The organism is Uliginosibacterium gangwonense DSM 18521 (assembly GCF_000373965.1).
In the GTDB taxonomy this organism is placed as follows: domain Bacteria; phylum Pseudomonadota; class Gammaproteobacteria; order Burkholderiales; family Rhodocyclaceae; genus Uliginosibacterium; species Uliginosibacterium gangwonense.
Window position 1 is genome coordinate 219,805 of record NZ_KB892834.1, and the last position, 230,686, is coordinate 450,490.

Here is a 230,686-nt window from a genome sequence, read left to right on the forward strand (position 1 = left end):
CTCGGGGCGCTGGTTCTTCGGGTCCCACTGGCCGAACTCATCGCGGAAGCTCATTACGCGTTCCTTGGCCCGTGCCTTTTCTTCGTCACGACGGGCGCCACCGATACAGCAATCGAACTCAAATTCGGCAATCGCCTCCAGCAAAGTCACAGACTGATGCTTGTTGCGGGATTCATCCGGGCTTTTCAGCACCACGGTGCCGCGCTTCATGGAGTCTTCCACCGAACGCACGATCAGGCGCTCGCCCAGCTCGGCAGCACGGCGATCACGGAAATCCACCACTTCCTGATAGTTGTGGCCGGTATCAATATGCAGCAAGGGGAAAGGGAACTTACCGGGGCGGAAAGCCTTTTCAGCCACGCGCAGCATGCAGATGGAATCCTTGCCACCCGAAAACAGCAGCACGGGGCGTTCGCACTGCCCGGCTACCTCACGCATGATGTGGATGGCTTCAGCTTCCAGCCAGTCAAGATGAGAGAGAGTTTGTTTGCTCAACGTAGTCATTTTCCAGATCTTTCTTCACGCCATTTGTTTGGCATTTCACTTCTTGACATGCAGACCGCATTCCTTGTTCTGGGGATCTTCCCACCACCAACGTCCCGCCCGGATATCTTCTCCCACGGCGATGGCACGCGTACAAGGCGCACAGCCGATGCTGGGATAGAACTGATCATGCAGGGCATTGTATGGCACCGCATGAATGCGGATATAGGCCCACACTTCCTGCTCGCTCCAGTCAGCCAGCGGATTATATTTTTCCAACCCATTGCCAGCATCATACTCCCGCACCGGCAAATCTGCCCGCGTGGTGCTTTGCGCAGCGCGCATCCCGGTAATCCAGGCCTTTTTGCCTGCCAGTGCGCGACGCAGCGGTTCGACCTTGCGGATATGACAGCAGGCTTTACGCAGTTCAACCGAATCGTAAAATGCGTTGATACCTTGCGTACGCACGTACTCTTCAATCGCGGCGGTATTCGGGAAGAATACCTTGAGCTTGGCGGCGTAATGCTTTTCCACCTCACCCATCAGCGTGTAGGTCTCGGCAGGTAGGCGGCCGGTATCCAGCGAGAAAATCTCGATCGGCAGCCCTTCACGCAAGATCAGATCGGTAAGCACCATGTCTTCCGCGCCAAAACTATTGGCAAAGGTCACGGCACCATGCTCTTCAGCGATAGCATGCAGCAATTCCAGCGCATTGGCCCGCTTGACGGCCACGTTCATGCGCAACACATCGGTCAGTTCCGGGTTGGTGGCCGGATTGCTCACACGCGGACGGATAATGGAAAAAGTCTCGCTCATCGCCTAGCCCCTTGCATGCCGACGCCATAGCGGCTGATCCACCACCACTGCTGCCTGATACGGTTCGGTAAAATCCTTGAAGGAAGCCAGCGCCTCTTCTGCCGAACGATCTGCACGAATCTGGAAGGCATCGAAGCCACAGCGTCGCAGGAAGTAAAGCTGGTCGCGCAGCACATCGCCCACCGCCCGCAATTCACCCTTAAAACCAAAGCGGGTACGCAGCAGATTGGCCGTGGAATAGGCGCGCCCATCCGCAAAACGCTCAATGCTGATCGCCAAGAGCGGGAACACGTTCAGATCGGCCTGATCTTCGACCAATGCTTCGATCATTTCGTGGGTTTCCAGCCATACCCCCAGCTCACCCACCGCCACACGGGCAGCGAACTCGGCTTTACGCGCCAGCCATACGGCCAGCGGCACCACAATCTTGCCCTGCGCGGGAATCTGGGTAGCGGCGATCTGCTCCGGCGTAGCCGTCTGGGCGCCCGTCAGTTTGAACAGCACCACCTTGCCCGCCTGCTTCTTCACTTCTTCCTGCGCAGCGGGGTATTGCACAAATTGCCACGCGTCATCCGCCACAATAGCGGCGTTAGCAGCCTGAATTTTGATCAGATTAGACATTGCGGGCCTCTACTTTCTTGCTGCCGGGTTGGCGATCTGCATAAACGCGCTCTTTGAACGGTGCTACGCCCAAACGGCGCGCCGTATCAATAAAGCGCTCTTCCGGCGTGCGGTTTTCCACATACACATCAATGAGGCGCTGGACCACACCGGCCACCTCATCCGCTGCGAAAGAAGGGCCGATCACCGAACCCAGGCTGGCGTCATTGCCTTGCTTGCCGCCAATGCTGACCTGATACCACTCCGAACCATCCTTATCCACGCCCAGCACACCGATGTGACCGACGTGGTGGTGACCGCAGGAATTCATGCAGCCGGATATATTCAATTCGAGTTCGCCAATATCATACTGGTAATCCAGATCATCAAACTGACGCTGGATCGCCTCGGCAATCGGAGTGCTCTTGGCATTGGCCAGATCACACAAGGAACCGCCGGGGCAGCAGATGATGTCGGTAATCAGGCCGATGTTGGGGGTCGCCAGCTTCGCCTCCCGTGCGACTTGCCACAGGGCATACAGTTCGCTCACGCGCACATCCGAGAGGATGATATTCTGTTCATGCGTGGTGCGTAGCTCGCCAAAGCTAAAGCGATCGGCCAGCCCGGCAATGGTGTCGAGCTGCTCCGCCGTGACATCACCGGGCGGCACGCCTGTCACCTTCAATGACATCGTCACGGCACGGTAGCCCGATACGCGATGGGCATGCACGTTGCGTTTGACCCAGTTGGCAAAAGCCTTGTTTTCCGCCACTTGGGCATCAAAGGCAACGTCGGTATCCGGCAATTGGGCGTAATCCGGCGCGGTAAAGTATCCGGCAACCCGGTCGAATTCCGCCTGGGTAATCGTCAACACACCATCTTTGTGATAGACCCATTCAGCTTCAACCTGACGCTTGAATTCTTCTACGCCTAAGGCTTTGACCAGAATCTTGATCCGGGCTTTGAAGGCGTTGTCACGACGGCCATGACGATTGTAGACGCGGATGATCGATTCGCAATAGCTGATCAAATGCTGCCAGGGTAGTGCTTCTTCAATCACTTCCCCGAGGATCGGGGTACGCCCCAGCCCACCGCCGACCCATACCTTGACGAGTAATTCACCGGCTGCATCACGATAGAATTCCAAACCAATGTCATGCATCTGCACCACGGCGCGATCTTCGCGGGTGCCACTGACGGCAAATTTGAACTTACGCGGCAGGAGCGCGAACTCGGGGTGGAAGGTGCTCCACTGACGCAGGATTTCTGCCAGCGGGCGTGGATCGACCACCTCGTCAGGCGCAATCCCGGCGAATTGATCAGTGGTGATGTTGCGGATGCAGTTGCCGGAAGTCTGGATGGCGTGCATCTGCACGGTGGCCAACTCGGCCAGGATATCCGGCACGCGTTTGAGTTCCGGCCAGTTGAGCTGGAAATTCTGGCGTGTAGAAACGTGGGCATAGCCCTTGTCGTATTCACGCGTAATATGCGCAAGCGTGCGGATCTGGCGTGAATTGAGGAGCCCATAGGGCACCGCGATACGCAACATGGGGGCATAGCGCTGGATGTAGAGCCCGTTTTGCAGGCGCAGGGGGCGGAACTCTTCCTCCTTCAGCTCGCCTGCCAGGTAACGACGGGTCTGGTCGCGGTACTGGGCGACACGCTCGTCCACCAGCCTCTGGTCATATTCGTCATAAATGTACATCGTTCAATCTTTCTCGCGGGGGATTTTCAATATGCAACAATGAGTTTCGAGCCGATCAGCACCAGCATGCCTGCCAGAATGGGGCGCAGAACCTTCTCTGGAATTTTCGCTGACACAAGGCTACCCACCCAGATGCCGGGCAGGGAGCCAACCAACAGGCTGCCCAGCAGCATCCAGTCGATAGTGCCCACAATCCAGTGGCCGATCCCGGCAACCAGGGTCAGGGGAACAGCATGAGCGATGTCTGAACCCACAATCCGATGCGCAGGCAAGGAAGGGTACAGGAAAAACAGCGCCGTCACACCCAAAGCCCCTGCGCCTACTGAGGAGATGGACACCAGCACGCCCAGTATCGCCCCTGTCAGTACTGTCAGGGCAAAGGTGCGGCGTGGATTGGGCTGACTCGGTGCGCGGCTCAGGGCAAAGGCCTGGAGCTTCTTGCGGAACACCAGCGCCACGGAAGTCAGAACCAGTGCGATCCCCAGGGAAAAGGAAATCAGCCCCTTGGCGCCTTCGAGCCCACCGGGCAGAAAATTGTGTACCACCCACAGGGTCAGCGCGGCGGCAGGGATGGAGCCCAGCGCCAGTGCGCGGGTGATGGCCCAATCCACCGTACCACGCAGGCTATGGGCCAGGGTGCCACCGCTCTTGGTGATGGAGGCGTAGAGCAGATCCGTGCCCACGGCCACGGAGGGTGAAACTCCGAATAACAGCATGAGCAGCGGCGTCATCAGGGAACCACCGCCGACCCCTGTCAGGCCAACAATCGCGCCCACTACGAATCCGGCGACGGGGTACAGGAAGTCCATGAGCTTGCTTTCCGAGAGTTTTGCGTTGGGTCAAATAGTACCTAGGAGATATAGAGAGGTACCCGGGATTTTTGTTTGCTACTTAGAAGAATTTGTAATATACGTTTTACTTCTGTGTGTGCATCAAAGGACTGCCCATGAATCTGCAACAACTCCGCTATGTATTGGAGGTCACCAAACACAAGCTTTCGGTGTCGGATGCAGCCGATGCGCTGTTTACCTCTCAACCGGGGGTGTCCAAGCAGATTCGCCTGCTGGAGGAAGAGCTGGGGGTGGAAATCTTTGCCCGCCATGGCAAGCGTCTGACCGAAATCACCGAGCCGGGGCAGGAGGTGCTCAAGATCGCCGAGCGCATGCTGCGCGAGGCAGACAATCTCCGCCAGGTGGGGCGGGAGTTTGTGGATGAAGATGCGGGCAAGCTCACCATCGCCACCACCCATACCCAGGCCCGCTATGCACTGCCGCCGATCGTGGCGGAGTTTCTGCGCCGCTTCCCCAAAGTTCAGTTGCACATCCACCAGGGCAACCCGAAGCAGATTGCCGAGCAGGTGCTCAATGGTGAAGCGGACATCGGGATTGCCACCGAGGCGCTGGCCGATTACCCGGAACTGGTGTCCCTGCCCTGCCGCCAATGGAACCGCAGCATCATCGCCCGGCCAGGGCACCCGATCCTGCGTGAAAATCCACTGAGCCTGGAGGTCATCGCCCACTTTCCGGTCATCACCTACGACTCGGCCTTTGCCGGGCGCGGCGCCATCAATCGCGCCTTCCTCTCGCGTGGCCTGCGCCCCAATGTGATCCTCACCGCGCTGGATTCAGATGTGATCAAGACCTATGTGGCCATGGACCTGGGCGTGGGCATCATTGCCAGCATGGCTTTCGACCCCCTTGTGGATCGTGGCTTGCAAGCGATAGATGCCTCACACCTGTTTGAATCCTCCACCACGCGCATCGGCCTGCCCCGCAACGCATGGCTAAGAGGGTATGCGTATGCCTTCATCGAGCTTTTCGCCCCACACTTGTCGCGCAAGATGATCAGTGCCGCCATTGATGGCACCAGCGGTAGCGACCCAGGGCTGTAGGCGCTTCAGAACGGCGGGGCAGGTGCCGTAAAAGACTTTGTCATCCGTTCATGGAGTCTGTGTGTGCTTGAACGATTGAAAGCCCTGTTCGGATTCGGCCCCCGGCCCACCAGCCCTGCCAACGCAGCCATACCAGAAGCGCCCCCTCCCCCAGCGCCTGCCATGGGTGGGGCAGCCCAATCCGTCCCACCAGCCATCCTCCCGGCGGTCGATGCCCCGGCCCAAGCGGGTGAAGCCGTTCTGGTCCATCGAGAGGTGCTCGACGAAGAACTGGCTGTGCGTGGCATCGAGTTCTTCATCCGGGGCGAATTGCAAGACAAGCTCAACACCCAGCGCACAATGACCCGGCGCTTTCTCGACGGCATGCTGCTGGACCACCTGATGAGCCTGCGCCAGCGCCCATTGCGTGAGCGCAGCGTCTGGGTGCAGCTCACCGAGGCCAGTCTGATGCGCCTGGGAACCAGCCGATTGCCTCCACAAGCCCATGTGCTGTTGCTGGCCAACAACCTGGAACACAGCGCAGGCGCAGATACCCGTGAAACCCTTGCCACCATGCAGGCCGCCGGGCATCAGGTGTGGCTGGATGATTGCCCGGACAGCCCCTGGTTTGCCAGCCTAGCGGACATTGCTTACGGCACAACGGTGCGCATGGCCTTACGGCTACCCATTGAAACGGTCGACATCCTCCGCCGCATCCACGAAGCACACCGCCACCTGCACCTGGGCGCCTGGGATGTTGGCAGCATTGAGGACTATGAACTGGCGCGCAAACTCGGCTGCAAGCGCTTTTCCGGCAGCTTCGTCACGCGTCGCCAGGATTGGAGCGGCAACGAACTCTCGCCCCAAATGCTTGGTGTGGCCTCGCTCATCAACCAAATCCGGGAGGAATCGAACTTCCGCGCCATTGCCCAGGTGCTCAAGCAGGACATGGCTATGTCATACCGTCTGCTGCGTTACGTTAACGCCGCCGCACAGGGGCTCAACCAAAGAATCTCATCAATCGAACAGGCGCTGGTCATGCTCGGCCAGGATCAGTTGGACCGCTGGCTCACCCTGGTGCTGCTCTCGGGCGGCGCGATGCGGGATGCAGCACTCACCGAAGTAGCCCTGATTCGCGCCCGCTTCCTGGAACGGGTAGGCAGCCAGCGCCTTCCCCCCGAGCAATGCGAACGTCTCTTCGTGCTCGGGCTATTCTCCATGCTAGATGTGGCGCTCAAAGTGCCGCTGGCAACCGCAATCCAGCCATTGCGCCTGCCGGAAGTGATGAATGAAGCGCTGCTCCACCGCCAAGGCCCTTACGGCATGTATTTATCCCTGGCCGACGCCTGCGAACGGGGTATTTCCCATGAAATCTGCAAATATGCGCTGATGCTGGGGCTGACCACCAGCAAGATCAGCATCTATCAGATAGAAGCCATCAACTGGGTGGCGGAAATTTCGGCCAAGCCGGTGGATGCTACAGACATCTAAGCAATGCCTGACAAGCGACGCGCTTGCTGGCAATCAGCGATCCGCCAGGGCCAGACGGACCCCCAACAGGGCAAAGACGGCGGCAAAACTGCGCTGCAACCACCCCAGGATGGATGGAGACCTGAGTACGTAAGCACGCAATGCAGCCGAAACCACGCCATACACCACGAAGACCAGCAATGTCATCGCCATAAAAACAATACTGAGCGTAAGCATTTGCAGCACGGGTGCGCCAGCATCCACCGAAATGAATTGCGGCATGAAGGCCAGGAAAAACAGCGTGAGCTTGGGGTTGAGGAAGTTGAGCATCACGGCGCGGAGCACCACCGATGCCATGCCACGTTCATCCCCCTCTGCATCCAGCCGTGCAGCCCCTTTGGCACGCCAGGCCGACCAAGCCAGATAGAAAAGGTAGGCCACGCCAATGTATTTGAGCGTATGGAAGGCCAGCGCACTCATGTGCAAAATCGCGGCCAAGCCCAATAGTGAAGCCAGCAGATGCGGAACGATTCCGAGCGTGCAGCCCAGAGACGCAAACAGGCTGGCACGCGCACCACGAAACAGCCCGGTAGAAATGGTATACACCACGCCGGTGCCGGGGATCAGCACCACAACCAGGGATGTAATCAGGAATTCAACCGACACCATTGCGGACTCCCAAACAGATCGTTGCCTACATCATCCCCTCATCCTGCCGCGCCAACAAGCCTCAGGTTTTCTTGCGGGCACGGGGATGGGCGGCATCATAGACCTTGGCCAGATGCTGAAAATCAAGATGGGTATAGACCTGGGTGGTGCGGATGTCGGCGTGCCCCAGCAGTTCCTGCACGGCCCGCAGGTCCCCTGATGATTGCAGCATGTGGGTGGCGAAGCTGTGGCGCAGCATATGCGGATGCACGTGCACCGGCAGCCCCTTGGTTTTGGCCCAGCGCCCCAGGCGGACGCGAATCATCGCGTCTGACAGGCGGGTGCCGCGCTGGCTCACGAACAAGGCGGCTTCGCCCGCAGCAGCAAGCTGAGGCCGCACTGCCAGCCACGCCCGCAAGGCCCGCCGTGCGGCCTCGCCGACAGGTACGCTGCGGGTCTTGCTACGTTTGCCGAACACGATCACTTCATCGCCCTGCACCGAATACATGCCGCTGACATCCAACCCGGACAATTCGGCCAGACGCAGGCCGGAGGAATAGAACAGCTCGAATATGGCGTGATCCCGAATTTCCAGCAGCCCCTCAACCGGGGCATCGAGCAGCGCCCCCGTCTGCTCAACCGACAGGGCCTTGGGCAGACGTTTGGCGCCGCGAGGTGGCCGCACATCCAGCACAGGGTTGTGGGCCAGACGCCCCTGACGGACGTGCCAGCGATAAAGCCCCCGCCAGGTTGACAACACACGCGCCAGGGAACGCGGCTCCAGCCCCTGCATATGCAGGCGGGCGGCAAAGCGCCGGATGTCTGCCATCTTGAGCGCTTCAAGCGAGCGCCCGGCTTTCAGTTCATGCAATTTGCGTAAATCAATCTCGCTGGCACGTAATGTATGTGCAGACATGCGCCGCTGGGTAGCCAGATAATCAAGGTAGCCCGCCAAGGCGTCTTCCAGAACGGGAGCTTGAACGGCTTGTATAGACTTGCGCAAAACGAACTCCTAACTCGCGGAAAAGTTACCCTGCCAGATGCGGCCTGAAGCAGTGTCGCCCCCACCCGACATGCCTAATCTGTTGATTTCTTGGGGCGGATATTCATCAGCATGATGAATGTGTCGCCGCCGGGCGACAGACCGACACTTGCATTTGTCACGCAAGCCTTTGTTTACAAAACAATTTCAAATATGGCACAGGGTTTGCGAATACACCAGGGTGAGTGCGGCCACTATGCCACGCTCCTCCCCCATTCACTCAAGAAGGAGAGACGCTTGAAACTTTCGCACCCCACCCAAACCCGCATCACTCGCGGCTTTTTGCTGATGTCCCTGCTGTATCTGTCGCTCTCCAGCGTACAGGCCGCAGGTACGCCGGATTTGAAGAACCTGAATTTTGCCGATGTCGACCGCAATCACGACGGAGTCATTGACATGCAGGAAGCCAGCGCCATTCCTGAGCTGGCTGCCATCTTCAAATCTGCTGACACAAACCAGGATGGATATTTGACTGAGAAGGAGTTCCAGGCCGCTATCAATCCCACCCGCTGATTTATGACCCCAGGATAGCAACGCGACCGACAGCGCGTTGCCCGTCCTTGCTTCTCCTCATGCCGGTCTGCCCCCCAGACCGGCTTTTTTCTGCACACGGCCCGATTCAGCCGATCTGCTTGAGTACCGCCGCCCCGACCAGATCGCCAATGCGTTCGACATACATGGTGCCCATCTCGGGGAAAAAGCGTTGCGGGTCTTCGCTGCCCAGGGCGAGCATGCCAAATACCTGGGCATCGCGGCGCAGGGGGATCAGGGCCATGGACGCCAGATGCTCGGCTGATTCACCAAACCAGTCGAGAATCTCGGGAAACTGCGCTGGGCCGCAGTAAGGCTGGCGCAGATCGGCGGCGAAGAAACGTAGTTCTTCGCTGACCTCGATGAACTCTTCGCTTGGGCGCTTGAGGATGCTGTTCCAGATTCGCAACAGCACATGTGGCACCGAGAAATCATCTTGCAGGTGCATGTACACCGTGTGATTCACCGACTCGAAGGTATCCGCCAGCAGCAGAGACAGGCTCAGGCGATGCACCTTTTCGGCAATCATGTCGTTTTCTTCACCAAACCCGACCAACTCGGAGAGCTTGCCCTGGACCTGGGCGAGCTTTTCGCGCAGGGTGAGCAGTTGCCGCTCGGTCAGCGAGATCGCCTGCCCGTTCTGCGGGTGGGGCACGGTGATGTGCGCCAGCAGATCGGGGTTTTCATCAAAGAACTCGGGGTGTGCCTGTAGATAATCGCTGATGTCTTTTGCTTGCATCGGAATTCCGTTCACGTTCATTCAATCTCGTTACTGATCTCGATGACGCCTTCAAACACCGAGACTGCCGGGCCGGTCATCAAAACCGGAGTGCCTGGGCCCGCCCACTTGATATTCAAGCTGCCGCCGTGCGTCTGAACCCAGACATCGGCATCGAGCAGGCCGCGCAGGATGCCCGCAACCACCGCCGCACAGGCGCCCGTGCCACAAGCCAGGGTTTCGCCCGCGCCACGTTCAAATACGCGCAGACGGATTTCGCCTCGATTGACGATCTGCATGAAGCCAGCATTGACCCGTGCCGGAAAGCGCGGATGATGCTCAATCAAGGGTCCCAGATGTTCTACCGGGGCGGCCTCCACATCAGCCACCACCTGTACAGCATGCGGGTTGCCCATCGACACGGCGGTGATCGAAAGCGCGTGCCCATCAACCAGCAAATCATGCTCAACTGCATCTTGCTCGGCCACAAAGGGAATGCGCTTGGCATCGAGCGCCGGCACGCCCATGTTGACCGTCACCAGCCCATCTTCGGTCAGGCGTGGCTCAATGATGCCAGCCTTGGTTTCAACCCGGATGGCATGCTTGCGGGTCAGCCCCTTATCGACCACAAAGCGTGCAAAGCAGCGCGCGCCGTTGCCGCATTGTTCCACCTCGGAGCCTTCGCAGTTGAAGATGCGGTAGCGGAAATCCACATCGGGCTGGCTGGGGCGCTCCACGATCAACAGTTGATCGCAGCCCACGCCAAAGCGGCGGTCGCCCAACTGGCGGGCCAGCGCAGCATTCATGTGCACAGGCTGGTTGATCGCGTCGATCACGACGAAATCGTTGCCCAGGCCCTGCATCTTGGTGAATTGAAGTTTCATCCCTGCATTATCCCGCATCAGACCAACAAAGCTACCGCATCACGCCAGATACAGCGATCCATCACCACCTGCATGCCTGCAGCCTGAGCGCGCAGGGCCTCGGCCTCATTGACCACCCCTTCCTGCAACCACAGGTGAGGGGCCTTGATGGCAATTGCATCATCGATGATCGGGGCGATATGCGCGGGGTCCCGAAACACGTCGGCCACATCAATGGCAAACGGGATGTCGCGCAGGGAAGCATATACCTTCTCCCCCAGGATGGTGTCAGCCGTCGGGTGAACCGGCACGATTCTGAATCCCAGTTTCTGCAAACCGGCGGCTACATGGTAGCTGGGGCGGTCTTCCTTGGGAGAGAGGCCGACCACGGCAATCGTCTTGACGGATTTGAGCAGGCTACGCAGATCGTCTTCACTCGGGTTGGCAAACATGGTTTGGCTCCTGACGAACGATAGAGAAGGATTCAGTAGAATTTTGCCTCGCCCGGCGGGCGGGTCTTGAAACGTTTATGCACCCAATAATACTGCTCCGGGCTCTTGCGCACTTCGGCTTCGATGTAGGCATTCATTCGGGCCGTATCCGCCACGGCATCCTCACCGGGGAAATCCTGCCAGGGTTCGCCAAATTCGGCCAGATAGCCTTGGCCCCAGGGCTTCATGCGCACAATCAGCGGCACCACCACGGCCCGGGCGAGCTTGGCGATACGCGGCAGGCCTGGCACAGTCGCCGTCTGCACGCCAAAGAAGGGCACAAAAACCGATTCCTTGGGGCCAAAATCCAGGTCCGGCAGGTAGTAGAAGGGGCGGCCCGCCTTGAGCGCCTTGACTGCGCCACGAATGCCATCCTGGCGCGAGAGCAGCTCCTGCTTGCCAAAACGCAGGCGGCCATGGAGCAGCATTTTCTCCAGCACTTTGTCGTTTTGCGCGGAGTACATGCTCACGCAGTCCATTTCCATGGCCATGCGGCTACCGGCCATATCCAGGCCCACAAAGTGAGGCACGAGTATGACCACGGCCCGCCCCTGGGCGTGGAATTCGCGGATTTTCTCCACACCGCGCAATTCGACGAGTTTGCGGATGCGGGATTCAGAGGCCCACCAGATCACGCCCCGTTCGAGCATCGAACGCGTCACCGCCACCACGATGCGGCGTGCCATGCGGCGGCGTTCGGCCTCGCTCAATTCAGGAAAACACAGGCGCAGATTGGTCAGCACCACCCGACGCCTCGGCACCACCGCTACATATAGCAGTTGTGCCAGCAACCAGCCCCAGGCGGCCTGCACAGGTAGGGGCAGCCAATGGAAACACCAGAGGAAAAATAGAATGACTCGGGTCATGATTCAGATGAAACCGGTGACGTTACGCCAGCCGGAACTTTGTAACGATTGTAGGACCACAGATACTGCGAGGGGCACTTAAGGATGATGCGCTCGACTTCGCGGTTGAGCGTTGCCGCCCGCGCATCAATGCTGCCATCCAGTGTTTCCTGCAACTCTTCCACATGGATGCACCAGCCCTTGCCCGCGATGCGCTCGCCCCAGAAGAGCAGCACCCCGGCCCCCTGGACTTCCGACAAGCGTGCAGCCAGGGTCATGGTGTAGGCAGGGCGGCCAAAGAAAGGCACCCACACCCCTTCGCCCTTGCCAGGAGCCTGATCAGGCAAGAGGCCGGTCGCCTCGCCCTGGCGCATTGCCTTGATGAGCCGCCGCACCCCAGACAGATCGGCAGGGGCAAGCTGGATCTGCCCCCGCTGCCGCCCAGCGCGCAGAAAGGCCTCGGCTTCGGTGAGTTTTGGGGGACGGTAGAGCACAGTCATCGGCATGCGTGCGCCGATGTACAGCGAGATGATCTCGAAGCAGCCCAGATGCGGGGTCAGCGCCACCATTGGACGGCCTGCTGCACGCAGGGCTTCGACCTTCTCCCAGCCTTCCACCCGAACCACCTTGGCCAAGACTTCGTCGAGCGGGCGCAACCAGACAAATGGCAGCTCAAACATCATCCGGCCGGTTTCCTGCGCATTTTTACGCAATTCATGCCCTTTCGGGCTGCGCCCGAGGGCCAAGGCCATATTGGCCCGGGTACGGCGACGTTGGGCTGCACTGCAAAGATACACCAGCCACCCCAGCAGACCGCCCCAGGCGTGCAGGATGGGCAGCGGTATGCGGGCCAATAAACGGAATAAAGGGGGAATCAGTTGAGAAAGACGCACTTCGATAACAATGCAAAAATGGACAAAATCTGGCAGGCGCAAGCTACGCCCTCCCTTGACGCTTGCATTATAGGGGCTAGTTGCGTCTATAATTACAAATCCGCCGAGTTAAACAGACAACTTGCAGGGCGGACGTGCAAATACTGCTAAAGCGTCGACCGCTCACCAAAAACCCCGGAGTCGGCCGCGCCGACGATCATCCGGGGTTTTTTGTTTTTTTAGGAGCCGTAACATGGCTGAATACCTGTTTACTTCGGAATCGGTTTCCGAAGGCCATCCCGATAAAGTCGCTGACCAGATTTCCGATGCAGTGCTGGATGCCGTCCTGGCAGAAGATCCCAAGGGCCGTGTGGCCTGCGAAACACTCGTGTCCACCGGTCTGGTAGTGATTTCCGGTGAAATCACGACAACGTCCCACATCAATTACCGCGAAATCGCGCAGAACGCCGTGCGCCGCATTGGCTACGACGACTCCGAGATCGGTTTTGACTACAAGAGCTGCGCCGTGCTGGCCGCGATCAACCGTCAGTCCCCCGACATCGCTCAAGGCGTGAATGAAGGCCAAGGGCTGGATCTGGAACAAGGCGCGGGCGACCAAGGCTTGATGTTCGGTTACGCTTGTAACGAAACCGCCTCCCTGATGCCGTTGCCGATCTACTACGCGCACCGCATCATGCAGCGTCAGGCTGAAGTCCGTAAGGATGGCCGCCTGCCTTGGCTGCGCCCGGATGCCAAGAGCCAGCTCTCCGTGCGTTACGTCGACAACAAGCCGGTAAGCATCGACACCGTGGTGGTGTCCACGCAGCACAGCCCGGAAGTCTCCCACGCGCAGATCGAAGAAGCCGTGATCGAAGAGATCGTCAAGCCGGTACTGCCCAAGGAACTGCTCTCCGACAAGGTGCGTTACCTGATCAACCCGACGGGTCGTTTCGTGGTGGGTGGCCCGCACGGGGACTGCGGTCTGACCGGCCGCAAGATCATTGTCGACACCTACGGCGGCATGGGCCGTCACGGTGGTGGCGCGTTCTCGGGCAAAGACCCCTCGAAGGTTGACCGTTCCGCCGCCTACGCGGCCCGCTACGTGGCCAAGAACATCGTGGCTGCGGGTCTGGCTGACCGTGTGGAAGTGCAGATCGCCTACGCCATCGGCGTGGCCCGCCCGGTCTCCCTGTCGGTCAACACCTTTGGCACCGGCAAGATCAGCGACGAGAAGATTGTCGCGCTGATCGAAGCGAACTTCGACCTGCGTCCGAAGGGCATCATCCAGAGCCTCAACCTGCTCCGCCCGATCTACTCGAAGACCGCCGCCTACGGCCACTTTGGCCGCGACGAGCCGGAATTCACCTGGGAAGCAACCGACAAGGCTGCCGCCCTGCGTGCTGGCGCCGGGTTCTAATACCCGCTCAACCGGGGCGAGCCACCTGCGCCCCGGTCAAAATACAAAAGGCCGCTGATGCGGCCTTTTGCTATAGGGGCAGAAGCTGCTCACTCTTCGGGAATGCCTTCGCTATCCGGCTCATTGGCATCCACCCGCTCCAGGCGATAGCCGAAGTTGTAGGTAGGCACAAGGCGGTAGCCATTTTCCGGCCGCAGCTTGAGTTTGCCGCGCACGCGCGAGATGTGGGTATCCACTGTGCGGGTCGCCAAGTCAGGGTTGCGCCCCCACACCGATTCCAGCATGTGCCCACGGGAAACCAGCCGCCCCACGTTGCGGAAGAGGAAGACCGCAAGGTCAAACTCTTTCTCGGTGAGATCAACCCGGTCCTCATGGAGCTTGATGAGCTTGCGCTGCGGATCAATCAGATAGGGCGGGGCCACGATCTGTTCAATGGTGTCTCGCGGCTTACTTCGCCGCAGCACGGCGTCGATCCGCGACATCAGCACGCGCTGGCTGACCGGCTTGATGATGAAATCATCCGCGCCTTCGGCCAGCCCTCCGACCACATCGTCCTCCGCGTCAAGCGAGGTAACGAAGATCGCAGGCGTTTCGTCATGGCGTTCCTGACGCAGCCAACGCAAAAAATCCTTGCCGGAGATATCCGGCACCATCCAGTCAAGCAGGTACAGATCCACGCTCTCGCGCGCAGCAAAACGCTGCAGCTCACGAGTGAGTGCGAAATCATGTACGTCATGCCCGGCTTCACGTAGCCAAGTCGTGAGCAGCAATTTCTGGGTGGGATCGTCTTCTAGTACCGCAATACGCATGTCCGTCTCCAGCGAACCTTTTCAAGTCCTGGTTGGTGCAAATTCATTCTAACCACAAATGCTGCAATGTATTCAGCATTACTTCACTTTTGGGGTATGCCGTTCATCAGTAATCGGCAAAATCCCCAACAAAACTATTCGTTGCCCTTTCCTGACCAAACGTAGACATCGGCCCATGTCCAGGGATAAATGCTACATCGTCCCCCAGTGCCCAAAGTTTATTGCGAATTGAGCTGATCAATTCAGCATAATTGCCACGCGGAAAATCAGTACGGCCTATAGAACCAGAAAACAGCACATCTCCGACAATGGCCAAACGGGCAGTGGTGCTAAAAAGCGTAATATGCCCCGGCGTATGACCCGGCGTATGCAGCACCGCCAAGGATTCTCCGCCCACTTCAATCGTGTCACCTTCCTCCAACCATCTATCCGGGCTAAAGGATTCTATCCTCGGAAAACCAAACATCCGGCATTGTTCAGGCAGGGAATCCAGCCAAAATGCATCTTCACGCTGAGGCCCATCAATCGACACCTTGTGCGCGTCCGCCAATACCCTGGCGGCACCCACGTGATCCAGATGGCCGTGGGTCAGCACCACGCGCACCAACTTGCAACCGGTCTCACGCAAACCGGCCTCAATCATTTCCACATCCCCACCAGGATCTACAACCGCAGCCTCTCCGCTCTGGTCACACCATATCACGCTGCAATTCTGCATGAAGGGGGTGACGGGAATGATTTTGTACTGAAGGGCCATACAGATCCTGATTATTTTTCAACGCGGGCCGCGCATCGCATTGTGCCCCGGCCACCCCTGCACGTTACGCACCCTGTGCAGAGGTGGCAAGTATAGCGTCCCCAATTCTTGACAGAAGATAGTTTTTTACTCGCCAAGACATTTGCCCAGGCGCAAATCCCGTTCAATCACTTTGGCTACCTGCGCACCTTGTGACATGGCACTCACCACATTGGGAAATACCGGGTTGCACACATCGCCTGCGGCGTAAATCCCCTTGGCCCCACAGCGACCCCAGCTATCCACGCACAGATAGCCCTGCGCATCATGCTGCATGGCAGACCAGACTCCGGCTTCAAAACTCGCTTCCAGATTGCCATTGGGTTCATAGCCCACCAGCACATGCAAGCGCTGGGCCTCAATGGATTCCAGCCCCTGCGGGGAAGAGATGCTCAAGGCCATGCCTGCCGCTGTCGGCTCGATCTGCTGTACGCTGGCCTGCTGCAAGAGACGCACACGGGGCTGATCAATCAATTGGCTCATCAAAGCGGCCTGGGCGCGAAATTCCGAGCGTGCCAGCAACACCACCTCGCCCCCTGCCATCAGCAACATGTGCGCGTTTTCCACCGCGTTGTCGCCACCACCAATGATGACGGTACGCCCTTGGGCTGCCAACGCCAGATTCTCAAACGCAGCCGGGCCGTAGCACACACGCCGGGCTTCAATCGAATCAATGCCGGGGATACCGCCCAGCGTTTCACGCCCACGTACCCGCGTGCCGGTTGCCAACACTACCGCCGCACAGGGCTGATGAACCACCCCTTGGGTCGTCCACACCGCAACCTGTAGCGCATCTCCTTGCCGATTTACGGCAAAGCGCTCAACGCCCATATCCACACGAATGGGCAGGCTGGCAAGGTGACGGGCAAACTGGCTGGCCATCTGCGGCCCGGTCTGGGCGATCTGCCCCAGCACCCAGTTGTTGGGCAGGGTGTTGGCGTTCATCAGCCCCCCTGCCTCGCCCGCCTGATCAATCAGCCAGGGGCGCAGCCCCAAGTTATGCAACCACAAGGCACACGACATCCCCGCCGGTCCAGCCCCCACCACCAGCACCGGGGCACACTCAACCAAACCTTCCTCCATGCTCATTTATCCGTGCAGCTCCCACTGGCATGCCAAGTCACGGCAGCCTTCTCACGGATGGAGTACTGCAACATGGTCAGCAAAGGGTAGGCACGTTGCGCGAAGCTGATAATCGAATTGCGGGCAGCGTGCTCATCCTCTTCTTCGGTATCAATTGCAGCCACCGCGCGATGTGAGCGTTCCCGGTGATCCGCGTCTATAGCTGCCTGCAAGGCCGCCAGCGCAGCAGGCAACTGCTCGACCGTCACAATCCCATCCCTGGCTTGCGGGTCTTTACCCAACACGGCAAGCATGGCACGCCCCACCTCACCAAACATGATCACATCAGCGTCGGCATTTGAATAGAAGGTGATCAGCATAGGAGACTCCAACAAAAGGACAGACAAGAAGCGATCCACGATAACCCCCATACTATGGAGCGCCTTCACTTTATTCTAGAACCTGCCCCTGATCTTACTGCACAGGCACAACCAAGATTGATGTGGAACGTAAAGCGTGCAGCTACACAGTCACAGTCTCATCCCTAAAAGCCCACGCATCAATCACAATGCCCACGGGAACGATCCACCAGCACCGGCCAAACGTACTTGAAAGCCGTACTGGACGTGCAGCGCTGCGCACAGTTTGAGTAACTGACCGTGACCTGCCGCCCCTGCTGCCAGATCTTGGCGGTGCAGCCGTCGTGCGAATTGTACAGTTCAATCGATGGCAGACGCTGGCGCTGCACAAAGCCATCCCACTCAAAGTTGCAACTGCCCTGATCAGGAATCTTGACCGAAGTGCTCAAACGTTTGACGATGCCATCGCGTATTTCTGCGCTCATCGTGCCGGAATAGCCGGTTTCGTTCTTGAACCGGCAGTTGGTCACCAGATCAATGGGTTTGGCCTCCAGCGCCTTGAGCTTGCCGCGCACATTGGCCGAAGGGCTGCTCTCACGCGTCACGGCTTGTTCACCGCCGCCACATCCAGCCAGCATCAAAACCGCCAGCAAAAGTATTTTGGATTTCATCGCCGGAACTCCGCCAACAGGGCACCCGCCCCCACAAACAAGCCACCAAAGCAACGATTGACCCAGCGCAGGTGCCCAGGATCGCGCAACACGTGCAGTACCCGCACCGCCAGCAGCGTGTAGCCACACATCACCACGATATCGGTAAACAACAACGTAGCCAGACAGATCAGATACTGCGGGGCCTGAGCCTGATGCGAATCAATGAACTGCGGCAATACCGCCAGCATGAACAAAATGCCCTTGGGATTGCTGGCGTTGATCAGGAATGCGCGCATCAGCAATTCCCGGCGCGTGGCCGTATCAGGCATCCCCTGGGATGCATCCACAACGGGAACGGGTGCGGCACGCCACTGGCACACGCCCAGATAGACAAGATAGGCCACCCCGCCCCATTTGATGATGGAAAACACCAATAGGGAGGCGCTCAGCACCGTGCCCAAGCCGGTAGCCACAACCGCCACCAGCAAGGCGACGCCCAGTTCCAGGCCGACAATATTCCAGGTGGCATGCCAGAAACCGTGGCGCATACCGGCTGTCATGCAGGACAAAGCGCCCGGCCCTGGCGACAGGCTGATCAGCCATGCCGCCACAAAAAACGCAAGCCACGTGTGTAAGCCCATTGATACCCCCTGCCCCTGTGCAACAACTGGAGTTTTGCATTGTAGAGCAAGGGGATGCGTTTACTGCAGGCAATGGATGAACGCAACGCGTCAGGCTCGGATCTTGAACTGCTCCAGGTATGCCTGCGGATTTTCTCCGTTCCACACCACACCATCCATCAGGGTGGCGCTACGCATCGGGCTTGTAGGCAGGGGCACTTTGGCAATCTCCGCCGCCTGCCGGTAAAGATCAATCTGGTTGATCTGCCGGGCAATGCCCAGATAATCAATTTCCCCTTTGAGCATCCCCCAGCGCCGGTGCTGGGTGAGGAACCACATGCCATCGGAGAGATAGGGGTAATTCACCTGCCCATCGTTATAAAACCGCATAGCGTGCGCATCGGTCCAACGCTTGCCCAGGCCGTTCTCATACTGCCCGATCATCCGTGAGCGAATGACATCGGTATCGGTATTGACGTAGGCCTTGGCCGCAATGGCCTCTGCGGTTTTGCTGCGGTTGAGCGGGCTGGCGTCGATCCAGCGCGAGGCTTCCAGAATGGCACAGATCGTCGCCCGTGCAGTGCGCGGGTAACGCGCCACAAAATCCGCACTCGCCGCCAAGACCTTTTCCGGGTGATCCGGCCAAATGCTTTGCGAAGTGGCGACGGTAAAGCCGATATTGTCGGCAATCAGGCGCTGATTCCAGGGCTCACCCATGCAGGCCCCGTCCATGTTGCCGATACGCATGTTGCTCACCATCTGCGGCGGTGGCACCACAATGGTCTTGATATCCTGGAAGGGGTGGATGCCATGTGCGGCCAACCAGTAGTATAGCCACATGGCATGTGTGCCGGTGGGGAAGGTCTGGGCAAAGGTGTAGCAGCGCTCCCTTTTGGCAATCAGGCGGGCCAGCGCGGTGCCATTGCTCACCTTCTTGTCGCGCAACTCATTTGAAAGCGAAATCGCCTGACCATTATGGCTGAGCGTCATCAGCAGGGCCATGTTCTTCCTGGGGCCGCCAATGCCCATGTGCACGCCATAAACCAGGCCATACAGGGCCTGCGCGGCATGCAGATCGCCCGCCACAAGCTTGTCGCGCACCACCGCCCAGGAGGGTTCTTTGATCAGGTTGAAACGGACACCATACTTTTGATCAAACCCCAGCAGGTGGGCCATCACTACCGAGGCGCAATCGGTAAGCGGGATAAAGCCGATATCCACCACATTCAGCTCTGGCCGTTCGCTTCCTTCTACCCATGCACCGACTACCGGGGCGCATTCCGGGGCAATCTCGCTGATGGTGTCACTGTTGTGCTGCATGCTGCGACTCTCTGTGATGGGGGAAAGAGTCCGAAACCCATAGCTGCGATACAAACCATGCCAAGGGTAGTGGAATCCACTTTGTCATAAGCATCCTGTATGCCAGAAACCAATAATTCCTTAAAATTCATTGCTTTATTAATTCCGCCCTGTACACAAGAAGAGTCGGGTGCGTGCCATACCATTCACAGCGCGAGCGGGAATGCACCAATTTGAGCGCTTCTCACCGTAAAATTTACATGCTGGTGGCTCAAGCTCGCCGGTTTGGCGCCGTAGGCGTTAACGCTGATACGGAATGTGCCCATGACCCGAGATACCATTGATCCCACCAACCGACATTTTCTGAATGCGCTCGTCAAACTCTCTGAGGAAGAGGAGATTGAAGTCGCAGAAGATGTATACGGACAAAACGGCATCAAGCTGGTTGCCCGTGGTACGCGGGTCAGCTCAAAGCTCTATGAGCGCGTGGTCAATCACAAGTTGCTCAAACCACTGGAAGTGAGCCTGAGCATTGCTGGCGAAGATGCGCTGGACTATGCCCGCGTCGGAGAAGAGTTGCTGGCAGAGTTCCCCCAGCTCAAAGCACTCACCGCATGGCAGTTGGGAAATCTCACCCCGCTGCGTCTGCTTGCCGATCTCAGGTTTCCCTCACAAGCCAAAACCTTGCTGACCCTCGCGGCGCGGCGCAACCCATCGGCCCGCAGACACGACGTGCTGGTCACCTTGCTGGCCCTGGGGCTCGCCCATGTCAGCCACCGCAAGGATGCGCAATGGATGGATGTGGTCGCCCGTGCCAGCATTCTGCATGACATCGGAGAGTTATACATCGACCCCGAGATCGTCAAACAGCATGAGCACCTCGCCCCAATGGAATGGCTGCAATATTCTGCCCACCCAGTCATTGGTGCAACCCTGGCCCGCGAAGTGCTGGGGATGGAAGAACTCAGCCAGCGCGGCATCCTGGAGCATCATGAAACGCTGGATGGTTTTGGCTATCCGCGTGCCATACAGGGGGCCGGGCTTTCCACCTGCGGCATGATCCTGGGGGTGGCAACCTTTATCTCGTCCCTGATCCTGCAGGAGTATCCCTACCGACGCATCGACATCGCGCTCAAATTCATCCCCGGTGAATTCGATACCCATCTGGTCAATAGCATCAGCGAATTGCTGCATGGCTTGCTGGAATCCCAGATCAGCGACAAGGCGCCCACCCCCACGGACCCGCTCCCGGCCAAAATCCACCAGACATTATTGGGCATGGGTACCGTGCTGGAAACCTACGAACGCCTCAAGACCCTGCACCCCCATATGAGCCATCAAACCAAGCTGACCCTTGACAGTGGTTTCAACCGCTTTGTACGTTTGCAGCGCGCCTTTACCAGCACTGGGGTTGAGAAACTGAGCAGCTTGGCAGATGCCTTCAGCGAAGTGGAGCTTGGGGGCTATCGTTTTGAAGCCCGTTGCGTGCTGCACGAGATCGCATGGCGTTGCAATAAGTTGGCCCGTGAGATTGCCGCAAACAGCATGCGGGATAGCACGCTGGCGCTGGAAGACCAGAACTGCCTGATGGAATTCTCCAACGCCCTGGCAGGAGCAAGCTAGGCTAAAACCTCAAAAGCATAAACTCTCCGCCTCGTTTTGTTCAGCACCCCCTGCACGGTGCAGCCTACGTATTTAATCAATACAAATAAATCCGCACTGCCATAAATATGCAATTGGAGTAATTCTGGGGCGATTTCATAATTTGCCCCTTGAACGGGGCGCGCAATGCTTGGCCGGGAATTCGTGAATCCCGAGCAGGCACAAAAAAGCGCGCCCGGGGGACGCGCCTTTTCAGAAACATGGGCGGATGAGGTTTATACCACCCCCGCGCCATGCGCCTGCTGGTCTGCCCAGTAGCTGGAGCGCACCATGGGGCTGCAAGCGGCGTTCTTGAAGCCCATTTTGAGGGCTTCGGTCTCGTACATCTTGAAAGTCTCGGGCGTCACATAGCGCAGCACTGGCAGGTGGCCGCCGGAGGGCTGCAGGTATTGGCCGATGGTGAGCATTTCCACGTCATGGGCGCGCAGGTCACGCATCACTTCGAGGATTTCCTCGTCGGTTTCTCCCAGGCCGACCATGAGGCCGGACTTGGTGGGCACCTCGGGGTGCATCTTCTTGAATTCCTGCAGGAGCTTGAGCGACCAAGCGTAGTCGGCACCGGGGCGGGCGGCCTTGTACAGACGGGGCACGGTTTCCAGGTTGTGGTTCATCACATCCGGCTGGGCCTGATTGAAGATGTCCAGCGCAATGTCCATGCGACCACGGAAATCCGGCACCAGAATTTCAATGCGGGTGCGCGGGCTGGCTTCGCGGGTGGTCTGGATGCAGTCGACAAAATGCTGGGCGCCGCCGTCGCGCAGATCATCCCGGTCCACCGAGGTGATCACCACGTAATTCAGACGCATCGCCGCGATAGTCTTGGCCAGTTCGGTAGGCTCTTCGGGGTTGAGCGGATCGGGGCGGCCGTGGCCCACGTCGCAGAACGGGCAGCGCCGGGTGCAGATGTCCCCCATGATCATGAAGGTGGCCGTGCCCTTGCCAAAGCATTCGTGGATATTGGGGCAGGAGGCTTCTTCGCACACGGTGTGCAGCTTGTGGTCGCGCAGGGTGTCTTTGATCTCGTTGAAGCGGGCGGTTTCTTCGGCAGAACCGAGCTTGATGCGAATCCACTCCGGCTTGCGCAGCTTCTCGGCCGGTACGATCTTGATGGGGATGCGGGCGGTTTTCTGTTCGCCGCGTTGCTTCTTGGGGGCTTCGGTCGTCATGTTTCTGGTCTTTTCAGGGTGCGACGGGGTAGTCGCGTTCTAACAGTTCGCTCAACCGGGATGCCAGTTTGTCCAGCACCTCGTCCACATTTGTCTCCGCACCTTCTTCGGCCATGCTGGTGCTGCGCAGCCCCTCGTAACCACAAGGGTTGATACGCCGGAAAGGGGCCAGATCAAGGCTCACGTTCAGCGACAGGCCGTGGTAGCTGCAGCCACGGCTGATCTTGAGCCCCAATGCGCCAATCTTGGCGTCACGCACATATACGCCGGGCGCACCTTCCCGCCGCTCGGCCTGGATGCCATAGCCAGCGAGTACATCCAGCATGGCTTGTTCCATCAGGCGGACCTGCTCGCGCACCTTGAGCTGGCGCCGGGCCAGATTGATGAGCAGATAGACCACGGCCTGACCCGGCCCGTGGTAGGTGATCTGCCCGCCCCGGTCGATCTTGACCAGGGGAATATCTGCACTGGCCTGGAGCAAATGCTCAGGTTTTCCGGCCAAACCTAGTGTATAGACCGGCGGATGCTGTAACAACCACAATTCGTCAGGGGTTTCTGCCCCGCGCTCTGCCGTGAAGCGCTGCTGGGCGTGCCAGGTTTCCTGGTAATCCACCAGTCCCAGCGGGCGCCGCAGCAAGGTTGGCGCCTGATTCACAGCACCACCTTGACCATGGGGTGTGAGCTTAATTCGCGGTACAGGTTATCGAGCTGTAACTTGGAGGTTGCACGAATGGTGCAGGTCAGCGCCAGATAGTTGCCCTTGGAGGAGGGGCGCATCTCCATGGTGGCAGGATCGAAGTCCGGTGCATGCCGCTGCACGACCTCCGCAACGGTTTGCGCGAAGCTGTCTTCACGCTTGCCCATAATCTTGAGGGGGAAGTCGCAGGGAAACTCAAGGAGGGTTTCGGATTCAGCCACAGTAGTCCTTCATTTCAAAAATTTTTCAGCCACAAGCGCAGGCGATCCCAGGAGCGCCCCAGCCAACCGGCGGCAGGTACGTCATGAAGAACCTGTACCGGGTACTCGCCCAATTGCTGACCATCCAGGCTGACCAGCAGGCTACCGACGGGGTCTCCGGCACGCAAAGGTGCGCGCAAGGCATCATGATAACGCAGCCGCTCGGTCAGGCTGGCGGCTCGCCCTGCGGGAACGGAGAGGATCAGGTCCTCGCGCAAGCCGATTTCAACGCTCGGCGCCTTCCCCAGCCACACGGGCAGACGCTTGAGGGCCTGGCGTTCCTGATGCAGACGCACTGTATCAAAAGCCTGATAGCCATAGTTGAGCAGGCGTTGGGCGTCTGCAAAGCGCTCATTATCGGACGATGCACCCAAAATGACCACGATCAGGCGCCGTGGCTCGCGCAGGGCGGAGGCGACCAGACACCAGCCTGCGGCCTCGGTCTGCCCGGTTTTCATGCCATCCACTGTGGCATCCAGCCACAGCAGCCGGTTGCGGTTGAGTTGCGAGAGATCACCGTAGCGGATTTCGTGGCGGGAGAACAGCGAATACTCTTCCGGATAGCTGCGCACGATTGCCGTGGCCAGACGCGCCAGATCATGCGCACTGCTGTAGTGCTCAGGCATGGAATGCCCGGTGGCATTGCGAAAGTGGGTATTGGCGAGCCCCAGGCGCTGGGCCTCCTGATTCATCTGACTGACGAATCCGGCTTCGCTTCCACCGAGGGTCTCAGCCAGCGCGAGGGTGGCATCGTTGGCGGAGACGACGAGCATGCCCAGCATCAGCTCATCCACACTGACGGACTTGCCTGCCTGCAGATGCATGGCGGCGCCGTTTGGCACGGCGGCGTTGGGTGAGGGTTCGATCTGCTGGCGATGATCCAGGCGCCGCTCATGCAGGGCCTTGAAAACGAGGTAGGCGCCCATCAGCTTGGTCAGCGAGGCAGGCTCCAGGCGTTGATCGGCATTGTGCTGGGCCAGAATCTGCTCACTGCCTGGATCATAGAGTATCCAAGCACGGGCATTCACTGCGGGCAGGGCAACGGCAGCCTCGACAGTGGCGCTCCACAGCGCCATACACAGGATCAGCAGTCTAGTTGCCTGAGTGGCTGCCCGCGTGGCTGCCTGCGCCCCAACACTCATCTCATGACCAGGAAGGGCCGGAGCTTGATCGCCTGTGCAATCTTACCCGCCACCTCACGCGCTTCCTCAACACTCAGGAAAGGCCCCAGATGCAGGCGATATTTGTCGCCCCCGAACTGGCTGCTGACGCCTTGGGTCAGCCATTTCAGCTCCCCCACGACGTAATCACGGAAGCTGTCGGCATGTGCCTTGGTGGCAAACGCGCCCAACTGTAAGTAGATACTGCCCGTCGCCGCCGGGCTGGGCACAGTGGCTGCCGCCACAGCAACCGGACTCACCGCTGCGGCCACGGGCACCGCATTGCTGGTCGGGGTAGGCGCTTCCACACCGCCTGCGGACTTGCCAGAGGCTGCCGGTTCGGCCTTGGCAGTCTGCACCGGTGCAGGTGCTTTTCTGGCAGGCTTCCTGCTAGAGCTGGCCAGCACCATGTCCATTTCATCCGGCACAATCGCCTCGACCATCACCTCCGCACTTCCCCGCTCAACATAGCCGAGCTTCCAGGCTGCGGTGTAGGAGAGGTCGATGATGCGGCTGCTGTGGAATGGGCCACGGTCGTTGACGCGCACGATCACCGATTTGTCGTTGGCGAGGTTGGTCACACGCACATAACTGGGAATCGGCAGGGTCGGGTGGGCCGCCGTCATGGCATACATGTCGTAGGGCTCACCACTGGAAGTGGGCTTGCCGTTGAAGCGCCGCCCATACCAGCTGGCCACGCCACGCTTGCTGTAGGGCTGTACCTGCTGCAAGGGGACATAGGTCTGCCCCAGCGCATTGTAGGGCCGGTTGGCAGAGGCCAAGAGGGGCTCAGCATGCGGCTCGGCATCGGGGATGGCATCCATGTCCGCCGGGGGATTCTCCCCAGGGCCATCATCTTTGTAGAAGCCCCCTCCCCGCTTGGTGACCACGGGGGGCCGGGCTTGGGCGGTCGGGCTCGCAGGCGCCGCCTTTTGTGGCGCAGTCCCCGCTACAGGCGCCGGGGATTGCACCGGCATCGGGGGCGACTCAGCACAGGCCGCCAGCAAAAGCGGCACTGCAAGGCAAAGACCTCGCCCCAGCCAATTCATCGGGGCACCCGGCGGCGTTGGTGTTTGATGGACATCAGGATGCCGACTCCAAAACAAAGTGTGAGCAAAGCGGTTCCCCCGTAACTGACCATGGGTAAGGGTACCCCTACCACCGGCAGGATACCACTGACCATCCCCATGTTAACAAACACATAGGTGAAGAAGATCATGGTGATCGATCCGCCCAGCAGGCGGGCAAACAGCGTGGGGGCGCTATTGGCAATCAGCAGGCCACGCCCGATCAACAGACAATACAAGACTAGCAGCAACAGAACGCCTGCCAAGCCAAACTCCTCCGAGACCACGGCGAGCACAAAGTCGGTATGCCGCTCGGGTAGAAAATCCAGGTGCGTCTGCGTACCATTGCGCCAGCCCTTGCCGATCATGCCCCCGGAGCCAACGGCAATGGTCGACTGGATGGTATGGAAGCCCTTGCCGCGTGGGTCAGACGAGGGGTCCAGCAAGGTGCACACCCGGTGTTTCTGGTAATCATGCAGCCCTGGCCACTGGACTTCGGGGGCACAGATCTGAGACTGGTACATGATCACCCCGGCCACTGCCACCGCGCCCAAGACGCCAGCAGGCACGATCAACCACCACGACAGGCCCGCAAAAAAGATCACGAAAAACCCGGCCCCTAGCACCAGGATGGCGGTCCCCAGATCTGGCTGCTTGGCGATCAACGCCACGGGCAACATCAGGATAAAGATTGCAACGAAGAAGTCCCGCACCTTGAGTACGCCTTCGCGCTTCTGGAAGTACCACGCCAACATCAACGGCATGGCGATCTTCATGAGTTCGGAAGGCTGAATACGCGCCACTCCGATGTTCAACCAGCGGCGCGCGCCCTTGGATACGTCCCCAAACAAAGCCACCGCCACCAGCAGCAGGAAACCGACCACATAGAGCGGCACGGCAATGTTTTGCAGTTTTTGGGGTTCCTGGGTGGCCACCAGCCACATCACCAACAGGCTGACGATGATATTGGTCAGATGCGAAGACATGCGATCTGGCGAAGCACTCATCATCACAATGTAGGCAAACCCGAGGATGCCTGCAATGATCGCAAGCAGCGCCGGGTCAATCGGGCGAATCACCCGCCAGGCCAATCCGCGAATATCAATCACCGGTGTCACCCTCCGCGCCCGAGTCGTCTTCCACAGCCCCCTTGGGTTTGATGCCCAGCAGGTAGTAGTCCAGCACCTGCCGTGCAATAGGGGCCGCCGTGGCCGCCCCGAAGCCCCCGTTTTCCACCAGCACCACCAAGGCAATCTTGGGCTTGTCCGCAGGCGCGTAGGCGATAAAGAGCGCGTGGTCACGCATGCGTTCGTTGACTGCGCCTTCGTGATACTTGCTGCCCTTGAGCGAGAACACCTGGGCCGTCCCGGTCTTGCCGGCCACCTCATATTTCGCTCCGGCAAAGGCGCGTGCGCCTGTCCCGCCCGTGGTCACACCGACCATGGCCTTGCGGATCACATCCAGGTGCTCGGGCTTGAAGCCCAGGTTGGCGATCGGTGTCGGCTCAATCATGCGTTTGGCGCCGCTTTGCGCATCAATCACGTATTTGACGATATGCGGCTTGAACATCACCCCGCCTGCCGCCAGGGTCGCCGTGGCATGGGCGAGCTGGATCGGAGTATAGGCGTTGTAGCCCTGGCCGATGCCGATGGAGATGGTCTCCCCTGCGTACCACTTTTGCTGTTCGGGCTTCTTGAAGCGCTTCTTTTTCCAGGCAGGCGAAGGCAGCACCCCCACGGATTCGCCTTCGATATCGATCCCCGTTCTCGACCCCAATCCCAGCTTACCCATAAAATTGGCAATCAGGTCGATCCCCATGTCGTTGGCGAGTGAATAGTAGTAAGTGTCGCAAGACACAACGATGGATTTGACCATGTCGACCATGCCATGCCCGCCAGCTTTGTCGTCGCGGAAGGTATTGTTGCCAAAAACGAAGTAACCAGGGTCGGCAATCACCGTAGTAGCTGCCCGTTTGCCGGTTTCCAACGCGGCCAGGGCCATGAAGGGCTTGAAGGTGGAGCCGGGTGGATAGGCACCATTGAGCGCCCGGTTGACCATGGGCTTGTCGAGCGAATTGTTGAGCACGTCCCAGTTATCAGGTGTGATGCCATCCACAAACAGGTTGGGGTCAAAGCGTGGCGTTGATACCAACGCCAGTACCCCGCCGGTACCCGGTTCAATGGCCACCAGCGAACCCCGCCGATTGCCAAAGGCTTCTTCGGCAATGCGTTGCAGATCGGCATCAATGGTCAATTGCAGGTTGTTGCCTGGAACAGGAGGCGTGCGGGCCAATGAACGTACGGCCCGGCCCGAGGCATCGACTTCCACCTGCTCAAAGCCAGTCACCCCGTGCAGCTCCTTCTCGTAGCTCTGCTCCAGGCCGATCTTGCCGATGTGTTCCGTCCCCCGGTAATTGGCCGCCAGATCGTCATCGTCTTCAATCTTGGCCATTTCCGCCTGGTTGATACGCCCGATGTAGCCCAGGGCATGCGAGGCAAACTCACCAAACGGATATTGGCGGAACAGCCGTGCCTTGATATCCACTCCGGGGAAACGGTAGCGCTGGGCAATGAATCGCGCCACCTCGGCATCGCTCAGGCGCGTTCGGATCGGCAGGGATTCAAAGTTCTTGCTCTCTTCGAGCAGTTTCTTGAAGCGCTTGCGATCCTTGGGCTGGATGTCGATCAGTTCGGATAGATCATCAATGGTGTCTTCCAGGTTGCGCACCTTGGAAGGGGTGATTTCCAGCGTGTAGGCCGAGTAGTTGCGGGCCAGCACCAAACCGTTACGATCCATGATCAGCCCACGGTTGGGCACAATAGGCAGCAGCGAGATGCGGTTCTCTTCGGCACGCGTGGAGTAGTAGTCGTAACGGATCACCTGGAGGTAGACAAAACGCGCCACGATCAGGCCGAAGCAGATGAGCACGAACGCCCCCGCCACAGCCACGCGGGCGCGGAAACGGGAGAGTTCCTGTTCGGGGGCTTTAAGATCCATGGTTTGGGGTCACTGCAGCGCTCAGGGCGCGGTCAGCCGGGTTTGATCCAAGGTGTTTGGCCGCATGCAGTCGGCCTTCTCATAGGGGACGATTTTCATCGTGGTCGATGGGCCGCATCTGGGGCAGGAGCAACAGATAATGCACCGGAATCCACAGGATCGCCGTGGTAAAGCAGGTGAAGAAGTATTCCCAGCCTGGGAAACGCCCCCCTGCAAACAGGCGCAAGACCAGCATCACCACCTGTACCATGAAAAACAGCGGCACCATGTGCAGGGCTTGCGCAGGCGGCGAGAACCAGAGCAGGCGGCGGGCATTGATGCCAGCCGCCCAGGCCAGCAGCACGTAGGCAATGGCGTGCTGGCCCATCACCGAGCCATGCACCACGTCCACCAATACGCCCAGGATGAACGCAGCCCCCATGCCGATGCGATGCGGCTCACGCACACACCAGAAGGCCAGGACCAGGGCGACGAAATCCGGCACGGCATAAAACTGCCCAACCGGTACAAAGTTGAGTACCAGTGCGATCACCATGCTGATGATCACAAAGCTCATGCGCACAGGCAGCAGCAGGCGGCTGGAACGGTGAGTGGGTTGCATCAGCGGGCCCTTCGTTCACTTGCGTTCCCCGAGGCGCTACTGGCCGGGGGATTGCTGGCGTTGGTATTACGGGCCACAGGCGCCGACGCCGAAGTGGCGGCATTGGCAGGCTTGCGCACACGCCCGGAAGAACTGCGCCGGGAGTCCTCCGCCGCCTCGGTCGCTGTGGATGGCATGGCGGGGCGGACAGAGGCCTGCGCCAGCACCAGCACCGCACCGGTACGCTCGACCGTGCCAATCGGGCGGCACAGGATGCGCGCAAAGGATTCGGCGCTGTCGCGCCCCACCTTGAGGATGGTTGCCACTGGCAGGCCCGCCACATAGACCCCGTCGAGGCCGGAGGTCAGAATCCGGTCGCCCGGCCGCACATCGGCGTTGGCCGCCAGATAGCGCAATTCCATCAAGCCGTTGCCCGTACCAAACATCACCGCCCGCAGGCCGCTGCGTTCGACCATCACCGGAATGGCCTGATCCTTGTCGGACAACAGGGTCACCTCGGAGTGCAGCGGATAGACCCGGGTCACCTGCCCGATCACCCCTTGCGGATCAACCACCGGAGCGCCGGGTTCGATGGATTGGGCACTGCCCTTGTCGAGCACGACTTTGCGCGAAAACGGATCGCGGGCGGCGAACAGGATTTCTGCCGCCGTGGACTTGATCTTGATCTGTGCCTGCATCTGCAACAGGCCACGCAGGTTCTCATTTTCCTGGCGGAGCTGCTCGTTGAGCAGAATCTGGCTGGACACCTTCAGTTGCTGCGCCTTCAGACGAGCATTTTCGCGCTGTAGCGAGATTAGGCCCGAGAAGTAATTCGAGGCATTGCTCACAAACTCGGCAGGCGTCGTGGCCGCGATCTGGAGCGGATAGGTCAGGATCGCCACCCCTTGGCGTAGCGGCTCCAGATAATGCATGCGCAGATCCGTCACCAGCAGTGCAAAAGACATTGCCAGATAGATCGTCAGGCGTGCCGAGGGCGGCAGACCGCGCTTGAAGAAGGGGGGCGTATCGTGACTATTGGAGGACATGGCTCTGTGCACAAGACAATCGGCACCCAGTAAAAAGGCGCAGACACTCAGTCGCCAAAGCGATCAGGGTGACCACGCCTTCTGCGATGCACACTCGTGTTTACTCCGATGCAAAGATGGAGCCGAGTTTGTCCATTTTTTCCAGCGCCATGCCGCAGCCGCGCACCACGCAAGTCAGCGGATCGTCTGCCACAATCACCGGCAGGCCGGTCTCTTCCATCAGGAGGCGGTCCAGGTCACGCAGCAAGGCGCCACCGCCCGTCAGCACCATGCCACGTTCGGCAATATCGGCGCCCAGTTCCGGCGGGGTTTGTTCCAGCGCGATCTTGACGGCGGAGACGATGGAGTTGAGCGGATCGGTGAGCGCTTCCAGGATCTCGTTGCTGGAGATCGTGAAGGCACGCGGAATCCCTTCTGCAAGGTTGCGGCCCTTGACTTCCATCTCGCGCACTTCGGAGCCAGGGAAGGCAGAACCGATTTCCTTCTTGATGGATTCTGCGGTGGTTTCCCCAATCAGCATGCCGTAGTTGCGACGGATGTAATTGACGATAGCTTCGTCGAACTTGTCACCCCCCACCCGCACAGAGCCGGCGTACACCATGCCACCCAGCGAGATCACGCCCACTTCGGTCGTGCCACCGCCGATGTCGACCACCATCGAGCCGGTCGCATCCGCCACGGGCAGATCGGCACCAATGGCGGCGGCCATCGGCTCTTCGATCAGGTAGACCTGGGAGGCCCCGGCGCCGAGTGCCGATTCGCGGATCGCACGGCGTTCCACCTGGGTCGAACCACAGGGCACGCAGATGATGATGCGCGGGGAAGGCGAGAACAGGCGCGAGTCATGCACCTTCTTGATAAATTGCCGCAGCATCTGCTCGGTGACGGTGAAGTCAGCGATCACGCCATCTTTCATCGGTCGGATGGCAGTGATGTTGCCAGGCGTTTTGCCCAACATCTGCTTGGCCGCGTGGCCAACAGCTTGAATCGTTTTCTTGGCATTCGGCCCGCCTTCGGTGCGGATAGAGACAACCGAAGGTTCGTCGAGTACGATGCCACGGCCACGTACATAGATCAGGGTATTGGCAGTCCCCAGGTCAATGGCCAAATCATTTGAGAAATAAGAGCGCAGGAGTCCGAACATGTGTGAGCCCATCAGCCCCGTCGGCGGTTAACCACGAAGCAAGTGTCTGGAAATCGAAATAGTCGGCTATGTTACCCTATTAGCCTGTTCATTTTCATTTTGCCGATCAACTCGGCTTAGGTATTAACATGGCACTTTCGCTTGAACAAGTGGCACGCATTGCCCGGCTGGCACGTATAGAGCTTGCACCTGGCGACGCTGAAGCCACACAGGCCAAGCTTAACGGTATTTTTGGTCTGATTGAACAAATGCAGGCAGTCGACACGACGGGCGTAGCCCCCATGTCGCATCCACAAGACGTAATCCAGCGGCTTCGCGCGGATGTGGTGACCGAAACCGACCGTCGGGAAGCCTATCAAACTGTTGCCCCGGCGGCGGAAGCAGGGTTGTATCTGGTGCCCAAGGTCATCGAATAGGCACCCCACCCACCGGCGGAGTGCCAATCTTTGCCTGGAGAAAAACATGACGCAATCCAGATTCTTGTCTCATCTGCAAGAAGCCCATACCCTGCTCGAACGGGTATTGGCCGATCGGCCACTGCTTGAGCAGCTTGATCGTGCGGGCGACATCCTTGTCGAATGCCTCAAGGCCGGGGGCAAAATCCTCTCGGCAGGCAATGGCGGTTCGCACTGCGACGCCATGCACTTTGCCGAGGAACTCTCCGGCCGTTACCGGGATGAGCGCCCAGCACTGGCTGCGCTGGCGATCTCGGACCCCTCGCACATCACCTGTGTGGGCAACGACTATGGCTTCGAGCGCATCTTCGCCCGCCATGTTGAAGCCCTGGGCCGCCCGGGCGACGTGTTCCTGGGGATTTCCACGAGCGGGAATTCCGGCAATATCCTGACTGCCTTCCAGGCCGCTAAGGCCCGTGGGATGAAAACCATCCTGCTCAGCGGCAAGGATGGCGGCAAGATGCGAGGCATGGCAGACGCCGAGCTGATCGTGCCGCACTTTGGCTATGCCGACCGTATCCAGGAAATCCATATCAAGTTTATCCACGCCCTGATCGATCACGTTGAGATCGGTATGGGCTATGTCGACGCAAAATGAGCATCCAGACCCTCAAATCGCTGCAACAAAAACTCGCAGCCAAAGAAGCTTCCAGCCGTGAGCTGGTGACCGACTACCTCGCCCGTATCGAAGCCCGCAACCCGGCCATCAACGCCTTTATCACCGTTGATCGTGCAGGCGCGCTGGCTGCGGCCGATGCAGCCGATGCGGCCATTGCCGCAGGCACGGCCAAGCCGCTGGCAGGGCTGCCGATTGCCCACAAGGACCTGTTCTGCACCGAAGGCTTGCTCACCACCTGTGGCTCGAAGATGCTGGCGAACTTCACCAGCCCCTACGACGCACATGTGGTCACGCAGCTGAAGGCGGCCGGACTGGTGAGCCTGGGCAAGACCAACATGGACGAGTTCGCGATGGGCTCGACCAACGAGAACTCCGCCTATGGTGCGGTAAAGAACCCCTGGAACCTGGCGCGTGTGCCCGGTGGCTCCTCGGGTGGCTCGGCAGCTGCCGTGGCCGCTGGCATGGTGCCCGCCTGTACCGGCACCGACACGGGCGGCTCAATCCGCCAGCCTGCGGGCTTTTGTGGCGTCACCGGGATCAAGCCGACCTATGGCGTGGTCTCGCGTTACGGCATGGTGGCTTATGCCAGCTCGCTCGACCAAGGCGGCCCGATCGCCCACACGGCAGAAGACTGCGCCCTGCTGCTCAACCACATGGCGGGGTTCGATGTGCGTGACTCCACCAGCCTGGAACGCCCGGCAGAAGACTACACCCGCGATCTGGCCAAGCCGCTGGCCGGTCTGCGCATTGGTCTGCCCAAGGAATACTTTGGCGAAGGGCTGGCCGCTGATGTGCAAGCTGCAATCGACGGCGCACTGGCCGAATTGCGCAAGCTCGGCGCCACCACGGTGGAAGTGAGCCTGCCGAACACCCATCTGGCGATTCCCGCGTATTACGTGATCGCCCCGGCCGAGGCCAGCTCCAACCTGTCCCGTTTCGATGGCGTGCGCTACGGCCATCGTGCCAGCGAGTTCAAGGACTTGGCAGAGATGTACGGCAAGAGCCGCGCCGAAGGCTTTGGCGCCGAAGTCAAACGCCGCATCCTGGTGGGCACCTATGTGCTCTCCCACGGCTACTACGACGCCTACTACATCAAGGCCCAGCAGCTACGCCGCCTGATTGCGCAGGACTTCCAGCAGGCCCTGCAGCAGTGCGACGTGATTGCCGGGCCGATTGCGCCCACCGCCGCCTGGGGCATCGGCCAGATGGCAGACGACCCGGTGCAGATGTATCTGGCCGACATCTACACCATTGCCGTCAACCTCGCCGGGCTGCCCGGGCTGTCGACCCCTGCGGGCTTCTCTGCCGACAACATGCCGGTAGGGCTGCAACTGATCGGCAACTACTTTGGCGAAGCACGCCTGCTCAACGTGGCCCATCAGTTGCAACAGGCCACCGATTGGCATCTGCGTGAGCCGAAGCTAGGCTGAGAGGGCGTTACAACAAACTGGAGCGGACATGTCAGCATTCTTCTGGCACAACCCGGTACGCACGGTGTTCGGCGCGGACACGCTGAGCATGCTACCGGAGGTGGTGGGCAAGCGCAGTGTGTTGCTGCTCACCTTCCGCTCTGCGCAGGATAGCGGGCTGATTGCCCGCCTTAAAAGCCTGCTGGGCGAGCGCATCGTAGAGATCATTGATACGGTGCCTTCACAGCCCGAACGCCAATACGTGGCCGAAGCCCATGCCCGCATCTGGAGCGCGCCGAATTTTGATGCCATCGTGGCGGTGGGCGGTGGCAGCGTGCTTGATTGCGGCAAGGCGCTGTCGTGCCGCCCGGCCAGCGGCAAATTCCAGCACCTGTTCAATGAAAACTGCACCATCGATGCGCGTCGCCCCCTGATTGCGGTGCCGACCACGGCGGGCAGCGGCAGCGAGCTGACCCCATTCTCGATCATCTGGAACGGGCCGAACGCCAAGCCCGCCAAGGAAACCATCTTCCATCCGGAACTGTGGCCTGAAACCGCCATCATCGACCCGGAACTGACCCTGAGCCTATCGCAAGAGCGCATGCGCAACTCGGCGCTGGATACGCTCTCGCACGCCCTGGAAGCCATTTGGAACCGCCGGGCCAGCCCCATCACCGATACACTGGCGGTGCAGGCGGCACGGGGCGTGATCGCCAATCTGCCCAAGGTGTGGCGCTATCCGGGCGATTTCGCAGCCCGCACCGAACTCTCTCTGGCGGCCATGCGGGCAGGCATGTGCGTGAGCAATACCCGCACGGCATTGGCCCACGCCCTCTCCTATGCAGTCACCTCCTCGCGCGGCATACCACATGGGCTGGCCTGTGCGTTCTCGCTACCCTGGGTCTGGCGCCTGGCACAAGGCCACAACCCACAACGCGATGCGGTGCTTGCCCAAGTTTTCGGCCCTGCCGTACAAGACCCGGCCAGCAGTCTGGAACGCCTCCTCCACGACATTGGCATTTCCACAGATTTTGCCGATTATGGCTTGGCACAGGAAGGTGCAATACAATTTGCAGCCTATTTTGCTACCACGCCCCAAGGGAGTAACTTCATCGCCACCCCAACCAAGCTCACGGAGCCTGAATGAACACCGCCTCAGTCGGCACCTGGGTTCGCCGCATCCTGTTTGGAATCTTCCTGATCGTATTGTTTTGGCATTTGTGGCTGCTTGCCAATGTACTCTGGCTGAAGTGGTTCAACCCGGACAGCACCAGCTTCATGGACATCCGACTGGCGGAGCTGCGCGAAAAGGATTCCAGCGCGACCCTAAAATACAAATGGGTGCCATATGAGAAGATCTCGGTCAACCTCAAACGCGCAGTGATTGCCTCCGAGGACGGCAGCTTCATCGATCACGATGGCTTTGACTGGGACGGCATCCAGAAAGCCATGGAAAAGAACCAGAAAAAAGGCAAACCCGTGGCCGGTGGTTCCACCATCAGCCAACAGCTTTCAAAAAACCTCTTCCTCAGCCCCGCGCGCAGCTATATCCGCAAAGCCGAAGAGGCCGTCATCACCGTGATGATCGAAACATTCTGGGACAAACGCCGCATTCTTGAGGTGTATCTCAACGTGGTCGAATGGGGCAATGGCGTTTTCGGCGCCGAAGCCGCCGCCCAGCGTTACTACAAGATTTCCGCTGACCGCCTCAGTGCCGCACAGGCCGCCCACCTCGCGGTAATGCTCCCCAATCCGCGCAAATACGAGCTGGGTTTTAACGCCCGACTCGCCAATCATGCCAATCGCGTACAATCCAGAATGATATGGGCAGAGGTGCCCTGAGCTTCTAGCAGGCTAGATAAACAAGAAGACCCGGGATGCTTGAAATCTGCAAAAGAGTTTTTGCCATCAGCATTTTTATCTGCCTGTTTCTGCCTTTATGCCAATGCACGCAAAGAGCAGACATAGCCGGGAACCCGACCACCCCAGTTGCCGAAACGGCGAGTAATTATGGACCGGATGTCATCATCATCGCCGAGCAGTTTGAATTCCGCTCCCCTGCCGGATGGCTGGAATCCGTGCCTGCATTCGGCGCATTCTGCTGGCCCCTGCTGGCCTGCCTGGTCCGTGCGCAGTTGCATCGCCGGGCTCACATCGCTGCGATCAATCTATCGGAAATTGCCTGCTGCGCAGCAGGCCTTGGGTGCTTTGCCCAATTGCTGAGATTCTGGTCGGAATGGCGTTATGGCGGAATCATTCTATGCGCGGGCTATCTGGGGCACATTCTGGCCTCAGGCCTTTGCATTGCGGCCCAGGTCCGACGACCGATCCGCCCTGCCGCGCACTGATCACACCAGCCCGCGGCTTGCAGACGATACACCTACACCTCGGTTGAGTGCCGCGCAACCGGCCTGCTTTGCATAAAGTGTGCAGCAACTCTCGCCACCATTACGTAGCAAAGCGATAAAAGGTGCGCAAAAGGTCATTTTCGGCCCAACAGTGGCGGCGAGTTAACGTAGAATGGCGCCGATAATCAGGAGAGTAGCGCCTTATCGATAGAGCGCTGCTTGCGTTACGATCAGGTTCCAAGGATTTTGGCGACTACCGCCCGAACGCCGCGGGTAGCAGCCACCGAATGGATGAGTCAGCCATGTCCGAACAAACCGAAAACCAGTCCATGGCCGAGCACGAGGCACTCCAGCGCCAGTTGGTGGAAGTGCGCCAGTTGTTATCGCGTCATCGCCTGGTTGAAGATCTGGTCCACCGCCAGGAGATGCCTCGCCATGATCTGGTGGAAAACCTTGTCCACAAACAGAACCTGAGCGAGCTGACCAAGAAGCTTACCCTGATGGCTGCGGCGGAAATCGCCCGTATCCTGGAGGCGTTGTCGCACAACGAATCCCTGGTGGTGTGGGAGTTGGTGCGTGAAGCCCGGGGAGAAGAAATTCTGGACGAGCTGGACGACGCGCTACGTGAAACCTTGACCAGCGTGGCACAACAACCCAAACGACAGATCATGCTGAACGCTTTTGAATTGCATAATGGTCGCCTGCGCCAGATTCTTGTGGAAAGCAAGGAACAGCTGACCGCAACCAATCCAATCTGGATCGACTTGATCGCCCCCGACATGGAAGAGCGCGAGTGGATCAAGGACATCTTCGATCTGGCGCTGCCGGACCCGGACGACCTGACCGATCTGGAAGAATCCGCGCGCTTCTACATCGAAGATGAAAACGAGCAGATACACCTGCACTCGGATTTTCTGCTGGATAAAGAAGGCGAGTCACGCAACGTGGCCGTGGCCTTCGTGCTTCACCACAACATCCTGTTCTCGGTCCGCCAGGAAGAACTCCCGGTATTCCGTTTGCAACGCCTGCGTGCGCGCATCCAGCCCGGCTACGTGAATGATGGCAAAGATGTGCTGCTTGATCTCTATGCAGCTGACGTAGAGTATTCCGCCGATGCGCTCGAAAACGTCTACACCTCACTGGAAAAAGTCGGCAAGCATGTTTTGAGCACCCATATCACCGATGAGCAGGCAGCCAAGATCCTGGCCGAAATCGCCGCCGAAGAAGACTTGAACGGGCGCATCCGGCGCAATGTACTCGATACCCGACGTGCAGTATCTTTCCTGATCCGGGGCAAGTTCCTCAGCGGCGAGCAGTTGGAAGACGCCCGCCAGATTCTGCGCGACATCGAGTCCCTCGATGGCCACACTGCCTTTTTGTTCGACAAGATCAACTTCCTGATGGATGCCACCGTCGGCTTCATCAACATCAACCAGAACAAGATCGTCAAGATCTTCTCCGTGGCCAGCGTCGCCCTGCTGCCGCCCACGCTGATTGCCAGTATCTACGGCATGAACTTCAGGCGCCTGCCCGAGCTGGAGTGGCAATACGGCTACCCCTTCTCGCTCAGCCTGATGCTGGTGTCGGTGCTGGTTCCCTTCTGGTTCTTCCGCCGCAAGGGCTGGTTGCGCTAAATCACACCATGGCGGAAAGCGGGCCAGAAGACACTGCGACAACGCAGTGTCTTCTGGCCCGCTCCCATCATGCTCCAACAATAGCCGATCGCACCAGATGGGGCTGGTGAAGACGTTTGTTTGTGCGCAACGAATCCGAATTCAGCGCAATGCGCATCAACTCTTCTTTGAGTTCTTCCACATCCTGCTCGTGAATGGAAGCCCTGAGTGTTTCCAGCATACGATGCAGTCTCAGCGAGTCAATCTCGGGCTCGTTGGCCTGGATGATCTTTGGATGAGGCGTTTTTGCCGCATTTTCATTTGCGATCAGGAGTTCTTCATAGAGTTTTTCCCCTGGGCGTAGTCCCGTCACTTGAATCTGTATGTCGCCATCTGGGTTGGCTGCATTACGAACGGAATAACCGGCCAGCCGGATCATGTTGCGTGCCAGATCGAGAATTTTGACGGGGTCTCCCATGTCCAGCAGAAAGATTTCTCCGCCCTTGGCCAGACTGCCCGCCTGAATCACCAGTTCAACCGCTTCATGGACAGACATGAAATAGCGGGTGACCTCGGGATGCGTCACCGTCACCGGGCCACCTTGGGCGATCTGTTCGCGGAACAATGGCACCACAGACCCGCTTGAACCGAGCACATTGCCGAATCGCACGGCGCAGAAACGTGGCCCCTGACCAAACTGGAGCGCCCGGTTTGCGCAGTCTTGCACAATCAACTCGGCCCAGCGCTTGGTGGCGCCCATGATATTGGTTGGGCGTACCGCTTTGTCTGTAGAGATCAGCACAAAAGTCTCTACATTTGCAGCCAGGGCTTCCTCTGTCAGAGTCAGCGTACCAAACACATTGTTTGCCACCCCCTCGAAGACATTGGCTTCCACCATGGGAACGTGCTTGTAGGCAGCCGCGTGATAAATCGTCTGGACGGCGTACTCCGTCAATAGGCGCCGCACGGTATTTGCGTCGCGCACGGAGCCCAGGCATGGCACCACTTCACAAGATGTCAGGGATTTCAGGGTTCGCTCAATCTGGTAGAGCGAGTGTTCGTTCGAATCCAGAACCAGCAGTCTGGACGGTGACTGAGCCGCGATTTGTCGGCAAAGCTCTCCGCCAATTGATCCGCCTGCGCCCGTGACCAAAACCACCTTGTGGGTAATGCAACGGCCTAGCAGGTCAGGGTCCGCCTCTACGGGGTCCCGTCCCAATAGATCACCCACATCAACGTCGCGCACCATGTTGACGAGGTGCTTACCGTTGGCAATATCTGAAATGGCGGGCAAGACGCGCAGACGAACTTTGTGCTGTTCCAGAAAGCTCACGATTCTCTGCCTGGTGCTGGCCGAGGCGGACGACAGGCTGACAATCACATCATGAATGTCGAAACGCTCGCGCAGATCCGGCAAATTCTGTGGTGCGTACACCCGCAACCCGTCTATATCCTTGCCGTGAAGCGTTACGTCATCATCCAGAAAGCCAGCGGGGAACATCTCCCGACCGGCACGCAAAGAGGCTGCCAGTTGTCGGCCAGCCTTTCCGGCACCGTAAATCAATACCTGCTTGCCTGTGAAATGTTGGCGAATGGGTAGCCACAGCACCCATCTTGCGGCAAAGCGGACGCCAGCAATCAGCACCATGCCAATGAGCCAATACAAAATCGGCACGGCACGGGGCACGCCCTCGATACCCGTCATCCGCGTCATGAAGGCCAGCGCGGACCACATCAACGCAGCCAGCGTCATGCCCTTTGTCACTGCCCACAGAGCCTGCTCTCCCAGATAGCGGATCACCGAACGGTACAAACCCGTCCTTAGAAAGATCGGTACGGCAAACAGCGGCGCAACCAACATCAGCAAGAACTGTCGGGTGTTGGGCTCAAAAAAGTAGCCTAAACGCAAGGAGTATGCGGCCCATACGGCAAAGATCAGCAATGTGCAGTCGACAGCAACCATGAGGGATTGCTTTGCGGAGCGGCTCAAACCAATCAGTTCAACAAGGGATAAGAGGCGGTTGAATCTAGTCATGCTTGGGCCTCCCGGCACCGAGGCCCCATGCTGCCAACACGAGTGGTACATAGGCGGCCAATATGAAAGCGAGTGACCAGTTCGGGCGCAACAGGCAGGCACCTGCCCAAGGCGCAATCCATAGCAGGTTGATCGCACTGACGAGCAAGGTGACGGACCGATGGCCAACCTTGCGGTCTCCCTGCCAGCGATGGGCAAGCCGTTGGTAAGCATGGTCACGATGCGCCTCATGCCATTTTTCGCCTCGCGCCAAACGATTGAACAGGGTAAGCGTCGCGTCCGTTACGAACACGCCAGCCAGGATGATCCAGACCGCGTAAGTCAGCCAGCCTTTCTGGACTGAGATGACCGCCAGCACAAAGATCATAAATCCCAGCCAAGTGCTGCCTACATCCCCCATAAAGATCCTGGCGGGCGGCCAGTTCAGCAACAAAAAACCCAATACGGCGGCAGCCACACACAGCATCAAAACCCAGACCGGATCGGTCGCTGCTGCCGGGCATGCCAGCACGATGGCCATGGCACCAAAAAGCAGCATGAATACCGCCTGCGCGGCGGCAATACCATCAATACCATCCATGAAATTGAACAGATTGATCCACCATATCGCCGTCAATAACAGCAAAGCGCTCAACACCCATCCCGCTATCTCAATTCCAAACGGCTGCGGAAAGTGTAGGGGCGGCAATTCCCCAAGCAGCACAAAAAGGCCGACTGACACCAGGGTTTGCACCGCCAAACGAATGCGTGCAGGCACGTGGCGAATATCGTCGTGCAATCCGACCGCTGCCAGCACCGCCGCCAGGCCCAGTACGCCCCAGCCCAGTGTCCAACCCTGTAATACGGCCAAGCTAATACCCGCAAGATTTGCGGCCATTGCAATGCCCACCCCCCCGCCTGCCGGGGTTGGCTGAGCATGTGAAGAACGCAGGTTGGGAACCTGTACCAAACCCAGCACATGGGCACACCTGCACACCCAAGCCCCAATTGCCCAAGCAACAAGCATGCTCAAGGTTGTCATAAAGAGTACCTGGGACATCAGGGCAAGTCCTCCTTGGACAATGTGAATTGCCTAGGGATAAACCCTAGGGCACGGGCCGCATGGCTATGGTCAAACACCAAATCACGATTCATCCGTTCTGCCATGGCAACGGACAAATGCCGATATCGCGGTATACAACGGACCAGGGCCACTGCAAAGCGAAATACCCAAAACGGCAGGGTCAGCGTCCGGGGGCGTCGGCCAAGGGCGACAAAAACACGGGTGACCATATTGCGATAAGACAGCACCTCTCCCCCGGAGATGTTGTAAGCACAATGTGAGCCTTGATCCGTTGCCAAAGCCAGAACGCAGGCGTTTGCCACGTCCTGGGCATGGATCGGTTGACGCAAACCCTGTGCCAGACCAAAGACAGGGAAAAAACCAAACCGGCAGATGAAGCGCGCAATCTCCGAGACGTTCTTGTCCCGTTTCAGGCCGTAAATCAAGGTCGGACGCAGAATCACCCATTCAATACCCAGGCGCTCTGCCCATTGTTGGACCTGCGCCTCCGCATCGGCAAGGCGCTTGGCCAGCAGCTGCTCTTCCGCGTCTATCGATTGGTCTTTGGTGAATCGGCTTGTGGAAGAAAGCGCGACAATCTTGCGCACGCCACAAGCCTCCAGCCATGCAAAATGTGCAGGCAATACCCAAATGGGTGCCACACAAATCCAGCAAGGGATGGCATCCGGTTCACCTGAAGCGTTCTGAATCCCATCCGACTCGGGCGTCTGTTTCCAGATCACCCCATTATCAGCCTCCTCCCGCTTCGTCCGGCTAAACGCAACAGGGCGGTGCCCCAGCTCCACCAGCCGGGACAAAAGGCAGCTCCCCACAAAGCTGCGTGCGCCAAGGATGCCGACGATCTGTTCAGACACGCCCACCTCCCAATCGGCGCGCAGGCAACCGTACAGCATGGTAGGCAGACACCAGACCAAAGCGCAGCCAGACACCCGACACCACAAGCCACCATAAAAAGCCGGCATGGTGCTGCCTGAAGAATTTCCGGTAAAAACGCAGCATGCCCCGATGCTTATGCCACTCTACAAAGAATGGCCTGTTGCGCGAACACGCCCTCCAGGCGTGCATCACGGGGGCATCGGGCACGAACACAATCTGCCACGCCTTAAGCTGGAAGCGCATGCACCAATCCAGGTCCTCGCAATGGAGGAAATATCCTTCATCCCACAAGCCGACGTCCTTCAAAGCCTCACGCTTGACCAACATGCAGGCACCTGAAATCGCCTCGACAGCCACGGGAACACCCGGTAGAGCCTCCTGATGCAGCAGGAAATCCGAACACACGGAAGGAAAAAGTCGGCTCAAGCGTGACAGGCCAAAGGCACGCATGAAGGCACGTTTGGGCGTAGGAAACAAACGGCGGCCACCAGGTTGCTCCGACCCATCGGGGTTACACAACAATCCGCCCACCATGCCTGCCTCGGAATTGTTTGCCAACACATCCATCATGCGAGGCAATGAACCCGCAGCCAAAACACAATCTGGATTCAGGAACAGCAAAGCATCAGCTTCACACGCACGAATGCCCACATTACAAGCTGCCGCAAACCCTAGATTTGCATCATTCCTGATAATGCACAGGCGTTGATCCGAAACAGCGCTTTCCAGATAGCCCACGCTCCCGTCATGGGAAGCGTTATCCACCACCACCACGCGCCGAACACCCTCCGAGAGCGCAGACCGCACACAATCAACCAGCAGCTTGCCAACGTTATAGTTGACGATGATTACATCGCAGTTAATAGAGGCACTCTGCAGCATCGAAACTGGCCTCCCATCGGAGATTTTGTGCAAACCGGAACATATCCTCTACTTCACATCTGAAACGGGCCGGAGACTCCACCCCATCACCCGGTTGCTGAGTCCCACGATTGCCAGGGCGGGTTGTGAAAATTGTGGTTCGGCTCTACCCCTGGCTATTACCTCTTTGATCGTTCGGCTCACGCGTTCAACTTGCCCATGAGTCCATGGGAGGACAGACTTTAGTCCGGCAACATTCCATGTTGTGGGCTTGGCAAAGTCGATCAAGCAAGATTGGCCCGTAGGCCCCGGTTCCCAGTTGTCGGCTCCCGCCGCGTACACTTGGGCATGCCGACATGAAAATAGGCGACGAGGTGAGATTTGAATTTCTTTTTTTGATCTTTTTTTCACCCTTGATTCCAGGAAACCACGAAATACCCTCAAGCTGAGAGCATCACTGCAAAGTTGAGCGGATCAACCTGTAACCCTTATCCTACAAAGGACATCCCAGCTCTAGGCTATCCAGGGGAAACCTGAAAGTGACCCCGGAGTCATTTGGAGTTAAATCCCGTTAATTCTACCAAAAAACTAATCCCCCTTCAACCTTGAATATGCGCTTTAGGGGACAAAGTGCTCCTGATATTCATGCCTTTATCCTATGGCCCGTGCCTCTGCACCCGAACGATACAAAGTTGGATCTACCGCGATTTCTTTGGTTCTGTTCACGATACAGATGGTGCGCCCAATTGCATGGCGCATGCATCCCTTCAAGGGAACGGACTGCCACGTCATGGAACCAATACATCCATATTTTCAGCCGAGAGCCACCCGCATTCACAGGCTGGAAATGGGATATCCTGCTCAATAGACAAGATGAGAGCTTTTCATGGGCAATCGCTTGTTCTTGAGCCACGGCTTGATATACCACCCACGCTGATTGTCAGCCTCTACGACATAAACTTCAGGCAGCAGCCCAGCCGGGGTGGCGCTAAACGGCCTGGAAAGCGCTGCGGTATTTCACGAAGCCACGCTTGCTGGCAGCCACGAAACCTGCCCGTTCAAAAAACCTGTGTGCATCCTCCCGATAAGCAGAACTAAGCAGCATAATTTTTGAGCAATTCTTCGACAGGCAAAATGCATCCACCTGCCGAAGCAAAGCTGCGCCAATTCCCTGACCCCGGCACGCCTCATCCACGACCACATTCTCCACCACGGCAAAGGGCTGGGCACGAAACATAACATCTTTGCATAATGCAACCAATGCGGTAGCAACCACGATTTCGTGATGCTCACACACAAACAGGGCAGTATCCTCATCCGCAGCCAGCTCAGCCACGCGCTCAGGTAGCACATCCACAACCGGATTGTTGACAAGCTGGCGGTACAAAACCGCAATTTGTATTGAATCCGCTGGCAGCGCCTGCCGAAAAATGAAAGGCATATATTTTCCAACACCCAAAACGGTGCATTCGTGAATGCACCGCCAATTTTCCGCTTGTCCGCTCAGGGCTGTGAAGCCTCAATGCTTGCCTGCGTAAAGCTTGGGTAAGACGCAGGTTTATAGGTATTCAGATTATTCAGAAAGTTGTCATCCCGCATGGGAATGGTGGCCGAACCATAATCGTAACTGTTCAGATACTTGCGCATCTGCACATTACTCACCCCGTCCCCCTTGAGTTCATACCAGGAGATGATCGGCGGGGTGACAAATTGGCCATAGGCATTCTCAGCCATCTCGTTGCCCCCGGCAAAACGCATGGAATGGGTAAGCAAGCCATCCTTATGATACACAATCTTCATATGCCCTGCCTGCATCGGCAGATCACCAACCACGGCGTTGTACAGCTTGCCGTGCGCACTGTAACCACCATGTGTCACAACACCGTTCTTGGTCCAGATCGCGGCATATTCCCAATCATGTCGGTGGCCCCCACCCAACACACTGATCTGGTCCTTGAGGAAATACAGCGCATAGAAGTGCCCGCAATACGTGTCACCCGCACTCAGGATACAGGCATAACGATGCAGAGTATTGGAGCTATCCAGAAATGCCGCTGCCCGGCACCCGCCACCCAGCGCACCACTAGGCGCCAACCCGCCATTCTGCTTGCCTTCGCGGCTGATACCGGCGCTGGGCAGACAACCATCCGTATCAAAGTCAAACACCGGATAGTTTGCTGTGATGCTGACCTTGGACGGCAAGGCCTGATCAAGCTTGCCGAAAAAATCAGCCTGTGCCTGCACCACCAATGCACAAGCCAACCCTGCACCCATCAAGATTCTCTTTGTCATATACGCTCCCTGGATCATGTAAACCGCGAGCCACAAGCACAAGCTTGTGCGCTTCGTCGGCACATTGTCTTAGGTATGCGTGACAGGAAAATTAATCGCCAAACAACGATGGGACGTGGGGAGATGCCGGGGGTGAGATCAGTGAAATTGGAGAGACCACGCAGCATATGTATTCCGGTACAAACTCAACCAGGCGTTCTCAACCAATCCTTGATTTCCGAAACCGTCGGGATCTTGCCGACAGAAACGACTTTGCCATCGAGTGCTACGCCCGGCGTCGCCATGATGCCAGCCTTGGCGATCTCTGCGTAATCGCTGATTTTCTCCAGCGTGAAGCTCACGCCTTCAGTCTCCAATACTTCTTTCACGATTTGCGCGGTCTGGGTACAACGGGCGCAGCCAGGTCCATAAACAGTCACTTTCATCATGCGCTCCTCAGCAGTTTTCCAACGTGGCACGAGCAACCGTAATGACATGTTCTATATTTTCCGGTGTCACAGGTGTCTGGCCCTTGGCCATGTCGAGTGCAGCCAGTTGAATCTGGGCGAAGTCGCTAAAGCCCGCCTTCTTCAAACTCATACTGGCACAGGAAGACGGGCAGCCGTCGATGGCCAGAATGGCGCTGGCAGCACGCGCGTTTTCCAGAATAGCGGGGATTCCGCCACCGATTCCGGCGAGGCAATACATCTTGCCGACACCCGCCTTTGTGAGCTGGCGGGCAACACAATCTGTTAGCTCACCAACATCGGCGGCACCCGAGCACGCAAGAATCAGCTTGGGTGCGGAACTGCAGTTACAGGATTGCGACATCACTTTCTCCTTTTCAGATCACAGCATTGAATACATACCCCACCAGCACGATCCCACAGGCCACGACACCTGCGAAGACGGCGATCAGACGCGGTTTCAGCACTTTGCGCAGGATGATCATTTCCGGGGCCGAGAGCGCGATCACTGCCATCATGAAGGCCAGCACAGTCCCCAGCGCAGCACCTTTGCCGATCAGTGCTTCGACAATCGGGATGATGCCCGCTGCATTGGTATACATCGGCACCCCCAGCAGCACGGCCACCGGCACGGACCACCATGCGTCGCGTCCCATAATCGAGGCCATGAAATCCTCGGGCACATAGCCGTGGATACCCGCTCCAAGGGCAATCCCGGCCAGCACATACGGCCAAACTTTGCCGACAATCTCGCGGACATGCCATGCGCCTGCTTTGAAGCGATCCACCCAGCCCAATTGGTCGGCTGGAAGATGGGTGGCATCGCCTTGCACGATGTTTCTGACCCAATCCTCCAGATGGCGCTCCATGCCAAGGTGGCCAATGACCAATCCTGAAACGATGGCAACAGCCAAACCCAGTCCCAGATACAGTGCAGCGACTTTCCAGCCGAACATGCCGAACAGCAACACCAACGCCACTTCGTTAACCATGGGGGCAGAAATCAGAAACGAGAAGGTCACGCCCAGCGGCACACCTGCGGACAGGAAGCCGATAAATAACGGTACGGCAGAACACGAACAGAATGGCGTGACGATACCAAGCGAAGCTGCCAGTACGTTGCCAACCCCCAGCCGCTTACCGGATAGCAATGCACGCGTGCGTTCCGGGGCAAAGAAGGTCTGGATGATCCCCATGGCAAACACGATGCCGGTCAGCAAAAGCAGTACCTTGGGTGTATCGTAGAAAAAGAAATGCAAGGCTTCGCCCAGATGCGTCTGGCGGGATAGCCCCAAATGCACAACCAACACATCAGCCAAATCGCTGAGATACCAATAGGCCAACGACCAGAGGGGTATCGCCAGCGTGAGGCCAGCAAGCCAATAGCGTAATTGCGGTGAAATGCGAGATGCAGTGTGGTTCATCATGCGTCCATGTTTTCAGGTCTTCTGAACTGAAGACGCGAAGACATGAGAAAAGACGCAGGACAGAACGATTTTTTTGAAAGACGATCAGTTGTCGCAGCAACCCGGCTTTGTGGAACAGTCTTTGTTGGCCGGAGCAGACTCAGGCTGTGCAGGCCGAGGCACGAATCCACACACTTGGCCGGATGCGTCATGTTCAACCTGACAGGCTGTCGTGAGCTGATTTTTGAGTCGCTTGCGCGCCCGCTGTACTCGGGATTTCGCTGCAGAAAGACTCAGTCCGATCCTAGCGGCGAAGTCCTCCTGACTCATCCCCTCCAAATCACACAGCGTAATCGCTTCACGATCCTCCGAGCTTAATTCACCCAGAACACGTGGCAAGCACGATGCAAGGCTATCCACGGGATGCCGTTCAGATTCTTCCGCAACCAGATCTTCCGGGACTTCGACTGTTTCGCGCGTGCGACGCAATTGATCGGCAACCGCATTGCGGGCCACTTCGAATAACCAGGCGCGGGCATTTTCAATACTACAGAACCGGCTTCCCTGTCGAACCGCTCTCAGAAAAAGATCGTGCAGCAAATCCTTGGCTGCCTCCCGGTCTGCGATTTTTCGGGTCAGCCAATTGAGCAACTCGCGTTCGTGGTCGTGCCAAGCCTGCATCAAGCAGGGGCGCGGAGTTTCAGCAAGGTGTTTCGAGAGAAAAGCGGAAGAGGAAGGACAAAGCCCGGCAAACTGCGAAGTTCGTTGAATGGCTGCGGGGGCCATATTGCGTGAAGTAAGCACATAACCTGCCGCGCAGAAAAATGACGTAGCGGTATTGGTCAGCAGGTAGAGCGTTCCAACGCCTTGCGACTGAGCCTGCGCTTCGGCATGCGCGACCAGCGCACGGGCGAAACCTTGTTTGCGAAACTCGGGAGCAACGGCAAGCGAGCGCAGCAACCCCACGCTGTCGAAACATTCAAAGCCGATCACCGCCACGAGCCGACCATCCGCGCTCACCCCAAAAAACTGCGGCGGTGCGCTTGGGTCGATGTCGCAACTTTTCAGTTCGCATACATCCAAAAGGGGAATGACTTCGTTCAGTGCGTTCAGTGGTTCAATATGCATAACGGGCTTGTCCCAAATTGCTGTGGGCTGGTATAACGGCCTTTCAGCGTAATCACTCGACCTTGAATACGCCTACCTTGCGTGCCGTTTCCTTGATGTTCTCAGGGGACAAGGCAACATCACCAAGGCTCAGGAAATATTCGGTCCGACGCTGGATCTGGGCAAATATCTTTTCGAAGGACGCACGTTTCTCTTCCTCTGTTTCGCCGTGCGGATCTTCATAACCCCAGTGTGCCGAAGTCGGATGGCCCGGCCAGAACGGACACACTTCATTCTTGGCATTGCCGCATACCGTAATGACAAGATCCATCTTCGGCGCGTCAGACCCGCCAAATTCATCCCAAGATTTGGAGCGTAAGGCACTCGTGTCATAGCCAATGGTGTCGAGCATTGCGATGGCATACGGATTCACGCGTCCTGAGGGCTTGCTGCCTGCGCTGAAGCACTTGAACTTTCCTTGGCCGAGCACGTTCAGCACACCTTCACTCATCACGCTGCGTGCAGAGTTGGCGGTACACAGGAAGAGCACATTGTAGATCTTGGTGGTCACGGAAACTCCTTGGATAGGCGACTGAAAAACGAAATCACGGGAAACGGGTCATGCCGGACGGCGCTCGTACCAGGGCTTACTGGCGTTCACTACCTTGACGACCAACAGCATCACGGGCACTTCGATGAGCACCCCCACAACGGTTGCCAGTGCTGCACCAGAATGAAATCCGAAGAGACTGATGGCAGCTGCCACAGCCAGCTCAAAGAAGTTGGAGGCGCCGATCAATGCCGAGGGACAGGCGATGTTGTGCTTCTCGCCAAGCGCCCGGTTGAGCCAGTAGGCCAGCGCTGAGTTGAAGAACACCTGGATCAGGATGGGTACTGCCAATAGCGCAATCACGAGTGGCTGCTTGAGGATGGCTTCGCCCTGAAATGCAAACAGGAGTACCAGCGTCGCCAGCAAAGCAGTGATCGACCACGGCCCAATTTTTGCCATGGCCGCATCGAAGGCTGCTTGCCCCTTGGCGAGCAAGGTCTTGCGCCAAAGCTGAGCCAGGATGACCGGGATCACGATGTAGAGCGCAACAGAGGTCATCAGCGTGGCCCATGGCACCGTGATGGACGAGATACCCAACAGAAACGCGACCAGCGGTGCGAAAGCCACCACCATGATGCTGTCGTTGAGTGCAACCTGCGAGAGCGTAAACAGTGGGTCACCATTGGAGAGGCGGCTCCACACGAACACCATTGCGGTACAAGGGGCTGCAGCCAGTAGGATCAACCCGGCGATGTAACTGTCGAGCTGATCAGCCGGGAGCATGGATGCAAACAGAGTGCGGATGAACAGCCACCCGAGAAAGGCCATCGAGAAAGGCTTGACCAGCCAATTCACGAATAGGGTGACACCAATCCCGCGCACATGCTGACGCACTTCATGCAGCGCTCCAAAGTCCACCTTCACCAGCATCGGAATGATCATCACCCAGATCAGCAGGCCGACAGGGAGATTGACTTGAGCAAACTCCATGCGGCCAATGGCTTGAAACACGCTGGGCAGAAGTTGGCCCAATGCAATGCCCGCGACGATGCAGAGAAACACCCACACCGTCAGGTAGCGCTCAAAAATGCTCATGGATGCAGATTTCATTTTGATAATCCAACGATGATTGAAGCTTTGTTCAAAAAAATCGGCACCTTAGGTCGATGGTGTCGAGAGCGGCGGCAGAATATCGTTGCAACACGATGAGGCTGAACGGAAGTCAGCACACTCTTCCGGGCGGCCCGAACAACATTCCTCGGTCAAGTAGGCGATCAGATCAAGCATCAACGGGATGTTGGCGCGATAACGCTGGAAGCGACCTTCCTGTTCAACCGCCAACAGGCCCGCCTGTGTCAGCGCTTTCAGGTGGAACGAAAGATTGGTAGGCGGGACATTCAGCGTGCTCGCAATCTCACCCGCCACGAGCCCTGTTTTACCGAAACGAATCAAGAGGCGATACACATCGAGCCGGATACCGGACGAGAGCGATTCAAAAATTTGGGTGGCTGTTTGCTTTTCCATAGCTCAATACTACAACAATAATTGAAATATTCAACAGAGGAAAATCATCAAAATACTGCGGGGCGATCTGTCTTCGTCGTGGCAAGACAGGAAATCGAAAACGCAGTAGCGTTGCTCAAACCGGAACTTGCCAAACGGGGAATCGTGATCAAGCTAACGTGTCGAGAAATTGGTGAAGCCGATTTCCAGGGCGGTATTAAAACAAAGAAGATATCCGCAGATATTATTGAATTACATCAAAGCAGCACAATATCGAATTGTTCCTGCATATAGCTCACCTCCGGGTGGAAGGAGATCGGTTTGCCGATGAAGTCCTGCAGGTTGGCCACGGTCTTGGCTTCTTCGTCCAGCAGCAGGTCGACTACGCTGGGGGCGCTGAGAACACGGAATTCGCGGGCTTCGAACTGACGGGCTTCGCGCACGAGTTCGCGCATGATTTCGTAGGCCACGGTACGGGCGGTTTTGACTTCACCCCGGCCGCCACAGGTGGGGCACGCCTCGCAGAGCACATGAGCAAGGGACTCGCGGGTGCGCTTGCGGGTCATTTCGACCAGCCCGAGTGAGGTGAAGCCGCTGACGGACACTTTGGTGTGATCCCGTGCAAGCGCCTTGCTGAGTTCGGCAAGTACAGAGAGGCGATGTTCTTCGCTCTCCATGTCGATGAAGTCGAGCAGGATGATGCCGCCGAGGTTTCTCAGCCGCAGTTGGCGGGCGATGGCCTGGGCGGCTTCGATGTTGGTCTTGAAGATGGTGTCGTCAAAGGTGCGGGCACCAACGAAGCCGCCGGTATTCACATCAATGGTGGTCAGCGCCTCGGTCTGGTCGATGATGAGGTAGCCGCCACTTTTGAGGTCGACGCGCCGGGCCAGCGCTTTCTGGATTTCGTCTTCTACGCCGTAGAGATCAAACAGGGGGCGGTCCCCGCTATAGTGTTCCAGCAGGTGTTCCACGCGCGGCATGTAATCGGTGACGAAGGTGGCGAGCTTGAGGTAGTTCTCCCGCGAGTCGATGATGACCTTTTCGGTTTCGGCATCGACCAGATCACGCAGCACACGCTCGGCAAGGTTCAGGTCACGATACAGTATGTAGGGCGCTTCGGCCTTGAGACGCCCGGCCTTGATCTCTTCCCACAGCTTGAGCAGGTAGGCGATATCGGCGGCCAGTTCCTCGTCGCTGGCGATGCTGGCCTGGGTGCGCACGATGAAGCCTCCGCAGCCTTCGGGCAGCAAGCCGACCAGACGCTCACGCAAGCGCTCACGCTCGGCTTCGTCTTCAATACGTTGCGAGATGCCGATATGGCGGTCTTGCGGCAGGTAGACGAGCAGCCGCCCCGCTATCGAGAGCTGGGTCGACAGGCGTGCGCCCTTAGTGCCGATGGGGTCCTTAAGTGCCTGGATGAGGATGGTCTGCCCCTCATGCAGGATCTTCTCGATAGGCTTTTGCACATCGCCTGCGTGGCGGTCGTACCAGATGTCGGCCACGTGCAGGAACGCGGTGCGCTCCAGCCCGATCTCGACAAAGGCGGACTGCATGCCCGGCAGCACGCGCACCACCTTGCCCAGATAGATGTTGCCTACGATCCCGCGTGAATGCTCGCGCTCAATGTGCAGTTCCTGCACCTGGCCGCCGTGCATCAACGCTACCCGCGTCTCTTGCGGGGTAAAGTTGACAAGATAAGACTCGCTCATGGAAGAGCACCCAGAATTTTTGCGTAACCCGATTCTACCGGGTTGTATGGCTGCGCATGTGGGCTTGCTCGTGTGGGTAGCTCAAAATTTGGGCAATCCTCCTCAAAAAAGAGACTAATGAGGCATTTTGCCCCCCGGTATTTCACAGGGTGAAATACCGGGGGGGTAATCAGAACCTGTTCAGAATCTGTAGCGAGAGGCCGTCAGCGGGACGAAGAGCAGCGCAGAATCCGGAGTTTATGTGGATAAATGAGGATTTCGAGCAGCGCATGAGCCCCGATCACGGCCTCGCAGTAAGATTATGAACAGGTTCCCAGGCAAACTTGCCTGCCCGACGCTGTGCCAGATAGTCGGCGTAAGCCACGGCACTATCCTTGAGTGTGCGAACCTGAGTGGCGTAGTCCACATGCACGATGCCAAAGCGGCGCTCGTACCCATACGCCCATTCAAAGTTATCCATCAGCGACCACAGGAAGTAGCCGCGCACATCCACCCCATTCTGCATCGCCCGACTGCACGCGGCGAAGTGTACCTTAAGGTAGGCAATACGCTGACCATCCTGCACCCGGCCCTGCTCCACCTTGTCGTCGCTGGAGAAGCCGTTTTCGGTGATGTAGATCGGGGGCAGATTGCTGTACTGGCGCTTGAACTGCTCCATGATGTCCTGCAAACCTTGCGGATACACTTCCCAGCCCATCTGGCTGCGTTCGACATCGGGCAACTCAAACCATTGGTAATCGTTCTCACCCTTGGCGCTGACCACCCCGCGTGTGTAGTAGTTGATCCCCAGGAAGTCCATGGGGCGGCTGATGACTGCCATGTCATCCCCCAGAACCAGCGGCTCACAACCCTGCCAGCGTTGCCAGAGCTTGGCCGGGTAGGTGGCACGCAGCAGCGGATCCAGCACCCAACCGTTATGGTTGGCATCATAGAGTTCCACAGCATTGCGATCCGCTTCGCAATCCTGCGCGGGGTAGCCGGGCGACACGTTGGCGACCAAGCCCACCTGAGCGCCTGGGCTGTTTTGGCGTAGCACCGGCAGACTCAGACCATGGCCCAACAGTAGGTGGTGCATGGCCTGGGCCGCGTAGCGGTGATCGGCATAACCTGGCGCATGGTGGCCGTTGCCATAGCCCAAGTAGGCTGCGCACCAGGGCTCGTTGAACGTGGCCCAGGCCGCCACGCTGTCACCCAGCTCGCAGCTGAGCAGATCTGCATAGTCGGCAAAGCGATAGGCCGTGTCACGGTTGAGCCAACCGCCCCGGTCTTCAAGATGCTGGGGCAGATCCCAGTGGTAAAGGGTCGCCATGCTCTTGATGCCCTTCTCCCCCAGGCGATCAACCAGCCGACGATAGAAATCCAGGCCCTTCTGGTTGGGACGGCCCTTCTCATCCATCACACGCGGCCAGGCAATCGAGAAGCGGTAGGCATCCAAGCCAAGGCTGGCGATCAGCTCGACATCTTCCTGCCAACGGTGATAGTGGTCACACGCCACCTCACCCGTGTCACCATGCAGCACCTTGCCGGGGGTGGTACAAAAGCGATCCCAAATCGAAGTCAGGCGCCCATCTTCGGTACTCGCACCTTCAATCTGGAATGACGCGGTCGCAACGCCAAACAAAAAGTCTGGCTGATGCATCGGAGAACCTGCGGGGGGCGAGACCATCTCTGCGCAAGGGGATATATTGTTATGATTCATGACGATTGATTACTCCAGACTCAAAACGGCGACAAGACTAAGCGGCCCTGGGCCGATGCGCCAACCCCCATCATACTGGGAAATATACGCAAGGCAGCACAGCAACGGTTAAACCACCCGGTTACGGTTTCTAGGCCATTCGTTATAGACTGCCCAACGCAGTCTGCACGAGCACATTGTCACGGCACGCTCACCCCCTGACCATACCAGAAGGCAGGGTAAATTTGCGCCAAGCCTAGATTTGCGACACACCATCAAATCGCCCCACCTCTGTAATCACCTTGCCTGTGCACTATTTTTCGCAGCGCATCACTTTTACCACGATCAGATTTGCGTGCCGCCTTGCCACAAACCCACATGCGTACAACCATATCAAACCAGAGGAATATGCCGTTATAATCTCCTTCCGGCTTGTCATAATAAGAGCGTTTCCATGCAAAGCGAAATCTGGCGCGAACTCCATTCCGGCTGGCAATTCCGGGCAGTAGACCCACTCTTGGGGCGCGCCGCCAATATTTCCGCAGAACACGGCTGGCAGCCTGCCACCGTGCCCGGTACGGTGTATCAGGATCTGATCGCCCAAGGCAGCATCCCCGACCCGTTTGTGGGCATGAATGAGCAGGACGTGCAGTGGGTGGCCAAGCGCGACTGGTGCTATCGCCTCGATTTTGAAGCCGATCCCGCCACCCTGGCCCACCATACCGACCTGGTCTTTGAGGGCCTGGATACCTTCGCCCAGGTCTGGCTCAATGAACGCCTGATCCTGACCAGCGATAACATGTTCGTCCCCGCCCGTGTGGCGGTAGCCGATTGCCTGCGCCCCGGCACCAACCAGCTCATCATCGTTTTCGAATCAGCGTTGCGGCGAGGGCAGGAGCTTGAAGCCCTGTTTGGCAAGCGTCATTTGTGGAACGGGGATTCCAGCCGCCTGTACGTACGCAAGGCCCAATACCATTATGGCTGGGACTGGGGCCCCATACTGCTGACGGCTGGCCCATGGAAGCCCGTCACCCTGCACAGTTATGATGTACGCATCACCACGCTGGATACACCCGTGCAGATCGATCTCGCCACACAGCGCGCCCGCATTGATGTGGCGACGCATCTGGCCGGGCAATGGGCGGCGGATACAGTCATTGAGCATACCCTGTTTGATCCCCACGGCCAGCAGATTGCCTGCACAACAAGCCCGGCTTGCACTCCCCATACGCAGACATTGCATATCGACAACGCCCAACTCTGGTGGCCCGCAGGGCACGGCACCCAGCCCTTGTATCGCCTGAAAAGCGTGGTGCTATGTGGCGATAAGGTGCTCGCCCGCACACAACACCAGATCGGCTTGCGCACGATCCAATTGGTTCAAGAAGCCGTTACGGGTGAGCCAGGCAGCTCATTCTACTTCAAGGTAAATGACAAAGAGATTTTCACTGGCGGCGCCAACTGGATTCCCGACGACAATCTACTCAACCGCATCACGCCAGAACGCTACCGTGAACGCATTCAGCAGGCCGTAGCAGGCAATATGATCATGCTGCGCGTATGGGCAGGCGGCATTTACGAGGATGATGCGTTCTATGCCGCCTGCGACGAATTGGGCGTGCTGGTGTGGCAGGATTTCCTCTTCGCCTGCGGCATCTATCCCGCGTATCCCGATTTCCTGACCAGTGTGCGTGCAGAAGCCGAAGTCGCTGTCTTGCGGCTGCGCCACCATGCAAGCCTCGCACTCTGGTGTGGCAATAACGAAGACTACGCGATTGCCGAATCAGTCGGCCTGTACGGCACAGCTAAAGACATGGCCCGTTTTGAAGCACGTGCAATTTATGAGCAGCTTCTGCCAGAAATGTGCGCCCGGCTTGATCCCACACGGCCATATTGGCCGGGGAGCCCTTACAGCCCGAGTGCCACAGCAACCCTCTCCAGCGCAGACCCCACGATAGGCGATCGGCATAGTTGGGAAGTGTGGCATGGTGCGATGCTACCCTATCAGGATTACCACAAAGTACAGGCCCGCTTTGTCAGCGAGTTCGGTATGCAGTCCCACCCCAGTCTGGCCGCACTGGAAACGGTGATTCCAGAGGCGGAACGCTTTGCCCTGAGCCGCAGCATGAGCTGGCATAACAAGGCTGGCAATGGTACACCAGACGGACATCGCCGCTTGGCGGTCTACCTGGCCGATACACTGAACGTTGGGCCGACGTTGGCCGACAACGTCTATGCCACCCAATTCGTCCAGGCCGAATCCATGCGTTATGCATACCAGGATTTCCGGCGGCGCTGGCAGCACCAAGGGGCTCGGGCCGTAGGGGGCGCCCTGGTCTGGCAGCTCAACGACTGCTGGCCTGTCAGCAGTTGGGCGATCATTGATTCCATTGGCAGCACAAAACCCGCGTGGCATAGCATCCGCCGAGCCTTGGCACCACTGGCGGTGGCCGTGCGGCTCCATGCTCAACAAGCACATGGCTGGGTGATGAGCAGCCACACCCAGGCGATGCGCCTCCAACTTCGAATCCAGACCTTCACACTGGATGGCACACTGGTGCATGAGGCAGAGAAAGCGCTGGAGACACGCGGAAACGGTACGACGGAGTTTGACTTCGCCCTCCCAGCACATTCCACTCCCCTCCTGGCCCAGGTCAATGTGCATTCAGCAAGCGGGGAAACCTTGGCATCCGATACGGCCTGGCCAGAACCTTTCCGCTTCTATCCTCTGCCTCCGGCGGGCCTGCATGCGGAAAGAGACGTGCATGCCGATTGCATTCATCTGCATGCAGAGCGCCCGTGCAAAGGCATCTGGCTCAGTGCGCCAGGGCTAGGCTTTGCAGACAACTTCATTGACCTTGTGCCAGGGCAAACTGCCTGCATCAACATGACGGGAGATGTACACACTCCCATCCACATCCAGGCACTGGATCAAGCAGCCTTGATGATATGACAATCAATAGAACATTTTTTTGATGTCTATGCTGCCGCGCCGCCCCACATCCACGCGATGCTGGCGCAGCCAATCCTGCGTGCGGGCATAACCCGCATCATGCAGCCATTGCAAAAAGGTGGTGTTGATACGCACTCTGCTGCTCGAATCCAAAGCGCCGAGCAAGGCCTCTTCATTGATGAGATGGAAGCGGCTCGCCAGCAGCCGCCGTTCCAGGCGGCCGTGAAGCGGCCCCCCCTCCTGTGCCATTTCACGCATGGCAGCAATCAGGCGCATCTCACGCAAGAATGCACTGTTGAAACCCAACTCCAAGGTACGCTGTTGGATTTCCTCGGCAGTATGGGGCGTGTTGGCATATTCCAATGGCGCCAACAACACCAGCAGAATGTCATCACTATGACAAAACTTTATCAAGGGAAACACCGCAGGATTGGCCCCGTAGCCCCCATCCCAATAGGCCTCGCCATCAATCACCACCGCCTGCTGCATACTGGGCAGGCAGGCTGAAGCCAATACCGCATCTGCACTCAGTTCCCGATTGCGAAACAGGCGCAAGCGCCCACTGTTGGCCTCGGTCGCAGCAATAAACAACTGTACCGGACACTCCGCCCGGATACGCTCGAAATCAAACAGCGACTCCACAATCTTGCGCAAAGGGTTATAGCCCAAGGGATTGAGCTGCGAGGGAGACAGCCAGCGAGTGAGCAGCAACATCATCTGCGTTCCCGCAGGCGCCGCAGAATCCCGCGCTGTACTCAACGCGTCTAGAAACTCCGTTGGCATACCCTCACCCACGCGCAGCCAGAAAGTACGCAACGCCTCCCGCGCCCCATCCGGCCCGCCCAAGGCCAAACCATGCGCCAACGCCACCGCATTCATCGCCCCAGCGCTTGTGCCGCTCACCCCATCGAAGCGAAATGCCCCGTTTTCAAGCAAAGCATCCAGCACCCCCCAAGTAAACGCCCCATGCGCCCCACCCCCTTGCAGGGCAAGACTCAACGTGGGAATGGGAGGTTTTGCTGTGCGTCCGAACATGATCACGATACCGGCGATGATGTATATCGTGGCACGAAGGGCAAGCATCTGCAAGAAAACTCGGAACATGTGGCAAAACGAAACATGCTTGGGCTGGCACCTCCTACACAGTGAATCCCAAGAGACGCTCAATCCACCACCTCAGCCAGCCGCTCAGCCATGCCTTGGCGTTCATACTCATACACTTCCAAAGACCACTCCGCAGACCATTTCAGCTCAGCATGTATCTTACCCGCCAAACCGCCCAGAGTTTGACTCACCACTCTGATCAAGGCATTCAATACTGCACAGAGGCATATCAACCTCTGCTCATCACGTCGTGACGTTCTCCATGACATATATCTACAATTGTAATCAGAACGCACTGGCAGAACGAATCAATGGCATTCAGACAAATGAATGTTGTACTACCAGACCAACCTAGAGGAAGTACGAAAAATGGCCAGTAGATCCGTCCGGCTCTATGCTAATCGGCAACGACCGCATTTATCGTTGAAAATGAAAACGCCCGATGAGGTACATCGGACGTCTATTGCGGCTATCCACCAGAGTGCAACAGCGCGCTCACAGCGCGAGCAATCTAGTTTAGGATGAGTCACACCACGCAGAAAATAAAGGAGTAGACAGCGAACATGAAGATCGGATTGAAGAACAACCAAAGCAACCCTAAAACCTCTCTCTTGGCTAATGCATAAATAAGCCCTCAGTTGCACCAAAAGCTGACAAACATTTCATTGATGCGACTGGAAATTGACGGCGTCAAACAAACACCTCCGCATCACCAAACAGTTTGCCTTGAACGTCTTTTGCCGAAAGGATGGGCTTGATGCCAGAGGGCCATTGAATTGCGATTGTCTCCTCACACCAGAGAATGCAGCGCTCATGAGCAGGGGCGTAATAGTCCGTAGTTTTGTAGAGAAACTCCGCGACCTCGCTCAACACTACAAACCCATGAGCAAAACCTTCCGGAATCCAGAGTTGCCGCTTGTTTTCGGCAGAAAGCATTTCGCCTACCCAGTTACCAAAGGTTTTGCTGCTTTTTCTGAGGTCGACTGCAACATCAAAGACCTCACCCTGCACAACACGCACCAGTTTTCCTTGGGGTTGCTGGATCTGGTAATGCAGGCCACGCAGAACATGCTTTGCACTGCGGCTGTGGTTATCCTGCACGAACTGCACCGATTTGCCGATAGCGTCTTCAAATTTCGCTTGGTTAAAGCTTTCAAAGAAATAACCGCGATCATCACCAAACACTTTCGGTTCGACGAGAATGACATCGGGAATTGCTAACGGCGTAGCCTTCATCAGAATACGTTTTCCTGGATGAGCCTCAACAGATACCGACCGTAGCCATTCTTGACTAGCGGCTGGACCAAAGCTTGGATCTGTTCGGCGTCGATCCAGCCTTGGCGAAAAGCAATTTCTTCTGGGCAAGCCACTTTGAGACCTTGACGATTTTCCAGGGTAGCAATGAACTGGCTGGCATCAAGCAAGGATTCATGAGTACCGGTATCCAGCCAGGCATAGCCTCTCCCCATGATTTCGACGCTCAAACGCCCCTGCTCAAGATACAACCGATTGAGATCAGTAATCTCTAGCTCACCACGAGGCGATGGTTTCAGTGTTTTGGCCAGTTCGGCCACTTGGTTATCGTAGAAATAGAGTCCGGTAACGGCATAGTTGGATTTTGGTTGCTTAGGCTTTTCTTCCAGTGACAAAACTTTGCCCTGAGCGTCAAATTCGGCCACTCCATAACGTTCTGGGTCGTGCACGTGGTAAGCAAACACACTCGCCCCATCGGTACGACTCATGGCATTGGCTAGCAGATGATGAAAGTCATGACCATAAAATATATTGTCACCAAGAACTAGCGCGGAGGGGCTGTTACCGATAAAAGTCTCGCCAATCAGGAAAGCCTGGGCCAAACCATCCGGGCTGAGCTGGACCGCATAGTGCAAATTCAGTCCCCACTGACTGCCGTCACCCAGAAGCTGCTGAAAACGTGGTGTATCCTGCGGCGTCGAAATGATCAGGATATCGCGTATGCCCGCCAGCATCAGCGTGCTGAGCGGGTAGTAGATCATCGGTTTGTCAAAAACAGGAAGCAGTTGCTTGCTGACGACAAGCGTCGCCGGGTGTAAGCGAGAGCCGGAACCTCCAGCAAGGATGATACCTTTGCGTATCATGCAACCACCTCTTCAGTATAATGTAAGTTCACCCAATCACGATAGGCTCCGCTCTGCACATGCCGTACCCATTCCGGGTTATCGAGATACCACTGAACCGTCTTGCGGATGCCGGTCTCGAAGGTTTCTGCTGGCTTCCAGCTTAGTTCCCGCTCTATCTTGTGCGCATCAATCGCGTAGCGGCGGTCATGGCCAGGGCGGTCAACTACGTGGGTGATTTGGGCTTTGTAGCTATTACCGTTGGCTTTGGGACACAACTCATCCAGCAATTCGCACACACGATGCACTATCTCTATATTGGGTTTTTCATTCCAGCCACCTACATTGTACGTCTCACCTATGACGCCTGCCTCCAATACGCGGCGGATGGCGCTGCAGTGATCTTTTACATATAGCCAATCACGAATTTGCATGCCGTCGCCATACACCGGTAGAGATTTTCCAGCCAGCGCATTGACAATCATTAGTGGGATGAGCTTTTCCGGGAAGTGGTAGGGACCGTAATTGTTTGAGCAGTTGGTGGTAAGCACCGGCAGGCCGTAGGTGTGATGCCAAGCACGTACCAAGTGGTCACTGGCCGCTTTGCTGGCGCTGTAAGGACTGTTGGGCGCATAGGGGTTGGTTTCGGCAAAGGGACGATCCTCTTTGGACAGAGTGCCGTAGACCTCGTCGGTACTTACATGCAGGAAGCGAAAAGCGGTTTTCTCCGCTTCAGGCAGTTTACTCCAGTAAGCCCGTATCGCTTCAAGCAAGCGGAAAGTACCAACGATATTGGTCTGAATGAAGTCTTCCGGACCGTGGATGGAGCGGTCTACATGACTTTCGGCTGCAAAGTGGAGCACAGCACGCGGGCGGTACTCGGCCAACAGGCAATCCACCAATGCACGGTCACCCAGATCGCCTTGTTTGAAGACGTAGCGTGCGTCTCCCTGAAGGCTCGCCAGGTTCTCCAAATTGCCAGCATAGGTAAGCTTGTCGAGGTTGACAATGGGCTCATCAGACTGAGCCAACCAGTCAAGAACAAAGTTGCTTCCAATGAAACCGGCACCACCGGTAATCAGTATCGTCATATTCTAGAATTTCCTAAAAATTGCAGCTGCAATCAGGCCAAGATTGCCCCAAAGGGTCTGTCGATAAATACCGCTACGTTTAAGGTGTAGGAGACGCAGAAACAGGCTCGTCTGTCGGGCCTTGGTGAAACACTCCAAAATAGAGCGGCTCTCAGGTGTGAGTTTGTCATGTAATTTGTACAAGGCCGCAATATGACGTTCATTCCAAGTACGAAACTGACCTTGCCACAACATGCGGACGCGTCTAAAGCGAGAAATCCATGTGGCATTCATGCCTACCAAATTGCTATCATGCTGGCGATAACGCAACGTTGGTACAGTATCGTAGAAGATCTTTCCGCCACAACCAGTAACCACCATATATACCCACCAGTCGTGGGTAACTACAGAAAGGTTATCCCCCGCCTCACACAACAGTGACCGCGCTGCGTTGTTGAAAACAATCGTATTGCCGCCAGCAATGTTTTGCGTCAGGGCATTGGCAAAACTCGGCGGTTTGGAAAAGAGTGGTGAAAAACCGATTTCATTATTCTCGGCATCCACAAGCCGGGGACGCGAACAATACATTGCAGGCGTGCCTTGCGGCACAGTTTCCAGCCACTCCACAGCCCGCACCAGCTTATCAGCCTCCCAGATATCGTCCTGATCGGAATAAGCATAGTAATCTGCATCAATGCTGGTCTTGCATGTCAACGAGAGGAAGTTCGCTGCGAAACCCTTGGCAGGTCCGCGATGAATGGATAGACGCCCCAGTGGCCATTTCTGTTGATACGCTTCAAGGATTGAGTACGTGCCATCTTCAGAACCGTCGTCTGAGGCACTGACTTCCCAATTGGAGTGAATTTGCGCGGCAAAGGAATCCAGTTGTTCTGCAAGATATTGCTGGCCTTGGTAGGTGCAAAGCAGAATAGCCACTTTGGGCTGAACGACATTGGAACCCTCTTGGGCAAGGGCTTTAGACACAGCTACAGCCCCCACAGAACTTGTTTCGTAGTTGAGAGGGCTTTCAGAAAATCAATCTTTGATGCGTCGCCAGTACCAACCTGACCATTGAGTTGATTCATCAGCCTACTTTCATCCATGAAAAAAACCGCTCACAACGCCTAGACGCCTTACTACTATCGATTCGAAATAATTATGACGAGTATACCTTCCCGCTTACTTGCCGGCAATGTTAAGGTAAGCACCAATTTCTATGTCCTTTCGGGCAGGATCCTTGTTCAAGTGCCAAATCACAATCCGCGCGCCACAACCCATACAATTTTTTTTGCAATCACATCTAGTAGATACTTTATATAGAGATAGAAGATATTTCTTGCATTGAGATCACATTAACGCCTCACCCCTTCACTACGCATTCACTCGCCAAGATTTACCTGTGCGGCAGCAGATTCCGCTGGCGCATTCTTGTTGACTGCGGGGTTTCCTAGGCGAAGAGGGGATGGCACGTATAGACGCCATCGTTGTCAGTAATCTTGATGAGCCGCTCGCCACGCTGTCCATTGGTAAGCATCTGGTACGGCAGACCACTAGTGGTACAGGAATAACGAAGGACTAATTACAAATTTCCATACACCACTCAAACCGGATTCTATTTTGCGCTCGGGTTGTAGCATCCGAAACACGCACGCATAAGTACCTCTAGTACAGAAAGATTACCTTTGAAGCTGCTGATTTTAGTAGGCACCTCACCCTTCGGATAACGCCGTATGGTCGGCATTTCAACACATCGATAGCCAAGTTTAGGCGCCCGATAGGAGATATATGCCAACAACTCATAAGTCATAAAAACTTCACGGAACAATGCCATTCTGTCGTCAAGCATCATTTTGCGACTGTACGCGCGGAAGCCTTGTGTCGTATCTGTCCAATGAAATCCTGAAAACAGACTCAGCATTGGTGCATGAATAAAGCGGATAGCGAAATCACGCGACTTAGGCGTGTTTTCGGCAACCCCGCCCGAAATGAACCGCGAAGCCTGGACAAAATCTACGCCTTGCGTAAGTGCCTCTATGAAACGCGGTATCGCTTCTGGATCATCTTTGTCGTTACCGTCAATGCTAATGACTCCATCATATCCTTGATCGAGTGCAAAAGCATATACACAGCGAAGCTGCGCGCTCAATTTACCTGGCCCTGTTTTAACCAACAACCCGCGCACACCATTTTGTTGCAAGGACGCTAGTTCCATTGAGCCATCCGTACTGCCTCCATCAATGATGATGATGTCCGCAACCTCATCAATTTTCAGAGCAGCCATTCTAGAGAGCAGATTTTTTATTCGCTCCCCTTCATTGATGACAGGAATCACGACACACCACGGGTGCAGACGGCCGAGCCATAGGGGCGTTGAAAAGGTAGGCACCTGCCAAGTAGCACGACTTTCAGGGGTAATACAGGAATCTATCGTCATTTTTTCTAACTATCATGCCACTCGGGCAGTAATCAATGCTACACCGGCGATCACCAACATAATTCCCGCTCCCGTTGTCCAGTAAAATGGCTCCCGAAATATCACCACCGAACACAAGGCAACGGACGCCACCGCTCCGGCGGTCAGCACGGGATGAGCTACATTGAGCGGCAAACGCGCCAAGGCTGCGGCGTAGAGCAAAAATGCCACACCGTAAAGTCCTAAACCCAGCCAGAATGGCCAATTACTCAGCGCTGCCATGGGATCACTGAGGGAAGGAAACCGCCGCGGTGGCATCATCGACGTCTTGACCAAGACGCTGGCTGAAGCATTGGAGGCAATACCGAGGATCAAAATGAGCCACTTCATACATTGGCTCCAAGCCTGTCATGCTGATAATGTCGAATCGCGACGTTTAGTGCACGTCCAATCGACACGCTGTGAGGTTCACTCTTGGTCGCTAGCATTTCAATGGAAACCACATGGTTAGGCAGATACTGCGCCAAAGCAGCAGCAACTTTGCTGTGATCAGTTCCACCATCACCAAGCGGAAGCAAATCAGGCTCACTAATATGAACGTGCCCAATCAGAGATGCACAATTTTGCAGCACAACAGCAGGCTCTTCGCCGTTGATGGTGAGCGCACCTGTATCCAACTGCATCCTGACTGCAGGATGGGCAACCTGCTCAACGACCTGTGCGGTCTCAGCGCTTGTAGTCATAAAGTTAGCACCATAGCAAGTTGGGTTGGGCTCAAGGCAGATTACAACATTATAGTGTTCAGCAATGTCTCCTAGGCGTTGGAAAAAAGGAACCGCCACCGCCATAGCCTCCTGATCGCTCAATCCGGCACGATCTCGATTCTTTGGTGAACCAAACACCAGTCGTTTGGCCCCCAAGCCCGCACCTATGCGGCAAACTGCGCCCAAGTGTTCCAGCATAGCGTCTTGAACTGCAGGCTGACCAAAGACATTCAAACCTGTTGTACCAAACAATAGCGCTTGCATGCCCGTGATTTCGATTCCACGTTCTGACCACCAACTCTTGACTAGCGCAATGTCTTCATCTGTCGCCTTTGTAGGGGCAGGGAAATACTTACCAGGCGCGATGTCAATCGCATCAATGCCAAAGGGATGAAGCAATGCAACTATCGTCTCATCTTCAGCGGCATCCCAGGCAATGTTTGAAATAGCTATCCTCATCATTTTGCCTCCGAGCTAGACTTGATCATGAGCGGCTCAGACTGCGCATAAGCTCTAATTGCCTGAATGGTTTCACGTGCGCTGTACTGGTAATGCCCGGTAGCACCAAACACTTGGGCATAGCAGCTGCGCATATCATAAGTAGCCGGGGGGTTAACCAGAACCTGTTCAAAAATTTTGCCAAAACCCTTTTTTGAAACATCAGCTACGCTAACTGGTTCTGCGGTAAGGTGGACCAGTTTCAAACCAGCATTGAGAGCAGTCTGAATGTCATACCAAAGATTGACCATTGGATAGAACTGGAAAACGCCTCGACTCTCAATCGCCTGCACATTGTTGTCATTCAAGAAATCAAAAATCACATTCTTGCGGAGTCCCGGACCAACGAGTCCGGGCAGACGCACTACAAGGTGACTAGGGAAGTGGCTCTCGACAAACTTCTCAAGCAGACGCCGATGCAGGCCATAAGCGTGCAATCCAGACTCATCAACCAGCGTTTCTTCATCGACGCCCATTGGGTCTTTGAACACATCTACCGTACTGATCAAAATGAACGTTTTGCACTGAATGGTTTTCAGGTGCGCAATCAGGCCATCAATCTTCTGACGATCCGCTTCGGGTTCCCGGTTGGCAATCCACTTTTGCGCAGGAGCACCTGCACAAACAACGGTATCGAACAATTGACCGTCGATGTCACAGATATTCGTTGAGCGATAAAGCGATTGAAAGCGGGCTTGCTTTAACAGTGTTGACCCGACAAATCCTGAAAAACCAATTAATGCGTTCATATTAACATCAACACCAAAATTAATTACATTAACGAGATACTAGGACTTTTCTAAAATTAAGCGCTGGCTTCTCTACAATGCGCCAAGAAAGATAAGCCAAAATTAAAACAAAAAATAACGATATTACAAAGTTTTCATAAGGTCCCTGCCCTGGCCGCCAGACCAATTGCTGCACAGGCCACGCATAGATATAAATTCCATATGACAAATCACCAAAACGGTCAACATTGACATATTTAAATCTATAGACAAAAACCAAAAACAAGTAGCCCATGAAAAGTGGCAAAAACGAAGATAACAAACCAAATCGAATTGAAAAAACAGTTAGAAGAAAACAAAGCACAGTGACGACATGATTCATTACAATCAAATTTTTATTGATCCAAAATATGGAGCCGGCCAAAAAATAAACCAATGGCAACTGAAAACTTGCATGGGCACCAAACATCGGTACATTCGTATATGAAAAAGTACAAAGGAGTAGTAAACCAATGAGCGAACAATTAGCTCGAACCTTTGTATCTAAAGCGCCGAAAAATCCAATAGAACCGATTAAAATGTATGATCTTAATTCAGCAGGCAACGTCCATGTTGAACCATTAGTAGCGCCTGGAATTGGGTTGCTCTCAAAAATGTAGGGCAAATTGTAATTCCACTCCCAAAGGCCTGCATTAATTAGGTTAAACCATGGACGTGCCGAAAAATATCCCGCCAAGTTAGCACTCGAGAATATTGGTCCAAACAAAAAGACCATCAATATTGAATACAATAATATAGCCGGATAAAGACGCAACCCTCTTGATAACACATAATTGATTGCGCCACGCCTAACAAAAGATCCCACTACAAGAAATCCACTTATAAAGAAAAAACCGTGGACAGCCAAGCTCCCTATCCATTCAGCCGGTTGCAACAGTGCAACAGAAATTGGATCAGACCCCCTTCCTACAATTGGAAATGAATGTCCGAAAAGCACAGAAAGCGCCAAAATCATTCTTAAAAGAGTGAAATTATTATTCTTTGATTTTTCATAGTCCTCAAGCCATAATTGACTTTTAGAGGCGTCTGTTGAACATAAAAACGACCAATTAATGCGAGCCGCTAAAAAGTCGAATATCACATATGTAGCAACAGGAATAAAAAACAAATACCATAAAACAAAATTTAGGTGGGTATGAATAATTGAGTGATCTTTCATTAAGATCGACCAACTGACTGAAGCGAGAAACGAGCTTACCCATAAAATAACATTGCGATAACTGACCGGACTTTTCTTTATAAAGTCAACTACAACAACAATACCCGATCCTAATAGCAGTACTGGAAACGCCCATTTGCCATTTATCCAAAAATAAACCGCACTATCCCACCCAAAAAAATATCTAACAATAAGGTCTATATAGGACGATTTAATTCCATAACTCGGCGCGCCAATAATTGGGCCTACGGCATTATATTTAAACGCCTCAGACCGAACTGTTTCAAGCATCCCTTTAACAACATCATCAGATCGCAACGCGCCATGAAATGAGAAGGCAACTAAAAACCCGGCCACTCCGAATAGAAATATAATAGAGCAGCTCTGCCAAGGCTTGTTGAATACTCTCGCTTGTTCGTCTCTTCCTACATCAAGAAAGAACGGCAGTAGCGAAAAAATGAAAATCACTGGCAGATACTCGTAACCACATAAACTCTTAACGAATATCGAAAAACTAAACAATAAACCATAAAGAAAAAATAGCTTCGTAGAGTAGGATTTTGATTTTATGAACCTGAACAAGACAAAAGAAACCAGAACAGGAAGCAACCACAATACAGGCACCCAGTAGAGATTTCGTGCAACTGAAACCATCCAAGGAGACCCAATCATACACAAAAAGAATATTACTCCTAGCTTGTTATCAACCAGAAGACCTAGTTCACGCGCAAGTAACACTAGAACAATTGCAAAAAGTAAAGCAGACAGTGCCTGAAGTCCTGATACATTTTTTAAGAAACTTGGACTCCATTTGTATATAAATGAAAAGAAGATTCCTTGCAAACCATATTGCTTAGAGTAAGCATCAAAATTCAATTTTTCATTTAATATTGAAATTTCTCGACTTTTTATCGTTTTTTGGTCAATTCGATCTCCAGAATATGTAACATGCAAGAATTCACCGATAATTTTTGTTTGGGTTATAGTTCGAATTTGTTGATTGGAGAATTGTATGCTCTCGCCCGGCAGTAGCTCATTCACGCCATAGCCGAGTTCAGCCACCGCAGTCCTCTTCAGCAAAAATACAGATCCAAAATTGGCGAAACCTTGGTTCCAATTGCCGTCGGTGAGATCAAGCGGCACAATCTTCCCAACATGATTTATTCTTTCGTACGCCGACAACACGTCAGAGCTTGGCGCCCCCTCACCTTTCGAGACAAATCCAAGGTTTGCTTTTTCTATTGGTACGCCCTTAATATCCGCAAGAATTTTCCCTAATATAAGGGCTTCCGATCCATCTCGATATGTTCTGAATTGGAAACTTGGGGCTGTATTAAGTATGTTAAATTGAAAAATTAAAAACGAAATAGCAACACATGCAAAAAAAATAAAAAATTCTTTAGCGTTTTTAAGATTTTTCATTTCTAGCGTCTCAAATACATCATAAATGTTCCCAGTCTTTCCGCACTGTACGGAATAATCGTCTCGCAATCCCAAAAGCTCTTAAAAAAATGGGACGCGCATCAGAGGCCACACCCTACATCCCTGACCATGCGATCAACCCGCAGGCACATTCATAAAAATTGAACTTTTGGTCGTGGTCAAAGATACTGAACCCATTCTTCTGCCCGTTATTGATTCCGACCTGTCTGAACGAGGTTTTGATCGTGGCTCGTAGATTCATCAAGGACGTTAACTCGATCTTGATTAACCATCACTGTACTATTTTGCTCAAATACCACAGAGTAGTCCGCCTGTTCGCTCCGGTCATCAAGCAACCGCCCAAGATATTCACCAAAAAAAGCCATCATAATAAATTGCAGCATAAAGAGCATTGACATAAAGAGGATCGTGGTAGTCCAACCTTGAACTACATTTCCACTTATCAAATGAATCAGTACGCTGTAGGCAGCAAAAAGAAATGCCGCGCAACTGCCCATCAAGCCCATTCCCGACATCCACCTCAAAGGCCGGGAAGAGTTGAACACAAGTAGCCGGACGAGATGACGAAATCCTCGGATCAATGATTTTTCTAGCACGGCCCCCGGGCACAACTCATACACAAAAGAACAAGATGGATACCCTGTTTTTTGAATTCTCAAATAAAACTGGTGGTGAAAGCGGCCAGTACTTGTCACAGAGTTAACGGCCCGCCGACTCAAACAACGCAGTCCAGTTGCATTACGTGGAAGGTGGTAGTCCACTGCTTGCAAAATACGATCTGAGCATGCGCGGAAAAACCGGTAAACAAACGTCTGTGGTTGCTTTGCGACGCCTACGACAACATCAAAACCAGATTTGCAGATCTTGACTACGTCAGGTATCACGGATAACGGATCGACGGAATAGTCAAGCAGCAGAACAAAATCGCCGATGGCATTCTCTAGACCTGCCGCCCACGCAACGTCAGTGTGGACATGGGCTGCCAGCTGAATGTACCGAACACTTGGCAACTGCTTCAGCATCAATTCCACCTGACCAGCAACCACTGAGTCAAGCATGGGCCCCTGTGCAATCAGAACAACCTCGTAATCTGAGTAGCGCCTATCCAGATCACTCTGAATTTGCGTTACAGCTTCATGTAGAGTAGTGGTGTACTGGTCGACAACCAACACAACTGAAACGAAGGAATCGCTTTTCAATTTATAACGCCCCCTGCCTAGTTTAATAACTGCTGGGAAGCAATCGCCTCAACAGCGTCATATACATTGTCTATCTTTCCGCCCATCACACAATGGAAGCCCCGTAAGCCATGGTGTGCGCGAAATAATATCGGGCGTGAATCATCCGACTCGCTGCGCGGAAGTACTGTCTTAACCTCCCACAGTGAACGTTCGTAACGGCATTCGCCTAGGATGGGCATGTAGCGCATGGCATCCTTCTGCATGTAACGCCAAGCACTAGTGCGCCTGTCTTCATCGAACTTCATTTGGGCGTCGCAGTAAGTATCGCCAGGTTTGTCGAGCCACTCATAATGCGGTGTATAGCGCACATGGCTAAAAGAATGCATCCCAGCAGACGGAAATGGCATAACCGAAAAGAAAGGACCACACATGACTGTAATTCCGGCTTTCTTGAGTTCATCCGGAACTTCCACTAGGCACATCTCTGTCATCTCATGCTTGAGTGGCACCAGTTCGATCCCTGAACGGGCCAACACATAGTTAATATGGGAATAGGTGCAGTTGAATACATGATCAGCGTAAATTTCGTCCTGTTCATCTGTAGCCAAATCCCGTAATGTCACCAACAGACCGGTGCCTTGCTGGCGAACTTTCTCGACCAAAACGCCCATTCGGCATCTAACCGACGCAGCTTGCAGCCTGCTTACCATGAGGTCCCTAAGCTTTTGGGCATCGAATGCATATTCCGTTACGGAAAAACATGCCTCAATCAAGTTCGGGCTTATTAATTTCTGGATGCTACTTGGCGCCGGTTCGCACGAAGCACCAATGCGTTCGCAGAATTTCAAAAACTGTTTCGCTGAGACCTTTCCCAGTGGTTTTCCAATCAAATAATACTTGGCAAAGTCCGAATCCACACAAGTGCCAAACTCTTTGACAAACCGGGGAAAGGAAATTCTTGACCGCAAGGCGGTAAGAATGCTGCGAGGATAATGATATCCATTATGAACACGCGCCTGATTATTGAACGATGCGCGAGACATGAAACTTTGCTCTTTTTCGATCAATTGAACGTCATGCCCAGCTTGGGCGAAACTTTCAGCAAGGTACATTCCGAAGAATCCACCGCCAATAACTAATATTTTTTTCATTGGCCAAGTTACATTGATTGAAGTGCAATCTTAAGAAGCATACGAAATCACTTTGCTGCATACATCAGCGTACGGCTAGACTTTTGCTACTCCTCAGACGGACTATGCTACGTACACGATGGCATACGAAGCTAGGTAACCCAGTTAAGCAGCACTGCACAACTCGCCAAGCCTTCAACCTAAAGACCAAAATCGCGCACCGACTTACCGTCCAGTACATCCCGACTCAACTCAGGCAGACCAGCTAGCACCTGCAGTTCTTCAGCTTTGCTGGCTTACTCATGCTACGCATCGACCGGCGATGCTCAGATGCGTTGGTAATTTGTGTTACAAAGCCATGTCAAAACGCGAAGCAGTTTTCGAAGAGTAAAATAATATTACATTTGACCACTGATTCGCTTCTTGACATGGCCTAGACCCATGGAAATGTCTGAAGGGCCATTTCCAATTTATTTTATAACCACCTTGTTTGGGAAACCATCACCATCTGGGTCCAATGGTTTATCTACGTAGATATTGATATACGGTGGCGCAACAATTACATCTTTCACTACTCGTTCACCACTTTTTGCGAATTTCAGTACGGTACCAACAGATACTGTTGGCTTTGCAGATTCTGAGGTAATAAAGAATCCGTTTCGCCCATCCTTCAAAATCCATATGCCATTCTTCCAGTTGGCATCTGTTAACTTATCAGGCGTCAGTTGGCTGTTAGGAGAATCACATGCACTCAAAACAAGCAAGCTTGTAAATATTAAAGCAATTATCTTTTTCATATCAATCCTATCAATATAAAGTTACTTAAAAACAACTCAAGTTGAAACTCATGCTTTCTTATTAAAGCCTTCCATCAGAGCTGTACCAAATGCCCCCATACACGCAAAAAACGGAATAATTGGTAAAATATAACGTGCCTGAACGCCACTCCAGGAACTCGCGTCAAGAATGCCAAATAGAGCTACACGCGCAACGATCGCACTGACCATAAGAACAAGCATTAAGGCAACTCCCGAGAGCTTTCGCCGAACTGCCATTACCAACAAGCCGCCTACGGTTGCAAGGCAAAATAAATAGCCTACCCACTCATATACAGTGCACAGCTTCGATATCCATCTATCTGCTCGCAGAGACTTTGAATTAGACTCAAGGCTATCAATGCCAAGCAGAGCCCCCATGGATCCGCCAAAGTTTGCGGTTGCTCCCGCCTTTAACGCAGTAAGCATCACGCTTTTTTGCTGACCATCCGGTAACTGCAAATGCAGTTCGGTTGGCGCTTCGATACCCATAGACGAGACTGCGAACGCATAAGCACCCGGCACATCTGGCCGCGAATCCCCCAAACGTTGCCAGGCAAAGGTTGATTGCGCGCCCCCCAAACCGATCAAACTACCTGCGGGCGCGACAACCCAGCCGCTTAACTTTAATCGAGACGGTGGTGCCCTTCGGCCTGCAAGTCTCACAAACTCATCAAACTGAGTCGGAGATGCATTCTCTGAGGGCGATGCCAGACTGCTAACCGATGGCTGTACGACAAGCTGCGAGACATTGTAAAGAGATGAAGGCAGTGATGGCGCCCATTTTTCAAAGTCTGGATCAAGAAAAGAAGAAAGCATAAATTTCTTCTTCAGGCGTCCAGCGGCAAAAGCCAGTTCCAACTCGTCGGCAACCGCCCCATATTTTCTATCAGCGACCTTGGCACTGGCGTGCCATCCCGCATGAGCCGCAACATCGCGCAAGGCCCAGTAAAACCAGCCGTTGCCAATTTCGCCTGGCACAGCCGTGAACGCGCTTGAGATTGCAATCCACTGTTGCCCTGTAGCGCCTTCCATTGCTGGCTTTAACTCACTAAACGTAGGGCTTTCTTGGTATGCTCGCTTAATCATCTCCTTGGTGACCGTAATCTGTAGTGGGGTCCGGCCAATATCAATACTGTTCAAAGCAGCAACTGCTCGCTCATATCCCGGGGCCGCCAACTCGTAGCGGGCCCAAACCCCCCACTTCAGATAGTTAATTCCTGAAAGTAGAGCACCCAGCAAAAACGTCGAAAATAGAGGTGCGAGCAACAAGGGAACTACCAACGCTGGTTTATCAACACCGCGCCACCAACGAGGGCGATCTATCAAGGACCAGCCTGCCAGCAAAATAAGGGGGGCGGCCAATACTATGCCCTCCTTGCGCGTGTGGTAAGCAACTGCAAACCCAAACACATAAATAATGAGTGCGACTCGGCCACGAAGTGTTGTTTGGCCATCGCGGCAATTCCATAGCTCTATAGCTGCCGCGAGCACAGCAGCAGAAACAACCGTGAGAAATGTTTCTGCAAGCGCTCTATCAAAAACAATTATGATGTACGGATGAAATGCCAGAAAAGCGAATACAACACCACCTAACCAAGCTATACGTGTAAAGCGCTGAATGGCAAAAGCTAGATAACCGACTGCAAGTAACCAAAAAACATCAATTGCCAATCTTGCAGGCATACCGAGGATGTACAAAAAATCTAGCCATGCTGAATAAGTCGGGAGATGCATAAAAGACATCTCATTATAAGACCCACCCCATATTTTATTAAAAGCAGCATGAATATACCAATATTCATCATGAGGAGAATTTGTCGCTATAATATCGCGGTCGCCAGATAGATAAAGCCGCGCGATAATAACGAGTGCAATAAAGATCCACCAGCCTCTTCTGCTTAAGACATTTTTATTAATCATAAATTTTTATGTGGTTCTTCCACAATAAGCTGTGAGAGTCCATCTGCCAAGACACCAGCTTCTCTCTCCCACGACGTTTGTGAAGCAAATGCCAGCCCCGCCGCCCTCAGCCGATCAGCCAGAATTGGCGAATTAATGACTTGCAGGACGGCTTGCGCCAAACTTTCGATATTGGGTTCTGCAAGCATTGAATTTTCTTCGTTCAACAGCCATTGTGTATAAGGTGCTCGATTGCTGATCACAGGAACGCCGCATGCCATGAGTTCAAGCGGTAGTAAAGATAGGTTTGAACACGACAACACAAGGGCAGCATCGCATCGACCATACAACTGGGGCAGTTGGTTGATTTCGACCAGACCAAGATGTTCACAAGGAAACGGGATATCATAGTCCTTGACATCCCATCCGGCCAAAACAACGCGCATTTCTGGCATTAACCGCCAGACTTCCCTCAGGACAAGTATGCCCAGCTCGAAAGCTCTTCGAGCCGTTGGTGGCCTAGCATAAAACATAACACGACGAAATTTGTCTTGTCCACGTAACTCAGGCATTGGATGATATAGACTCCGATCATACGAAAAACCAAGAGCACGAGTACGCATTCCATAGTCTTGATTCAATTTTTTTGCGAGCCAACTACCTGCCGTAAAGGCAAAAAAACCAAATCGATAGGTATTCTCTGCAAGGATTGCATCAGTGCCTGCAGGATAAAACCATGGTTCAAAATCTTGCACAAAATAGCATTTTTCTTTGCACGCCTGAAATCGCCGGACGTAGTAGGCAGTGCGCCAAGATGTTGCCATGGCAAAGTAGGCCGCAGGCGTGTCTGCATTTAATCCTACATACACCGAGGCTTTGAGTGGGAAAAACCACTGTTCAATTTCTTTTTTTGCGCTCACAGCCGAAGTAGGCTTTGGCTCACCCACAATAATGATCCGGTTCTCGTAGCCCTTATCTTCCAGATATTTGATGAACCTCAGGATGTTCAAGTGACCGCCCGATCCTTTCCCAACCGCGGGTATGAACCAGTTAATGCTCTTGGAAGGCATCTGCTGCACATTAGCGGAAACATCTATCGCTGCGTCCAAAAGTTCATCGTATTGGCGCGTAGCAGATATTTTCCCGAATAGGTTACCGCTTTGCAGAAAACGAGAACTGATGGTTCGCCCCAAGGTTCTCCATCCGTTTTGCTTACCAAAGCGTAGCGCTTGCCTAGCTTTCCTTGCGAGGACGTTGGCATTCATTTTGTACCACTTTCTGACTCTGCCATCATCAATCGCCGATCACGAGACAACCGTAATCGAATATTCTGAGGAATGCGGTTGCCATTGGCACCAAGGTAATGGCCTATCACACGCATCAGGTTGTCAAGTGGCATTGACACGACATATCTGAAATGCGTTCTTATTAACTTGGTCTTTAACGAAAAGCTGGCATCACGCAAGGTGATGGCAATCAGGCTACGCATTGCATGGAGAAAACCTTGTCCATGCTTATAGCTAAAAAGTCTGTTTAGCGCAAAGCTTTCATCAAAGCTACGCTGCAGTCGTTCAATAAATCCATAGTTATGCGAGTGGTACACTACTGCGTCATGGGCATAGGCCTTGCGGAAACCAGCCTCAATTATGAGGCGCGCCCAAGCCTGATCCTCTGCAAAATCGACTTCGGGATAAGGTATTTCTTGCCAAACCGAGCGTCGTAGCATGGCATTGTTGTCGGAAAAGAAGTAGAGATACTGTCGGTAGCCTTCCTCACGCTCATAACGAATACGATCATCAAGCTCAATTACAGGCTTGGGTAGAAACCCAAGGAAATGTTGCTCCATCTCAATACGCGTAAAAGGTGAGGCATCTGGATACGCGATATGACGGCCAAAAACGCCCGCAATCTGGGTGTCAGTTTCTATTGCCTTCACCAACTCGGCAAGCCAAATTGGGTTAGCAGGAAGGGCGTCCTGTGTCAGCATCGCAATATAATCACCAGTCGTATTTGCAATCGCGAAGTTTCTCGTTTTACCGTGCCCAAATTCACTTGCGGGTATTTCAATCAGTCTGACTGTAGGGTAGCGCTTTACAAGATCAGCAGTACCATCAGTTGAACCCGAATCAACTACCAGCACTTCAAAGGGCCATGCTGTCTGCTGACTCATAAGCACATGCAATACGTGCCCCAACTGCGGCCCAGCATTCTTTGTGGGGATGACCACCGACACCTTAATCCCCTGTGCCACTTTGGTCATTTATTTATTACCTTGTGCAGCCATGCCGCCGTCTTGATAATTCCATCCTCTAACGTCACCTGTGGTGCCCATCCCAACTCCTGGCGCGCCAAAGAATTAGCCAGCACGCTCGTGGGCACATCAAATGGACGGCCAGGTTGGTAATTTCGAACCACCTTACGGCCCAGCACTCGCTCCAATAGAATGATCATTTCATTGAGACTGGTGCCCACGCCTGAACTGATATTGAAAACGGACTCTGCTCCATCGTAATCAACAGCGCGGGCAAATGCATCAGCGACATCACTGACATAGAGATAATCACGTGTAACTGTTCCATCCCCCCAAATTTCTATTGGCTGATTCTGAATGGCTTTACTCAAAAAAACCCCCACGGCCCCCTGTGCTGTTTCAACCCGCTGGCGCTCACCAAACGGGTTCGCAACCCGAAGAATATTTGCCTTGATTCCGTGAAGACTTTGATACATCAGCAGGTACTTTTCTATCGCCAGCTTGGTGATGCCATAGGAGACCCGAGGTTCGGTCGGATGACGTTCGTCGAGCGGCAGGTAAGTCGGATTGCCGTAAACAGTTCCACCAGACGAAATAAACACAATTTTGCGGACACGCTTTGCCACCATTGCACTAAGGAGCTGCAATGTGGCAACTAGATTAGTTTGTACGTCGTAGAGAGGATCGTCATTAGAGTTTTTAGGCAGTGTTGTCGAAACCAAATGCAGAACGACATCAACGCCATCTATCGCTTCGCTTACATCATGGACACTCATCAGATCGCCCGTAAGCCACTCGACTTTTTCATCATCCGAAAATTGACGATAGGGTTCCACCCGAGGACGCTCAAATATGCGTAACTCATGACGATCTTTGAGCAAACGGTCTGCAATTGTTGACCCTATAAAACCACCACCACCAAAAATAGTAATTTTCATCGTGTCAAACCAACAACATTCGTTGCGGCACTGCGCAAATTGTTTACAGAAAGAATCAAAGGAAATAGCCTCTCAATGGCATGCAGCAATGTGCCATCATAGGGCAGTGGTTCGTCAGGGTAATCGTTCCAATCCAGCTTCAAATTTACCAATGGAGCTAACGCTGAAGTTCTGGCCCAAAACATCGTTCCAACCGGAAAAATAAAATATTCAGGTAGTTCCTGAATATCAACACGTGCTGCAAGAGTTTCGGCGAAAACACGGTTGCTGCCCCAGCTCACTACGTACGGATCATCGGGGAAAACTATTCCAATTGATGTGTCAGTTATCATTTTGGACAAGATATGATCTGCCATCCCCTTCGATGCACCACCCAGCAAATTTTCCAACAAGAATCGATACCACGACTCACCCATCGCGGCATCCTTCACATCAGCACTCTTTTTTGTATGGATATGACCAACAAAATCATAGTTGGTCAAGAACTTCTCCCCAAATGTGGTGAGAAACGGCCCGATATCCCTACCACGATTCGGCACCAGCTGAATATCAACAACCTTGCCTTTGTAATTTTTGAAAGCACTCACAACCTGTTCACGTGCTTCCTCACTAGCGATGCTAACAAACAAGTCGGGGAGGATGCTATTGCCCAAAAGACGCGTCGCTATTTCAGGTAACAGCTCCGGGTAATAAGCATGCAAGTGCAACGCAATGCGCTGATTGTCAGGCAATTCACGGTTTTCCGCATTCGCCTCAACAATGACAGGGTAGTTCCATGGCCCCTCAGGGCACCCCGCGCGCAAATACTCTGCAAATGGGTCAGCACCTTCGATTGAAAGTCCGTGCTGCTCTAAGTAAATGCCGGGGTGAAAACCAGGAAAAGGTTTTCGGCGATCAATTCCACTGGCCCACGCCCGAACATAAGAGCGGACATGCTCTTCAAGAGACTGATTTTGCCGATGAGGGGGGCACGAAAAATCTGGCCGAAACAGACCAGAACTGAGAATTACTTTTGTATCTGCCTTCTCTTGTTGCGTACGATCGCAGACAACTTGAGCTAAATGCTCAAGACGAGCGACATACTCTTTCATACTGAAGTAAGCAATCGAAGCCTCCCGGCAACGATCTGCAACGTCCTTATGCAAAGTCGGGGAACTTGCCAAAGCCAGAATTTTCCCCGCCAAGTCAGCCGAGTCAAGATACTCCGCAACGCAATAATCCCGAAGGCCACTGTTAATCAGGAAATCTGCAATTCCGGTTGTCTTATTGAAGCAAAGCACGGGCACTCCATGCGCCATTGCATCAATCGCCACATTTGGTAATGGGTCTAGCCGCGATGAAAGCAGAAGCAGATCAGCAAGCTCATACGCGGTTTCAATGGCGATGGTTTCATCAACGAATAAAACATATTCCTGCAAGCCAGCACGACGAATTTGGTCTGCCAAATACACAGAATATCCAACATCATTGTCTGGATCGTATCCTTTTCCGATCCAGACGAAACGGCATTTATCCCCGCCTGGAGCGCGGAGAACACGGGCAGCACATTCGATAAACAGGTCAACGCCTTTGCGTAACTGCACGAACCCAGCCCCAAGGACAATCACCGAGTCCTCAGCAATACTCTTAGGCCGGATCAAGCGACGTATGCGCGCGCTCTCCGCTTGACGTTGCTCCTCGCTGAATTCCCCCACAGGCAACAGACATCGCCCTTGGGGAAGAATGTGAGCGGACCGCTTACCCAGATCAGGATATTCAGAAAATGCATTTTCCATGGTCACATTTGCGGAAAAAACGACCTCGCCAGACCAAAAAATAGCTCTTCTGAACGCGTCCCGGGGACGGGTATAGGAGGCAAATTCATGCACTAGGCTGATTGTGGGAACAAAATGTTCACCCAGTGCGGGTAGGACAACGCATGATTCGATACTGTTAACCAAAGCAAACTTGAATTTGACAGTCCCACACAACTGACCAACGATCAGATCTGCCAAAACAGGATTTCCCCTTAAATTCGGCGATATTATCACCGCCGAAGCCGATAGCTGGAACGCATTGAAAAGCGCACCACCCCCTAATAACAATACAACAACGTTATACTGCCCAACGAGTGCTTGGACGAGATTGAGGCTGAGTACGGGTGCTCCCGTTCTCGACGCTTCGTGACTGACCACTAGAATTGTCTCGCGATCAGCTTTGAGGTCTTGGTTCCCACAAAAGTCCAATGCCGGCAATGAAAAAATACGTCCCTCTTGATGACCGTGTAGCAAATAGTGTTCAGCCGCATCAAATCCCGCGTTTTTTACATCTGGGTTTAATTTCAGATACAGATTACGATCAAATCCTTCAGGCAGATCTGCACCTATTTGCGCAGTACGACTTCGCCTCAACAGAGCGATGAAACGTTTCAATAGTATTAAGTATGAGGATAGTTTCATGCCTCCCTCCTTCTAATGAATTGAGCTATAACCCGAAATGGTTTCGTTAAACGCCAACTTGGGGAATCTTCCATGGCAATAATGACTTGCTCGCGCTCCGCCAATTGTTGGGTTAGTGCACGAATCTCAGCTTGCCTGTCCTCCAGCTCTGTGCTTACACATGTGAGTTGCCTAGAGAACTCCGCCACTTGCTTTCCGTAAACCATTAATTCCCCATCCTTGTGCGTTACGGTCTCTTGCATCAATCCGAGGGCATCTTGCTGTGTGCGAATCTGCTCTGCAAATTCTTCTACTTGCTGTTGGTAAGCCGCCAGCTCACCATCCTTGTGCGTGATGGCCTCTTGCATCAATACGAGGGCATCTTGCTGCGCGCGCACCTGCCTGGCAAATTCTTCCGCTTGCTCTTGGTAGGCCGCCAGTTCACCGTCCTTGTGCGTGATGGCCTCTTGCATCAAGGCGAGGGTGTCCTGCAGTGCACGCACCTGCCTGGCAAATTCTTCCGCTTGCTCTTGGTAGGCCGCCAGTTCGCCATCCTTGTGCGTGATGGTCTCTTGCGTCAGGGCGAGGGTGTCCTGCAGTGCACGCACCTGCCTGGCAAATTCTTCCGCTTGCTCTTGGTAGGCCGCCAGTTCGCCATCCTTGTGCGTGATGGTCTCTTGCGTCAGGGCGAGGGTGCCTTGCTGTGCGCGCACCTGTTTGGCAAATTCTTCCGCTTGCTCTTGATAGGCCGCTAGTTCACCGTCCTTGTGCTTGATGGTCTCTTGCGTCAGGGCGAGGGTGCCATGCTGCGCGCGCACCTGTTTGGCAAATTCTTCCGCTTGCTCCTGGTAGGCCGCCAGCTCGCCATCCTTATGCGTTACGGCCTCTTGCATCAATGCAAGGGTATCTTGCTGTGTGCGAACCTGCCTGGCAAATTCTTCCGCTTGACTTGCGTATCTTCGTAACTCATTCTGAGCTTGCTGGAATCCAAGCCGAGTTTGCTGAAGATCTCTAGATATCTTGCGGATTTGCGACAGACGATCTCGACGAGGGTGAATCCACCACCAGGGTTTGTTTTCAATCTCATGCACATTCGCGAGCGCAAAAGCACATGAACTTGCATACTCTAAGATAGAAGCTATCTCAGGAAGACCAAATTCAGCAGGGTTATCTATGTCTCCTAATGCCACGTCCCAGCTTCCTGCTACAGCTCGTCGGGCTTCTGCAATACCCTTCCTCCAATGTGCGATTGCTCCGACATGATCTTTGTTGCCGATACAAAGTAAACCAAGTATCAAACAAGCTTCGACTGTCCTGTTGCAGAGTAGAGGACTAAAAGCCAACGCATCGATTGAAATGCAACGCTCAAATGCTAGCTTTGCCTTTGAAAATGCACCTTGCTCAATCCAGAGCTTGCCAAGAACAAAAAGGAGCGAAACACTCCACCGTACACCATGCGGAGTTTTTGGATGTCCTTCTAGGTAGGCCTCAATACGATGTTCAAGTGACTCAATTTCATCCCCATGCGCATTTCCACTGAAGGAAAGTTGATAAGCAATTACACACAGCGCAGCACCAACATCTGGCGTATCAGAAGGCGAATTGACGATGACCTGTTCCGCCAAATCAATTAGCGCTGAAGGATCACGCAGACGGTGGCCCGTATCAACCATACTCCGTACTAACCATGGATTCTGGTAGTCGCGCGAAAAGGTCGTCACATTCCAGGAGGGGGTGGAAAATGTCGGGTACGCCGTTTCGCGGTATGGCACGGCGGCCCCATCAAGCGGAGAGCGCATGGCAACAGCCAACCACCACTCAGCGTTTGGTTCCGTTCCATTCTTCGCTAAAGTAAGGGGAATCTGCTTCAGGGAACGCCCTGCGCTTTGCCAAGTCTTGCGCTCAGGCCCAACTTTGTACTGATTAGCAGTCTGGGCGACAAGCATCTCAAGAATAAAACTGGACTCAAGCTCCTTACGCAGTCGATCCAAAGTGTAAACATGAACATGAAATGGGTTCGGGTCCTCCCCCGTCTCATCGCTCCAATCATTGGGGACACTGGTGATAATGCGCCCACCGGGAGTCAACACACGGTGGAACTCCGCAAGCAGTTTGATATTTTCCTCAATATGCTCAAGCGTTTCGAATGAGACAACGACATCAACGGAATGATCCGAGATCTCCGCAAGTCCATCCGGCAACATCCCACAACGAAACTTAAGGCTAGACAAATCCGATGAAAAATTTCGTACTGCATAATCGATGGCGTACTCACTTCCATCAATGCCCAGTGTGCTTTTGGCGGTCGAAGCACATTGCAAAATGTAGCTTCCGTATCCAAGTCCGCACGCGGCGTCCAGCACCGTGTCCCCCGGTCGAATAAATTGGGTAGCCCATTGATAGCGGGCAACATGTGCATCGGAGCGCGCTCCTGTCTCTCGCAGCATGTCCATGTGCAGGTCACGCTCAGCGGCTAGTGCCGCTATAGGGTATCTAGACGCTGCAGCCTCTGGGATACACTCGAGCAGAACTGTGATTTGCCAGCCATCATGCTCTAGCAATTCGTAATCATTGACCTGATAGTAAGAGGGATGCTTTCTGAACCCCGCTTCAAAAAAACGTTGCTCCCACCAAGCTCTTGGCTTTACGGTCAGATGCCAATGGCCGTCGCGGTCAATAGTTGTCGCGATCCGAAAATAAACAGCGCGCCGTGACACTCTTCGTATCTCACGAAGAGACTGAACCACATCCTCTTCTGAAAGGTGCTCCAAGCAATCGGTGGACACGACGGTATCAAAAGCCCCATCTTTGAAGGGTAGATGGAGTACCGACGCTTTATGAAAACGTTCTGGGGCACTTAAGTTCGCATGATCAACGGCAAGTTGAGACACGTCCACGCCATGAGCATCAACACCCAGACGAAGCAACGCACGAACCAACTGGCCCATTCCCGAACCGATATCAAGAATCCGACCACCGCCACAAGAAAGAATGATTTCCTCTGCAAGTGCATCAGCATCGGCAAAACTTTGTTCTCCGAAGCGATCACCGCTGGCCCAATAATTGTCGTATACAGTAGCGTAATCAAATGCCATTAAAATTCCCAACCGGCTGGGCACTCATTTTGAGATCAACAACACCCCCAAAGTGGTACTCCCTGGGGTTCGTTGTTACTGTAAAAAATGCGGCTTCATCAATCCAATGAAGCATGTGTTGTTCGGCGTAGTACGGCTGCCCTTCTCTAGTAATCGCAGCCTGAACCTCATGAAGATTCGGGCCAAGACCACAGACAAAGTCAAAAGCGATAGCAAATCGTTCTTTGGCCTTAAAGGAACGTTTCCAAAAAACATCTCCCGTTGCTAAACCGGCGAGGATGGCCATATCCTGATTAAGAGTGCCCCATGAATAAATCTTTACGCCTTCTTTGTTCCTTAATCTCAATGCGACATTCAGATTGGTAAGTTCCTGGTGCGCGATGCACTCCACAACCACGCGAACCATTTCGCGGGGGTCAAAATGCGAACACCCCTCGCCCTTCGCATTGAGTACGACAACCTTTAATATCTCAGCTTCCATATCTCCAAACGAGAGCAACGCTGACCTCGTTTGTACACTTGCAGACTCGGTAGAGATAGATTCAACAGATTTCGTGTCAACAGCAGAAGGCAAAGTACTTACCACTGAGGGACGGTTCATCGCCCTAGTCTTCGCTGCCTTTTCTTTTAACGCAAGCGCCGACTCATTAAGTGCTTTAGTTTCTTCCTCGTGCAATTGCTTTCTGTATGCCAGCAATGTCTCCGCAGAATTCCCTATCATTTGCACTAAGCCTGTCCGAAGCAGGACAGCCCGATTAGTAAGCGTGCGAACTGACTCCTGATCGTGAGAAACAAAGAGGAGCGTCGTACCATTACTCGTTAGCCGTTCCATACGCTCGAAACAACGTTTTTGAAAGAGCGCATCACCAACGGCCAAGGCTTCATCGACAATCAAAATATCGGGATCGATACAAACTTGCACTGCAAATGCAAGCCGCACCAACATCCCGCTCGAATATGTCTTTACGGGCTGATTTATGAATTCACCGATATCGGCAAATGCAGCGATGTCGTCGAAACGTGCTTCAATTTCTGCATTGCTGAAGCCCAGCACTGCTGCATTCATATAAACATTCTCGCGCCCTGTAAATTCAGGGGAGAAACCAGAGCCCAATTCCAGCAGTGCTGCAATGCGGCCCGTAGTTTCAATACCGCCACAAGTAGGATTCAGCGTGCCGCAGATCATTTGCAGCAGCGTAGATTTACCGCTGCCATTGCGCCCAATAATACCGACGGCTTCGCCTTTTTTAATTTCAAAAGAAACATCTCTGAGAGCCCAGAATTCGCGGAAATATTGCTTAACCGGCTGCCCTCCTAGGCGTTGAAGAGGCGGTAGGACAAACTGCTTAAGGCGGTCTCGTGGGGTGTCATATATCTCGTATCGTTTACTGAGATTGGTAACACGGATAGCGATATCGCTAGAGGACATCAGCAAAACCCTTTCTGGTCTTTTGGAACCAGGCGTAGCCTGCCCAGACAACGGCGATAGCAGCTAGAGTGTAGACGCCCAAACCTGCCCAGTTCGGTAAATGGCCCCATATCAGCACGTCGCGTGCTTGTTCGATAATGAAGGTAAGCGGGTTAGCCATAATGAAAGGGCGGAACCCTACCGGCACTGCAGTCACTGGGTAAAAAACAGGCGACAGAAACATCAACACGGTGGTAATGATGCCGATGGTTTGTCCAACATCGCGCAAAAATACGCCGAGAGATGCAAGCATCCAAGCCAGCCCCGTGGTGAGGATGACCAGAGGCAGCAGAACCAAGGGAGCAAAAATCACCGTCCAGTGCAAGTAGCCATTAAAAAGTACAAAAGCAGCCAACAGCACACCAAGGCTGATCAAGCTGTGGAAGAGAGCAACGCCCATGGCAATGACGGGTAGTATTTCAATCGGGAATACAACTTTCTTGACGTAATTGACGTTGGAAAGAATTACTTCGGGAGCACGATTGATTACCTCGCTAAATAGGTTAAGCACGATCATGCCGACAAAAAGCACGACTGCGAATTGCGTTTTGGTATCGCCACCGCCAGCCCCTCCCCAGCGAGACTTGAAAATCTCTGAAAAGACAAAGGTATACACTGCTAGCATGAATACTGGATTAAAGAACGACCAGGCCAGTCCCATGGCTGATCCCTTGTAGCGTCCGACCACTTCGCGCTTGCTCATTTGCATGATGAGTTGGCGGTTGCGCCAGAGACTCTTCGCCAGTGCCATGAGGGACGTGGGTTGGGCGGAGTGAGGGTTTATCGTTGTGGATAAGTTAGTCATACGAAGTATTTTGCTTCTGCCAGTGGTTTGCCTCATTGATCTCTTGCAGACGAAGTGATAGTGCCTTGGATACTACTGATGGCGAGTTTGTTCCAGGCACTGCTGCGCTCAAATTCGGGCGCCCAATAATCGATGGTTTTGTAGAGAAACTGCAATCTCTGAAAGCCTCCTAACAGGCTGCACCACACGTTTTTGGCAGAGCATCTGTGGTGGTTATCTGGCACAAAATCAACGTCATTGCCAGTCATCTTGGTAAATTTGCGGCGGCTAGAGCTTTCAAATAAGAAACCGTGCTCACCACCAAAAGCATTCAATTCAATAACGAGAACATCAAGAATAGGGGTGGCTTTCACGCTTGAATGCCTTCTTTGAGCAAACGTTGCAAGTATTGTCCATAGCCATTTTTGGCGAGTGGCTGAGCCAGTCTCTCCAATTGCTCAGCGTTGATAAAACCTTTACGGAAAGCAATTTCTTCTGGACAAGCAACTTTCAGTCCCTGGCGGTGTTCAATGGTTTCGATGAAGTTGCTGGCTTCGATCAGGCTCTCATGAGTACCGGTATCCAGCCATGCATAACCCCGACCCATGATCTCCACACTGAGCTGGTCGCACTCTAGGTAGATGCAGTTCAAGTCGGTAATCTCCAACTCGCCCCGTGCCGATGGCTTGAGGCTGGCGGCAAAATCAACGACCTGATTGTCGTAAAAATACAGGCCGGTGACCGCATAGTTACTCTTGGCTCTGGCAGGTTTTTCTTCCAAACTGGTGGCACGACCTTGCGCGTCAAACGTAACTACGCCGTAACGCTCGGGATCTTGCACATGATAGGCAAAAACCGTTGCGCCCTGTTCGCGCCGCGTCGCTTGTTCAAGCTGGGTGTGCAGGTCATGGCCATAGAAGATGTTGTCGCCAAGCACCAAGGCACTTGGCGAGTTACCAATGAAATCTTTGCCAATCACAAAAGATTGGGCCAAACCATCCGGGCTGGGTTGCACGGCGTATTGCAGGTTGATGCCCCACTCGCTGCCATCGCCTAGCAATTGCTCAAAACGCGGGATATCTTGCGGGGTGGAGATAATAAGGATGTCTCGAATGCCTGCCAGCATCAAGGTGCTGAGCGGGTAGTAGATCATGGGCTTGTCGTAAATCGGCAGGAGTTGCTTGGAAACCACCTTGGTAACGGGGTAGAGCCGGGTACCTGAGCCTCCTGCGAGAACGATGCCTTTGTGTTTCATGTAATTTGCCCTGTGTAGTTTTCTCAGCCCATGCGCAATAGGCACCAAATTCAAGGTGGTGGCCCAGCTCACACTCTATCTTGCCAGCATCAACGGTGTAGCGGCAATTATGGTCAGGGCTGTCGGTGGCGTAAACAATATGTTCGCGATAACTTTTGCCATCAGCTTGAGCGCCAAGTTCGTCACGCGGGGCGAAAACCCTATGAACAATGTCAAGGTTAGGTCTGTCATTCCTGCCGTCAACGTCGTGAGCCTGGTCGACTGGCCCTGTTTCTAATACACGACGGGTAGCACTACAATGATCTTTGACGTAGAACCTGCTACGGATTTGCTGCCCGTTACCATACATTGACGGCAGCTTGGCTGGCAGCATATTGACGAGCATTAGCGGGGTGAGCTTTTTCGGGATGTCGCCTTGCGCGAAAACATAGTAGCGATCACCATTGAGACTTTGCAGGCTCTCAACGTAGGTGAACTTGCCAAGGTTGACGACCTGCTCATTCGGCTCAGCGAACCGCTCAAGTATAAGGTTACTGCCGATAAACCCAGTTCCGCCAGTGACAATAACACTCACAAACCACCTCAACCAAAAGAAATCCGCCGGCAGCACCTTCCGTGAGGCAGACTCACCGGGGGCAGGTAGCCTCCATGAGAAGCTACTGGCACCCTGCACATGCATTCTAACTATTATGCTAATTGTAACATTTTGTGGGTATAAATGGGGCCATTTAGCACAGTACCGCAGCGTCCCATCTTAGGCTGTGGTCAAAAGTAGAAATTAAGAATTTATCTATACACAGTGAATAATGATGCTTTCATTTCATGTAGTACCAAATAGGTATATGGTCTCAGGAAGTGACAGATGAGTTGCGGAGCTGTGTAGCACCACTCATCTCGCCCAGACCAACGCAAACAGTGGATAAGGAATTTGTCCGCAAAACAAGGGCGGGACACAAGCCCAAGCCTGAGCGGTTGGTGTGTGAAGCCGTCGTGTTCGTTATGTACCGGGTGTCAGTGGAAAGCCCTGCCGTTCGAGCGTTTTGGCAGCACTATTGCGATCCATAAGTGCTTTCGGCTTGGCGCAAAAGGAAGCAGGGCTAATCCCACGGACAGGGGAAAAACGGCGCCAGTGCCACTTGCTCGTCGACGGGCGTGGCGCGCCCTTGTCGCTCATCCTGACCGGCGCACACCGACAGGATGTCTCCGCAGTTGGCGCTATACCCCAGACAATGCAAATCCAGCGCTTCACTCCACCGCTATACCATTCCAAACACTTGTATGCAGGCGCCGGATGCAGCAGTCAGGCTGCCCTGCAAAGCATTCTGGCCCACAGCGACACCCCGTGTGAAAGAGCATGACCATCAGTTTTGTGATTTTTCTAGCCAAGAATGGTGAGACCTGCTCACCTGCATGCCCTATGTGCCGAGGAAGAGAAGAGGCTCAAACATCGCACATTGCAGTCTAAACCGAAGCCAGGCCGAGAATGAACCAAGCCGTCAGACTGACTTGCTTGCTTTTGGCCATGCAGAAAGCAAAAACGCCAACCACATGGGTCGGCGTTTCTGTTTGAATCCTTTTGGTGGCCAGTCGCGGAATCGAACCACGGACACGCGGATTTTCAATCCGCTGCTCTACCAACTGAGCTAACTGGCCAACCGAGAGAGGCATTATAGCCATCTAGTGGCTATAATGCAAGGCTCTCGATCCCGCTTACAGGCCGAGGTTGCGCACCAGGATGGTGGTTAGCCCGGCTTGGTTGAGCGAGTAGAAGTGCAGGCTGGGGGCACCGCCTGCGATGAGGCGTTCGCACAGCGCCGTGACAACCTCCAGCCCGAATGCGCGCACGCTTTCGGCATCATCCCCCAGGCTTTCGAACTTGCGGCGCATCCATTGCGGGATTTCCGCGCCACAGCTCTCCGAAAAGCGGGCGAGCTTGGTGTAGCTGGCGATCGGCATGATGCCGGGTACGATGGGGATGGTGACTCCGGCCTTGCGCGCTGCGTCTACAAAGTGGAAGTAGGCATCCGCGTTGTAGAAGTATTGCGTGATGGCGGAGTTGGCCCCGGCCTTGACCTTGCGCACGAAGGCAGCCAAATCGGCATCAAAGCTGCGGGCCTGAGGGTGGACTTCGGGGTAGGCGGCAACTTCGAGGAGGAATTCGTCGCCCGTTTCCCGGCGGATGAATTCGACCAGTTCGTTGGCGTAGCGGAATTCGCCGGGGTCGGCCATGCCGGAGGGCAGGTCGCCACGCAGAGCGACGATGCGCTTGACGCCCATCTGGCGAAACTCGGCGAGGTGCTCACGGATGCTGGCCTGGGTGGCGCCGATGCATGAGAGGTGCGGGGCGGCTTCGAGCCCGGCTTCGCGGATTTCGCGTACCACCTGCAGGGTGCGGTCCCGTGTGGAGCCACCTGCGCCGTAGGTCACAGAGAAGAATTCCGGTGCCAGGATGGCGAACTGGTCGCGCACGCTGCGCAGCTTTTCCACGCCTTCGGGGGTTGCAGGGGGGAAAAACTCGATACTGAAACGGGGTTTACTGCTCATGGTCTTCACAACTCCCTGGGAGGGGTACAGCGGGTTGCCCCGCTGTACCGGCGCCGATCAGTAGCGGTAGTGGTCAGCCTTGTAGGGGCCTTCGATGGGGACGCCGATATAGTTGGCCTGCTCTTCGGTCAGCACGGTCAGTTGTGCGTTGAGTTTCTTGAGCTGGAGGCGGGCGACCTTTTCGTCCAGATGCTTGGGCAGGGTGTAGACGCCGACCGGGTACTTGGCGGTCTGGGTGAAGAGTTCGATCTGCGCAATGGTCTGGTTGGCGAAGGAGGAGGACATGACGTAGCTGGGGTGGCCGGTGGCACAGCCCAGGTTTACCAGACGGCCCTTGGCGAGCAAGATGATGCGGTGGCCATCAGGGAAGATGACGTGGTCGACTTGCGGCTTGATTTCTTCCCACTGGTATTTTTCCAGCGCGGCGACTTCGATTTCGTTGTCAAAGTGGCCGATGTTGCAGACGATGGCCTGGTCTTTCATGCGGGCCATGTGGTCGTGGGTGATGACGTGGAAGTTGCCGGTGGTGGTGACGAAGATGTCGGCCTTGTCGGCGGCGTAGTCCATGGTCACAACACGGTAGCCTTCCATGGCGGCTTGCAGGGCGCAGATGGGGTCAATTTCGGTGACCCATACTTGGGCGGAGAGTGCGCGCATGGCCTGGGCGCAGCCCTTGCCGACGTCGCCGTAGCCGACGATGACAGCGACCTTGCCGGCGATCATCACGTCAGTGGCGCGCTTGATGCCATCAACCAGCGATTCGCGGCAGCCGTAGAGGTTGTCGAACTTGCTCTTGGTGACCGAGTCATTGACGTTGATCGCCGGGAACTTGAGTTCGCCCTTGGCATGCATCTGGTAGAGGCGGTGGACGCCGGTGGTGGTTTCTTCGGTCACGCCCTTGATCTGCGCGAGACGCGTGGAGTACCACTTGGCATCCTTGGCGAGTTTGGCGCGGATGGCGGCAAACAGAATGGTTTCTTCTTCGGAGCTGGGCTTGGCGATCACCGAGATGTCCTTCTCGGCACGGGCGCCCAGGTGCAGCAGCAAGGTGGCATCGCCGCCGTCATCCAGAATCATGTTGGAGTAGCCGCCGTCGGCCCACTCGAAGATGCGGTGGGTGTAATCCCAGTAGTCGACCAGCGATTCGCCCTTGACGGCGAACACGGGGATGTTTTGTGCAGCAATCGCAGCTGCAGCGTGGTCTTGCGTGGAGAAGATGTTGCAGGAAGCCCAGCGCACTTCGGCACCCAGGGCAACCAGGGTTTCGATCAGCACAGCGGTCTGGATCGTCATGTGGAGCGAGCCAGTGATACGGGCGCCCTTGAGCGGCTGGCTGGCCGCGTATTCGTCACGAATGGCCATCAGGCCGGGCATTTCAGTTTCGGCGATGCGGATTTCCTTGCGGCCCCAATCGGCGAGCTTGATGTCAGCGATAACGAAATCGTTGAAGGTGTTTGCCACGGTGTTCTCCTAGAACAGGTGGCCAGAGGCGGTGGGGGAGCATAGAGAGGGCTCACCTTGTTTGCCGCGCCTGGCACGGTTGAACAGGTGAGCGCCGTTGAATCAGCCCGGTCTGTAGAGCACGGGTTCCGAGCCTGGGATTGCGGGAAACGGGTTCCAGCAAGCTCGCAGCGCTCCTCGGAAAGGTTGCCAGTATAAATGTACGGCCATGCATTTGCCAGTACCACATGACCCAAGGTACGCATATCGTGTAGAGGCACTTTGCGCCATATAGACTGACACCATGACCACTTGCGGAGAACCTGGCGATGTGGAAGCTGCTGGGCACCCTGTTCCTGTTGAGTCTGGCTGCATGCCAGGAAAAACCGCCACTGCGCATTGGCTTCATCGGTAGCACCAGCGGCCGATTTGCCGACCTTGGCGTAGCGGGGCGCAATGGCGCGCAGTTGGCCATCGACTTGCGCAATGCGGCAGGCGGCATCAAGGGCCGCAAGCTGGAGTTGATTGCCGAAGATGACAAGAACGACAGGGACACCGCCATCAAGGGGTTTCGCGCCCTGGAGCAGGCCAAGGTCGAAGCCATCATCGGCCCGGTTACCAGCAGCATGGCCACCGCCCTGGTTCCGCTGACCAATCAGGCCAATCTGGTCATGATCTCCCCCACCGTCACCACCACCCTGCTCAGCGGCAAGGACGACCAGTTTTTTCGCGTGGTCGCCAGCGTCAAGACCTTTGCTGAACGCATGGCCAAAACCCTGTGTAGCCAGCATCAATTGAGCAAAGCAGTGATCATTTCGGATATTGCCAACGCCGATTACACCCGCTCTTGGGAAATTGCGTTCTCTGCCGCTTACATTGCGCAAAACTGTAGCGTGGGCAAAGCCTTGGAGTTCGATTCCAGGGCGGAACGTAATTATGGGGATTTGGCCGACGCGGCCCTGCGCACCCAGCCACAGGTTGTGGTCTTCATCGCCAGCGCTACCGACACCGCCCTGTTGGCGCAAAAACTCAAGCAGAAAAATCCCAAAGTCATGCTGGCCGTTACGGGATGGAGTGCCACGGACAGGCTCATCGAACTGGGCGGGCAGGCAGTGGAAGGCACACTGGCCGAACAGTATTACGACCCCTTCAGCCAGAGCAAGAACTACCTTGAGTTTCGTAACACATATGCCAAAAGATTTGGCGAAGAGCCCGGTTTTTCCGGTACTTTGGGGTTTGACGCGGCCACGGTCATTCTCAATGCAATTGATAAGCAGGAAAAGGGCCTCAGCCTGAAAGAAACACTGCTCAAAACCCGGCATTTTGCAGGCTTGCAGGAAGACATTGATTTTGACCCAAACGGCGACGTTTTCCGCTCGCGGCATATTACATTCGTGAGGAATGGCCGATTCGAACCCATTGATTAAGGCGCAAAGCCACCGCCATGCTCACCCTGCGTCGTCTCCTCGTTCTGGGTTTCTCACTGCTGGCACTGCTGCCGCTGGCCGCTGGCAGCTTGGCCATCTGGTATCTGTTGATGCCGGGCCTGCAGGCCCAGGCCATCGAAAACAGCACCATACTGGCCACCACTCTGGTCAATCAGGTGAGTCATTTCTTTGACATGCCAAAAGACTTGCTTCTGGCAGGCGCCCACGTACTTGAAGACAAAAGCATCCCCAATCGCCAGATCGACGATGTCCTGGGCTTGATCACCCGCGCCAACAATGTAATCTCGGCCACTTACCTGACCGATGCACAACGCCGCATCACCCATGTCGCGCTGGAGCCCTCTTCCAGCCTTGACAGCCACGATCTAGTGGGCTTGGATCTTTCCGCCCAGCATCCGTTTACCGGGAGTCATGACAAAGGCGTATTGCGCTGGAGTGATGTATTCCTCTCTGCCCTCAGTACCGAGCCTACGATTGTTGCCTCCATTGATCTGGACCAACGTACGCTGGCCGGAGAAATCTCGCTCAAGCACCTGTCCAGCTTTGTCCATTGGGCAGCCGTGCGCAATGACATGCAAGTTATCATTACCGATGCACGCGGCCAAGTGCTGGCCCACCCAGACCCGGAAGTTGCACGAAGCTTCGCCAACCTCAGCCATCTTGCATTGCTGCAAAGAGCCCAGGCCAGCGGCAAGGCATCCGACATCTTTGAACTCCACGGGGAGCGTTATATCGGTACCGCCATGCTCATCAAGCCCCAGAACTGGATGGTGATTGTGGCCCAGCCCCTGGAGACAGCATTGAAGCCCGGTTGGAAAACCCTGAGGGTGATCGGCTGGCTCGGGCTGGCGGTGTTGTTCATGACGTTGTCAATCGGCTATTTCATGGCGCGCTGGCTTGCCATGCGCACCGAAGCCGTGGCCCATGCCGCCATGAACGCCGCCGAAAGCCATGAAGAAGTGAACTGGCCGAATATTGCCATTACCGAATATGCGCAACTGGTTACCAGCCTGCGCAGCCTGATCCAGACCATCCGCGCGCGCGAACAGGAACTGCTTGAGGCCAATACCACCCTGGAAGACAAGGTGGTGCAACGTACCACCGCACTCACCCACGCCAACGAGCAGTTGGCGACCGTGGTCAGCGATCTGACCCACACCCGTACCCACCTCGACCGTACCGAACGCCTTGCCGCCCTTGGCCGCCTGGTGGCTGGCGTGGCACATGAACTGAACACCCCGATCGGTAACTGCCTCGTGGTTGCTGGCACCATGCAGGCCAGCACCCAGGCTTTCATGGCCGTTCCCCCGGAAAGCATGCGGCGCAGCACTTTGCAGGAATATCAGGAACAAATCCTGGAGGCATCGGCCCTGCTGATACGCAACCTGGAACGCGCGGCCAAACTGATCCAGTCTTTCAAACAAGTCTCCACGGATCAGCAATCCGCCCAACGGCGCACGTTTGATCTGGCAGACATACTCGATGAGGTGCGAACCCTGCTCACCCCATTACTCAAGGAACATGAAATCACGCTCAACATCGATATCCCACTTGGGATCATCATGGATTCCTACCCCAATGCACTGAGCCAGGTGATCAGCAACCTGATCGAGAATGCCGTCATTCACGCCTACAAAGACCGCCCGGAAGGCATCATTCAGATAACATGCGAAAGGGGTAAGGGCGGATACCTTCAGCTCAGCGTAACCGATCATGGTTGCGGCATTGCCAAGGAACTGTTGCCACAGATCTTTGAGCCCTTCTTCAAGACCCGGTTTGGGCAGGGTGGCACCGGGCTTGGCTTGCATATTTCCTACCAGGTCATGACGGGCTTGCTGGGTGGAACAATCACCGTCGATAGCACACCGGGCAGCGGTAGCTGCTTTATGCTCGACCTGCCGCAAAAAGCCCCAGCCCCCGCGCAGGATTAACCCTTATCTGTAGCTTCAGCCGCCTTGCGGTGCTGTATCCATTGCAAAAGGTCCGTCGCCGTCATCGGCCTGCCAAACAGATAGCCTTGTGCCTCGCGGCAACCCAGTTGCTGTAACAGCATTGCCTGCTCTTCGGTTTCCACCCCTTCGGCAATCACCTGGATGCCAAGCTTCTGCCCCAGCTGGATCACCACCCCGGCAATACTGGCTTCGATCTCGCCTTCACGCAGATCCTGCACAAAGGCACGGTCGATCTTCAGGCGGTCGAATTTCAATTCCTTCAATTGCGCCAAGGACGAAAAACCAATGCCAAAGTCATCAATAGCCAACTGGATGCCTTGGGCGCGAATGGCTTCCAGGGTTGCATGTACGTAGGAAGCATGTTCCATGGCCACCGATTCGGTTACTTCCAGCTCCAGATTATGCGGATCAATTCCGCTCGCCGCTACAACCTGCTTGAGGCGCCAGAGAAAATCGGGCTGACGGAATTGGACGGCCGACACATTCACCGCCATGCGCACACCTGCCACGCCATGCTGGTGCAGAAACGATAGCATCGACAAGGCTTCGCGCAACACGAAGTAGCCGATATCCCGGATCAGGCCGGATTGCTCGGCGACTGGAATAAATCGGTCTGGCCCGATCAATTCACCGGATTCGGTACGCCAGCGAACCAGCGCCTCCAGCCCAAGCAATTTGCCCGTTCCCAATGCCACCTGGGGTTGAAAGACCACAAACAGCCCGGTGCTGCGCAAACTTTGACGCAAGCCATTGAGCATGGTGACCCGCTCCAGGGTGCGGCGGGACAACTCCGGGGTGTACCACACCAATTGCCCACGTTGACTAGCCTTGGCCTGCCGCAAAGCCTGAAATGCCGCCTCCAGTGCCGCCGCGCCACCTTCGGTCTCAACATCGCCCAGGCGGGTCAGGCCAATGCTCACCGACACCATGGTCTCCTCACCCAGCACAGCCAGGGGCGTGGCAAAATTCGGCAGCAAAATAGCGGGGGTCACCAAGCTGTCTTCGCCCAGCACGGCAAACACGTCTGCGGCGATCCGCGCCAAGCTCACCTGCATGGGCAGGCTGCGGCGCAGGCGTTCCTTCAAGGCGCGCAGAAGGGCATCGCCAAACGCCTGCCCCAGTGCATCGTTGATCTCACCAAAATGGTCAATGTCGATCAGCGACAAAACCATCGGCTTATGCCTGTGTTCTTGATAGGCTGCGTCAAGCTGCTCGGTCAGGTTGCGTCGGTTGGGCAGGCCCAGCAGGCGATCAAAGTAGGCATCATGATGGAGGCGTTCCAACAAGGCCCGATTGTCAAGACACGAGGCAAAGTGCCCGACAAAGGTATCAATTACGCTGTCATCCACCAGATCCGGCTCCAGCGTTTCACTCACCACAAAGAGCAGCAGAAAATGCCCGTCATGGGCCTGGATTCGCAAGGCGACACCGCGTTGGCACCAACGTATAACCTCGTGTTCGAGCACACGACAACAACATTCCAAAACGACTTTGTCATCCAGCTCTTCCAGCGACTTGCCTACATATCGGCTATACGCATCGGAAGCCCAGATGGTCTGGATCTGGCTATAGGCAGCCCCCGCCTCTCCCAGTATGACAAAGCCTTCGGCTTGGCACTGCAACAGGCTGGCAAACTGTGCAAGTGTGCCTCGCACAAACGCGAGTTCATCCACTTCACTGATCAGTGCGTTACCGGCCTGGATGATGTGGCGCAACTGGCTGCGCCCTCGCTCGATGGCATGAATCTGGCGATAGGCCCGTACCGCAGAAGCCAGGCAGGTGTAGAGGTGGCCACGCGTAAGTTCGGACTTGGTCCGATAGTCATTGATATCGTAATCGCGGATTGCGGAGATCTCTGGCGCAAAACCCGGCTGCCCGGTATGCAGGATGATGCGGGTATCCGTAATGCGTAGATCATTGCGGATGGCCTTGACCAAGGCGAGCCCGGCATGTTCATGCTCCATGACCACATCAAGCAGGATGGCTGCGATATTGCGCTCAAGGCGAAGGATTTCCAGTGCCTCGCCCGCATTATGGGCATTCAGGAACTCAAGCCGCCGATCCAGGATCAGCACATCGCGCAGGGCAAACTCAATGGACTGGTGGACACTGGTGTCGTCATCCACTATCAGCACGCGCCAAACGTGTTGCGTAGGCAAAACCTGCTCAGCGGCCTCCTCGCCAAGGAAACCGATGAAATCCGTTTCATGCTCGTTGTGCTTATCAAGCGTCATTGCCGCAGGACCCCGCCTTCCCCTTACCGAAAGAACCGCCAGCGCACACTCACAGCGAATATGTCCCTATTGCGGCATACTACGCAGGTGCTAGCGTATCTCAAAATACTTTTCAACTGATACGCCTGTTGGTCAAACTTGTTGCACATGCAATCCTGGCCCGCCTCATAGAACCTGTCTGCACGCTCATTGCGGTCTGAGCATCACAAATTTTACATGTTCAGACTCCCCCGGACGCAGGGAGACTTGCTGGTAATGAATCTGGCCACGCAGGGGGTGGAGAAAGCCACGTTCGCCCCCTTGACGTTCGAGTACGTTGTGCTGTTTCCAGAAGCGAGCGAAATCCGGGCTGGCCGCAGAGAGTTCCTCCACCAGACGCAAGAGTGCGGGTTCTTCCAGGCGGCTACGACAATCGGCGCGAAATTCCGCTGTGATGCGCCGCGCCCGACTATCCCAATCGAGCAGAAAACTACGTGCCTGCGGGGCCAGGAATACATAACGCAGCATGTTCGGCAAAGGCTCGCCTGCCTGTCGGGGCTGGTCGAGCCAGCCGGTAAACAACTCGGCAGCAGCGGCGTTCCAGCCCAGGATGTCCCAATAGCGCCCCATCAGGTAGGCGGGCACCTGGATATCATTGAGCAATTCGATCAGCAGCGTGGGCGCGTCATCGCTTTCTGCCAGACTGCCTTGGGGGTCGCGGCGATCCGCCATCTCGAACAGGTAGGCCCGCTCGCTACGGGTCAGGTGCAGGGCGATCGCCAGCCGATCCAGGGTTTCAGCCGAAACATTCACTTCCCGCCCCTGTTCAATCCAGGTGTACCAAGTGGGGCTGATGCCAATCAGCTGGGCCATCTCCTCGCGGCGCAAGCCACTGGTGCGCCGCCGGTTGCCTGCGGGCAGGCCAAAATCGGCAGGCTGGCTGCGGTTGCGGATGATCTGGAGGAACTCACCCAGCTCCTTGCGCCGGGCGATTGCCGCTTCGTTTTTCACGTATTGCCCCCTATTTGAACCTGTTCACAATCTGTAGCGAGAGGCCGTCAGCGGGACGAAGAGCAGCGCAGAAACCGGAGTTTATTCGAATAAATGAGGATTTCGAGCAGCGCATGAGTTCCGATCACGGCCTCACAGTAAGATTGTGAATAGGTTCTTTGGTATTACTTCCAATACTAGTATAGGCACTGGTCTTGTTCGGGTATAGAGGGCTGGGTAATATCCGTTCCACTCACTGGGGAACTTATAAACCGATATATCGCCCCGGTAACCCGAACAACGCGCCCGACAAGGGCCTCTGCGAGGAATAAACGCCATGGCCGGCAAGACCCTTTATGACAAATTGTGGGACAGCCACGTCGTCCGCCAGGAAGAGGACGGTACCTGTCTGCTCTACATCGACCGTCACCTCATGCATGAAGTGACCAGCCCGCAAGCCTTTGAAGGCCTGCGTCTGGCGGGCCGCAAGGCCTGGCGCAGCTCCTCCATTGTGGCCGTGCCTGACCACAACACGCCGACCAACCATTGGGATCGTGACATCGAAGACCCGATCTCCAAGGCACAAGTGGATACGCTGGACGCCAACATCAAGGAATTCGGCGCCCTGGTGTACTTCCCGTTCAAGCATGCCAATCAGGGGATCATCCATGTGATCGCCCCGGAAAATGGGGCCACGCTGCCGGGTATGACGGTGGTGTGCGGCGATAGCCACACCGCCACGCACGGCGCCTTCGGTGCGCTGGCGCACGGCATCGGCACCTCGGAAGTGGAACACGTGCTCGCCACCCAGACCCTGGTGCAGAAGAAATCCCGCGCTATGCTCATCAAGGTGGAAGGGCAACTCGGCGCTGGCGTGACGGCCAAGGACGTGGCGCTGGCCATCATCGGCAAGATCGGCACCGCTGGCGGCACGGGCTACTGCATTGAATTCGCAGGCTCCGCGATCCGTGGCCTGTCGATGGAAGGACGCATGACGGTCTGCAACCTTGCCATTGAAGCGGGTGCCCGTGCTGGCATCATCGCCGCTGACGACACCACCGTCGCCTACCTGCAAGGCCGTACCCACGCCCCCAAGGGCGCAGACTGGGACAAGGCCGTGGCCTACTGGAAGACCCTGCACTCCGACGCAGACGCCAAGTTTGATGCCGTGGTGGAAATCCCCGCCGCATCAATCGAGCCGCAAATCACCTGGGGCACCTCGCCCGAGCAAGTGCTGGCCGTGGGTGGCACCGTGCCGAATCCGGCCAAGGAAGCGGACCCAGTCAAGCGCGCCAGCATTGAACGTGCGCTGCAATACATGGGCTTGCAGGCCGACATGAAGCTCACCGACATCACCATCGACAAGGTGTTCATTGGCTCCTGCACCAATTCCCGCATCGAAGACATGCGAGCAGCAGCGGCCGTGGTCAAGGGCAAGAAGGTTGCAGCCAATGTGAAGCTGGCACTTGCTGTGCCGGGCTCCGGCATCGTCAAGCGTCAGGCAGAAGCCGAGGGGCTGGACAAGATCTTCATTGCAGCCGGTTTTGAATGGCGTGAGCCGGGCTGCTCGATGTGTCTGGCCATGAATGCTGACCGCCTCTCGGCCGGTGAGCGCTGCGCCTCCACCTCCAACCGCAACTTTGAAGGCCGTCAGGGTCCTGGTGGGCGTACCCATCTGGTCAGCCCGGCCATGGCTGCCGCCGCCGCGATTGCCGGTCATTTTGTTGACATCCGCCAAGCCTGATTGAGGAGATACAGATGAAAGCCTTTACCCGACTCAATGGGCTGGTGTGCCCGCTTGATCGCACCAACGTCGACACCGACGCGATCATCCCCAAGCAGTTCCTCAAGTCGATCAAGCGTAGCGGCTTCGGCCCCTTCCTGTTCGATGAATGGCGCTACACCAACTATGGTGAGCCCGGCATGGACTGCACGAACCGCCCAAAGAACCCGGACTTCGTACTCAACCAGCCGCGCTACCAAGGTGCACAGGTGTTGATCGCCCGCGACAACTTCGGTTGCGGCTCCAGCCGTGAGCATGCCCCCTGGGCCATCGAAGATTACGGCTTCCGCGTCATCATCGCCCCCTCGTTTGCCGACATCTTCTTTTCCAACACCTACAAGAATGGCCTGCTGCCCATCGTGGCCAGCGCCGAGATTGTGGATCGTCTGTTCAAGGAATGTGCCGCAAGCGAAGGCTATAAGCTGGATGTGGATCTGGAAGCCCAGACCGTGACCACCCCGAGTGGTTTCAGCTTCAAGTTCGACATCACCCCGCACCGCAAGCATTGCATGCTCAACGGCCTGGATGAAATCGGCCTGACGCTGGTGCACGCTGAAGAAATCAAGGCTTTTGAGGCTAAGCATAAGGCCGCTCAACCCTGGCTGTTTGCCTGAAGATTTTTGTGTCTGAAGTATTTGCTTGATGATCCAAGCCCAGAACCTTGCAACTGCGTACCAAACACAATTTGGCAACACAGTCATGCAATGCCTTGCCGACACCTCGCCCCACAAGGGCGGGAGCGGCAAGGGTTTTCGCCCCCATGAATTACTGGAAGCCGCGCTGGCAAGCTGCATGAATATGAGCCTGCGCATGTACGCCGAAGCGCACGACCTGCCCTGGGCAGGCACGTCGATTGAAGTCACGCTGGACCGCAGCCAAGCGGGCCAGACGATATTTGATTACTGCGTCCGCTTCGATCCGGCCACCTCGCCCGACGCCCAAGTCCGCCTACTGCGGGTGCTGGAGCATTGCCCGGTACGCAAGACCTTGAGCGGATCGTTGGCTTTCCGGGATGCCACCCAGGCACCCCAGACCCCGTCTGAAACCTGAAACTCCCGCCTATTTTTTCAGCGCGTCACGAATCTCACGCAGCAGCAACACGTCTTCCGGCTCGGCAGGCGCCTTAACAGGTTCCGGCTCGGGTACTGGCTGGCGCTTGAGGCGGTTGATCTGTTTGATCATCACGAAGATCACAAACGCCAGGATCAGAAAGTTGAGCGAGATGGTCAGGAATTTGCCCCAGGCTAGCACAGGCACGCCTGCCTTGCGCAGCGCCTCCAGATTGTCTGCCACACCCACGGGAATCGTACCCAGCACCGCGTAGAGGTTGGAGAAGTCGACTTTGCCGGTCACGGCACTGACCAGAGGCATGATCATGTCGCCCACCATCGAGTCGACGATCTTGCCAAACGCCCCGCCGATGATCACCCCCACCGCCAGGTCGATCACATTACCTTTGAGGGCGAACTCCTTGAACTCACTGATTATGCTCATCTTTATTCTCCGGTTTAGAACAGATTTTCAGGGGCACGCACTGCGAAGTCTGACTGAACAGGCGCCAGGCGACAATCTGCCTTGATGTGCGCAATCTGGCAATTTAGGCAAGTATTTGCAACGACCGTACATCGGCATGACGCACACCAAGCGTGGCATGTATCAAAAGGCATAGAAAACAGTAGGGTATGATGCGGCTTCCATCTTTCAGGAAACTGTTTGGATGCATCTGCGAATCGCCACTGCCATGCGCGTGCTGGGCTTTGTACTGGGCGGCTTTTTTGCCTTGTCGGCCGCCATTGTGCTCTTTGTGTGGGCCAGCTTCGACGCCAGCCGCGCCGGGGCGGGCATGGCACAGTATTTCCACGACCAGTACCAGCGCACGCTGCACCTGGGCGAAGAGCCTATTCTGCGCATGCGCCCCTTCCCAGTGCTGGAGCTACGCAAGGTCAGCCTCTCGGAGCCAGGCAAAAGTGCGCCGTTTGCCAGTGCTGAGCGCATCCGGATCAAGCTGCAACTCATCCCGCTGCTGCTGCACCAGACGGTGATGCAGAGCATTGCCTTTGAAAAACTGGAACTGAATCTGGCGCACACCCCCGATCAGGGCTGGAACCTTGCCGATCTGCTCGCCGGTGGCGAAGGTTTGCAGGAGATGCCCTGGCTGGTGCAACTGGACAGGCTGGATGTGGATAACGCCCAGTTGAACCTGGAAGACAAGGCTACGAATACCAAGCTCTCACTCACCGAGCTGGGGCTGCATACCGGTTCCCTGCGCAACGCCGTGCCCGGTAATGTGCAAGTGCGCGGAGTGGCCCATCCAGCCGGTAGCAATGAAGAAGTCAAACTGAGCATCGAGGCCCACTACACCCTGAAGGAACAACTGGCGGCCGGCCAGCTTGACCGCCTGCACATCCAGTTCGATGGCGACACCCTGGGTCTCAAGGGGGCTTCGTGCAACCTCGATGGCAACGGTCTGGTCTGGCAAACAGGCGGCAACAAACTCAATCTGGCGGGTGCCAGCCTGCATCTGCGCGGCGCGCTGGGCGAGCAGGCGCTGGAGTTTTCGGGCGATCTGGCCACGCTGGCGCGTGACGGGGTAGGGCTGGACGGCAAGGATTGGAAGGCCGATCTGGTGATCCGCAAACTGGATCGTGAAACCCGCCTGCACGCCGATATCCCGACCCTGAGCAAAACCCCGGACGGTTTCCAGGCCGCAGTGTTCCATAGCTCGGTGGAACATCATAGCGGCAAGCAAAGCCTAAACTTCAAAGCCGATGGCCCGATGAACGTGGACTTCAACCACGGGGTCGTCAGCCTGCCAGTCAGCCAGGGAGCGCTGAACCTAGAATCCACGCTGCTGCGCGGTGGCAAGGCAAATCTGCCCCTCAAGGGGAAAGTGGTCTGGCACCGTGCGGGCGAGAAACAGGTCAATACCATCGAACTGGCGTTGAGCCTGCTCAGTGGCAAAGATGCGCTTGATCTGGCCGGAACCTTACAACAGGTCTGGCCGCCGCGCGGGCAAATGGATGTGGGTACGGCACACCTGGACCTGGATCGCCTACTCACCCCAGTCGGCCTGCAAGACGGCTTGGCCAATGCCTTGCCCGCCTTGGGAGAGGCCAGCCTGACCGGCAAGCTCAATCTGGCCCAGCTTCGCGCCAGAGGTATACGGCTCAATACGCTCAAAGGAGCCCTGAACCTGGATCAGGGCAAGCTCGCCTTGAATGGGTTACAGGCTGATCTGTACAGCGGCAAGCTCTCGGGCGATCTGGTGGAAGAGCTGGGCAGCGGGCATTTCGACTTCAAGGGCGAATTTGAGCAGATCGCACTCTGGCCCCTGGCCCGTGACCTGGGCCGCCGTCTGCCGCTGGCAGGCGAATTCAGCGGCAGCCACACACTGAGCGGCAGTTTCAAGGCAGGCCAGCCCGTGACTGCCAGCCTGCAAGGGGCGGTACGCTGGAAGATCCAGAACGGCTCGATTCAGGGGCTGGACATGGCACGCAGCCTGCGCGAATTTCACACTTCTATCCGTGCTGGCAAAGCCACGGCACGCAGCTCCAGCGTCAGCGAAAATATGCTGATCACCGCTGCCAGCAGCCGTTTTGTGTTCGATAATGGGAAACTCGTTGCCGACAGCATTGTCGCAGGCAATGACTGGCTGAGCTTGAGCGGCAGCGGTACGGCAGACCTCAATAGCGACGAGATCGACTTCAGCTTGAAGACCGATATTCTCCCCAAGGTTGCCACCACATCCGCCCGAGACCTGATTGATCTACGCGGCAAACCGATTCCGATCCGCCTGAAGGGTAAATCGGTCGGGCCGGACGTGCGCTTTGAGCCCACGCTCCAATTGGCTGCAAGCAATACGCGCAAGATGCTTGCGCCTGTACACAGGGTTTCCAGGTAGTGGACAAGAGTTTCAAAATTTACATCGTAGGTGGGGCGGTACGTGACCGTCTGCTCGGTCTGCCGATTCAGGATCGGGACTGGGTGGTGGTGGGTGCCAGCCCAGACGACATGCTTGCGGCAGGCTTTCGCCCGGTGGGCAAGGATTTCCCGGTCTTCCTCCACCCCCAGACGCAGGAGGAATACGCCCTGGCCCGTACCGAACGCAAGACGGCGCCAGGATACAAGGGCTTCGTGTTCCATACCGACCCCGAGGTCAGGCTTGAGGACGACCTGATCCGCCGGGATCTAACCATCAACGCGATGGCCGAAGACGATGCTGGTGCGCTGATCGACCCCTTTGGCGGGCAGCGTGATCTTGAACAACGGGTGTTCCGCCACGTCAGCCCCGCATTCATGGAAGACCCCGTGCGCATTCTGCGGCTGGCTCGCTTCGCAGCGCGCTTTCCAGATTTCTCCGTGGCCCCGGAAACCCTGGCGCTGATGCGCGAGATGGTGGCCAATGGCGAGATTGATCATCTGGTGCCAGAGCGTGTGTGGCAGGAAATCTCCCGGGGGCTGATGTATGCCCGCCCCTCGCGGATGATCGAGGTGCTGCGCGAATGCGGCGCGCTGGCCCGCCTGATGCCGGAGCTGGATTGCCTGTTCGGCATCCCCCAGCCAGCACAGCATCACCCGGAGGTGGATACCGGTGCCCACGTGTTGCGAGTCATCGATTACGCCGCCGCACAGAACGAACCGCTGCCCGTGCGCTGGGCGGCCTTGCTCCACGACTTGGGCAAGGGTGACAGCCCGCCGGAACAATGGCCCCACCATTATGGGCACGAGCAGAGCGGCGTCGTGCGGGTCGAGGCCGTCTGCACACGTCTGAAAGTGCCGGTAGACTGCCGCGATCTGGCGGTGCTGACCTGCCGTGAGCATGGCTCGGTACACAAGGCGAGTGAAATGCGCGCCAGTACCCTGACGAGTTTTCTGGAGCGCACCGATGCGCTGCGCCGCCCTGCCCGGCTCGAAGGTCTGCTGGCCGCTGCCAGTTGCGATTTCCACGGACGGCAGGGCTTCGAGGATCAGGCTTTCGCAGCCCCTGCGCTCATCCGCCGCGCCTTAGCAGCATTCACCGGCGTGGACGCGGGGGAGCTGGCCCGCAACCTGGAAGACAAGTCCCAGATTCCGGCCCGCCTGCATGAAGCCCGCAGCCAGGCCATCCGCCAGGCGCTCGGGCTCGACGCAGACACTCACCCGGTTTGATCGCTGCCCATGCGTATGCGTCTTCAGGCGGGTCTGATGGTCGTGCTGCTGGGTAGTCTGGCTATGGCTCCGGCCATGGCCGAGCAGACCTTGCCCAGCTTTGCCCAGGTACGCGCCAATTTTCATCCCTCTGATGGCGTGTTGCTGGATCGCCACGGCGAGCCCCTGGCCGACATCCGCTTCGACCCCAACACACGGCGCATGGAGTGGCAAACCCTGGGCAACCTGCCGCTGGCCTTGCGTGAAGCCTTATTGGCGGCGGAAGACAAACGCTTCTTTGAACACACCGGGGTCGATTGGATGGCCGTTGCCGGTGCCGCCTGGCAAAACCTGTGGGGCAGCCATAAGCGCGGCGCCTCCACACTAACCATGCAACTGGCCGGGCTGCTCGAACCCAGCCTGCGCATGCCCAATGGCGCCGGAGCACGGCGCAGCATGGCCCAGAAATGGGACCAGGGGCTGGCCGCCGTCGAGTTGGAGGAGCACTGGAGCAAGCCCCAGATTCTGGAGGCTTACCTCAACCTCGCACCCTTCCGGGGAGATCTGCAGGGCGTGGGCGCTGCCAGCGAATTACTGTTTGGCCTGCAGGCCAACGCCATGACCCGCAAGGAAGCCTGCATCCTGGCTGCCCTGTTACGTGGCCCCAATGCGCCCCCGCCCCTGGTGGCCAAACGCGCCTGCCTGCTCGCCAACAAGCTAGGCGACGGCCTGCTCTGCACCGAAATCACGCAGCTTGCCAAGGCACGCCTTGATCAGCCACGCGGGGCGCGGTATACCCTGGCCCCTCATCTTGCGCACCTGCTGCTCAAGCATCCGGGGCAGAAACTCACCAGCAATCTGGATGCAGGGCTGCAGCGCAAGGTGGTCGACGAAATCAACACCTGGAGCGATCCGGCCGCCGCTGCGATTGTGCTGGACAACGCCACAGGCGAAGTGCTGGCCTGGGTGGGTGGGCAAAACCTGAACCATCCTGATGGCGTGAGCAGCCGCCACCCGGTCACCGACTGGGCATGGCCGCATCTGGCTGCACTGGCCCTGGAACGCCGCCAGATCACCGCCGCCACCCCACTGACCGACATTTCTACGATCACGGACGCCAACGATGCGCGCCTGGGCTACACATGGCACACACTCCGTACCGCACTGAACCAGCGCCAGACCGGCAGCCTGCGCCAGTTGATCGGCACCCTGGGGCGTGACCCGATCAATGAGCGCCTGCGTGCCCTGGGGTTTGACCCTGCCGAAACCAGTGTTGAGGGCAACACTCCGCTTTCCCTGACGCAACTGGCATCGGCATGGCGGACACTGGCCGCGAATGGCAGCTTTGTCCCGGCACGCATCCTGCCCAGCGACAATGGCATCCACAACGTGCTGCGCCCTGAAGCAGCTTTTGTGGTGGAAGACATGCTGGGGCAGGCCCATGCAGGGGGTTGGGACGCCTCCTGGATTATCCCCGGTGCCACAACGGGCCAGACCGTAATCATCGGCAACACAGATCGTTATACGCTCGCCATCCGGGGCGCCATGCCTGCGCCCCGCCTCAATTGGCAATGCCTGCTCAAAGCAATCGGCGCGGATACCGCTCGTGCGCCTACCCCCACTGACGGGGTTGTGCAGAATCTGGTCTACTTCGATCCGGCAGAGGAAGCCCCGCGCCGTGAGTGGTTTTTGCGCCACGCCGACCTTTCGGGCATGGTCAGCTATCTGCCCAATCGACGCGCACGCATTGTTGAGCCAGAAAACGGCACGACCCGCATCATCGGGAACGAACCTGACGCCCACTGGACCTTCCTCGCCCAAGGAGGGGTACCGGTGCGCTGGATACTGGATGGGCGACAATTAGGCGAAGGCATGCGCATTGACTGGTCGCCACGAGTGGGTCTGCATCGCCTGAGTTTGCGTAGTGCCAACGATGAGCAACTCGACAACGTCGAGTTCCTTGTCACACAGCCTGAGCCTTCGGACGCCCCAGACGAGGAGCGGCCATAAAAACGCACTGAAGGTGGAGGGCGTCTAAAACTTGCGGGGTATGATCGAGTCGGGCTACCCTAAGGTATTGAATCATTTGGCGAGCTTCTTCCCCCAACCGTCTGACTCCCCTACCGCCATGGAAAACACGCCAGCTCCACTCGCGCCGGGAGCCAACCGGGAAACCATTCTCAACTACTGTCAGCAGAAATTTACCCAGGCTCTTCTGGAAGCGGCCAGTGCCAGCGGCATCCGGATGCCAGAGCTGCTCAAGGTGCTCAGCCAGGGGGCGAGACGCGCGTTTGAAGACCTTGCCGGTTTGCGCAGCCGCGAAGAATTCGTCCGCCTGCGTGGCCTGACGGCTTCGCGCATCAGTCTGGTGCACCCGGAGGACATGGACCTGACGGTGGCGCTGATCAATCTGGCGCATTCGCTGAGCGACGCCTGTGAAGGTCGGCTCTCACGCCTGCACCTGCTGTTCATGACCCTGCTGGACCAGGACACCTCCGTGGTCGACCAGCTGCCGGTCGGGCCTGATGCTGCATGCGCCGCACTGCGCGAGCTGTGCGACTCAGACGATATGCCGCACGAGATGCGCCTGGATGTGCCCTCACGCATCGAAAAACCATTGGCTCACGCATTGAGCGTACTCTATCTTGACCTGACCGACACCTTGAGCGCGGCGGGCATCCCACCCAAATCCCTGCTCCGCTCGGGCTCGGATGTCAGCGCGCCCCAGGCACAGCATCGAATCCATCCAGATGCCGCCCATGGCACGGAAACCATCGAATCCCCCGCAGTCACCACCCCCTTGGGCCGCCTGCAAAGCAATGTGATGCGCAAGCGCTACCCGATGGCCGAGAGCAGCGGCCCCGGCGTGGGCGCCATGACCGACCCGGCACTGCTTCAAGCCATCATGGCACAAGTGCTGCAATGGCTCACGGAGCGGCAGAGCGAAGCTGCACGCCAGCCGTATGGAATGGAATCCGCCCAGGTGAATCTGGGCGAGCTTTCCGGCTTGTTGCCCACGCAAAGCAATGCTGCGCTGGAAGCACTCAACCTGAGCTTTGACGCATTGCTGATGGACCGGGAACTCTGTGCCGCCATCAAACCCAGCCTGGGTCGCCTGCGTCTGCCCGTGTGCAAGGCCGCCTTGCTGGAGAGCAAGCTTCTGGCCGATTCCGAGCACCCGGCCCGGCGCCTGCTGGACATCATCCTGCGTCTGGCCACCAGCCTGAAGACCGATGAAGCCGCCACCCACCCGGTCTGTCAGGCCATTGAAGCGGCCGCCAGCCAGGTGCAGCACAATTACGCACAGAATCCAGTGGTGTTTGCCGACGCCGCCCAATCGCTGGAAATGCTGGAACAGCGGCGTGCCACCGAGGCCACCCAGCGCGCTTCCCGACTGGTGGGGCTGGCCGAGCGCGAGGCCCGACGGGAACAGGCCCGCAGCCGTGCAGCACGGGCCATTCGTGCCCTATGCGCCTCCGCGCCGCCCGAACCGGTGCGCTTCTTTCTGGAACGCCTGTGGGTACGCGTGCTGGCTCACATTCACCAAACACAGGGTGAAAAATCGAATGAATGGGTTCAGGCGCTGGCTACGGCCAACCAGTTGATCGAAAGCGTGCAACCGAAAACCGATGCCGAAGGCCGTCGCCACCTGATCAATATACTCTCCGGTCTGCTCGCACAGATTCGGGCCGGGCTGGAATCCATCGGCACGCCAGATGCGTTGCGTGAGCGTGCCTTCCATAGCTTTGTGGCCCTGCATTCAGCCGCCTTGCATGGCAAGCAGGCCGATGCCGCTGCCCGGCAGGACGTGCTACCGCCCCCCACCCCGCCCAGGGTGGAAACCCCCCGGGAGATTCCCGGCCTGCATGTGGTGCGCCTTGCGCCGGATGGCGAACCCGAACACGATCTGCCAGACTGGATCGCCCAGCTCAAGCTGGGGGACTGGCTGCAACTGAGTCTGCCAGATAGCCCGCCACAGCGCTTACGCGTGGGCTGGGTAGGCGGAATGCCGCGCATGTTGCTGCTCTCCCAACCCGATACGGACCTGACCGTGCTGCTGCCGCTGCGTTGGCTCATCATCCGCGCCGAGGCACAGGCGGCAGTGCCCCTCCCAATGGAGGCGCTGTTTGAAGGGGCCGCAGAGAAGGCAATCCGGCTCGCCCAGGGCTATGCTTGAGCAAGGGGTTCAGAAGCACGGTTTCCTTGTCTCCCCGTCACATCCCTCAGGCAAGAGAAGGAAACAGTGTTATCGTTTCCAACAAAAATGGGAAGACTCCCTTGATTGGAGCGAATCATGAAAAAACTGGCGATCGCATGCTTTGGCCTGACGCTGTGTTGCCTACACCCGGCGTGGGCAGAAGAGTGGCCGAAAGACCTGCAACCCATCCCCGATCCGGATGCCACCAATGCAACCACCGCACCCAGCGCCAGCGTGGACGAGGAACCAGAGATCACCATCCGCAACCGTGGCAAAGACAGGGTGGAGGAGTACCGGCGCAATGGCCGACTCTACATGATCAAGATCACCCCCCGCATCGGGCGGCCTTACTACCTAATCGACCCCACGGGCGATGGGCACTTCGTGCGCCGGGAGGGGTTTGACAAAGGTCTGGTCGTACCCAGCTGGGTACTCAAAACCTGGTGAAATGGAATTATTTGAGCTTGCCCGTCAGCAAGGCGTCCACCACCGGGGCGATCTTGCTGCGCGTGGAGGACCACTTGCCTGAGCCCCACTGGCGGGTCTGATAACTGGCCGTAGCCAGAACCTTGCCGGATGCGCGCAGCACCAGGGTCGCCTCACTCATATAGTTGCGGTAATCGTCGGAGAACATGGGCTTGTCCCACGCCATGATAGCCGAATAATTCAGCGTCGCCTCGCAATCACTGGGGGCACCACCCGGACCATAGACCCGGCTTTCAATCCGATGCGCCTGTATCTCCATCTGGATGGCAGAAACCAGATCCGGCATCGGCGCATTGGGATTTTGCTCAATGCACACAGACTGTGGCGTGGGGTACTTGTGGGCTACAACGTTCTGGGCCGAAACCGGGGTGAGCGACACCAGCCCCGATGCGGTGGCGATCGTCATCTGCAGCATCTCGACCGCCGGACTCGGAGTGGCGATCAGGCAGCCGCTGGTGCTGGCCATGACACAGGCAAGTATTACCGATAAAGCCAATGTTCTGCGCTGCACGGCGACCCCATCACAATAATCCGCAAGTTATCTTAGCATACCGCCAGTGTGCCCCCGGCAGGCGGCACACGGCACGATTCAGGACACCCCACCACCTACCAGATCGTCAAGGTATCGGTCAGGAATCTCTGCAGCCAGTCCAATGACGTGGTCTTGGCGACCCCCCCTTGACCCACCTGTTCCAGACGGGCATCCACCACATCTTCCGAGGCAACCGTGCGCCCGCTCTTGATGTCCCGGGGATTGACCACGCCCGAAAACCGTAGCGTACTGACCGCCCCATTGAATGCCACCGTCTTTTCCCCGGCCACAATCAGATTGCCATTGGGCAAAATGTTAATGACCGAGGCAGCCAACTTGCCCGATAGGGTTTGGGTGTTATCCGTCTGCCCCTTGCCAGTAAAATTGTCAGACCCTGACGCCGTGGCGTTCTGGTCCATGAGCGTCTTGATGAGCGCCCCCATCGAATTGTTTGCCTGACCCGGCCCCTTCGAAGCGAGCGAATTGCTGCGACTGGTGGAGGTACTGACCTTGTTGCTGCCAGTCAGGCTCTCGGAGATCACGATCTTGACCGTGTCCCCAATCTGGCGGGGTGGTGCATCCTGGTAAAACCCCAGCATAGGCCCATTCGGTTGATAGATCGCCCCGGGGTTGGACACCTCAACCCCGTCAGTCGGGATCATGGCGCGCACCGTGGTCGGCGCCTGCACAATCGGTTTTTCAGAGGCGCACCCGGCAAGCAGCCACACCAGCCCAAGGCCGAGCGCGCCTGCATAATGCATGAAATCAGTTCGTCTGAGCATGACAGCCTCGACACAGTAGAGAAGCATTTGATACCGGAAAAACCCCTCGCCCTAGAGAGACGAGCGGGAATTTCTCATGTCACGTGTAATTGTCGTCCATCTTCGCATGGGGCGTTGCGTGGAAAAGGCATGGAAAACCCCGGTAAAAAGATCTTTCACCACAAAGGTTCAGGTCGCCTCGACCGGGTAATGCGCACAGCACGAATCCAAATCAATCCGCATCAATCTAGACGAATTTATGTAAAGCCAGCCATGCATTTCAGATATAGAGCCCAAGCGACAGGGTGCTTGGCGTTTATGGACGCTGGTTACGTTGCTCATCCAGCATCTGGAGGAAGCTGCGGACCCGGGGCGAGGGATCATCCGCCCGGCAGGCTAGCCCCATGTCCAGATGCGCGCCTTCATCGCTCAGGGGGATGAAGCGCACGCCAGGCAGTTGCATCACGGCCATGGGGGCGGGCAGGATCGCCACGCCCATCCCCGCCGAAACCAAACCAATCTGGGTCAGCGCTTCACGCGCTTCCTGCACAACGCGCAATTGAATCCCGGCCTGGGTAGCAAGCTGGCGCACCAGTGGGGCAACGCTGGCTCCACTGCGCTCGGGGTAGAAGATGAAGTCTTCGTCCTGGCATTCAGCAAGCGCCACCTCGTCGCGCAAAGCCAGTGGATGCTCATCGGGTAGAACCAGACAGAGGCGGTCACGATGCATGGGGTAGAGCAGCAGGCCCGTGGGCGGTGCATCATTAAAGCGGACAAAGCCGATGTCCAGCTCGGCCTGACTTAGCGCCTCGAATTGTGCCTGGGTGTACATCTCCCGCAGGCGCAGGCTGACGCCCGGGAAGTGCTGGCGATAGTTGCGGATCAGGGCACGCAGATCGTTCATGAGCAAACCTGTTGAGGTAAAGCCGATGCGCAGCTCCCCTGCCTCGCCCTGGGCGATGCGGTGCAGTTCCCCCGCAACCGCCTCGCTCGCCCCCACGATTTCGCGTGCCCGTATCAAAAGATGCTCGCCAGCCTCGGTCAGCTTCACACTGCGGCGGGTGCGGTAGAAGAGGCTCACCCCGAGTTCCGCTTCTAGTGCCTGAATCTGTTGGCTCAAAGGGGGCTGGCCGATATGCAGGCGCGCAGCCGCACGGGTGAAATGCAATTCCTCTGCAACAGCAAGGAAATAACGTAGGTGGCGCAGTTCCATTTATATTCTGGAGATATCAATCAATCTTTAAATATATATTGGACTGCAACTAGTCCGCCACCTAAACTAGTGCTCTTGTTGCTGCGTGGCGGCCACGCAGCCTTGCCTCATTCAAGCCATTGGAGCCCCATCATGACCGATCGCTACGCAATCATCGGCAACCCCATTGCCCAAGCCAAATCCCCTGCCCTGCAAACTGCGTTTGCCAAACAATGCGGACAGGATATGGAGTACGGCGCCATCCTGGGCCTGCCGGGTGGCTTTGTGGATGCGGTGCGGGCCTTCCACCATAGCGGGGGCAAGGGCATGAACATCACCATGCCCTTCAAGCTCGAAGCCTTTGAACTGGCTGACGAACTCACCCCGCGCGGGCGGGCTGCCGGGGCCATCAATATGTTCACACTGCGCGCCGATGGCAGCATCCTGGGGGATAACACGGATGGCTTTGGCATTGTGCGAGACATTACCCACAACCTGGGCTTCAAGTTCGCCGGGCGCCGTGTGCTGGTGCTGGGTGCAGGCGGTGCGGTACGTGGCGCGCTGTTGCCACTGTTCGATGAAGCCCCTGCCGAGGTGTTCATTGCCAACCGCACTGCGGCCAAGGCTGTGGATCTGGCCGCAGAATTCAGCGCACAGGCGGGCAAGATCAAGCTCTCCGGTGGGGGTTTTGCCGACATCGCGGGGGATTTTGACATCGTCATCAACGGTTCGGCCTCAAGCATGAGCAACGATGTGCCCCCGATCCCCGCTGCAGTGTGGAGCAAGCTCTCCCTGGCCTATGACATGGCCTACAAGAAGGAGCCCACCGCTTTCGTCCAGGCGGCCCGTGCCGCAGGCGTAGCGCAGGTGGCCGATGGCCTGGGCATGGTGGTGGAACAGGGTGCAGAATGCTTCTACCTGTGGCGTGGCATCCGCCCGGACACCGCACCGGTGATCCGCGCCCTGCGCGAAGCCTGATACGGCTGTGAGTATCCCGAACGAGTTGTTCATCCTGGTGCCGTTGGCATTTGTCACCGGCATCATCAATGCCGCCGTGGGTGGCGGTGGACTGATCCAGGTGCCCGGCCTGTTTGCCACCCTGCCGCTGGCCACGCCTGCGCAGATCATGGGCACCGACAAGCTCAGTGCAATCATGGGGCATGCGGCGTCCATGCGCCAATATGCCTTGCGCATGGCTCTGCCGTGGCGGCTGTTGCTGTGGACCTCTCTTGCTGCCTTTGTCGGCGCCTACGGTGGGGTCCGCATCATGTATCTGGTGCCTGCCCAGTGGATGCGCCCGGTGGTGATCGTGGTGCTGGCCGCGATGCTCGCCTACACCTGGTTTCGCCCGCAGTTTGGCATCCATGACGGGAAGCGGGAAATCACCCGCCAGGATCTGGGCAAGGGGCTGGCGCTGGGCGCAGTCATCGGGTTTTATGACGGATTCATTGGCCCTGGGACGGGGAGCTTCCTGCTCTTCCTGTTCGTGCGGATCTTCCACTTCGATTTTCTGCGTGCCACGGCGTGTGCCAAGGTGGTGAATTTCGGCACCAATCTGGCGGCACTGGCTTTTCTGATCCCGGCGGGCATGGTGTTCTACCACTATGCCATTCCAATGTGCGTGGCGTCCATCCTGGGCGCCCTGATCGGCACGCGGGCAGCCATGAAGGCGGGCAACCAGTGGATTCGGCGGCTGTTCCTGGTGCTGGCACTGGGGCTGCTGTGTAAGCTGGTCTGGGAAACCTTGCGCGCCTGGGTTTGACCCGGCGAAACTCGGCATAAAAAGAAAAAACCCGCCTCACGGCGGGCTGTCCGGGACCTCGTGGCCTCCCTCGCAGCAGGGCGGTCACAGGTCTCAGTAACCGGGTAGAGTCTGTTTGTGATCTGCCTCAGGCCTTTTTGACCCAAGCGCTACACCACCCCTTGCTCACGACCACCTTGCCGCCCAGCGCCGTACAGACAGCGCTGGCATCGGTAGGTTTGCCCTGGAAGAAGTTACAGCCGGAGCATGTGCTGCCTTTGACGTAGTTTTTGAACTTGGCCGTATCCACCTTGCTGGCATCTTCCTTGTAGCCAAGCGCTTGGGCGGTGGGATCGTTCTCGGTCGCCTTGACGGGCGCAGCCACTGCGTCACGCAGGGAAAAAAGCCCTAAGGCAACAGCGGGAGCAGCAAACAACAAGGTGCGACGTTGGTTATTCATGATTTCTCCTGATGGGTTGGGCATCAACAAAATGTTGCGACAGAAAGCTTGGCCTGCCTGTCCGCTAACGTCAAGTCCTTAACGCGCATAGAGGCATCCACGCTGACATGACATGCGCCCCACCTGAAAGACGAACCCGCAGCAACAATCCAGCCCTGCATGCGGTACAGTGACATGTATCGTGTTCACTGAGCGTCTCAAATGGAAATCAATCCAAATGCCCCAAGCTGCCCCCATGACGGCAGTGCGTTGCAGTTCCAGGATGGGTTGTGGCATTGCGCGCAGTGTGCCACCCACTACCGCCTGCAAGGGCTGTGCGACACCTGCGGCAAGGAGCTGGAAAAGCTCAATGCCTGCGGCGCCACCAACTGGTTCTGCAATCATTGCAATACGCTCAAGTCCAAGTCGGTTGTGCAATACCGCTTGGTCAACGCAGCCTGAGGATCTGTTCAAACCGGGCCGCTTGCCCTTTGGTCCAATACACTTTTCGCAGGAATGTTCCGTAATGCTCGTTAAAGAGCGATCCACCCAATAGCCCATTGGTTACTTGGCCTCGGTCGTCGTCAGAGGGGGCAGGGGTGAACGGATTTGATCTGAAGAATGGCTACAACTGGTCTGACCGTTTTTGCATCGGTCTGCCAGAGGTTGACCAGCAACACCACCAGATAACCACACTGGTGAGCCAGCTTGCCCAACTGGCCAGCACGGATGCCCCCAATCCCAGGCTGTTGGAAGTCGTGCGCGAGTTGCTGGAGACCACCAGCACACACTTTGCGTATGAAGAGGCGCTGATGCAGCAATACCAGCTCACGCCAGACTTCACCAGTGCCCACCAGAACGCCCACGCCTCGCTCATCGAGCAGATCCGCATCGTGGTCAACATGTTGGAGACTGCAATTGTCCCCAGCGCCAAAACAGTGGCCAAATTGCTGCCGTTTTTGCACAAATGGCTGATCTTCCATGTGGTAGGCACGGACATGCGCATGTCCCGGATGATCGGTGCCTTGCAGCGTGGCATGGGGCCGGAGGATGCGGCACGGGAAGGCGTTGCCCAGCAAACCGACTCTCTGGTGGTGTTGCTTGATGCCCTGAATGATCTGTATGACGATCTTTCGGCCCGCAGTGCCGAGCTACAGGAAGCCCATCATCAACTCTCGTTGAGCGAAGCCCGCTATGCACTGGCACAACGGGCAGCCCGCATCGGGAGTTGGGATTACGACCTGCAAAGCGCCACCCTGAGTTGGTCCAAGCAGGTGGAAACCCTGTTTGGCGGCCTGCCCACCGCCGAAGCCCCTGGGTATGACGCCTATCTGCGCCATGTCCACCCCGATGATCTGGCGTATGTCGAGCGGGCGGTGCATACCACGCTGCAGGACTTGCGCCCTTATGACATCGAGCACCGGATCATTCGCCTGGATGGGGTGGTGCGCTGGATTGCCGCCACCGGGGATTTTGTCTGTGCCACAGATGGGAGTGCCCAACGCCTGGTCGGTGTCATCCGCGACATCACCGACAGCAAGGAGGCCCAGCATCGCCTGGAAGAAATCAATCAGCAACTGACCCTGGCCCTGGGTTCGCTGGAGCGCCACGCCACCGATCTGACCCGCCTGAATACCTTGAATGAGGGGCTGCAAAGCAGCCTGACCGTACATGACGCCTACGAGGTGCTGGAGCGCACCCTTGCCCAACTCCAACTCGGCAGCGGAGGCTCGCTTGCCGTCGCCTCCGACCAGGGGCGGACCATGCGCACCGTGGCCAGTTGGGGCGATGGCGCAGGCATGCTCAACTGCTTCAATACCCACGACTGCTGGGCCATGCGCCGGGGGCAACGCCACGCACTCCAGCACCCGGACACCGGGCCGCTGTGCAAACATTTCAGCAGCCCCCCCAGCAGCGCCATTCTCTGCCAACCTTTGCAGGTATTGGGCGAAACATTGGGCCTACTCACCATCAAGGCGCCTGCCGTCATTAACGATACAGACTGGGCCCGCATCAACCACTTGGCGTCCATGGTCAGCGAATCGCTCAAGCTGGCACTGTCCAACATCCGTCTGCGTGAGGCCTTGCATGAGCAGGCCATCCGCGACCCGCTCACCCACCTGCTCAACCGCCGTTACCTGGATGAAACCCTGCCCCGGGAGCTGCATCGTGCCAGCCGCGAGCATCGCAAGCTCTCGGTGGTGATCCTGGACCTGGATCACTTCAAGCACGTCAATGACACCTGGGGGCATGAGGCGGGGGATGTCGTCCTGGCCCATGTCGCCAAGCTGGTCAGCATTCATCTGCGCGCCTCAGATCTGGCCTGCCGCTTTGGGGGCGAAGAGTTCGTGGTGGTCATGCTGGGGGCCGATCTGACCGAAGCGAAAGAGCGCATGGAGCACATTGCCACCCAGGTTCGGGAATCCCACCCCAAGATGCACGATCAGGATTTGCCCGCCGTCAGTTTCTCGGCGGGCATCGCCGAAGCCTTTGTCCATGGCGATACGGCAGACAAACTCCTGCGTGCAGCCGACCATGCGCTCTATGACGCCAAGGGGGCTGGGCGCAACCGCATCTTCACCGCGCCACTGCCGATCTGAGAACCTGTTCAATATCTATAGCGAGAGGCCCTCGGCGGTGCAGAGAGCCTTTCATGAGCCCCGATTACGGCCTCGCAGTCAGGTCATGAACAGGTTCTGAAAGACCGGCGTTGCCTCGCCCCTGGTCAGTGCTGGTATCCTTGGCTGTTTCCCGGGAAGCTGGATCACTGCCTCATGCCCTCTGCTGCCTTGCCTCTTATCGTGCTGTGCAATGCGCCGGATCAGGCCTGCGCCGAGCAGATTGCGCAGATTTGTGTGGAACGCAGGCTCGCCGCCTGTGTCAACATCCTCGCGCCCTGCCAATCGGTGTATCGCTGGCAGGGCAAAGTGGAGCGGGCGACCGAGATTCCCTTGCTGATCAAGACGACCGAAGCGGCCTACCCGGCGCTGGAAGCCCTGGTTCGCTCGCTTCACCCTTACGAAGTCCCTGAAATTATTGCATTGTGCCCTGCAACGGGCCTGCCCGCCTACCTGAACTGGCTGGCAACGGAAACGGATTCGCTATGAAGAGATTTTTCCTCGTCTGGCTGGGCGTCATCCTGCTTAGCTTAAGCGCCCTGGCCTATGGAGCCGACGAACCGCTGCCGCCGGAGCAGGCTTTCAAGGTGACCGCGCAGAATAGCGATGGGCAGGTGGTGCAGATCCGCATCGATATCGCCCCCGGCTATTACCTGTACCGCGATCAGTTCGCGTTCGCGCTCGACCCGGCAAGTTTCCAGGCCGACAAACCAACGCTCCCGGCCGGCCTAGAGCACAAAGACGCCTATTACGGCACCCAGATCATCTATCGGGGCAAGCTGGATATTGCCTTGCCCTACAAGGGGCCGGCCTCGGGGCCGGAAAAGCTGCATATCAGCCTGCGTGGCTGTGCAGACCGCGGCATCTGCTACCCGCCGACCACCTTTGACATTACGGTAGAAGCCGCCAACCAGTCCCTCGGCACCCGTAATGTGCCAGGCGCGGATTGGCGTAGTGGCTTGAACAAGGAGGCCATGGATACCCCACAGGCCCAGGCACCCGTTGTCGGTACGCCTGCCCAGGCGGATGCAGCCGCCAGCGCCCCCATCAGTGAGGACGCCTCACAGATCGCCCGTCTGCTGCGCGGTGGCAATCTGGCCCTGATCGCGCTGAGCTTCTTTGGCTTTGGCCTGCTGCTGTGCTTCACCCCTTGTACCTTGCCGATGGTGCCGATCATCTCTGGCATCATCGTCGGGCATGGGCACAAGATTTCGCACACCCGCGCTTTTGTCCTCAGTAGCGCTTACGTGTTGGGCATGGCCGTTGTCTATGCGCTGGCAGGCGTGCTGGCAGGCTTCTCCGGCCAACTCTTGTCGGCATGGCTGCAAAACGCCTGGGTACTGGGCGCCTTTGCGCTGATTTTCGTGCTGTTGGCGCTGGCGATGTTTGGCGTCTATGAGTTGCAACTACCCACAAGTTGGCAGCATCGATTGTCGAGCCAGGCACACCATCACAGTGGCTCGGCACATCAGCTGGCATTGATGGGGGCGATCTCGGCCCTGATTGTCGGCCCTTGTGTGGCTGCGCCGTTGGCCGGCGCACTCATCTATATTGCCCAAACACATGACGCGCTATTGGGCGGGCTTGCACTGTTCATGCTCGGCCTCGGGATGGGCGCTCCGCTGGTATTGGTCGGGGTGGCAGCACGACGCTTCCTGCCCAAGCCCGGGGGCTGGATGGAAGGGGTGCGGCGTTTCTTCGGCCTGGTGCTGCTGGGTACGGCCCTGTACATCGTCTCCCCGGTACTGCCGCCGGTTGTACCAATGCTGGGCTGGGCCGTGCTGCTGGTGACCTGCGGGGTCTTTCTGCGGGCGCTGGATGCGCTGCCCGACGCGGCTCATGCCACGCAGCGCGTGCTCAAAGCCATCGGCATCCTGGTGCTGCTGGCCGGGGCGGCGATCTTTGTGGGGGCGCTGGCCGGTTCGCGCAACCCCTTGCAACCACTGGCTGGGCTGCGGGTTGCCAATGCGAGTGTGATCAAGGCGCCAGCCTTTGTGCGCATCAAGAATACTGCTGAACTGGACGCACAGATTGCGGCCAGCGCTCGTCCGGTCATGCTCGACTTTTATGCCGACTGGTGCGTAAGCTGCAAGGAAATGGAATCGCAGACCTTTACCGACCCCGTTGTGGCTCGCCAGCTGTCAGGTTTCACCTTGTTGCAGGTGGATGTCACCGCCAATACGCCTGATGACCGGGCGCTGCTCGCCCGCTTTGGGCTGTTTGGCCCACCGGGCATCCTGTTCTTCGCACCCGGTGGGGATGAAAAGCCCGCGCAACGTGTCATCGGCTTTATGGCAGCCGAGCGTTTTGGTCCGCGCCTGCAAGAGATTGCCAATGCCCGCTGAAAACGCATCCGAACTGCCCGCATTGACACCCAAGGCCCAAGCGCCCGCCACAAACCCGACGACCAAAGCCGTGCGCTGGCGCAGGTTGCGCACCGCCCTGCATCTGCTTGCCTGCGCCAGCCTGCTGTTCTTTGGCTGTGTGCGGGGCGGCGCCTTCATGGTGGTGCCGGTACTCCCCTTCTTCTTGCTCTGGTTGGGCTGGAGCGGCTATGTGATCTGGCGCCAACCGGCGCGCCGCAAGCGGCAATACGCACTGATCGGCCTGTGGCTATTCGGCATTGCGCTACCCTTGGGCTTAGCGCAATGGCGTGCCCCCCGGATACGCGCTGAAGCCGAGCGGATTCTGGTCCAGGTGGAAACCTATCATCAGCAGCATGGCAGTTACCCCGAGCGCCTGGAAGACATCGGCATGAACAGCCTGCAAACCCAGGTGGGCTGGGGCATCCACTATGGCTTACTGGACAACGGCAGTGGCACGCCCATCCTGAGTCACCAGTCCGCTCATAACATGTTCGACTTCTATACTTGGGATTACACCAATCAACGCTGGGAATTCCAGCCCGACTAAACTGCTTTTAACCCCCGCCATGACTATCGCCCGCCTGAACCCCGCCCCCCGCTATGCCGATGCCACCGTCTTTCGCGGCATCGTGCACGCTGTTGAAGTGCCGACCATTGAGGATGGTGATATCCGCCACCAGACCGAGAGCATGCTGGATCTACTTGAAAAAACCTTGGAGCAGGCAGGGTCGTGCAAGTCGCGCCTGTTGATGGCTACGATCTACCTGATCGACATGGCGGATTACGATGGGATGAATGCGGTGTGGGAAAAATGGCTGCCACCGGGCGCAGCCCCCTCACGTGCCTGCGTACAAGTCGTGCGATTAGCCAAGCCGGGTTGGCGTGTGGAAATCGCGGTGCAAGCAGCACAGCGCTAAAGCGGTCGCGCAACGTTTCAAGCAAACAGCCCCCACACCCACATGGCAGATGGGCGCGGGGGCCGAGGAGGCATCAACCGCGTTCGGTCATCAGGCGCAGCAGGGTGGCGCTGGTGGCAGGGTTGTCCATGAAGGGCTTGTAGATCGGTGACACACGGGAGATGTAGGCCGTGCTGTTACGCGGATCGATGAACTTCACCCCTTCCTTCTCCAGCTTGGTGCGTGCTGCGCCCATGCGCTTGGTCCACATGTCCCGATCTGCCATCACGGATTCGCGCGCGGCGGTACGGAAGGCCTTCTTGTCAGCGTCAGACAGTTGCTTCCAGACAGCCTCGGAGACTACCAGCGCTTCGAACTGCACGAAGTGATTGCTCATCACAAAGTACTTGGCGTTCTTGTAGTGCTGGTCTGTCTCATAGGCCAACAGATCGTTTTCGGCAGAATCCACCTCTTGGGACTCCAGCGCTGCATTGACCTTGTCATAGCCCATGACAACCGGGGAGCCCCCCAGCACAGTCACCAGATTCTTCAGATCGGGGCGATTGGGAACGCGCACCTTCAGGCCCTGGAAATCCGCCGTGGAATGGGCAGGCTTGTTGCGCATGTAAAACGAGCGAGTGCCGCCGTCATACCAGCCCAGCACCACCAGCCCTTTTTCGCGCAGTTCCTTTTCCACGCTCTTGCCGATGTCGCCATCGAGCACGGCAAACATCTGCTTGCTGTCACGGAAGATGAAGGGCAGTTGCAGCACCTGGGCGCTGGGGGCCAACTTGGCGATGGCACCACCGGTCAGGATCGATGCACTGAGCTCACCCGTGCGCAGCGCCTTGAACAGCTTGTTCTGATCGGCAATGGCCGACACCGGCTCGAACTTGGGCGCAAATCGCTCGCCATCGATGTCCTTGACCTTTTCAAGGAAGGATTGCAAGGCCAGCGTGCTGGGATGCTCGGGCGCCTGGGGCGACCAGGCCGCAAAATCAGCCGCCAGGGCAGAAGCAGGGAACAATACGGTGGCCAGAATTGAAACAAGAATTTTTTTCATGAGATGATGCAGAAACGGATGAGTACCGTATTTGTACCAGATCTACGTAGTACTACGTATTTGAACCCCTGATCTGTATATAGACCCAGCTTATCTCAATCGCATAAAAAATATGCTTTTGACCTAAAAATCAGGGTATATACATTGTCAAACAAGAGCTTACAGGAAAACCCTTATAATGCATGCAACAACCTGGATGGCTGCATCCATGGTTTGAGCTGACGAACGGATGCCAGCCATTAAATCCATGATGCACGGCAACAAAGTCCGTTTTCCTGAATACCCATGCTATCGGCCGCGTCGCCTTTTATTGGCACTGGCCCTAAAATAGCTCACCCCAGTTGCTCAAGCACAACGACCGTCGACATGAAACCAAGCCCGGAATTTGCCGCACAGCACGCCCCCCAGGTCCGCCTGCGCGAGATCCCGTACAACTACACCTCGTTCTCCGACCGCGAGATCATCATCCGCCTGCTCGGGCCGGAAGCCTGGACCGGCCTGGACTCTCTGCGGGCCGAGCGGGTCACGGGGCGTTCTGCGCGCATGCTCTACGAAGTGCTGGGCGACATCTGGGTGGTGCAACGCAACCCCTACCTGGAAGACGACCTGCTCGCCAACCGCAAGCGTCGGCAAGCACTGCTGGACGCCTTGCGCCATCGCCTGCGTGAAGTGGAAAAACGCCGCGCCGAATCCGAGGCGGAAGACCCGGCACGGGCAGCGAAGGTAGCCCAACTGATGCAGGCTGCGCACAAGGCCGTGGATAGCTTTGAGGCGCGCTTCGAGCAGACTGCCGACTTGCGCCGCCGTGCCACCCGCCTGCTCTCGCGCCACACCCGCAGCGACAACATCTGCTTTGATGGCTATGCCCGTGTGGCCCATGTGACTGACGCCACCGACTGGCGCGTGGAATACCCCTTCGTGGTGCTCTACCCGGATACCGAGGAAGAGATTGCCCATCTGGTACGCGGCTGTATCGAGCTGGGGCTGACGATCATCCCGCGTGGGGGCGGCACCGGCTACACCGGGGGCGCCGTGCCGCTGACGCCGAACTCAGTTGTGATCAACACCGAAAAGCTCATCGACATGGGCAAGGTAGAGCCACTGTCGAGCCTGCCGGGCGTCTCGCAACCCTATGCCACGGTATTCACCGGCGCTGGGGTCGTCACCCGCCGAGTGATGGATCTGGCCGAATCGGCCGAGCTGGTGTTCGCCTGCGACCCGACCTCTGCTGACGCATCCTGCATCGGCGGCAATATCGCCATGAACGCAGGCGGCAAGAAGGCCGTGCTGTGGGGCACCGCGCTGGACAATCTGGTGTCCTGGCGCATGGTTACCCCGGATGGCAACTGGCTGGAAGTGGAACGCCTCAACCACAACCTGGGTAAGATTCACGATCAGGCCGAGGTCAGCTTCCGCCTGCGCCGCCATGATCCAGTCACGAAAAAGGAGCTGGGCGAAGAAATCCTGACCCTGCCGGGCGAACGATTCCGCAAGGTGGGGCTGGGCAAGGACGTGACCGACAAATTCCTCGGTGGCCTGCCGGGCATCCAGAAGGAAGGTTGTGACGGCATCATCACCTCGGCCCGCTGGATTCTGCACAAGATGCCCCAGCACACCCGCACGGTGTGCCTGGAATTCTTCGGGCAGGTGCGCGAAGCCGTGCCCGCGATTGTGGAGATCAAAGATTACCTCGATTCCCTGCCCAAGCTGGGGCAAGGGCGCGTAATGCTCGCAGGCCTGGAACACCTGGATGAGCGCTATGTGAAGGCGGTCGGCTACGCCACCAAGGCCAAGAACCACGGGCGACCCAAGATGGTGCTGTTCGGTGATGTCGTCGGTGACGATGAAACCGCCGTGGCCCAGGCCGCCTCCGAAGTGGTGCGGATATGCAATCTGCGTGGCGCAGAAGGCTTTATTGCTGTTTCGGCCGAGACGCGCAAAAAATTCTGGCTCGACCGCTCACGCACGGCTGCAATCGCCAAGCATACCAATGCCTTCAAGGTCAATGAAGACGTGGTGATCCCGCTGCCACGCATGGGGGATTATTGCGATGGCATCGAGCGGATCAACATTGAGCTGTCGATCAACAGCAAACTGCGCCTGTGCGATGCGCTGAGCGACTTCATGCAAGGGGAGCTGCCACTTCGTGCGTATGAAGCGGAGCAGAACAAGGAAGAGCTGATTGATGACCGCCGCGCACGTGCGCTGGAGGCCATCTTGGCAATTCGTGCCCGCTGGCAGTGGATACTGGACAATCTGGACATGCCTCTGGCATTGGCCGAGGAAAAGTTTGCGCAGTGGGGCATCGAAGCCGGCCAGCTCACCAACCGGGCTGCAGACCCCAAGCTCTTCCACCGCGTGCAGGATCATTCCGTGCGCATTTCCTGGAAGCACGAGCTCAAGCCCGAACTCGAAGGCATCTTTGAAGGCAACAACTTCCGCCCGGTGCTCGAACGCATCGAAGCCATCCAGAAGGATGTGCTACGCGGCCGCGTGTTTGTAGCCCTGCACATGCATGCGGGTGATGGCAACGTGCACACCAACCTGCCGGTCAACTCCGACCACTACGAGATGTTGCAGGAAGCGAATGCGGCGGTTGCACGCATCATGACGCTGGCACGTTCGCTGGGCGGGGTGATTTCGGGCGAGCATGGCATTGGCATCACAAAGTTGGAGTTCCTCACCGAAGAGGAAATCGGCCCCTTCCGTCAATACAAGCAGCAAGTAGACCCGCAGGGCCATTTCAACAGCGGCAAGCTGATGGCGGGTGCCGATCTGCGCAATGCCTATACCCCGTCGTTCAGCCTGATGGGGTATGAATCCATCATCATGCAGCAGAGTGATATTGGCGCGATCTCCGCATCGGTCAAGGATTGCCTGCGCTGCGGTAAGTGCAAGCCTGTATGCTCAACACATGTTCCGCGTGCCAATCTGCTCTACAGCCCGCGTAACAAGATTCTGGCCACCTCGTTGCTGATCGAAGCCTTCCTGTACGAAGAGCAGACCCGCCGTGGTGTATCCATCAAGCATTGGGAAGAATTCGAGGACGTGGGCGACCACTGCACGATCTGCCACAAGTGCTACACACCCTGCCCGGTCGACATCGATTTTGGCGACGTGTCGATGGCCATGCGCAATCTGCTGCGCAAGATGGGCAAGCAATCGGTCAATCCGGCCAAGAAGCTGGCGATGGCTTTCCTGAACACGACTTCACCGGAAAAGATCAAATTCCTGCGCAAGTTCACCATCGAATGGGCCTACAAGGCGCAACGGCTGGCCGTTGACCTGATGCGCCCCTTGAGCCGTGGCAGCACCAGGCAGCCACCGGCCTCGCTGGGCAAGCCTGCGCTCAAGGCCCAGGTGATCCACTTCGTGAACAAGAAGATGCCGGGCAACCTGCCTTCGCGCACCTCACGGGCCTTGCTGGATATTGAGGACAGCAACGTCGTGCCGGTGATCCGTGATCCGAAGAAGACCCAGGTCGATTCGGAAGCGGTGTTCTACTTCCCCGGCTGCGGCTCGGAGCGCCTGTTCTCGCAAGTGGGGCTCGCAACCCAGGCGATGCTCTACGAAGTAGGCGTGCAGACCGTGCTGCCACCGGGCTACCTGTGCTGCGGTTATCCACAGCGCGGCTCAGGGCAGGATGACAAGGCCGAGAAGATCACCACGGATAACCGGGTGCTCTTCCACCGTGTCGCCAACACGCTGAACTACCTGGATATCAAGACCGTGGTGGTCTCCTGCGGGACCTGTTACGACCAGCTTACCAAGTATGAGTTTGACCGTATCTTCCCCGGCTGCCGACTCGTCGACATCCACGAGTTCCTGCTGGAGAAGGGCGTCAAGCTCGAAAGCGTGTCCGGTACGCGCTACATGTACCACGATCCCTGCCATAGCCCGATGAAGCAGCAGGACCCGATGAAGACGGTCAATGCGTTGATCACCACTGAAGGCAACGTGAAGATCGAAAAGAGCGACCGTTGCTGTGGTGAATCCGGCACGCTGGCGATCGCCCGCCCGGACATCTCGACCCAGGTGCGTTTCCGCAAGGAAGAGGAACTCCAGAAGGGCGCAGCAAAACTGCGTAGTGATGAGTATGCCGGCCCCATCAAGGTGCTGACTTCCTGCCCAAGCTGTCTGCAAGGCCTGCAACGCTTCAACGAGGATGTGGACGGGCTGGACGCTGACTACATCGTGATTGAACTGGCGCGCCACCTGCTGGGCAAGGACTGGATGGAAACCTACATTCGCAACGCCAACGCAGGCGGCATCGAACGCGTACTGCTGTAGGATAGTGTTTTGATTTGCGTGCGGGTCGGCCTGTGCCGGCCCGCAGCTTTTTGGGGATCACCGAACATGAGTCAAGAAAACCCCTTCGACCTTTTCCGCAATTGGCTGGCCGAGGCTGAGAAAACCGAACCGAATGACCCGAACGCGATGGCGCTGGCCACCGTGGGTGCCGATGGCATGCCTTCGGTGCGCATGGTGCTACTCAAGGGCTTTGATGAGCAGGGCTTCGTGTTCTACACCAATCTCTCCAGCCAGAAGGGGCAGGAATTGGCCGCCCACCCCAAGGCCGCGCTGTGTTTTCACTGGAAATCGCTCAAGCGCCAGATTCGCGTCGAGGGGCTGGTGACCCCGGTCAGCGAGGAGGAGGCCGACGCCTACTTCGCCAGCCGTGCGCGCGATTCGCGCATCGGTGCCTGGGCATCCAAGCAATCCCACCCCATGCAAGGGCGCTTTGAGCTGGAACAGCGTGTCGCCCAGTACGCGCTCAAATTCAACATTGGCAAGGTGCCCCGCCCCCCGTTCTGGAGCGGCTTCCGCGTTACGCCGCAGAAGATTGAATTCTGGCGTGACAAGCCCTTCCGCCTGCATGAGCGCAATGTGTTCACGCGCACTGCCGAAGGGGGCTGGGCGACTTCCACCCTCTTCCCGTGAGCAATGCCAATAGAGGATGAATGGGTTCGGCGAACCGGGGTGCTACAATCGCGGATGCTTTGGCGGGCCGGATAGGGCTCGCCCTGAATTTCGCCCATCCATCATAACGTTCTGCGGATGCACATCTTCGCCCTTGGCCTTAATCACCATACTGCGCCCCTGGCGATACGGGAGCGGCTTGCCTTTCCGGCAGGCAGCCTGCAGGCTGCCCTGGCGGATCTGATCCAGCGCGGGCTGGTGGGCGAAGCGGCTTTGCTGTCGACCTGCAACCGCACCGAGCTGTACTGCACCACGCGAGACCCCCAGGCAACCGCCGACTGGCTGGCCGACTACCGCCAGATTCCGCTGCGCGAGATCAGCCCCTACCTGTATACCCACCCGGACCGCAACGCCATCCGCCACATGTTCCGGGTTGCCTGCGGGCTGGATTCGATGGTGCTGGGCGAAGCGCAAATCCTCGGCCAGCTCAAGGATTCGGTGCGTACCGCCGAGCAGGCAGGCGCCCTGGGCAGCGTGCTGCACAAGCTGCTGCAAAAGAGCTTCTCAGTCGCCAAGGAAGTGCGCAGCAGCACCGCGATTGGCGCCAACATCGTCTCAATGGCCGCCGCCGCAGTGCATTTGGCCTCACGCATTTTTGAGCAGATGAGTGACACCAAGGTGCTGTTCGTAGGCGCGGGCGAGATGATCCACCTCTGCGCCCACCACTTCACCGGGGTCTCCCCAGCGCAGATGACCATTGCCAACCGCAGCCTGCACCGTGCGCAGGAGCTGGCAGTAGAGGTCGGCGGCAAGGCCGTGGCCTTGGAGACGCTTGGCGAAATCCTGCCCCAGTTCGATATCGTCGTCTCTTGTACCGCCAGCCCCTTGCCCCTGATCGGGCATGGCATGGCCGAGCGTGCGCTCAAAGCCCGCCGCTGGCGCCCGATGGTGATGGTGGATCTGGCCGTGCCCCGCGATATTGAACCCGAGGTGGCCAAGCTCTCCGACATCTTCCTCTACACCGTGGATGATCTCTCCCAGATCGTCAGCGCGGGCAAAGATTCGCGGCTGGCGGCGGTGGATGAGGCCGAGGGCATCATCCAGACCCAGGTAGATGCTTTTCTGCACTGGTTGCACACCCGCGATCTGGTGCCCACCATCCGCCAACTGCGGGATCATGCCGAAACCCTGCGTCTAGCGGAGCTGGAACGCGCACGTCGCCTGCTCGCCAAGGGGGAAGACCCTCAACGGGTGCTGGAGCATTTGAGCCAAGCACTCACCAACAAGCTGCTGCATGGCCCCACCCATTATCTGAACCAGGCGGAGGACCAGGACTTGGCCCACGCGCAGGAGGTGGTGCGGCAAATGTTCTTGTCCGATTCACGAAACCTTTCCGGGCGGAGCCAGTCCAACCCCGCGAAACCAACCCGTCATTCATGAAACAAAGTATCCGCAACAAGCTCGAACAACTTGCCTTTCGCCGGGAAGAACTCGATGGCGTGCTCGCCAGCGAGGACGCCACGGCGAACATGGACCAGTACCGCAAACTGACGCGGGAGCATGCCGAAATCGGCCCGGTGGTCCAACTCTGGCAGGATTACCTCCGGGCGGAAGCTGATGAGCACACCGCCCGCGAGATGCTGGCCGATGCGGAGATGCGGGAGCTGGCCGCAAGCGAGATTGAAGACGCGCAGGCAGCACAGGTTCGCGTCGAAAACGAGCTACAGGTTGCGTTGCTGCCCAAGGACCCCAACGACGAGCGCAACCTCTTCCTGGAAATCCGCGCCGGCACGGGCGGGGACGAAGCCGCCTTGTTCGCGGGCGACCTGCTGCGGGTCTATACCCGCTACGCCGAACGGCGCGGCTGGCGTGTGGAAATCGCCTCCGCGAGCGAATCCGACCTGGGCGGCTACAAGGAAGTGATCTGCAAGATCATCGGCTCTGGCGCCTATTCGCGCCTCAAGTTTGAGTCCGGCGGGCATCGTGTGCAGCGCGTCCCCGTCACCGAAACACAGGGGCGCATCCACACCTCGGCCTGTACAGTGGCCGTGATGCCCGAGGCCGACGAGGTGGGCGAGGTCGACATCAACCCGGCCGACCTGCGCATCGACACCTTCCGTGCCAGCGGCGCGGGTGGCCAGCACATCAACAAGACCGACTCGGCGGTGCGCATCACCCACATCCCGACCGGCATCGTGGTGGAATGTCAGGACGACCGCTCGCAACACCGTAACAAGGCCCAGGCACTCTCGGTGCTGGCCGCCCGTATCAAAGACGGCCAGTTGCGCGAAGCGCAGGCCAAGGAAGCGGCTACCCGGCGCAGCCTGATCGGCAGCGGCGACCGCTCCGAACGCATCCGGACCTATAACTTTCCGCAGGGCCGGATCACCGACCATCGCATCAACATGACCCTGTACAAGCTGGATGCGGCGATGGACGGCGACATTGATGAACTGATCGATGCTCTAATTGCGGAACACCAGACTGAACTGCTGGCGCAACTGACCGGCGAAGACTGATTGATTACGTAAGGCTACATTCGTTGACCCACAAGGACCTCTTCATGAAGAAAACCCTAAGCCTGGCCGCCGCAGCCCTTCTGATGGCCGTTACCCAAGGTGCTAGCGCTGCTGCCCAGAGCGCCCCGGCTGCATCTGCCTCCGCCCCTGCTGCGGCTGCCAATGGCACCGTTGCCAAGGTCAATGGCGCAGTGATTCCCGCCGCCATGGCTGATGTGCTGATCAAAGAACAGACCGCCCAAGGCGCACCTGCTAACGATCAACTGCGCGCCCAAGTCCGCCAGCACCTGATCCAGCGTGAAGTGCTGCTGCAGGAAGCCCGCAAGAGCGGTACCGACAAAGACCCCGCCGTGCGCCTGCACATGGCCTATGCGGCGGACAACCAACTCGTCGGCGCCTATCTCCAGGCCTGGAGCAAGAAGCATCCGGTCACCGATGTGCAGCTCAAAGCTGAGTACGACAAGCAGGTCAAGCAGATGGGCGACACCGAATACAGCGTGCGCCACATCCTGGTCGACAAGGAAGAAGACGCCAAGGCCCTCATCACCAAGCTGCAAGGTGGCGCCAAGTTTGCCGATCTGGCCAAGGCCTCCTCGAAAGACCCCGGCAGCAAGGAAAACGGCGGCGATCTGGGCTGGGCCCGCCCGGCCACCTATGTGCCGGAATTTGCCAAGGCCGTCAGCTCGCTCGCCAAGGGCAAGTACACCACCACCCCGGTCAAGACCCAATACGGCTACCACGTGATCCTGCTGGAAAACACCCGCAAGGCCAACAACCCGAAGTTCGAGCAGGTCAAGCCGCAAATGCAACAGCAGATGCAGCAACAGGCCATGCAAAAGTACATCGACGAACTGGTCAGCAAGGCCAAGGTCGAGTGAGTCTGCCTGCACTACCCTCCACGCTGGGCGAGGCACTTGACCTCGCCCGTGGGCGCATCGATCGCATCGATGCGCGGGTACTGCTGCGCGAAGCGGCAGGGGTGAACACCACCACCCTTGCCGCCTACCCTGAGCGCAGCTTATCGCTAGACGCCGCCCACCTCTACGTGGATTGGCTCCAGCGCCGCGAGCAAGGTGAGCCCGTCGCCTACCTCACCGGAGAACGCGAATTCTTTGGCCGCCTCTTCCGGGTCAATCCGGCAACGCTGATTCCGCGCCCGGAAACCGAATTGCTGGTCGAACTGGCCATCGCCGCCGTGGAAGACTTCGCCACCCCCAGCCTGCTCGATCTGGGCACCGGCAGCGGCATCATCGCTATCAGCATCGCCCTGGAGCGGCCCGAGGCACAGGTTACCGCCATTGATTTCTCCCCCGGCGCCATCGAAGTCGCCGCCACCAATGCCCTGGCCCAAGGCGCCAAGGTACGCTGCCTGCTGGGCAGCTGGTATCAGCCCGTGGAAGATGAACGCTTCCACTGCATCGTCAGCAATCCGCCCTACATCGCCGAGCACGACCCCCACCTTGCCCAAGGGGACCTGCGCTTCGAACCCATCAGCGCGCTGGCCTCCGGCGCCAACGGCCTGGACGACATCCGCCAGATCATCGCCAAAGCCGGGCAACATCTGCTCCCCGGCGGTTCCCTACTGCTCGAACACGGCTACGACCAAGCCGCCGCCGTCAGGGAACTGCTCGAAGCCCAAGGCTTTGTCGCCGTGCACTCCTGGGAAGACCTTTCTGGCATCGAACGCGTCAGCGGCGGCCGCATGCCCGGCTAAAGCACATCCTGCATATTTATACGTCATTTTTTTGGTGGGGCGGGATCAGGCAACCTGTCTGGCCGTTTTCCCCAAGCGCCCCTACAAAATCAAATAATGCCAAACGATTTCACGCCAACCTGCTGCGGCCAGATATGTGCGGCACCAGCTCAAGCGGATGATACCAACCTTGTGAACAGGTACGCTGACGCTCAAATCCGGGTTGAACACACGGCTTGGCGCCACTGTAGAACATAGCCCCCTTGGGGTCTGCGGATATTTCCGATAAAATCGCTCAGGTATTTATAAGTTACATGCGTCCGGGTGCACGATCATCTGGGCCGACAACCCCAGGAGTTCCATGATGAGTGTTCAAGACCGTATCCGCGAAACCGTTACCAGCAACCCGGTTGTGCTGTTCATGAAAGGCACGCCGACCTTCCCGCAGTGTGGCTTTTCTTCCACCGCCGCGCATATCCTCAAGCTGTGTGGGGTGAGCAAGTACGCTTCGGTCAATGTGCTGGAAGATGATGAGATCCGCCAGGGGATCAAGGAGTACGCCAATTGGCCGACGATCCCCCAGCTCTATATCAAGGGCGAATTTGTGGGCGGCTGTGACATCATTAAGGAGATGTACCAGTCTGGCGAGTTGCAAAAGCTGCTTGAAGGCATCGCAGCCTGAACCAGACGGTGCCGGTAGGCACCTGGAAAAACGGCTCATGAAGAATTTCATGAGCCGTTTTTTGCGTTGGTCGGGCGGGCCTTACTTGGCCTGGGCCACCAGATAGTCGACTGCAGACTTGATTTCTGCGTCTGACAGGGTGGTGCCGCCCCGTGCTGGCATAGCGTTCTTGCCATTGAGCGCGCTGGTGTAGAGCACATCCTTGCCTTGCGCGATACGCGGCCCCCAGGCGGCCTTGTCGCCAATCTTGGGGGAGCCGTTGGCCCCTGTGCCGTGGCAGGCGGAGCAGACCGTCTTGACGATTTCGTCCCCCGTCTTGGGCTTGGCATCTGCCGTACTGGCCGCCGGTGCGCTGGCAGCAAACTCCACCCGCCCCACGGGCTGGATCAGTTCGGCGGTTTTTTCTTCGTCCAGCTTCTCCTTGCCACAGGCGACCAGCGCAAGTGCTGCGCAGGCTGCGGCACAAACCAGGGAGAGGCGCGTATATTTGTTCATGTCAGGCACCTTGGAAATTTTCTCTGCGGAAGCAGCGATTATAACGAGCTATCTGCCCTCGTGCATGGACACCCGCCTTCACGTGCAGTATCATCCAGCTCCCGCAATGTTAAGCGCTATTCTTGCCTTGGAGAAGACAAGCGTGGCGGTTGCGGTAGAATCACTGGCATTATCCCACGCATCCGTAGCTCAGCTGGATAGAGTACTGCCCTCCGAAGGCAGGGGTCGCGCGTTCGAATCGCGCCGGGTGCACCATTTCTTCAGGCTCTGGCCTGCGCCCCTACATTCCCTGGCTTGAAGCGGGGGATGCGGAAGCCCCCTCCCCCTGTTTGTGCATTGCTCCAAGTACTTAAAAGCTGTAACAAAATGGAGTGCAACGGTTCTGGCTAGGCGTGCCGACGCAGACCGTACAGGTAGTACGGCAAGGTAGCGCAACAACGCCAGAACCATTTTGTTACAGCTTCTTACTCGCGGTAGCCCTTTTCGCTGGCACTGTGGATAATCCAGATGAGGTTGCCGCCGGTGAAATTCCCCAGCGATCCCCCTGCAAAAACCAAACGCCCCATGCCTTTGTAGACCATCTCGTAGCGATAGCGGTCGCTGCCGAAGTAGAAGGGAATCCAGGCTTTGCCGGTGACATAGGCGCCGGAATCGGTAGGCTGGCCTGCCAGATCAGTCACCTGCTTCATCGACATGCCAATCTGGAGCTTGGCGAATTTGCTTTTTGGCGCGGGAATGCCGGTGATCTCACCTTCCCAGTCGCCCAGCCCCTTGACCTTGCGCCCGTGGCCAGATTCCACCTTGCTGGCCTCAATCACCTCGCCCTTCTCATTCATGCCGGGTGGGATTTTGCTTTGCGCTGCGGCCGCAGGCTTTGCTTCGGAAGACCCGCTGTTGCTGCCACCCTGGGTGGTGGCACACCCTGCCAGCATCACGCTTGCCGCCAACACGCATGCCAGACTGAGCTTTGACTTTGAGTTCATTTTCGCATCCCCGCTTGTGGACAAGTGCAAGCTTGGATTTTACATGCATAGATGTGACAAGCCTTGTTGGCATCTTGAATTCTTGCCGGCCGTGCAAGGCTCTGCCCTTCTGGCCCAGCCTGCCGGAGCGGTGCCATTTGTCGGCCAGTGCTGAGGCAGCATACGAACGGCAGCGGTAATCTCGGCCCGATTGCGCACAATGACGCCAAAATCAACGGAGATTAGATCATGTGGCAAAAATACGGGGTTATCGGGCTACTGCTGGGGATTCTGGTGGCGTGTGGAGGCGGGGGGAGTGGCGGCAGTGCTGACAGTAGCGCAGCCAGCACCACTGCGTCCAGCTCGGGGACAGGCTCAAGTTCCAGTTCAGGCTCTGGTTCGAGTTCGAGTTCGAGTTCGAGTTCGAGTTCGAGTTCGAGTTCGAGTTCGAGTTCGAGTTCGAGTTCGAGCAGCAGTGGTGGCACGAGTAGCTGCACGGCGACAAGTTTCATGGGCAAAAATCTGCTGCTGGTCGGCGCCCAGATGGAGGACGCCACGGCCAGCGCCGCTCCTTTCGATGTGCGCTACCGCTATCTGGCCGGTGGCATCCGCCCAGCTGGCACATGCAGCACCTCATGTTCTTCCTCTTGCTCAAACTGGTGGGGGTGCTGGCAGGACATGAGCAAGGCCCCTGGTCAATATGTGCTCAGCCATATTCAAAATTCCACCAGCATGACCTGGCAGGGCAGCGCCCGGGCGCAGATTCCGGCCATTACCTATTACGAATTGCTGAATAGTTCCAAACTGGCCGAAGGCACTGCGGAGGTAGCTGCAATCAACGATGCCACCTTCCTCGCCCGCTACCTGGATGACTGGCGCTTCCTGCTCCAGACCATTGGCAACAACAAGGCACTGCTGCATATCGAGCCGGATTTCTGGGGCTATGTGCGAAGCCTCAATAGCGACCCGCACAAGGTGCCCGCCAAGGTGACGACCGCCAACCCCACCGATTGTGCAGGTCAGGAAAACAGTGCCAGTGGCTTTGCAAAATGCATGATCGCCATGACGCGCAAATATGCCCCGAACGCCAGCGTGGGCCTGCACGCCTCGCCCTGGAATTACACCGTCAGCGGTGACGGGGCCGCAATCGGTACATTCCTGACCGCCCTGGGCGCAGGCGATGGCGATTTCGTGGTGACGGACCCCTCTGATCGTGATGCCGGTTACTACGAATCCCTCAATCGCAACACGTGGTGGGACGATACTGCCGCCGCCAACTATCTGGCCTGGAGCAAGACGATCTCCGACACGGTGGGCAAGCCCACGGTGATGTGGCAGATTCCGCTGGGCAACATGGCGCAGAACAACACCACCAACCACTGGAAAGACAACCGTGTGGATTACCTCTTCGCCCACCTGCCCCAGGTGGCCAAGGCGAAGGTGGTGGCTTTGCTGTTTGGCGCCGGGGAAGGCCAGCAAACCACGCCGGAATCGGACGGTGGCAATCTGATTGCCAAGACCCAAAGCAATTGGCAGGCGGGCGGAACCCCGCTGTGCCAATAGACAAACGGGGCCAGTTGGTTATACCCTAATGGCCCCGTTTGTTTATGTGCGATACCTGATTATGCGCCGAACATGATGCGGCCTTCCACCAGGGTATAACGCACCACGCCGGGCAGTTCCAGGCCAAGGAACGGGGTGTTCTTGCCCAGGCTCTTGAGCGCTTCACGGGAGACCTTGAACCAGCCTTCGGGGTCGAACACGCACACATCGGCACGGGCACCGGGGCTCAGATGCCCGCCCTTGGTGATGCCCATGATCGCGGCGGAATCAGCCGTGACACGTGCCAGCGCCTTGAGCAGCGGGAGCTTTTCTTCCTGCGCCCACTTGAGGGTGAGCGGCAGCAGCAGTTCCAGCCCGGTAACGCCGGTTTCGGCTTCGGCAAACGGCATCTGCTTGCCATCGTCATCCACCGGAGTATGGTCTGAGCATACGGCATTGATGCGCCCATCGGCCAGTGCTGCACGCAGCGCTGCGCGATCGCTCTGGCTGCGCAACGGTGGAACCACATGGCATTGCGGGTTGAAGTAGCCGATATCGTGATCGCATAGATGCAGATGATGGGCAGCCACATCACAGGTTACGTCCAGCCCCTTGGCACGCGCACGTTCGATACATTCGATGGCGGCGGCAGAAGAGATACGCGTCAGGTGCAACTTGACGCCGGTCAGCCGGGCCAGACTGAGGTAGGTTTCCAGCGCGACCGTTTCGGCTTCCACCGGAATGCCCGCCAAGCCCATGCGGGAGGCGACTTCGCCATCGTGAGCCACACCACCCTTGGAGAGGAAGGGGTCAATGGGTTGCAGCCAGACGCGGAACCCAAAGGTTGCGGCGTACTGCATGGCGCGCATCAGCACCTGGGTATCCACAATCGGCGTATTGACTTGCGAGAAGGCCACGCAACCGGCTTCCACCAGTTCGGCCATCTCGGTGATGCGCTTGCCTTCGAGCTTGAAGCTCAGCGCGCCAACTGGATAGACGTGGGCACAGTTCATGTTCTTGGCGCGGAAGCACAGCATTTCCACCAGACCCGGTTCATCCAGCACCGGGTCGGTGTCCGGCGGGCAGGCGAGGCTGGTAACGCCACCGGCCATCGCGGCCTGCATTTCGGATTCCAGCGTAGCGCGGTATTCAAAGCCGGGCTCACGCAGGCGGGCGGAGAGGTCCACGAGACCAGGCATCACCACCATGCCTTTGGCATCCACCGTGCGGTCTGCCACAAAACCATCTGGCACATCCCCAACGGCGAGGATCTTGCCCTCGGCAATATACAGGTCACGTTGCGCGTCGATGTGGTTGACCGGGTCAATCAAGCGGCCATTTGCAATCCTGATTTTCATCGTCTGTCTATCCTCACTGGCCCGCCAACATGCTCATCACCGCCATGCGCACGGCGATCCCGAATGTGACCTGCGGCAGGATGACGGCATGCTTGCCGTCGGCCACCGCAGAGTCGATTTCCACGCCCCGGTTCATCGGCCCTGGGTGCAGGACGATGGCATCGGGCTTGGCAAGTTCAAGCTTTTCTTGCGTGAGGCCGTAACACTTGAAGTATTCCTGGCTGGAGGGCAGCAATGCGCCTTGCATACGTTCGTTCTGCAGGCGCAGCATCATCACCACATCCACGCCCTTGAGGCCTTCGCGCATGTCATGATAGACATGCACGCCCATGCGTTCGACATTAGTGGGCAGAAGCGTTTTGGGGGCAATCACGCGGATCTCCGGCACGCCGAGTGTGGCCAGCGCGGCAATCTCGCTGCGGGCTACGCGCGAATGCAGCACGTCACCCACAATCGCCACGGTAAGCTGGGAGAAATCCTTCTTGTAGTGGCGAATGGTGTACATGTCCAGTAGCCCCTGCGTGGGGTGGGCATGGCGGCCATCACCGGCGTTGACCACGCTGATATGCTCACGGCCTGTATTGCGCAGGTGGTCGGCGATCAGGTAGGGCGCACCGCTGGTGGCGTGGCGCACCACAAACATGTCGGCCCCCATCGCGCAGAGATTGTCGATGGTGTCGAGCAGCGTCTCACCCTTGTTGGTGGAGCTGGTGGCCACGTTCAGGTTGATCACATCCGCCGACAGGCGCTTGGCGGCAATCTCAAAAGTAGTGCGGGTGCGCGTACTGTTTTCGAAGAAGACGTTGAACACGCTCTTGCCGCGCAGCAGCGGCAGCTTCTTCACCTCGCGCTCGGCCACTTCGGTAAAAGGCTCGGCAATGTCCAGAATCTGTTTGAGGATGGCCGCAGGCAGGCCGTCCAGGGTGAGCAGATGTTGCAGCTCGCCCTTGCGATTGAGTTGCGGATTATGCATTCTCGACCCCCAGGGAAAAGTGGCCTTGTTCATCACGCGTCAGACGCAGATGCACATCATCGGCGAGCGGTTCTGCCAAGGTATGGGCGCAGAAGCGCGCGGCAATGGGCAACTGCCGCCCGCCACGGTCGACCAGCACTGCCAGATCAACGCGTGCAGGGCGCCCGTAGTCGAACAGCTCGTTCAATGCTGCACGGGTGGTGCGGCCACTGTAGAGCACGTCGTCGACCAAAATCACATCGCGCCCGGCGATATCAACCGGGATGTGCGACTTGCGCGATTTGTGCAGGCCGCGCGAGGCGTAGTCGTCCCTGTAGAACGCAGCATCCAGCGTGCCCAGCGGGGTGGTCACGCCCAGCTTCTGGTGCAGGTACTCAGCCACCCAGGCACCACCGCTGTGGATGCCAATGAAGACAGTATCGGGTTTGAGGTGGGGGCGGATCAGCTCTACGAGCTGATCACGCAGCAGGTTTGCATCGGGCAGATTCATGTGTCAGTACCCATATCGAGAAAACTTTGCAGGATTCGCTGCGCGGCGAGCGCATCGAGATGTTGCTTGCGCTCGCGCCAGCCCATATTAAGCTCGCGCAGCATGGATTCAGCTTCGGCGGAACTGAGACGCTCATCCACCAATGAGACCGGCAGGCCAAAGCGGCCGTTGAGCTGGTTGGCAAAGCGGCGGCAGCGCGCCGTCATCTCCGTCTCGGTTCCATCCAGCGCACAGGGCAAGCCGACCACGAGGCGCTGGGGCGTCCATTCGGCGATCAGCTTGGCGATTTCACCAAAACGCTGGGCATTGGCTTCACCACGGACCACGCTCAAGGGCTGGGCCAGCCCGCTCTCGGTCTCGCCCACGGCCACACCGATGCGTGCGAGGCCGAAATCAAAGCCCATCAGCGTAGCCATGCCTTATGCGTGCCCCGCGATGTTCGATAGATTGGCGAAGTCGATCCCCAGGAGCCGCATGGCGGCCTCGAAGCGCTCTTCGGCAGGCACTTCAAAAATGATGCGCGGGTCGGCAGGCACGCTCAACCAGGCGTTCTGCGCCAACTCATCCTCCAGTTGCCCGGCGCTCCAGCCGGAGTAACCCAGGGAGATCAATAGGTCTTCAGGTTGCCCTTCGGCACTCAGGGCCAGCAGGATGTCCTTGGAACTGGTTAGCGCCACATCACCGCCCACGCGCAGGCTGGATTGCCACTCACCACTCGGGCGGTGGAGCACAAAACCCCGGTCGGTCTGCACCGGGCCGCCGAAATACACCGGACGGGTACCCAGATCAGCCCGCTCAAAGGGGATCTCCACCCGCTCGAACAAGTCCTTGATGGTCAGATCAATGGGGCGGTTGATGATCACCCCCAGCGCACCATCCTCACCATGTTCGGCCACAAAGGCCACCGTGCGGGAAAAATTGGGGTCCGCCATGGCGGGCATGGCAATCAGGAAGTGATTGGTCAGGTTCATATTTTGCACAGGGGTATTTTAAGGCCTTTTTGCCCGCGCAGCAGTGCATACTTCGGTCTGTTTATCTGCGGCGCCACGCCTGTTGCCTGAATAGAGGCTTTCCCCATGATTCCTGCTGCCCTTGTCTGGTTCCGACGCGATCTGCGCAACTTTGACCACGCGGCCCTGCGCCATGCCCTGGCACAGGCCAGGACCGTGTTCTGTGCCTTTGTGCTGGATCGTGAAATCCTTGATGCCCTGCCCTCGCGCTGCGACCGCCGGGTGGAATTCATCCTCGCCAGTCTGGCCGAACTCGATGCAGCCTTACGGGCACAAGGAGGCGGGTTGATCGTGCGCCATGGCGAGGCGCGGGCGGAAATCCCCCGGCTGGCGCAGGAACTGGGCATTGCCACCGTCTATGCCAACCATGACTATGAGCCCCAGGCACGTGCACGCGATGAAGACGTGGCCCGGACGCTGGACAGCACGGGAGTCGGCTTTGTGAGCTTCAAAGACCAGGTGATCTTTGAGCGCTCGGAGATTCTGACCCAGGCCGGGCACCCTTATGCGGTGTTCACGCCTTACAAGAACGCATGGCTGCGGCGCGTGGGCAGCAACGATCTGGCCAGTCTGGACTGCCAGCCCTACACCGGCCAACTGGCCTGCCCCCCACAGGCGCAGGGCGTCCCCACGTTGGCAAATATCGGCTTTACCCCCAGCAACCTAGCCCAGCTGGCGCTGCCAACCGGCATGCAGGGCGGGCAGAAGCTGCTGGAGAGCTTCCTGCCCCATCTGCTGGCGTATCACGAGGCCCGGGATTTTCCCGCCAAACGCGGGGTGTCCTACCTCTCTACGCATCTGCGCTTTGGCACCGTATCGATCCGCCAACTTGCGCGCATCGCGTGGGAGCAGCGTGGCAACCTGGGCGCGGATACCTGGCTCAATGAACTGATCTGGCGTGAGTTTTACATGCAGATCCTGTGGCATCGCCCGGATGTGGTCGAGCACGATTTCCGCCCCGAATACACCGCCTTGCGCTGGGAAAGCGGCCCTGCCACGGATGCCCACTTTGCGGCCTGGTGCGAGGGGCGCACCGGTTATCCGCTGGTGGATGCCGCCATGCGCCAACTGGCACAGACCGGCTATATGCACAACCGGCTGCGCATGCTCACCGCAAGCTTCTTGACCAAGGATCTGGGCATAGACTGGCGGCGGGGGGAGCGCTTTTTTGCCCAGCACCTGAACGACTTTGATCTGGCCGCCAACAATGGGGGCTGGCAATGGTCGGCTTCCACCGGCTGCGACGCGCAGCCGTGGTTCCGTATCTTCAACCCCATCACGCAGTCAAAGAAATTCGACCCCCAGGGCGCCTTCATCCGGCACTATGTGCCGGAACTGGCCCGCCTGCCCGACGCCAGTATCCATGCGCCGTGGCTGACCCCGGCCAATGTGCTGGCAAGCGCCGGTTGTGTGATCGGGCAGAACTATCCGGCCCCGGTTGTGGATCACGCCCAGGCGAGGGCGCAGACCCTGCAACGCTTTGAGCGCCTGCATGGTAACAGTTTGTAATTATTGTCTTCATTCCATGAACTTAGGCGTTAATTGCATTATCTAATCGACGCTTTCTCTACAGGAGATCCACCATGAACAAGAAACTCATCTGCGCACTACTGGCTCTGGGTGCTGTGGCCAGCATGTCAGTACCGGCCCAGGCTGCGGATTTCCAGGATTACGCCCGCGTGTTGCGCGTGACTCCGCGCACTCAACAGGTCAACCAGCCACAAGAGGTTTGCCACAACGAAATCCAGCGTGTCGAACGTCGGGAAGAAAGCCATGCAGGCGCCCTGGTGGGCGGCGTGGCAGGTGCCTTGTTGGGCAGCCGCTTTGGCCGTGGCCAGGGCAGAACGGCTGCAGCCGCTGCAGGCGCGATCACGGGTGCCATTGTGGGCGACAACATTGGCGACAGAAACGAAGGTACCCAGGTGGAAGAGCGCCCGGTGCGCCGCTGCGAGGTGCAGGACAACTGGGTGACCCGCACGGATGGCTACCAGGTCGACTACGAATATCGTGGGCACCAGTATTCCACGGTAACACCGTATGAACCGGGGGACCGCCTGCAAGTGCGCGTCTCGGTCGTTCCGGCACAGTAAGCCAGCTCCCTTCCGGCAAAGCAGTCCATTCGGGGTGCTTTGCTTGGAGCGGACTTGTACCACTGGGCAGCAGCGATCTCGGATACGCGGTCTATTCTCAGGTTGCCAGCATACGGCTGGCAGGCCTTGCAGTCTTACCCTGGCATTGCGGTAGAGGACTGAATCGTCCACTTTGGTGTATTGAGCGCTCCGCATAGCCCCATGTCATGGAATCCCCTGCCCAAACTGATTCGATGTTACTGCCCGACGGCAAGCCCACCATCCTGATTGTGGATGATTCGGCTGGCATCATCGCGCTCCTGCAATCGGTGTTGTCCCCGCAGTACAAGGTGATGGCGGCGTTGGATGCAGAGGTGGGGTTACGACTGGTCAACAGCCCGCCTGTGCCAGACCTGATCCTGCTCGATGTGGTCATGCCGGGCATTGATGGCTTCGAGATGTGTCGCCGCATCAAGCAGTCTGCCCACACCCACGACATCCCGGTGATCTTTCTGACCTCGCGCTCCAGCCCCGAGGACGAGGAGCGGGGCTTTGACATCGGCGCGGTCGACTACATCGCCAAACCCATCAGCATTCCACTGGTACTGGCGCGGATACGCAACCACCTCAAGCTCAAGGCAGTCGCCACTTTTCTGCGCGACAAGAATGCCTTTCTGGAGGCCGAGGTACAACGCCGCACCCGCGACCTGCAAGCCATTCAGGATGTCACCATCATGGTGCTCGCTTCCCTGGCGGAAACGCGGGACGTGGACACTGGCAACCACATCCGCCGCACCCAGCTCTATGTAAAGGCGCTGGCCCAAAAGCTGGCCACCCAGCCCCGCTTTGCGGACCTGCTGGATGAGCACACCATCGAGTTGATCTGCAAATCGGCCCCGCTGCATGATATTGGCAAGGTGGGCATCCCCGACGCAGTATTACGCAAACAGACGCAGTTGCGCCCGGATGAGTTCGAGGTGATGAAAACCCACACCCGCCTGGGGCGCGATGCTATAGAGCACGCGGAACTCAAGCTCGGACACGAAGTCCCTTTCCTGCGCTATGCCAAAGAAATAGCCTTCTGCCATCAGGAAAAATGGGACGGCAGCGGTTATCCACAGGGTCTGAAAGGGGAAGAGATCCCCTTGTGCGCCCGCCTGATGGCGGTGGCCGATGTGTATGATGCACTGATCAGCCACCGGGTCTACAAGGAACCACTCTCCCACGATGAAGCGGTACGCCTGATCGTGGAGGGACGTGACAGCCATTTCGACCCCACCATCGTGGATGCCTTCGTATTGATCGCCGACTCCTTCCGGGCCATTTCCCGTGCCTATGCCGACGACGGCGAGCGAGATTCCGCCAATGCCCTTTCAGAAGCAAGGCTTGTGAGTCGACGCGCCGCCCGGCATACTCTGGCCAATGGCACGCACGATACCAATCCTCCCCCGTGAGGTCGCCCAACTCGGGCACAACCCTCAGCTCACTGCACCACTTCCGCTGGCGCTCTATATCCATTTCCCCTGGTGTGTGCGCAAATGCCCCTATTGCGATTTCAACTCGCACGCCGTCAAGGAAGACGGTATCCCGGAGGCCACGTATGTCCAGGCCCTGCTGGCCGATCTGCAGCATGCGCTCCCCAAGATATGGGGGCGACGCCTGAGTTCCGTCTTCATTGGTGGCGGCACTCCCAGCCTGCTCTCGCCTGAAGGGCTGGATGCCCTGCTGACTGGCGTGCGCAACCTGCTGCCCCCGCTGCCAGGTGCAGAGATCACCCTGGAAGCCAACCCCGGTACCATTGATACCGCACGCTTCGCGGCCTACCGCGCGGCAGGCATCACCCGCGTGTCGATTGGCGTGCAAAGCCTAAATGACGAACACCTGACACGTATCGGGCGCATCCATGGCCGTACCGAAGCACTCCAGGCCATTGAGGCTGCCGCCCGCCATTTTGAGACCTGGAACGTGGACCTGATGTACGCCCTGCCTGACCAGACCTTGGCGCAAGCACGTGAAGACCTGGAAACGGTACTGGGCTTTGCACCTCCGCACCTGTCGTGCTACCACCTCACCTTGGAGCCCAACACCCAGTTCTACCACGAGCCACCGCTTTCGCTGCCCGACGATGACGCCTCGGCCGACATGCAGGACATGATCGAAGCCTGCCTTCACTCCGCCGGATACGAGCATTACGAGACTTCTGCTTTCGCCCGCCCAGGGCACCGCTGCCGCCATAATCTGAACTACTGGCAGTTTGGCGACTATCTAGGCATTGGCGCGGGAGCACACGGCAAACTCTCCGATCACAGTGGCATCCACCGCGAAACCCGTCACCGCCACCCCAAGCTCTATCTGGAAGAGGCGGCCAAGGGCCAGTTTGTGCACACCCAGCAGACCGTGGAAGCGCATGAATTGCCGTTTGAATTCATGATGAATGCCATGCGCCTGCTCGAAGGTGTGCCTGCGAGCCTGTTCCGCGAACGCACCGGGCTGGCCATTGATGTGATCGAACCCCAATTGCTGGCCGCCCGCCAGCGTGGCTTACTCAACGTAGATGGCGGGCAACTGCAACCTACCGAACGTGGCCGCCGTTTCCTGAATGATTTGCTGGAGCTTTTCCTTGCCCACTGAACACCCCGCCTGCCCGGCCACCAGCCGCGATTACCGCCCCACCGATGGCGCCACCCTCTACCCGCTCTGGCTGGCCCGCCAGGATACCCCTGGCATGGACGAGGGCAGCTTTTGCGCAGCACTCGCCAAAGCCTGGGTACGTGTGGCCTGCCTGGCCGATGGCCAAGTCGTGGGCTTTGCCGCCATCGAGATGCCCGGCCAGATCACCCAGTTGATCACGGCCAAGGATTTTGAGCGCCAGGGCATTGCCAGCCTGTTGCTGGAAGATCTCGATTTTCTCGCCGGCGCGATGGGGGCGCGGCACATCAGCGTCAATCCACTGCCCGCAGCAGAAGGCTTCTTCATGCGTCGTGGTTTTGTGGCCAAACCCGGCACAAACCCCAGCCTGCGCATGGAAAAGGCCGTGCCACCCCTCCGATAGATTCTGCATACAGCGAGCATACCGTGGCTTTTATCGCATGCCAGTTCTTCTCTGAAACGCTGGATCTTTCATGCTCCATGCATGTCATCCTACCGCAGGCCCTACGCAAGAATGGTGGCACGCCAGGTCGCCCCCCGAAAGACTACCCCACCCTGTATCTGCTGCACGGTTTGTCGGATGACCATACGATCTGGACACGTCGCACGTCCATCGAACGTTATGTGGAAAACATGAATCTTGCGGTGGTGATGCCTGCGGTGGGGCGCAGCTTCTATACCGATATTCCAAATAACTTGGCATATGGCCGCTTCATTGCCGATGAGCTACCCACCATTGCACGCAGCCTGTTCCCATTGTCCAGCGCCAGGGAAGACAATTTTGTGGCAGGTCTGTCGATGGGCGGCTACGGTGCCTTCAAACTCGCACTGACCTACCCGGAACGCTTCGCCGCAGCGGCCAGCCTGTCTGGCGCAGTCGACATGCTGCACCGGGCCATCGAGGAAGAAGCGGATCCCTCAGGCGAGCTGCGCCATATCTTCGGCCCGGCCAAAGGTATGGCCGCCAAGGGAGATGATCTGTTCACCCTGGCGGACACCTTTGCCGACCGGCTCGATGCCTGCCCGAGACTCTTCCAGTGCTGTGGCACCGAGGATTTCCTCATTGAGGACAATGAACGCTTTGCCGCCCATGCCCAGGCACTCGGGCTGCCGCTGCACTACACCACCAGCCCTGGCATCCATGATTGGGCGTATTGGGACACGGAAATCCGCAAGGTGCTGGGCTGGCTGCCTTTACGCAGGCCGTCTGCAATGTGAAGAGCAGCGCATGAACCCCGATTACGGCCTCGCCGTAAGGTTATGAACAGGTTCTCAGGTACGCGCTTTGCCAAGATGATGGGCCAGGGCATCAAACCAATATTTCTCATCGGGCGCCAAAAGATAGAGGCAGTACAGCCGCAAGGCTTCCCGATCAACGACTTCGCCCGTGTCGAGCAGGCGCTTTTTCTCGTCCTGAATCCTGCAATACCAGCCACGACGTTCCGCCGGAGGGCATTGCAGAAAACGCCCGTAAAGTCCGCGCAACGCATCGAGCGGCTCGCCAAATTGGTCGACCAAACACGCGTCCGACACAAGCGGCCTTATTGAGCGGCCGTGTTCTGAATGTGCGCCACCCGTTTGAAAGTGGAACCCGAACGAGGGAACCACGAAAAGCGATGGCCGCCGATAAAACATGACCCCAACGCCCCCGAGAACTAGACCCAGTGCAATCAGCAGCGAAACATGCGCAATGTCCGACACCCTGGCTCCCAAGATTTGTTAAAAACTGAAAGGTAAAATAAATAAAATCTTCGCAAAGAACAAGGCTTAAATCATTGAATTCACATGCAAACGTTAAATAAGTAACAGAAATAGCCCCTTTTTGGTTTGTTGGCGTCAGCAGCAGGGCCAGTACCCACAGTGTTTATTGCGCAATCGCTCCAGGCAGACCTTTCGGTCATATGCACGATACCCAAAAGAGAGATGACGCAGGACGCCTTTGTCTTACCCCAAACGGAAAAGTCCTTCTTGCATAGCAATATCTGATGCTGATCCGGCTATCGAAATCCTGCGGCGAGATAATGCCTAAAGCCTGTCGACAGGCCGAAAAAAAGCCCTCCGTCTGCACGGAGGGCTTTCGCATCTGGCGCTTGGCAAAGAGGCGATCAGGCCTTCTTGGCGTCTGCCTGGATGGCAGTCAGCGCAATGGTGAAGACGATGTCATCAACCAGCGCGCCGCGCGAGAGGTCATTGACCGGCTTGCGCAGGCCTTGCAGCATCGGGCCGACGGAAACCACTTTGGCGCTACGCTGCACAGCCTTGTAAGTGGTGTTGCCGGTATTCAAATCAGGGAACACGAACACCGTGGCCTGCCCGGCCACTTGCGAACCCGGCGCCTTTTGACGGGCCACATCCACGACCGAAGCCGCATCGTATTGCAGCGGGCCGTCGATGAGCAGCCCGGTATTCTTGGCTTGGGCCAGTTCGGTGGCTTGACGCACCTTGTCCACATCGGCGCCTGTGCCGGAGGAGCCGGTCGAGTAGCTGATCATGGCAACCTTCGGGTCGATGCCGAAAGCCTTGGCAGAATCCGCACTTTGCAGGGCGATTTCGGCCAGTTCGGTGGCGTTCGGGTCCGGGTTGATGGCGCAGTCACCATACACCAGCACCTGATCCGGCATCAGCATAAAGAACACTGAGGACACAATCGAGGAACCCGGTGCAGTCTTGATCAGTTGCAGCGCGGGGCGCACGGTGCTGGCGGTGGTATGCACAGCGCCAGAGACCAGACCATCCACTGTATTTTGCGCCAGCATCATGGTGCCCAACACCACGGTGTCGGTGAGTTGCTCACGGGCTTGGCCGGGCGTCATGCCCTTGCTCTTGCGCAATTCGACCATCGGCGCCACGTATTCTTCACGCACGTCATCCGGATCGATGATTTCCAGGCTCGCCGGCAAGGTGACGCCTTGGGCGGCGGCCACGGTTTCGATGGCGGAACGCTTGCCCAGCAGCACGCAATGGGCGATACCCTTTTCTTCACAGATCACAGCAGCGCGGATGGTACGCGGCTCATCGCCTTCGGGCAGCACGATGCGCTTGTTGGCGGCACGGGCCTTCTGGATGAGCTGGTAGCGGAACGCAGGTGGCGACATGCGGGTGGAGGTGGGGATCTTCACGCAAGCCAACAAGGCTTCGGCGGAGAGTTGCTCGGCTGCGGCATCCAGCACCAGATTCATGCGCTCGTAGTCATCGGCGGCCACAGCTTGGGAGACGCGGCTGATGTTGGCTGCAGTCACGAAGCTGTCGGTATCCACACGCAGGATCGGCAGACCGGAATCGAAGGCATGCGAGGCCAGGTCCCAGATGCGCGGGTCGATAGAAGTGGAGTGGGTCAGCAGCAGGCCAGCCAGTTGGATGCCCTTGGAAGCTGCCAGCGCGGTGGCGAGCATCACATCATCACGGTCGCCAGAGCTGACCACCAGCGAGCAGGGGTTCAAGCGGCCGATCACTTCGGTCACGGAACGGCCGGTCACCACGGTTTCCAGCACACGGCGGCTGGCGATTTCGCCTTCCACCACGATCTCGGCCTTGAGGTGGCGAGCCACGTCCAGGGTACGCGGGGCGAGCAGCACGGGGTTATTGCGAATCACGCCCCACAAGGGCAGCTCACCCAGGGAAGCCTTAGCACCTTCTTCGCTGAATTCGGCCGGCGCCTTGTTGAAGATCGCGCCAGCAATGTTGCAGCCCGCGCCCCGGAACTGGGAAGCCGTCAGCTTGACTTCACCTGCCGGGTTTTCTTCCTGGGCGCTGGTCACCAGCACCATTTCAGCCTGCAGGCTGCGGGCGATGTCGGCATTCAGGCGGGTGGTGAAGGAGTAGCTGGCATCGGTATGCAGACCTTCGATCACCAGTACATCAGCGTCCTTGGCGGCGGTCATGCAGACGCTGACGATGTCTTCGAGCAGCTCGTCAATCTCGCCAGCCGAAATCCGCGAAACCACCTGGTTCATCGACAGGGCATTCGGACAATTGATCTGACAGATTTCACGGGCAAAGTGGATGGAGCGTTCGTTGGCGGTATCGTCCTGGGCAACGGGCTTGGCAAAGCCGACGCGCAGGCCCTGGCGCTGCAGCGCACGCACAACACCAAGGGCAACGGAGGTCAGACCAACGTTCTGACGGGTAGGAGCAAGGAAGAAGGTTTGCATGATGATCGTCTTCTGACACAAAGATTAAGGCAGGCGACTCGGGAATCCTGCGAGCGGTAGCTGTCAGGACACAAGATGCTAGGGGGTAACCCTAATACAGGCCGCTATTGTCGCAGAGACTTGTGCGAAAAGACACGGCATAAATCAAGTGTTGCACGCTTATGTCTGACTCGTTTGCTGCATAGCAAAAATAAGTGGGCGCAGTATACCCATTGCGTTCAGTTCTTTGCCAGCAAGCGATTTACTGGCTGCATTGAGCCATTTAATGCGCCGCAGAACTATATCTATCGGCCTAAGCCCAAAGAAGCGCGGCGCGAACCCTGTTTCCGGGCAAGATGCCCACCCACCACGGCTGCGGCAAAAGCCGAGGCAATCAAACCTTGATGCACACCCAGGTGTCGCACAAAGGCAACACTTGCAGTAATGCTTTTACATCACCGCCCGTTGCATCACGACCACACCCCATATCAACGCCCGACCTGATTACGGTAGGTGGTAAGTAAAATACTGGTCTCGGTCGACTGGATGCTGCGGATCAGGCGGATGCGCTCCAGAATGCTGGAGAGTTCATTGAGGTTCTCGGCCCGGATCTCCGCCAGCAGATCCCAGCGCCCATTGGTGTCATGCAAGGCCGCCACCCCCGGCTCCCCCAGCAGGGCGGCGATCACCGAGCGGGTTTCGTTGCCCGCAATCACGATGCTCATCCATGCCCGGATATTGTTGGGCTGGGAATCTGGGCGCAACTGCACCGTATAGCCCACGATGATGCCCTCTTTTTCCAGCTTGGCAATGCGGTTGGTCACCGTGCCACGGGAGACCTTGAGGCGATGAGACAGTGTTGCCACGCTCATCCGTGCGTTGCTGCGCAAAAGGCTGATCAACTGCTGGTCCAGGGCATCCATGGTGTCACTTTGCGAGGTCGACTCGCGCATTTTGCTAGGTTTAACTGCAAAATAGCACATTTCTTGCCATTTTGATTGGCATTGAATTAGTGGAAGATGATCTGCATTGCAATCATCCACCCACCAAAGGTGCCCTTCATGAAAACGAGCAAGCGCGTATCTTCCCGCTTCATCAGCGCCGAGCGTGCCGCCGAAATGATTGGCGAAAAAGGCCTCGCCCATTGTCTGCGCAGCATCGCTACCTATATTGAGCAGGATTTCTGCCGCTGGCAGGATTTCGACAAGAGCGCACGCGTCGCCAACCACTCGCAGGACGGCGTGATCGAGCTGATGCCGATCTCCGACGAGGTTTCCTACTCCTTCAAATACGTCAACGGCCACCCCAAAAACCATCGCTACAACCTGCCCACGGTGATGGCTTTCGGCGTGCTCGCCGACGTGGATACGGGTGTGCCCACCCTAATCAGCGAACTGACCCTGACCACCGCGCTGCGTACCGCTGCCATGTCGGCAGTGGCCGCCCGCGCACTCGCCCGGCCAGACAGCCGCCGCATGGCACTGATCGGCAACGGCGCGCAAAGCGAATTCCAGGCACTGGCCTTCCACCATCTGCTTGGTATACAGGAATTCCACCTCTTCGACACCGACCCGGCCGCCACCGCCAAGCTGATGCACAACCTCAGCCAACAAGGCATCGTGGCCAAACGCTTTGCCAGCACCCGTGAAGCAGTATGCGGTTGTGATATCGTCACCACGGTGACGGCAGACAAGACCAATGCCACCATCCTGAGCCCGGACATGATTGAGCCCGGCATGCACCTGAACGCTGTAGGTGGCGACTGCCCCGGCAAGACCGAACTGCACCGTGGCGTGCTGGAGATGGGCCGCGTGTTTGTGGAATACGAACCACAAACACGTGCCGAAGGTGAAATCCAGCAGATGCCAGCGGAATTTGCAGTCACCGAACTTTGGCAGGTGCTGACCTCACACCGCGAGGGGCGCCGCGATGCCTCGGAAGTCACCGTGTTCGATTCCGTAGGCTTTGCGCTGGAAGACTTCTCGGCACTGCGCTTCATGGATGATCTGGCCTGCGAACTGGGGGCAGAGGAGCGCATCTCCTTGATCCCCGAGTTGCCCAACCCCAAGAACCTGTTTGGCTTCCTGCTCGATCACCCGGCCCAGGCCAAACCCCAGGCAAACACACGCACAAGTGCCTGCGTAGCATAGTTTCAATTTTGGAGGATATCCACATGGTATGGAAGGGAGTCAGATAAGCGATGCGTCCAGTCAGCATTATTGGTGTGCCGACCGATGTCGGAGCCAGCGTGATCGGTGCCCGCATGGGCCCGGAAGCTTTACGTGTAGCAGGCATCGCCCAGGCGGTTGCGCGCTACGGTTGTCAGGTGCAGGACTGCGGCGACGTGCGTGGCCCGGCCAACCCGGTAGCAGAAGCCATCAACGGCTTTCGCCATCTCGATGAGGTGGTGGCCTGGAATCACGCTGTCTATCAAGCGGTTTATGAACAACTCAACAGGGGCCGCCTGCCATTGATGATGGGCGGCGACCATAGCTTGGCCATCGGTTCAATCAGCGCAGTAGCACGCCATTGTCGTGAGCAAGGCAAAAAACTGCGTGTACTCTGGTTTGATGCCCATGCCGATTTCAACACTTCGGCCATCACCCCCAGCGGCAATATCCACGGCATGCCTGTTGCATGTCTGTGCGGCCACGGCCCTCGGGCACTGGTCGAGATGAGTGGCAGCACCCCCGCCATCCGCCCGGCCCAGGTACGCCAGATCGGCATCCGCAGTGTGGATGAAGGGGAAAAGCGCTTCCTGCGTGATGAAGGTGTGCCCGTTTTCGACATGCGCTGCATTGATGAAATCGGCATGCGCCACACGCTGGAGCTAGCACTGGAAGGCATCGACGCGAACACCCATCTGCATGTGAGCCTGGACGTCGACTTCCTCGACCCCAATATCGCGCCAGGTGTAGGCACCGCCGTGCGAGGTGGCCCGAACTACCGTGAAGCTCAGTTATGCATGGAGATGATCGCGGATACGGGTTATCTGGCCTCACTCGATCTGGTGGAACTCAACCCTGCGCTGGACACCCGCAATATGACTGCTGAATTGGCTGTCGACCTCATAGAGAGCCTGTTTGGCAAGAGCACCCTGCTGACCCGGCGTGATCCGGATTCCCCGCACGCAGCAAGGCGTGAAGCCCATGAAGCGCTGCAAAGGATAGCGGAACTCGAAACCGACCCAGCCTGATGGCATAGTGAATAACAAAAAATGGGGAACGGATTACCCGTTCCCCATCCATCTGCTTACTTGACGGCAGCTTCCAGCAGGAGCTTGTCTGGCGCCTGCGCGTAATGCGCAAAATGCATCGAGAACTGCGCACGGCCTGAACTCATGGCACGCAGATGCCCAATGTAACCAAACATCTCGTGCAAAGGCACATCCGCTTCGATCACGGAGCCATTGTTACGCTGCTCCTGTGCCCGAACACTGCCCCGGCGGCGGTTGAGGTCGCCAATGCAGTCGCCCATATGCTCGGTGGGTGTCACCACCTCTACCGCCATGATCGGCTCCAGCAACAGCGCGCGCCCTTCCTGCATAGCCTGCTTGAAGGCAGCCCCTGCGGCCAGCTCGAAAGCCAGCGTGGAGGAATCGCGCTCGTGGTGGCTACCATCCAGCAAAGTCACTTTCAGGTCGACACACGGGAAGCCCGCCAAGGGCCCCGCCTTGGCCGCATTGCGCACGCCGGCTTCAACCCCCGGAATGAACTCACGCGGAATGGCGCCGCCCACGATCTTGCTCTCAAAAACCAGGCCTTCACCACGCGGCAGTGGCGCCACTTCAAGCTTGACTTCAGCATACTGGCCGGGGCCGCCGCTTTGCTTGCGATGCATGTACTCAACAGTCGCCACACGCGACAAGGTCTCACGGAAAGCCACCTGGGGCTTGCCGGTCTGTACCTCGACAGCATATACCGAGCGCAGCTTTTCCAGCGCCACCTCCAGTTGCAGCTCTCCCATGCCAGACAGGATCATCTGGCCGGATTCCTCATCCATGCGCAGGTGCAGGCTGGGGTCTTCACGCAGCATTGTCTGCAAGGCGTGGGCCAGATTCTGCTGGTCGGCAGAGCGTTTGGGCTCAATGGCGATGTCAATCACCGGCTCGGGCACCACGATCTGTTCGAGCACAACGGGATGATTCGACGCACACAGCGTATGCCCGGTCCTCACTTCCTTCAAGCCCGCCACCGCCACAATGTCGCCCGCCTGGGCAGACGGCACATCCTGCTTCTTGTCTGCATGCACTTGATATACATGGGCAATCCGCTCCTTCTGCCCGGTGGTTGCGTTCAAAACCTGCGTGCCTGCCTCGACATGCCCACGGTATACCCGCAGGAAGGTCAGCGTTCCATGGTCGTCACGGTTAACCTTGAAGGCCAGGGCGGCAAACGGAGCCGTAACATCCGATGGCAGATCGGTATGCGCCTCTTCTGGCGCAGGCAGATAGGCCACCACTGCATCAAGCACCGCTTGCACGCCTTTGTTCTTGAAGGCCGAACCACAGAGCACCGGCACGAAAGACCCCGCCAGCGTGCCTTTGCGCAGACATGCTTTCAGCATTTCCTCATCCGGCTCACGCCCTTCAAGGTAGGTCAGCATGGCATCTTCGTTCTGGTCTACCACCTGTTCCACGAGGCGGCTGCGCCATGTACGGGCCAGAGCCTGCAGCTCGGCAGGCACTGGCAGCTCTTCGTGCGCGACATCAGCGTCATCTGAGTGCCAGACGTAGGCCACGTTGCGCAGCAGGTCAACCATGCCGCAAAAGCCGGATTCACTGCCGATGGGCAACTGAGTGACCACAGGGGTCACGCCCAGGCGCTCGCGGATCATGTCGACAGTACGCCAGTAATCAGCACCGATACGGTCCATCTTATTTACAAAGCATATCCTTGGCACATGGTATTTGTCGGCCAGCCGCCAGTTGGTTTCGGTCTGCGGTTCAACACCAGCCACGGCGTCGAACACCACCACGGCGCCGTCGAGCACGCGCAGCGAGCGGTTCACTTCGATGTTGAAATCGATGTGGCCGGGGGTGTCGATCACGTTAATCTGGTAGTCGTGCCAGAACACCGTGGTGGCCGCGCTGTTGATCGTGATGCCGCGTTTGCGTTCCTGCGGATCGTAGTCCATGACAGCGTTATGGTCATGCACTTCACCCATGCGATGGCTTTTGCCGGTGAAATAGAGGATGCGTTCGGTGGTTGTCGTTTTGCCAGCGTCGACGTGGGCGATGATGCCGATATTGCGTAGTTTTCTTGTCATGATGAATCCTGTCCTGCTCTACCCGGAGAGCATGGCTGTATGAAAGGTCTGGCACTGACCTTTCGGGTACAGCCCGAATCAGGTCAGTCCGCGTCTTGCATGGGCCACCGGATATGCCATCCGGTAGCCGATGTAAGGCCAGGAGACGAGCGCAAGCACCCCGAATCCCGGCGGACAACAATTGACGCGATCAGTTTGTCGTAGGTGCGCATGGCAAGATCCAAAAACAAAAACCCCCGGGGGCAACTGCCAACCGGGGGTTTTACGGAAGGCAGCAGGCCTTCCTCCAATGCGAAGAAAGGCTATGAAATACCGGCGAAAATCGTCCGATCACCCGATGCAAGGCGCGCGAAGGCCGCCGCGTGAGCGGTACCTGCGTGATTTGCGTGGATGAATGTTTTCATGTTGGTTCTCAAAATTCGAAAGACATAAGTGTCAGTAAGTGGATTGTAGCCAGCTATTTTGGAAACTACAACTGTTTAATCCTGACAATGGGCTTTCATTCGCGTACGTCTGTTATGCCGCCAGCTTTTTCTGTGCCGCAGTGGCCGCTTCGCGCACCCGACGGGCTTCGTCGAGCAGGAACTTCTGGTAGTCGTCCAGATCACCCTCAAAGGGCTCGACCCCGCCATTGCTGACCAGCCAGAATTCGTCGCACACCGCACGCAGCAAGGCGCGGTCGTGGCTCACCAGCATCACCGTGCCTTCAAACTCGTTGAGCGCCATGCCCAGTGCTTCGCGGGTCGCCAGATCAAGGTGGTTGGTCGGCTCATCGAGCAGCAGGAGGTTCGGGCGTTGCCACACGATCATGCACAGTACAAGGCGGGCCTTCTCGCCCCCGCTCATGGTGCCCACAGGCTGCTTGACCATGTCGCCGCTGAAATTGAAGGTCCCCAGGAAGGTACGCAGGGATTGCTCTGTGCCGCTCTGCCCGGGCGCGCGCATATTGGCGGGAGTGGCCTTGGCAAGGTGGATCATGTGTTCCAGGGGGGTATCCTGCGGCTGCAGCACGTCCAGTTCCTGCTGGGCGAAGTAGCCGATGTTCAGGCCCTTGCCCTCGCTGATCTCACCGCTGATGGATTCGAGCGCGTGAGCCACGGTTTTGACCAGGGTCGATTTGCCCTGCCCGTTGGCACCCAGGATGCCGATGCGCTGCCCGGCCAGCACCGAGCGATTGATGTTGCGCACAATCACCGTGGGGGGCGTGCCTGCCGGGGCATCCGGCAAGGGGGGATAGCCGAAGCTGGCGTCGAGCATCGAGAGCATCGGGTTGGGAACGTTGAGCGGCTCCTTGAATTCGAAATTGAATTCCGCATCCGCCAGCACCGGGGCAATCTTCTCCATGCGTTCGAGCGCCTTGACCCGGCTCTGCGCCTGCTTGGCCTTGCTGGCCTTGGCCTTGAAACGGTCGATGAACTTCTGCAGGTGGGCGATCTTGTCGGCCTGCTTGGCCATCGCGGCGGTTTGCAGCGCCATCTGCTCGGCGCGCATGTCTTCAAACTTGCTGTAGTTGCCGCCGTAGCGCACGAGCTTGGCGTTATCCACATGCACAGTGACCTGGGTGACGGCATCCAGAAATTCCCGGTCGTGGCTGATCACCACCATGGTGCCTGCGTAGCGCTTGAGCCAGGCTTCGAGCCAGACCAAGGCATCCAAGTCCAAGTGGTTGGTGGGTTCGTCGAGCAGCAAGAGGTCGGAGGGGCACATCAACGCCCGCGCCAGTTGCAGGCGCATCCGCCAGCCGCCGGAGAAGCTGTTGACCGGGTTGTTCAGCTCGGCGCTGGAGAACCCCAGCCCCAGGATCAGCGCCTGTGCGCGGGCGGGCGCATCGTGCGCGCCTGCGTCGTGCAGGGCCATGTAGGCGTGGGCCATGCGCATGCCGTCGTCGCTGGCTTCGGCGGCGGCCACTTCGGCCTGGGCGGCAAGCAGCACGGTATCGCCTTCGATCACAAAGTCGGTGGCGCTTTGCTCGGTCTCGGGCATGTCCTGCGCCACCTGGGCCATCTGCCATTGCGGGGGGATCGAGAATTCGCCGCTGTCTTCGTGCAGGTTGCCATTGAGCAGGCCGAAGAAGGAGGACTTGCCGGCACCATTGCGGCCGACCAAGCCCACTTTTTCACCGGGGGCAAAGGTGACAGACGCGCTGTCGAGGACAACCTTGACGCCGCGACGCAGCGTGACATTTTTTACGAAAATCATGGGAAGGGACTTCAGCGGCAACTTCAAAGAGGATAAGCATGATAGCCGCCCGCGCATGACAAACCTAATCAATGCTTCTATGGCGCTATTTGCACACCCCTCTGGCGGGCCTCACGGCGTAAAAAAGTAGCGCACCATGTGGAAGAACATCGGGGCGGAGAAGCACACCGAATCCAGGCGGTCGAGCATGCCGCCGTGCCCTTCGATCATGTGGCCCCAATCCTTAACGCCCCGGTCGCGCTTGATGGCGGACATCACCAGCCCGCCTGCAAAGCCCATCAGCGTGATCACCAAAGCCATGCCCGCAGCCTGTAGCGGGGTAAAGGGCGTGATCCACCACAGCCCGGCCCCAAGCCCGGTGGCACTGGCAATGCCGCCGATGAACCCCGCCACGGTTTTCGATGGCGACAGGTTCGGGGCGATCTTGCGCCGCCCGTAAAGTTTGCCCCAGATGTATTGCAGCACGTCGCTGGACTGCACGACCAAAATCAGGAACACCACCAGCAGCAGGTTGCGCTCGGCGTAGCCGGGGATATCCAGCAGCAGGAGTGCCGGCACATGGGAGATGGCGTACACGCAGATCATCAGCCCCCATTGGGTTTGCGCGGTGCGCTCCAGGAAGCGGGTGGTGTCATGCCCCAGGCATGCCAGACAGGGCATGAGCAGGAACGCATAGACCGGGACAAAGATCGCAAACATGGCGTACCAGCCCTGCCACACGAACAGATACTGGATGGGCAGGAAGATGAAGAAGCACGCCAGCAGCGCCAGATGGTCACCGCGCCGGGTGTGGGTCAGCGTAATGAATTCCCGCAAGGCGAAGAAGGACACCAGCGCAAACAACACCACCACCCCGGTGTGCCCGCCGAGCAAGGCCACCCCCATCACCGCCACCATCACCCACCACGCGTTCACACGTGCGTTAAGGTTGGCGACCACGCCATTGTCGCGCCCCAGCCGCCAGCGCAGAATCAGGCCGATCAGGCTGGCCAGCACCAGCACTGCGCCGATGCCCATGAACAGATGCAAGGTCGTCTCGCGCACGGCGGCGGGTACGTGGGCAGAGAAATCAGGCAAGTGGGCGATCAGTTTCATGGTCGGGTTCGTTGTTGGTGGGCCACGGGTCATTCATTCGGTTTGGTGTGTAACGCGCTGCTCTCAGCGCTTGGGCAGGATATCCACAATCGCCTGCCGCGCCCGCGCAAGGTAATCCGCCTTGCTCTCTTCAGCCCCCAGCACAATGGGGGCGCCAAAGCTGAGTACACAAACCAGGGGCACGGGCAGCAATTCCCCCTTGGGCATCACGCGGTTGAGGTTTTCCATGGCCACCGGCACGAATTCCACTTGAGGATTACTCTGCGCGAGGTGGTACAACCCCGCCTTGAAGGGCTGGATCTCGCCATCCAGCGAGCGCGTGCCTTCGGGGAAAATGATCAGGGAATCCCCTGCGTCAAGTGCCTCCTGCAGGGGCTGCAAGGGATTGTGGTTGGGCGCGTGCTGGCCACCCCGTTCGATCAGCACACCACGAAACACACGCTGGATGATGTAACGCCGCAGGCAGGTGGCATTCCAATAATCTGCACCGGCTACCGGGCGCGTTTTGTAGCGCAGGCGCGGTGGCAACATCGCCCAGAGGAGCAGGAAATCCAGGTGGCTTGAGTGGTTGGCAAAGTACAGGCGCTGGCACACTTCCGGCTTGCAACCCAACCAATTGGCATAAGCACCGGTCAGCAACCGGGCCAGTGCGATCAGAAAAATACCCACCAATCTATCAAGCATACAGGGTGCCCATACCAATCAGTACAAAAATAAGCTGGCCGCATACTACAGTAGCCAGACGATACACCAACGTTCTGGAGGCACATGCCCGCTGCACCAGATCGCGTGGATCGGCCTTCTGGCGCAAACCCAACTGGCACAGTGCCGCATCAAAATCCGCCAGGGTATCGGCCGCGTCTGTGTATTGCGCAATCAGCTCGAAAGCCGCTACATCAAACCGGATTCGCAACACATACCATGCCAATGGCAAGCCGCTCATCAAGGCCAACGCGAACAGGATGCCCGCGCATCGCAAGCCATGCAATGCGGCGAACAATGCCCCCGCCACCGCAGCCGCACACATCAGCCAGCCCAGAATCTGCAATGGGCGGGCACTTTGCAGGAAAGCGGCGGTGAGCGCAGCAAGATGCCGGGAGGGGGAGGTTGGCTCGGTCATGATGACACCAGGGTAGCCAGAGTGCGCAGCGTTTCCGGCTTCAACACCACCTGCGGACGAACCCGTCTGATCTGCAACACGGCATTCTCCACGGAGTATCCACGATAGCGGATCAGCCATGCCGCCACGCTGGCCGCGCTCCGCGAAAACCCCAGTGCACAGCACACCCACACGGCCCCCTGCTGCCGGGCCTGCTCGATTGCCTCTGCCGCAGATTCAAGCATGATGCCGCTGGGTGGTACCAGATCCAGCATGGGCAGATTACGCTGTACCGGTGGGCGCACCCGCAGTGGCAGCTCGGCGCACAAATCCAGCACGGTGATGATATTGTGGCTACTCATGCTCTTCGCATCAGGCTGGCGCCCCAGGAACACACCGTCGAGTACCTCCACACCACAGGGCAGATGCCGCGTCCAGAACCAGACGTTCAAGCGTGCCCCCAGCAGATAGGGGCCAAAAACCATCCAGCTGCGCCAAGGCAGGCTCGCCCCCTGTTTGCCAAAATGCGAGCCTTGGCCGAAGAGGTAGATACAGGCCACCGCCGCCAGCGCACTCGCCAGCCATAACACCAACCAGACCGAAGCCTGTGGAAAAAGTGCGTAAGCAGCCCCTGCACAGACCACAGCTCCCAACAGGTAGAACGTCGCGCAACGCACGCGCACGTCATTGAATGAGTGAGCCTGCCAGCGCCATTGGGCACCCGACTCCGGCACCAGCAGCAGGCACAGGGCCCCCGCCCAGAAGCCAGTGAGCAGATCAATGAAATGATGCTGGTATGTGGTCAGCACAGACATGGCGATCAGTGCAAACCAGCCATGCAGCAGCCAGCGCGTGGCATACCGACCAAGCACATCCGCATAAAACCTCCACAGCACCACCAGCAAGCAGATGTGGAGCGAAGGGGCCTGGTTATAGGGCAGATCAAAACCTGTGAGTGCATCAAAGAGCGCGCCAGACCAGCCCTGGGTGACTGGCCGCGTGAAGGAGAAATGCAGCGGCCAGAGCAGGAAACCCGTGATGCATATCACCTGGGCTGCAAACAGGCGCCGCACGAGGCGGAAAAGCTCTTCCTTGCTGCGTGCGGTGAACAATGCAATGCCGTACAGGAAATCGATCGACCAGTAAGGCAGGATCGTCCAGGGCAGAAAGGGGATGACATGCTCCCAGCCAAATACATACACCCCCACGTCACTGCGCCGGGCGGTAAAGTGGTTGGCTGCACCGTAGCTGCTGAAGAACAACACCCCGAGGATTGCACCCCACAGCAAGGCCCAGCGCCATGGGCGCCGGGTTTGCGTCGGGCTGGCGCCTTGTGCCTCAGGCTGCATTGCGTTGCGCAATCGATACCGTGAAGATGCCCCACTCGTCTGCGAGTGTGTAGAGCTTGGTAAAGCCGGCTGTCGCTACCAGTTGATCCATCTCGGCCTGCACGCGGCGGCGCATGATCCACGGCTTGCCATCGCGGTGGCTGGAGAGCACACGGGCAATGAATTCCAACTGTGGATGCCAGGGCTGGCCGGTGTAGATGATGTATCCGCCCGGCTCCATGACATCAGCAATCCCAGCCAGGGATTCCTTCAGCATACTGTTATCAGGGAACAGTTCATACAGCCCGGAGACGACGCTGATCGTCGGGCGTGGGCTCAGGTTGCTCAGTGAGGCACGGCTGAAGGCATCCCCTTGCACAAAGCGGGTAATGGACTGCAAGCCCTTCTCAGTGATCAGCTTGTTGCCCTTCTCTACGTTCAGATCGCTGAAATCCCGCAGCAGCACCGAGTCCGGTTTCTGCGGCAGCTTTTCGATGCCTTCAAGAATATAGCGACCATGCCCGGCGGCAATATCCAGCACGTGCACAGGGCGTGCCTCGCCCCGCAGGCGGCCAATGGCATCCTGCAGGATCTTTTCGACATGCAGTTTGCGTTGGCGGATGCCACGCCAGCCGATGGCATCCAAGTAATTGCGGTCGATCAGCTTGCCCACAAAACTGCATCCGCGTGCAGCGTTGCGATACACGTAATCCAGGGTGCTGCCGGAATCGAAGCCGGTTTCGAACCCCAGCCGCACGCCTTCGGACAAACGCCCGCCCGTGCTCATCCCGAAGCGGGTCAGCGCAAAGCTCCAGCGCTTGGGGCACCACCAGGGCAGAAGCTGGCTGAGCTTCTGGTATTCGGCATAGGTATAACCATACTGATGGGCGTTGAGCAGGTCGGGCACCACCGGCTTTGCCTCAAAGCGGGCGAGCAGGAATGCGCGCAACTTGGTGATCGCCAGATGCCGATCCTTTTCGCCCAGCGTGTCATGATAAAAGCCATCGAGTACATGCTTCTCCTTCACGGTACTGCCCAGGCGCTCGAAGAAATCATGTTGCGGTTTGTGATGCACCACCCAGTCTGCCCCTGAAATCAGAAGTTGTGTGGGGACATGTATGGCACCGGCATCCTGCACCACGCGCTCTGCCGCTTCGTACAATGCAACCAGGATGTTGACCGAGATGGGGCGGGCAATCAGCGGATCGGCCTTGAATGAGGCGATACGTTGCGGGTCATGCGTGAGGTAATTGGCCTTGACATAGGAATTGACGAAGAAGTTGCCCACCAGCGATTGCAACATCTTCAGGCCCGGGCGGGCAAACGGCACGTAGAGCTTGACCTTGAACGCGGGCGAAGCCAGTGACATGCAGCGTATTGCGGGGGCATAGTCATGCACCCACGCGCTGACCAATACAGCGCCCACACTCTGGGCAATCACCCCAACCTCGCTCAGGGGCAGCGCGTGCTGTTCTGCGGCAAAGCGCACAAACTCATCCACGTCACGCACAAGGCGCCCAAAACTTGGGGCATATCCACGTGGCCCGGGTGTGCGCCCATTGCCGCGTGCGTCCCAGGCATAAAAAGCAAAATCCGGCAGGTCCAGTTCATCAACCACATGCGCCATCCGGCCGGAATGTTCGTGACCACGGTGGAACATGACAATCACGCCACGGGGTTTTTCTCCCTGTGCAGGCCAGTGACGGAAGAAAAGCGGCTCACCATCGCTGGCAGTGAAAGTACTTTCGATAACTTGACGGCTCATGCTTTCTCCAAAGGAAGGCAACAGATGCTGCACTACATGACAAAGTACTTGGCAAGCACTTTCATTCACATCTTGGTCTGTGCCTCACGCAGACCTTCCCGTATCCGGCGAATGATGGTCAGCGCGCATAAGACACTCATGACGGGGAAGACGACAAACGCCCATTGCTGCGTGGGCAGCCCCAGGCCAACCCACAGTGCGAGCGCGCCCGTGGCAAAAGCGCGGTCGCTCTTGCCAAAGGGGCCGTCATAACGGCGGGATGCCCCGACCATGAGGCCCAGCACGCCAGTCATTTCGACAATGACGGAGCATAGAATGAATACCCAGACCCACAAGGGCGCGAAAAACGCCAAGTAGGCAAAGGGTAGATACAGGCAGGCATCCGAGATGACATCTGTGAGTTCATTCAGATAGGCGCCCAGTGCGGACTTCTGCCCGAATTCGCGCGCCAGCATGCCATCGATGGCATTGAGTGCCATCCGCAAAAACATCCACAGTGGAATCAGCAGAAACCCGGCCGGGGCAGGATGGGCCGCAAGGTACAGGCCCAGGGCCACAGAGATCAGGCAGGCCACGAGCGTGACTTGGTTTGCCGTCACCTTGGCCGCATACAAGGCGCGCACCAATGGCCGCAGCAGAGACTGAAATTTCGGTTTCAGGGCATAAATGCTCATGGTGTGGATATCTTAAAATGTGTGAGGGCATGCCGATACACATTCTCGCATATCCCGGCTCATGCAGCGTGCCGAAGTATCCACGGAGAGTAAGTTCGCCGATACACGGACCCAATCCCGTGCATCGGCGGATTTCACCAGCTCAATCGATCAACCGCTGTTGCGCAAACCGGCAGCCACCCCGTTGATGGTCAGCAGCACAGCACGGCGGGCAAGGTCTTGCGCCTCGGGCGTCTGCGAAGCATCGCGGTAGCGGTGCAGCAACTCGACCTGTACGTGGTTGAGCGGATTGAGGTAGGGCAGACGGTTGCGCACCGAGCGTTGCAGCAAGGGGTTTTCGTCCAGCAGTTCCTTTTGCCCGGTAATGGCCAGCAGGTAGGTGATGGTGCACTTCCATTCGGCCTTCAGGCGCGGGAAGATTGCTGCACGCAGGATTTCATCCTTGACAAGTTCGGCGTGGCGGGCGGCAATGCCGATGTCACTCTTGGCGAGCACCATATCCATATTGGCCATGACGGTGGCAAAGAACGGCCATTCCTTGTACATATGGGTGAGCAGATCCATGCCGGCATCCCCGTGCCGGGTGATGTACTCGCTGACAGCCGTGCCAAAACCATACCATCCCGGTAGCATAAGGCGGCATTGCGCCCAGGAGAATACCCAGGGAATGGCGCGCAGGTCTTCAATCGAGGTGCTCTTCTTGCGCGAGGCGGGACGCGAGCCGATGTTCAGGTTGGCGATCTCGGATATGACGGTGGATTCCCAGAAATAGCGCTCGAACCCGTCCGTTTCATAGACCAGGGCACGATATGCCTGGAAGGCGCTCTCGGACAGCTCATCCATCGCATCCAGGTATTCGGGGCGCGGAGCGGCTTCCGGGTGGGCCAGCAGGGTGGCCTCCAGGGTTGCGGCGGCAAGCACCTCGAGGTTGCGGTGGCCGACCTCGGGGTTGGAATACTTGGAGGCGATCACCTCGCCCTGCTCGGTCAAGCGGATCTGCCCTTGCACGGCACCGCCCGGCTGGGCCAGGATGGCCTGATAGCTGGGGCCGCCGCCACGGCCGACCGACCCCCCGCGCCCGTGGAACAGGCGCAGGCGGACAGCATGCTTGCGGAATATTTCAACGAGCTGGATCTCGGCCTTGTACAACTCCCAGCCGGAGGTGAGAAAGCCGCCGTCCTTGTTGGAATCCGAATAGCCCAGCATCACTTCCTGCGCCTGAGTCCGGCTGGGCAGGAGGCGGCTGTATTGCGCCAGGCCGAAGAGGCGATCCATGATGCCGGCGGCATTGCGCAGATCGTCAATGGTTTCAAACAAGGGGATGATGTTCACATCCAGCGCGGCTTCGGCCGGGCGCAGCAGGCCGACTTCCTTGAGCAGCACGGCCAGCTCCAACATGTCCGACACCCCATCGGTCTTGGAGATGATGGCGTTGGTGACACAGGCCTTGCCGTAGATGCGGTGGGATTCGGCCACCGTGCGCAAAATGGCCAGCTCGCCCTCGGTCTCTTCCGAGAAGAGTGCGCCGGGCGCACCCAGCGGGCGGGGGGTGGAAAGCTCCTGCAAGAGCAGCTTGATGCGGGTCTCTTCGTCCTGCTTGAGATATTGGGTTCCTGGGGCGGCATATTCCAGCAGCTCGGCCACGGTGCGTTCATGCACATCGGAATTCTGGCGGGTATCGATGGTGGCCAGATGGAAACCGAAAATGCGTACCGCATGGCGCAGATGGCGCAGGCGGCCATGTGCCACGGCGGGCGAGCAATTATTGACCAGTGACTCATGGATCATGTCCAGTTCGGCGCCCAGTTCGGCGGCAGACTCGTAGGGCGCCCAGGGGTGCACCGGGGGCTGGCTGGTCGTCGACACGCCAAGTTTCTTCGCCGTGGCGTAGAGGCGGGCATAGATGGCACGCAGGGCTAAACGATAGGGTTCATCCTCGGTATGTGCCGTGCGGGCGGGCGAACGCTTGGCCAGTTCCAGCACGGCGTCATCAACCTTGACCAGCCCGGAAGACATCGACAGGCCCGCGCCGAGGCGCGACACCTCGTTCAGATAATGGTTGATCACCGCCTGGGATTGAGCTTTGAGTGCCTGACGAAGCACGTCGGCCGTCACGAAAGGGTTGCCGTCGCGGTCGCCACCGATCCAGCTACCCATGGTCATGAAGGTCGGCAGTTCGGCGTCTTCCCAGGTCTTGCCGCGTGCGGCGAGCTGGTCTTCCAGGCGGGTATACAGACGCGGCAGTTCGTTGAGGAAGGTGTAGTCGTAGAACGACAGGCCGTTGATGACTTCGTCGGCCACCGAGAGCTTCATCGGGCGCAGCATGCGCGTCTCCCACAGCATCATGATGTTGCGACGCAGGTGGTCTTCGTTCTCGGCAAGTTCTTCCGGGGTGAGCTGCATGCGGTCACGCTCGTCAAGCAGGCGGGCGATGCGCAGCTGGTTGGTGAGGATGGCCTTGCGCTGAACTTCGGTGGGGTGGGCGGTGAGCACCGGGCAGACCATGGCCGTCTCAAAGAAAGCCTTGAGGCGGGCATCACTGATCCCGGCGGCATCGGCCAGCTCCAGGGCACGGGCCATACTGCCTTCACGCGGCGCCGAACCCGCGCACAGGTGGGCACGCGAGCGGCGGATGTGGTGCTGGTCTTCCGCTATGTTGGCCAACTGGGAGAAAAAGCTGAAGGCGCGCACCACATGCAGGGTGTCATCTGCCGACATGCCGGTGAGGATGCATTCCAGCTCGTCCAGGGCGAGCTGTTCGTCGTCCCGATGGAAACGGATCGAGGCCTGGCGGATCTGTTCGATCAGCGCATATACCGCCTCGCTTTCCTGCGCACGCACGGTGTCGCCCAGCATTCTGCCGAGCAGACGGATGTCTTCGCGTAAGGGGGTATCCTTGTCTTTATCGTTTACTTTACTCATGGCTCTCTGGTTTTTGGGGAGTGGCGGGGAATGAGAGAATATAGCAGCCCCACAGGCTTGGCGGAGCAACGTGCTAACATCCTGCCATAACCGGCTGTGTATATAAGCTGTCTGATTACAGGGGTAGAGTGGAATATGGATGTCCTGAAGTCGCCATCACGAATTGTCATCGCCACCCGTGAGAGTCGTCTTGCCTTGTGGCAGGCTGAACACGTAAAAGCCCGACTGGAAACAGTCTGGCCTGGCTGCACAGTAGAGTTACTGGGCATGACCACGCGGGGCGACCAGATCCTGGACCGCACGCTATCCAAAGTCGGCGGCAAGGGGCTGTTCGTCAAGGAACTCGAACAGGCGCTTGCCGAAGGCCGTGCAGACATCGCCGTGCATTCGATGAAGGATGTGCCTGCCGAGCTGCCCGAGGGCTTTGCCCTGATTGCCACACTGGCCCGCGAGAATCCGCAGGACGCGTTCGTTTCCAACCGCTATGCCAGCCTGGACGACATGCCGCCCGGTGCGGTGATCGGCACCTCCAGCCTGCGCCGCGAGGCGCAATTGCATGCGCAATACCCCTATCTTGGCGTGGAACCCTTGCGCGGCAACCTCGACACCCGGCTGCGCAAGCTCGACGAAGGCAAGTACGACGCAATCATCCTCGCTGCGGCCGGGCTGCGTCGCCTGGGGCTGGCTGAGCGCATCCGCGCATTGCTGCCCACCGAGGTCAGTCTGCCTGCCGCCGGGCAAGGTGCCTTGGGGATCGAGGCCTGCGCGGATCGCCCCGAGGTGGCCCAGTGGCTGGCCCCCCTGGTCGATGCCCGGACGACCCAGTGCATCACCGCCGAACGTGCCTTAACATTAGCCTTACAGGCCGGGTGCGATGTTCCCGTGGGAGCATTTTGCGAAACCCGGGCCGATGGGACGCTCTTCATGCGTGCGTTTGTTGCCTCCCCTGATGGTATGCAGATGATCCGTAGCGAGGGCAGCGCCGAACCTAGCAGCGCCCAAAAGCTGGGTGCCCAGCTGGCAGAGGAACTGCTGGCCCAGGGGGCTGACCAGATATTGCAAACACTTCGATCATGACCCAACCTCTGCTCGGTGCCTGCATCGTCATCACCCGTCCGCAAGACCAGGCTGGACAGTTGAACGCGTGGCTGGCCGAGCAAGGTGCCAGGGTTTTGGCTTTTCCCGTCACCCAGATCTCGGCCGTGGCTGACACCTCGGGCCTGCGTGCGTTACAGACGCGGCTGCAGGATTTTTCGCTGGCCTTTTTCGTCAGCGCCAATGCGGTGGAACAGTGTTTTGCGGTCATTGACCGGGCACAGTGGCCGGATACGCTCGCTGTAGCCACCGTTGGCCCGGCCACAGCGCGGGCTCTACGCGCCAAAGGTTTCTCGCGGGTCATCGTGCCCCCCAACCGCTTTGATTCCGAAGGGGTGCTGGATCTGCCGGAATTCCAGCCCCGCGCCGTCGCAGGGCGCAAGGTTTTGATCCTGCGCGGAGAAGGTGGCCGTGAGCTGCTGGGCGAAACCCTGACTGAACGCGGCGCCACGGTCGAGCAGGTGCCGTGTTACGAACGGCATTGCGCCCATCTGGATGCCAGCACCCTGACCCAGCATTCAGAAGCCCTGAGTGCCATTGTTTTTTCCAATAGCGAAGCGATCCGCCATTTCACCCAGATTCTTGGCATCCATGCGGCCAGCCTGCTGGAAAGGCTGCCGGTATTCGTTCCCCACCCCCGCATCCAGGCCCAGGCCAAGGCCAGCGGCGCCTGTCGGACGGTGCTGACCGCAGCCGGCGATGAAGGTATCTTGGCAGGCATTCTGGAACATTTGGGTACAAGCTGATTCGCTCACTGCGGCTTGCTCGGGTAAGATTGCGCCATGGAACCTCAAGTTGAATCACATCCGGTCGAACAGCCGACGCATGCGACGACCAAAAAACAGGGCCCACGCGGTGTACGTGTGACACGCCTGGGCGTTGCCGTGTTGGGCGTGGCAGTGGCTTTGCTCGCCTGGAACGGCTACCGCACTCACGAAGAACTGACGCAGTTGCGTGGCGAACTCTCGCGCCGCTTTGCCGAAGGCGATGGCGTGGCCCGTGACGCACAGGTGCTAGCGCAGAAGAACCAGGGCAATATCGACCAGCTCCAGAGCCGCCTGGGCGGTATCGATGCCAAGTTGCAGGAGTCCCAAGGCCAGTATTCCGAACTGGAATCCATGTACTTGGAATTCTCCCATGCCCGGGATGACCGCTCACTCTCCGAGATTGAACAGGCGCTGACCATCGCCTCCCAGCAATTGCAGCTGGCAGGTAACGTGCCTGCCGCGATTGCGGCACTCCAGGCGGCGGACAATCGTCTGGCGATCATGGATCAGGCGCGCGTGTTACCCTTGCGCAAACTCATCGCCCGCGATATCGACAAGCTCAAGGCGCTGCCGCTGGCCGATGTCACCAGCCTGTCGCTGAAGCTGGAAACCCTGATGGGGCGTATCGATGCCCTGCCTCTGGGTTTTGAACACCCGGTCACGGCCCCCAGGGCTTCTGCCCCGGCAGCCAGCCCTGCCCGCAGCGGCAAGAACGCCAAGGCAGGCAAGAAGGAAGCTGCACCTGCCGCCACACAATCCAACCCTGTGGTGAGCACCCCTGAGAGCCCCAACGCCTTCACCGGCTTCTTTGAAGATCTGTGGGACGACTTCCGTACCCTGATCCGCATTGAGCGCATGGATCGGCCTGACCCCGTCCTGCTGGCCCCCACCCAGGCGGCCTACCTGCGTGAAAACGTTCGTTTGCGTCTGCTCTCCGCCAGGCTGGCGCTTTTGCAGCGCGATGGCCGCATGTTTGGCGAAGATATCCGCCAGGCACGCAGCTGGCTGGAACGCTATTTCGACACCAATGCCAAGCCTGTCGCAGATCTGCTGGCCGACCTGAGGAATATGGAAAACGCCCAGCTTTCGATGGCCTTGCCATCGCTGGAAGCGACCACCTCGGCCCTGCAAAGCCTCAAGCTGAGCGGCAAGCGCTAAGAGAGCCGGTATGAAACTGATACTCTGGATTCTTGGGCTTTTCACCCTGGCTGTCGGGCTGGCCTTGTTGGCCAGCTACAACGATGCCTATGCGCTGTTCGTCTGGTCGCCGTACCGCGTGCAGATTTCCATCAACCTGTTGGCGCTGCTCACGGTTGCCGTCTTCGCCGGTCTGTATGCGCTGACCCGTGCGGTGGCTCATACGCTGGCCCTGCCTGCCGCCGTCGCGGCCTTCCGGCGGGAACGTCGGCTCACCAATGCGGCCCATGCCCTGTGCGATTCTGCCCGGCTGTTCTACGAAGGGCGCTTTGGTCAGGCCTTGCGGCAGGCCGAAAAATCCTACCCAGACGTGGCCTATCCAGGCATCGCCGCCCTGCTGGCCGCCCGGGCTGCGCATGCCATGCACAATGCCGACACCCGTAGCCGCTGGCTCAATGAAGCCAGCAAGCATGACAAGGAGTTGCGCTACGCCCGCCTGATGCTCGAAGCAGAACTCGCCACGGCAGACCGGCGCTACGAAGACGCGGCCCAGATTCTGGAAGTTTTGCGCAGCCACGGCCAGCGCCATATCGCCACGCTGCGCCTGTCCTTGCAAGTTGAGCAGGGGCGCGGGCGTTGGGATGAAGTGGCGCGGCTGGCCCGCCAGTTGCGCAAGTACAGCGCCTTGTCACCCGATCAGGCCGCCCCCTTGATCCGTCGCGCTGCGATTGAGCAGTTGCGCGAGGCGGAAGGTGACCTCCCCGGCCTGCAGCGGGTCTGGCAATCACTGCCTACCGCAGACCGGAGTGACCCAGGCTTCCTCGCCCGCGCAGTGCCCTATCTGATCGGCGCGGGGGATGAGGAACTGGCCCACACGGTGATCGAAGAAACACTCAAAGAGAACTGGGAATCCGATCTGGCTGCCTTGTATGGCCGCTGCAAATCCAAGGACTTGCGTGCCCAACTGGCGGCGGCGGAATCCTGGCTGCGTGAGCACCCGGATGACGCCAGCCTGCTCCTGACCCTGGGGCGCCTGTGCCTGCGTGGTCAGCTCTGGGGCAAGGCGCAGAGCTACTTTGAGGCTTCGCTGTCGATTGCGCCATCCCGTTCGGCCCACCTGGAACTGGCCCGGCTGGCCGAGAACCTGGAGCAGACAGAGCAGGCCAATATGCACTACAAGGAAGCCGCAGCGCTGGGGGCATGAGGCAGCAGCAACAATCCCCCAGGCAAGGGCTGCCAAGGCCCCTGCGGTGACAAGGAAAACATCGCTTTGCCCCCTGCCCCACCTCTTTGGATGTTTGACTTCTGCCCACCAAGTGCGGGATCATCGGCAGCATTCTTGATCCTGCACATTCCAAATGCCTATACCCAATCAGGACGCCAAGCCTGTTCGGCGGCTTGATCTGTCCGTCCGGTACACCTTCAAGGCGGATAAGCAACCCACGCGGGCGCAGATCCGCCAGTGGGTGCGTGCGGTTGAGCCCGGTGCCGCCCAGGTGGCGATCTGCTTTGTCGACACCGCCGAAGGGCGGGAGTTGAATGCCAACTATCGCCACAAGGATTACGCCACCAATGTGCTTTCTTTCCCTTACGAGACCGAACCGGTCCTGATGGGGGACTTGGTGCTGTGCTGGCCCGTGGTGGAGCGTGAGGCACTGGATCAGGGCAAATCGCTTGAAACCCACACCGCGCACCTCATCATCCACGGCATGCTCCACCTGCAAGGTTGGGATCACGAAACCGATGAGGAAGCCGAGCAGATGGAGGCCGAGGAACGTGAAATCATGGCGGCGCTGGGCTTGCCCGACCCCTACGCCCTGGATGGGCACTAACCGCGTGCCAAAGCCTTTGGCCGAATTCTTGCTAAATCCCTTTCATGGAACCTGACAGTAGTCGCCCCACACTCGTAGACCGTCTGATCGCCCTGCTCGGGCGTGAGCCTGAGGGGCGTGAAACCCTCATGCAGCAATTGCATACTGCGTTTGAACGACACGTGTTCGATGCCGATGCACTCTTCATCATCGAAGGGGCGCTGAACGTATCGGACATCCAGGTGCGCGATGTGATGATCCCGCGTGCCCGCATGGATGTGGTGCATCTGGATGACAAGATCGAAGATGTCATCGAATTTGCCATGCGCACCGCCCACTCCCGCTTTCCCGTGGTGGGGAACGACAAGGACGACGTGCTGGGCATCCTGCTGGCCAAGGATTTGCTGCGTGCCGTGGGCAAAACACAATTCCAACTCCGCGAAGTGCTGCGCCCCGCCGTCTTCATCCCCGAGAGCAAGCGCCTGAATGTGTTGCTGCGCGAATTCCGCATCAGCCACAACCATATGGCCCTGGTGGTGGATGAGTATGGCGGCATCTCCGGCCTGATCACGATTGAGGACGTGCTGGAGCAGATCGTCGGCGATATTGAGGACGAATACGATTTCGACGAGACCGCCGGAAACATCGTGGCCGATCAGCTTGGGCGCTATCGCGTCAAGGCAGGCACCGACATCGCGTCCTTCAACGAGTCCTTTGGTTGCCAGATCGAATCCAGCGAGGTGGATACGATAGGCGGGCTGGTCATCGCCCACCTCGGCCACGTGCCTCAACGGGGCGAAAGTGTGGTGATCGACGGCCTGGGCTTCAAGGTTCTGCGGGCCGATGGCCGCCGTGTGCTGACCCTGCTGGTCGAACGCATCCCCGTAGAGGATGCCTAGACGGCAGTTCTAGCCGCGAATGTCCTGCCACAGACGCAGTCTTTCTGCGTCATCCGCGTAGATGCCCAGCCGCTCAAACAGGGTCATCGAAAAATCCACGAAGGCCCGCCCCTTGGCGGTGATGAGCTGGCGATCCGCTACCACCCTTTCCTCACGGTAATGCTTGCGGGGGAAGGGGTCGGCAATCCCGGCGCGGACAGCAGACTCTGGCGTGCAGGTGGTGGTATAGGTGTGGGTATCGAGCAGGCCGGCACGCGCCAGATAGTGGGGGCCGTTGCAGATGGCAGCGATGATCCAGCCCTTGGCATACCCCGTCTGGATCAGCTCAAGGATGCCAGGTTCAGGCGGCTGAATCGGGCCGCCGGGGATGATGAGCGCGTCCACGTCTTCAAAGGCCATCGCCCCCTGCACGGTGGCATCCGGCATGAAGCCCAGCCCGGACTCACTTCGGACCACCTCGCGGCGATACGCCACCCCCACAATCTCGCGCTGCCCGACCTGACGGAACTTATGGAAGGCCAGGGTGATCTCAAAATCGGCGAAATTGTCGTAATAGAAACACACTATCTTGCTCATGGTCGGATATTCCCGCATTTGCACACCACGCTCAAGGGGCAAAATCGCAATCCACCGACAATCGTCACATCAACTCTACAAACCTCCTATACAGTACGGGCTTCCTCCGGTTTCACCACTCAACCATGCAACGATTGCTCATTGCCCTGCTGGCCGGGGCGGCCAGTGTGTTTGCCTTTGCCCCCTTCGGCGTCTGGCCGCTGGCCTTTGTCTGTCTGGCGCTGCTGTGGTGGGCCATCGATGGCGTGTCCACGCGGCGGGCGTTTGCCACCGGCCTCGTCTGGGGCATCGGAGCGTTTTGTGCCGGAGTCGGCTGGCTGTATGTGGCCCTGCATCGCTACGGTGGCATCCCGGCCCCCATTTCGGCATTCATGCTCTTGCTGTTCTGCTCCTATCTGGCACTCTACCCCGCCCTGGCGGCCGGGCTGTATGCACGCCTGCGGCGCGACAACCTTTGGTTTGACAGCACCCTGGCCGCCGCTGGGTGGACCGCAGGGGAACTGCTGCGCGGCACCATCTTTACCGGTTTCCCCTGGCTGGCCATCGGCTACACCCAGACTTCCCCCAGCCCGCTGGCAGGCTGGGCGCCGATCTTCGGCGTGTATGGCTTGAGCTTCCTGCTCGCCGCCATGGCCGCCCTGCTGGCAATGCTGGTCAAGGTGTGGCGCACGCAAACGGCAGACCGCCTGCGTCTGCTGTGCTGGCCCGTGGTGGCATTGCTGGTTGTGCTGGTGGCCGGTGGCGGGCTGCGCTGGGTGGCCTGGACGCAGCCACAAGGCAAGCCGATTGAAGTGGCGCTGCTGCAAACCAACATTCCCCAAGACCTGAAGTGGCAGCCCGAGCAGTTGATGCAGTGGCTGAATCTGAATTACTCGATGGTGGACAAGCAGCAACAGGCGCGCCTTGTCGTACTACCGGAAACCACGCTGCCCTTGCTGATCGAGCACCTGCCCCAAGGCTATCTGGATGCCATGCGCGAATCCGTTGCCAAGCATGGCGCCGACCTCATCTTTGGCGTTTTCACCCGCGATGGCAAAAAGATCTACAACAGCGCGGCCAGCCTGGGCACCGCGCCCGAGCAGGTCTACCACAAGAGCCATCTGGTGCCGTTTGGCGAATACTCCCCGCCCATGTTCGACTGGTTCTACCAACTGGCCAGCATTCCCATGTCTGACCAGACCCGGGGCGCCAAGGATCAGGCCCCGATACAGATCGACGGGCAGCAGATTGCCATCAACATCTGCTACGAAGACGTGTTTGGCGAAGAACTCCTGCATGCCGTTCCCAAGGCGGGGCTGTTGCTGAATATGTCGAATCTGGCCTGGTATGGCGACTCCCACGCCCAGCCTCAGCATTTGCAGATGGCCCGGATGCGGGCGATGGAAACCGGGCGCCCGATGCTGCGCGCCACCAACACGGGCATGACCGCCGTGGTCGCCCCGGATGGCACCGTCACCAGCGTGTTGCCCGCATTCACCGCAGGCGCCCTGCAACAGAACGTGACCGGCTACACCGGGCTGACGCCCTATGTGCGCTGGGCCAACTGGCCGGTGATCGCATGGGTCATCGGCATGCTGGGGTTTGCATGCTTACCCAAGCGTAAAACCGCTCAGGCCACCTGACCCGCCGCAGGCGGTGGAAAAGCCTGACTGAAATTAAAAGCCCGTTGCGAAGGGCCGTTGCTGCGTAGAAAATCCAGACGCTCAGCGGCCTCAGCAACCGTCGGCACATGCGCCTGGGGCACCCACCATAATGCCGCATACGCGTCCTGCATACGTTCAAACCACTCACGGCGCCGCTTCATAATCTCCACGTGTGCAGACTTGAAGGCATACTCCTTGAGAGAAGCAACATCCTGCCACACCGATAGATTCACCAAAACCTTATCGCCAAAAGGTCTTATGGCGGTAGCATCCCCCTCTTCATCCCGGAGTCTCCAGATAAATCCGGGGAACGCCTCGGCCAGATAATTGATACGGTCAAGATTAGCCACGAAGTCGGCCATGACAGGTGATTCGAGCGAGTCTCGCATGGTGGCGATATTCAGTTGGGCAAGATGATAGGTGGTCATGTTGAAGACTCTGTTTTGATTTGTGATGATGGATCAATGCATCCATCTTCTTATCATACGTCAGCTCCCAGCAATCCTATCTGGCTGGGGACTTGCCAACAGTGTCTTTTAATTCGGCGTGCAGTGTCTCCCACCAATAGGGGTCATCCAGCGGCGCCAGGGCGGAGAGTTCCGGGTTGCCCAGTTCAAACACCCGGCGCCCGGTAATGTGGACGCCAGCCAGCACGGCTTTTTTGTAGGCCTGATAGCGGCGCTCGAATTCCCCGCTGCGGCGCAGGCGCATCAGGCCGTCTTCAATGCGGTGGGCCATCTGGCGGCCCGCCTCGGTACGCGGTACAAAAAAGTAACGCGGCATGGGGTAGTGCAACAGCAGATCTTTCTCCACCACCAACTCCGGCATGGCATCAGCATGTGCCTTCAATTCCGCACCCACCTCATTGATGCCCCGAGAGAGCAGATCAAAACGCTTGGCCGTGAGCATGCGGAAGAGGTTCTCGTAATTCTCCTGCAATTCCAGCGGAAACCCCAACTGGGCCATGATCCGCGCATCGGTCCACTGGGGCGACATGCCCTGGCGGAAGTGCTTGAGTTCATCGAGTTTATGCACCTTGCTCAAAGCCGCCTGGGATTCCTTGCGGATCATGAAGATGCGAAACCCCAGCAGCCCCTTGTCGAGTGGGATGGAGATGGGTAACAGGCGCCGTTCCAGGTCCAGGTTGGTCGCCCGGGCCACGATGTTGACGCGCCCCTTGCCGGTTTCTACCTCGGCGATGGCCCGGCTATAGTTCATCGGGGCGTCGTAGGCACTCAGGTGGTAGGGGCCGAAACGATCCTGGTTCGCCGCCAGGGCGGCATCCAACAATTCCCAATAATAGGTGTGGCGTTGGTCATCGGGGTTCTCCGGCGCCGGATAGACAAAACTGGTCGCCCCTTGGGCAAACACGCTTCTGGCGGCAAAAAGCAGCAGAAAAACCACGATAAGGCGTCGGAAATTACACACAATCTCTACAGACCATAAGCAGAATCAGATACAGACAGGATGGTAGTCGATACGTTCTGGAAGCGGCCGCCGAACGTCAGATCGCACGAAGTGACGCAGAGGCATGCGAATTACGCGACGAAGTGGTGCACTTGTCTGTAAAATCACAGGCTTTCCGATTATCGTGCCGGGCGCCGCTGAGGCGCTGCGGGTTGAGCCTCCGACCATGAGCACCAAACCTAGCTTTCAGGACATCATCCTCAAGCTCCAGTCTTACTGGGGCAGCCGTGGCTGCGCGCTGTTGCAGCCTTACGATATGGAAGTCGGCGCGGGCACCAGCCACACTGCCACCTTCTTGCGCGCCATCGGCCCCGAGCCCTGGCGTGCGGCCTACGTGCAACCCAGCCGCCGCCCCAAGGACGGCCGCTACGGCGAAAACCCCAACCGGATGCAGCACTACTACCAGTTCCAGGTGGTGCTCAAGCCCGCGCCGGAAAACATCCTCGACCTCTACCTGGGTTCGCTGGAAGCGCTGGGCTTTGACCTGAAAAAGAACGACGTGCGCTTCGTGGAAGACGACTGGGAAAACCCCACGCTGGGCGCTTGGGGCCTGGGCTGGGAAGTCTGGCTCAACGGCATGGAAGTCACCCAGTTCACCTACTTCCAGCAAGTGGGCGGCATTGACTGCAAGCCGATCACCGGGGAAATCACCTACGGGATCGAACGGCTGGCCATGTACCTGCAAGGGGTGGAGAACGTCTTCGATCTGGTGTGGACGACCTGGGAAGAGAATGGTCAAACCCGCGTGCTCAAGTACGGCGATGTGTTCCACCAGAACGAAGTGGAGCAGTCCACCTACAACTTCGAGCACAGCAATGCCGAAGCCCTGTTCCGCCACTTTGGCGACTACGAGGGCAACGCCAAGCATTTGATGGAACAGAAGCTGGCCCTGCCCGCTTACGAACAGGTGCTCAAGGCTGCGCACACCTTTAACCTGCTGGATGCGCGCGGCGCAATCTCGGTGACCGAGCGTGCCGCCTACATTGGCCGCATCCGCAACCTGGCCCGCAGCGTGGCCGCTGCCTATCTGGAAAGCCGCGAACGCCTGGGCTTCCCGATGGCACCACGCGAATGGGTGGCAGACCTCCCCAAGAAGGAGGCAGAGTAATCATGAACAAGAATCTTCTCGTTGAGCTGTTTGTTGAAGAACTCCCGCCCAAGGCTCTGAAGCGCCTGGGTGAAGCGTTTTCCGGCGTGTTGGCTGATAGCCTCAAGGCACAGGGGCTGGCCGCTGCGGATGCTGTCGTCACCAGTTTCGCCTCGCCCCGCCGCTTGGCGGTACAGGTGGCGAATGTGGCAGATCGCGCCGCTGACAAGCCGATCTCGCAAAAGCTGATGCCCGTGGCCGTGGGGCTGGACGCCAATGGTGCGGCCACCCCGGCGCTACTCAAGAAGCTTGCTTCGCTGGGTGCGGACGCGAGTGCCGTGGCGGGCCTCAAGCATGTGGGCGAAGGCAAGGCCGAGGCGCTGTTCTTTGACTCCGTACAACCGGGCGTGGCCCTGGCTGCCGGGCTGCAAAAAGCCCTGGAGGAAGCACTCACCAAGCTTCCCATCCCCAAGGTGATGGGCTACCAGTTGCAAGACGGCTGGACCACCGTCAGTTTCGTGCGCCCTGCTCACAAACTGATCGCCCTGCATGGGGCTGATGTGGTGGATATCGCCGTGCTGGGCCTGAAGGCCGGGCGTGAAACGCTGGGGCACCGCTTTGAAGCGGCCAAGCCTGTAGTGTCGATCAAGGATGCCGACAGCTACGCCGCCCAGTTGCGTGAAGAAGGTGCGGTGATCGCCAGCTTTGCCGAACGCCGCGCCGAAATCGTCCGCCAGATTGCTACCGCAGCCGCCAAGGTGGGCGGTGGGGCGCGTGCCATTGAAGACGAAGCCCTGCTCGACGAAGTCACCGCACTGGTTGAACGCCCGAATGTGGTGATTGGCCAGTTCGAGACGGAATTCCTGGCCGTGCCGCAGGAATGTCTGATCCTCACCATGAAGGCCAACCAGAAGTATTTCCCGCTGCTGGATACCGCTGGCAAGCTCACCAACAAGTTCCTGATCGTCTCCAACATCCGCCCTGATGACGCCAGTGCTGTGATCCAGGGGAATGAACGCGTGGTGCGCCCGCGCTTGGCTGATGCGAAGTTCTTCTTTGACCAGGATCGCAAGAAGTCGCTCGCCTCCCGCGTTGAGGGGCTGGCCAAGGTGGTCTATCACAACAAGCTCGGCACTCAGGGCGAGCGCATGGAACGCGTGCGTGCCATTGCCCGCGCCATTGCCGCCAAGCTGGGCGTGGATGCCCAGGCAGCCGACACCGCCGCTCAATTGGCGAAGGCCGACCTGCTCACCGACATGGTGGGTGAATTCCCCGAGCTGCAAGGCATCATGGGCGGCTACTACGCCAAGCATGATGGCCTGGGCGAGGTGGTGGCCGACGCGATTGAAGACCACTACAAGCCTCGCTTTGCGGGCGACGCGTTGCCGCGTAACCCGGTGGGTGTGGTCGTGGCGCTGGCCGACAAGCTCGAAACCCTGGTGGGGATGTTCGGCATCGGCCAGATTCCGACAGGCGACAAAGACCCGTTTGCACTGCGCCGCCACGCGCTGGGCGTGATCCGCATGCTCATTGAAGGTGACCTGCCCCTGTCGCTGGAAGCATTGCTGCAGGAAGCAGCCGGTGCATTTGGCGGCCTGATCAAGGATGCCACCCCGGCGCTGGCCGATTTCATCTTCGACCGCCTCGCTGGCAGCCTGCGCGAACAAGGCTACACTGCACAGGAAGTGGACGCCGTGCTGGCCCTGCGCCCGCAGCGCCTGGGTGACGTTGCCAAGCGCCTGACCGCCGTGCGCGCCTTTGCTGCCCTGCCCGAAGCGGCAGCATTGGCCGCCGCCAACAAGCGCGTGGGTAATATCCTCAAGAAGATCGAGGGTGAGCTGCCGACCGAGGTGAAGCCTGCCCTGCTTGCCGAGGACGCGGAAAAGGCGCTGTTTGCCACGCTGGGCGAAATCGCGCCGAAGGCCGACGCCGCCTACGAGGCCGGGGACTACACCGTGTCGCTGCAAGCCCTGGCCGCTTTGCGCACGCCTGTGGATGCCTTCTTTGACGCGGTGATGGTCAACGCCGAGGATGCCGCGCTGCGCGCCAACCGGCAGGCGCTGCTCAACCGCCTGTATGGGCTGATGAATCGCGTGGCCGAGCTGGCCAAGCTGTCTGCCTGATACCTCAGGGACCAGGGGGGCGGCGTGCCGCATCCCCTGAGAATGTACTGGGAGGAAAACCTATGAAACTGATCATTCTTGATCGTGACGGTGTGATCAATTACGACTCTGCCCAGTTCATCAAGTCACCCGATGAATGGAAGCCGATCCCCGGTAGCCTGGAGGCCATCGCCAAGCTCGATGGCGCAGGCTATCGCGTGGTGGTCGCCACCAATCAGAGCGGGGTAGGCCGAGGGCTATTTGACATGGACACGCTCAACGCCATCAACGACAAGATGATCAAGGCGGTCAATCAGGTCGGCGGGCGTATTGACGCGATCTTCTTCTGCCCGCACCCGGCAGATTCGCCCTGCAATTGCCGCAAGCCCAAGCCGGGCATGTTCTACCAGATTGCCGAACGCTTCAATGTTGAACTCAAAGACGTGCCGACGGTCGGAGACAGCATGCGGGATATCCAGGCAGGCTTGGCCGTCGGCTGCACCCCTTATCTGGTGCTCACCGGTAAGGGCCAGAAAACCTCCGAAGACCCCGCGCTGCCCGCTGGTGTGAAAGTGTGCCCCGATCTTGCTGCAGTCACCCGGCACATACTGCTTCACAAGACTTGATTAGGCTTTTTGTACGATGAAGGCTTTGCTGCGCTCGCTTATATTCATGACAGCAATACTGACATTGCTATTCCCGTTCATGGGGGTCATGTCACTGCTGATGTTTGTACCGATAGACCGGCGTTACCGGCTGGCTGCATGGTGGGCGCGCTACGTGATCATGCCCATGATACGCGCCACCCTGGGCATCCGCAGCAAGGTGCTCGGGTATGAGAACCTGCCCGCCGGTGCCAGCGTGATCCTCTCCAAGCACCAATCAGCCTGGGAGACGATTGCCTTTCTGGATATCTTCCCGCCCATCACCTACGTGCTCAAGCGCGAGCTGCTGTGGATTCCCTTCTTCGGCTGGGGGCTCTCACGCCTGCCCATCGTGTCGATTGACCGCTCTGCGGGCAAGGATGCACTGCGTCAGGTCGTTGAGGATGGCAAACAACGCCTCTCTGAAGGTTATTCGGTGGTGGTCTTCCCGGAAGGCACCCGCGCCCCGGTTGGCGGGCAAAAGCGCTACAAGATTGGCGGCCCAAGCCTGGCCGTGGCGGCTGGTGTAGCGGTTGTACCGGTTGCGCACAATGCGGGCGAATTCTGGCCGCGCAACGCCATTCTGAAGTACCCTGGCGAAATCGTGGTCAGCATCGGCCCCGCGATCTCCACCGTCGGGCGCACGCCTGAGCAGGTCAGTGCCGAGGCAGAAGCCTGGATTGAAGGTGAAATGCGCCGTCTCTTCCCTCACCACTACGCAGGGCAACGCAGCCGGATGAACTACACGCCCGGCGTTGAGGCCCGTTAAGACCGCATGCCGCGCTCATCTGCTGGAGAGGCTGAACGCCGGGTGATCCGGCTGGGCGGGCGGGAGCTGGAATTCACCCTGCGCCGCAGTTCGCGCCGCACCTTGGGGCTGACCATTGATTCCCGTGGGCTGACGGTGACCCTTCCCCTGCGGGCCAGCCTGCGCGATGCGGAAGCCTTCATGCATGAGCGCGCCGCCTGGATCTTCGAAAAGCTCGATACCCACGCCACCCGCGCACCCGCAGAACCCACACAGGTCGCAGATGGCTCGCAATTTCCAATTCTTGGGCAACCTTGTCGCGTGACCTTGCTTGCCGGTGCAAACCGTGCTCATTGGGTAGAAGGCTTCGAGGCCCGTGAGCTGCGCCTGCTCCTGCGGCGCATGGAAGACGCACAGGCAGTGTTGCTGCGAGGCCTGCAACGCTACGCGCTGGATTATTTCCAGGGGCGCCTGGAAGAATACGCCTACATTCTGGACCGCTTCGCACCGGGGCTTGCGCTGCCCCCGCTACGGCTGTCCAACGCCCGCACGCGCTGGGGAAGCTGCTCGCGCCACTCAGGCATCCGGCTCAACTGGCGGCTCATCCACCTGCCCCCGGCCCAGATCGATTACGTGGTCGCCCACGAAATGGCTCATCTGGTAGAAATGAATCACTCGCCACGCTTCTGGGCGGTGGTGGCGGCTATCATGCCAGACTACGAAGCGCCGAAAGCAGCCCTTCGGCATGCCCACAAAATCATCCCCACGTTCTGAAAGGTACTCACATGCGCATTCTGCACACCATGATACGGGTCGGCGATCTGGACCGCTCCATCAAGTTCTACACTGAAGTGCTGGGCATGCGGGTGATCCGCAAGTCTGATTATCCGGAAGGCAAATTCACCAACGTCTTCGTCGGCTATGGCGACGAAAAGGACGGCGCCGTCATTGAACTGACCTACAACTACGGTGTGGATAAATACGAACTGGGCACCGGCTTCGGCCACCTCGCGGTAGCCGTGCCCGACGCCTACGCCGCCTGTGCCGAAATCAAGGCCCGTGGTGGCGTGGTCACACGCGAAGCCGGGCCGATGAAGCACGGCACCACCGTCATCGCCTTTGTGCAAGACCCGGATGGTTACAAGATTGAGCTGATTCAAGCTGCTTAATGACACACGCCTCCTGGCATATCACCAGGAGGCTTCGCGCATATGCAATCAAGCGGGCCGCTTGGTCTGTGGATAAGTTCCGCGCCCTCGGCGCAGCAGCTCCTTGCCGAAATCCACCACATCGGCCTCTTGCGGCCTGACGCCTTCCGGCCCAGCCAGCCGTTCTGCCAGGAACAGGCGGCCGAGCATGGTGGCGCGCCATTGCTCGCCTCCCGGATACTGGTAAAAGCGGGTGTTTTCAAGCCGGGCCCGGCAAAGCAGGCGGATGGCTTCGCGCGGTGGCTGGGCAACGATGGTGGCCAGGGTCAGGTTGTTGAGCACGGGGGTGTCGAGCGCTTCGTAGAAGGCGCGGGTCTCCTCGCCCGTGAAGGGGTGGTAGTAGTCGTGCCAGCTGTCGGCGTAGATCGGCACCAGGTCAATGCCCGGCTTGGTCAGCCAGTACAGGTTCCAGGCCTGCACATCGCCATGTTTGTGCATGAGGCGGAACACACAGTGGTCGGTCCCTGGGATGGCGTAATAGTCAGGGGTGCGGGGGGAGTACATGACGACACCGTTCCAGAATCTCATTTTTCACTCCTGCCTATTGACCTGTTCGTTCGACAGCAACTGAGGGGCTGTCAATTGCCCCTAAGGGCTGCCTGCATATCCGTACTATATGCTGGCTAACGTCAGTATGGCTTGAGCCTTGAGTCCTGAAACAATGAAATTTGATACGGATTTGTATCCTTGTGTATCGCTTGAAGCCTTTACTGCTGCGGCTTGCTGGGCGATTTCATGGTGCGGTGCAAGGTAATGACAGGTGCTTGATTTGTGTCTTTTGGTGCACACCCTGAGCACTGGCTGCAACTGCTGCATCCGTCCTGCTCCCCTTTGGCCAAACGGGCAGGAAGGAGCAGTACGGCAGGAATCCGCCATGCATGGGCCAGACGTGTGGCCGAGGCAACGCCACCGGGAATCAGGGGCAGAATCTGGCGCAGGCTGTAGAGCAGGAAGGCCAGGATGACGACAAACTCGAACAGGTGATAGGCAGTCATTGCAGGGCCCCGGTCAGGTGGTAGGCGGCAAATGCGGCGGCATAGGCCATGAAGGCGAGCAGGACGACGGAGAACAGGGTGATTTTGAGCGAGCCGCTCTCACGCCGGATCACCGCAATCGTCGACAGGCATTGGGGCGCGAACACGTACCACGCCAGCAGTGACAGCGCCGTGGCCAGCGACCAGCTGGACGCGAGGGTGGTGGCCAATACCTGCTCGGTGCCGTCCCCCGCGCTGATGGCATACACCGAGGCCAGCCCGGAAATCGCCACTTCACGCGCGGCAAGGCCGGGAATCAGCGCAACGCAGATCTGCCAGTTGAAGCCGATGGGCTCAAACAGCATGGCGAGCCCTCGCCCGATGTGACCGGCGAAAGAATATTCGATTGCCGGACGGCTCCAGTCCGCAGGCGGCGTGGGGAAGCTGGAGAGGAACCAGAGCAGGACCGAGAGCGCCAGGATGATGGTGCCGACCCGGCGCAGGAAGATGCCTGCACGCTCGCGCAGCCCGAGGAAAACGTCACGCGGGTTGGGCACGCGCCAAGCGGGGATTTCCAGCAGCAGGGCCTGCTCGCTGGCCTGCTTGCCGATGTAGCGGGCAACCAGCGCCACGATCAATGCGCTGACGATGCCTGCGGCGTAGAGGGCAAACAGAGTCAGCCCTTGCAGGTTGAACACGCCGAACACGGCACGGTCTGGAATGAAGGCACCGATCAGCAGAGCATAGACCGGCAGGCGGGCCGAGCAGGTCATCAGCGGCGCGACCAGGATGGTGAGCAGGCGGTCACGCGGGTCGGGAATGCTGCGCGTAGCCATGATGCCCGGCACGGCGCAGGCGAAGCTGGAGAGCAGCGGGATGAAAGCCCGGCCCGAGAGGCCCGCACCCACCATGAAGCGGTCGAGTAGGAAGGCGGCACGCGGCAGATAACCGGATTCTTCCAGTACAAGAATGAAGAAGAAGAGGATCAGGATCTGCGGCAGGAAGACCAGCACTCCGCCCACCCCGGCAATCACCCCTTCGACCAGCAGGCTGCGCAGGATGCCCGCAGGCAGCAGGGCCGTTACCTCTGCCCCCAGCCATTGGATGGCTGCATCAATGATTCCCTTGATCGGCTCGCCCCAGGCGTAAACGGCCTGGAACACCAGGAGCATGGTGGCCGCGAGGATCAGCAGGCCCCACACGGGGTGCAGCACCCAGCGGTCGATGGCTTCGTCTATCGGGCTGGTTGGCTGGGGCATGGTCACGGCGGAGGCGATCAGGCGGCGGGCCTCGGCATGCAGGTCTGCACCGGTGGTAGGGGCGGCGGGCACGGCCAGACGATGCTCATCGAGCACATTGATCAGGGCTGCGGCACCCTGACGGCGGATGGCAACGGTTTCGACCACCGGGAAGCCAAGTTCTTGTTCGAGCTTGTCGCGGTCGATGAGGATGCCCCGGCGTTTGGCGGCATCCACCATATTGAGCGCCAGGACCATGGGGCGGCCAAGACGCTTGAGTTCCAGCACAAAGCGCAGGTGCAGACGCAGGTTAGTGGCGTCAGCCACGCAGAGCAGCAGATCGGGCTGGGTTTCGTCTGGGTGTTGGCCCAGGCAGACATCGCGCGTCACCGCCTCGTCCGGGCTGGTGGCATTCAGGCTGTAGGCACCGGGCAAGTCGAGCACGCGCACTTTGCGCCCGGAGGGCAGTACCAGGCGCCCTTCCTTGCGTTCAACCGTCACACCCGCGTAGTTGGCCACCTTCTGGCGGCTGCCGGTGAGCTGGTTGAAGAGCGCGGTCTTGCCACAATTGGGGTTGCCGACCAGGGCAATCGAAACTGGCGGGCGGGCAAGGGTCGTGTCAGACATGGGCGGCCTCTTCAGTATTCACCACAATCCGGGCAGCCTCGCTGCGACGCAGGGCAAAACGGGTAAAACCAATCTGCACCAGCAGCGGGTCGGCCCCAAACGGGCCGTAGGAAACCAGCTTCACCGGCTCGCCTGCGACAAAACCCAGATCGTGCAGACGCTCGGCGATGGGGTCGCTGGCAGACTGCGCCGTGATATCCACAATGCGGCCGCTCGCGCCCGGAGGCAGTTCAGAAAGTAAACCCATGATCGACTACCAAGTAATTTCAAATAAGAATAATTCTTATTCAAGAAAATAGGAAGCCCCAGCAGCACCTCTTTACCGGTAAAAGTGCAAAATTTGCGCCAGATCAGATCGCGCTTTTCGACCGTTTGGCCCGTATCGCATACAGGTATGCCGGTTTTCCGCGACAATGCGCGCTACTCCATGCATTTGCCCCGTATTGACCGATGAACCAAGCCACCCCACCCGCCACCGGATTCCGCCGGATCTGGAAAGCACTGTTTTATTCACTGGATGGTTTGCGCCATGCCTTGCGCAATGAGGCAGCTTTCCGACAGGAATGCCTGCTGGCCTTGATCCTCATTCCCCTGGCCCTGTTCAGTTGGGCCAATGGCTTGGGCAAAGCGGTGATGATTGGCAGCGTGTTGCTGGTGATGATTGTGGAATTACTCAATTCCGCCGTGGAAGCCGCCATCGACCGCATCTCGCTGGAACGCCATGAGCTGGCCAAATATGCCAAGGACGCAGGCAGTGCTGCCGTGTTGTTAAGCTTGATAAACCTCGTGCTGGTATGGGGTCTGGTATTGTTCGCGTGAATCACGCCCTGGCAGGATAGAATCGCGCTTTTCCCCTTCTTCAGGATCACAAAGACATGTCAGCACTGATCTGTGGCTCGATGGCTTACGACACCATCATGGTGTTCCATTCCCAATTCAAACGGCACATCCTGCCTGAACAGCTTCACATCCTGAATGTCTCCTTCGTTGTACCGGACATGCGCCGTGACTTTGGCGGCTGCGCGGGCAACATTGCCTACGCGCTCAAGCTGCTCGGCGGCGAACCCCTGATCATGGCCACCATGGGCGAGGATGCCGCGCCCTACCTCGCGCATCTGGACAAGCTTGGGATCAGCACCCGCCACATCCGTGTGATCAATGGCTCCTACACGGCCCAGGCTTTTATCACGACCGACCTGGACGATAACCAGATCACCGCCTTCCACCCTGGGGCGATGAGTTTCTCGCACCAGAATCTGGTGCGCGACGCAGCCCATGAAATCCGTGTGGCGATCGTCTCGCCCGATGGCAAGCAAGGGATGATGCAGCACGTACACGGCCTTGCCGCAGCCGGGGTGCCCTTTGTTTTCGATCCGGGCCAAGGCCTGCCGATGCTCTCGGCTGAAGAAGTTCAGGAATGTCTGGATCTTTGCCGCTATTGCACGGTCAACGACTATGAGGCCCGCCTGATGTGTGACAAGACGGGTCTGTCCATCGAACAGATAGCCGAACGCGCAGGCACCCTGGTCGTAACCTTGGGCGGAGAAGGTTCCCGCATCTATGCTCAAGGCAAGACCATTGACATACCGTGCGCCCAAGCCACCAATCTGGCGGACCCCACCGGTTGCGGTGACGCATATCGGGGTGGCCTGCTGTATGGACTCTTACAGGGCTGGGACATTGAGCAATCCGCCCGCCTTGCTTCCGTGATGGGGGCGATCAAGATCGCCCACCGTGGCGGCCAGAATTACACGGCAAGCCGTGAGGACATTGCCACATTGTATGCCAGCACATTTGGTGCAAAACCTTGGTAAAAAAGGAGTAGAGCATGAAACGCATTCTGTCTGTGGTCGCCCTGGCAGCCCTATCCGTTGTTGCCACCGGCTGCGCTACCAGCCAATCGGGCGATACCTATTCACGGGATGAGGCACGCCGTGTCATGACGTTCCAGGAAGGGACCCTGCAGGCAGTGCGTCAGGTCAAGCTTGAAGGCACCAAGTCCGGCATTGGCACAGTGGCCGGTGCGGTGGCCGGTGGCATCGGGGGGAGCGGCGTCGGGCAGGGGCGTGGCGCTGCGGTCGCCGCTGTCGTAGGGGCCGTGGTAGGTGGCGTGGTCGGCTCGGCTGCCGAAGAGGGCATCACCCGCGAGGCCGCCTGGGAGCTGACCGTCAATCTCGACAACGGCAAGTCCATGGTGATTGTGCAGGCCAAGGGCGAGGATCAGTTCGTCCCTGGCGAACGCGTGCGGGTGCTGCAAAGTGGTGGCACAACACGGGTGACGCACTAAGAAGCCGTAACAAAATGGTTCTGGCGTTGTTACGCCACCTTGCCAGAACCGTTGCACTCCATATAGCTTCTGAGTCACAACGCTCCAGAACGGTTGGGCCGCTCAAACGTCATAGAGCAGCAACATAGCCGTCACCGGATCGCAACATGCGCTTCCTATATTGAACCGACGCGGATACATACCGTGCCGGTTCAATAATATAGGAAACGTATAACATGCTAAGAGTCGCGCCACGCGTTACCGAACAGAAGTCGCGTAATCTGTGGGTGGGGCTGGCCTCCACCGAATCTGAAATTCTTGAAGCGCAAAAATTGCGCTATCGCGTGTTTGCCGAGGAAATGGGCGCACGCCTCAATTGCCGTACCCCCGGTGTCGACCGGGATCATTTCGATCCCTGGTGCCAACACCTGATCGTGCGTGATGAAACCCAAGGGCGCATCGTCGGTACCTACCGCATCCTGACCCCCGAGGCATCGCGCCGCGTGGGAGGCTATTACTCGGAAACCGAGTTCGATCTCACCCGCTTTCTGCACCTGCGGGACCGTCTGGTCGAGATCGGGCGTTCCTGCATTGATGCCGACTACCGCACCGGTGCAGTCATCACCCTGCTGTGGAGCGGGCTGGCCCGTTTCATGATGGAAAATGGTTACGAGTACCTGATGGGTTGCGCCAGCATCAGCATGGGCGATGGTGGGCATAACGCGGCCAACATCTTCAAGGCGGTGCAGGATCGCATGGCTTCAGTGGAATACCATGTCTTCCCCCGCAACCCTTTGCCGGTCGAGCATCTGGCCAATAGCCAGCCTGCCGAAATACCGCCGCTGCTCAAGGGCTATCTGCGCGCGGGTGTGGAAGTATGCGGCGCACCGGCCTGGGACCCCGATTTCAACACGGCGGACTTGTTGATCCTGTTGTCGATGAACCGCGTCGATAACCGTTACGCCCGCCACTTTATTGGACAGTAGGCTTGAATAGACAACATCGTGCAAGAGTAGGCCAGCGCTTATATCAAGGGGGCTTTGTGCTCATTCCCGCGCTCTGGCTACGTTTATGCCAAGCTTTGGCAAATTGGGGGCGTGAGTTACGCGCGGCATGGAGACTGGCCCGCATGGCCTGGTTACTCAGCTGGGGGCTGCTGGCGGTACGTCTTCTGTTTCCGCGTTGGAGTAGTGCCCAACGGCAGGCCATCAAACACCGATGGGCGCGCAAGCTGGTCAGTGGCCTGGGCGTGCGGCTGCCGGAGCACGTGGACGATATCCCCACCAGGGCGCTCATTGTGAGCAACCACGTCTCCTGGCTGGATATCTATGTGATCAATGCCCTGGCGCCGACCCATTTCGTCAGCAAAGACGATGTGCGGAGCTGGCCGGTGATCGGTTGGCTGGTTGAACACACCGACACCCTTTTCCTTGAGCGTGGCAGCCGCCTTGCTGCCGCACGCACTGCGCAGTCGATTGCCGAACGCCTGCGTGGCAACGAACGCGTCACGGTATTCCCCGAAGGCACCACCACGCTGGGCGATACGCTGCTGCCTTTCCGCCCTGCCCTATTTCAAGCCGGGATTGATGCCGCAGCCGAGGTTCAGCCCGTGGCCCTGCGCTATGTGGATCAATCAGGCCAGACCGCATCGGCTCCGGTCTACGCGGGGGAGACCACGTTCTGGGAATGTCTGCGTGCCATCGTGCTGTCCTCGGGCTTGCACGTGGAACTGAGCATCCTGCCCGCCATCCCTAGCGCCCAGGCAGATCGCCGGGATCTTGCCCGGCAGAGTCAGGCCGCGATTGCCAACGCGCTGGGGCTACTCGCCTTGCATGCCGAAAACTATGACACGGCCCCTGCGTCGGCGCCGGATGAAGCGAGCATCGACGGGGAACTTGCCTGCTCTCAAAGCGAGTAACCCACCCCGAGGGCAACCCCTGGCTCACGGCTAGGCCGGGTGATGCAATCCTTGAGCATCAGGGACATGGGCACCTTCAAAGTATTGGTGAGGAACCATTTGTTGTAGATGCCGGTGATCTCGCCACTGGCGAACAGGGCGGCTACGGTTTTATCCACCAAGGCACGGAACGCGGGGTCGCCCTTGCGCACCATCACCGCCATGGGTTCAACTGAGAAGGTGTCTGCGGTCAGCATGTAGCGGTTGGGATTGCCTGATTGTGCACGCATGCTCTCCAGCAGGATGTCCGGCTGGGCCATGGCGGGAATCTTGCCCGCTTCCAGTGCGGCAAAGGCTTCCGGGCCGGTTGTGAAAAATTCGAGCTTGAGATTTTTCACCTGATTTTTCAACTGGTTGAAGATGGTCTCCGCCGTACTGCCCTTGACCACGCCCAGACTCTTGCCTGCCAGCCCGGACAAATCCTGCACCCCGCTGTCTTGCCGGACCAGGATACGTTCCCCCGCTACGAAGAAGGTGTAAGAAAAATCCACTTCGGCCTGGCGAACCTTGGTATTGACGGTGTTGCCACACTCAATATCGACCGAACCGTCTTTAAGCTTGGCCATGCGGTTAGCCGCCGTCACGGTGACGTACTGGTTTTTCAGCTCTGGCAGCTTGAGTTCCTTGCGCAATTGCTCTGCCACCTTGTTGCAGACCTCGACAGAATATCCGCTCGCCCCCTCTGCCGTGAGCGTTGAGAACGGCAAGGACTTATCGCGCACCCCAACCAGCAGCACCTTGGTCTTGCGCAGCTTATCCAGGGTATCCATAGGCTGTGCAGACACCACGCCCGGCAGCAGACTCAAGCCCAGCAGCACCAAGCAGGCGCGGGCTAGAGAAACGGCTGTTTGAAAGGGAAATACCGATTTTTGCGCGGCCTTCATCTTTGCCTCCAGGATCAGGATGCTGACCCAAACGTATTGCATAAAATTTTGTGAAAATCGCCCGCTGACTTCACACGGGGCAGTATCAACCAAAGTTGTATATCTTTTGGAATAGCCAATTGGTGCAACAAAAACAAGGGGTGGCATACTTTGTTGCATTTGGCCGGTTGCAGTGCACAAAATTCATGCACACAGACCGCGAAAGATGACTGGCATGGCATCTGTATAGTACATCCGGATGGGCATCAAAATTCTGTGGATTTTTGCAATGAAGAAGGGGCACTTACGTGCCCCTTCTTCATTGCAGTGTGAATAAGTCTCCATTACTCCACTCTGAAACGCGCCCGCAGCAAATCCTGATCCCGGGAGGATGCCCCCACCAGCATCTGGAATTCCCCCGGCTCGACCACCCATTCGGCATTTTCGTCACACAGTGCCATGGCCTCGTACGGCAGACTGAAGCGCACGGTGCGCACCTCGCCCGGTTGCAGCGATACACGCTGCCAGAGCTTGAGCTTCTTGCGTGCCCACATCACCGAGGTATAGCAGTCATCCAGATAACATTGCACCGTCTCTTCCATGGCGCGGTTACCACGGTTGTTGACCTGCACTTCGAATTCCAGCGCCTCGCCCTTTGCCAGCGCTGTCTTGGCAAGCCTGAGACCCTGGTAGCGGACATGGGAATATGACAGGCCGAAACCAAAGGGGAAGAGTGCGTCATAGCCCGCATCGGGTAGATCCGGGTAGCCCACGTGGTGCGCACCTTGCGACAGATCGTAGCGCACCGGGCATTGGCCGACGTGGTGCGGCCAGGACAGGGTGAGCCGCCCGCTGGGGTTGAACTGCCCGAACAAGGCTTCAGCAATGGCCCGCCCGCCTTCCATGCCGGGGCTGTGCGCCAACAGGATGGCGTCAGCGCGGCGTGCCACCTCGGGGATCGCCAGAGGTTTGCTGGTGAGCAGCACCACAATCACCGGCGTACCGGTTTCGACGACGGCATCGAAGAGCGCTTGCTGGTCTCCCGGCAAATCCAGGGTGGCAGTGGATTTCATCTCCCCTACGTAGCTGATGCGGTCGCCCAGCACCAGCACGGCCACATCGGCGTCTTCGGCCAGGCGCACGGCGCGGTGGATTTTCTCCGGTGCAGATTCATTGATGCCGTTGCCAAACGGATCTTTGGCATGGAAGCAGCCGATCAGGCCGGTATGCTTGCGTAATGTATCAGGTACGCCACAGCCCACACTGTGGGTCACTTCGATCTCTTCACCCAGCAGGGTACGCAGGCCTTCGAGCACGGTCACCGTCTCATTGCCAGCGGCATACATGTCGCAGGTGCTTTGACTCTGGCCAGAGCCCAATTGCCAGTCACCAATGGTATTGGCCCAATCATCGGCATTGGGGCCGATCACGGCGATCTTGCGCAGGTTTTCCGCACGCAGGGGCAGCACATTGCGATTTTTCAGCAGCACCAGCGAGCGCCGTGCAGATTCCAGGGCCAGCTCACGCTGCGCAGGCTCGGCGGCAACCGTGCGGGCCTTGGGGATATCGGGCAGACGCGGATTTTCAAACAGGCCCAGGCGGAACTTCAGGCGCAGCACATTGCGGCAGGCGGCATCCACATCGGCCATGTCGGCTTCACCTGCTGCCAGCGCGGCAAGGATGTCTGCATAGAAGCTCTCCGTCGTCATGATCATGTCATTGCCTGCACGCAGGCCGCGCTGGGCACTCTCGACCATGGTGGCGCAGATGCGATGCAGCTTGTGCATGTGGCCGAGGATGTCCCAGTCGGTCACCAGCAGGCCATCAAACCCCCAGGCCGTGCGCAGTTCATCGACGAGCAGCTTGCGGTTAAAGGCCACCGGCACACCATCGGTGGAATGGTAGGCGCTCATAAAACTGGCACAGCCTGCTTTGGCTGCGGCCTCAAATGGCGGCAGATACACGCTGCGCAGCGTGCGCCAGGAGTGTGGCGATTCCGAAGCATCGCGCCCGCCCTCGCTCTCGCCGTAGCCCACATAGTGTTTGGCGCAGGCAGCAATCGATTCGGGATCGCGCAGATCCTCGCCCTGGTAGCCCTTGATCATGGCCACGCCAAGGCGGCTGATGATCAGATTGTCTTCACCAAAGGTTTCATTCACACGCCCCCAGCGCAGATCACGCGGCAGGCACAGCACCGGGCTGAAGGTCCAGTGGATGCCGGTATAGGCCACCTGCCGCGCCGTGGCACGGGCAACGTCTTCACACAGCTTCTCGTCCCAAGCCTGGGAGAGGGCGAGCTGGCTGGGGAACATGGTGGCGTGTTCCCACATGCTGTGGCCGTGGATGGCGTCGATACCTACCAGCAGCGGAATCCCCAGGCGCGAGCGCAGGGCGGCTTCAGCAAAGGGACGGACCTGCTCACCCACGGCAGCGAGGATGGAACCGACCTCGCCCCGCTCACAGCCTTCCGGGGTGGCGAGCATGATCTGCGGATGCACCGGTAGCTGCATCATCTGGCCGACCTTCTCTTCCGGCGTCATGCGGGCGAGCAGGTCTTCAACACGGGCTTCAACAGGTAACTTGGGGTCTTGGTATGGATGCACGTTGTTCTTCCTCAAAGGAGTTATGCACCCAATGCTAAGCACAATCGCGCCCCTGCCCGATGCCCCAAGCCTAGGTGCACTTGCCCATATCCCTGATCACTGTTTGCTTGCCGGGGGGCGAGGCTATTTTGTGGACAAGGGGCTGCCCACCACGCCCGCATAAAATACCAGGATGGTGGCAGGCTCATCGCCCGGATTGGTGCCACGGTGGACGGTGCCGACCAGCTCGGGCAGCGGGTCGCCCGCGTGGAGGGTCTTGGTGCTGCCATCCACCTGATTCTCCACCACCAGGGTGCCCGCCAGCATGTAGCCCACATTGATGATGGGGTGCTGGTGCCAATCCAGCGCGGTATGTGGAGGAATGGTGATACGCAACAAAGTCACTTCCGGCTGACCTGCCGGGTAGGCGGGGTAGGTTTTGCCGTCCCAGGATTGCTGGGTTTTGAGTAGCAATTCGGATTGCACCCCCGCCGCATCCGCCGACCATGCCAAGCTGCTCAGGCTCATCAGGCTGGCAAGCAGCAGGCAACGCATCATGCACATCTTCCTCATGGTCACTCCCTTTGTGCTGTGGATAAGCTGAAGAGATTACTGGAGTTCAGGGCACAACAGACTGCATGTGCCCGTTATGCAGGGCGTGGAAGCTATCTTCGCTCTCAAATCTTAAAGTGTGCGGCTCAGATAAACGCTGTGAGGATCAAGCACATAGTCGGCAAACGGCTCGCAGGAGGTGAAGCCAAAGCGGGCATACAGCCTGCGGGCCGGGGCGAAGAAATCTGGCGAACCGGTTTCCAGACTGAGTTTCTGATACCCCCGGCGGCGGGCCTCAGCCAGAAGATGCTCCATCAATAGTGCGCCCACACCACGGCGACGGTAGGCGCGCGCCGTGCGCATGGATTTGATCTCACCATGCCCGGCCTCCAGCGCCTTCAAGGCACAGCAGCCCGCAAGCATCTCTCCCTCCCAGATCGTCCAGAAGGTGATTTCCGGACGGCGCAGGCCGTCCAGGTCCAGCGCATGCACGCTCTCGGCAGGCGTGGTGGCATGCATGTCATCCAGATGCTCTTGCAGCAGGGCGATAACGGCTTCGCCGCTCAGATTATCCTGTCTGATGTCCATGGCATGGGCTCTTACAAAATCCGGTGGAAATCCAAATTTAACACGTCATAGCTCAGCCGGGAGGATTCCGCATTCAGGGCATTTCACCGCAGGTAAGAGCGCAGCACCGATAGCACGCGATCCACATCCTCGGCGCGTTGTTCCGGACTGGCGTCTTCCGCCCCCAGGTGTTCGCGGATGTGGCCTTCAAGCACCTCTGTCATCAGGCCCGCCACCGCGCCCCGCACGGCGGCAATCTGCTGGAGGACGGCGGCGCATTCGCCCCCTTCTTCGAGAAGACTTTCCAATGCCTGCATTTGACCCTTGATGCGGCGCACGCGGGTCAAAAGTGGCTTTTTGTTGTGGAGGGTGTGGGACATGGCGCTCGTTTCATGAATCCGTATATACTGGGGGGGAGTATAGCAAACACTGTGTTGATCATGATGAATACCGCCCTGCCCCCGCACCACTGTGCCTATCACACCCGTTTTGACGCGGGCAATCCGCTGGCCGAGCGCAACACACGCTATGCAGTGGTGCTGACGGCAATCATGATGGTCGCGGAGATCATCGCCGGCTGGTACTACAACTCGATGGCGCTGCTGGCCGATGGCTGGCACATGAGTTCTCACGCGCTGGCGCTGGGCTTGTCGATCATGGCCTATGCCCTGGCGCGGCGCTATGTACGGGATGTGCGCTTTTCCTTTGGCGCCTGGAGGTTCGAGGTATTGGGCAGTTACACCAGCGCTCTGTTGCTGCTGGGCGTGGCGGGCGTGATGCTATGGGAGTCGGTCGACCGCCTGTTCGCCCCCCGCCCCATCCACTATGACGAAGCAATTTTCGTGGCCGTCATCGGCCTGTTGGTAAATTTCATCTGTGCCTGGCTGCTGCGTGACGATCATCATCACGACCACCACCATGAACACGGGCATGAACATGCCCACCACCACGGGCAGGACCTGAACCTGCGCGCCGCCTACATCCATGTGCTGGCAGATGCCGCCACCTCGGTACTAGCGATTGTCGCCCTAATCGCGGGCCGCCAGTGGGGTGCGAACTGGCTCGACCCGGTAATGGGGGTGGCAGGTGGCATCCTGGTGGCGGTGTGGTCGATGGGGCTGCTCAAGCAGTCCGGGCGTATTCTGCTGGATGCGGAAATGGACGCGCCCGTGGTGGAAGAGATCCGCGAGGTGATCGCCGCCAGCCCGATTCCGGCCAAGATTCAGGACCTGCACGTCTGGCGCATCGGCAAGGGCAGCTATGCCTGCATGCTGAGCCTGGAGGCAGCCCAGGCGGCCAGCGCTGACTACTTCCGTCAACAGTTGCAGATTCATGAGGAACTGGTGCACATCACCGTGGAAGTCAGCGTGGCGGGCTGAGACGGCAGGCAAAAGGACGGGGGCGTATTCCTTTTCGCACTTTGAATATGTACGACAGGATGTCACTTTTGCAGGCTGAAGCCTCTAAAATGGTGGCAATCCCTTCCGTCCTCTCGCCCCCCAAGGTGCCCCGCCATCATGAAGAACAAAGGTTTCACCACAGAGATTCTCCACAGCGACCGTCAATCTGCCATTGAGCACGGCGCACTCATCAAGCCGATCCACACCTCGGTCGCCTTCGGCTACAAGACTGCAGAAGAAATCTGCGCCGTCTTCCAGGGCCGCCAACCCGGTTTCTCCTACGGGCGGCAGAACAACCCGACCGTGGGCGCACTGGAGCAGAAAATCAGCAAGATGGAAGGAGGACTCGCTTCCATCTGTTTTGCTACCGGCATGGCCGCCATCACCACCACCCTGCTGACCCTGCTGCGCGCGGGTGACCATCTGGTCTCCAGCGCCTTTCTGTTCGGCAACACCAACAGCCTCTTCAACACCCTGACCACGCTAGGCATCGAAGTCACTTTCGTTGATGCCACCGATGCGGCCAATGTGAAAGCCGCCATCCGCCCGAACACCCGCATCGTGTTCGTGGAAACCATTGCCAACCCCTGTACGCAGATTGCCGACATGGAAGGCATTGGCGAGCTGTGCGCTGAACACGGCCTGCTGTTCGTTGTGGATAACACCATGACCTCACCCTGGGTGTTCCGCCCAGCGAAAACCAAGGCTGGGCTGGTCATCAATTCACTCACCAAGTACGTGGGCGGGCATGGCAACGCCTTGGGCGGCGCAGTGACCGAAACCGGGGTGTTCGACTGGAGCACCTACCCGAACATTTATGACAGCTACAAAACCGGCAAACCGAGTAGCTGGGGGCTGCTGCAAATCCGCAAGAAAGGGCTGCGTGACACGGGCGCCTCGATGACCGCAGAAACCGCCCACCATCTGTCGATGGGGGCCGAGACCATCGCGCTGCGCCAGGAACGGGAAGCCAGCAACGCACTCGCGCTGGCCCGCTTCTTCGCCAGCCACCCAGCCATCAAGAAGGTGTTCTACCCCGGGCTGGAGAGCCACCCGGAGCACGAACACGCCAAGCGCCTGTTCCGCACCTTTGGCTCGCTGATGAGCATCGAACTCAAGCCCGAAGTGGACTGTTTCCAGTTCCTCAACAAGCTGGAGCTGGTGATCCTGTCGACCAACCTCGGAGACAACCGCACCCTGGCCATCCCCGTCGCCCATACGATTTTCTACGAAATGGGCGCAGAACGCCGCGCATCAATGGGGATTGCAGACAACACCATCCGCCTTTCGATTGGCATTGAAGACGTGGAAGACCTGCTGGCGGATTTTGAACAAGCGCTGGCTTGATATGGATTGTTGTTGAACGCTCACGCGTGGGTTACGGCTTCGCCTAACCCACCCTTGTATCTTGTTTCCTGCAGTGGTTACGGCCTTGAGCACAGCGAACTGCGCCGAATGAAAACAGATCAATACCGTTCCGCATCACAGTCAAGAGCAACGCCTCCTAAACCCGTAACGCCTTCATGTGGGCCGATGAAGGCTTGAATCGTCAGGATCATGTGTGTGATCCTATCGTGCACGTGAGGCGAAAGCGCATTGACAACAAACTGCACGAACACGTGCATTCAACCGATTCATACGGCGCAGTTCGCTGCGCTCAGTGCGCCCTACATCTATGATTTTATGCACTACTACGCCGTACGAGGTAGCAAGGCAGATTCTCTAAACAATCCGCATTACGAGTCAAATAGCTTTGCCATCAACCGTTACCCTCGCGATAGCGTCTGTTTCGTTGGGAATGGAAATTTCTACTAACTTTCCAGACTCTGTTTTAACGGTAATTAAAACGCTTTGTGGTGGTGGTCCACAATCATCACTACAAACGAATGAAACAATTTCTTCGCATGAATGGTTTTCACCGATGTATGGCATTAATGAACCATCTACCAATGGTGCCGAAAGAGTAATGTTTGCCATAAAAACCCTTTTCTCTTCGTGAATAGGTTTGCAAAATCCTTACAAGGGTATACCTCGTACCCCGCACTCCCCTATGGCACGTAACCATAGCACGTGCCGAAAACGTACGGCGCTGAAGGGAACAATGGAGCGCAGCGAAATTGCGCCGCATGTCAAAATTCCCTGTCTTCAACCCTCAGCGGCATTGCCCCCCAATCCTGCAGCTAGACGCCTGCCCGCACGAGGCGGTGATATGTCGAGTACGGCCAATCGACAACCTTGTTCACCAAGCCGTTCAAGCTCCAGCGTAAAGCAAAGTCTGCGTCCCCCTGCGGCAATTCGAGGATGCAATGCATGTGTTCATGCCAATACAACCCAAGCGTGAATCTTGAACGAATGCTCCCTGCGCGTCCGACGAATGGCTTCGCGCAGCACATCGATATGCGACGCAATTCCGCTGCGCTCCATTGTTCCCTTTGGCGGCCTACTCCAGGACAGTAGATATAGGTGTGCGCCGTACGCGGTATTTTATATACGCGACTTTTTAATATGATATATAAATAACACAACAAAAATCTATGAGGCATTATTTAATATGAAGAAACATAAGAACTAAGAATACAAAGGCTAGAAATGAAATTACATAATGCAAAACAAGCAATATTTTTGAAACTAATATTCCATTACTTGCTTGGTATTTAACGTTAGACAAGTAACCACCACGCACCGTTTTTCCTGATTTAAATAGGTTAAATATAAAAAATATATTAAACACCATATAAAACAGCCCAATAGGAATATAGATATACATGAGATTTTTCATAAATACTCCTATTGATTTGCATAAACCACAAACGTTTTTTGGTGAGCAATATCTTGCATTTATGTGTAGCAACAATCTGAAAATAAATAAATAAGATATTATTTAATATGCAGAAACATAAAAACTACTACTATAAAACCAAGAACAACGCCAACATAGTTCAAAACAAGCAATATTTTAGAAATTAACGAACCATTTCGTGCTGAAATTTTAATATCATCAATAACATTTAGACTAAAGTTTTTCTTGCCAGATTTAAATACATTGATCAAGTATAAAACTCCAAACAAGAAATAAAATAAAAGAACAGGAACATAACAATAAAATAAATATTTCATAACAGCTCCGGTTTATACACCTCATACCCCCCCACTCGCCCATCCTGGACAACCATCCAAAATGTCCTAGGCATAGGGCGTTCCGAGTTAGGGCCTTGCGGCTTTAGAAACCCGCAGTAATCCCCGTAAAAAACACGGTATCCGAGTGAGCGTTCTGGTCGATCACCTTTTCACGGTATTTTTGCAAGACGGCTAGTTGCAGGCCGAAGTGGGCATTGATGCGGGTGTTAAGCTCGCCCTGGAAGGCAAAACGTGCGCCGCCGTTAATCGAGTCCGGGTAGGCCACAACGCGCTGTGAGAAACGGCTGGTGGGGGAGATCTGGTAGTGCAGCTCGGAGCCGATCAGCGCTTCCACGCCCCGGGCGTCGTCATTAGTGCGGTACTGCTCCACGCTATAGGCCAGACCGCCGTAGAGGTTGACGCTGAATTCATCGTCGTTGAACCAGCGATAGCCCAAGCCACTGCTTACGCTGCTGCGCAGGGTCATGTCTTGCAGGCCATCGCGTTCCAGGCCGATGCCGGCAAAACCAAAGGTATTTTCGTCCAGCTTGCGCTCACCCCGAAAATCCGCCGTGGCGGTATCTGAACTACGGGTTCCGTTCTCCGAACTGCGCACGGCGAGCACATTGGCGGTCAGGCGGCTCTCGCGCATATTGCGCTCGGCATCCAGCGACAGGCTGCCCTGGTTGGAACTGGTGCCTCCGCGTCTGAGGGTCAGCCCCAGGCCCAGCGAGCCTTCCCACTTGCCAGAGCTTTCGTCCTTGATGTCCGGCTCCTGCGCGAGTTTGTTGAACATGGAATCTTTGATCGCCTTGGGCGTGCTGGGCAGCGCATCGTCTGCGCGGGCTGTGGATAAGCCTGCAAGCAGGCATAGCAAGGGCAAGAAGCGGAGCGCTCTGGAGGCGTTTTTCAACATGGGAGGTACAGCATGGGCAAGTAGATGATGTAAAAAGCGGAACGCCACACCAACAGTCAGCAAAACTCGTGGTGGGGTTTATTCGAGAGCAGAATTGTACACTGCCTTGATTACGCTCGGCAGCCCGCACTTGCCTTGGCGAATCGGTGCGAAGCATACTGGGGAGATGGGGGCCAGGACAAGATCCAAACCATCCGGGAGGAGACAGGCACATGCAGCACAACAGGATTCTTGTATTTTCCGCTGTTCTCGCGTTCATGCTAACGGCATGCGCCAGCCATCCACCGGCAACAGGCCCTGCGCCCACCCCGGTGAAAGCAGCAGATGGCTCGTTTGATGGTGAAGTCTATGGCACGCCGCAACAGGGCAGCAGACTGAGCCCGATCAGGATCGGGATGAGCGAGGCAGAGGTTCAGAAGCTCGCGGGCCTCCCTGATATTACCCGTCGCTATGCCACCGGCAAAGCCTTCATCCCCTTTTACTTTGGCAGCGATTCACGACGCAGAGAATGGGTCTATACCGGCTCAGGCAGCGTGGCGTTCAACGCCGGGCGCGGGGCAGGCAGCAGCGTCGTGGTGATGATTCATCATGATCCGCAGATCAAGTGATTTTTATCCACAGGCTCGGAGCGCGGCCACAATATCCACAGGCTTCACGCCCGCCGCCACGCGATTCATCGGCGCGGAGTTGCAGGCCAGGGTAGCGGCCTGAAGCAGCATTTCATCGCTGGCATCGGCCAGCCCTACATCAGCCAGACTCACCGGCAGGCCCAGTTGCTGGGCGAATCTGCGCACCTGTGGATAAGTATCCGCCTGTGCCAGATTCAGCATGGCCAGCAGCCCCAACGTAACCAACTCGCCATGCAGTATGCCCCGGCAGGCTGGCAAGGCAGTCAGCCCATTCTGGATGGCGTGGGCGGTGCCCAAACCGCCGCTTTCAAACCCGAGGCCGGAGAGCAGGATATTGGCTTCCACAATCCGCTCAAACGCTTCGCCGGGCTGCCTGTTGCGCAACTGCGCTACGGCCTCCAGTGCGCAATCCATCACCGTGTCATAGCATTGGCGGGCAATCGCCAAGGCGAGGGCCGAGGGCGGCGTGCCCGCAATATTCAGCCAGCCCTGCTGGCGGGATTCCTCTGCCTCGAACCAAGTGCTGAGGGCGTCCCCAATACCGGCGACTAGCATGCGTAGTGGTGCAGAGGCGATCACGCTGGTGTCGACCAGCACACAGGCAGGGTTATGACGCAGGAAGCGATAGTGGGAGAAGGCGCCCTCCCCGGTCTGCATCACCGCCACCGAACTGCAGGGCGCATCGGTGGACGCGGCACTGGGGATCAGGATCAGGGCCACCCCGGCCAACTCGGCCGCTGCCTTGGCCGCATCCAGGACCTTGCCGCCGCCAACGCCCAGCAACACTTGTGCGCCACAGCGCTGAATCGCCTGGGCATTGACGCTAGCATTGGCCTCGCTGTTGGGGCCACTCAATACCGCCTCGCCCGCCAGCAGCCCCGCTTCGGTCAGTTGCGCCGCCAGCCTCGGCCCCAGTGACTTGGCGGCGAAATCATCCTGCAGCAACATCGCGCGGCCGCCCAGGCGGACAAGCTCGGTGTTCAAGGCCTGCAAAGCAGTCGGCCCCTGTATGTAGCGGCCTGGAAACTGGCAGGTGGTATGCATGATGCTCATTGCTTATCGGCGGTGCACAACAGCTCACCATTTTCCTGTACGTAAGCCTGTGCATCCATTGATTTGGTGATGTCGAGAATGGAAAGGCTGCGCTGTTCGGGCGATGCCCCGTTGCTGATGGCATAAACATGGTGGCCATCCGGTGCAAACAAAACCGGCCCCGGCCAGCCCTGGAGCGGAAATACCCCGACAGTCTGCATGGTGGCAAGCTTGACCCGCCGCAAGGTGGAGCGACGCTGATCCGCCACCATGACAAAAGTGTTATCCGGGCTTGAATCAATTGCGAAACTGTCCAGTCTTTCCCCACAAGCAGGCAAGCCCTGCGTGACCGTGCCCTTGTCCAGATCCACGCCCTCCAGCCCCAGGCTGCCCATGATCCACAAGGGCTTTTTCTGGCTGGACGAAATAGCACCAAAAAATACATTGCCTTCGGTGAGCGGGATACTTTTCAAGAGCTTGAGACTGCTTGCATCCAGTACATCCAGAACATCCTTCGGGTTGTCATAGACCAGAATCTGGCTGTCGGCATTGGCCAGCCACAGACTCACAGGATGACCAAATGGTAAGTTGGCCGCCGAGCCACCAGACAATTCAAAGGGCTTGCCCAAGGCCTGCCGGGTCTGCAGGTCCAGCGCGCTGACGCTGTTGTCCACGATATTGAGCACGTAGGCCCGGCGCCCATCTGCGCTTACCCTTAACGGCCCCGGATAACTCCCAGTGTGGATTTGCCCTACCAGCTTCTTTGTGCTGAGGTCAATAATCGCCACACCATCTTCAACCATTGAGCTGACATATGCAAAACGCTCATCCGGGCTCAGGGCCACACCTTTTGCCCCACGCCCCCGGCAGACGTTGCCACACGCCGGTTTCTTACCAGCAAAGGCCGGGCCTGCAATCTTATCCACAAGCTGCTGTGTGGTCAGATCAACAATCCACAGGGCATTGGCCTCACCCAGGCTCATATACAGGTGCTTGCCGTCCTTGCCCAACACCATGCTCGAAACAGTTTCGCCAAGTGGAATCACCAGCCCCCGTGCTGTTTTCTCATCAACCGGCGTCGGCGCATTCTTGCGGTCCGCCTCAATCATGGCGGCAAGCTGCTTCTTTTCCAGAGCCTGGGCCTGCTCCTTTGCCTGATCATTGAGTTCAGTCTGCACCTGATCATGAAGTTCCTGCAGGGCAGCAGAAGCAGGTTGATTCACCAGCGGGTAGAGCATGCCCAGGCTGGCAAACACCACCAGCGCTGACGCCAAGACACGGCGAGCCACGGAGCCATCCACCCAGGACATGGAGAGCACAGCCCCTGCAATCATGCCCGCAATCAGGCCACCAACGTGGCAGGCATTGTCGATACCACGCCCGGCAAAGCCCATGACCAGCGTCAGTGCAACAGTCTGAGTCAGCGCCCCGGCCATGCCATTGTCCGCACCTTCCCCACCGCGAGCAGTACGCAGAAAATGCCGCGCCAGACATGCACCCGCCATACCAAGGAGTGCTCCCGAAGCCCCCACGCTGACCACCAGTTCCAACTGCGGCCCAATAGGCAGGCCCATGGGCAAGGCCGGAAAGTTGGCCACGGCGTTCGTGGCAGATTCAACGCGATTGGCATTCCACCAAGCGCTGGCAAAACTGCCAAACAGCCCCGCCACCAGATATACCGTTGCAAAGCGGATCGAACCGAAAACCCGCTCGGCGAAGGTGCCGCATATAAACAGCATGTACATGTTCATGGCCAGATGCACGATACCGCCATGCACAAACATGCTGGAAGCCAGCCGCCAGGGCTGCCCCATCAGGGTAAAGGGCGCGGCGTTGCCGCCATGTGACAAAAGGTCGCCCACCGTGGGTTCTTTCCAATCCACACCGCCATACACCTGAATGGCATACACAGCGATATTGGCAATGAGCAGAAGAAGAGTGACCTTGCCAATGGACAAGCGAAAAGACAGTTTCGGCATGAAATATTCCAAAAAAACCAAAGTTATGCACAGGCCCGCAGCGCGGGTGATCCGCCAGATTATCCATCCCCTGGCGCAAGGCGAATCTATGACCCCGACATCTGCACCACCAGTAGCCGCCCGCCTGTCTCTTGCGAGAGCAGGATCTGCGCGCCGTCTTCAAGCGCGATCTTGCCACCTATGGGGATATCCTGATTGGTGCGCACGTCACGCATCTGGGGCAGGTGTTCATTGACGAGATACCAGTTGCCCTGATGCTCGACAAAATAGCCTACGCGGCGTGCATCTTCTGCGGAGATTTTTTCATTCGGGAAGATGAAGCGGTTTTCGTGCCAGCGGAAAACCGATTGCCCACTGTAGACCATCACGCGGTGGTTGTCCGGCAGGAACTTGCCTTTGGCATGCGATGAGTAGAGGTTGAGCACCGGTAGCTTGCCACGATGCACGCTGCCACAGAAGGGGCATTTGGGTGACAGGGTGTTGTCAAAGGCATACCATTTCTGCTCGCAGTTGACGTTCGAACAGGGTTGGAGCAGGTCGACCGTCTTGACCAGTGCGGTTTCCCATTCATCGGCGGTGGGGCGTTTGGCCGGGTCATGCAGGCCTTCGATAAAGGCGCGCTCAAACAGGGCCGAAAGATAGGGGCCGGTAATACGATAGGGCAGTTTGCTGGTGTCTTTCCAGGGCAATTCACTGGCCTTGGCGTTGGCAGCCTTGATGCGGTTGGAAGCATCCGTCGGGTGCTCCACAAACAGGGCCTTTTCGCCCATCATCAATTCTTCGTCAAGCTGGGGGTCATTCACGTCATGCACCTTGTCGCCCCTCAAGGGGTGGCGGTAGAGCAGGTACATGTAGATCAGCACGGCCAAGGCATGCAGGTCGGTGGTGCGTGAAGGCAGCTTGCGCTGAGGGTCATCCTTGGGCAAGTGGCTGGTCATCACCACTTCGGGGGCGATGAAATCCGGCGTGCCAATCACGGCAGGGGGATGCTTTCCGGGTACGACCAAGCCGTCGATATCGATCAGGCAGGCTTGCCCGGTGGTAGGGTCGATCAGGCAGTTGTTGTAGCCAAGGTCGGAGTGGCTCAGGCCCGCCATATGCATACGGCGTACTGCACGCGCAAGCATCAGGCATACCTTGAGGTGGCGCATCCAGTCGCCCAACTCGCGGGAGTCGAGGAACTTGGCGCGATGGTTGGGGGTGGCGAACCACTTGCCGACTTTCTCCTTCTTGCGGATGCCGAGCATGTCATTGTTTTTCGAACCGTACTCGAAAAAGAAGCAATCCCGGTAGAAAGGCACCACCACGCCCAGGCGCCCTTCGTGTTCGACTACGGCGGTCGGCCAGCAGTACAGTTTTTGCAGGTAGTCGCCACCTTCCTGGCCGAAGATTTTCTCCCTATAGCGTCCGGTGATCTCCAGCAGACGTTCCTTGGCGGCGGGTTCGGCCTTGTCACGGAAGAAGGCAACCACGTATTGACCATCCGGGCTGAACATCACGTCCTTGACCCCGCCCTGCGCCCGGACTTCGTTGATGAACCGCACGGTGCCGCCATCGCTGGCGGTCAGGGTGATGATTTCAGCAGACATGCAAAACCTCAGTAGATGATTGCGAGCGTACGGTCGTCGTGATTGCCCTGTGACCAGAAATCCAGCCAGCTCAATACCCGCTGGGCCTGTTGACCATCGCGCTGGCTGAGGCTGGCACCGGCCTCCAGATCGGCCCACAGGGCATCCCAGGCTTCGGGGCTGGCCAAGCGGGCTTCGGTTTCGAATTTCGGGTCGGAGACCCCATCGGTCATAAGCAGGAAGGCAGTGAAGTCCTCACACAGGGTAAAGCGCGTGCGCTTGAGCAGCGCCTCCTGGGAAACTTCGGCTGCATCCAGGAAGCGGGTCTGGCCGGAATACTCACCGGCATCCACGTCCCCGAGCAGTTCAATGCCCTGCCCTTGCCGGTACACACCCACGGCACCGTCACCCACCCAATACGCGGCGCATAGCCATTTGGAGCCGAACTTGCGGGCCGCGCCTATCAAGAGCGTTGTGGATAAGTCCTTGAGCGAGCCGACCACTTCGGCACGAGTCTGGGCCTCATCGGTGAGCACTTTCATGGCACGGTAGGCGGCGTGGCCCACCGTGACGTAGAGCGCATTGCGCAGAAGCAGCCGATTGGTCTCACTCCCCCCCTCAGGGGCCGACTGGAGAGCGGTTACAGCGGCGGCAACCTTGTCGCCCCCCTCCCCTGCGAGGGCTTCCTTCAGATAGCTGCCTGCGGCCTGCACGGCCAGTTGCGAACCGCGCCGGGAGGATTTGGCACTGCCCGCCCCATCGGCGACGATGGCAATGTACCAGCCCGTATCCGGGTTGTGGTGGAGGAAGAAGTCGTCGTCGCAACAGCTACCCACATGCGCATGCGAGCGACCGCGTTTGCGCGCCGCCACAATCTGACGAGTCTGCCCGGCAAGCTGCTGGCTGGCTTCGTCTTCTTTCCACAAGGGGTCATTGCGGTCGGAAGGCAGGTTTTTCCACAGTAGTTTGGGGTCAGGATTCACGTACAGACTCAGCTTGCCGGTGCGTTCCGCGAGCGGGGAATCGTCGCCAAAGCGGTAGCGCAGCGGGATGGAGAAATCCCCGCTCAACGCCGGGGTGCCTTGGACCACGCCAGTGCTCAAATCGCAGCTCAGGCCTAATTCTGGCGGAAACAGGATGTCGATAAAACGCAGTTGTGCATTGGCTGGGTCAAAAACAATCGTCTCCTGGAAGGCTTCACTTTGCCGCGCATTGCGCAGGCGGAAGCTGACCGGGGGGCGTTCCCTGGGCACAGGGGGCTGAGGGGCAGGAGCGGGCAAAATGCTCACGGCAGGCTCCGTAACAGGTTGGGGGGAAGATCCTGCAGCACCCGCCTCGGCAACCGGGGCGGGCATTGTGGCGGGAGCAGTCTCCTCGTCTGGTTCAGTGTCTGCCGGAGCGGCAGACACTATGGATTCCACCTCAGCCGGTACGTCGGGCACGGCCACGGGCAAGGTCGACTCGGTCAATGGCTCCGCCGGGGTAGGTAGCACAGGCGTGGCATCAAAGGCCGGTGGCTCCCATTTGGTGACTTCCGGCGGATGATCCGCAGTGAAGCGTTTCCACTCCTTGTGGATAAAACTTTCAAACCCTGCAAAAGTCTTGGCGACCTTGGGATCATCCAGAAATCTGGCGAAATCCTTGGCGCCGTCGCTGCCCAACACGGAAATCAGGAACTGCATGCGTGCGTCTCGCATGCCTTAACCTCTTGAGCGTGTTACGTCAAAATCGCCTTCAGCCATGCTCATGTTCAGTTGTTTCTGGCAGCCTGGGCAGGTGGCTTGGCCTTCGCCCTGCACACAGAAAATCTGGCCGCAACTGCATGCAGCAAACGCGTAAGCCGCGCCGCAATGTGGGCAGCCGGGCGAGCCGATCAGCGATTCGGTGCTGATGGTGCGTGCGCTGGCGCGGGGGTCGGAGAGTTCGTCAAAATCCCGCTCGGCCGCAAACACGCCGACCAGGTTGTAGTGCACGGCATCCATGCGGAAGTCGCGGGTTGCCAGGGCTTGTTTGGCGCGCTCGTACTTGAGGAGGTAGGGCAGCTTGGTGGTCTGGCAACGCCCCTGGATCACCACAAAATCTTCATCCACGGCGGTGGCCTGGGCGATGGTTTCGATTTTCTTCATCACCGAATCATCAAACTTGGCCAAGGAAACTGCGGCGGGTTCGCCCGAGCCGATGCTGCGGCTCTGGGTGCTGACGCTGGCGCTGATCCAGTCGATGAACTTCTTGAAGTCCTGCTCGGTGGCGCTTTCGATGCGCAACACATTGGGCGTAATGGTGGATAGCGCCTCCAGCGAGGCATACGGCCCGATACCGATGGCCACCAGATTGACCCGGGAGGCGTAATGATTCTTCCAGCGTGTGAGCACGGCCGTGGGGTCGTCCGTGCTCTTGCCATCGGTCATCAGGAAGACGAGGGGCTTGAAGTCCCCCTTCTGTTCCGGGGTGGAGCGCTTGACGTTGCGGTCGATCTCGCCCATCAGGTGCTCAAGCGCCGCGCCCATCGAAGTGCCGGAACCCAGGGGCAGGCGTGGCGAGTAGAAGGCGACCAGTTCAACCAGCGGGGTCAAGGTCTTGGCCCGCCCGGCAAAGGCGATCACCGAAAGGTAGGCGGTTTCCAGCGCATAGGGGTCGGTGCGCAGGGTCTTGATCAGGCGTTCCATCCCTTCCTGCAGGCTGCGCAGATTTTCACCCGCCATGCTTTCGGAGACATCTACAACCAGGAATACAGGTAGGCGACGCATACAACCTCTGCTTAGAGCACGATGTTGAGTTCGGGTGGCGGGGGTGGCAGTTCGGTCGCGGCCGAGCGGGTCGCCCCCAGGCTCTGGCTATCCTTGGAGAAGGTGGCCGACACCCATTCGAAGAACTTGCTGAAACTGGCCGCATCCATGGTGTCCAGGCTCACCACATGGTCAGTCAGGCGCTTGAGCTGCCCGGGGTCGGCCTTGGGGCCTGCGGCACAGGCCACGATCTTGGCAAACCCGCAGGACTGGATACGCGGAATCACTTCGGTGTACGCCAGGGTATCCGTCGGCTTGCCATCGGTAAGGATGACCAGGATCGGCTTCCAGTCGCCCTTCTCGGTCGCCGTGGATTTGTGCACATCCCGCTGCACCTGTGCATAAATGTGTTCCAGTGCCTCCCCCAGGAGGGTGGCACCGGAGCGCGGGCAGGTGATTTCGGGCAGGCGCACATCGGCCACCGAGGTCATCGGCAGCACTTCCTTGATGTCCGAGTCAAAGGTGGTGATCGACAGGTGCACACTCTCAAGCGCATACGGATTGCTGCGTAGCGAAGTCAGCAGTGCCTGCAAACCGGCATTGACGGCAACGATGGGTTCTCCATTCATCGACCCGGACGTATCGATGCACAGGTAGGTCAGCAAGCGACGGCTCATGAATGTTTCCTACAGATAGGTTTGTTGGAGCAGGCTGACGAAACTGTCGGTTTCGTGCGGTATGCCAATGGCACGGAACTGCCAGCCATCGCCCTGGCGGGTGACTTCGGCAAAGGTCATCGAGCAATAGCGCGCATAGGCGGCATCCCCACTGACATCAAAACGGCAGATTTCCTTGCCCTTGGCATCCACGGCGCGGATAAAGGTATTCTTGATCTGGCCGAAAGATTGCTTTTTCTGCTTGCCTTCGTAAATCGCCACCAGAAAAATGATGCTCTCATATTGCGCAGGCATCTGGTCGAGCTTGACGATGATCTGCTCGTCGTCCCCATCACCGGCGCCAGTGCGGTTATCCCCGGTCAGGTAGATGGCGCCAGAGGGGTGGCGTTGTGAATTGAAGAAAACCACGTCCCCGTTGATCAGCGTGGGCGAGCCCGATGCGCTGGCATCCCCAAGACTGTGGACCTTGCCATCCTTGCCCAGCAAAAAGGCGATGGCGTCCAGGTCATGATCTTCAGCTTCGCCGCCGAACAGGGAGCTGAGAAAACCCTTCTTCTGTTCTGCCACATCCCAACCCAGGCCGATGGTGACCGAGGACAGATCGAATTCTCCGTCTTTGCGCAGGCTTACGCCCTCGCCCTTCTTCAAACTCACGCCCATCTTTTACCCCCTTGTTGCAATAGCAATGAAAACAAGCATTCAGGAATCACACCCAATCAAGTATTTTGCATAATCATTATAGATATCGCAAATTCATAGAGACTGAGCGCGTGCGCCACACATTTCACATCACCACATTGACTTCAGGTGGCGGTGGCGGAAGGTCATCCAGACCGGCCACATCTTTCTTGGCCAACTCCACCTTCTGGCTGGACACGGAAATGGACGAGGACACCCACTTGAAGAAGCTCTTGATCGAATTGCTGTCGGCAGTATCCAGATTGACCACGATCTCGGAAATCCGCTTCAGCGAACTGGTATCGGCAGACTGCCCGGCAGCACAGCACACGAAGGTGCCAGTCTTGACGGTGGCCAGCGCCTTGATGCCGGGGTTCAGATCATCGGTTGGGGCGCCATCACTGAGCAGGAACACCACCGGCTTCCAGTCCCCCTTCTGCTCGGCGGTGCCTTTCTGCACTTCACGCTTGATGCAATCAGCCAGCAGCACCAGGGCTTCACCCATGGCGGTGGTGCCCGAAGCGGTCAGTTCGGGGCTTTGGAACTGGGAAAGCTCGGTCAGCGGCACGAGTTGGCGGGCTTCACTGGCGAAGGTCAGCACGGAAACGTAGGCGGTTTCCAGCGCGTAGGGGTCTTGACGCAAGCTGGTGATCAGCATCTGCAAACCGTTCTTGACGGCTTCAATCGGCTCACCAAACATCGACCCCGAGGTGTCGATCACAAGGTAGACAGGTAGACGTCGCATCGCTCAACCCTTCAAGAAAAAATCAAGAATAAATGTCACTTCCCTGCCCAATGCCAGAGTGCCAACCCGCCCAGCATCACGGCAATGGCGTAGATGGCGGCCAGAAAATCGTCAAACATGACACCAAAGCCGTTCTTGAACCGGGCATCGGCCAGATGGATCGGCCAGGGCTTGAGCACATCAAAAAAGCGGAACAGCAGAAAAGCAGCAATCCATGCCCACCAGGTAAACGGGGCGCATAACAACACCCAGGCAAAGGCGACGATTTCATCCCACACGATTGAGCCATGATCGGGTACGCCAAGCGCGCGGCCCGCCTCATCGCAGATCCAGCAGCCCAGCGCAAAACACAGCACCAGCACCACCGACCACGCCCACACGGGAAGCCCGAGCAGTGCCCAGGCCAATACAAAACCGCCCAGCGTGCCAAAAGTCCCTGGCGCCACAGGCGCGAGACCCAGGCCGCATCCCAGCGCGAAAAAACGATGGGGACGGGAAACTAGAAATTGAAAAGTCGGCTTAATTTTGGTGCGCTCCTATCAGCAATCATTACGGAAATAAGTCCTGGCTTGAAACTTGCGCAACCCATACAGGTCAAAACACGCCGCCTCATATCAAACTATGTAATATTTAGGCGCAATACTGCACCGCCGAACGCATCTAGGCAACCCTCCACCAATCGGACGGTTGCTGGCGCCCGATCGTCATGTGCGGGGATGCGCTTGTCTTTTACAGGTGGGCATGCAATATTGCACTTTTAGGAGATTAATTTCATGCAGCATTTCGGCTTTCCACTTGAAGCCCTTGTGATTTTCTTTGCGGTGATTGCCCTGTCTGTCTATCTGGATCTGGTGGCCCACCGCAAAGCCACCGAGATCACGATGGCGGATGCCGCCAAATGGTCGGCTTTCTGGATCACCCTTGCCCTTTTGTTCTATGGCTACCTGTGGGTTCGCTTCAGCAAAGGTTGGGCGGATCTGTATCTGGCAGGTTACGCGCTGGAAAAGAGTTTGTCTGTGGATAACCTGATGGTATTCATGGCCATCTTTGCCTCGTTCAGCATCAAGGACGTGTTGCAACACCGCATCCTGTACTGGGGGATCATCGGCGCATTGATCTTCCGCGCCATTTTCGTCTCCATCGGCACGGGCCTCTTCATGGCCAGCCCCTGGGTCGGCTTTGTGTTTGCCGCCTTCGTGCTGTGGAGTGCCGTCAAAATGCTGCAATCCGGTGGAGATGATGATGATGAAGTGGAAGATTATTCCGACCACTGGAGCGTGCGCGTAACCGGCAAGCTCATGCCCATCTACACCCGTTTGCACCTGCACCGCTTCTTTATCCGCCACGATGAAGTGATCTCCAACGGGATGACGTCAGCCGTCACCCGCAACGGCTTGCTGTATGCCACCCCAGCCTTCCTGTGCCTGATGGCGATTGAAACCTCGGATATCGCCTTCGCCTTCGACTCCGTGCCCGCCGTCATCGCGGTCACCCAGGAGCCCTTGCTGGTGTACGCTGCCATGATCTTCGCCATCCTGGGGCTGCGTAGCCTGTACTTTGTGCTGGCTGCATTGACCAAGTATCTCGCCTACTTGGAAAAGGCCGTGATCGTGCTGCTGTTTTTCATCGGCTCCAAGATGGCGCTGCAATCCTGGAACCACGCCGTCTCGGATACCGGCATCGATATCTCTCCGGGGGTAAGCCTGGGGATCGTGCTAGGAACCCTGGCAGTCGGGATCGTGGCTTCACTGCTGTTCCCGCCCAAGGAAGAGGCGGAAGAGCAAAGCAAAAAATAAGTCTGGGCTTGCAAGCCTGGACACGCGCAGGCCAGACGGCGTGATCAACACCCCGTTTGGCTGTAAAAACAACTGCGCAGATCGAACTAGATTGAATGGGAGTTGTCTGAAATGGCCTTGTCACTCAAAAAGGGCGAAAACGTTTCTCTGTCGAAAGCCGATGTCAGCCTGAGCAATGTGCTCATTGGCTTGGGCTGGGAAGCGCGCACGACCAATGGCTTGGATTTTGACCTGGACGCGAGTCTGTTCATGGTGGGCGAAAATGGCAAAGTGCAAAGTGACGACTGGTTCATTTTCTACAACCAGCTCAGCTCACCTTGCCGCTCTGTTGAACACACCGGAGACAACCGGACTGGCGCGGGTGAAGGGGATGATGAAGCCATCAAGGTAGCCCTGAACAAGGTACCCGAGCATGTCAGCCGACTGGTCATTGCCGTGACCATCCACGAAGCCGAGGCACGCAACCAGAACTTCGGCATGGTGCATGATGCCTTTGTGCGGCTGGTCAATTCGGATACGAACCAGGAAATCCTGCGTTTTGATCTTTCAGAAGACTATTCCACCGAGACCGCTATGGTATTCGGTGAAATCTACCGCCGGGGTTCGGAGTGGAAATTCCGCGCCGTCGGACAAGGCTACTCAGGCGGCCTGTACGCACTGTGCATGCAGTACGGCGTGAATGTCACCTGAGCAACTACTTTTCATCTCATATATCGAGAAGGAGCGTTAAAACATGGCAATCAGTCTGCAAAAAGGCGGTAATGTCAACCTGAGCAAAGAAGCTCCAACCATGACGAAGATGATCGTCGGCCTGGGTTGGGATGTGCGCGCTACCGATGGCGCCGGCTTTGACCTGGATGCTAGCGCCTTCATGCTGAATGCATCGGGCAAAGTTCGCAGCGATGCAGATTTCATTTTCTACAACCAGCCCAAGTCCTCCGATGGTTCGATTACGCACTCGGGCGACAATCGTACTGGTGCGGGTGAAGGGGACGACGAATCGATCGTCATCGAACTGGGCAAGGTTCCTGCCGAGGTGGAACGCATCGCCGTTTCCGTCACGATTCACGACGCCGAAGCCCGCAAGCAGAATTTCGGCATGGTCGCCAAGGCCTACATCCGCTGCGTCAATGCAGCGGGAGACGTTGAAATCGCCAAGTACGACCTGTCTGAAGATGCTTCCGTCGAAACGGCGATGATCTTCGGCGAAATCTATCGCAATGGCGCTGACTGGAAGTTCAAGGCTGTCGGCCAAGGCTTCCAAGGCGGGCTGGGCCCCCTGGCCAAGAATTTTGGCGTAAACGTCTAAATTCCACTCCCGGCACGGCGCGTGGCGCGCCGTGCTTTTTTTTGGTCTTTTGCCCATGCAAACCCTATCCCGTGGCCAGCGCCTGAAGCTTGCCGATCTTGGCTTACCCAACGGTAATTTCAGTATCAAGCTGGAATGCAACAACGCCGGGCTTACCATCGACAGCGCCTGTTTCGGCCTGGATGCGGCACGTAAGCTCTCTGATGAACGTTACATGACGTTTTTCAACCAGCCGGCAAGCCCCTGTGGCGGTGTTCGGCTGGCGGATGCCAACCGCTTCGAATTCCGGCTTGCCGCCCTGCCCGGCTCGATTCATGCACTTGTCCTGACCCTGGCCATTGACGGTAACGGGGTGCTGGGCAGCCTGGGCAACAGCCGCGCACAAATCGTAGATGATGCCGGGCAGGTGGTGGCGAGTTTCGATTTTTCCGGTGCCCTGTTCAAGGATGAGCGGGCGGTGATGCTCATCGAGGTGTACCGCAAGGATGACCATTGGCGCCTGAGCCCCGTTGGCCAAGGCTTCAATGGAGGGCTGGATGCGCTGGTGACCCATTTTGGTGGAGAAGTGGCCTCCTCTGCGCCAACTTCGGCCCCGGCAGCGCCCAGCGCGCAGACTGCGGCCAGGGTATCGCTGGACAAGCGTATCGAAAAAGAAGCGCCGCATCTGGTCTCACTGGTCAAAAAAGCCAGCGTGAGTCTGGAAAAGGCCGGACTGGGTGCCCACCGCGCACGGGTATGCCTGTGCCTCGATATCTCCGGCTCCATGCATTCGCTCTACAAGAGTGGCGCAGTACAGAAGTTTGCCGAGCGCATTCTGGCTCTGGGCTGCCGCTTTGATGACGATGGCGAGATTGATGTCTTCCTGTTTGGCGCCAATGTACATCAGCCCGACCCACTGGGGATCGGCAACAACCGCAATTACATTGAGTCCCTGATCAAAAAGTATCCACTGGAAGGCGATACCCGCTATGGGCGCGCCATGCAGGCCATCCGTGAATACTATTTCCACAAGACCCCTGCCACCGGGCCGCAGCAGATCAAGAAGGCCGACACGCCGGTGTATGTGATGTTCGTCACCGATGGTGGCACGGCTGATCAGCCGCTGACTGAGCGCCTGTTGCGCGAATCCAGCCACGAACCGATCTTCTGGCAGTTCATGGGCATTGGCAAAGGGCGCAAGTCCAAGAGCAAGGCATTGAGCTTCTTTTCAGACTCGAATTTCCCCTTCCTGGAGAAGCTCGACGAACTCAGTGGCCGCCTTGTGGATAACGCGGCGTTCTTCAGTGTTGAACATCCTGAGGAACACCCGGATGAAGCGCTGTTTGACCTGTTGATGGACGAGTATCCCGAGTGGGTCAAGCTGGTTCGCGGCCACGGCATGATTCCCTGACCGCTCCCCCCACATTCTGCAATCAAAGAGGTGCCCAGATGCCTGTATTTACCGTCACCGGTGATGTAGATCCCTTCCTCCACGTATCACTGCGCAAGGGGGAATCCATCTATTGCGAAAGCGATGCCATGGTCATGATGGAAGACGCCCTTGACCTTGCCGGCAAGATGCAAGGTGGCATCCTGCAAGCTGTGATGCGGCGCTTTACCAATGGTGAAAGCTTCTTCCAGCAGCACATCACCGCCACCCGTGGCGATGGTGACTGTCTGCTCTCACCACGCTTGCCGGGCGGCCTGGAAGTGCTGGATGTGGGTAATGTGCAATACTGCATCTCCGACGATGCCTATGTTGCGGCGACCGATGGTGTGCAGGTGGTGGCCCAATCACAAGGCATTGGCAACGCCTTGTTTGGCGGTACAGGCGGCTTTTTCATCGGTCGCTCCAGTGGCACGGGCAAGCTGGTTGTCTCCGGCTTCGGCTCGATTTTCACCCTGGATGTCACCCCCGAAAAGGGCATGACCATCGACAATGGCCACGTGGTGGCCTGGGACGCGAACCTGCGTTATGAGATATCCACATCCACCTCGCAAAACAAGGGCCTGCTTGGCAATCTGGTCAACAGCGTGACCAGTGGCGAGGGGCTGGTTTTGAAGTTCTCGGGGCGCGGACGTGTCGTCGTATGCTCACGGAATCGCGGCACCTTCATTTCATGGCTGAACTCTCAAATGGGTTCAAAGAGCTGATCACACCACGGTTACATAAGGAGCACACATGTCAGTCGATCTGCAAAAAGGCCAGAAAATCAGCCTTGCCAAGGAAAACGGCGGCGCCCTGTCTGTTGTTGTGATGGGTTTGGGTTGGGATGTTGCCGAAAAGAAGAGCTTTTTCGGCTTTGGCGGTGGCAGCCAGAGCATTGACCTAGATGCCTCCTGCCTGATGTTTGACGAAAACCGCAACCTGCTCGATACCGTATGGTTTTGCCAGCTTGAGAGTGAAGACGGCAGCATTGAGCATACCGGGGACAACCTGACAGGCGCTGGTGACGGGGACGATGAACAGATCATCGTCAATCTCGATAAAGTGCCAGCCAATGTGAAATCCCTGGTATTTACCGTCAACAGCTTTCGCGGGCAGACCTTTGCTGAGGTCAAGAACGCGTTCTGCCGGATTGTGGATCAAGCCACCAACAAGGAAGTCGCCCGCTACAACCTGAGTGCGCAAGGCACGCATTCTGCACAGATCATGGCAAAATTGTATCGTCATAACGGTGAATGGAAGATGCATGCCATTGGCGAGAACGGCAACGGCAGAACGTTTGAAGACCTGATGCCGCAAATCCTTCCACACCTATAATCAAGGCAAGTACATGCGAGTCTGGTTCAACAAGACATTTTCTTCCATTCATTCTGCATTACGTCTTATCCGCGAGGCTGATGTCGAGGGGCGTTACGAACTGCTGGCGTCCAGCCCGAACCCGCATGCACTGGTCAAGCTGGTGGCTCATCAGTTCTTTGATGAGCCCTCCAAGCTCACAGGCGCCGACTATGTGGATTGGTGCGAGCGCTTTTGCGTCGAGCACAATATCGGCATCTTCGTTCCCGGCAAGGAAGCTGCGCTGCTGGCCGAGTCGCACGAGCGCTTTGCGCGCATCGGCACCCGGATCATGAGTTGCGCGAGCCACGCCAACCTGGAACTTATCCACAACAAGGGGCAGTTTTACGCCACCGTAAATTGTCCACAGGCCCCTTCGGCTGAATATCTGCCCTGCACGAACATCGACGAGTTCGACCACGCCTACGCGGAGTTGGGCAAACGCCACGAAGCCCTGTGCCTCAAGCCTGCGGTGTCGGTGTACGGCATCGGTTTCCGCCGGATTCGTGAAGATCGCACCGCATTCGACATCTTTGCCGGTGGGCACGAATACCAGATTGACCTCGCTTCGCTGCGCACCATGCTGGCTGCCCAAGGCAGCTTCCCGACCCTGCTGGTCATGGAATATCTGGCCGGGCATGAATTCAGCGTGGATTGCGTGGCTGACCACGGCAGCCTCAAGTGCGCGGTGGCCCGGCGCAAGCCTCTGGGGCTGAATGTCGGGCAGATCATTGATACCCGTGAGGATATCCAGATCGCCTGCCAACAGATCACCACTCAATTTGGCCTGAACGGTTACGCCAATATCCAGTTCAAGGAAGGGCGCGATGGCCTGCGCATCCTGGAGATCAACCCGCGCATGTCCGGCGGGGTCGCCATGGCCTGTCTGGCAGGGCCGAACCTGCCTTATCTGGGTCTGGCAGGCTTTGATCAGGGCTACGGCATGCTTTCCATTCCACCGATTGCCGAAGGCATGCGGGTAGGTGAATACAATCAGGCAACGGTGTTCTCGTGATAGCGCTTTCGACTCCTTCGCACACCGAGACGCGGATAGTGGGCGACCTACCCCTGGGGCGCCTGGAAGTAGCTGTGGATAACTCGGAGCTGGCGCCGCAGGATCTGTTCAGCCTTGCCACCCGGAACAATCCCAAGCGTGCCTTCCTGTTCGTCTCCCACGTGCTGGGCAAGCATCTGGCCGTTACCCCCGCAGCCATGGCCGATGTGCATGTGCGCATCGCCCGGCGCATCCCGACGCTGCCGCAGCCCATCGTCTTTATTGGCATGGCGGAAACGGCCACCTGCCTCGGGCAAGGTGTATTTGAAGCGTGGCGGCGTGAGCACCCTGAAGTAGATGCACTCTACCTGCACACCACCCGTTATGAGGTACCGGGCAACACCCCCATCCACTTTGAGGAAGCCCATAGCCACGCCCCGCTGCTGTGGCTGTACGAACCCAAGGATGCGGCCATCCGCGCAAAATTCCAGCAGGCGCGTTCCCTGGTACTCATTGATGATGAGATCAGCACCGGCAACACCTTTGTGAACCTCACCCACGCCTGCCGCAGTCATGCACCGGCCATATCGCATGTGCATTTCGCCGCGATTACAGATTTCACTGGTGCGGCCCGCCGCGCTGCGCTGCACGAGCGGATTCCGGCGCAATTGAGCGAAGGTGCGCTGCTCTACGGGCAATGGCAGTTCGAGCCCAATGGCAAAATTATCCACAACGCGCCTGCCGCCCAATCGGGTGCCGCCAACGTCCCCCATTTGCAGGACAACGGTTTTGCCCGCCTGGGCCGCACCAGCTGCGTGAGCTTGCCGCCCCAGGCTGTGGATAAGATTGCCCAGGGCATCCGGGCTGGCGACAAGGTGCTGGTGCTGGGCAGCGGTGAATTCATGCACGCCGCCTTCGTGCTCGCGCGCGCCTTGCAGCAGGCCACCGGGGCAGAGGTGAAGATGCATGCCACCACGCGTTCGCCGATTGTGCCCTGGGGGCCGATTCATACTGTCATGAGCTTCCCGGACAATTACGGCGAGGGGATCACCAATTACCTCTACAACTACCACGCAGGCCAGTACGATCACTGCTTCCTGTGCCACGAAACCGGCCCCAACCCGGCCTTGACTGAAACCGCCCGCCTGCTGGGCGCCCGCTTGCTGCATTTCCGTTCGGAGTTCGAGATTGAAGAAAATCCTGTTTGCTGATCTGGACGACACGCTCTTCCAGAGCCATCGCAAGATGAGCCCGGCACAGGATTGGCGCCCGCTGGCTTTTCTTTCTGATGGCTCGGCCATCTCCTACGCCAACCCGCAGCAGCAGGCGATGCTGGAGCTGTTCATGCGTGAGATGACGGTGATCCCCGTCACCGCCCGCAATCACGATGCCTATCGGCGTGTGGATATCTCTTTCCAGGCTGAAGCCATCATCAACTACGGTGGCATCATCCTGAATGCCGATGGCCAACCCGACCCCATCTGGCAAGCAGCCAGCGCGGCAAAAGCCGAAGCCAGCCAGGCCGATCTGCAGCGCTGGACAGACGCCCTGCTCGCTGAAAGCGAACGCCTGGGGCTGGATCTGCGGATTCGCCTAATTCGGGACTTCGACATCCCCTTCTACGTGGTCGCCAAGTCCAGCTCCGGCAACGATGCTGCTGTGGCCGTTGCGGCTGAATTCTGCCTGCGCGAACGCGAAGCGGGCCACCTGCCTGACCTCTACATCCATATCAACAGCAACAATCTGGCGCTGATCCCGCGCTGGCTGGACAAACGCCATGCTGTGGATAACTTGCGCCAGCGCTATGCGGAGGCAGGCCATCAGGTACTCAGTTTCGGGATGGGTGACAGCCTTGTGGACCTGAACTTCATTGGTGCCTGTGATTACATGATCGTCCCCGCCGCCAGCCAGATTGCGGCCCTGCGCCTGAGGGGAGAGGCATGAGCTTCCACGGTAGCTACCGCCCGCAAGACGTTGAATTCCTGCTCAAGCCGATCCCGGTCACGATGATCGAGGATACGCGGGAGAAGGAACGCCTCATCCAGTCCGGCCAACGCCATTACAGCGAGATGCTCTCGCCCGAGCGGCTGCCTTCGGAGCGCTACCGCCAGCTCTTCCTGCAGGCGCACGCGATGAACCGCACGCGCATGGCCCGAGATTGCCTCACCCTGGCCCAACTCATCCGCCAAGAGGTCAGAGACGCGCCCACGCTCGTCTCACTGGCCCGCGCAGGCACGCCGGTGGGTGCCATCCTGGCCCATCTGCTGCGCCAGCTCACCGGCCAGCCCATCGCCCACTATTCGGTGTCGATCATCCGGGATCGCGGCATTGACGCCAACGCCCTCAATACCATTCTGGCGCGCGGCGCCAAGCCCGAATCCATCGTCTTCATCGACGGCTGGACGGGCAAAGGCGTCATCACCGCCGAACTTGAGCATGCAGTGGGTGCATACAACCGCAAGATGGGTGCGGCGATCCGGCCTGATCTCTACGTGCTCGCGGACCTCGCAGGCAAGGCCCATTGTGCGGCCACAGTGGAGGATTACCTGATCCCCTCCTCGATCCTGAACGCCACCGTCTCTGGCCTCGTCAGCCGTTCGGTGCTCAACCATGCGATTGGCCCCCAGGATTACCACGGCTGCGTGTATTTCTCCGAATTTGCCGACGACGACCTCTCGGTGTGGTTTGTGGATGAAATTGTGCAGGCTGCGCAAACTTTGCTGCTTGAACCCCAGGCTGTGGATAAGTCTGCCCCCATCGACAAGCAGGCCCAGTCACGGCAAAGCGACGCCTTTATCGCCACTGAAATGGCCCGCTACGGCATTACCGACCACAACCTCATCAAGCCCGGGATTGGCGAAGCCACGCGCGTGCTGCTGCGCCGCCTGCCAGACCGCCTGATCGTGCGCGACCGCCAGTTCCCGGCTGTGCAACATTTGATCGCCCTGGCGCAGGAAAAGAACGTCCCCATCGAAGAACGCCCCGATCTGCTGCTTAACGCCATATCCCTCATCAGGAGTGCTTCCGATGCGTAATCAACCCATGCTCGGCGCGAGCCTGTACGTTCCGGCCACCCACCCTGATCTGGCCCAGATCGCCAGCGCGCAAAAGCTCGCCAACGTGCGCTCGCTCATCTTCTGCACCGAAGACTCCGTCGCCCCGGCTGACTTATCCACAGCGCTGGCCCAACTCGCTGAGGCACTCCCCCAACTGCAAGCCCTTGAAGGGCGCCTGCGCTTTGTACGCGCACGCAATCTTGAAGTACTCAGGCAGATATTGGCCATGCCCGGCATCGAACGCATTGACGGCTTCGTGCTGCCCAAAGTAACTGCCGACAACATCGACCACTACATGGCGCTGATTGCCGCCGCAGACAAGCCCCAATACTGGGTGATGCCCACGCTGGAAACCCGCGAAGTCTTCAACGACCACGATCTGCAACAACTCCTGCGTCGCATGGACGGCGCACAATGGCGCGAGCATATCCTCAGCCTACGCATTGGCGGCAACGACCTGCTCTCGCTACTGCGCATGCGCCGCCCGCGTGGACACACCATCTACGCCACCCCCATCGGACAGGTGATCTCAAGGCTCGCCACCACCTTTATCCCCTACGGATTCTCACTCACCGCCCCGGTCTTCGAGCATCTGGACGACACGCAGACCCTGTACCAGGAAATCGAGCAAGACCTCAACCACGGGCTCGTCGGCAAAACCGCCATCCACCCCAGCCAGGTTCCGCTCATCGAGCAATGCTACCGCGTGCGTCCGCAAGACGTGGAGGCCGCCACCCGCATCCTCCAACAAGATGCCCCCGGCGTATTCCAGATGCACCAATCCATGTGCGAACCCGCCACCCACCGCCCCTGGGCCCACTCAATCCTCGCCGCCGAACGCTGCTTTGGTCGCGTGGAAAACAAGCACACACCGCCCCAGGTGCCCAACTAGGGCAGCACACATCAGGGACTGCACAAAACCGAAATGCGTTACAAGGCTTACTACATCGTTACAGCCAAGCCGGAACTCATCGAACAGCTCAACGGCCACGCGGATCGCGGGTTCGCTGCTGTCCTCACGGAAACAGTCCTTCTTGAAAATGAAGAAGGAGGGCGCACCGCCTGGGGCGCAAACGAACATACGCTGCAGATGAAACTCCTGTGGCTGGCCAGTCTTCGGGAATACACCCCATTGTCAAACGACGAAGACGCCTTGGCGCTACTGGGCAGCGCCTCGATCAGCACCCAAATGTTTGATCGCTGGTGGATCATGCAGCGCCTAGGTGTGGAAGACACAGCAAGTGCGCTGGCCGAATACCTCCCTGCCGTTGCCCAAAAAATCGAACAGACCGGCAACATTCTTGTTGATGAATGGCTGAACAGCTCATTTCATAGCCTTGAACCCAAGAATCAAGCCGATTGTGGCCCAAATCCACCGCTGCACAAGTAATTTCAACCCAGGTGCCAGAGTTCTGACATGAACACCAAAGTACATGAACATTCCTTGCTGCTCATACTCTGTGTTTGTGCAGAAACAGAATTTCTTGGCTTTGACTACATCCAACAATGGGTTGAAGAAGTTTCAAACGACATTCCTGTGCTCCCTCATTGGCTCATTGATCTGGCTATGTGTATCGACTCGAGCGAGATTTCATCAACCCTGCACAAAAAAATGTTTGAAGATGGAATTGCTGATGGTGTCGCGTACACCGAGCTTTCTATTGGATTTCTAAGTTGGAAATATGAGCGGAAGGAAATATCCTTTTCAGAGCTTGAACATCATTTGATAGATATGGCTGATGGATCTTTCTATCTAGATATTGACATTGAAGCTTGCTCGGAGGCGTTTGCAAGAGGCCCATGCATGCTTGATTCAGATACTGATGTTGCTCTGCTGCTACGGCGTTGTTGCAGCTTGGCAAAACGTCAATTTGAATATTTTTCAAGTAAAGAAATTCTGAAAAATGAACAGAACCTATTTGAGCCACCCGCATTGTGCTTCTGAACAGGCTATGGGAGAAATGAAATGTCAGCAAAGGAGATGCATGACGCATTGGTAAGCACCGACATGCCCAGCAGCAGAGTAAGACGTGATAAGGTGTTTCTCGTCATGGATCAGCCTGTGGATAATTATGAAAAGAAATACGCTGAAGAAGCTTCTGATACTTGCTGCACTCGCCTGTTTTTCCGGGCTGATGATCCCTCCCGCCTATTCAGAGCAAGCAGGCGGGTATCATCCATCAGCAGGAGTGGTACCGAACGAATATATCGCCATTGGCATAGCGGAGGCTGTGCTATTTGCAATATACGGCAAAGAGAACATTGAACGCCAAAAACCCTACAAAGTAACCTTGCTAGAAGGAGTATGGACTATCGAAGGATGTTTGCCTCAATCACATGCAGGAGGAACTTTCTTCATTCAAATCGACAAAAAGGACGGAGCAATAAGAAGAGTAATGCACGGAAAATAGCTCTTAACATTAGTCATCGTGCATTGTGCATCTTTCGCAAGCTGTGGATAACTTTCTGGCGGTTGTGACGCAGGATCATCCATTGTGGGAGTGTTTCCAGCATGGCCTGGGTATCGGGGTTGAATTGCATCCGCTCACCAGCAAGGTATGCGATCAGCAATTCCAGATGAGCCCTGTTGTTTGCCCACAGGGCTTTGCCACGGTAGCTGGTGAGGAACCATAGCTGGTAGGGTATTGGCTGATCGGAAATCTGCTGGTGTGCGCAATGGGTGCAGATGATCCGCTTGGCAGCGAGGCGCTGCAAAACCTCATGATAGCTGCCTTTGAAGCCATCCGGGTACATATGGGCCACGGCGTGCTGGCCGCATCTGGGGCATTTGATGTCAAATAAGCGGGGATGTGGCGGGGCACAGTCACGAGGTGCCCCCAATCGCGAGTCTTACAGGTTTTTGGCCTTGGCCGCGCGGGCCAGTGAGTTGTCATCAGGATTGGAGCTGGAGCCGTTACCTGACGAGCAGATGGCGTCTGATACCACACGGCCCATGAAGCTATAGGTGCCGGTGACATAGCAGTAGTAGATCTTGTTGCTCTTGGTTTTGACGACGTAGTCGGTACGCACACCTTCATTGACGCGGCTGGTGATCACGAAATTGCTTGGCGCGAGCCCCAAGGCGTTGGAGGTGCGCTTTTCCAGAATATCCCCGTTGACTGCGACGGATGCGCATCCGGCCATCAGCAGCACAGCAATCGCTTCGAACGTGAATTTCATAGCCTCTTCCCGTATTTGGGGTGGCGAATCCGTGTATGCAACTCCGCACCCCGCCAAGTGTGCTTCCTCTGTTGATATCGCGCCCAAAACCGATGGGCACGCTGGTATTGTTGTATCGAATTGTATCTGAGCTTGAGATACAGGGCCCGGACGCTCATCCGATGATGCCCCTCTGGCCCTTGAAATTCCGCTGTGCGGTCGCATTTATGGGAAATTGCCGCAGATAGAAAGCAGTTGCGCATGAAGCAGAACTATTCGCGTTGGCGCCGTACCCTGGGATTTCCGTTTGTTCTGCTGTTGGCTTTGTTGTTGTGGCTGGAAGAATGGCTGTGGGAGCCGCTGGGCGAGTTGATGCGCCTGCTGGGCTCCTTGCCGGTCATCCGCCAGCTTGAAGCCCTGTTGCGGCGTGCGCCGCCCTGGCTGGCGCTGGCCTGCTACGCAGTGCCGGTGCTGACGCTGCTGCCCTTCAAGATTGTGGGGATCTGGTTGCTGAGCAAGGGCCATTTTGTGATGGGCACAGGGGTCTTTCTGGGCGCCAAGGTGGTAGGTACGGCAATATGTGCGCGGATTTTCGCCCTGACGCGCGATACCCTGATGCGGCTGGCGTGGTTTGCGCAGCTGTGGCAGTGGTTTGTGAATCTGCGTACTGCGGTCTATAACCGGGTGAAAAGCCATCCGGCCTGGATTTTGGCGCACCAGTGGGCGGCGCAGATCAGGGAACAGTTACGCAAGTTGCGGCGCTGAATCTGGCGCGTCAAAATGCAGCGCCAGCCATACGGTGCGTGGTTCGGTGTAGGCCACTCGGTGGCGGCGGCCTGCTGGAATCAATACGGCATCTCCTGGGGCCAGGATATCGATGTTTCCATTGTCATATTCAAGATGGCCCGCACCCTGTAGTACAACAACCCATTCATCATAATTCTGCTGATACCAGAATCCAGGCGGGCTGACCTGACCGTCTGAAACGATGCGCTCAAGGCGCACGCCTGGGCGTTTCAGGATCTCCTCAAAGTGCTCTTCCGGCCCTGGGGCCGGAAGGTTCTGCAGGAGGTGCAGGCTGGGCATCGCGTTTGATTCCGTTTCCAAATCGATACGATCACGAAAACAAGGCGCGTTCAGGCATGAAATTACTTTTTGAGCTTGGCCAAAATGCCATCCAACTGGTCCAGGCTACCGAATTCCACAGTCAAAGCACCTGCCCCTTTCTTGTTGGCTTTGATCTTGACCACAGCGCCTAACTGATCGGCCAGTTCCTCTTCCAGACGCTGCACATCCCGGCTGGGTTCGGGGGCGGCTTTGAGGCTTTTTTCCTTGGGGTCGAGCTGGGCGTGTACCAGCTTTTCCACATCGCGCACCGACAGGCGCTTGGCCACCACCTGATTAGCGAGCAATACCTGTTGTGCGGGGTCGACCGCCAACAGGGCGCGGGCATGACCCATCTCGATATCGCCCGCCATCAGCAGTTCACGCACAGGCTCTGGTAGGTGGAGCAGACGCAGCAGATTGGAGGTGGCCGGGCGGGAGCGCCCCACTGCGTCGGCTGCCTGCTGGTGGGTCATGCCGAATTCGTCGATGAGGCGCTGGATACCGAGTGCCTCTTCGAGCGGATTGAGGTTTTCGCGCTGGATGTTTTCGATCAGCGACATCGCCAGTGCGGCTTCATCCGGAATCTCGCGGATGATGACCGGTACTTCATCCAGCTCGGCAATCTGGGCAGCGCGCCAGCGACGTTCCCCAGCGATGATTTCGTGGCGGTTTTCACCGACGGGACGCACGATGATAGGTTGCATCACGCCCTGGGCGCGGATGGATGCGGCGAGTTCTTCCAGCGAACCTGCGTCCATGCGCGTACGTGGCTGATACTTGCCGGGCTGGAGTTTATCCACAGCCAGGGTGGTGAGGTTGCCGTTTTCAGCAGGAAGCGTGTCGCCGCCCAACAGGGCTTCGAGGCCGCGACCCAGGCCTTTCATTTTGGGTTTCATAGTGGCTATACGGATATTAGATGGATTTGATGCGCTCGATCATCTCAGTAGCAAATGCGAGATAAGCCTGAGAGCCCTTGGCGGCCTTGTCGAACACCACGCCGGGCAAGCCGTGGGAAGGGGCTTCTGCGAGCCGCACATTGCGCGGTATCACAGCCTTGAAGACTTTGTCGCCAAAGTGTGCTTCCAGCTGGTCTGACACCTGTTGTGAGAGCGTGGAGCGCGGATCGAACATCACCCGCAGCAGGCCGATGATCTTTAGATCGCGGTTGAGCTTGGCATGTACCTGCTTGATGGTGTTGACCAGATCAGAGAGACCTTCAAGCGCGTAGTATTCGCACTGCATCGGGATGATCACCCCATGCGCGCCACACAGGCCATTGAGGGTAAGCATGGAGAGCGAGGGCGGGCAATCGATGAGGATGAAATCGTAATCGGCATCCACGGTGGCCATCTCGTCCTTGAGACGCTTTTCGCGGTTATCCAACCCCACCAATTCAACCTCGGCGCCCGCCAAATCGCGGTTGGCCGCCAGTACGTCGTAACCGCCGTGTTCAGAGCGCACACGCGCATCCTTCAGGGGTTTGAGGCCGAGCAGTACGTGGTAGACCGTGGCTTCCACCGCCCGCTTATCCACACCTGAGCCCATGGTGGCATTCCCCTGTGGATCAAGATCGACAAGAAGGACACGTTGTTCATGTGCAGCCAGGGCAGCGGCGAGGTTGACGGTTGTAGTGGTCTTGCCAACGCCACCCTTCTGGTTGGCAACAGCGAATATGCGGGCCATAGATCAGTTCCGGGAAATGGTCAGGAGATGTCTTTCTGCATCCACGCCGGGCACGTGCAGGCGGCGGGATTCACGCAGCACAAAGCCAGGGGGCAGTTGTGTGAGTTCGTCGTCAGGATAAACGCCCTTCATGGCAAACCAAAGACCATCGGGCGCCACCATGTGATCGGTAAGGCTGACAAAATCTCGCAAGCTGGAGAACGCACGCGAAATCACTGCAGGGAAAAGTTGGGCAGGCTTGAGCAGCTCGACGCGCATGTTATGCACAGTCAGTTTGCCCAGTTTGAGTTCGATCTTGGCCTGCTGCAGAAAACTGGCTTTTTTATTCACAGTCTCGACCAGGGCCACTTCCATCTGTGGATAACAAATGGCCAGAGGGATGCCGGGCAGGCCGCCGCCAGTGCCGATGTCGGCAATCCGGCTGACCTGGATATGCGGCAGGATAGCGAGGGAATCAAGCAGATGGAGGTCTACCATCGCCTCTTCATCACGGATGGCGGTGAGGTTATAGACCTTGTTCCACTTCATGAGCAGGCTGCCATAGGCCAGCAGACGTTGCTGGGTGGCGGAATCAATCTCCAGACCCAGGGCAGCGATGCCGTCAGCCAAGCGCTGGGGCGTCGTCATGCTTGCTCCTTATGGGCGGCACGCTCGGCCAATTCACGCTTTTTCAGATGCACCATCAGCAGGGCAATGGCGGCTGGAGTGATGCCCTGGATGCGTGAGGCTTGCCCGAGGGTTTCCGGCTTGTGTAGAGCGAGCTTCTGCTGCACTTCGCGTGACAGGCCGGACACGGTGGCGTAATCCAGATCGACGGGCAACTGTGTGTTCTCTTGCGTGGATGCACGGGCCACTTCGTCGAGCTGACGCTCGATGTAGCCTTGGTATTTGACCGAGATTTCAATCTGCTCGACCACCAGCGGATCGGTTTCCGGGTCTGCCGGGGCGGTGGAGAGCTTCATCAGATCAGCATATTGGACATTCGGGCGACGCAGCAGGTCGGTGAAGCGATATTCACGCTCCAGTTCCTGGCCCAATATGGCTTCGGCCTCCCCTTGGGCAAGCTTATGCGGTACGGCCCAGGTGGCGCGTAGGCGGGCGGTTTCGCGTTCAATGGCTTCACGCTTGCGGTTGAAGGCTTCCCAGCGCACATCATCAACCAGACCCAGCGCCCTACCCTGCTCGGTGAGGCGCAGATCGGCATTGTCTTCGCGCAGGGAAAGACGGTATTCGGCACGCGAGGTGAACATCCGATATGGCTCGGTCACCCCACGGGTGATCAAGTCATCGACCATCACGCCGATATAGGCTTCATCACGACGGGGGCACCATGCCTCCTTGTCTTGTGCCTGCAGCGCTGCGTTGATCCCGGCGAGTAGCCCCTGGGCAGCGGCTTCTTCGTAGCCGGTCGTACCATTGATCTGGCCGGCGAAGAACAGCCCGTGAATAGACTTGGTCTCGAAGCTGCTTTTGAGGTTGCGCGGATCGAAAAAGTCGTATTCGATGGCGTAACCCGGACGCAGGATGTGGGCGTTCTCCAGCCCCTTCATCGAGCGCACCACGGTGAGCTGCACATCAAAAGGCAGCGAGGTGGAGATCCCGTTCGGATAGATTTCGTGGGTAGTTAACCCTTCAGGTTCCAGGAAAACATTGTGCCCATCCTTGTCGGCAAAGCGATGGATTTTGTCTTCAATCGACGGGCAATAGCGCGGCCCCACCCCTTCAATCACGCCAGTGTACATGGGGGAGCGATCAAGGTTGGCACGGATGATTTCGTGGGTGTGCTCGTTAGTGCGTGTCACCCAGCAAGGCATCTGCTTGGGATGCTGCGCGGCATTGCCGAGGAAGGAGAACACGGGCAAGGGCTTGTCCGAGTGTTGTTCCTGCATCACGGAAAAATCGATGGTTTTGCCATCGATACGGGGAGGCGTTCCTGTTTTGAGGCGCCCCACAGGCAAAGCCAATTCCCGCAAGCGGTGAGAAAGATTGATCGCAGGAGGATCACCTGCACGACCGCCCGCGTAGTGTTCCAGACCAACATGGATCAGACCATTCAGAAAAGTTCCGGCAGTCAGCACCACTGTAGGTGCCTCAAAGCGCAAGCCAATCTGAGTGACCACGCCCGTCACGCGGTCGCCTTCAACAGTGATGTCATCCACAGCCTGTTGGAACAAGGTGAGATTGGGCTGATTTTCCAGGCGACGACGGATCGCTGCCTTGTAGAGAATCCGGTCAGCTTGTGCCCGCGTGGCACGAACGGCTGGGCCCTTGCTGCTGTTGAGAATGCGAAACTGGATGCCACCTTCGTCAGTGGCCTGGGCCATTGCACCGCCCAAGGCATCCACCTCTTTGACCAAATGCCCCTTGCCGATACCACCGATGGAGGGGTTGCAGCTCATCTGCCCAAGCGTCTCGATGTTATGACTCAGCAGCAGGGTCTTACAGCCTGCACGCGCTGCAGCCAAAGCAGCTTCAGTACCTGCGTGACCACCACCAACGACAATGACTTCGAAACATTCTGGATACAACATGGGGATTTGGTAAAAACAGAAGACGGCCCTAGATGATACGCCACAGTGTTAAATGGGCCTAGTGGATAGGTCTGTGGAAAACCTGTGGGGAATAATATGTTTCACGTGGAACAAGTTTGGAGACTTTCCAAAGGCGCTGTCTGAATTAGTTGTTGAGCTACCATCGCCCAAGCGCCTCGTTGAGACAGAGCGTGGGAGAAATGGCGTCCCGATAGCGCTCAAGGAGGCGGCGCCAGCCCAGATAGTTGTCGAGGTATTTGGTCGCAACGCCGTTGAATCTGCGCATCCACGTTTTCAGTCGACTGTCGTAGGCATTGACGTTCTGGATGTGGAAGACGCCGTCGATGACACAAATGCCTTGCTGTACGTTCAAAGCGCGATGCGCAACGCCGGTTAGGCGTGCAAAGGTTTTATAGACATTGGCCCCATCGGTACAGAGCACGGCGTCAGGCGCAATGATCGGGCGCAGGGCGGCGATGACGTAGAGCGCATCCAACTTGGCCAGACGGAAGTTGGCCGTCGCTCCACTGCGGTCGCGCACGACCAGCACAGCGATCTGATTAGGACTGGTGCCCCGGGTTCGCCCGACCCCGCCACGCCGACGAGCCAGCCTGGGCAAGTGACGTTGCTGCAGATACTCTGAAAATGCTTGTTCAAGCATGATGGACATCCAATCGACCCATTCATGCTTTCAGTTTAGTACCTGCTACAGCTAATTCCGACAGCGCCTTTCCAAAAACAATGTTCCACGTGGAACATTTACACATTACTTGATATTGTCAGTTCTACCCGTCTTCTCTTCCCACAATGCCCGAGCCATCGCTTTCCACACATCATTACCATGGATGAGGCGATGAAACTCAGCCCCTTCTTCCATGGTTTTGAGCATCAAGCCAATGAGGCCAAACAATTCCAGCTTTGTACGGGGTAGAGGAGCAGAGGGTTTGCCATGAGTGTGATAGGCAAGAGCTTCCCGTGCAATCGCCCGCATTTCCTTGGCATCGTTCCAGTCGATACGCAAGGCTATCAACATACGGCCAATTTCATGGGCAATTTGCAGTGCATCGCCTTGTTGATCTTCGAACTGAGCCATGATGTCCGAATCACTTTCCGATACAGAAACGTGAAAAAATCACCCCCAGTAAATCGTCTGCACCAAACTCACCGGTAATGGTATTAACGGCTTCCTGGGCCAAGCGCAGTTCTTCTGCCATCAACTCCAATTGTTGCAACCAGCCCAAGGCCGTTGCAATGTGAGACTGAGCTGAACGCAAAGCCTGCAAATGGCGCTCACGTGCAAGAAACACATCCTCGCCGCGAGACTCCCACCCTGCAATTGTAAGCAGGGTTTGCCGGAGTAGATCGATACCCTGCCCGTTAGCCGCAGATAGCCAGATGGCCTTGCCACCCGCAAAATTTTCCACACGTGCAGAGGTATCCGACAGATCAATCTTGTTGAACACCCACACCACGGGCACGCCTTCTGGCAGGCGTGAATCAATAGCGTGATCTTCTTCACTCACCCCATGGTTGGCGTCGACCATACGCAGAATCACATCGGCCTTGGCAATCTCGCCCCAGGTTCGGGCAATGCCGATTTTCTCGACGGTATCTTCAGTCTCCCGCAATCCTGCGGTATCCACGATATGGAGAGGAATACCTTCAATCTGTACCGTCTCCCGCAACACATCACGGGTAGTCCCCGCCACATCGGTGACAATGGCACGATCCTCACCCGAGAGCTGATTGAGCAGACTGGATTTGCCCACGTTCGGCTGGCCTGCCAATACCACATGCAAACCCGAACGCAGCAAACTGCCCTGCTGGGCTTTGGCAAGAATCTCGGTAATCTGGCTCTGCAAAGCATGCAACCTGGGCACAGCCCGTGCGGCTTCCAGAAAATCGATTTCCTCATCGGGAAAATCCAGCGTCGCTTCCACCAGCATGCGCAGATCAACCAACTTGTCGCGCCAAGTATGGATCGCCTCAGAAAACCGCCCGGACAGAGAAAGCAGTGCAGAGCGCGCTGCCATGCTGGTCGAGGCATCAATCAGATCCGCCACGCCTTCGGCTTGGGCCAAATCGAGTTTGCCATTCAGAAAAGCGCGCTGGGTGAATTCACCGGGGTTGGCAAGCCGCGCTCCCAATTCCAGGCAACGCCCCAGCAGCAATTGCATCACCACCGGCCCACCGTGACCCTGAAGTTCGATCACGTCTTCGCCCGTATAGGAATGCGGGCCGAGGAAGAAAAGAACAAGCCCCTCGTCCAACGCTGAACCATGCGCGTCTTTGAAACGCGCCAGCGTTGCCACGCGGGGCTTGGGTTGAGTGCCGGTCAGCGTCTGCGCAAAACCGGCAAGATTTTTACCTGAAACGCGCACCACCCCAACCCCCCCTCTTCCGGGAGGGGTTGCGATGGCGGCTATGGTGTCAGCATCACGAATTGGCAGCTTTGCCTCCCGCTTGAATCATCCGAGTGATGTACCACTGCTGCGCAATCGACAAGACGTTGTTGACCACGTAATACACAACCAAGCCAGAGGGGAAGAACAGGAACATGGCCGTAAAGACGATCGGCATGGCCATCATCACTTTGGCTTGAACCGGATCAGGCGAGCTGGGATTCAAACGGGTCTGGATCAGCATCGTTGCCCCCATGATCAGCGGCAGAATGTAGTACGGATCTTTCACCGACAAATCCACAATCCAACCCAACCACGGTGCCTGACGCATTTCCACCACGCCCAGCAACACCCAGTACAGCGCGAAGAAAACCGGAATCTGGATCACCATCGGCAGGCAACCCCCCATCGGGTTGACCTTCTCGCGCTTGTACAGCTCCATCATCTCCTGGTTCTGGCGCATCTTGTCGTTGGCAAAGCGTTCCTGAATCTGCTTCATGCGCGGCATCAGGGTCTTCATCTTCGCCATCGAACGATACGAGGCGGCGGACAAGGGGAAGAACAACAGCTTGATCACCACCGTCACCAGAATGATCGACCAGCCCCAGTTCCCCACCAGTGCGTGAATCTTGGAGAGCAGCCAGAACACCGGCTCGGCAAAGATCGTCACCCAGCCATAGTCAACCACACGGTCAAACCCGGGGGCGAGTTCCTTGATCTTGTCCTGCTCCTGTGGCCCGGCGTATAGAGGCATTTCCACACTGGCGCTCTTGCCCGGTTCCACCACCACAGGCAGCGTTACACCTGCACCAAAGAAGTTGTCACTGATCTTGCGGGTAAAGAATTCACGCTGCACATCACCTTGCGGCAGGTAACCCGCCACAAAATAATGCTGCACCATCGCCACCCAGCCATCCTTGGCCTGGGTGACATACTTGGCCTTATCCTTGGCAATATCCTCAAAATTGATTTTCTGGAACTTGCCTTCCTGCGTAAATACCGCAGGGCCGGTAAAGGTGCTCACCCCACCGAACATGCCCGTGCTGTGTTCAACGGGCTTGCCATCACGACGGAACTCAAAATATGCTGTTGTCTTAACCTGAGAGCCGCTGGCGTTATCGATCTCGTGCCGCACATCAATGACATAGGAATTACGGTGGAAGGTCAGCACCTTGGTCACCGTCACGCCGTTTACAGCGGGCGCCTTCATGCGCACTTCAAGCTTATCCTCGCCATCCTTGAGCTTGTAATCCCCAGGAATCAGCTCGTATACAGGGCGATTCGGGTTCGGCAGATAACCGCCAAACACACCTGAATCGGCTACATAGGTATGCTCACCAGATTCCTGGAACAGCACATAGTTCTTGTCCACATCCTGCGCAGCTTCCTGCTTGGCCACCTCAGGGTGAAGAATTCCCTGGATCACCGCATCAAGGCCCGTGGCCTTCTTGTTGGTCGCCTTATGCTTGGTCAGCTCCAGATGGATGATGTCACCACCTTGTGCCGACACCGTGGCAATCATGTTGTCAGTTCTGATGATCGCCTTGGGCACTGCCTCATAATTGAGCGCCACTGCACCCGCCGCAGGTGTTCCAGCGGCTATTGCAGGTGCCTTGCCATCAGGAGTAGCCACCGGCTGGGGAATGCCAGAAGCATCAGACTGCGTAGCTGTTGTCGCGGCCACCCTGGCTGGGGCGTGCTTCAAGCTCCAGTTGTTCCACAGCATCGCGAGCGAAAACGCAAACACGCCTGTGAGAATTAAACGCCTAGTATCCATCTGCATGAATTGATTCCGGAGGAATGGTTTTACTGAATGGTTTTACAGAAAATGGGAGATTTGTATGGCTCAGGGGACGGGGTCGTGCCCACCAGCACACCATGGATTACAGCGCAAAACCCGCCAGATTGTAAGCCTAAGCCCCGTCAACAGACCATGCTTGCGCAGAGCCCCCATAGCGTAGACCGAACAACTGGGATAAAAGCGGCAGTTACTGCCAAGAAGCGGGCTGATCACATAGCGATACAGCGTCAGAAGACCGATCAACGGGGCAATCAGCAAGCGTTTCATCGACTCAGCCTCCTGAACAGCGACAGAATATCTTCGTTCAATTGCGCCCGTGTAGCCTCTTTGGCTGGCGCAGCCAGACGCAGAACAATATCGTAGTGCGGCAGCGTTTCACGCAGGTGGCGAAACCGGCTACGCGCAATCCGCTTGATCAGATTGCGAAGCACGGCCTGGCGAGCCATCTTCTTGCCAATCACCAGACCCAACCGCGCCCCATCACCCGCCGGGCGATAGTGCACTACAAAGTATCTGCCACGAATCGACTTCCGAAAAGAAAAAACGGATGAATATTCATCCGTTTTTCGCAATCGGTAGACAGCCTTGAAAGACTGGTCCTTAACAGAAGCCTTCACACCAGCAACCGGTGTGCTCGACACCATATCAGAACCTGTTTTCAGCTGGCTCACACAGCCAGGCGATGACGGCCCTTGGCACGACGGGCTGCGATAACCTTACGACCGCCCTTGGTTGCCATGCGAACCAGGAAGCCGTGTGTGCGCTTACGGCGAACCACCGAAGGTTGATACGTGCGTTTCATGTTTAATCCCTAACAGACAAAGGCGCAGAAACGCGTGATTTAATAGGAAGAATCCTTTTCTGTCAAGCACTTCACTCATCAAATGCTCATCCTTCCTGTGGATAAACCTGGGATAAGTGGTAGAATAAGTTCAATCAGCCAGGCAGCGCACAAATGAGTCTAGACCCGGTTGCATGACTGATTCCACACGCAGTCGGCAGCCTGTAGACCTCATGGCGGCTGACACCCGGAGGGGGCCGGGGCAGAACGCATCAGCAGGCGCTAAATTTTGGGCGCAATTGATCCGTTTTTCCCATTCCTTCCCTGTCGCCCGTGCACACCCCTGGATTCTAGCTACAAACCTGAGCACAACGTGACAAACGCTTTCTGGACAACCTGCCTCGAACGCCTGGAACAAGAACTGCCACCACAGCAGTTCAACACCTGGATTCGTGCCCTCGATCTTCAGCCTGACGCCGCTACTGGCGTCCTGCAGCTTTTCGCCCCCAACCGCTTTGTTCTCCAATGGGTGCGAGAGCGCTACATGGAGCGCATCCAGCAACTGTCAGACGAATTCTTTGGTGAACCCAAAGAAATCAAACTCGAACTTGGCCAGAACACCAAACGCCCACCAGCCCGCACTGCGCCCGCCACAGCCAAACCTGTAGCGGCGGCGCCTGTGAGCGCCCCCACCCTGGAAGAATCCGTACCCGCTACGGCCCAGCAGAGCATTCCGACCAACATCTCGGTCAGCCCTGCCCACCCGGCCGCCAGCTCGCAGTACGAAAAAACCCGGCTGAACCCGGCGTTTACCTTCGACACCCTGGTCACCGGCCGCGCCAACGATCTGGCCCGGGCCGCCGCCATGCAGGTTGCCAACAACCCCGGCATCTCCTACAACCCCCTGTTCGTCTACGGCGGGGTCGGCCTGGGGAAAACCCACTTGGTGCACGCCATCGGGAACGAAGTGCTGCGCCACAAACCGAACACGGTGGTGCGCTACGTTCACGTTGAAGACTATTTTGCCGACGTGCTGCGTGCCTATCAGCAGAAAAGTTTTGACCAGTTCCAGCGCTACTACCGTGGCCTGGATCTGCTGCTCATCGACGACATCCAGTTCCTCGGCGTGGGCAACAAGGAACGCACGCGAGACGAATTCTTCCATGCTTTCAATGCCTTGACCGAGGCCAAGAAGCAAATCGTCATCACCTGCGATACCTATCCGAAAGATATCCAGGGTCTGGAAGACCGCCTGATCTCCCGCTTTGACTGGGGGTTGACGGTACAGATCGAACCGCCAGAACTTGAAATGCGCGTGGCAATTCTGCAGAAGAAAGCGGAAATCGACCACATTCCTCTACCTGACGATGTGGCCTTCCTGATCGCCAAGAATCTACGCTCCAACGTCCGTGAGCTTGAAGGTGCGCTCAAAAAGGTCGTGGCCTACGCCCGTTTCCACAACCGCGAGATCTCGCTAGAACTGGCCCGCGAAGCCCTGCGCGACCTGCTGGCCGCCTTCAACCGCCAGATCACCTTCGAGCTGGTGCAAAAAACCGTCTCGGACTACTACAAAATCAAGTTGGCCGAGCTACTTTCCAAAAAGCGCACTCGCAATATCGCCCGCCCTCGTCAGGTAGCCATGTACCTCACCAAAGAACTCACCCCGGCCTCTTTGCCAGCCATTGGGGATGCCTTTGGCGGGCGTGACCACACCACCGTATTGCACGCATGCCGCACAATTGCTGAACTTCGCCTTGGAGATCAACAACTTAACCACGATCTACACGTTTTGATCCAGGTTCTCAAGGGCTAAAGGGCTGTTGGTAAACTGGCTGGAAACTGTTTGAGGAAATGTGCACAACATGGCCAAAAACAGTTTTCCCAAAAACCATCCCCAATTGTTCACAGCGCGATACAAGCTCTTTCAACAAAGCTTATTTGTCTATATTCGATTGAATTTAAAAGGTTTTAGGTACTTATCCACAGAAACGTCTTCGCTGTATTATTAGTATTAGGTATATATAGAAGATCTTGTTAACAACAAGCACATGGAACAGTTGAGACGTTAACCGACGGGAAACATACCGTTTGCCAAACTGCTCTGTTACCCTTGTTGCGTATATTTTGTTTCACGGAAAATGTTTCACGACCGTGCAGACGAAAATCTTGAAAGTGTTTGAATTGGATTTGCGTCCAAAAAACCGTCGCCCATCATTGGTTTTGTGGACAAACAGGCTGTATTGCAGGTGATGTTTTGTGAACAAGTACACTTTTTGGCTGAAGCCCAAAAATTGTCCACTTTTGTTCACAGCGTTGTACAGGGTGTGCCCCACAGTGTCATGAACAGGGTTAAGTTGTTGATAGTAGACGATAAAATCTAGTTATCCACAGAAACGTGCTAGGTATATTAGTATTAGGAGATATATATAAATGCTTTTGTTAACAACAACACGGGATGCTTTGCTGGCTCCCCTACAGTCAGTTGCAGGCATTGTTGAAAAACGGCATACCCTGCCCATCCTCTCCAATGTGTTGATCGAAAAGCATGGTGACGCCCTGACGCTGCTCGCCACGGATATCGAAATCCAGATCACCACCCACAACGTGGTGGAAGGTGGTACGGGGGATGCATCGATTACTTTGGGCGCCCGCAAGCTGCAAGACATTCTGCGTGCACTGCCTGAAGGCGAAATCAGCCTGGTGCTGGACGACAAGCGCGTGACCCTCAAAGCCGGCAAAAGCCGCTACGCCCTGCAAACCCTGCCTGCAACAGACTATCCGCGCATGCAGCTCAACGAAGGCGACAGCCTGAATGTGCGCCTGAGCCAGCGCGAATTCCGCCGTCAGCTCGCCCAGGTGGCCTACGCCATGGCCGCGCAAGATATCCGCTACTACCTCAACGGCCTGCTCATGCAAGTGCTGGGGAACGAATTGCGCATGGTCGCCACCGACGGTCACCGTCTTGCGCTGGCCTCCACCAACCTGGAAGTCGAACATCCGCGCACCGAAGTCATCCTGCCGCGCAAAACGGTGCTGGAACTCTCGCGCCAGCTCTCCGACTCCGACGAGCCTGTGGATATCACCATCACCGGCAATCAGGCATTGTTCCGTTTTGGCCCGATCGAACTCATCACCAAGCTCATCGATGGCAAGTTCCCGGACTATGAACGCGTTGTGCCGCAAGGCAATCCGCGTCTCGTGAAGGTGCGCCGCACGGCCTTCCTGGCAGCCTTGCAACGAGCCGCGATTCTGACCAACGAAAAATTTAGGGGGCTGCGCGTTGTGCTGGAAGCTGGTAGCATGAAGATCATCAGTTCCAACGCCGAGCAGGAAGAAGCACAGGAAGAACTCGAAATCGATTACAGTGGCGACAGTCTGGAACTTGGCTTTAACGTTACCTACCTCCTCGATGTGCTCAACAACGTCTCTGTGGACGAAATTGAGATTCATCTGAATGAGCCCATGTCCTCTGCCCTGTTCACCATTCCGGGCAATGACCAGTTCAAGGCCGTAGTGATGCCCATGCGTATCTGATTGGCGCCGTGGGGCGGGTATTGATCCGCCCCAAAATCAGATCCGCAGCCCCGTAGTAATCATTTCAAACGCAAGCACACCGAAATGTCCGATCAGCAAAATCCGCAACAACCCGCTTACGACGAAGACAGCATCCAGCAGCTTGAAGGCCTTGAGGCCGTGCGCAAACGGCCTGGCATGTACATCGGCGACACTTCCGATGGCACCGGCCTGCACCACATGGTGTTCGAGGTTGTGGATAACGCCATCGACGAAGCCTTGGCGGGCCATTGTGACGACATTGTGGTGACTATCCACAGCGACAACTCCATTTCCGTGACCGACAACGGGCGCGGGATTCCGGTTGGCGTCAAGTTCGACGACAAGCACGAGCCCAAGCGCTCTGCGGCTGAAATCGTGATGTGTGTGCTGCACGCAGGCGGCAAGTTCAACCAGAACAGCTACAAGGTCTCTGGTGGCCTGCACGGTGTGGGGGTGTCCTGCGTCAACGCGCTCTCCAAGTGGTTGCGCCTGACTGTTCGCCGTGACGGCAAAAAGCATTTCCTCGAATTCAACCAGGGCAAGGCCATCAACCGCCTGCTCGAAATTCAGAACGGTGTTGAAGTCTCCCCGCTCAAAGTGC

General features: G+C 57.6%; 220 protein-coding genes, 2 tRNA genes, 2 pseudogenes and 1 riboswitch (2 of these 225 running past the window's edge). Of the genes and pseudogenes, 87 read left to right on the forward strand and 137 right to left on the reverse strand.

Annotation, left to right across the window (positions count from 1 at the left end; genetic code table 11):
- The 5 genes in view from cysD to B145_RS0101010 are tightly spaced (at most 36 nt apart) and all read right to left on the reverse strand, a layout consistent with a single transcriptional unit that may run on beyond the window.
- Positions 1 to 504, reverse strand: the 5' portion of a protein-coding gene (cysD, locus tag B145_RS0100990; protein WP_018604529.1) for a sulfate adenylyltransferase subunit CysD. It extends 411 nt beyond the left edge of the window; 504 of the gene's 915 nt are visible here — the first part of the coding sequence; its start codon is at positions 502 to 504; its stop codon lies beyond the left edge, outside the window.
- A 36-nt stretch (positions 505 to 540) separates the two neighbouring features.
- A complete protein-coding gene (locus B145_RS0100995) occupies positions 541 to 1,299 on the reverse strand; it encodes a phosphoadenylyl-sulfate reductase (RefSeq protein ID WP_018604530.1) in 759 nt (252 codons plus the stop codon).
- Positions 1,300 to 1,302: 3 nt separating this feature from the next.
- The gene (locus B145_RS0101000; RefSeq protein WP_018604532.1) at positions 1,303 to 1,920 is read right to left on the reverse strand and encodes a DUF934 domain-containing protein; all 618 of its coding nucleotides are present in this window, start codon (positions 1,918 to 1,920) and stop codon (positions 1,303 to 1,305) included.
- Positions 1,913 to 3,604: a nitrite/sulfite reductase gene (locus B145_RS0101005; RefSeq protein ID WP_018604533.1), complete on the reverse strand. Its 1,692-nt coding sequence runs from the start codon at positions 3,602 to 3,604 to the stop codon at positions 1,913 to 1,915. Before B145_RS0101005 ends, B145_RS0101000 begins: the two co-directional genes overlap by 8 nt.
- 26 nt (positions 3,605 to 3,630) lie before the next feature.
- The gene (locus tag B145_RS0101010; protein ID WP_018604534.1) at positions 3,631 to 4,413 is read right to left on the reverse strand and encodes a sulfite exporter TauE/SafE family protein; all 783 of its coding nucleotides are present in this window, start codon (positions 4,411 to 4,413) and stop codon (positions 3,631 to 3,633) included.
- Positions 4,414 to 4,550: 137 nt separating this feature from the next.
- Here B145_RS0101010 and B145_RS0101015 point away from each other — a divergent pair, with 137 nt between their 5' ends.
- On the forward strand, positions 4,551 to 5,495 hold the full coding sequence (locus B145_RS0101015) for a CysB family HTH-type transcriptional regulator (RefSeq protein WP_018604535.1): 945 nt from the start codon (positions 4,551 to 4,553) through the stop codon (positions 5,493 to 5,495).
- 63 nt (positions 5,496 to 5,558) lie between these two features.
- The gene (locus tag B145_RS27130) at positions 5,559 to 6,965 is read left to right on the forward strand and encodes an EAL and HDOD domain-containing protein (protein WP_018604536.1); all 1,407 of its coding nucleotides are present in this window, start codon (positions 5,559 to 5,561) and stop codon (positions 6,963 to 6,965) included.
- 33 nt (positions 6,966 to 6,998) lie between these two features.
- On the opposite strand, the gene B145_RS0101025 is transcribed toward B145_RS27130, so the two are convergent.
- The gene (locus tag B145_RS0101025) at positions 6,999 to 7,613 is read right to left on the reverse strand and encodes a LysE family translocator (RefSeq protein WP_018604538.1); all 615 of its coding nucleotides are present in this window, start codon (positions 7,611 to 7,613) and stop codon (positions 6,999 to 7,001) included.
- Between the two features lie 61 nt (positions 7,614 to 7,674).
- Positions 7,675 to 8,595, reverse strand: a complete 921-nt coding sequence (gene xerC, locus B145_RS0101030) for a tyrosine recombinase XerC (RefSeq protein WP_018604540.1) — start codon at positions 8,593 to 8,595, stop codon at positions 7,675 to 7,677.
- 276 nt (positions 8,596 to 8,871) lie between these two features.
- Here xerC and B145_RS28480 point away from each other — a divergent pair, with 276 nt between their 5' ends.
- Complete coding sequence (locus tag B145_RS28480) at positions 8,872 to 9,147, forward strand: EF-hand domain-containing protein (protein WP_018604542.1); 276 nt, start codon at positions 8,872 to 8,874, stop codon at positions 9,145 to 9,147.
- A 106-nt stretch (positions 9,148 to 9,253) separates the two neighbouring features.
- On the opposite strand, the gene B145_RS0101040 is transcribed toward B145_RS28480, so the two are convergent.
- Genes B145_RS0101040 through B145_RS0101060 form a run of 5 tightly spaced genes read right to left on the reverse strand, consistent with a single transcriptional unit; the run spans position 9,254 to position 12,975 of the window.
- A complete protein-coding gene (locus tag B145_RS0101040) occupies positions 9,254 to 9,925 on the reverse strand; it encodes a DUF484 family protein (protein WP_018604544.1) in 672 nt (223 codons plus the stop codon).
- Positions 9,922 to 10,767 carry a diaminopimelate epimerase gene (dapF, locus tag B145_RS0101045; RefSeq protein WP_026258703.1) on the reverse strand — a complete coding sequence of 282 codons (846 nt, stop codon included), beginning with the start codon at positions 10,765 to 10,767 and terminating at the stop codon, positions 9,922 to 9,924. The genes B145_RS0101040 and dapF overlap by 4 nt, the downstream gene beginning before the upstream one ends.
- A gap of 17 nt (positions 10,768 to 10,784) precedes the next feature.
- Complete coding sequence (locus B145_RS0101050; RefSeq protein WP_018604548.1) at positions 10,785 to 11,198, reverse strand: CoA-binding protein; 414 nt, start codon at positions 11,196 to 11,198, stop codon at positions 10,785 to 10,787.
- 32 nt (positions 11,199 to 11,230) lie between these two features.
- Entirely contained in the window at positions 11,231 to 12,103 is an 873-nt protein-coding gene (locus B145_RS0101055) for a lysophospholipid acyltransferase family protein (protein WP_018604550.1), read from the reverse strand.
- The gene (locus tag B145_RS0101060) at positions 12,100 to 12,975 is read right to left on the reverse strand and encodes a lysophospholipid acyltransferase family protein (RefSeq protein ID WP_245541809.1); all 876 of its coding nucleotides are present in this window, start codon (positions 12,973 to 12,975) and stop codon (positions 12,100 to 12,102) included. The genes B145_RS0101055 and B145_RS0101060 overlap by 4 nt, the downstream gene beginning before the upstream one ends.
- 232 nt (positions 12,976 to 13,207) lie before the next feature.
- Between B145_RS0101060 and metK the strand changes: the two genes are divergently transcribed.
- Positions 13,208 to 14,371: a methionine adenosyltransferase gene (gene metK / locus B145_RS0101065; protein ID WP_018604553.1), complete on the forward strand. Its 1,164-nt coding sequence runs from the start codon at positions 13,208 to 13,210 to the stop codon at positions 14,369 to 14,371.
- Positions 14,372 to 14,460: 89 nt separating this feature from the next.
- On the opposite strand, the gene B145_RS0101070 is transcribed toward metK, so the two are convergent.
- From B145_RS0101070 to B145_RS0101100, 7 genes are all read right to left on the reverse strand, one after another.
- A complete protein-coding gene (locus B145_RS0101070; RefSeq protein WP_018604555.1) occupies positions 14,461 to 15,180 on the reverse strand; it encodes a response regulator transcription factor in 720 nt (239 codons plus the stop codon).
- Between the two features lie 106 nt (positions 15,181 to 15,286).
- Complete coding sequence (locus B145_RS0101075) at positions 15,287 to 15,937, reverse strand: MBL fold metallo-hydrolase (protein WP_018604558.1); 651 nt, start codon at positions 15,935 to 15,937, stop codon at positions 15,287 to 15,289.
- A gap of 126 nt (positions 15,938 to 16,063) precedes the next feature.
- Positions 16,064 to 17,065, reverse strand: coding sequence for an NAD(P)/FAD-dependent oxidoreductase (locus B145_RS0101080; RefSeq protein WP_018604559.1), 1,002 nt, complete (start codon positions 17,063 to 17,065; stop codon positions 16,064 to 16,066).
- The gene (locus tag B145_RS0101085) at positions 17,062 to 17,418 is read right to left on the reverse strand and encodes a DUF1840 domain-containing protein (protein ID WP_018604560.1); all 357 of its coding nucleotides are present in this window, start codon (positions 17,416 to 17,418) and stop codon (positions 17,062 to 17,064) included. The genes B145_RS0101080 and B145_RS0101085 overlap by 4 nt, the downstream gene beginning before the upstream one ends.
- Positions 17,419 to 17,597: 179 nt before the next feature.
- On the reverse strand, positions 17,598 to 18,068 hold the full coding sequence (locus B145_RS0101090; protein WP_018604561.1) for a hypothetical protein: 471 nt from the start codon (positions 18,066 to 18,068) through the stop codon (positions 17,598 to 17,600).
- Positions 18,065 to 18,691, reverse strand: coding sequence for a LysE family transporter (locus B145_RS0101095; RefSeq protein WP_018604562.1), 627 nt, complete (start codon positions 18,689 to 18,691; stop codon positions 18,065 to 18,067). Before B145_RS0101095 ends, B145_RS0101090 begins: the two co-directional genes overlap by 4 nt.
- 90 nt (positions 18,692 to 18,781) lie before the next feature.
- The gene (locus B145_RS0101100; RefSeq protein WP_018604563.1) at positions 18,782 to 19,990 is read right to left on the reverse strand and encodes a CmpA/NrtA family ABC transporter substrate-binding protein; all 1,209 of its coding nucleotides are present in this window, start codon (positions 19,988 to 19,990) and stop codon (positions 18,782 to 18,784) included.
- A gap of 303 nt (positions 19,991 to 20,293) precedes the next feature.
- Between B145_RS0101100 and B145_RS0101105 the strand changes: the two genes are divergently transcribed.
- Positions 20,294 to 21,592: an HD-GYP domain-containing protein gene (locus tag B145_RS0101105; RefSeq protein ID WP_018604564.1), complete on the forward strand. Its 1,299-nt coding sequence runs from the start codon at positions 20,294 to 20,296 to the stop codon at positions 21,590 to 21,592.
- A 254-nt stretch (positions 21,593 to 21,846) separates the two neighbouring features.
- Here B145_RS0101105 and lipA read toward each other — a convergent pair whose 3' ends face one another.
- From lipA to B145_RS0101155, 10 genes are all read right to left on the reverse strand, one after another.
- On the reverse strand, positions 21,847 to 22,797 hold the full coding sequence (lipA, locus tag B145_RS0101110) for a lipoyl synthase (protein WP_018604565.1): 951 nt from the start codon (positions 22,795 to 22,797) through the stop codon (positions 21,847 to 21,849).
- Positions 22,798 to 22,810: 13 nt separating this feature from the next.
- Complete coding sequence (gene lipB / locus B145_RS0101115) at positions 22,811 to 23,452, reverse strand: lipoyl(octanoyl) transferase LipB (RefSeq protein WP_018604566.1); 642 nt, start codon at positions 23,450 to 23,452, stop codon at positions 22,811 to 22,813.
- Positions 23,449 to 23,661, reverse strand: coding sequence for a YbeD family protein (locus B145_RS0101120; RefSeq protein ID WP_245541817.1), 213 nt, complete (start codon positions 23,659 to 23,661; stop codon positions 23,449 to 23,451). The genes lipB and B145_RS0101120 overlap by 4 nt, the downstream gene beginning before the upstream one ends.
- Positions 23,662 to 23,729: 68 nt before the next feature.
- Complete coding sequence (locus tag B145_RS23975; protein ID WP_018604568.1) at positions 23,730 to 24,896, reverse strand: D-alanyl-D-alanine carboxypeptidase family protein; 1,167 nt, start codon at positions 24,894 to 24,896, stop codon at positions 23,730 to 23,732.
- On the reverse strand, positions 24,893 to 25,891 hold the full coding sequence (locus B145_RS0101130) for a septal ring lytic transglycosylase RlpA family protein (RefSeq protein WP_245541810.1): 999 nt from the start codon (positions 25,889 to 25,891) through the stop codon (positions 24,893 to 24,895). Before B145_RS0101130 ends, B145_RS23975 begins: the two co-directional genes overlap by 4 nt.
- A 68-nt stretch (positions 25,892 to 25,959) precedes the next feature.
- On the reverse strand, positions 25,960 to 27,090 hold the full coding sequence (gene rodA / locus B145_RS0101135) for a rod shape-determining protein RodA (protein ID WP_018604570.1): 1,131 nt from the start codon (positions 27,088 to 27,090) through the stop codon (positions 25,960 to 25,962).
- Positions 27,083 to 28,978: a penicillin-binding protein 2 gene (mrdA, locus tag B145_RS0101140; protein WP_018604571.1), complete on the reverse strand. Its 1,896-nt coding sequence runs from the start codon at positions 28,976 to 28,978 to the stop codon at positions 27,083 to 27,085. Before mrdA ends, rodA begins: the two co-directional genes overlap by 8 nt.
- A 79-nt stretch (positions 28,979 to 29,057) precedes the next feature.
- Positions 29,058 to 29,579, reverse strand: coding sequence for a rod shape-determining protein MreD (mreD, locus tag B145_RS0101145; protein ID WP_018604572.1), 522 nt, complete (start codon positions 29,577 to 29,579; stop codon positions 29,058 to 29,060).
- The gene (gene mreC / locus B145_RS0101150) at positions 29,579 to 30,604 is read right to left on the reverse strand and encodes a rod shape-determining protein MreC (RefSeq protein ID WP_018604573.1); all 1,026 of its coding nucleotides are present in this window, start codon (positions 30,602 to 30,604) and stop codon (positions 29,579 to 29,581) included. The genes mreD and mreC overlap by 1 nt, the downstream gene beginning before the upstream one ends.
- A 100-nt stretch (positions 30,605 to 30,704) precedes the next feature.
- Positions 30,705 to 31,748 (reverse strand): rod shape-determining protein, encoded by a 1,044-nt coding sequence (locus B145_RS0101155; protein WP_026258706.1) that lies wholly within the window; start codon positions 31,746 to 31,748, stop codon positions 30,705 to 30,707.
- Positions 31,749 to 31,876: 128 nt separating this feature from the next.
- On the opposite strand from B145_RS0101155, the gene gatC reads away from it, so the two are divergent.
- The 7 genes from gatC to corA all read left to right on the forward strand — a co-directional run bounded on the left by gatC (position 31,877) and on the right by corA (position 38,213).
- Positions 31,877 to 32,164 carry an Asp-tRNA(Asn)/Glu-tRNA(Gln) amidotransferase subunit GatC gene (gatC, locus tag B145_RS0101160; RefSeq protein ID WP_018604575.1) on the forward strand — a complete coding sequence of 96 codons (288 nt, stop codon included), beginning with the start codon at positions 31,877 to 31,879 and terminating at the stop codon, positions 32,162 to 32,164.
- A gap of 46 nt (positions 32,165 to 32,210) precedes the next feature.
- On the forward strand, positions 32,211 to 32,801 hold the full coding sequence (lpcA, locus tag B145_RS0101165) for a D-sedoheptulose 7-phosphate isomerase (protein ID WP_018604576.1): 591 nt from the start codon (positions 32,211 to 32,213) through the stop codon (positions 32,799 to 32,801).
- Positions 32,798 to 34,252, forward strand: a complete 1,455-nt coding sequence (gene gatA / locus B145_RS0101170) for an Asp-tRNA(Asn)/Glu-tRNA(Gln) amidotransferase subunit GatA (protein WP_018604577.1) — start codon at positions 32,798 to 32,800, stop codon at positions 34,250 to 34,252. The genes lpcA and gatA overlap by 4 nt, the downstream gene beginning before the upstream one ends.
- Before the next feature lie 28 nt (positions 34,253 to 34,280).
- The gene (locus tag B145_RS23980) at positions 34,281 to 35,378 is read left to right on the forward strand and encodes an iron-containing alcohol dehydrogenase (protein WP_018604578.1); all 1,098 of its coding nucleotides are present in this window, start codon (positions 34,281 to 34,283) and stop codon (positions 35,376 to 35,378) included.
- The gene (gene mtgA, locus B145_RS0101180; RefSeq protein ID WP_018604580.1) at positions 35,375 to 36,073 is read left to right on the forward strand and encodes a monofunctional biosynthetic peptidoglycan transglycosylase; all 699 of its coding nucleotides are present in this window, start codon (positions 35,375 to 35,377) and stop codon (positions 36,071 to 36,073) included. The genes B145_RS23980 and mtgA overlap by 4 nt, the downstream gene beginning before the upstream one ends.
- A 35-nt stretch (positions 36,074 to 36,108) precedes the next feature.
- Positions 36,109 to 36,579, forward strand: a complete 471-nt coding sequence (locus B145_RS0101185; RefSeq protein ID WP_018604581.1) for a hypothetical protein — start codon at positions 36,109 to 36,111, stop codon at positions 36,577 to 36,579.
- A gap of 302 nt (positions 36,580 to 36,881) precedes the next feature.
- Positions 36,882 to 38,213 carry a magnesium/cobalt transporter CorA gene (gene corA, locus B145_RS0101190; protein WP_018604583.1) on the forward strand — a complete coding sequence of 444 codons (1,332 nt, stop codon included), beginning with the start codon at positions 36,882 to 36,884 and terminating at the stop codon, positions 38,211 to 38,213.
- A gap of 67 nt (positions 38,214 to 38,280) precedes the next feature.
- Here corA and B145_RS23985 read toward each other — a convergent pair whose 3' ends face one another.
- The 15 genes from B145_RS23985 to B145_RS0101265 form a co-directional block, all read right to left on the reverse strand.
- Positions 38,281 to 40,227 (reverse strand): polysaccharide biosynthesis protein, encoded by a 1,947-nt coding sequence (locus B145_RS23985; protein WP_018604585.1) that lies wholly within the window; start codon positions 40,225 to 40,227, stop codon positions 38,281 to 38,283.
- Positions 40,220 to 41,266 (reverse strand): MraY family glycosyltransferase, encoded by a 1,047-nt coding sequence (locus B145_RS0101200; protein WP_018604587.1) that lies wholly within the window; start codon positions 41,264 to 41,266, stop codon positions 40,220 to 40,222. Before B145_RS0101200 ends, B145_RS23985 begins: the two co-directional genes overlap by 8 nt.
- The gene (locus B145_RS0101205; RefSeq protein ID WP_018604589.1) at positions 41,266 to 42,183 is read right to left on the reverse strand and encodes an NAD-dependent epimerase/dehydratase family protein; all 918 of its coding nucleotides are present in this window, start codon (positions 42,181 to 42,183) and stop codon (positions 41,266 to 41,268) included. The genes B145_RS0101200 and B145_RS0101205 overlap by 1 nt, the downstream gene beginning before the upstream one ends.
- Positions 42,137 to 43,048 (reverse strand): glycosyltransferase family 2 protein, encoded by a 912-nt coding sequence (locus B145_RS0101210; protein WP_018604591.1) that lies wholly within the window; start codon positions 43,046 to 43,048, stop codon positions 42,137 to 42,139. The genes B145_RS0101205 and B145_RS0101210 overlap by 47 nt, the downstream gene beginning before the upstream one ends.
- 967 nt (positions 43,049 to 44,015) lie before the next feature.
- Positions 44,016 to 44,468, reverse strand: a complete 453-nt coding sequence (locus tag B145_RS0101215) for a GNAT family N-acetyltransferase (RefSeq protein ID WP_018604592.1) — start codon at positions 44,466 to 44,468, stop codon at positions 44,016 to 44,018.
- Between the two features lie 62 nt (positions 44,469 to 44,530).
- A complete protein-coding gene (locus B145_RS0101220; RefSeq protein WP_026258708.1) occupies positions 44,531 to 45,319 on the reverse strand; it encodes an NPP1 family protein in 789 nt (262 codons plus the stop codon).
- A 185-nt stretch (positions 45,320 to 45,504) separates the two neighbouring features.
- Positions 45,505 to 45,747: a thioredoxin family protein gene (locus B145_RS0101225; protein WP_018604596.1), complete on the reverse strand. Its 243-nt coding sequence runs from the start codon at positions 45,745 to 45,747 to the stop codon at positions 45,505 to 45,507.
- A 7-nt stretch (positions 45,748 to 45,754) separates the two neighbouring features.
- Positions 45,755 to 46,129: a putative zinc-binding protein gene (locus B145_RS0101230; protein ID WP_018604597.1), complete on the reverse strand. Its 375-nt coding sequence runs from the start codon at positions 46,127 to 46,129 to the stop codon at positions 45,755 to 45,757.
- A 13-nt stretch (positions 46,130 to 46,142) separates the two neighbouring features.
- A complete protein-coding gene (locus B145_RS0101235) occupies positions 46,143 to 47,192 on the reverse strand; it encodes a permease (protein ID WP_211209731.1) in 1,050 nt (349 codons plus the stop codon).
- A gap of 84 nt (positions 47,193 to 47,276) precedes the next feature.
- Positions 47,277 to 48,299: an RNA polymerase sigma factor SigZ gene (gene sigZ / locus B145_RS29560; protein WP_018604601.1), complete on the reverse strand. Its 1,023-nt coding sequence runs from the start codon at positions 48,297 to 48,299 to the stop codon at positions 47,277 to 47,279.
- 52 nt (positions 48,300 to 48,351) lie between these two features.
- Entirely contained in the window at positions 48,352 to 48,849 is a 498-nt protein-coding gene (locus B145_RS0101245) for an arsenate reductase ArsC (protein ID WP_018604602.1), read from the reverse strand.
- A 48-nt stretch (positions 48,850 to 48,897) separates the two neighbouring features.
- Complete coding sequence (gene arsB / locus B145_RS0101250; RefSeq protein WP_018604604.1) at positions 48,898 to 49,938, reverse strand: ACR3 family arsenite efflux transporter; 1,041 nt, start codon at positions 49,936 to 49,938, stop codon at positions 48,898 to 48,900.
- Between the two features lie 48 nt (positions 49,939 to 49,986).
- Positions 49,987 to 50,352 carry an ArsR/SmtB family transcription factor gene (locus tag B145_RS0101255; RefSeq protein WP_018604606.1) on the reverse strand — a complete coding sequence of 122 codons (366 nt, stop codon included), beginning with the start codon at positions 50,350 to 50,352 and terminating at the stop codon, positions 49,987 to 49,989.
- 236 nt (positions 50,353 to 50,588) lie between these two features.
- The gene (gene rng / locus B145_RS0101260) at positions 50,589 to 52,040 is read right to left on the reverse strand and encodes a ribonuclease G (protein ID WP_018604608.1); all 1,452 of its coding nucleotides are present in this window, start codon (positions 52,038 to 52,040) and stop codon (positions 50,589 to 50,591) included.
- 280 nt (positions 52,041 to 52,320) lie between these two features.
- The gene (locus B145_RS0101265; protein WP_051082524.1) at positions 52,321 to 53,739 is read right to left on the reverse strand and encodes a GH1 family beta-glucosidase; all 1,419 of its coding nucleotides are present in this window, start codon (positions 53,737 to 53,739) and stop codon (positions 52,321 to 52,323) included.
- A gap of 433 nt (positions 53,740 to 54,172) precedes the next feature.
- Between B145_RS0101265 and B145_RS0101270 the strand changes: the two genes are divergently transcribed.
- Positions 54,173 to 56,671, forward strand: coding sequence for a beta-mannosidase (locus tag B145_RS0101270; RefSeq protein WP_018604614.1), 2,499 nt, complete (start codon positions 54,173 to 54,175; stop codon positions 56,669 to 56,671).
- 3 nt (positions 56,672 to 56,674) lie between these two features.
- Here B145_RS0101270 and B145_RS0101275 read toward each other — a convergent pair whose 3' ends face one another.
- The 28 genes and pseudogenes from B145_RS0101275 to ahcY form a co-directional block, all read right to left on the reverse strand.
- A complete protein-coding gene (locus B145_RS0101275; RefSeq protein ID WP_342662001.1) occupies positions 56,675 to 57,754 on the reverse strand; it encodes a patatin-like phospholipase family protein in 1,080 nt (359 codons plus the stop codon).
- 80 nt (positions 57,755 to 57,834) lie between these two features.
- On the reverse strand, positions 57,835 to 57,966 hold the full coding sequence (locus tag B145_RS29430; RefSeq protein WP_281167651.1) for a hypothetical protein: 132 nt from the start codon (positions 57,964 to 57,966) through the stop codon (positions 57,835 to 57,837).
- Positions 57,967 to 58,465: 499 nt separating this feature from the next.
- On the reverse strand, positions 58,466 to 59,011 hold the full coding sequence (gene rfbC, locus B145_RS0101285; RefSeq protein WP_018604619.1) for a dTDP-4-dehydrorhamnose 3,5-epimerase: 546 nt from the start codon (positions 59,009 to 59,011) through the stop codon (positions 58,466 to 58,468).
- Positions 59,011 to 59,892 (reverse strand): glucose-1-phosphate thymidylyltransferase RfbA, encoded by an 882-nt coding sequence (gene rfbA / locus B145_RS0101290; protein WP_018604620.1) that lies wholly within the window; start codon positions 59,890 to 59,892, stop codon positions 59,011 to 59,013. Before rfbA (B145_RS0101290) ends, rfbC begins: the two co-directional genes overlap by 1 nt.
- Positions 59,889 to 60,962, reverse strand: coding sequence for a dTDP-glucose 4,6-dehydratase (gene rfbB, locus B145_RS0101295; RefSeq protein WP_018604622.1), 1,074 nt, complete (start codon positions 60,960 to 60,962; stop codon positions 59,889 to 59,891). Before rfbB ends, rfbA (B145_RS0101290) begins: the two co-directional genes overlap by 4 nt.
- A 3-nt stretch (positions 60,963 to 60,965) precedes the next feature.
- Positions 60,966 to 61,925: a glycosyltransferase family 2 protein gene (locus B145_RS0101300; RefSeq protein ID WP_157288217.1), complete on the reverse strand. Its 960-nt coding sequence runs from the start codon at positions 61,923 to 61,925 to the stop codon at positions 60,966 to 60,968.
- 628 nt (positions 61,926 to 62,553) lie between these two features.
- Complete coding sequence (locus B145_RS0101310; protein WP_245541811.1) at positions 62,554 to 63,273, reverse strand: glycosyltransferase family 2 protein; 720 nt, start codon at positions 63,271 to 63,273, stop codon at positions 62,554 to 62,556.
- Between the two features lie 114 nt (positions 63,274 to 63,387).
- On the reverse strand, positions 63,388 to 63,744 hold the full coding sequence (locus tag B145_RS0101315; protein WP_018604626.1) for an EamA family transporter: 357 nt from the start codon (positions 63,742 to 63,744) through the stop codon (positions 63,388 to 63,390).
- On the reverse strand, positions 63,741 to 64,580 hold the full coding sequence (locus tag B145_RS0101320) for a sugar phosphate isomerase/epimerase family protein (RefSeq protein WP_245541812.1): 840 nt from the start codon (positions 64,578 to 64,580) through the stop codon (positions 63,741 to 63,743). The genes B145_RS0101315 and B145_RS0101320 overlap by 4 nt, the downstream gene beginning before the upstream one ends.
- Positions 64,577 to 65,365 (reverse strand): NAD-dependent epimerase/dehydratase family protein, encoded by a 789-nt coding sequence (locus tag B145_RS0101325; protein WP_018604628.1) that lies wholly within the window; start codon positions 65,363 to 65,365, stop codon positions 64,577 to 64,579. The genes B145_RS0101320 and B145_RS0101325 overlap by 4 nt, the downstream gene beginning before the upstream one ends.
- A gap of 28 nt (positions 65,366 to 65,393) precedes the next feature.
- Positions 65,394 to 67,985 (reverse strand): acyltransferase family protein, encoded by a 2,592-nt coding sequence (locus B145_RS0101330; protein ID WP_018604629.1) that lies wholly within the window; start codon positions 67,983 to 67,985, stop codon positions 65,394 to 65,396.
- A 209-nt stretch (positions 67,986 to 68,194) separates the two neighbouring features.
- Positions 68,195 to 69,205: a glycosyl transferase family 2 gene (locus B145_RS0101335; RefSeq protein ID WP_026258712.1), complete on the reverse strand. Its 1,011-nt coding sequence runs from the start codon at positions 69,203 to 69,205 to the stop codon at positions 68,195 to 68,197.
- Between the two features lie 17 nt (positions 69,206 to 69,222).
- Positions 69,223 to 70,356 carry an NAD(P)/FAD-dependent oxidoreductase gene (locus B145_RS0101340; protein ID WP_342662002.1) on the reverse strand — a complete coding sequence of 378 codons (1,134 nt, stop codon included), beginning with the start codon at positions 70,354 to 70,356 and terminating at the stop codon, positions 69,223 to 69,225.
- 431 nt (positions 70,357 to 70,787) lie between these two features.
- Positions 70,788 to 71,114: a hypothetical protein gene (locus tag B145_RS0101345; protein ID WP_018604632.1), complete on the reverse strand. Its 327-nt coding sequence runs from the start codon at positions 71,112 to 71,114 to the stop codon at positions 70,788 to 70,790.
- A 48-nt stretch (positions 71,115 to 71,162) separates the two neighbouring features.
- On the reverse strand, positions 71,163 to 73,055 hold the full coding sequence (locus tag B145_RS0101350) for a hypothetical protein (protein ID WP_018604633.1): 1,893 nt from the start codon (positions 73,053 to 73,055) through the stop codon (positions 71,163 to 71,165).
- Positions 73,052 to 74,299 (reverse strand): rhamnosyltransferase WsaF family glycosyltransferase, encoded by a 1,248-nt coding sequence (locus B145_RS0101355; protein ID WP_018604634.1) that lies wholly within the window; start codon positions 74,297 to 74,299, stop codon positions 73,052 to 73,054. Before B145_RS0101355 ends, B145_RS0101350 begins: the two co-directional genes overlap by 4 nt.
- Complete coding sequence (locus B145_RS0101360) at positions 74,296 to 75,294, reverse strand: glycosyltransferase family 2 protein (RefSeq protein ID WP_018604635.1); 999 nt, start codon at positions 75,292 to 75,294, stop codon at positions 74,296 to 74,298. Before B145_RS0101360 ends, B145_RS0101355 begins: the two co-directional genes overlap by 4 nt.
- Complete coding sequence (locus B145_RS0101365) at positions 75,291 to 76,223, reverse strand: NAD-dependent epimerase/dehydratase family protein (protein ID WP_026258714.1); 933 nt, start codon at positions 76,221 to 76,223, stop codon at positions 75,291 to 75,293. The genes B145_RS0101360 and B145_RS0101365 overlap by 4 nt, the downstream gene beginning before the upstream one ends.
- Complete coding sequence (locus B145_RS0101370; protein WP_018604638.1) at positions 76,220 to 78,661, reverse strand: rhamnan synthesis F family protein; 2,442 nt, start codon at positions 78,659 to 78,661, stop codon at positions 76,220 to 76,222. The genes B145_RS0101365 and B145_RS0101370 overlap by 4 nt, the downstream gene beginning before the upstream one ends.
- Positions 78,658 to 81,735, reverse strand: a complete 3,078-nt coding sequence (locus B145_RS23995) for a methyltransferase domain-containing protein (RefSeq protein WP_018604639.1) — start codon at positions 81,733 to 81,735, stop codon at positions 78,658 to 78,660. Before B145_RS23995 ends, B145_RS0101370 begins: the two co-directional genes overlap by 4 nt.
- The gene (locus B145_RS0101380; protein WP_018604640.1) at positions 81,725 to 83,164 is read right to left on the reverse strand and encodes an ABC transporter ATP-binding protein; all 1,440 of its coding nucleotides are present in this window, start codon (positions 83,162 to 83,164) and stop codon (positions 81,725 to 81,727) included. The genes B145_RS23995 and B145_RS0101380 overlap by 11 nt, the downstream gene beginning before the upstream one ends.
- Positions 83,154 to 83,954, reverse strand: coding sequence for an ABC transporter permease (locus B145_RS0101385; protein ID WP_018604641.1), 801 nt, complete (start codon positions 83,952 to 83,954; stop codon positions 83,154 to 83,156). The genes B145_RS0101380 and B145_RS0101385 overlap by 11 nt, the downstream gene beginning before the upstream one ends.
- 86 nt (positions 83,955 to 84,040) lie before the next feature.
- Entirely contained in the window at positions 84,041 to 84,361 is a 321-nt protein-coding gene (locus B145_RS0101390; protein ID WP_018604642.1) for a dTDP-4-dehydrorhamnose 3,5-epimerase family protein, read from the reverse strand.
- Entirely contained in the window at positions 84,358 to 85,242 is an 885-nt protein-coding gene (gene rfbA, locus B145_RS0101395; RefSeq protein WP_018604643.1) for a glucose-1-phosphate thymidylyltransferase RfbA, read from the reverse strand. The genes B145_RS0101390 and rfbA (B145_RS0101395) overlap by 4 nt, the downstream gene beginning before the upstream one ends.
- Before the next feature lie 115 nt (positions 85,243 to 85,357).
- Positions 85,358 to 85,921, reverse strand: a pseudogene (locus B145_RS29580) (hypothetical protein); the annotation flags it as partial.
- 898 nt (positions 85,922 to 86,819) lie between these two features.
- Positions 86,820 to 86,895, reverse strand: a tRNA-Phe gene (locus B145_RS0101405).
- A 57-nt stretch (positions 86,896 to 86,952) separates the two neighbouring features.
- Positions 86,953 to 87,786, reverse strand: coding sequence for a methylenetetrahydrofolate reductase [NAD(P)H] (gene metF / locus B145_RS0101410; RefSeq protein WP_018604645.1), 834 nt, complete (start codon positions 87,784 to 87,786; stop codon positions 86,953 to 86,955).
- 57 nt (positions 87,787 to 87,843) lie between these two features.
- Positions 87,844 to 89,247: an adenosylhomocysteinase gene (gene ahcY, locus B145_RS0101415; protein ID WP_018604646.1), complete on the reverse strand. Its 1,404-nt coding sequence runs from the start codon at positions 89,245 to 89,247 to the stop codon at positions 87,844 to 87,846.
- A gap of 82 nt (positions 89,248 to 89,329) precedes the next feature.
- Positions 89,330 to 89,432, reverse strand: a riboswitch (S-adenosyl-L-homocysteine riboswitch).
- Positions 89,433 to 89,555: 123 nt separating this feature from the next.
- On the opposite strand from ahcY, the gene B145_RS0101420 reads away from it, so the two are divergent.
- Together B145_RS0101420 and B145_RS27135 are read left to right on the forward strand one after the other, a co-directional pair.
- Positions 89,556 to 90,653 (forward strand): ABC transporter substrate-binding protein, encoded by a 1,098-nt coding sequence (locus tag B145_RS0101420; RefSeq protein ID WP_018604647.1) that lies wholly within the window; start codon positions 89,556 to 89,558, stop codon positions 90,651 to 90,653.
- A gap of 17 nt (positions 90,654 to 90,670) precedes the next feature.
- Complete coding sequence (locus tag B145_RS27135) at positions 90,671 to 92,605, forward strand: sensor histidine kinase (protein ID WP_018604650.1); 1,935 nt, start codon at positions 90,671 to 90,673, stop codon at positions 92,603 to 92,605.
- On the opposite strand, the gene B145_RS0101430 is transcribed toward B145_RS27135, so the two are convergent.
- Together B145_RS0101430 and B145_RS0101435 are read right to left on the reverse strand one after the other, a co-directional pair.
- Positions 92,602 to 94,860, reverse strand: coding sequence for a GGDEF/EAL domain-containing response regulator (locus tag B145_RS0101430; protein ID WP_018604652.1), 2,259 nt, complete (start codon positions 94,858 to 94,860; stop codon positions 92,602 to 92,604). The genes B145_RS27135 and B145_RS0101430 overlap by 4 nt on opposite strands.
- 186 nt (positions 94,861 to 95,046) lie before the next feature.
- The gene (locus tag B145_RS0101435; protein WP_018604656.1) at positions 95,047 to 95,850 is read right to left on the reverse strand and encodes a helix-turn-helix transcriptional regulator; all 804 of its coding nucleotides are present in this window, start codon (positions 95,848 to 95,850) and stop codon (positions 95,047 to 95,049) included.
- A 316-nt stretch (positions 95,851 to 96,166) separates the two neighbouring features.
- Here B145_RS0101435 and leuC point away from each other — a divergent pair, with 316 nt between their 5' ends.
- From leuC to B145_RS24005, 3 genes are all read left to right on the forward strand, one after another.
- Positions 96,167 to 97,573, forward strand: a complete 1,407-nt coding sequence (gene leuC, locus B145_RS0101440) for a 3-isopropylmalate dehydratase large subunit (protein WP_018604658.1) — start codon at positions 96,167 to 96,169, stop codon at positions 97,571 to 97,573.
- Positions 97,574 to 97,587: 14 nt separating this feature from the next.
- A complete protein-coding gene (gene leuD / locus B145_RS0101445; protein ID WP_018604660.1) occupies positions 97,588 to 98,226 on the forward strand; it encodes a 3-isopropylmalate dehydratase small subunit in 639 nt (212 codons plus the stop codon).
- Between the two features lie 85 nt (positions 98,227 to 98,311).
- Entirely contained in the window at positions 98,312 to 98,662 is a 351-nt protein-coding gene (locus B145_RS24005) for an OsmC family protein (RefSeq protein ID WP_157288218.1), read from the forward strand.
- 9 nt (positions 98,663 to 98,671) lie between these two features.
- On the opposite strand, the gene mscL is transcribed toward B145_RS24005, so the two are convergent.
- A complete protein-coding gene (mscL, locus tag B145_RS0101455) occupies positions 98,672 to 99,106 on the reverse strand; it encodes a large conductance mechanosensitive channel protein MscL (RefSeq protein ID WP_018604664.1) in 435 nt (144 codons plus the stop codon).
- Positions 99,107 to 99,329: 223 nt separating this feature from the next.
- Here mscL and B145_RS0101460 point away from each other — a divergent pair, with 223 nt between their 5' ends.
- From B145_RS0101460 to B145_RS0101480, 5 genes are all read left to right on the forward strand, one after another.
- Positions 99,330 to 101,513 carry an AsmA family protein gene (locus tag B145_RS0101460; protein ID WP_018604666.1) on the forward strand — a complete coding sequence of 728 codons (2,184 nt, stop codon included), beginning with the start codon at positions 99,330 to 99,332 and terminating at the stop codon, positions 101,511 to 101,513.
- The gene (locus B145_RS24010) at positions 101,513 to 102,760 is read left to right on the forward strand and encodes a multifunctional CCA addition/repair protein (RefSeq protein ID WP_018604669.1); all 1,248 of its coding nucleotides are present in this window, start codon (positions 101,513 to 101,515) and stop codon (positions 102,758 to 102,760) included. Before B145_RS0101460 ends, B145_RS24010 begins: the two co-directional genes overlap by 1 nt.
- 9 nt (positions 102,761 to 102,769) lie before the next feature.
- Positions 102,770 to 104,749, forward strand: coding sequence for a transglycosylase domain-containing protein (locus B145_RS0101470; RefSeq protein WP_018604670.1), 1,980 nt, complete (start codon positions 102,770 to 102,772; stop codon positions 104,747 to 104,749).
- A 40-nt stretch (positions 104,750 to 104,789) separates the two neighbouring features.
- Complete coding sequence (locus B145_RS0101475; protein WP_018604672.1) at positions 104,790 to 106,916, forward strand: DUF1631 family protein; 2,127 nt, start codon at positions 104,790 to 104,792, stop codon at positions 106,914 to 106,916.
- 117 nt (positions 106,917 to 107,033) lie between these two features.
- Entirely contained in the window at positions 107,034 to 107,384 is a 351-nt protein-coding gene (locus B145_RS0101480; protein WP_018604673.1) for a DUF2782 domain-containing protein, read from the forward strand.
- Positions 107,385 to 107,391: 7 nt separating this feature from the next.
- Here the strand turns inward: B145_RS0101480 and B145_RS0101485 are convergent, their stop codons facing one another.
- The 3 genes from B145_RS0101485 to B145_RS0101495 form a co-directional block, all read right to left on the reverse strand.
- Positions 107,392 to 107,934, reverse strand: a complete 543-nt coding sequence (locus tag B145_RS0101485; RefSeq protein ID WP_157288220.1) for a cell division protein FtsI — start codon at positions 107,932 to 107,934, stop codon at positions 107,392 to 107,394.
- 95 nt (positions 107,935 to 108,029) lie between these two features.
- On the reverse strand, positions 108,030 to 108,737 hold the full coding sequence (locus tag B145_RS0101490; protein WP_211209732.1) for a flagellar basal body L-ring protein FlgH: 708 nt from the start codon (positions 108,735 to 108,737) through the stop codon (positions 108,030 to 108,032).
- Between the two features lie 295 nt (positions 108,738 to 109,032).
- Complete coding sequence (locus B145_RS0101495; protein ID WP_018604678.1) at positions 109,033 to 109,929, reverse strand: LysR substrate-binding domain-containing protein; 897 nt, start codon at positions 109,927 to 109,929, stop codon at positions 109,033 to 109,035.
- Positions 109,930 to 110,061: 132 nt separating this feature from the next.
- On the opposite strand from B145_RS0101495, the gene aroE reads away from it, so the two are divergent.
- Both aroE and B145_RS0101505 read left to right on the forward strand, forming a co-directional pair.
- The gene (gene aroE, locus B145_RS0101500; protein WP_018604679.1) at positions 110,062 to 110,886 is read left to right on the forward strand and encodes a shikimate dehydrogenase; all 825 of its coding nucleotides are present in this window, start codon (positions 110,062 to 110,064) and stop codon (positions 110,884 to 110,886) included.
- Positions 110,887 to 110,893: 7 nt separating this feature from the next.
- Positions 110,894 to 111,670: a sulfite exporter TauE/SafE family protein gene (locus tag B145_RS0101505; RefSeq protein WP_018604680.1), complete on the forward strand. Its 777-nt coding sequence runs from the start codon at positions 110,894 to 110,896 to the stop codon at positions 111,668 to 111,670.
- Positions 111,671 to 111,797: 127 nt separating this feature from the next.
- Here B145_RS0101505 and B145_RS0101510 read toward each other — a convergent pair whose 3' ends face one another.
- Positions 111,798 to 112,109 carry a high-potential iron-sulfur protein gene (locus tag B145_RS0101510; protein WP_018604681.1) on the reverse strand — a complete coding sequence of 104 codons (312 nt, stop codon included), beginning with the start codon at positions 112,107 to 112,109 and terminating at the stop codon, positions 111,798 to 111,800.
- Positions 112,110 to 112,310: 201 nt separating this feature from the next.
- Between B145_RS0101510 and B145_RS0101515 the strand changes: the two genes are divergently transcribed.
- From B145_RS0101515 to B145_RS0101540, 6 genes are all read left to right on the forward strand, one after another.
- Complete coding sequence (locus B145_RS0101515; protein WP_018604682.1) at positions 112,311 to 112,550, forward strand: zinc ribbon domain-containing protein; 240 nt, start codon at positions 112,311 to 112,313, stop codon at positions 112,548 to 112,550.
- Between the two features lie 137 nt (positions 112,551 to 112,687).
- Entirely contained in the window at positions 112,688 to 114,688 is a 2,001-nt protein-coding gene (locus B145_RS0101520; protein WP_018604683.1) for a diguanylate cyclase, read from the forward strand.
- A 174-nt stretch (positions 114,689 to 114,862) separates the two neighbouring features.
- Complete coding sequence (gene cutA, locus B145_RS0101525; protein ID WP_018604684.1) at positions 114,863 to 115,195, forward strand: divalent-cation tolerance protein CutA; 333 nt, start codon at positions 114,863 to 114,865, stop codon at positions 115,193 to 115,195.
- Entirely contained in the window at positions 115,192 to 117,051 is a 1,860-nt protein-coding gene (gene dsbD / locus B145_RS24015; protein WP_018604685.1) for a protein-disulfide reductase DsbD, read from the forward strand. The genes cutA and dsbD overlap by 4 nt, the downstream gene beginning before the upstream one ends.
- Positions 117,041 to 117,619, forward strand: coding sequence for a hypothetical protein (locus B145_RS0101535; protein WP_018604686.1), 579 nt, complete (start codon positions 117,041 to 117,043; stop codon positions 117,617 to 117,619). The genes dsbD and B145_RS0101535 overlap by 11 nt, the downstream gene beginning before the upstream one ends.
- A gap of 19 nt (positions 117,620 to 117,638) precedes the next feature.
- A complete protein-coding gene (locus B145_RS0101540; RefSeq protein ID WP_018604687.1) occupies positions 117,639 to 117,989 on the forward strand; it encodes a RidA family protein in 351 nt (116 codons plus the stop codon).
- 73 nt (positions 117,990 to 118,062) lie between these two features.
- Here B145_RS0101540 and dctP read toward each other — a convergent pair whose 3' ends face one another.
- On the reverse strand, positions 118,063 to 119,031 hold the full coding sequence (gene dctP, locus B145_RS0101545) for a TRAP transporter substrate-binding protein DctP (RefSeq protein WP_018604688.1): 969 nt from the start codon (positions 119,029 to 119,031) through the stop codon (positions 118,063 to 118,065).
- 366 nt (positions 119,032 to 119,397) lie between these two features.
- Here dctP and B145_RS0101550 point away from each other — a divergent pair, with 366 nt between their 5' ends.
- The 7 genes from B145_RS0101550 to grxD all read left to right on the forward strand — a co-directional run bounded on the left by B145_RS0101550 (position 119,398) and on the right by grxD (position 128,845).
- Entirely contained in the window at positions 119,398 to 123,321 is a 3,924-nt protein-coding gene (locus tag B145_RS0101550; RefSeq protein WP_018604689.1) for a DUF3683 domain-containing protein, read from the forward strand.
- A 66-nt stretch (positions 123,322 to 123,387) separates the two neighbouring features.
- A complete protein-coding gene (gene pdxH, locus B145_RS0101555; RefSeq protein WP_018604690.1) occupies positions 123,388 to 123,972 on the forward strand; it encodes a pyridoxamine 5'-phosphate oxidase in 585 nt (194 codons plus the stop codon).
- A gap of 117 nt (positions 123,973 to 124,089) precedes the next feature.
- Entirely contained in the window at positions 124,090 to 125,391 is a 1,302-nt protein-coding gene (gene hemA, locus B145_RS0101560) for a glutamyl-tRNA reductase (protein ID WP_018604691.1), read from the forward strand.
- Positions 125,388 to 126,470, forward strand: coding sequence for a peptide chain release factor 1 (gene prfA, locus B145_RS0101565; protein WP_018604692.1), 1,083 nt, complete (start codon positions 125,388 to 125,390; stop codon positions 126,468 to 126,470). The genes hemA and prfA overlap by 4 nt, the downstream gene beginning before the upstream one ends.
- A gap of 44 nt (positions 126,471 to 126,514) precedes the next feature.
- Entirely contained in the window at positions 126,515 to 127,348 is an 834-nt protein-coding gene (locus tag B145_RS0101570) for a peptidylprolyl isomerase (protein WP_026258720.1), read from the forward strand.
- The gene (gene prmC, locus B145_RS0101575) at positions 127,345 to 128,184 is read left to right on the forward strand and encodes a peptide chain release factor N(5)-glutamine methyltransferase (protein WP_018604695.1); all 840 of its coding nucleotides are present in this window, start codon (positions 127,345 to 127,347) and stop codon (positions 128,182 to 128,184) included. Before B145_RS0101570 ends, prmC begins: the two co-directional genes overlap by 4 nt.
- Positions 128,185 to 128,527: 343 nt before the next feature.
- Complete coding sequence (grxD, locus tag B145_RS0101585; RefSeq protein ID WP_018604698.1) at positions 128,528 to 128,845, forward strand: Grx4 family monothiol glutaredoxin; 318 nt, start codon at positions 128,528 to 128,530, stop codon at positions 128,843 to 128,845.
- A gap of 81 nt (positions 128,846 to 128,926) precedes the next feature.
- Here the strand turns inward: grxD and B145_RS0101590 are convergent, their stop codons facing one another.
- Positions 128,927 to 129,340 carry a c-type cytochrome gene (locus tag B145_RS0101590; protein ID WP_018604701.1) on the reverse strand — a complete coding sequence of 138 codons (414 nt, stop codon included), beginning with the start codon at positions 129,338 to 129,340 and terminating at the stop codon, positions 128,927 to 128,929.
- 178 nt (positions 129,341 to 129,518) lie between these two features.
- Between B145_RS0101590 and B145_RS0101595 the strand changes: the two genes are divergently transcribed.
- A tRNA-Arg gene (locus B145_RS0101595) sits at positions 129,519 to 129,595 on the forward strand.
- A 209-nt stretch (positions 129,596 to 129,804) separates the two neighbouring features.
- Here B145_RS0101595 and B145_RS0101600 read toward each other — a convergent pair.
- Positions 129,805 to 130,323 carry a hypothetical protein gene (locus tag B145_RS0101600; RefSeq protein ID WP_026258723.1) on the reverse strand — a complete coding sequence of 173 codons (519 nt, stop codon included), beginning with the start codon at positions 130,321 to 130,323 and terminating at the stop codon, positions 129,805 to 129,807.
- A gap of 221 nt (positions 130,324 to 130,544) precedes the next feature.
- A complete protein-coding gene (locus tag B145_RS24020; RefSeq protein ID WP_018604707.1) occupies positions 130,545 to 130,814 on the reverse strand; it encodes a hypothetical protein in 270 nt (89 codons plus the stop codon).
- Here B145_RS24020 and B145_RS0101610 point away from each other — a divergent pair.
- Positions 130,813 to 131,865 (forward strand): hypothetical protein, encoded by a 1,053-nt coding sequence (locus B145_RS0101610; protein ID WP_018604708.1) that lies wholly within the window; start codon positions 130,813 to 130,815, stop codon positions 131,863 to 131,865. The genes B145_RS24020 and B145_RS0101610 overlap by 2 nt on opposite strands.
- Before the next feature lie 59 nt (positions 131,866 to 131,924).
- On the opposite strand, the gene B145_RS0101615 is transcribed toward B145_RS0101610, so the two are convergent.
- Genes B145_RS0101615 through B145_RS0101635 form a run of 5 tightly spaced genes read right to left on the reverse strand, consistent with a single transcriptional unit; the run spans position 131,925 to position 135,636 of the window.
- Entirely contained in the window at positions 131,925 to 133,202 is a 1,278-nt protein-coding gene (locus B145_RS0101615; protein WP_018604710.1) for a dihydroorotase, read from the reverse strand.
- Positions 133,203 to 133,215: 13 nt separating this feature from the next.
- Entirely contained in the window at positions 133,216 to 134,175 is a 960-nt protein-coding gene (locus B145_RS0101620; RefSeq protein ID WP_018604713.1) for an aspartate carbamoyltransferase catalytic subunit, read from the reverse strand.
- Positions 134,168 to 134,665 (reverse strand): bifunctional pyr operon transcriptional regulator/uracil phosphoribosyltransferase PyrR, encoded by a 498-nt coding sequence (gene pyrR, locus B145_RS0101625; protein ID WP_018604714.1) that lies wholly within the window; start codon positions 134,663 to 134,665, stop codon positions 134,168 to 134,170. Before pyrR ends, B145_RS0101620 begins: the two co-directional genes overlap by 8 nt.
- Positions 134,662 to 135,081: a Holliday junction resolvase RuvX gene (gene ruvX, locus B145_RS24025; protein ID WP_051082525.1), complete on the reverse strand. Its 420-nt coding sequence runs from the start codon at positions 135,079 to 135,081 to the stop codon at positions 134,662 to 134,664. Before ruvX ends, pyrR begins: the two co-directional genes overlap by 4 nt.
- 3 nt (positions 135,082 to 135,084) lie before the next feature.
- Positions 135,085 to 135,636 (reverse strand): YqgE/AlgH family protein, encoded by a 552-nt coding sequence (locus B145_RS0101635; RefSeq protein WP_018604716.1) that lies wholly within the window; start codon positions 135,634 to 135,636, stop codon positions 135,085 to 135,087.
- 105 nt (positions 135,637 to 135,741) lie between these two features.
- On the opposite strand from B145_RS0101635, the gene B145_RS0101640 reads away from it, so the two are divergent.
- From B145_RS0101640 to B145_RS0101665, 6 genes are all read left to right on the forward strand, one after another.
- The gene (locus tag B145_RS0101640) at positions 135,742 to 137,184 is read left to right on the forward strand and encodes a cryptochrome/photolyase family protein (protein ID WP_018604717.1); all 1,443 of its coding nucleotides are present in this window, start codon (positions 135,742 to 135,744) and stop codon (positions 137,182 to 137,184) included.
- 74 nt (positions 137,185 to 137,258) lie between these two features.
- Entirely contained in the window at positions 137,259 to 137,765 is a 507-nt protein-coding gene (locus B145_RS0101645) for a glycine zipper 2TM domain-containing protein (protein WP_018604718.1), read from the forward strand.
- A 206-nt stretch (positions 137,766 to 137,971) separates the two neighbouring features.
- Positions 137,972 to 139,198, forward strand: coding sequence for an HD-GYP domain-containing protein (locus B145_RS0101650; RefSeq protein ID WP_018604719.1), 1,227 nt, complete (start codon positions 137,972 to 137,974; stop codon positions 139,196 to 139,198).
- Positions 139,167 to 140,375, forward strand: a complete 1,209-nt coding sequence (hemW, locus tag B145_RS0101655) for a radical SAM family heme chaperone HemW (RefSeq protein WP_018604720.1) — start codon at positions 139,167 to 139,169, stop codon at positions 140,373 to 140,375. The genes B145_RS0101650 and hemW overlap by 32 nt, the downstream gene beginning before the upstream one ends.
- Positions 140,365 to 140,796, forward strand: coding sequence for a GNAT family N-acetyltransferase (locus tag B145_RS27140; protein WP_018604721.1), 432 nt, complete (start codon positions 140,365 to 140,367; stop codon positions 140,794 to 140,796). Before hemW ends, B145_RS27140 begins: the two co-directional genes overlap by 11 nt.
- 23 nt (positions 140,797 to 140,819) lie before the next feature.
- The gene (locus tag B145_RS0101665) at positions 140,820 to 141,611 is read left to right on the forward strand and encodes an alpha/beta hydrolase (RefSeq protein WP_026258726.1); all 792 of its coding nucleotides are present in this window, start codon (positions 140,820 to 140,822) and stop codon (positions 141,609 to 141,611) included.
- Positions 141,612 to 141,665: 54 nt separating this feature from the next.
- Here the strand turns inward: B145_RS0101665 and B145_RS28485 are convergent, their stop codons facing one another.
- From B145_RS28485 to B145_RS0101680, 3 genes are all read right to left on the reverse strand, one after another.
- Positions 141,666 to 141,911 carry a hypothetical protein gene (locus B145_RS28485; protein ID WP_157288221.1) on the reverse strand — a complete coding sequence of 82 codons (246 nt, stop codon included), beginning with the start codon at positions 141,909 to 141,911 and terminating at the stop codon, positions 141,666 to 141,668.
- 587 nt (positions 141,912 to 142,498) lie between these two features.
- Positions 142,499 to 144,544: a phosphate acetyltransferase gene (gene pta / locus B145_RS0101675; RefSeq protein ID WP_026258727.1), complete on the reverse strand. Its 2,046-nt coding sequence runs from the start codon at positions 144,542 to 144,544 to the stop codon at positions 142,499 to 142,501.
- Between the two features lie 467 nt (positions 144,545 to 145,011).
- Complete coding sequence (locus B145_RS0101680; RefSeq protein ID WP_018604725.1) at positions 145,012 to 145,476, reverse strand: Lrp/AsnC family transcriptional regulator; 465 nt, start codon at positions 145,474 to 145,476, stop codon at positions 145,012 to 145,014.
- Between the two features lie 108 nt (positions 145,477 to 145,584).
- Here B145_RS0101680 and B145_RS0101685 point away from each other — a divergent pair, with 108 nt between their 5' ends.
- Entirely contained in the window at positions 145,585 to 146,673 is a 1,089-nt protein-coding gene (locus tag B145_RS0101685; protein WP_033406066.1) for an ornithine cyclodeaminase, read from the forward strand.
- 50 nt (positions 146,674 to 146,723) lie between these two features.
- Positions 146,724 to 147,719 (forward strand): arginase, encoded by a 996-nt coding sequence (rocF, locus tag B145_RS24035; protein ID WP_018604727.1) that lies wholly within the window; start codon positions 146,724 to 146,726, stop codon positions 147,717 to 147,719.
- 56 nt (positions 147,720 to 147,775) lie between these two features.
- On the opposite strand, the gene fusA is transcribed toward rocF, so the two are convergent.
- The 9 genes from fusA to ppc all read right to left on the reverse strand — a co-directional run bounded on the left by fusA (position 147,776) and on the right by ppc (position 160,873).
- Positions 147,776 to 149,791, reverse strand: coding sequence for an elongation factor G (gene fusA / locus B145_RS0101695; protein WP_018604728.1), 2,016 nt, complete (start codon positions 149,789 to 149,791; stop codon positions 147,776 to 147,778).
- Positions 149,792 to 150,307: 516 nt separating this feature from the next.
- Positions 150,308 to 151,990 carry an ABC-F family ATP-binding cassette domain-containing protein gene (locus tag B145_RS0101700; protein WP_018604730.1) on the reverse strand — a complete coding sequence of 561 codons (1,683 nt, stop codon included), beginning with the start codon at positions 151,988 to 151,990 and terminating at the stop codon, positions 150,308 to 150,310.
- A 111-nt stretch (positions 151,991 to 152,101) separates the two neighbouring features.
- Positions 152,102 to 153,085 carry a phosphatidate cytidylyltransferase gene (locus B145_RS0101705; protein WP_018604731.1) on the reverse strand — a complete coding sequence of 328 codons (984 nt, stop codon included), beginning with the start codon at positions 153,083 to 153,085 and terminating at the stop codon, positions 152,102 to 152,104.
- 63 nt (positions 153,086 to 153,148) lie between these two features.
- Entirely contained in the window at positions 153,149 to 153,769 is a 621-nt protein-coding gene (locus tag B145_RS0101710) for a lysophospholipid acyltransferase family protein (protein ID WP_026258731.1), read from the reverse strand.
- Positions 153,762 to 154,205, reverse strand: coding sequence for a hypothetical protein (locus B145_RS0101715; RefSeq protein WP_018604733.1), 444 nt, complete (start codon positions 154,203 to 154,205; stop codon positions 153,762 to 153,764). The genes B145_RS0101710 and B145_RS0101715 overlap by 8 nt, the downstream gene beginning before the upstream one ends.
- Positions 154,202 to 155,533, reverse strand: a complete 1,332-nt coding sequence (locus B145_RS0101720; RefSeq protein ID WP_018604734.1) for a phosphatase PAP2/dual specificity phosphatase family protein — start codon at positions 155,531 to 155,533, stop codon at positions 154,202 to 154,204. The genes B145_RS0101715 and B145_RS0101720 overlap by 4 nt, the downstream gene beginning before the upstream one ends.
- Entirely contained in the window at positions 155,523 to 157,277 is a 1,755-nt protein-coding gene (locus tag B145_RS0101725) for a bifunctional alpha/beta hydrolase/class I SAM-dependent methyltransferase (protein WP_018604735.1), read from the reverse strand. Before B145_RS0101725 ends, B145_RS0101720 begins: the two co-directional genes overlap by 11 nt.
- A gap of 65 nt (positions 157,278 to 157,342) precedes the next feature.
- Complete coding sequence (locus tag B145_RS0101730; RefSeq protein WP_018604736.1) at positions 157,343 to 157,951, reverse strand: CDP-alcohol phosphatidyltransferase family protein; 609 nt, start codon at positions 157,949 to 157,951, stop codon at positions 157,343 to 157,345.
- Between the two features lie 150 nt (positions 157,952 to 158,101).
- Positions 158,102 to 160,873 (reverse strand): phosphoenolpyruvate carboxylase, encoded by a 2,772-nt coding sequence (gene ppc / locus B145_RS0101735; protein ID WP_018604737.1) that lies wholly within the window; start codon positions 160,871 to 160,873, stop codon positions 158,102 to 158,104.
- Positions 160,874 to 161,008: 135 nt separating this feature from the next.
- Here ppc and hemC point away from each other — a divergent pair, with 135 nt between their 5' ends.
- From hemC to B145_RS0101765, 6 genes are all read left to right on the forward strand, one after another.
- A complete protein-coding gene (gene hemC, locus B145_RS0101740; RefSeq protein WP_018604739.1) occupies positions 161,009 to 161,950 on the forward strand; it encodes a hydroxymethylbilane synthase in 942 nt (313 codons plus the stop codon).
- Positions 161,947 to 162,714 carry a uroporphyrinogen-III synthase gene (locus B145_RS0101745; RefSeq protein WP_018604741.1) on the forward strand — a complete coding sequence of 256 codons (768 nt, stop codon included), beginning with the start codon at positions 161,947 to 161,949 and terminating at the stop codon, positions 162,712 to 162,714. Before hemC ends, B145_RS0101745 begins: the two co-directional genes overlap by 4 nt.
- 36 nt (positions 162,715 to 162,750) lie before the next feature.
- Positions 162,751 to 163,893, forward strand: a complete 1,143-nt coding sequence (locus B145_RS24040; RefSeq protein WP_018604743.1) for a uroporphyrinogen-III C-methyltransferase — start codon at positions 162,751 to 162,753, stop codon at positions 163,891 to 163,893.
- Positions 163,894 to 163,903: 10 nt separating this feature from the next.
- Positions 163,904 to 165,076: a heme biosynthesis HemY N-terminal domain-containing protein gene (locus B145_RS0101755; protein WP_018604744.1), complete on the forward strand. Its 1,173-nt coding sequence runs from the start codon at positions 163,904 to 163,906 to the stop codon at positions 165,074 to 165,076.
- A gap of 154 nt (positions 165,077 to 165,230) precedes the next feature.
- Positions 165,231 to 165,704: an rRNA maturation RNase YbeY gene (gene ybeY, locus B145_RS0101760; RefSeq protein WP_018604745.1), complete on the forward strand. Its 474-nt coding sequence runs from the start codon at positions 165,231 to 165,233 to the stop codon at positions 165,702 to 165,704.
- 44 nt (positions 165,705 to 165,748) lie between these two features.
- Positions 165,749 to 166,582 (forward strand): CorC family transporter, encoded by an 834-nt coding sequence (locus B145_RS0101765; protein ID WP_018604747.1) that lies wholly within the window; start codon positions 165,749 to 165,751, stop codon positions 166,580 to 166,582.
- Positions 166,583 to 166,591: 9 nt separating this feature from the next.
- Here B145_RS0101765 and B145_RS0101770 read toward each other — a convergent pair whose 3' ends face one another.
- Complete coding sequence (locus B145_RS0101770) at positions 166,592 to 167,158, reverse strand: DJ-1/PfpI family protein (RefSeq protein WP_026258735.1); 567 nt, start codon at positions 167,156 to 167,158, stop codon at positions 166,592 to 166,594.
- A gap of 125 nt (positions 167,159 to 167,283) precedes the next feature.
- On the opposite strand from B145_RS0101770, the gene lnt reads away from it, so the two are divergent.
- Entirely contained in the window at positions 167,284 to 168,780 is a 1,497-nt protein-coding gene (lnt, locus tag B145_RS0101775; protein ID WP_018604751.1) for an apolipoprotein N-acyltransferase, read from the forward strand.
- On the opposite strand, the gene B145_RS0101780 is transcribed toward lnt, so the two are convergent.
- Positions 168,768 to 169,229, reverse strand: coding sequence for a DUF3291 domain-containing protein (locus B145_RS0101780; RefSeq protein WP_018604753.1), 462 nt, complete (start codon positions 169,227 to 169,229; stop codon positions 168,768 to 168,770). The genes lnt and B145_RS0101780 overlap by 13 nt on opposite strands.
- Before the next feature lie 76 nt (positions 169,230 to 169,305).
- On the reverse strand, positions 169,306 to 170,205 hold the full coding sequence (locus tag B145_RS24045; RefSeq protein WP_018604754.1) for a hypothetical protein: 900 nt from the start codon (positions 170,203 to 170,205) through the stop codon (positions 169,306 to 169,308).
- Between the two features lie 229 nt (positions 170,206 to 170,434).
- On the opposite strand from B145_RS24045, the gene glyQ reads away from it, so the two are divergent.
- The 6 genes from glyQ to gloA all read left to right on the forward strand — a co-directional run bounded on the left by glyQ (position 170,435) and on the right by gloA (position 176,018).
- Complete coding sequence (gene glyQ / locus B145_RS0101790) at positions 170,435 to 171,376, forward strand: glycine--tRNA ligase subunit alpha (protein WP_018604756.1); 942 nt, start codon at positions 170,435 to 170,437, stop codon at positions 171,374 to 171,376.
- 2 nt (positions 171,377 to 171,378) lie between these two features.
- Positions 171,379 to 173,478 (forward strand): glycine--tRNA ligase subunit beta, encoded by a 2,100-nt coding sequence (gene glyS / locus B145_RS0101795; RefSeq protein ID WP_018604757.1) that lies wholly within the window; start codon positions 171,379 to 171,381, stop codon positions 173,476 to 173,478.
- Positions 173,479 to 173,540: 62 nt separating this feature from the next.
- Positions 173,541 to 174,083 (forward strand): D-glycero-beta-D-manno-heptose 1,7-bisphosphate 7-phosphatase, encoded by a 543-nt coding sequence (gene gmhB, locus B145_RS0101800; RefSeq protein ID WP_018604759.1) that lies wholly within the window; start codon positions 173,541 to 173,543, stop codon positions 174,081 to 174,083.
- Between the two features lie 46 nt (positions 174,084 to 174,129).
- Positions 174,130 to 174,870, forward strand: a complete 741-nt coding sequence (locus B145_RS0101805) for a lysophospholipid acyltransferase family protein (protein WP_245541813.1) — start codon at positions 174,130 to 174,132, stop codon at positions 174,868 to 174,870.
- Between the two features lie 6 nt (positions 174,871 to 174,876).
- The gene (locus tag B145_RS0101810; protein WP_018604761.1) at positions 174,877 to 175,623 is read left to right on the forward strand and encodes a M48 family metallopeptidase; all 747 of its coding nucleotides are present in this window, start codon (positions 174,877 to 174,879) and stop codon (positions 175,621 to 175,623) included.
- 11 nt (positions 175,624 to 175,634) lie between these two features.
- Positions 175,635 to 176,018, forward strand: a complete 384-nt coding sequence (gene gloA / locus B145_RS0101815; protein ID WP_018604762.1) for a lactoylglutathione lyase — start codon at positions 175,635 to 175,637, stop codon at positions 176,016 to 176,018.
- 48 nt (positions 176,019 to 176,066) lie between these two features.
- On the opposite strand, the gene B145_RS0101820 is transcribed toward gloA, so the two are convergent.
- The 4 genes from B145_RS0101820 to B145_RS0101835 all read right to left on the reverse strand — a co-directional run bounded on the left by B145_RS0101820 (position 176,067) and on the right by B145_RS0101835 (position 179,143).
- Entirely contained in the window at positions 176,067 to 176,585 is a 519-nt protein-coding gene (locus B145_RS0101820) for a hypothetical protein (protein ID WP_157288222.1), read from the reverse strand.
- Positions 176,586 to 176,764: 179 nt separating this feature from the next.
- Positions 176,765 to 177,052 carry a hypothetical protein gene (locus tag B145_RS0101825; RefSeq protein ID WP_018604764.1) on the reverse strand — a complete coding sequence of 96 codons (288 nt, stop codon included), beginning with the start codon at positions 177,050 to 177,052 and terminating at the stop codon, positions 176,765 to 176,767.
- Positions 177,049 to 178,896, reverse strand: a complete 1,848-nt coding sequence (gene feoB, locus B145_RS0101830) for a ferrous iron transporter B (RefSeq protein ID WP_018604765.1) — start codon at positions 178,894 to 178,896, stop codon at positions 177,049 to 177,051. The genes B145_RS0101825 and feoB overlap by 4 nt, the downstream gene beginning before the upstream one ends.
- Complete coding sequence (locus tag B145_RS0101835) at positions 178,889 to 179,143, reverse strand: FeoA family protein (RefSeq protein WP_018604766.1); 255 nt, start codon at positions 179,141 to 179,143, stop codon at positions 178,889 to 178,891. The genes feoB and B145_RS0101835 overlap by 8 nt, the downstream gene beginning before the upstream one ends.
- 203 nt (positions 179,144 to 179,346) lie before the next feature.
- On the opposite strand from B145_RS0101835, the gene B145_RS0101840 reads away from it, so the two are divergent.
- From B145_RS0101840 to B145_RS24050, 5 genes are all read left to right on the forward strand, one after another.
- On the forward strand, positions 179,347 to 179,715 hold the full coding sequence (locus B145_RS0101840) for a diacylglycerol kinase (protein ID WP_018604767.1): 369 nt from the start codon (positions 179,347 to 179,349) through the stop codon (positions 179,713 to 179,715).
- Positions 179,716 to 179,771: 56 nt separating this feature from the next.
- The gene (locus B145_RS0101845; RefSeq protein WP_018604768.1) at positions 179,772 to 180,710 is read left to right on the forward strand and encodes a carbohydrate kinase family protein; all 939 of its coding nucleotides are present in this window, start codon (positions 179,772 to 179,774) and stop codon (positions 180,708 to 180,710) included.
- A 14-nt stretch (positions 180,711 to 180,724) separates the two neighbouring features.
- Positions 180,725 to 181,183, forward strand: a complete 459-nt coding sequence (locus B145_RS0101850) for an outer membrane lipoprotein (protein WP_018604769.1) — start codon at positions 180,725 to 180,727, stop codon at positions 181,181 to 181,183.
- A gap of 215 nt (positions 181,184 to 181,398) precedes the next feature.
- Positions 181,399 to 182,148 (forward strand): GNAT family N-acetyltransferase, encoded by a 750-nt coding sequence (locus B145_RS0101855; RefSeq protein WP_018604770.1) that lies wholly within the window; start codon positions 181,399 to 181,401, stop codon positions 182,146 to 182,148.
- Between the two features lie 143 nt (positions 182,149 to 182,291).
- Positions 182,292 to 183,080, forward strand: coding sequence for a lysophospholipid acyltransferase family protein (locus B145_RS24050; RefSeq protein WP_018604771.1), 789 nt, complete (start codon positions 182,292 to 182,294; stop codon positions 183,078 to 183,080).
- Here B145_RS24050 and B145_RS0101865 read toward each other — a convergent pair.
- The 5 genes from B145_RS0101865 to B145_RS0101890 all read right to left on the reverse strand — a co-directional run bounded on the left by B145_RS0101865 (position 183,068) and on the right by B145_RS0101890 (position 188,063).
- Complete coding sequence (locus B145_RS0101865) at positions 183,068 to 184,003, reverse strand: amino acid ABC transporter substrate-binding protein (protein WP_157288223.1); 936 nt, start codon at positions 184,001 to 184,003, stop codon at positions 183,068 to 183,070. The two genes, B145_RS24050 and B145_RS0101865, sit on opposite strands and share 13 nt — an antisense overlap.
- 323 nt (positions 184,004 to 184,326) lie before the next feature.
- On the reverse strand, positions 184,327 to 186,585 hold the full coding sequence (locus B145_RS0101875; RefSeq protein WP_018604774.1) for a glycoside hydrolase family 3 N-terminal domain-containing protein: 2,259 nt from the start codon (positions 186,583 to 186,585) through the stop codon (positions 184,327 to 184,329).
- A 123-nt stretch (positions 186,586 to 186,708) separates the two neighbouring features.
- Positions 186,709 to 187,122 carry a cupin domain-containing protein gene (locus tag B145_RS0101880; protein WP_018604775.1) on the reverse strand — a complete coding sequence of 138 codons (414 nt, stop codon included), beginning with the start codon at positions 187,120 to 187,122 and terminating at the stop codon, positions 186,709 to 186,711.
- Between the two features lie 126 nt (positions 187,123 to 187,248).
- The gene (locus B145_RS0101885) at positions 187,249 to 187,704 is read right to left on the reverse strand and encodes a GNAT family N-acetyltransferase (RefSeq protein WP_018604776.1); all 456 of its coding nucleotides are present in this window, start codon (positions 187,702 to 187,704) and stop codon (positions 187,249 to 187,251) included.
- Positions 187,705 to 187,787: 83 nt separating this feature from the next.
- Positions 187,788 to 188,063 (reverse strand): metal/formaldehyde-sensitive transcriptional repressor, encoded by a 276-nt coding sequence (locus B145_RS0101890; RefSeq protein ID WP_018604777.1) that lies wholly within the window; start codon positions 188,061 to 188,063, stop codon positions 187,788 to 187,790.
- A gap of 60 nt (positions 188,064 to 188,123) precedes the next feature.
- On the opposite strand from B145_RS0101890, the gene dmeF reads away from it, so the two are divergent.
- Positions 188,124 to 189,062: a CDF family Co(II)/Ni(II) efflux transporter DmeF gene (dmeF, locus tag B145_RS0101895; RefSeq protein ID WP_026258739.1), complete on the forward strand. Its 939-nt coding sequence runs from the start codon at positions 188,124 to 188,126 to the stop codon at positions 189,060 to 189,062.
- Between the two features lie 138 nt (positions 189,063 to 189,200).
- Positions 189,201 to 190,430 carry a cystathionine gamma-synthase family protein gene (locus tag B145_RS0101900; RefSeq protein ID WP_018604781.1) on the forward strand — a complete coding sequence of 410 codons (1,230 nt, stop codon included), beginning with the start codon at positions 189,201 to 189,203 and terminating at the stop codon, positions 190,428 to 190,430.
- Between the two features lie 396 nt (positions 190,431 to 190,826).
- On the opposite strand, the gene B145_RS28370 is transcribed toward B145_RS0101900, so the two are convergent.
- Both B145_RS28370 and B145_RS0101915 read right to left on the reverse strand, forming a co-directional pair.
- Positions 190,827 to 191,060, reverse strand: coding sequence for a hypothetical protein (locus tag B145_RS28370; RefSeq protein WP_086010479.1), 234 nt, complete (start codon positions 191,058 to 191,060; stop codon positions 190,827 to 190,829).
- A 1,243-nt stretch (positions 191,061 to 192,303) separates the two neighbouring features.
- Entirely contained in the window at positions 192,304 to 193,116 is an 813-nt protein-coding gene (locus tag B145_RS0101915) for a DUF481 domain-containing protein (RefSeq protein ID WP_018604786.1), read from the reverse strand.
- Positions 193,117 to 193,328: 212 nt separating this feature from the next.
- Here B145_RS0101915 and B145_RS24055 point away from each other — a divergent pair, with 212 nt between their 5' ends.
- Positions 193,329 to 193,724, forward strand: a complete 396-nt coding sequence (locus B145_RS24055; protein WP_018604788.1) for a hypothetical protein — start codon at positions 193,329 to 193,331, stop codon at positions 193,722 to 193,724.
- A 3-nt stretch (positions 193,725 to 193,727) separates the two neighbouring features.
- Here the strand turns inward: B145_RS24055 and B145_RS0101925 are convergent, their stop codons facing one another.
- The 9 genes from B145_RS0101925 to B145_RS24065 all read right to left on the reverse strand — a co-directional run bounded on the left by B145_RS0101925 (position 193,728) and on the right by B145_RS24065 (position 203,674).
- Complete coding sequence (locus B145_RS0101925) at positions 193,728 to 194,789, reverse strand: glycerol dehydrogenase (RefSeq protein WP_026258740.1); 1,062 nt, start codon at positions 194,787 to 194,789, stop codon at positions 193,728 to 193,730.
- A gap of 5 nt (positions 194,790 to 194,794) precedes the next feature.
- A complete protein-coding gene (locus B145_RS0101930; protein ID WP_018604792.1) occupies positions 194,795 to 196,756 on the reverse strand; it encodes a rhomboid family intramembrane serine protease in 1,962 nt (653 codons plus the stop codon).
- A gap of 86 nt (positions 196,757 to 196,842) precedes the next feature.
- Entirely contained in the window at positions 196,843 to 198,345 is a 1,503-nt protein-coding gene (locus B145_RS0101935) for a helix-hairpin-helix domain-containing protein (protein WP_018604794.1), read from the reverse strand.
- Between the two features lie 8 nt (positions 198,346 to 198,353).
- Positions 198,354 to 200,021: a PP2C family serine/threonine-protein phosphatase gene (locus B145_RS27145; RefSeq protein WP_018604796.1), complete on the reverse strand. Its 1,668-nt coding sequence runs from the start codon at positions 200,019 to 200,021 to the stop codon at positions 198,354 to 198,356.
- A 3-nt stretch (positions 200,022 to 200,024) separates the two neighbouring features.
- Positions 200,025 to 201,071: a TerY-C metal binding domain-containing protein gene (locus B145_RS0101945; protein ID WP_018604798.1), complete on the reverse strand. Its 1,047-nt coding sequence runs from the start codon at positions 201,069 to 201,071 to the stop codon at positions 200,025 to 200,027.
- 11 nt (positions 201,072 to 201,082) lie between these two features.
- Positions 201,083 to 201,727, reverse strand: coding sequence for a vWA domain-containing protein (locus B145_RS0101950; protein ID WP_018604800.1), 645 nt, complete (start codon positions 201,725 to 201,727; stop codon positions 201,083 to 201,085).
- Between the two features lie 9 nt (positions 201,728 to 201,736).
- Entirely contained in the window at positions 201,737 to 202,387 is a 651-nt protein-coding gene (locus B145_RS0101955) for a TerD family protein (RefSeq protein ID WP_018604801.1), read from the reverse strand.
- Between the two features lie 124 nt (positions 202,388 to 202,511).
- Positions 202,512 to 203,150, reverse strand: coding sequence for a vWA domain-containing protein (locus B145_RS0101960; protein ID WP_018604802.1), 639 nt, complete (start codon positions 203,148 to 203,150; stop codon positions 202,512 to 202,514).
- A 35-nt stretch (positions 203,151 to 203,185) separates the two neighbouring features.
- The gene (locus B145_RS24065) at positions 203,186 to 203,674 is read right to left on the reverse strand and encodes a phosphatidylglycerophosphatase A family protein (RefSeq protein WP_033405944.1); all 489 of its coding nucleotides are present in this window, start codon (positions 203,672 to 203,674) and stop codon (positions 203,186 to 203,188) included.
- A gap of 249 nt (positions 203,675 to 203,923) precedes the next feature.
- Between B145_RS24065 and B145_RS0101970 the strand changes: the two genes are divergently transcribed.
- The 14 genes from B145_RS0101970 (at position 203,924) to B145_RS24075 (ending at position 215,477) form a co-directional block, all read left to right on the forward strand.
- A complete protein-coding gene (locus tag B145_RS0101970) occupies positions 203,924 to 204,946 on the forward strand; it encodes a TerC/Alx family metal homeostasis membrane protein (protein WP_018604804.1) in 1,023 nt (340 codons plus the stop codon).
- Between the two features lie 111 nt (positions 204,947 to 205,057).
- Positions 205,058 to 205,636: a TerD family protein gene (locus B145_RS0101975; protein WP_018604805.1), complete on the forward strand. Its 579-nt coding sequence runs from the start codon at positions 205,058 to 205,060 to the stop codon at positions 205,634 to 205,636.
- A 43-nt stretch (positions 205,637 to 205,679) separates the two neighbouring features.
- Positions 205,680 to 206,255, forward strand: coding sequence for a TerD family protein (locus tag B145_RS0101980; RefSeq protein WP_018604806.1), 576 nt, complete (start codon positions 205,680 to 205,682; stop codon positions 206,253 to 206,255).
- Between the two features lie 55 nt (positions 206,256 to 206,310).
- Complete coding sequence (locus B145_RS0101985) at positions 206,311 to 207,645, forward strand: VWA domain-containing protein (protein ID WP_018604807.1); 1,335 nt, start codon at positions 206,311 to 206,313, stop codon at positions 207,643 to 207,645.
- A gap of 38 nt (positions 207,646 to 207,683) precedes the next feature.
- Positions 207,684 to 208,388: a TIGR00266 family protein gene (locus B145_RS0101990; RefSeq protein WP_018604808.1), complete on the forward strand. Its 705-nt coding sequence runs from the start codon at positions 207,684 to 207,686 to the stop codon at positions 208,386 to 208,388.
- Between the two features lie 28 nt (positions 208,389 to 208,416).
- Positions 208,417 to 208,998 carry a TerD family protein gene (locus B145_RS0101995; RefSeq protein ID WP_018604809.1) on the forward strand — a complete coding sequence of 194 codons (582 nt, stop codon included), beginning with the start codon at positions 208,417 to 208,419 and terminating at the stop codon, positions 208,996 to 208,998.
- Between the two features lie 13 nt (positions 208,999 to 209,011).
- A complete protein-coding gene (locus B145_RS0102000; RefSeq protein ID WP_018604810.1) occupies positions 209,012 to 210,031 on the forward strand; it encodes an ATP-grasp domain-containing protein in 1,020 nt (339 codons plus the stop codon).
- A gap of 38 nt (positions 210,032 to 210,069) precedes the next feature.
- Entirely contained in the window at positions 210,070 to 211,221 is a 1,152-nt protein-coding gene (locus B145_RS0102005) for a phosphoribosyltransferase domain-containing protein (RefSeq protein ID WP_245541814.1), read from the forward strand.
- Positions 211,199 to 211,954, forward strand: a complete 756-nt coding sequence (locus B145_RS0102010) for an HAD family hydrolase (protein WP_018604812.1) — start codon at positions 211,199 to 211,201, stop codon at positions 211,952 to 211,954. Before B145_RS0102005 ends, B145_RS0102010 begins: the two co-directional genes overlap by 23 nt.
- Positions 211,951 to 213,045, forward strand: a complete 1,095-nt coding sequence (locus tag B145_RS0102015) for a cysteine protease StiP family protein (protein WP_018604813.1) — start codon at positions 211,951 to 211,953, stop codon at positions 213,043 to 213,045. The genes B145_RS0102010 and B145_RS0102015 overlap by 4 nt, the downstream gene beginning before the upstream one ends.
- Positions 213,038 to 213,958 carry an HpcH/HpaI aldolase/citrate lyase family protein gene (locus B145_RS24070; RefSeq protein ID WP_018604814.1) on the forward strand — a complete coding sequence of 307 codons (921 nt, stop codon included), beginning with the start codon at positions 213,038 to 213,040 and terminating at the stop codon, positions 213,956 to 213,958. The genes B145_RS0102015 and B145_RS24070 overlap by 8 nt, the downstream gene beginning before the upstream one ends.
- Positions 213,959 to 213,991: 33 nt before the next feature.
- Entirely contained in the window at positions 213,992 to 214,456 is a 465-nt protein-coding gene (locus B145_RS0102025) for a hypothetical protein (protein ID WP_018604815.1), read from the forward strand.
- Positions 214,457 to 214,483: 27 nt separating this feature from the next.
- Positions 214,484 to 215,011 (forward strand): hypothetical protein, encoded by a 528-nt coding sequence (locus B145_RS0102030; RefSeq protein ID WP_018604816.1) that lies wholly within the window; start codon positions 214,484 to 214,486, stop codon positions 215,009 to 215,011.
- A gap of 127 nt (positions 215,012 to 215,138) precedes the next feature.
- A complete protein-coding gene (locus B145_RS24075) occupies positions 215,139 to 215,477 on the forward strand; it encodes an NTF2 fold immunity protein (RefSeq protein WP_018604817.1) in 339 nt (112 codons plus the stop codon).
- A gap of 13 nt (positions 215,478 to 215,490) precedes the next feature.
- Here B145_RS24075 and B145_RS24080 read toward each other — a convergent pair whose 3' ends face one another.
- Complete coding sequence (locus B145_RS24080; RefSeq protein WP_157288225.1) at positions 215,491 to 215,829, reverse strand: hypothetical protein; 339 nt, start codon at positions 215,827 to 215,829, stop codon at positions 215,491 to 215,493.
- A gap of 87 nt (positions 215,830 to 215,916) precedes the next feature.
- Positions 215,917 to 216,246 carry a hypothetical protein gene (locus tag B145_RS24085; RefSeq protein WP_018604819.1) on the reverse strand — a complete coding sequence of 110 codons (330 nt, stop codon included), beginning with the start codon at positions 216,244 to 216,246 and terminating at the stop codon, positions 215,917 to 215,919.
- 240 nt (positions 216,247 to 216,486) lie between these two features.
- Between B145_RS24085 and B145_RS24090 the strand changes: the two genes are divergently transcribed.
- The gene (locus tag B145_RS24090; protein WP_018604820.1) at positions 216,487 to 216,990 is read left to right on the forward strand and encodes a hypothetical protein; all 504 of its coding nucleotides are present in this window, start codon (positions 216,487 to 216,489) and stop codon (positions 216,988 to 216,990) included.
- Here B145_RS24090 and B145_RS0102055 read toward each other — a convergent pair.
- The 12 genes and pseudogenes from B145_RS0102055 to rpmH all read right to left on the reverse strand — a co-directional run bounded on the left by B145_RS0102055 (position 216,970) and on the right by rpmH (position 226,551).
- On the reverse strand, positions 216,970 to 217,311 hold the full coding sequence (locus B145_RS0102055; RefSeq protein WP_018604821.1) for a cupin domain-containing protein: 342 nt from the start codon (positions 217,309 to 217,311) through the stop codon (positions 216,970 to 216,972). The two genes, B145_RS24090 and B145_RS0102055, sit on opposite strands and share 21 nt — an antisense overlap.
- 62 nt (positions 217,312 to 217,373) lie before the next feature.
- Positions 217,374 to 218,216: a ParB/RepB/Spo0J family partition protein gene (locus B145_RS0102060; RefSeq protein WP_018604822.1), complete on the reverse strand. Its 843-nt coding sequence runs from the start codon at positions 218,214 to 218,216 to the stop codon at positions 217,374 to 217,376.
- Between the two features lie 28 nt (positions 218,217 to 218,244).
- Entirely contained in the window at positions 218,245 to 219,015 is a 771-nt protein-coding gene (locus B145_RS0102065; protein WP_018604823.1) for a ParA family protein, read from the reverse strand.
- Positions 219,016 to 219,018: 3 nt separating this feature from the next.
- On the reverse strand, positions 219,019 to 219,642 hold the full coding sequence (gene rsmG / locus B145_RS0102070; protein ID WP_018604824.1) for a 16S rRNA (guanine(527)-N(7))-methyltransferase RsmG: 624 nt from the start codon (positions 219,640 to 219,642) through the stop codon (positions 219,019 to 219,021).
- On the reverse strand, positions 219,639 to 221,546 hold the full coding sequence (gene mnmG / locus B145_RS0102075) for a tRNA uridine-5-carboxymethylaminomethyl(34) synthesis enzyme MnmG (protein WP_018604825.1): 1,908 nt from the start codon (positions 221,544 to 221,546) through the stop codon (positions 219,639 to 219,641). The genes rsmG and mnmG overlap by 4 nt, the downstream gene beginning before the upstream one ends.
- Before the next feature lie 101 nt (positions 221,547 to 221,647).
- A pseudogene (locus B145_RS24095) lies at positions 221,648 to 222,174 on the reverse strand (IS1595 family transposase); the annotation flags it as partial.
- A gap of 138 nt (positions 222,175 to 222,312) precedes the next feature.
- Positions 222,313 to 222,639 (reverse strand): hypothetical protein, encoded by a 327-nt coding sequence (locus B145_RS0102085; RefSeq protein WP_018604828.1) that lies wholly within the window; start codon positions 222,637 to 222,639, stop codon positions 222,313 to 222,315.
- A gap of 10 nt (positions 222,640 to 222,649) precedes the next feature.
- On the reverse strand, positions 222,650 to 223,990 hold the full coding sequence (gene mnmE, locus B145_RS0102090; RefSeq protein WP_425425540.1) for a tRNA uridine-5-carboxymethylaminomethyl(34) synthesis GTPase MnmE: 1,341 nt from the start codon (positions 223,988 to 223,990) through the stop codon (positions 222,650 to 222,652).
- Positions 223,983 to 225,725, reverse strand: a complete 1,743-nt coding sequence (gene yidC, locus B145_RS0102095; protein ID WP_026258743.1) for a membrane protein insertase YidC — start codon at positions 225,723 to 225,725, stop codon at positions 223,983 to 223,985. The genes mnmE and yidC overlap by 8 nt, the downstream gene beginning before the upstream one ends.
- A 69-nt stretch (positions 225,726 to 225,794) precedes the next feature.
- On the reverse strand, positions 225,795 to 226,016 hold the full coding sequence (yidD, locus tag B145_RS27990) for a membrane protein insertion efficiency factor YidD (protein WP_083917570.1): 222 nt from the start codon (positions 226,014 to 226,016) through the stop codon (positions 225,795 to 225,797).
- Positions 226,013 to 226,420: a ribonuclease P protein component gene (gene rnpA / locus B145_RS0102100; RefSeq protein WP_018604831.1), complete on the reverse strand. Its 408-nt coding sequence runs from the start codon at positions 226,418 to 226,420 to the stop codon at positions 226,013 to 226,015. Before rnpA ends, yidD begins: the two co-directional genes overlap by 4 nt.
- Entirely contained in the window at positions 226,417 to 226,551 is a 135-nt protein-coding gene (gene rpmH, locus B145_RS0102105; RefSeq protein ID WP_018604832.1) for a 50S ribosomal protein L34, read from the reverse strand. Before rpmH ends, rnpA begins: the two co-directional genes overlap by 4 nt.
- A 352-nt stretch (positions 226,552 to 226,903) precedes the next feature.
- Between rpmH and dnaA the strand changes: the two genes are divergently transcribed.
- The 3 genes from dnaA to gyrB all read left to right on the forward strand — a co-directional run.
- Entirely contained in the window at positions 226,904 to 228,343 is a 1,440-nt protein-coding gene (gene dnaA, locus B145_RS0102110) for a chromosomal replication initiator protein DnaA (protein ID WP_018604833.1), read from the forward strand.
- A gap of 617 nt (positions 228,344 to 228,960) precedes the next feature.
- Positions 228,961 to 230,064 (forward strand): DNA polymerase III subunit beta, encoded by a 1,104-nt coding sequence (dnaN, locus tag B145_RS0102120; RefSeq protein ID WP_018604835.1) that lies wholly within the window; start codon positions 228,961 to 228,963, stop codon positions 230,062 to 230,064.
- Positions 230,065 to 230,148: 84 nt separating this feature from the next.
- Positions 230,149 to 230,686, forward strand: partial view of a DNA topoisomerase (ATP-hydrolyzing) subunit B gene (gene gyrB, locus B145_RS0102125; RefSeq protein WP_018604836.1) — the 5' portion only. It continues 1,946 nt past the right edge of the window; the window shows 538 of its 2,484 coding nt (coding positions 1-538); the start codon lies at positions 230,149 to 230,151; its stop codon lies off the right edge, out of view.

Coding starts and splice junctions, on each gene's coding strand:
- B145_RS0100995 (WP_018604530.1), bottom strand. CDS start 1,299: ATGAGCGAGACTTTTTCCATTATCCGTCCGCGTGTGAGCAATCCGGCC.
- B145_RS0101000 (WP_018604532.1), bottom strand. CDS start 1,920: ATGTCTAATCTGATCAAAATTCAGGCTGCTAACGCCGCTATTGTGGCG.
- B145_RS0101005 (WP_018604533.1), bottom strand. CDS start 3,604: ATGTACATTTATGACGAATATGACCAGAGGCTGGTGGACGAGCGTGTC.
- B145_RS0101010 (WP_018604534.1), bottom strand. CDS start 4,413: ATGGACTTCCTGTACCCCGTCGCCGGATTCGTAGTGGGCGCGATTGTT.
- B145_RS0101015 (WP_018604535.1), top strand. CDS start 4,551: ATGAATCTGCAACAACTCCGCTATGTATTGGAGGTCACCAAACACAAG.
- B145_RS0101025 (WP_018604538.1), bottom strand. CDS start 7,613: ATGGTGTCGGTTGAATTCCTGATTACATCCCTGGTTGTGGTGCTGATC.
- B145_RS0101040 (WP_018604544.1), bottom strand. CDS start 9,925: ATGAACGTGAACGGAATTCCGATGCAAGCAAAAGACATCAGCGATTAT.
- dapF (WP_026258703.1), bottom strand. CDS start 10,767: ATGAAACTTCAATTCACCAAGATGCAGGGCCTGGGCAACGATTTCGTC.
- B145_RS0101050 (WP_018604548.1), bottom strand. CDS start 11,198: ATGTTTGCCAACCCGAGTGAAGACGATCTGCGTAGCCTGCTCAAATCC.
- B145_RS0101055 (WP_018604550.1), bottom strand. CDS start 12,103: ATGACCCGAGTCATTCTATTTTTCCTCTGGTGTTTCCATTGGCTGCCC.
- metK (WP_018604553.1), top strand. CDS start 13,208: ATGGCTGAATACCTGTTTACTTCGGAATCGGTTTCCGAAGGCCATCCC.
- B145_RS0101070 (WP_018604555.1), bottom strand. CDS start 15,180: ATGCGTATTGCGGTACTAGAAGACGATCCCACCCAGAAATTGCTGCTC.
- B145_RS0101075 (WP_018604558.1), bottom strand. CDS start 15,937: ATGGCCCTTCAGTACAAAATCATTCCCGTCACCCCCTTCATGCAGAAT.
- B145_RS0101080 (WP_018604559.1), bottom strand. CDS start 17,065: ATGAGCATGGAGGAAGGTTTGGTTGAGTGTGCCCCGGTGCTGGTGGTG.
- B145_RS0101085 (WP_018604560.1), bottom strand. CDS start 17,418: ATGCTGATCACCTTCTATTCAAATGCCGACGCTGATGTGATCATGTTT.
- B145_RS0101090 (WP_018604561.1), bottom strand. CDS start 18,068: ATGAAATCCAAAATACTTTTGCTGGCGGTTTTGATGCTGGCTGGATGT.
- B145_RS0101095 (WP_018604562.1), bottom strand. CDS start 18,691: ATGGGCTTACACACGTGGCTTGCGTTTTTTGTGGCGGCATGGCTGATC.
- B145_RS0101100 (WP_018604563.1), bottom strand. CDS start 19,990: ATGCAGCACAACAGTGACACCATCAGCGAGATTGCCCCGGAATGCGCC.
- B145_RS0101105 (WP_018604564.1), top strand. CDS start 20,294: ATGACCCGAGATACCATTGATCCCACCAACCGACATTTTCTGAATGCG.
- lipA (WP_018604565.1), bottom strand. CDS start 22,797: ATGACGACCGAAGCCCCCAAGAAGCAACGCGGCGAACAGAAAACCGCC.
- B145_RS0101120 (WP_245541817.1), bottom strand. CDS start 23,661: ATGGGCAAGCGTGAAGACAGCTTCGCGCAAACCGTTGCGGAGGTCGTG.
- B145_RS23975 (WP_018604568.1), bottom strand. CDS start 24,896: ATGAGTGTTGGGGCGCAGGCAGCCACGCGGGCAGCCACTCAGGCAACT.
- B145_RS0101130 (WP_245541810.1), bottom strand. CDS start 25,891: ATGCCGGTGCAATCCCCGGCGCCTGTAGCGGGGACTGCGCCACAAAAG.
- mrdA (WP_018604571.1), bottom strand. CDS start 28,978: ATGGATCTTAAAGCCCCCGAACAGGAACTCTCCCGTTTCCGCGCCCGC.
- mreD (WP_018604572.1), bottom strand. CDS start 29,579: ATGCAACCCACTCACCGTTCCAGCCGCCTGCTGCTGCCTGTGCGCATG.
- mreC (WP_018604573.1), bottom strand. CDS start 30,604: ATGTCCTCCAATAGTCACGATACGCCCCCCTTCTTCAAGCGCGGTCTG.
- B145_RS0101155 (WP_026258706.1), bottom strand. CDS start 31,748: ATGTTCGGACTCCTGCGCTCTTATTTCTCAAATGATTTGGCCATTGAC.
- gatC (WP_018604575.1), top strand. CDS start 31,877: ATGGCACTTTCGCTTGAACAAGTGGCACGCATTGCCCGGCTGGCACGT.
- lpcA (WP_018604576.1), top strand. CDS start 32,211: ATGACGCAATCCAGATTCTTGTCTCATCTGCAAGAAGCCCATACCCTG.
- gatA (WP_018604577.1), top strand. CDS start 32,798: ATGAGCATCCAGACCCTCAAATCGCTGCAACAAAAACTCGCAGCCAAA.
- B145_RS23980 (WP_018604578.1), top strand. CDS start 34,281: ATGTCAGCATTCTTCTGGCACAACCCGGTACGCACGGTGTTCGGCGCG.
- mtgA (WP_018604580.1), top strand. CDS start 35,375: ATGAACACCGCCTCAGTCGGCACCTGGGTTCGCCGCATCCTGTTTGGA.
- B145_RS0101185 (WP_018604581.1), top strand. CDS start 36,109: ATGCTTGAAATCTGCAAAAGAGTTTTTGCCATCAGCATTTTTATCTGC.
- corA (WP_018604583.1), top strand. CDS start 36,882: ATGTCCGAACAAACCGAAAACCAGTCCATGGCCGAGCACGAGGCACTC.
- B145_RS23985 (WP_018604585.1), bottom strand. CDS start 40,227: ATGACTAGATTCAACCGCCTCTTATCCCTTGTTGAACTGATTGGTTTG.
- B145_RS0101200 (WP_018604587.1), bottom strand. CDS start 41,266: ATGTCCCAGGTACTCTTTATGACAACCTTGAGCATGCTTGTTGCTTGG.
- B145_RS0101205 (WP_018604589.1), bottom strand. CDS start 42,183: ATGCTGTACGGTTGCCTGCGCGCCGATTGGGAGGTGGGCGTGTCTGAA.
- B145_RS0101210 (WP_018604591.1), bottom strand. CDS start 43,048: ATGCTGCAGAGTGCCTCTATTAACTGCGATGTAATCATCGTCAACTAT.
- B145_RS0101215 (WP_018604592.1), bottom strand. CDS start 44,468: ATGCCTTTCATTTTTCGGCAGGCGCTGCCAGCGGATTCAATACAAATT.
- B145_RS0101220 (WP_026258708.1), bottom strand. CDS start 45,319: ATGACAAAGAGAATCTTGATGGGTGCAGGGTTGGCTTGTGCATTGGTG.
- B145_RS0101225 (WP_018604596.1), bottom strand. CDS start 45,747: ATGATGAAAGTGACTGTTTATGGACCTGGCTGCGCCCGTTGTACCCAG.
- B145_RS0101230 (WP_018604597.1), bottom strand. CDS start 46,129: ATGTCGCAATCCTGTAACTGCAGTTCCGCACCCAAGCTGATTCTTGCG.
- B145_RS0101235 (WP_211209731.1), bottom strand. CDS start 47,192: ATGATGAACCACACTGCATCTCGCATTTCACCGCAATTACGCTATTGG.
- sigZ (WP_018604601.1), bottom strand. CDS start 48,299: ATGCATATTGAACCACTGAACGCACTGAACGAAGTCATTCCCCTTTTG.
- arsB (WP_018604604.1), bottom strand. CDS start 49,938: ATGAAATCTGCATCCATGAGCATTTTTGAGCGCTACCTGACGGTGTGG.
- B145_RS0101255 (WP_018604606.1), bottom strand. CDS start 50,352: ATGGAAAAGCAAACAGCCACCCAAATTTTTGAATCGCTCTCGTCCGGT.
- rng (WP_018604608.1), bottom strand. CDS start 52,040: ATGAGCGAGTCTTATCTTGTCAACTTTACCCCGCAAGAGACGCGGGTA.
- B145_RS0101265 (WP_051082524.1), bottom strand. CDS start 53,739: ATGAATCATAACAATATATCCCCTTGCGCAGAGATGGTCTCGCCCCCC.
- B145_RS0101270 (WP_018604614.1), top strand. CDS start 54,173: ATGCAAAGCGAAATCTGGCGCGAACTCCATTCCGGCTGGCAATTCCGG.
- B145_RS0101275 (WP_342662001.1), bottom strand. CDS start 57,754: ATGCTTGCCCTTCGTGCCACGATATACATCATCGCCGGTATCGTGATC.
- rfbC (WP_018604619.1), bottom strand. CDS start 59,011: ATGAAGGCTACGCCGTTAGCAATTCCCGATGTCATTCTCGTCGAACCG.
- rfbA (WP_018604620.1), bottom strand. CDS start 59,892: ATGATACGCAAAGGTATCATCCTTGCTGGAGGTTCCGGCTCTCGCTTA.
- rfbB (WP_018604622.1), bottom strand. CDS start 60,962: ATGACGATACTGATTACCGGTGGTGCCGGTTTCATTGGAAGCAACTTT.
- B145_RS0101315 (WP_018604626.1), bottom strand. CDS start 63,744: ATGAAGTGGCTCATTTTGATCCTCGGTATTGCCTCCAATGCTTCAGCC.
- B145_RS0101320 (WP_245541812.1), bottom strand. CDS start 64,580: ATGATGAGGATAGCTATTTCAAACATTGCCTGGGATGCCGCTGAAGAT.
- B145_RS0101325 (WP_018604628.1), bottom strand. CDS start 65,365: ATGAACGCATTAATTGGTTTTTCAGGATTTGTCGGGTCAACACTGTTA.
- B145_RS0101330 (WP_018604629.1), bottom strand. CDS start 67,985: ATGAAAAATCTTAAAAACGCTAAAGAATTTTTTATTTTTTTTGCATGT.
- B145_RS0101345 (WP_018604632.1), bottom strand. CDS start 71,114: ATGAAAAAGATAATTGCTTTAATATTTACAAGCTTGCTTGTTTTGAGT.
- B145_RS0101350 (WP_018604633.1), bottom strand. CDS start 73,055: ATGATTAATAAAAATGTCTTAAGCAGAAGAGGCTGGTGGATCTTTATT.
- B145_RS0101355 (WP_018604634.1), bottom strand. CDS start 74,299: ATGAATGCCAACGTCCTCGCAAGGAAAGCTAGGCAAGCGCTACGCTTT.
- B145_RS0101360 (WP_018604635.1), bottom strand. CDS start 75,294: ATGACCAAAGTGGCACAGGGGATTAAGGTGTCGGTGGTCATCCCCACA.
- B145_RS0101365 (WP_026258714.1), bottom strand. CDS start 76,223: ATGAAAATTACTATTTTTGGTGGTGGTGGTTTTATAGGGTCAACAATT.
- B145_RS0101370 (WP_018604638.1), bottom strand. CDS start 78,661: ATGAAACTATCCTCATACTTAATACTATTGAAACGTTTCATCGCTCTG.
- B145_RS23995 (WP_018604639.1), bottom strand. CDS start 81,735: ATGGCATTTGATTACGCTACTGTATACGACAATTATTGGGCCAGCGGT.
- B145_RS0101380 (WP_018604640.1), bottom strand. CDS start 83,164: ATGTCCTCTAGCGATATCGCTATCCGTGTTACCAATCTCAGTAAACGA.
- B145_RS0101385 (WP_018604641.1), bottom strand. CDS start 83,954: ATGGCACTGGCGAAGAGTCTCTGGCGCAACCGCCAACTCATCATGCAA.
- rfbA (WP_018604643.1), bottom strand. CDS start 85,242: ATGAAACACAAAGGCATCGTTCTCGCAGGAGGCTCAGGTACCCGGCTC.
- metF (WP_018604645.1), bottom strand. CDS start 87,786: ATGAGCAGTAAACCCCGTTTCAGTATCGAGTTTTTCCCCCCTGCAACC.
- B145_RS0101420 (WP_018604647.1), top strand. CDS start 89,556: ATGTGGAAGCTGCTGGGCACCCTGTTCCTGTTGAGTCTGGCTGCATGC.
- B145_RS27135 (WP_018604650.1), top strand. CDS start 90,671: ATGCTCACCCTGCGTCGTCTCCTCGTTCTGGGTTTCTCACTGCTGGCA.
- B145_RS0101430 (WP_018604652.1), bottom strand. CDS start 94,860: ATGACGCTTGATAAGCACAACGAGCATGAAACGGATTTCATCGGTTTC.
- leuC (WP_018604658.1), top strand. CDS start 96,167: ATGGCCGGCAAGACCCTTTATGACAAATTGTGGGACAGCCACGTCGTC.
- leuD (WP_018604660.1), top strand. CDS start 97,588: ATGAAAGCCTTTACCCGACTCAATGGGCTGGTGTGCCCGCTTGATCGC.
- B145_RS24005 (WP_157288218.1), top strand. CDS start 98,312: ATGCAATGCCTTGCCGACACCTCGCCCCACAAGGGCGGGAGCGGCAAG.
- mscL (WP_018604664.1), bottom strand. CDS start 99,106: ATGAGCATAATCAGTGAGTTCAAGGAGTTCGCCCTCAAAGGTAATGTG.
- B145_RS0101460 (WP_018604666.1), top strand. CDS start 99,330: ATGCATCTGCGAATCGCCACTGCCATGCGCGTGCTGGGCTTTGTACTG.
- B145_RS0101470 (WP_018604670.1), top strand. CDS start 102,770: ATGCGTATGCGTCTTCAGGCGGGTCTGATGGTCGTGCTGCTGGGTAGT.
- B145_RS0101475 (WP_018604672.1), top strand. CDS start 104,790: ATGATCGAGTCGGGCTACCCTAAGGTATTGAATCATTTGGCGAGCTTC.
- B145_RS0101480 (WP_018604673.1), top strand. CDS start 107,034: ATGAAAAAACTGGCGATCGCATGCTTTGGCCTGACGCTGTGTTGCCTA.
- B145_RS0101490 (WP_211209732.1), bottom strand. CDS start 108,737: ATGCTCAGACGAACTGATTTCATGCATTATGCAGGCGCGCTCGGCCTT.
- B145_RS0101495 (WP_018604678.1), bottom strand. CDS start 109,929: ATGGAACTGCGCCACCTACGTTATTTCCTTGCTGTTGCAGAGGAATTG.
- aroE (WP_018604679.1), top strand. CDS start 110,062: ATGACCGATCGCTACGCAATCATCGGCAACCCCATTGCCCAAGCCAAA.
- B145_RS0101510 (WP_018604681.1), bottom strand. CDS start 112,109: ATGAATAACCAACGTCGCACCTTGTTGTTTGCTGCTCCCGCTGTTGCC.
- B145_RS0101515 (WP_018604682.1), top strand. CDS start 112,311: ATGGAAATCAATCCAAATGCCCCAAGCTGCCCCCATGACGGCAGTGCG.
- cutA (WP_018604684.1), top strand. CDS start 114,863: ATGCCCTCTGCTGCCTTGCCTCTTATCGTGCTGTGCAATGCGCCGGAT.
- dsbD (WP_018604685.1), top strand. CDS start 115,192: ATGAAGAGATTTTTCCTCGTCTGGCTGGGCGTCATCCTGCTTAGCTTA.
- B145_RS0101535 (WP_018604686.1), top strand. CDS start 117,041: ATGCCCGCTGAAAACGCATCCGAACTGCCCGCATTGACACCCAAGGCC.
- B145_RS0101540 (WP_018604687.1), top strand. CDS start 117,639: ATGACTATCGCCCGCCTGAACCCCGCCCCCCGCTATGCCGATGCCACC.
- dctP (WP_018604688.1), bottom strand. CDS start 119,031: ATGAAAAAAATTCTTGTTTCAATTCTGGCCACCGTATTGTTCCCTGCT.
- B145_RS0101550 (WP_018604689.1), top strand. CDS start 119,398: ATGAAACCAAGCCCGGAATTTGCCGCACAGCACGCCCCCCAGGTCCGC.
- pdxH (WP_018604690.1), top strand. CDS start 123,388: ATGAGTCAAGAAAACCCCTTCGACCTTTTCCGCAATTGGCTGGCCGAG.
- hemA (WP_018604691.1), top strand. CDS start 124,090: ATGCACATCTTCGCCCTTGGCCTTAATCACCATACTGCGCCCCTGGCG.
- prfA (WP_018604692.1), top strand. CDS start 125,388: ATGAAACAAAGTATCCGCAACAAGCTCGAACAACTTGCCTTTCGCCGG.
- B145_RS0101570 (WP_026258720.1), top strand. CDS start 126,515: ATGAAGAAAACCCTAAGCCTGGCCGCCGCAGCCCTTCTGATGGCCGTT.
- grxD (WP_018604698.1), top strand. CDS start 128,528: ATGAGTGTTCAAGACCGTATCCGCGAAACCGTTACCAGCAACCCGGTT.
- B145_RS0101590 (WP_018604701.1), bottom strand. CDS start 129,340: ATGAACAAATATACGCGCCTCTCCCTGGTTTGTGCCGCAGCCTGCGCA.
- B145_RS0101600 (WP_026258723.1), bottom strand. CDS start 130,323: ATGAACTCAAAGTCAAAGCTCAGTCTGGCATGCGTGTTGGCGGCAAGC.
- B145_RS0101610 (WP_018604708.1), top strand. CDS start 130,813: ATGGGCAAAAATCTGCTGCTGGTCGGCGCCCAGATGGAGGACGCCACG.
- B145_RS24020 (WP_018604707.1), bottom strand. CDS start 130,814: ATGAAACTTGTCGCCGTGCAGCTACTCGTGCCACCACTGCTGCTCGAA.
- B145_RS0101615 (WP_018604710.1), bottom strand. CDS start 133,202: ATGAAAATCAGGATTGCAAATGGCCGCTTGATTGACCCGGTCAACCAC.
- B145_RS0101620 (WP_018604713.1), bottom strand. CDS start 134,175: ATGCATAATCCGCAACTCAATCGCAAGGGCGAGCTGCAACATCTGCTC.
- pyrR (WP_018604714.1), bottom strand. CDS start 134,665: ATGAATCTGCCCGATGCAAACCTGCTGCGTGATCAGCTCGTAGAGCTG.
- ruvX (WP_051082525.1), bottom strand. CDS start 135,081: ATGGCTACGCTGATGGGCTTTGATTTCGGCCTCGCACGCATCGGTGTG.
- B145_RS0101635 (WP_018604716.1), bottom strand. CDS start 135,636: ATGAACCTGACCAATCACTTCCTGATTGCCATGCCCGCCATGGCGGAC.
- B145_RS0101640 (WP_018604717.1), top strand. CDS start 135,742: ATGATTCCTGCTGCCCTTGTCTGGTTCCGACGCGATCTGCGCAACTTT.
- B145_RS0101645 (WP_018604718.1), top strand. CDS start 137,259: ATGAACAAGAAACTCATCTGCGCACTACTGGCTCTGGGTGCTGTGGCC.
- B145_RS0101650 (WP_018604719.1), top strand. CDS start 137,972: ATGGAATCCCCTGCCCAAACTGATTCGATGTTACTGCCCGACGGCAAG.
- hemW (WP_018604720.1), top strand. CDS start 139,167: ATGGCACGCACGATACCAATCCTCCCCCGTGAGGTCGCCCAACTCGGG.
- pta (WP_026258727.1), bottom strand. CDS start 144,544: ATGCAAACCTTCTTCCTTGCTCCTACCCGTCAGAACGTTGGTCTGACC.
- B145_RS0101680 (WP_018604725.1), bottom strand. CDS start 145,476: ATGCGCGAGTCGACCTCGCAAAGTGACACCATGGATGCCCTGGACCAG.
- B145_RS0101685 (WP_033406066.1), top strand. CDS start 145,585: ATGAAAACGAGCAAGCGCGTATCTTCCCGCTTCATCAGCGCCGAGCGT.
- rocF (WP_018604727.1), top strand. CDS start 146,724: ATGCGTCCAGTCAGCATTATTGGTGTGCCGACCGATGTCGGAGCCAGC.
- fusA (WP_018604728.1), bottom strand. CDS start 149,791: ATGACAAGAAAACTACGCAATATCGGCATCATCGCCCACGTCGACGCT.
- B145_RS0101700 (WP_018604730.1), bottom strand. CDS start 151,990: ATGATTTTCGTAAAAAATGTCACGCTGCGTCGCGGCGTCAAGGTTGTC.
- B145_RS0101705 (WP_018604731.1), bottom strand. CDS start 153,085: ATGAAACTGATCGCCCACTTGCCTGATTTCTCTGCCCACGTACCCGCC.
- B145_RS0101710 (WP_026258731.1), bottom strand. CDS start 153,769: ATGCTTGATAGATTGGTGGGTATTTTTCTGATCGCACTGGCCCGGTTG.
- B145_RS0101715 (WP_018604733.1), bottom strand. CDS start 154,205: ATGACCGAGCCAACCTCCCCCTCCCGGCATCTTGCTGCGCTCACCGCC.
- B145_RS0101720 (WP_018604734.1), bottom strand. CDS start 155,533: ATGCAGCCTGAGGCACAAGGCGCCAGCCCGACGCAAACCCGGCGCCCA.
- B145_RS0101725 (WP_018604735.1), bottom strand. CDS start 157,277: ATGAGCCGTCAAGTTATCGAAAGTACTTTCACTGCCAGCGATGGTGAG.
- B145_RS0101730 (WP_018604736.1), bottom strand. CDS start 157,951: ATGAGCATTTATGCCCTGAAACCGAAATTTCAGTCTCTGCTGCGGCCA.
- ppc (WP_018604737.1), bottom strand. CDS start 160,873: ATGAGTAAAGTAAACGATAAAGACAAGGATACCCCCTTACGCGAAGAC.
- hemC (WP_018604739.1), top strand. CDS start 161,009: ATGGATGTCCTGAAGTCGCCATCACGAATTGTCATCGCCACCCGTGAG.
- B145_RS0101745 (WP_018604741.1), top strand. CDS start 161,947: ATGACCCAACCTCTGCTCGGTGCCTGCATCGTCATCACCCGTCCGCAA.
- B145_RS24040 (WP_018604743.1), top strand. CDS start 162,751: ATGGAACCTCAAGTTGAATCACATCCGGTCGAACAGCCGACGCATGCG.
- B145_RS0101755 (WP_018604744.1), top strand. CDS start 163,904: ATGAAACTGATACTCTGGATTCTTGGGCTTTTCACCCTGGCTGTCGGG.
- ybeY (WP_018604745.1), top strand. CDS start 165,231: ATGCCTATACCCAATCAGGACGCCAAGCCTGTTCGGCGGCTTGATCTG.
- B145_RS0101765 (WP_018604747.1), top strand. CDS start 165,749: ATGGAACCTGACAGTAGTCGCCCCACACTCGTAGACCGTCTGATCGCC.
- B145_RS0101770 (WP_026258735.1), bottom strand. CDS start 167,158: ATGAGCAAGATAGTGTGTTTCTATTACGACAATTTCGCCGATTTTGAG.
- lnt (WP_018604751.1), top strand. CDS start 167,284: ATGCAACGATTGCTCATTGCCCTGCTGGCCGGGGCGGCCAGTGTGTTT.
- B145_RS0101780 (WP_018604753.1), bottom strand. CDS start 169,229: ATGACCACCTATCATCTTGCCCAACTGAATATCGCCACCATGCGAGAC.
- glyQ (WP_018604756.1), top strand. CDS start 170,435: ATGAGCACCAAACCTAGCTTTCAGGACATCATCCTCAAGCTCCAGTCT.
- glyS (WP_018604757.1), top strand. CDS start 171,379: ATGAACAAGAATCTTCTCGTTGAGCTGTTTGTTGAAGAACTCCCGCCC.
- gmhB (WP_018604759.1), top strand. CDS start 173,541: ATGAAACTGATCATTCTTGATCGTGACGGTGTGATCAATTACGACTCT.
- B145_RS0101805 (WP_245541813.1), top strand. CDS start 174,130: ATGACAGCAATACTGACATTGCTATTCCCGTTCATGGGGGTCATGTCA.
- B145_RS0101810 (WP_018604761.1), top strand. CDS start 174,877: ATGCCGCGCTCATCTGCTGGAGAGGCTGAACGCCGGGTGATCCGGCTG.
- gloA (WP_018604762.1), top strand. CDS start 175,635: ATGCGCATTCTGCACACCATGATACGGGTCGGCGATCTGGACCGCTCC.
- B145_RS0101820 (WP_157288222.1), bottom strand. CDS start 176,585: ATGAGATTCTGGAACGGTGTCGTCATGTACTCCCCCCGCACCCCTGAC.
- B145_RS0101825 (WP_018604764.1), bottom strand. CDS start 177,052: ATGACTGCCTATCACCTGTTCGAGTTTGTCGTCATCCTGGCCTTCCTG.
- feoB (WP_018604765.1), bottom strand. CDS start 178,896: ATGTCTGACACGACCCTTGCCCGCCCGCCAGTTTCGATTGCCCTGGTC.
- B145_RS0101835 (WP_018604766.1), bottom strand. CDS start 179,143: ATGGGTTTACTTTCTGAACTGCCTCCGGGCGCGAGCGGCCGCATTGTG.
- B145_RS0101840 (WP_018604767.1), top strand. CDS start 179,347: ATGAACCAAGCCACCCCACCCGCCACCGGATTCCGCCGGATCTGGAAA.
- B145_RS0101845 (WP_018604768.1), top strand. CDS start 179,772: ATGTCAGCACTGATCTGTGGCTCGATGGCTTACGACACCATCATGGTG.
- B145_RS0101850 (WP_018604769.1), top strand. CDS start 180,725: ATGAAACGCATTCTGTCTGTGGTCGCCCTGGCAGCCCTATCCGTTGTT.
- B145_RS0101855 (WP_018604770.1), top strand. CDS start 181,399: ATGCTAAGAGTCGCGCCACGCGTTACCGAACAGAAGTCGCGTAATCTG.
- B145_RS24050 (WP_018604771.1), top strand. CDS start 182,292: ATGGCCTGGTTACTCAGCTGGGGGCTGCTGGCGGTACGTCTTCTGTTT.
- B145_RS0101865 (WP_157288223.1), bottom strand. CDS start 184,003: ATGAAGGCCGCGCAAAAATCGGTATTTCCCTTTCAAACAGCCGTTTCT.
- B145_RS0101880 (WP_018604775.1), bottom strand. CDS start 187,122: ATGATGCGTTGCCTGCTGCTTGCCAGCCTGATGAGCCTGAGCAGCTTG.
- B145_RS0101885 (WP_018604776.1), bottom strand. CDS start 187,704: ATGGACATCAGACAGGATAATCTGAGCGGCGAAGCCGTTATCGCCCTG.
- B145_RS0101890 (WP_018604777.1), bottom strand. CDS start 188,063: ATGTCCCACACCCTCCACAACAAAAAGCCACTTTTGACCCGCGTGCGC.
- dmeF (WP_026258739.1), top strand. CDS start 188,124: ATGATGAATACCGCCCTGCCCCCGCACCACTGTGCCTATCACACCCGT.
- B145_RS0101900 (WP_018604781.1), top strand. CDS start 189,201: ATGAAGAACAAAGGTTTCACCACAGAGATTCTCCACAGCGACCGTCAA.
- B145_RS28370 (WP_086010479.1), bottom strand. CDS start 191,060: ATGGCAAACATTACTCTTTCGGCACCATTGGTAGATGGTTCATTAATG.
- B145_RS0101915 (WP_018604786.1), bottom strand. CDS start 193,116: ATGTTGAAAAACGCCTCCAGAGCGCTCCGCTTCTTGCCCTTGCTATGC.
- B145_RS24055 (WP_018604788.1), top strand. CDS start 193,329: ATGCAGCACAACAGGATTCTTGTATTTTCCGCTGTTCTCGCGTTCATG.
- B145_RS0101925 (WP_026258740.1), bottom strand. CDS start 194,789: ATGCATACCACCTGCCAGTTTCCAGGCCGCTACATACAGGGGCCGACT.
- B145_RS0101930 (WP_018604792.1), bottom strand. CDS start 196,756: ATGCCGAAACTGTCTTTTCGCTTGTCCATTGGCAAGGTCACTCTTCTT.
- B145_RS0101935 (WP_018604794.1), bottom strand. CDS start 198,345: ATGTCTGCTGAAATCATCACCCTGACCGCCAGCGATGGCGGCACCGTG.
- B145_RS27145 (WP_018604796.1), bottom strand. CDS start 200,021: ATGCGAGACGCACGCATGCAGTTCCTGATTTCCGTGTTGGGCAGCGAC.
- B145_RS0101945 (WP_018604798.1), bottom strand. CDS start 201,071: ATGCGTCGCCTACCTGTATTCCTGGTTGTAGATGTCTCCGAAAGCATG.
- B145_RS0101950 (WP_018604800.1), bottom strand. CDS start 201,727: ATGAGCCGTCGCTTGCTGACCTACCTGTGCATCGATACGTCCGGGTCG.
- B145_RS0101955 (WP_018604801.1), bottom strand. CDS start 202,387: ATGGGCGTGAGTTTGAAGAAGGGCGAGGGCGTAAGCCTGCGCAAAGAC.
- B145_RS0101960 (WP_018604802.1), bottom strand. CDS start 203,150: ATGCGACGTCTACCTGTCTACCTTGTGATCGACACCTCGGGGTCGATG.
- B145_RS0101970 (WP_018604804.1), top strand. CDS start 203,924: ATGCAGCATTTCGGCTTTCCACTTGAAGCCCTTGTGATTTTCTTTGCG.
- B145_RS0101975 (WP_018604805.1), top strand. CDS start 205,058: ATGGCCTTGTCACTCAAAAAGGGCGAAAACGTTTCTCTGTCGAAAGCC.
- B145_RS0101980 (WP_018604806.1), top strand. CDS start 205,680: ATGGCAATCAGTCTGCAAAAAGGCGGTAATGTCAACCTGAGCAAAGAA.
- B145_RS0101985 (WP_018604807.1), top strand. CDS start 206,311: ATGCAAACCCTATCCCGTGGCCAGCGCCTGAAGCTTGCCGATCTTGGC.
- B145_RS0101990 (WP_018604808.1), top strand. CDS start 207,684: ATGCCTGTATTTACCGTCACCGGTGATGTAGATCCCTTCCTCCACGTA.
- B145_RS0101995 (WP_018604809.1), top strand. CDS start 208,417: ATGTCAGTCGATCTGCAAAAAGGCCAGAAAATCAGCCTTGCCAAGGAA.
- B145_RS0102000 (WP_018604810.1), top strand. CDS start 209,012: ATGCGAGTCTGGTTCAACAAGACATTTTCTTCCATTCATTCTGCATTA.
- B145_RS0102015 (WP_018604813.1), top strand. CDS start 211,951: ATGAGCTTCCACGGTAGCTACCGCCCGCAAGACGTTGAATTCCTGCTC.
- B145_RS24070 (WP_018604814.1), top strand. CDS start 213,038: ATGCGTAATCAACCCATGCTCGGCGCGAGCCTGTACGTTCCGGCCACC.
- B145_RS0102025 (WP_018604815.1), top strand. CDS start 213,992: ATGCGTTACAAGGCTTACTACATCGTTACAGCCAAGCCGGAACTCATC.
- B145_RS0102030 (WP_018604816.1), top strand. CDS start 214,484: ATGAACACCAAAGTACATGAACATTCCTTGCTGCTCATACTCTGTGTT.
- B145_RS24075 (WP_018604817.1), top strand. CDS start 215,139: ATGAAAAGAAATACGCTGAAGAAGCTTCTGATACTTGCTGCACTCGCC.
- B145_RS24085 (WP_018604819.1), bottom strand. CDS start 216,246: ATGAAATTCACGTTCGAAGCGATTGCTGTGCTGCTGATGGCCGGATGC.
- B145_RS24090 (WP_018604820.1), top strand. CDS start 216,487: ATGAAGCAGAACTATTCGCGTTGGCGCCGTACCCTGGGATTTCCGTTT.
- B145_RS0102055 (WP_018604821.1), bottom strand. CDS start 217,311: ATGCCCAGCCTGCACCTCCTGCAGAACCTTCCGGCCCCAGGGCCGGAA.
- B145_RS0102060 (WP_018604822.1), bottom strand. CDS start 218,216: ATGAAAGGCCTGGGTCGCGGCCTCGAAGCCCTGTTGGGCGGCGACACG.
- B145_RS0102065 (WP_018604823.1), bottom strand. CDS start 219,015: ATGGCCCGCATATTCGCTGTTGCCAACCAGAAGGGTGGCGTTGGCAAG.
- rsmG (WP_018604824.1), bottom strand. CDS start 219,642: ATGACGACGCCCCAGCGCTTGGCTGACGGCATCGCTGCCCTGGGTCTG.
- mnmG (WP_018604825.1), bottom strand. CDS start 221,546: ATGTTGTATCCAGAATGTTTCGAAGTCATTGTCGTTGGTGGTGGTCAC.
- B145_RS0102085 (WP_018604828.1), bottom strand. CDS start 222,639: ATGGCTCAGTTCGAAGATCAACAAGGCGATGCACTGCAAATTGCCCAT.
- yidC (WP_026258743.1), bottom strand. CDS start 225,725: ATGGATACTAGGCGTTTAATTCTCACAGGCGTGTTTGCGTTTTCGCTC.
- yidD (WP_083917570.1), bottom strand. CDS start 226,016: ATGAAACGCTTGCTGATTGCCCCGTTGATCGGTCTTCTGACGCTGTAT.
- rpmH (WP_018604832.1), bottom strand. CDS start 226,551: ATGAAACGCACGTATCAACCTTCGGTGGTTCGCCGTAAGCGCACACAC.
- dnaN (WP_018604835.1), top strand. CDS start 228,961: ATGCTTTTGTTAACAACAACACGGGATGCTTTGCTGGCTCCCCTACAG.